Annotated in this window: 212 protein-coding genes, 7 tRNA genes, 1 other RNA gene and 1 riboswitch (2 of these 221 cut by a window edge); of the genes, 68 read left to right on the forward strand and 152 right to left on the reverse strand. The window is 67.4% G+C overall.

From position 1 onward, the window contains the following. The 30 genes from hisG to IRG63_RS09930 form a co-directional block, all read right to left on the reverse strand. Nucleotides 1-370: the 5' end (the start) of an ATP phosphoribosyltransferase gene (hisG, locus tag IRG63_RS09785; protein ID WP_168627300.1), read on the reverse strand. The gene continues 473 nt to the left of window position 1, outside the view; 370 of the gene's 843 nt are visible here — the first part of the coding sequence; its start codon is at nt 368-370; the stop codon falls past the left edge of the window. Nucleotides 371-433: 63 nt separating this feature from the next. Further along, nucleotides 434-697 carry a phosphoribosyl-ATP diphosphatase gene (locus tag IRG63_RS09790; protein ID WP_168627301.1) on the reverse strand — a complete coding sequence of 88 codons (264 nt, stop codon included), beginning with the start codon at nt 695-697 and terminating at the stop codon, nt 434-436. Between the two features lie 37 nt (nt 698-734). Then, entirely contained in the window at nt 735-1109 is a 375-nt protein-coding gene (locus tag IRG63_RS09795) for an FKBP-type peptidyl-prolyl cis-trans isomerase (RefSeq protein ID WP_168627302.1), read from the reverse strand. A 29-nt stretch (nt 1110-1138) separates the two neighbouring features. After that, nucleotides 1139-1801, reverse strand: a complete 663-nt coding sequence (gene rpe / locus IRG63_RS09800; RefSeq protein ID WP_168627303.1) for a ribulose-phosphate 3-epimerase — start codon at nt 1799-1801, stop codon at nt 1139-1141. Between the two features lie 10 nt (nt 1802-1811). Then, nucleotides 1812-3206 (reverse strand): transcription antitermination factor NusB, encoded by a 1395-nt coding sequence (locus IRG63_RS09805; protein ID WP_193510002.1) that lies wholly within the window; start codon nt 3204-3206, stop codon nt 1812-1814. After that, complete coding sequence (gene fmt / locus IRG63_RS09810; RefSeq protein WP_193510003.1) at nt 3203-4120, reverse strand: methionyl-tRNA formyltransferase; 918 nt, start codon at nt 4118-4120, stop codon at nt 3203-3205. The genes IRG63_RS09805 and fmt overlap by 4 nt, the downstream gene beginning before the upstream one ends. Before the next feature lie 38 nt (nt 4121-4158). Then, nucleotides 4159-6123 (reverse strand): primosomal protein N', encoded by a 1965-nt coding sequence (locus IRG63_RS09815; RefSeq protein WP_193510004.1) that lies wholly within the window; start codon nt 6121-6123, stop codon nt 4159-4161. A gap of 2 nt (nt 6124-6125) precedes the next feature. Beyond that, complete coding sequence (metK, locus tag IRG63_RS09820; protein ID WP_227412040.1) at nt 6126-7325, reverse strand: methionine adenosyltransferase; 1200 nt, start codon at nt 7323-7325, stop codon at nt 6126-6128. Nucleotides 7326-7355: 30 nt separating this feature from the next. Further along, entirely contained in the window at nt 7356-8534 is a 1179-nt protein-coding gene (gene coaBC / locus IRG63_RS09825) for a bifunctional phosphopantothenoylcysteine decarboxylase/phosphopantothenate--cysteine ligase CoaBC (protein ID WP_193510263.1), read from the reverse strand. A 37-nt stretch (nt 8535-8571) separates the two neighbouring features. Continuing rightward, nucleotides 8572-8829, reverse strand: a complete 258-nt coding sequence (gene rpoZ / locus IRG63_RS09830) for a DNA-directed RNA polymerase subunit omega (protein ID WP_168627307.1) — start codon at nt 8827-8829, stop codon at nt 8572-8574. Nucleotides 8830-8847: 18 nt separating this feature from the next. After that, nucleotides 8848-9744, reverse strand: coding sequence for a guanylate kinase (gene gmk / locus IRG63_RS09835; RefSeq protein ID WP_168627308.1), 897 nt, complete (start codon nt 9742-9744; stop codon nt 8848-8850). After that, entirely contained in the window at nt 9741-10604 is an 864-nt protein-coding gene (gene pyrF, locus IRG63_RS09840; protein WP_227412041.1) for an orotidine-5'-phosphate decarboxylase, read from the reverse strand. The genes gmk and pyrF overlap by 4 nt, the downstream gene beginning before the upstream one ends. After that, complete coding sequence (carB, locus tag IRG63_RS09845) at nt 10601-13894, reverse strand: carbamoyl-phosphate synthase large subunit (RefSeq protein WP_193510005.1); 3294 nt, start codon at nt 13892-13894, stop codon at nt 10601-10603. The genes pyrF and carB overlap by 4 nt, the downstream gene beginning before the upstream one ends. Next, entirely contained in the window at nt 13894-15045 is a 1152-nt protein-coding gene (gene carA / locus IRG63_RS09850) for a glutamine-hydrolyzing carbamoyl-phosphate synthase small subunit (RefSeq protein ID WP_193510006.1), read from the reverse strand. Before carA ends, carB begins: the two co-directional genes overlap by 1 nt. Beyond that, nucleotides 15046-15531: a hypothetical protein gene (locus IRG63_RS09855; RefSeq protein ID WP_193510007.1), complete on the reverse strand. Its 486-nt coding sequence runs from the start codon at nt 15529-15531 to the stop codon at nt 15046-15048. Continuing rightward, nucleotides 15524-16861: a dihydroorotase gene (locus IRG63_RS09860; RefSeq protein ID WP_193510008.1), complete on the reverse strand. Its 1338-nt coding sequence runs from the start codon at nt 16859-16861 to the stop codon at nt 15524-15526. The genes IRG63_RS09855 and IRG63_RS09860 overlap by 8 nt, the downstream gene beginning before the upstream one ends. Further along, on the reverse strand, nt 16858-17814 hold the full coding sequence (locus IRG63_RS09865; protein WP_168627313.1) for an aspartate carbamoyltransferase catalytic subunit: 957 nt from the start codon (nt 17812-17814) through the stop codon (nt 16858-16860). The genes IRG63_RS09860 and IRG63_RS09865 overlap by 4 nt, the downstream gene beginning before the upstream one ends. After that, nucleotides 17811-18368 (reverse strand): bifunctional pyr operon transcriptional regulator/uracil phosphoribosyltransferase PyrR, encoded by a 558-nt coding sequence (gene pyrR, locus IRG63_RS09870; RefSeq protein ID WP_168627314.1) that lies wholly within the window; start codon nt 18366-18368, stop codon nt 17811-17813. The genes IRG63_RS09865 and pyrR overlap by 4 nt, the downstream gene beginning before the upstream one ends. A 100-nt stretch (nt 18369-18468) precedes the next feature. Then, nucleotides 18469-18879: a transcription antitermination factor NusB gene (gene nusB, locus IRG63_RS09875; protein ID WP_168627315.1), complete on the reverse strand. Its 411-nt coding sequence runs from the start codon at nt 18877-18879 to the stop codon at nt 18469-18471. A 5-nt stretch (nt 18880-18884) separates the two neighbouring features. Then, entirely contained in the window at nt 18885-19448 is a 564-nt protein-coding gene (gene efp / locus IRG63_RS09880) for an elongation factor P (RefSeq protein WP_168627316.1), read from the reverse strand. A gap of 99 nt (nt 19449-19547) precedes the next feature. Beyond that, the gene (gene aroB / locus IRG63_RS09885; protein ID WP_193510009.1) at nt 19548-20618 is read right to left on the reverse strand and encodes a 3-dehydroquinate synthase; all 1071 of its coding nucleotides are present in this window, start codon (nt 20616-20618) and stop codon (nt 19548-19550) included. After that, nucleotides 20615-21136, reverse strand: a complete 522-nt coding sequence (locus tag IRG63_RS09890; protein WP_193510010.1) for a shikimate kinase — start codon at nt 21134-21136, stop codon at nt 20615-20617. The genes aroB and IRG63_RS09890 overlap by 4 nt, the downstream gene beginning before the upstream one ends. Further along, nucleotides 21133-22341 carry a chorismate synthase gene (gene aroC / locus IRG63_RS09895; RefSeq protein WP_168627319.1) on the reverse strand — a complete coding sequence of 403 codons (1209 nt, stop codon included), beginning with the start codon at nt 22339-22341 and terminating at the stop codon, nt 21133-21135. Before aroC ends, IRG63_RS09890 begins: the two co-directional genes overlap by 4 nt. A gap of 22 nt (nt 22342-22363) precedes the next feature. Further along, entirely contained in the window at nt 22364-23191 is an 828-nt protein-coding gene (locus IRG63_RS09900) for a shikimate dehydrogenase (RefSeq protein WP_193510011.1), read from the reverse strand. Further along, nucleotides 23188-24456, reverse strand: coding sequence for an endolytic transglycosylase MltG (gene mltG / locus IRG63_RS09905; RefSeq protein WP_193510012.1), 1269 nt, complete (start codon nt 24454-24456; stop codon nt 23188-23190). Before mltG ends, IRG63_RS09900 begins: the two co-directional genes overlap by 4 nt. Nucleotides 24457-24458: 2 nt before the next feature. Further along, nucleotides 24459-24917, reverse strand: a complete 459-nt coding sequence (gene ruvX, locus IRG63_RS09910; protein ID WP_193510013.1) for a Holliday junction resolvase RuvX — start codon at nt 24915-24917, stop codon at nt 24459-24461. Nucleotides 24918-24919: 2 nt separating this feature from the next. After that, a complete protein-coding gene (gene alaS / locus IRG63_RS09915; RefSeq protein WP_193510014.1) occupies nt 24920-27577 on the reverse strand; it encodes an alanine--tRNA ligase in 2658 nt (885 codons plus the stop codon). 58 nt (nt 27578-27635) lie between these two features. After that, nucleotides 27636-27845 carry a hypothetical protein gene (locus IRG63_RS09920; RefSeq protein ID WP_193510015.1) on the reverse strand — a complete coding sequence of 70 codons (210 nt, stop codon included), beginning with the start codon at nt 27843-27845 and terminating at the stop codon, nt 27636-27638. A 173-nt stretch (nt 27846-28018) separates the two neighbouring features. After that, a complete protein-coding gene (rpsD, locus tag IRG63_RS09925; protein ID WP_193510016.1) occupies nt 28019-28648 on the reverse strand; it encodes a 30S ribosomal protein S4 in 630 nt (209 codons plus the stop codon). A 201-nt stretch (nt 28649-28849) separates the two neighbouring features. Next, nucleotides 28850-30187, reverse strand: a complete 1338-nt coding sequence (locus IRG63_RS09930; RefSeq protein ID WP_193510017.1) for a replication-associated recombination protein A — start codon at nt 30185-30187, stop codon at nt 28850-28852. A gap of 90 nt (nt 30188-30277) precedes the next feature. Between IRG63_RS09930 and IRG63_RS09935 the strand changes: the two genes are divergently transcribed. The 3 genes from IRG63_RS09935 to IRG63_RS09945 all read left to right on the forward strand — a co-directional run bounded on the left by IRG63_RS09935 (nt 30278) and on the right by IRG63_RS09945 (nt 33050). Beyond that, on the forward strand, nt 30278-31078 hold the full coding sequence (locus IRG63_RS09935) for a peptidylprolyl isomerase (RefSeq protein ID WP_193510018.1): 801 nt from the start codon (nt 30278-30280) through the stop codon (nt 31076-31078). 75 nt (nt 31079-31153) lie between these two features. Further along, a complete protein-coding gene (locus IRG63_RS09940) occupies nt 31154-32392 on the forward strand; it encodes a DUF349 domain-containing protein (RefSeq protein ID WP_370566229.1) in 1239 nt (412 codons plus the stop codon). 91 nt (nt 32393-32483) lie between these two features. Beyond that, nucleotides 32484-33050 carry a hypothetical protein gene (locus tag IRG63_RS09945; RefSeq protein WP_193510019.1) on the forward strand — a complete coding sequence of 189 codons (567 nt, stop codon included), beginning with the start codon at nt 32484-32486 and terminating at the stop codon, nt 33048-33050. On the opposite strand, the gene IRG63_RS09950 is transcribed toward IRG63_RS09945, so the two are convergent. The 13 genes from IRG63_RS09950 to IRG63_RS10010 form a co-directional block, all read right to left on the reverse strand. Further along, nucleotides 33051-35318 carry a bifunctional (p)ppGpp synthetase/guanosine-3',5'-bis(diphosphate) 3'-pyrophosphohydrolase gene (locus IRG63_RS09950; protein WP_168627330.1) on the reverse strand — a complete coding sequence of 756 codons (2268 nt, stop codon included), beginning with the start codon at nt 35316-35318 and terminating at the stop codon, nt 33051-33053. Between the two features lie 64 nt (nt 35319-35382). Then, nucleotides 35383-36363, reverse strand: a complete 981-nt coding sequence (gene secF / locus IRG63_RS09955) for a protein translocase subunit SecF (protein ID WP_193510020.1) — start codon at nt 36361-36363, stop codon at nt 35383-35385. Further along, a complete protein-coding gene (secD, locus tag IRG63_RS09960) occupies nt 36363-38135 on the reverse strand; it encodes a protein translocase subunit SecD (protein ID WP_193510021.1) in 1773 nt (590 codons plus the stop codon). Before secD ends, secF begins: the two co-directional genes overlap by 1 nt. A gap of 99 nt (nt 38136-38234) precedes the next feature. Beyond that, entirely contained in the window at nt 38235-38597 is a 363-nt protein-coding gene (yajC, locus tag IRG63_RS09965; protein WP_193510022.1) for a preprotein translocase subunit YajC, read from the reverse strand. A gap of 110 nt (nt 38598-38707) precedes the next feature. Then, complete coding sequence (gene ruvB / locus IRG63_RS09970; RefSeq protein ID WP_193510023.1) at nt 38708-39745, reverse strand: Holliday junction branch migration DNA helicase RuvB; 1038 nt, start codon at nt 39743-39745, stop codon at nt 38708-38710. Next, nucleotides 39742-40368 carry a Holliday junction branch migration protein RuvA gene (gene ruvA / locus IRG63_RS09975; protein ID WP_193510024.1) on the reverse strand — a complete coding sequence of 209 codons (627 nt, stop codon included), beginning with the start codon at nt 40366-40368 and terminating at the stop codon, nt 39742-39744. The genes ruvB and ruvA overlap by 4 nt, the downstream gene beginning before the upstream one ends. After that, nucleotides 40365-40943, reverse strand: coding sequence for a crossover junction endodeoxyribonuclease RuvC (gene ruvC, locus IRG63_RS09980; RefSeq protein WP_370566231.1), 579 nt, complete (start codon nt 40941-40943; stop codon nt 40365-40367). The genes ruvA and ruvC overlap by 4 nt, the downstream gene beginning before the upstream one ends. Nucleotides 40944-40950: 7 nt before the next feature. Continuing rightward, nucleotides 40951-41712 (reverse strand): YebC/PmpR family DNA-binding transcriptional regulator, encoded by a 762-nt coding sequence (locus IRG63_RS09985; protein WP_193510025.1) that lies wholly within the window; start codon nt 41710-41712, stop codon nt 40951-40953. 103 nt (nt 41713-41815) lie between these two features. Then, nucleotides 41816-42418, reverse strand: a complete 603-nt coding sequence (gene pdxT / locus IRG63_RS09990; protein ID WP_370566232.1) for a pyridoxal 5'-phosphate synthase glutaminase subunit PdxT — start codon at nt 42416-42418, stop codon at nt 41816-41818. Next, on the reverse strand, nt 42408-43313 hold the full coding sequence (gene pdxS / locus IRG63_RS09995; protein WP_168627341.1) for a pyridoxal 5'-phosphate synthase lyase subunit PdxS: 906 nt from the start codon (nt 43311-43313) through the stop codon (nt 42408-42410). Before pdxS ends, pdxT begins: the two co-directional genes overlap by 11 nt. Nucleotides 43314-43362: 49 nt before the next feature. Next, nucleotides 43363-43938: an HIT domain-containing protein gene (locus IRG63_RS10000; RefSeq protein ID WP_168627342.1), complete on the reverse strand. Its 576-nt coding sequence runs from the start codon at nt 43936-43938 to the stop codon at nt 43363-43365. Then, a complete protein-coding gene (gene thrS / locus IRG63_RS10005; RefSeq protein WP_193510027.1) occupies nt 43938-45896 on the reverse strand; it encodes a threonine--tRNA ligase in 1959 nt (652 codons plus the stop codon). The genes IRG63_RS10000 and thrS overlap by 1 nt, the downstream gene beginning before the upstream one ends. 195 nt (nt 45897-46091) lie before the next feature. Continuing rightward, complete coding sequence (locus tag IRG63_RS10010) at nt 46092-47582, reverse strand: HNH endonuclease signature motif containing protein (RefSeq protein ID WP_193510028.1); 1491 nt, start codon at nt 47580-47582, stop codon at nt 46092-46094. Between the two features lie 282 nt (nt 47583-47864). On the opposite strand from IRG63_RS10010, the gene IRG63_RS10015 reads away from it, so the two are divergent. Beyond that, nucleotides 47865-48824 (forward strand): nitronate monooxygenase family protein, encoded by a 960-nt coding sequence (locus IRG63_RS10015; protein WP_193510029.1) that lies wholly within the window; start codon nt 47865-47867, stop codon nt 48822-48824. Nucleotides 48825-48846: 22 nt separating this feature from the next. Here IRG63_RS10015 and IRG63_RS10020 read toward each other — a convergent pair whose 3' ends face one another. Continuing rightward, complete coding sequence (locus IRG63_RS10020) at nt 48847-50808, reverse strand: S16 family serine protease (protein ID WP_193510030.1); 1962 nt, start codon at nt 50806-50808, stop codon at nt 48847-48849. Between the two features lie 223 nt (nt 50809-51031). Beyond that, nucleotides 51032-52033, reverse strand: a complete 1002-nt coding sequence (gene corA, locus IRG63_RS10025; RefSeq protein ID WP_168627349.1) for a magnesium/cobalt transporter CorA — start codon at nt 52031-52033, stop codon at nt 51032-51034. 92 nt (nt 52034-52125) lie between these two features. Between corA and IRG63_RS10030 the strand changes: the two genes are divergently transcribed. Genes IRG63_RS10030 through IRG63_RS10040 form a run of 3 tightly spaced genes read left to right on the forward strand, consistent with a single transcriptional unit; the run spans nt 52126 to nt 54103 of the window. Then, complete coding sequence (locus IRG63_RS10030) at nt 52126-52827, forward strand: SOS response-associated peptidase (RefSeq protein ID WP_193510031.1); 702 nt, start codon at nt 52126-52128, stop codon at nt 52825-52827. A gap of 48 nt (nt 52828-52875) precedes the next feature. Continuing rightward, entirely contained in the window at nt 52876-53496 is a 621-nt protein-coding gene (locus IRG63_RS10035; RefSeq protein ID WP_193510032.1) for an SGNH/GDSL hydrolase family protein, read from the forward strand. Nucleotides 53497-53524: 28 nt separating this feature from the next. Further along, a complete protein-coding gene (locus tag IRG63_RS10040) occupies nt 53525-54103 on the forward strand; it encodes a sugar O-acetyltransferase (protein WP_168627352.1) in 579 nt (192 codons plus the stop codon). A gap of 117 nt (nt 54104-54220) precedes the next feature. On the opposite strand, the gene IRG63_RS10045 is transcribed toward IRG63_RS10040, so the two are convergent. From IRG63_RS10045 to IRG63_RS10055, 3 genes are all read right to left on the reverse strand, one after another. After that, a tRNA-Val gene (locus IRG63_RS10045) sits at nt 54221-54295 on the reverse strand. A gap of 13 nt (nt 54296-54308) precedes the next feature. Continuing rightward, nucleotides 54309-54382, reverse strand: a tRNA-Cys gene (locus tag IRG63_RS10050). Nucleotides 54383-54423: 41 nt separating this feature from the next. Continuing rightward, a tRNA-Gly gene (locus IRG63_RS10055) sits at nt 54424-54495 on the reverse strand. 116 nt (nt 54496-54611) lie between these two features. Between IRG63_RS10055 and IRG63_RS10060 the strand changes: the two genes are divergently transcribed. Then, nucleotides 54612-54684: transfer RNA gene (locus IRG63_RS10060), tRNA-Val, on the forward strand. Nucleotides 54685-54769: 85 nt separating this feature from the next. After that, complete coding sequence (locus IRG63_RS10065; RefSeq protein WP_227412042.1) at nt 54770-55072, forward strand: hypothetical protein; 303 nt, start codon at nt 54770-54772, stop codon at nt 55070-55072. A gap of 313 nt (nt 55073-55385) precedes the next feature. Here the strand turns inward: IRG63_RS10065 and IRG63_RS10070 are convergent, their stop codons facing one another. Beyond that, on the reverse strand, nt 55386-55781 hold the full coding sequence (locus IRG63_RS10070; RefSeq protein ID WP_168627376.1) for an SgcJ/EcaC family oxidoreductase: 396 nt from the start codon (nt 55779-55781) through the stop codon (nt 55386-55388). 36 nt (nt 55782-55817) lie between these two features. Further along, on the reverse strand, nt 55818-58421 hold the full coding sequence (locus tag IRG63_RS14110) for a LuxR family transcriptional regulator (protein WP_193510034.1): 2604 nt from the start codon (nt 58419-58421) through the stop codon (nt 55818-55820). A gap of 128 nt (nt 58422-58549) precedes the next feature. Here IRG63_RS14110 and IRG63_RS10080 point away from each other — a divergent pair, with 128 nt between their 5' ends. From IRG63_RS10080 to IRG63_RS10090, 3 genes are read left to right on the forward strand one after another with little or no spacing between them, the layout of a single operon-like run. Beyond that, on the forward strand, nt 58550-59086 hold the full coding sequence (locus tag IRG63_RS10080; RefSeq protein WP_193510035.1) for a hypothetical protein: 537 nt from the start codon (nt 58550-58552) through the stop codon (nt 59084-59086). A 2-nt stretch (nt 59087-59088) separates the two neighbouring features. Then, nucleotides 59089-59583, forward strand: a complete 495-nt coding sequence (locus IRG63_RS10085) for a hypothetical protein (protein ID WP_193510036.1) — start codon at nt 59089-59091, stop codon at nt 59581-59583. Beyond that, a complete protein-coding gene (locus IRG63_RS10090) occupies nt 59580-60212 on the forward strand; it encodes a hypothetical protein (RefSeq protein ID WP_193510037.1) in 633 nt (210 codons plus the stop codon). Before IRG63_RS10085 ends, IRG63_RS10090 begins: the two co-directional genes overlap by 4 nt. Before the next feature lie 42 nt (nt 60213-60254). On the opposite strand, the gene IRG63_RS10095 is transcribed toward IRG63_RS10090, so the two are convergent. The 3 genes from IRG63_RS10095 to zapE are packed head-to-tail and all read right to left on the reverse strand — an operon-like array spanning nt 60255 to nt 63079. Next, nucleotides 60255-61244: an ammonium transporter gene (locus IRG63_RS10095; protein ID WP_193510038.1), complete on the reverse strand. Its 990-nt coding sequence runs from the start codon at nt 61242-61244 to the stop codon at nt 60255-60257. Nucleotides 61245-61247: 3 nt separating this feature from the next. Continuing rightward, nucleotides 61248-61997, reverse strand: a complete 750-nt coding sequence (locus IRG63_RS10100) for a hypothetical protein (protein WP_193510039.1) — start codon at nt 61995-61997, stop codon at nt 61248-61250. A 53-nt stretch (nt 61998-62050) separates the two neighbouring features. Then, the gene (gene zapE, locus IRG63_RS10105; protein ID WP_193510040.1) at nt 62051-63079 is read right to left on the reverse strand and encodes a cell division protein ZapE; all 1029 of its coding nucleotides are present in this window, start codon (nt 63077-63079) and stop codon (nt 62051-62053) included. A gap of 149 nt (nt 63080-63228) precedes the next feature. On the opposite strand from zapE, the gene IRG63_RS10110 reads away from it, so the two are divergent. From IRG63_RS10110 to IRG63_RS10120, 3 genes are read left to right on the forward strand one after another with little or no spacing between them, the layout of a single operon-like run. Then, nucleotides 63229-64122 carry a sulfurtransferase gene (locus IRG63_RS10110; RefSeq protein ID WP_193510041.1) on the forward strand — a complete coding sequence of 298 codons (894 nt, stop codon included), beginning with the start codon at nt 63229-63231 and terminating at the stop codon, nt 64120-64122. 21 nt (nt 64123-64143) lie between these two features. Continuing rightward, nucleotides 64144-64584: a SufE family protein gene (locus tag IRG63_RS10115; protein WP_193510042.1), complete on the forward strand. Its 441-nt coding sequence runs from the start codon at nt 64144-64146 to the stop codon at nt 64582-64584. Beyond that, nucleotides 64581-65282: a dihydrofolate reductase family protein gene (locus tag IRG63_RS10120; RefSeq protein WP_168627386.1), complete on the forward strand. Its 702-nt coding sequence runs from the start codon at nt 64581-64583 to the stop codon at nt 65280-65282. Before IRG63_RS10115 ends, IRG63_RS10120 begins: the two co-directional genes overlap by 4 nt. On the opposite strand, the gene IRG63_RS10125 is transcribed toward IRG63_RS10120, so the two are convergent. Beyond that, nucleotides 65272-66474: an alpha/beta fold hydrolase gene (locus IRG63_RS10125; protein ID WP_168627387.1), complete on the reverse strand. Its 1203-nt coding sequence runs from the start codon at nt 66472-66474 to the stop codon at nt 65272-65274. The two genes, IRG63_RS10120 and IRG63_RS10125, sit on opposite strands and share 11 nt — an antisense overlap. A 23-nt stretch (nt 66475-66497) precedes the next feature. On the opposite strand from IRG63_RS10125, the gene IRG63_RS10130 reads away from it, so the two are divergent. From IRG63_RS10130 to IRG63_RS10145, 4 genes are all read left to right on the forward strand, one after another. After that, complete coding sequence (locus IRG63_RS10130) at nt 66498-67091, forward strand: DUF3000 domain-containing protein (protein ID WP_370566234.1); 594 nt, start codon at nt 66498-66500, stop codon at nt 67089-67091. Then, nucleotides 67088-68332 (forward strand): HRDC domain-containing protein, encoded by a 1245-nt coding sequence (locus tag IRG63_RS10135; protein WP_370566235.1) that lies wholly within the window; start codon nt 67088-67090, stop codon nt 68330-68332. Before IRG63_RS10130 ends, IRG63_RS10135 begins: the two co-directional genes overlap by 4 nt. 70 nt (nt 68333-68402) lie before the next feature. After that, nucleotides 68403-69599 carry a thiolase family protein gene (locus IRG63_RS10140; protein ID WP_168627389.1) on the forward strand — a complete coding sequence of 399 codons (1197 nt, stop codon included), beginning with the start codon at nt 68403-68405 and terminating at the stop codon, nt 69597-69599. 2 nt (nt 69600-69601) lie between these two features. Next, on the forward strand, nt 69602-71725 hold the full coding sequence (locus IRG63_RS10145; protein ID WP_193510044.1) for a 3-hydroxyacyl-CoA dehydrogenase NAD-binding domain-containing protein: 2124 nt from the start codon (nt 69602-69604) through the stop codon (nt 71723-71725). A gap of 51 nt (nt 71726-71776) precedes the next feature. On the opposite strand, the gene dxs is transcribed toward IRG63_RS10145, so the two are convergent. Next, on the reverse strand, nt 71777-73729 hold the full coding sequence (dxs, locus tag IRG63_RS10150; protein ID WP_193510045.1) for a 1-deoxy-D-xylulose-5-phosphate synthase: 1953 nt from the start codon (nt 73727-73729) through the stop codon (nt 71777-71779). Between the two features lie 122 nt (nt 73730-73851). On the opposite strand from dxs, the gene IRG63_RS10155 reads away from it, so the two are divergent. Then, nucleotides 73852-74043, forward strand: coding sequence for a hypothetical protein (locus tag IRG63_RS10155; protein ID WP_168627392.1), 192 nt, complete (start codon nt 73852-73854; stop codon nt 74041-74043). A gap of 50 nt (nt 74044-74093) precedes the next feature. Further along, nucleotides 74094-76976, forward strand: a complete 2883-nt coding sequence (locus tag IRG63_RS10160) for a LuxR family transcriptional regulator (RefSeq protein ID WP_193510046.1) — start codon at nt 74094-74096, stop codon at nt 76974-76976. A 1-nt stretch (nt 76977) separates the two neighbouring features. Here the strand turns inward: IRG63_RS10160 and acnA are convergent, their stop codons facing one another. From acnA to dut, 4 genes are read right to left on the reverse strand one after another with little or no spacing between them, the layout of a single operon-like run. Then, nucleotides 76978-79785 carry an aconitate hydratase AcnA gene (acnA, locus tag IRG63_RS10165; RefSeq protein WP_193510047.1) on the reverse strand — a complete coding sequence of 936 codons (2808 nt, stop codon included), beginning with the start codon at nt 79783-79785 and terminating at the stop codon, nt 76978-76980. A gap of 60 nt (nt 79786-79845) precedes the next feature. Next, the gene (locus tag IRG63_RS10170; RefSeq protein ID WP_193510048.1) at nt 79846-80577 is read right to left on the reverse strand and encodes a DUF3159 domain-containing protein; all 732 of its coding nucleotides are present in this window, start codon (nt 80575-80577) and stop codon (nt 79846-79848) included. After that, the gene (locus tag IRG63_RS10175; protein WP_193510049.1) at nt 80574-81257 is read right to left on the reverse strand and encodes a DUF3710 domain-containing protein; all 684 of its coding nucleotides are present in this window, start codon (nt 81255-81257) and stop codon (nt 80574-80576) included. Before IRG63_RS10175 ends, IRG63_RS10170 begins: the two co-directional genes overlap by 4 nt. After that, nucleotides 81254-81724, reverse strand: coding sequence for a dUTP diphosphatase (dut, locus tag IRG63_RS10180; protein ID WP_168627397.1), 471 nt, complete (start codon nt 81722-81724; stop codon nt 81254-81256). The genes IRG63_RS10175 and dut overlap by 4 nt, the downstream gene beginning before the upstream one ends. Before the next feature lie 65 nt (nt 81725-81789). On the opposite strand from dut, the gene IRG63_RS10185 reads away from it, so the two are divergent. Then, nucleotides 81790-82236 carry a DUF3093 domain-containing protein gene (locus IRG63_RS10185; protein ID WP_168627398.1) on the forward strand — a complete coding sequence of 149 codons (447 nt, stop codon included), beginning with the start codon at nt 81790-81792 and terminating at the stop codon, nt 82234-82236. A gap of 34 nt (nt 82237-82270) precedes the next feature. Here IRG63_RS10185 and IRG63_RS10190 read toward each other — a convergent pair whose 3' ends face one another. Beyond that, complete coding sequence (locus IRG63_RS10190) at nt 82271-82564, reverse strand: DUF4193 domain-containing protein (RefSeq protein ID WP_168627399.1); 294 nt, start codon at nt 82562-82564, stop codon at nt 82271-82273. Between the two features lie 194 nt (nt 82565-82758). Here IRG63_RS10190 and sepH point away from each other — a divergent pair, with 194 nt between their 5' ends. After that, the gene (sepH, locus tag IRG63_RS10195) at nt 82759-83793 is read left to right on the forward strand and encodes a septation protein SepH (protein WP_193510050.1); all 1035 of its coding nucleotides are present in this window, start codon (nt 82759-82761) and stop codon (nt 83791-83793) included. A gap of 5 nt (nt 83794-83798) precedes the next feature. Here the strand turns inward: sepH and IRG63_RS10200 are convergent, their stop codons facing one another. After that, the gene (locus IRG63_RS10200; RefSeq protein WP_193510051.1) at nt 83799-84938 is read right to left on the reverse strand and encodes an alkaline phosphatase family protein; all 1140 of its coding nucleotides are present in this window, start codon (nt 84936-84938) and stop codon (nt 83799-83801) included. Between the two features lie 12 nt (nt 84939-84950). Here IRG63_RS10200 and IRG63_RS10205 point away from each other — a divergent pair, with 12 nt between their 5' ends. Further along, on the forward strand, nt 84951-87419 hold the full coding sequence (locus tag IRG63_RS10205) for a DNA topoisomerase (ATP-hydrolyzing) subunit A (protein WP_193510052.1): 2469 nt from the start codon (nt 84951-84953) through the stop codon (nt 87417-87419). Here the strand turns inward: IRG63_RS10205 and IRG63_RS10210 are convergent. Genes IRG63_RS10210 through IRG63_RS10225 form a run of 4 tightly spaced genes read right to left on the reverse strand, consistent with a single transcriptional unit; the run spans nt 87405 to nt 90153 of the window. Further along, nucleotides 87405-88475, reverse strand: coding sequence for a YihY/virulence factor BrkB family protein (locus IRG63_RS10210; RefSeq protein ID WP_168627746.1), 1071 nt, complete (start codon nt 88473-88475; stop codon nt 87405-87407). The two genes, IRG63_RS10205 and IRG63_RS10210, sit on opposite strands and share 15 nt — an antisense overlap. Before the next feature lie 45 nt (nt 88476-88520). Further along, on the reverse strand, nt 88521-89066 hold the full coding sequence (locus IRG63_RS10215) for a DUF3618 domain-containing protein (RefSeq protein ID WP_168627403.1): 546 nt from the start codon (nt 89064-89066) through the stop codon (nt 88521-88523). Next, a complete protein-coding gene (locus IRG63_RS10220) occupies nt 89063-89482 on the reverse strand; it encodes a phage holin family protein (RefSeq protein WP_168627404.1) in 420 nt (139 codons plus the stop codon). Before IRG63_RS10220 ends, IRG63_RS10215 begins: the two co-directional genes overlap by 4 nt. Then, a complete protein-coding gene (locus IRG63_RS10225) occupies nt 89479-90153 on the reverse strand; it encodes a hypothetical protein (protein WP_193510053.1) in 675 nt (224 codons plus the stop codon). The genes IRG63_RS10220 and IRG63_RS10225 overlap by 4 nt, the downstream gene beginning before the upstream one ends. Nucleotides 90154-90384: 231 nt before the next feature. Between IRG63_RS10225 and IRG63_RS10230 the strand changes: the two genes are divergently transcribed. Further along, the gene (locus IRG63_RS10230) at nt 90385-90750 is read left to right on the forward strand and encodes a PLD nuclease N-terminal domain-containing protein (RefSeq protein ID WP_193510054.1); all 366 of its coding nucleotides are present in this window, start codon (nt 90385-90387) and stop codon (nt 90748-90750) included. On the opposite strand, the gene IRG63_RS10235 is transcribed toward IRG63_RS10230, so the two are convergent. Further along, nucleotides 90747-92828, reverse strand: coding sequence for a type IIA DNA topoisomerase subunit B (locus tag IRG63_RS10235; protein ID WP_168627407.1), 2082 nt, complete (start codon nt 92826-92828; stop codon nt 90747-90749). The two genes, IRG63_RS10230 and IRG63_RS10235, sit on opposite strands and share 4 nt — an antisense overlap. A gap of 237 nt (nt 92829-93065) precedes the next feature. On the opposite strand from IRG63_RS10235, the gene IRG63_RS10240 reads away from it, so the two are divergent. After that, the gene (locus IRG63_RS10240; RefSeq protein ID WP_168627408.1) at nt 93066-93293 is read left to right on the forward strand and encodes a hypothetical protein; all 228 of its coding nucleotides are present in this window, start codon (nt 93066-93068) and stop codon (nt 93291-93293) included. Between the two features lie 47 nt (nt 93294-93340). Here IRG63_RS10240 and IRG63_RS10245 read toward each other — a convergent pair whose 3' ends face one another. Together IRG63_RS10245 and IRG63_RS10250 are read right to left on the reverse strand one after the other, a co-directional pair. Next, complete coding sequence (locus IRG63_RS10245; RefSeq protein ID WP_193510055.1) at nt 93341-94402, reverse strand: alanine racemase; 1062 nt, start codon at nt 94400-94402, stop codon at nt 93341-93343. Further along, entirely contained in the window at nt 94399-94914 is a 516-nt protein-coding gene (locus tag IRG63_RS10250; RefSeq protein WP_193510056.1) for an alanine racemase C-terminal domain-containing protein, read from the reverse strand. The genes IRG63_RS10245 and IRG63_RS10250 overlap by 4 nt, the downstream gene beginning before the upstream one ends. 133 nt (nt 94915-95047) lie before the next feature. Between IRG63_RS10250 and IRG63_RS10255 the strand changes: the two genes are divergently transcribed. Next, complete coding sequence (locus IRG63_RS10255) at nt 95048-96070, forward strand: sugar-transfer associated ATP-grasp domain-containing protein (RefSeq protein ID WP_168627411.1); 1023 nt, start codon at nt 95048-95050, stop codon at nt 96068-96070. Here the strand turns inward: IRG63_RS10255 and IRG63_RS10260 are convergent. The 3 genes from IRG63_RS10260 to IRG63_RS10270 form a co-directional block, all read right to left on the reverse strand. Next, entirely contained in the window at nt 96067-96768 is a 702-nt protein-coding gene (locus tag IRG63_RS10260; protein WP_168627412.1) for a coenzyme F420-0:L-glutamate ligase, read from the reverse strand. The genes IRG63_RS10255 and IRG63_RS10260 overlap by 4 nt on opposite strands. A gap of 33 nt (nt 96769-96801) precedes the next feature. Further along, nucleotides 96802-98325 carry an RNA polymerase sigma factor gene (locus IRG63_RS10265; RefSeq protein WP_227412043.1) on the reverse strand — a complete coding sequence of 508 codons (1524 nt, stop codon included), beginning with the start codon at nt 98323-98325 and terminating at the stop codon, nt 96802-96804. Between the two features lie 201 nt (nt 98326-98526). Beyond that, entirely contained in the window at nt 98527-99453 is a 927-nt protein-coding gene (locus IRG63_RS10270; protein ID WP_168627414.1) for a proteasome assembly chaperone family protein, read from the reverse strand. 116 nt (nt 99454-99569) lie between these two features. Between IRG63_RS10270 and IRG63_RS10275 the strand changes: the two genes are divergently transcribed. From IRG63_RS10275 to sucB, 3 genes are all read left to right on the forward strand, one after another. Continuing rightward, on the forward strand, nt 99570-101057 hold the full coding sequence (locus IRG63_RS10275) for a leucyl aminopeptidase (protein WP_193510059.1): 1488 nt from the start codon (nt 99570-99572) through the stop codon (nt 101055-101057). 94 nt (nt 101058-101151) lie between these two features. Next, a complete protein-coding gene (gene lpdA, locus IRG63_RS10280; protein ID WP_193510060.1) occupies nt 101152-102525 on the forward strand; it encodes a dihydrolipoyl dehydrogenase in 1374 nt (457 codons plus the stop codon). A 46-nt stretch (nt 102526-102571) separates the two neighbouring features. Then, entirely contained in the window at nt 102572-104134 is a 1563-nt protein-coding gene (gene sucB / locus IRG63_RS10285; RefSeq protein ID WP_193510061.1) for a 2-oxoglutarate dehydrogenase, E2 component, dihydrolipoamide succinyltransferase, read from the forward strand. A 93-nt stretch (nt 104135-104227) separates the two neighbouring features. On the opposite strand, the gene IRG63_RS10290 is transcribed toward sucB, so the two are convergent. Next, nucleotides 104228-105652, reverse strand: a complete 1425-nt coding sequence (locus tag IRG63_RS10290; protein WP_168627418.1) for a protein kinase — start codon at nt 105650-105652, stop codon at nt 104228-104230. Nucleotides 105653-105701: 49 nt separating this feature from the next. Here IRG63_RS10290 and IRG63_RS10295 point away from each other — a divergent pair, with 49 nt between their 5' ends. Continuing rightward, nucleotides 105702-106427, forward strand: a complete 726-nt coding sequence (locus IRG63_RS10295) for a DUF4191 domain-containing protein (protein ID WP_193510062.1) — start codon at nt 105702-105704, stop codon at nt 106425-106427. Nucleotides 106428-106430: 3 nt separating this feature from the next. Here IRG63_RS10295 and IRG63_RS10300 read toward each other — a convergent pair whose 3' ends face one another. Beyond that, the gene (locus tag IRG63_RS10300) at nt 106431-106847 is read right to left on the reverse strand and encodes an RDD family protein (protein WP_168627420.1); all 417 of its coding nucleotides are present in this window, start codon (nt 106845-106847) and stop codon (nt 106431-106433) included. A gap of 151 nt (nt 106848-106998) precedes the next feature. Between IRG63_RS10300 and glnA (IRG63_RS10305) the strand changes: the two genes are divergently transcribed. From glnA (IRG63_RS10305) to IRG63_RS10315, 3 genes are all read left to right on the forward strand, one after another. Next, complete coding sequence (gene glnA, locus IRG63_RS10305; protein WP_168627421.1) at nt 106999-108423, forward strand: type I glutamate--ammonia ligase; 1425 nt, start codon at nt 106999-107001, stop codon at nt 108421-108423. Between the two features lie 69 nt (nt 108424-108492). Continuing rightward, nucleotides 108493-108969 carry a transporter substrate-binding domain-containing protein gene (locus IRG63_RS10310; RefSeq protein ID WP_193510063.1) on the forward strand — a complete coding sequence of 159 codons (477 nt, stop codon included), beginning with the start codon at nt 108493-108495 and terminating at the stop codon, nt 108967-108969. Beyond that, nucleotides 108966-109961, forward strand: coding sequence for a cation diffusion facilitator family transporter (locus IRG63_RS10315; protein ID WP_193510064.1), 996 nt, complete (start codon nt 108966-108968; stop codon nt 109959-109961). Before IRG63_RS10310 ends, IRG63_RS10315 begins: the two co-directional genes overlap by 4 nt. Nucleotides 109962-110050: 89 nt before the next feature. Here the strand turns inward: IRG63_RS10315 and IRG63_RS10320 are convergent, their stop codons facing one another. From IRG63_RS10320 to glnA (IRG63_RS10330), 3 genes are all read right to left on the reverse strand, one after another. Continuing rightward, entirely contained in the window at nt 110051-111427 is a 1377-nt protein-coding gene (locus IRG63_RS10320; RefSeq protein WP_193510065.1) for an HNH endonuclease signature motif containing protein, read from the reverse strand. 272 nt (nt 111428-111699) lie between these two features. After that, nucleotides 111700-114621 carry a bifunctional [glutamine synthetase] adenylyltransferase/[glutamine synthetase]-adenylyl-L-tyrosine phosphorylase gene (locus tag IRG63_RS10325; protein WP_193510066.1) on the reverse strand — a complete coding sequence of 974 codons (2922 nt, stop codon included), beginning with the start codon at nt 114619-114621 and terminating at the stop codon, nt 111700-111702. Between the two features lie 6 nt (nt 114622-114627). Next, nucleotides 114628-115968, reverse strand: a complete 1341-nt coding sequence (gene glnA, locus IRG63_RS10330; protein ID WP_168627425.1) for a type I glutamate--ammonia ligase — start codon at nt 115966-115968, stop codon at nt 114628-114630. A 47-nt stretch (nt 115969-116015) separates the two neighbouring features. Between glnA (IRG63_RS10330) and IRG63_RS10335 the strand changes: the two genes are divergently transcribed. The 3 genes from IRG63_RS10335 (at nt 116016) to gdhA (ending at nt 120079) form a co-directional block, all read left to right on the forward strand. Then, nucleotides 116016-117746, forward strand: a complete 1731-nt coding sequence (locus IRG63_RS10335; protein WP_168627426.1) for an NAD+ synthase — start codon at nt 116016-116018, stop codon at nt 117744-117746. Between the two features lie 54 nt (nt 117747-117800). Next, nucleotides 117801-118634 (forward strand): 3-methyl-2-oxobutanoate hydroxymethyltransferase, encoded by an 834-nt coding sequence (gene panB, locus IRG63_RS10340; RefSeq protein ID WP_168627748.1) that lies wholly within the window; start codon nt 117801-117803, stop codon nt 118632-118634. Between the two features lie 95 nt (nt 118635-118729). Further along, the gene (gdhA, locus tag IRG63_RS10345; protein ID WP_193510067.1) at nt 118730-120079 is read left to right on the forward strand and encodes an NADP-specific glutamate dehydrogenase; all 1350 of its coding nucleotides are present in this window, start codon (nt 118730-118732) and stop codon (nt 120077-120079) included. On the opposite strand, the gene IRG63_RS10350 is transcribed toward gdhA, so the two are convergent. Both IRG63_RS10350 and IRG63_RS10355 read right to left on the reverse strand, forming a co-directional pair. Continuing rightward, the gene (locus IRG63_RS10350) at nt 120076-120918 is read right to left on the reverse strand and encodes a DUF3097 domain-containing protein (RefSeq protein WP_193510068.1); all 843 of its coding nucleotides are present in this window, start codon (nt 120916-120918) and stop codon (nt 120076-120078) included. The genes gdhA and IRG63_RS10350 overlap by 4 nt on opposite strands. A gap of 9 nt (nt 120919-120927) precedes the next feature. Continuing rightward, nucleotides 120928-121098, reverse strand: coding sequence for a methionine aminopeptidase (locus IRG63_RS10355; RefSeq protein ID WP_168627429.1), 171 nt, complete (start codon nt 121096-121098; stop codon nt 120928-120930). A 31-nt stretch (nt 121099-121129) separates the two neighbouring features. On the opposite strand from IRG63_RS10355, the gene map reads away from it, so the two are divergent. Together map and ppgK are read left to right on the forward strand one after the other, a co-directional pair. Continuing rightward, on the forward strand, nt 121130-122014 hold the full coding sequence (gene map, locus IRG63_RS10360) for a type I methionyl aminopeptidase (RefSeq protein ID WP_193510069.1): 885 nt from the start codon (nt 121130-121132) through the stop codon (nt 122012-122014). Beyond that, nucleotides 122011-122790, forward strand: coding sequence for a polyphosphate--glucose phosphotransferase (gene ppgK / locus IRG63_RS10365; RefSeq protein WP_168627431.1), 780 nt, complete (start codon nt 122011-122013; stop codon nt 122788-122790). The genes map and ppgK overlap by 4 nt, the downstream gene beginning before the upstream one ends. A gap of 10 nt (nt 122791-122800) precedes the next feature. On the opposite strand, the gene rnpB is transcribed toward ppgK, so the two are convergent. The 10 genes from rnpB to IRG63_RS10415 form a co-directional block, all read right to left on the reverse strand. Further along, nucleotides 122801-123168, reverse strand: an RNA gene (gene rnpB / locus IRG63_RS10370) — RNase P RNA component class A. A 42-nt stretch (nt 123169-123210) separates the two neighbouring features. Beyond that, nucleotides 123211-123633 (reverse strand): reverse transcriptase-like protein, encoded by a 423-nt coding sequence (locus IRG63_RS10375; protein WP_193510070.1) that lies wholly within the window; start codon nt 123631-123633, stop codon nt 123211-123213. Beyond that, nucleotides 123633-124373 (reverse strand): zinc ribbon domain-containing protein, encoded by a 741-nt coding sequence (locus IRG63_RS10380; RefSeq protein ID WP_227412045.1) that lies wholly within the window; start codon nt 124371-124373, stop codon nt 123633-123635. Before IRG63_RS10380 ends, IRG63_RS10375 begins: the two co-directional genes overlap by 1 nt. A 24-nt stretch (nt 124374-124397) precedes the next feature. Continuing rightward, nucleotides 124398-125228 (reverse strand): Nif3-like dinuclear metal center hexameric protein, encoded by an 831-nt coding sequence (locus IRG63_RS10385; RefSeq protein ID WP_193510071.1) that lies wholly within the window; start codon nt 125226-125228, stop codon nt 124398-124400. A gap of 9 nt (nt 125229-125237) precedes the next feature. Continuing rightward, nucleotides 125238-128069 (reverse strand): cytosine permease, encoded by a 2832-nt coding sequence (locus IRG63_RS10390; protein ID WP_193510072.1) that lies wholly within the window; start codon nt 128067-128069, stop codon nt 125238-125240. Between the two features lie 107 nt (nt 128070-128176). Continuing rightward, nucleotides 128177-128455 carry a hypothetical protein gene (locus IRG63_RS10395; protein ID WP_168627435.1) on the reverse strand — a complete coding sequence of 93 codons (279 nt, stop codon included), beginning with the start codon at nt 128453-128455 and terminating at the stop codon, nt 128177-128179. 90 nt (nt 128456-128545) lie between these two features. After that, a complete protein-coding gene (locus tag IRG63_RS10400; RefSeq protein ID WP_193510073.1) occupies nt 128546-130435 on the reverse strand; it encodes a patatin-like phospholipase family protein in 1890 nt (629 codons plus the stop codon). Between the two features lie 85 nt (nt 130436-130520). Continuing rightward, nucleotides 130521-131270 carry a hypothetical protein gene (locus IRG63_RS10405; RefSeq protein ID WP_193510074.1) on the reverse strand — a complete coding sequence of 250 codons (750 nt, stop codon included), beginning with the start codon at nt 131268-131270 and terminating at the stop codon, nt 130521-130523. Between the two features lie 130 nt (nt 131271-131400). Further along, nucleotides 131401-132066 (reverse strand): triacylglycerol lipase, encoded by a 666-nt coding sequence (locus IRG63_RS10410; protein WP_193510075.1) that lies wholly within the window; start codon nt 132064-132066, stop codon nt 131401-131403. Then, complete coding sequence (locus IRG63_RS10415; protein WP_168627439.1) at nt 132063-132803, reverse strand: alpha/beta fold hydrolase; 741 nt, start codon at nt 132801-132803, stop codon at nt 132063-132065. Before IRG63_RS10415 ends, IRG63_RS10410 begins: the two co-directional genes overlap by 4 nt. A 51-nt stretch (nt 132804-132854) precedes the next feature. Between IRG63_RS10415 and IRG63_RS10420 the strand changes: the two genes are divergently transcribed. Then, entirely contained in the window at nt 132855-134237 is a 1383-nt protein-coding gene (locus tag IRG63_RS10420) for an AAA family ATPase (RefSeq protein WP_193510076.1), read from the forward strand. On the opposite strand, the gene IRG63_RS10425 is transcribed toward IRG63_RS10420, so the two are convergent. After that, entirely contained in the window at nt 134178-134678 is a 501-nt protein-coding gene (locus IRG63_RS10425) for a hypothetical protein (protein WP_193510077.1), read from the reverse strand. The two genes, IRG63_RS10420 and IRG63_RS10425, sit on opposite strands and share 60 nt — an antisense overlap. 535 nt (nt 134679-135213) lie before the next feature. On the opposite strand from IRG63_RS10425, the gene IRG63_RS10430 reads away from it, so the two are divergent. Then, nucleotides 135214-135696: a hypothetical protein gene (locus IRG63_RS10430; RefSeq protein WP_168627443.1), complete on the forward strand. Its 483-nt coding sequence runs from the start codon at nt 135214-135216 to the stop codon at nt 135694-135696. Nucleotides 135697-136450: 754 nt separating this feature from the next. Here the strand turns inward: IRG63_RS10430 and IRG63_RS13800 are convergent. Both IRG63_RS13800 and IRG63_RS10440 read right to left on the reverse strand, forming a co-directional pair. After that, nucleotides 136451-136840, reverse strand: a complete 390-nt coding sequence (locus IRG63_RS13800; protein WP_227412046.1) for a hypothetical protein — start codon at nt 136838-136840, stop codon at nt 136451-136453. A 355-nt stretch (nt 136841-137195) separates the two neighbouring features. Then, nucleotides 137196-137268: transfer RNA gene (locus IRG63_RS10440), tRNA-Val, on the reverse strand. A 177-nt stretch (nt 137269-137445) separates the two neighbouring features. Here IRG63_RS10440 and aceE point away from each other — a divergent pair. The 7 genes from aceE to IRG63_RS10475 all read left to right on the forward strand — a co-directional run bounded on the left by aceE (nt 137446) and on the right by IRG63_RS10475 (nt 146281). Continuing rightward, nucleotides 137446-140172: a pyruvate dehydrogenase (acetyl-transferring), homodimeric type gene (aceE, locus tag IRG63_RS10445; RefSeq protein ID WP_193510078.1), complete on the forward strand. Its 2727-nt coding sequence runs from the start codon at nt 137446-137448 to the stop codon at nt 140170-140172. Nucleotides 140173-140184: 12 nt separating this feature from the next. Beyond that, nucleotides 140185-141378 (forward strand): CdaR family transcriptional regulator, encoded by a 1194-nt coding sequence (locus IRG63_RS10450; protein WP_168627446.1) that lies wholly within the window; start codon nt 140185-140187, stop codon nt 141376-141378. Between the two features lie 183 nt (nt 141379-141561). Continuing rightward, the gene (locus IRG63_RS10455) at nt 141562-142473 is read left to right on the forward strand and encodes an ACP S-malonyltransferase (RefSeq protein ID WP_168627447.1); all 912 of its coding nucleotides are present in this window, start codon (nt 141562-141564) and stop codon (nt 142471-142473) included. Further along, entirely contained in the window at nt 142470-143471 is a 1002-nt protein-coding gene (locus IRG63_RS10460) for a beta-ketoacyl-ACP synthase III (protein ID WP_168627448.1), read from the forward strand. Before IRG63_RS10455 ends, IRG63_RS10460 begins: the two co-directional genes overlap by 4 nt. 37 nt (nt 143472-143508) lie before the next feature. After that, nucleotides 143509-143757, forward strand: a complete 249-nt coding sequence (locus IRG63_RS10465; protein ID WP_168627449.1) for an acyl carrier protein — start codon at nt 143509-143511, stop codon at nt 143755-143757. A gap of 86 nt (nt 143758-143843) precedes the next feature. Continuing rightward, complete coding sequence (locus tag IRG63_RS10470) at nt 143844-145082, forward strand: beta-ketoacyl synthase (RefSeq protein WP_193510079.1); 1239 nt, start codon at nt 143844-143846, stop codon at nt 145080-145082. An 8-nt stretch (nt 145083-145090) separates the two neighbouring features. Further along, nucleotides 145091-146281 carry a glycosyltransferase family 4 protein gene (locus IRG63_RS10475; RefSeq protein WP_193510080.1) on the forward strand — a complete coding sequence of 397 codons (1191 nt, stop codon included), beginning with the start codon at nt 145091-145093 and terminating at the stop codon, nt 146279-146281. A gap of 70 nt (nt 146282-146351) precedes the next feature. On the opposite strand, the gene IRG63_RS10480 is transcribed toward IRG63_RS10475, so the two are convergent. The 5 genes from IRG63_RS10480 to IRG63_RS10500 form a co-directional block, all read right to left on the reverse strand. Then, complete coding sequence (locus IRG63_RS10480; protein ID WP_349236194.1) at nt 146352-146855, reverse strand: DUF3145 domain-containing protein; 504 nt, start codon at nt 146853-146855, stop codon at nt 146352-146354. 167 nt (nt 146856-147022) lie between these two features. Next, the gene (locus tag IRG63_RS10485) at nt 147023-148681 is read right to left on the reverse strand and encodes a bifunctional 3'-5' exonuclease/DNA polymerase (RefSeq protein ID WP_193510081.1); all 1659 of its coding nucleotides are present in this window, start codon (nt 148679-148681) and stop codon (nt 147023-147025) included. 134 nt (nt 148682-148815) lie between these two features. Beyond that, a complete protein-coding gene (locus IRG63_RS10490; protein WP_193510082.1) occupies nt 148816-149640 on the reverse strand; it encodes a DUF1684 domain-containing protein in 825 nt (274 codons plus the stop codon). Between the two features lie 118 nt (nt 149641-149758). Continuing rightward, a complete protein-coding gene (locus tag IRG63_RS10495; RefSeq protein ID WP_168627454.1) occupies nt 149759-149962 on the reverse strand; it encodes a cold-shock protein in 204 nt (67 codons plus the stop codon). A gap of 209 nt (nt 149963-150171) precedes the next feature. After that, on the reverse strand, nt 150172-151443 hold the full coding sequence (locus IRG63_RS10500; protein ID WP_168627455.1) for an MFS transporter: 1272 nt from the start codon (nt 151441-151443) through the stop codon (nt 150172-150174). Between the two features lie 15 nt (nt 151444-151458). On the opposite strand from IRG63_RS10500, the gene IRG63_RS10505 reads away from it, so the two are divergent. Beyond that, a complete protein-coding gene (locus tag IRG63_RS10505; protein WP_168627456.1) occupies nt 151459-152049 on the forward strand; it encodes a GNAT family N-acetyltransferase in 591 nt (196 codons plus the stop codon). Between the two features lie 3 nt (nt 152050-152052). On the opposite strand, the gene IRG63_RS10510 is transcribed toward IRG63_RS10505, so the two are convergent. Continuing rightward, a complete protein-coding gene (locus tag IRG63_RS10510; protein WP_370566236.1) occupies nt 152053-153267 on the reverse strand; it encodes an MFS transporter in 1215 nt (404 codons plus the stop codon). 155 nt (nt 153268-153422) lie between these two features. On the opposite strand from IRG63_RS10510, the gene IRG63_RS10515 reads away from it, so the two are divergent. Both IRG63_RS10515 and IRG63_RS10520 read left to right on the forward strand, forming a co-directional pair. Further along, on the forward strand, nt 153423-153986 hold the full coding sequence (locus IRG63_RS10515) for an RNA polymerase sigma factor (protein ID WP_168627457.1): 564 nt from the start codon (nt 153423-153425) through the stop codon (nt 153984-153986). Between the two features lie 310 nt (nt 153987-154296). Then, a complete protein-coding gene (locus IRG63_RS10520; protein ID WP_168627458.1) occupies nt 154297-154809 on the forward strand; it encodes a hypothetical protein in 513 nt (170 codons plus the stop codon). 102 nt (nt 154810-154911) lie between these two features. Here the strand turns inward: IRG63_RS10520 and IRG63_RS10525 are convergent, their stop codons facing one another. The 3 genes from IRG63_RS10525 to IRG63_RS10535 all read right to left on the reverse strand — a co-directional run bounded on the left by IRG63_RS10525 (nt 154912) and on the right by IRG63_RS10535 (nt 157503). Beyond that, nucleotides 154912-155838 (reverse strand): hypothetical protein, encoded by a 927-nt coding sequence (locus IRG63_RS10525; protein ID WP_168627459.1) that lies wholly within the window; start codon nt 155836-155838, stop codon nt 154912-154914. An 18-nt stretch (nt 155839-155856) separates the two neighbouring features. Beyond that, a complete protein-coding gene (locus IRG63_RS10530) occupies nt 155857-156330 on the reverse strand; it encodes a VOC family protein (RefSeq protein ID WP_168627460.1) in 474 nt (157 codons plus the stop codon). A gap of 135 nt (nt 156331-156465) precedes the next feature. Continuing rightward, nucleotides 156466-157503: an alpha/beta fold hydrolase gene (locus IRG63_RS10535; RefSeq protein WP_168627461.1), complete on the reverse strand. Its 1038-nt coding sequence runs from the start codon at nt 157501-157503 to the stop codon at nt 156466-156468. Nucleotides 157504-157655: 152 nt separating this feature from the next. On the opposite strand from IRG63_RS10535, the gene IRG63_RS10540 reads away from it, so the two are divergent. Together IRG63_RS10540 and IRG63_RS10545 are read left to right on the forward strand one after the other, a co-directional pair. Continuing rightward, nucleotides 157656-158408, forward strand: a complete 753-nt coding sequence (locus tag IRG63_RS10540) for a hypothetical protein (RefSeq protein WP_168627462.1) — start codon at nt 157656-157658, stop codon at nt 158406-158408. Between the two features lie 33 nt (nt 158409-158441). After that, nucleotides 158442-159098, forward strand: coding sequence for a class I SAM-dependent methyltransferase (locus IRG63_RS10545; RefSeq protein WP_193510084.1), 657 nt, complete (start codon nt 158442-158444; stop codon nt 159096-159098). 55 nt (nt 159099-159153) lie between these two features. Here the strand turns inward: IRG63_RS10545 and IRG63_RS10550 are convergent, their stop codons facing one another. Beyond that, a complete protein-coding gene (locus IRG63_RS10550; protein WP_168627464.1) occupies nt 159154-159924 on the reverse strand; it encodes an SDR family NAD(P)-dependent oxidoreductase in 771 nt (256 codons plus the stop codon). A gap of 204 nt (nt 159925-160128) precedes the next feature. On the opposite strand from IRG63_RS10550, the gene IRG63_RS10555 reads away from it, so the two are divergent. Continuing rightward, nucleotides 160129-160416, forward strand: a complete 288-nt coding sequence (locus IRG63_RS10555; RefSeq protein WP_168627465.1) for a hypothetical protein — start codon at nt 160129-160131, stop codon at nt 160414-160416. Between the two features lie 145 nt (nt 160417-160561). Here IRG63_RS10555 and IRG63_RS10560 read toward each other — a convergent pair. The 3 genes from IRG63_RS10560 to IRG63_RS10570 form a co-directional block, all read right to left on the reverse strand. Further along, nucleotides 160562-160635: transfer RNA gene (locus tag IRG63_RS10560), tRNA-Ile, on the reverse strand. 12 nt (nt 160636-160647) lie between these two features. Then, complete coding sequence (locus tag IRG63_RS10565) at nt 160648-161868, reverse strand: glycosyltransferase (protein ID WP_210422817.1); 1221 nt, start codon at nt 161866-161868, stop codon at nt 160648-160650. A 37-nt stretch (nt 161869-161905) separates the two neighbouring features. Continuing rightward, nucleotides 161906-162823 carry a DMT family transporter gene (locus IRG63_RS10570; RefSeq protein ID WP_370566237.1) on the reverse strand — a complete coding sequence of 306 codons (918 nt, stop codon included), beginning with the start codon at nt 162821-162823 and terminating at the stop codon, nt 161906-161908. A 40-nt stretch (nt 162824-162863) separates the two neighbouring features. Here IRG63_RS10570 and def point away from each other — a divergent pair, with 40 nt between their 5' ends. After that, nucleotides 162864-163427 (forward strand): peptide deformylase, encoded by a 564-nt coding sequence (gene def / locus IRG63_RS10575; RefSeq protein ID WP_168627466.1) that lies wholly within the window; start codon nt 162864-162866, stop codon nt 163425-163427. Here the strand turns inward: def and IRG63_RS10580 are convergent. The 14 genes from IRG63_RS10580 to IRG63_RS10645 all read right to left on the reverse strand — a co-directional run bounded on the left by IRG63_RS10580 (nt 163424) and on the right by IRG63_RS10645 (nt 177850). Then, entirely contained in the window at nt 163424-163735 is a 312-nt protein-coding gene (locus IRG63_RS10580; protein ID WP_168627467.1) for an AzlD domain-containing protein, read from the reverse strand. The two genes, def and IRG63_RS10580, sit on opposite strands and share 4 nt — an antisense overlap. After that, nucleotides 163732-164433, reverse strand: a complete 702-nt coding sequence (locus IRG63_RS10585) for an AzlC family ABC transporter permease (protein WP_168627468.1) — start codon at nt 164431-164433, stop codon at nt 163732-163734. The genes IRG63_RS10580 and IRG63_RS10585 overlap by 4 nt, the downstream gene beginning before the upstream one ends. A 4-nt stretch (nt 164434-164437) precedes the next feature. Continuing rightward, a complete protein-coding gene (locus IRG63_RS10590; RefSeq protein WP_168627469.1) occupies nt 164438-164857 on the reverse strand; it encodes a response regulator transcription factor in 420 nt (139 codons plus the stop codon). Then, nucleotides 164854-165765 carry a sensor histidine kinase gene (locus IRG63_RS10595; protein ID WP_168627470.1) on the reverse strand — a complete coding sequence of 304 codons (912 nt, stop codon included), beginning with the start codon at nt 165763-165765 and terminating at the stop codon, nt 164854-164856. The genes IRG63_RS10590 and IRG63_RS10595 overlap by 4 nt, the downstream gene beginning before the upstream one ends. Nucleotides 165766-165862: 97 nt before the next feature. Next, the gene (locus tag IRG63_RS10600) at nt 165863-167248 is read right to left on the reverse strand and encodes an L-serine ammonia-lyase (protein ID WP_193510085.1); all 1386 of its coding nucleotides are present in this window, start codon (nt 167246-167248) and stop codon (nt 165863-165865) included. After that, the gene (gene glyA, locus IRG63_RS10605) at nt 167245-168585 is read right to left on the reverse strand and encodes a serine hydroxymethyltransferase (protein WP_193510086.1); all 1341 of its coding nucleotides are present in this window, start codon (nt 168583-168585) and stop codon (nt 167245-167247) included. Before glyA ends, IRG63_RS10600 begins: the two co-directional genes overlap by 4 nt. A 145-nt stretch (nt 168586-168730) precedes the next feature. Next, a riboswitch (glycine riboswitch) is annotated at nt 168731-168818 on the reverse strand. 153 nt (nt 168819-168971) lie between these two features. After that, a complete protein-coding gene (locus IRG63_RS10610; RefSeq protein WP_193510087.1) occupies nt 168972-169907 on the reverse strand; it encodes an SPFH domain-containing protein in 936 nt (311 codons plus the stop codon). A 390-nt stretch (nt 169908-170297) separates the two neighbouring features. Then, nucleotides 170298-170370 (reverse strand) — tRNA-Asn (locus IRG63_RS10615). A gap of 164 nt (nt 170371-170534) precedes the next feature. Continuing rightward, the gene (locus IRG63_RS10620) at nt 170535-171443 is read right to left on the reverse strand and encodes a D-isomer specific 2-hydroxyacid dehydrogenase family protein (RefSeq protein WP_370566251.1); all 909 of its coding nucleotides are present in this window, start codon (nt 171441-171443) and stop codon (nt 170535-170537) included. An 89-nt stretch (nt 171444-171532) separates the two neighbouring features. After that, on the reverse strand, nt 171533-172336 hold the full coding sequence (locus IRG63_RS10625) for an ATP-binding cassette domain-containing protein (protein WP_227412048.1): 804 nt from the start codon (nt 172334-172336) through the stop codon (nt 171533-171535). Continuing rightward, nucleotides 172336-174018, reverse strand: coding sequence for an ABC transporter ATP-binding protein (locus IRG63_RS10630; RefSeq protein WP_168627474.1), 1683 nt, complete (start codon nt 174016-174018; stop codon nt 172336-172338). Before IRG63_RS10630 ends, IRG63_RS10625 begins: the two co-directional genes overlap by 1 nt. Continuing rightward, nucleotides 174015-175019, reverse strand: a complete 1005-nt coding sequence (locus tag IRG63_RS10635) for an ABC transporter permease (RefSeq protein ID WP_168627475.1) — start codon at nt 175017-175019, stop codon at nt 174015-174017. The genes IRG63_RS10630 and IRG63_RS10635 overlap by 4 nt, the downstream gene beginning before the upstream one ends. Nucleotide 175020: 1 nt before the next feature. Further along, the gene (locus IRG63_RS10640; RefSeq protein ID WP_193510089.1) at nt 175021-176109 is read right to left on the reverse strand and encodes an ABC transporter permease; all 1089 of its coding nucleotides are present in this window, start codon (nt 176107-176109) and stop codon (nt 175021-175023) included. A gap of 109 nt (nt 176110-176218) precedes the next feature. After that, nucleotides 176219-177850 carry an ABC transporter substrate-binding protein gene (locus IRG63_RS10645; RefSeq protein ID WP_168627477.1) on the reverse strand — a complete coding sequence of 544 codons (1632 nt, stop codon included), beginning with the start codon at nt 177848-177850 and terminating at the stop codon, nt 176219-176221. 260 nt (nt 177851-178110) lie between these two features. Here IRG63_RS10645 and IRG63_RS10650 point away from each other — a divergent pair, with 260 nt between their 5' ends. Next, nucleotides 178111-179601, forward strand: coding sequence for an HNH endonuclease signature motif containing protein (locus IRG63_RS10650; RefSeq protein WP_193510090.1), 1491 nt, complete (start codon nt 178111-178113; stop codon nt 179599-179601). Nucleotides 179602-179690: 89 nt separating this feature from the next. Here IRG63_RS10650 and dnaG read toward each other — a convergent pair whose 3' ends face one another. The 4 genes from dnaG to IRG63_RS10670 all read right to left on the reverse strand — a co-directional run bounded on the left by dnaG (nt 179691) and on the right by IRG63_RS10670 (nt 185425). Further along, nucleotides 179691-181571 carry a DNA primase gene (gene dnaG / locus IRG63_RS10655; protein ID WP_193510091.1) on the reverse strand — a complete coding sequence of 627 codons (1881 nt, stop codon included), beginning with the start codon at nt 181569-181571 and terminating at the stop codon, nt 179691-179693. Nucleotides 181572-181622: 51 nt separating this feature from the next. Continuing rightward, nucleotides 181623-182876, reverse strand: coding sequence for a deoxyguanosinetriphosphate triphosphohydrolase (locus tag IRG63_RS10660; RefSeq protein WP_168627480.1), 1254 nt, complete (start codon nt 182874-182876; stop codon nt 181623-181625). After that, entirely contained in the window at nt 182869-184086 is a 1218-nt protein-coding gene (dusB, locus tag IRG63_RS10665; protein ID WP_193510092.1) for a tRNA dihydrouridine synthase DusB, read from the reverse strand. Before dusB ends, IRG63_RS10660 begins: the two co-directional genes overlap by 8 nt. A 106-nt stretch (nt 184087-184192) precedes the next feature. Continuing rightward, a complete protein-coding gene (locus IRG63_RS10670) occupies nt 184193-185425 on the reverse strand; it encodes an amidohydrolase (RefSeq protein ID WP_168627482.1) in 1233 nt (410 codons plus the stop codon). A 94-nt stretch (nt 185426-185519) separates the two neighbouring features. On the opposite strand from IRG63_RS10670, the gene IRG63_RS10675 reads away from it, so the two are divergent. After that, entirely contained in the window at nt 185520-185996 is a 477-nt protein-coding gene (locus IRG63_RS10675; RefSeq protein WP_193510093.1) for an aminoacyl-tRNA deacylase, read from the forward strand. On the opposite strand, the gene IRG63_RS13940 is transcribed toward IRG63_RS10675, so the two are convergent. Further along, complete coding sequence (locus IRG63_RS13940) at nt 185980-186108, reverse strand: hypothetical protein (RefSeq protein ID WP_255506679.1); 129 nt, start codon at nt 186106-186108, stop codon at nt 185980-185982. The two genes, IRG63_RS10675 and IRG63_RS13940, sit on opposite strands and share 17 nt — an antisense overlap. Then, a complete protein-coding gene (locus IRG63_RS10680) occupies nt 186105-186755 on the reverse strand; it encodes a DsbA family protein (RefSeq protein ID WP_168627484.1) in 651 nt (216 codons plus the stop codon). Before IRG63_RS10680 ends, IRG63_RS13940 begins: the two co-directional genes overlap by 4 nt. 117 nt (nt 186756-186872) lie before the next feature. Here IRG63_RS10680 and IRG63_RS10685 point away from each other — a divergent pair, with 117 nt between their 5' ends. Then, entirely contained in the window at nt 186873-187610 is a 738-nt protein-coding gene (locus tag IRG63_RS10685; RefSeq protein WP_168627485.1) for an SDR family NAD(P)-dependent oxidoreductase, read from the forward strand. Nucleotides 187611-187819: 209 nt separating this feature from the next. Here the strand turns inward: IRG63_RS10685 and IRG63_RS10690 are convergent, their stop codons facing one another. The 4 genes from IRG63_RS10690 to recO form a co-directional block, all read right to left on the reverse strand. Further along, the gene (locus IRG63_RS10690) at nt 187820-189205 is read right to left on the reverse strand and encodes a glycine--tRNA ligase (RefSeq protein ID WP_193510094.1); all 1386 of its coding nucleotides are present in this window, start codon (nt 189203-189205) and stop codon (nt 187820-187822) included. A 97-nt stretch (nt 189206-189302) separates the two neighbouring features. Continuing rightward, nucleotides 189303-190382: an aminotransferase class V-fold PLP-dependent enzyme gene (locus IRG63_RS10695; RefSeq protein WP_193510095.1), complete on the reverse strand. Its 1080-nt coding sequence runs from the start codon at nt 190380-190382 to the stop codon at nt 189303-189305. Between the two features lie 81 nt (nt 190383-190463). After that, nucleotides 190464-191276 (reverse strand): isoprenyl transferase, encoded by an 813-nt coding sequence (locus tag IRG63_RS10700; protein ID WP_193510096.1) that lies wholly within the window; start codon nt 191274-191276, stop codon nt 190464-190466. After that, complete coding sequence (gene recO / locus IRG63_RS10705; RefSeq protein WP_168627489.1) at nt 191273-192004, reverse strand: DNA repair protein RecO; 732 nt, start codon at nt 192002-192004, stop codon at nt 191273-191275. Before recO ends, IRG63_RS10700 begins: the two co-directional genes overlap by 4 nt. A gap of 68 nt (nt 192005-192072) precedes the next feature. Here recO and IRG63_RS10710 point away from each other — a divergent pair, with 68 nt between their 5' ends. Both IRG63_RS10710 and IRG63_RS10715 read left to right on the forward strand, forming a co-directional pair. Then, a complete protein-coding gene (locus IRG63_RS10710) occupies nt 192073-192831 on the forward strand; it encodes an SDR family oxidoreductase (protein ID WP_193510097.1) in 759 nt (252 codons plus the stop codon). Continuing rightward, nucleotides 192828-193499, forward strand: a complete 672-nt coding sequence (locus IRG63_RS10715) for a trimeric intracellular cation channel family protein (RefSeq protein ID WP_168627491.1) — start codon at nt 192828-192830, stop codon at nt 193497-193499. Before IRG63_RS10710 ends, IRG63_RS10715 begins: the two co-directional genes overlap by 4 nt. Before the next feature lie 6 nt (nt 193500-193505). Here IRG63_RS10715 and leuA read toward each other — a convergent pair whose 3' ends face one another. Beyond that, nucleotides 193506-195266 (reverse strand): 2-isopropylmalate synthase, encoded by a 1761-nt coding sequence (gene leuA / locus IRG63_RS10720; RefSeq protein ID WP_168627492.1) that lies wholly within the window; start codon nt 195264-195266, stop codon nt 193506-193508. 216 nt (nt 195267-195482) lie between these two features. On the opposite strand from leuA, the gene IRG63_RS10725 reads away from it, so the two are divergent. After that, entirely contained in the window at nt 195483-196115 is a 633-nt protein-coding gene (locus IRG63_RS10725) for a hypothetical protein (protein ID WP_168627493.1), read from the forward strand. A gap of 10 nt (nt 196116-196125) precedes the next feature. Here the strand turns inward: IRG63_RS10725 and IRG63_RS10730 are convergent, their stop codons facing one another. The 14 genes from IRG63_RS10730 to hrcA all read right to left on the reverse strand — a co-directional run bounded on the left by IRG63_RS10730 (nt 196126) and on the right by hrcA (nt 211335). Then, the gene (locus IRG63_RS10730) at nt 196126-198867 is read right to left on the reverse strand and encodes a LuxR family transcriptional regulator (protein WP_193510098.1); all 2742 of its coding nucleotides are present in this window, start codon (nt 198865-198867) and stop codon (nt 196126-196128) included. Between the two features lie 208 nt (nt 198868-199075). Beyond that, on the reverse strand, nt 199076-200461 hold the full coding sequence (locus IRG63_RS10735; RefSeq protein ID WP_370566238.1) for an FtsX-like permease family protein: 1386 nt from the start codon (nt 200459-200461) through the stop codon (nt 199076-199078). Beyond that, the gene (locus tag IRG63_RS10740) at nt 200458-201219 is read right to left on the reverse strand and encodes an ABC transporter ATP-binding protein (RefSeq protein ID WP_193510099.1); all 762 of its coding nucleotides are present in this window, start codon (nt 201217-201219) and stop codon (nt 200458-200460) included. The genes IRG63_RS10735 and IRG63_RS10740 overlap by 4 nt, the downstream gene beginning before the upstream one ends. 77 nt (nt 201220-201296) lie before the next feature. Continuing rightward, nucleotides 201297-202307, reverse strand: coding sequence for a serine hydrolase (locus IRG63_RS10745; protein WP_193510100.1), 1011 nt, complete (start codon nt 202305-202307; stop codon nt 201297-201299). 19 nt (nt 202308-202326) lie between these two features. Next, nucleotides 202327-203007: a response regulator gene (locus IRG63_RS10750; RefSeq protein ID WP_370566239.1), complete on the reverse strand. Its 681-nt coding sequence runs from the start codon at nt 203005-203007 to the stop codon at nt 202327-202329. Beyond that, nucleotides 203004-204194, reverse strand: a complete 1191-nt coding sequence (locus IRG63_RS10755; RefSeq protein WP_193510101.1) for a sensor histidine kinase — start codon at nt 204192-204194, stop codon at nt 203004-203006. Before IRG63_RS10755 ends, IRG63_RS10750 begins: the two co-directional genes overlap by 4 nt. Before the next feature lie 118 nt (nt 204195-204312). Next, nucleotides 204313-205200, reverse strand: a complete 888-nt coding sequence (gene era, locus IRG63_RS10760) for a GTPase Era (RefSeq protein WP_193510102.1) — start codon at nt 205198-205200, stop codon at nt 204313-204315. Further along, entirely contained in the window at nt 205197-206531 is a 1335-nt protein-coding gene (locus IRG63_RS10765) for a hemolysin family protein (protein WP_193510103.1), read from the reverse strand. The genes era and IRG63_RS10765 overlap by 4 nt, the downstream gene beginning before the upstream one ends. A 10-nt stretch (nt 206532-206541) precedes the next feature. Then, a complete protein-coding gene (gene ybeY, locus IRG63_RS10770; protein ID WP_168627500.1) occupies nt 206542-207003 on the reverse strand; it encodes an rRNA maturation RNase YbeY in 462 nt (153 codons plus the stop codon). Next, entirely contained in the window at nt 207003-208073 is a 1071-nt protein-coding gene (locus tag IRG63_RS10775) for a PhoH family protein (RefSeq protein ID WP_168627501.1), read from the reverse strand. The genes ybeY and IRG63_RS10775 overlap by 1 nt, the downstream gene beginning before the upstream one ends. Continuing rightward, nucleotides 208063-208419, reverse strand: a complete 357-nt coding sequence (locus IRG63_RS10780) for a histidine triad nucleotide-binding protein (protein ID WP_168627502.1) — start codon at nt 208417-208419, stop codon at nt 208063-208065. Before IRG63_RS10780 ends, IRG63_RS10775 begins: the two co-directional genes overlap by 11 nt. A gap of 24 nt (nt 208420-208443) precedes the next feature. Next, nucleotides 208444-209172 carry a 16S rRNA (uracil(1498)-N(3))-methyltransferase gene (locus IRG63_RS10785; protein WP_168627503.1) on the reverse strand — a complete coding sequence of 243 codons (729 nt, stop codon included), beginning with the start codon at nt 209170-209172 and terminating at the stop codon, nt 208444-208446. A 9-nt stretch (nt 209173-209181) separates the two neighbouring features. After that, nucleotides 209182-210282 (reverse strand): molecular chaperone DnaJ, encoded by a 1101-nt coding sequence (gene dnaJ / locus IRG63_RS10790; RefSeq protein WP_168627504.1) that lies wholly within the window; start codon nt 210280-210282, stop codon nt 209182-209184. Nucleotides 210283-210312: 30 nt separating this feature from the next. Continuing rightward, complete coding sequence (gene hrcA, locus IRG63_RS10795; RefSeq protein WP_168627505.1) at nt 210313-211335, reverse strand: heat-inducible transcriptional repressor HrcA; 1023 nt, start codon at nt 211333-211335, stop codon at nt 210313-210315. Between the two features lie 206 nt (nt 211336-211541). Here hrcA and IRG63_RS10800 point away from each other — a divergent pair, with 206 nt between their 5' ends. Further along, nucleotides 211542-211994 (forward strand): DUF4870 domain-containing protein, encoded by a 453-nt coding sequence (locus IRG63_RS10800; RefSeq protein WP_193510104.1) that lies wholly within the window; start codon nt 211542-211544, stop codon nt 211992-211994. A gap of 75 nt (nt 211995-212069) precedes the next feature. Beyond that, a complete protein-coding gene (locus IRG63_RS10805) occupies nt 212070-212450 on the forward strand; it encodes a DUF4870 domain-containing protein (protein ID WP_168627507.1) in 381 nt (126 codons plus the stop codon). A gap of 1 nt (nt 212451) precedes the next feature. On the opposite strand, the gene hemW is transcribed toward IRG63_RS10805, so the two are convergent. The 5 genes from hemW to IRG63_RS10830 all read right to left on the reverse strand — a co-directional run bounded on the left by hemW (nt 212452) and on the right by IRG63_RS10830 (nt 220217). Continuing rightward, the gene (gene hemW / locus IRG63_RS10810) at nt 212452-213684 is read right to left on the reverse strand and encodes a radical SAM family heme chaperone HemW (RefSeq protein ID WP_193510105.1); all 1233 of its coding nucleotides are present in this window, start codon (nt 213682-213684) and stop codon (nt 212452-212454) included. Then, the gene (locus IRG63_RS10815; protein ID WP_193510106.1) at nt 213684-215459 is read right to left on the reverse strand and encodes an acyl-CoA dehydrogenase; all 1776 of its coding nucleotides are present in this window, start codon (nt 215457-215459) and stop codon (nt 213684-213686) included. Before IRG63_RS10815 ends, hemW begins: the two co-directional genes overlap by 1 nt. Before the next feature lie 113 nt (nt 215460-215572). After that, the gene (locus tag IRG63_RS10820) at nt 215573-216235 is read right to left on the reverse strand and encodes a DUF1990 family protein (RefSeq protein WP_227412049.1); all 663 of its coding nucleotides are present in this window, start codon (nt 216233-216235) and stop codon (nt 215573-215575) included. Nucleotide 216236: 1 nt separating this feature from the next. After that, on the reverse strand, nt 216237-218099 hold the full coding sequence (gene lepA, locus IRG63_RS10825) for a translation elongation factor 4 (protein ID WP_168627510.1): 1863 nt from the start codon (nt 218097-218099) through the stop codon (nt 216237-216239). A gap of 66 nt (nt 218100-218165) precedes the next feature. Continuing rightward, nucleotides 218166-220217, reverse strand: a complete 2052-nt coding sequence (locus tag IRG63_RS10830; RefSeq protein ID WP_193510107.1) for a transketolase — start codon at nt 220215-220217, stop codon at nt 218166-218168. A 142-nt stretch (nt 220218-220359) separates the two neighbouring features. On the opposite strand from IRG63_RS10830, the gene IRG63_RS10835 reads away from it, so the two are divergent. From IRG63_RS10835 to rpsT, 4 genes are all read left to right on the forward strand, one after another. Beyond that, complete coding sequence (locus IRG63_RS10835; RefSeq protein WP_193510108.1) at nt 220360-220824, forward strand: PTS sugar transporter subunit IIA; 465 nt, start codon at nt 220360-220362, stop codon at nt 220822-220824. Nucleotides 220825-220845: 21 nt separating this feature from the next. After that, nucleotides 220846-221130: a PTS sugar transporter subunit IIB gene (locus tag IRG63_RS10840; RefSeq protein WP_210422821.1), complete on the forward strand. Its 285-nt coding sequence runs from the start codon at nt 220846-220848 to the stop codon at nt 221128-221130. Nucleotides 221131-221179: 49 nt separating this feature from the next. Further along, nucleotides 221180-222736, forward strand: a complete 1557-nt coding sequence (locus IRG63_RS10845; protein ID WP_168627513.1) for a PTS ascorbate transporter subunit IIC — start codon at nt 221180-221182, stop codon at nt 222734-222736. Between the two features lie 134 nt (nt 222737-222870). After that, the gene (gene rpsT, locus IRG63_RS10850) at nt 222871-223131 is read left to right on the forward strand and encodes a 30S ribosomal protein S20 (RefSeq protein WP_168627514.1); all 261 of its coding nucleotides are present in this window, start codon (nt 222871-222873) and stop codon (nt 223129-223131) included. 177 nt (nt 223132-223308) lie between these two features. Here rpsT and holA read toward each other — a convergent pair whose 3' ends face one another. Genes holA through IRG63_RS10860 form a run of 3 tightly spaced genes read right to left on the reverse strand, consistent with a single transcriptional unit; the run spans nt 223309 to nt 227240 of the window. After that, a complete protein-coding gene (holA, locus tag IRG63_RS13805) occupies nt 223309-224313 on the reverse strand; it encodes a DNA polymerase III subunit delta (RefSeq protein ID WP_349236198.1) in 1005 nt (334 codons plus the stop codon). A 27-nt stretch (nt 224314-224340) separates the two neighbouring features. Further along, nucleotides 224341-226644 carry a ComEC/Rec2 family competence protein gene (locus IRG63_RS10855; RefSeq protein WP_370566240.1) on the reverse strand — a complete coding sequence of 768 codons (2304 nt, stop codon included), beginning with the start codon at nt 226642-226644 and terminating at the stop codon, nt 224341-224343. Beyond that, on the reverse strand, nt 226641-227240 hold the full coding sequence (locus tag IRG63_RS10860) for a ComEA family DNA-binding protein (protein WP_193510109.1): 600 nt from the start codon (nt 227238-227240) through the stop codon (nt 226641-226643). Before IRG63_RS10860 ends, IRG63_RS10855 begins: the two co-directional genes overlap by 4 nt. Before the next feature lie 159 nt (nt 227241-227399). On the opposite strand from IRG63_RS10860, the gene aroD reads away from it, so the two are divergent. Continuing rightward, nucleotides 227400-228170 (forward strand): type I 3-dehydroquinate dehydratase, encoded by a 771-nt coding sequence (gene aroD / locus IRG63_RS10865; protein WP_193510110.1) that lies wholly within the window; start codon nt 227400-227402, stop codon nt 228168-228170. Between the two features lie 7 nt (nt 228171-228177). Here aroD and leuS read toward each other — a convergent pair whose 3' ends face one another. After that, on the reverse strand, nt 228178-229730 hold the 3' portion of the coding sequence (leuS, locus tag IRG63_RS10870; RefSeq protein WP_193510111.1) for a leucine--tRNA ligase. Its footprint extends 1000 nt past the window's final position; 1553 of the gene's 2553 nt are visible here — the last part of the coding sequence; the start codon falls outside the window, past its right edge; it ends in the stop codon at nt 228178-228180.

Genomic DNA, 229730 nt, shown 5'->3' on the forward strand with positions numbered 1-229730 from the left:
AGCGGCCGACCAGTCCCGTGTAGCTGGTCGCGACGCGCAGGCCGCTGAGGTCCGCGAGCTCAGTGAATCGGCCGACCGGGCCGGCGAACCGGAAGGTCGACTCGGCGAAGTCGAGCCCGCCGATCTCGGTCGCGCTCGACCCGGAGTCGAGCAGCAGGTCACGGCCGGTGATGCCGACATCGAGCGCGCCACTTCCGACATAGGTCGCGATGTCCCGCGGTCGCAGGTAGAAGAATTCGACGTCGTTGGCCGGGTCGAAGACGATCAGTTCCTTCGAGTCCCGTCGGACGACGTAGCCGGCCTCGCCCAGCATCTGGGTGGCGGTGTCGGAGAGCATGCCCTTGTTGGGCACCGCGACTTTCAGTGTCATGTCAGCTCTTTAACTCGCCGCCGAAAGCGGCGCTCACGTGGGTGGGTGGTGGAGGAAAGGCGATCACAGATGTCGGTAGACATCGGCAGTCGTCAGACCCTTCGCGAGCATGAGCACCTGCAGGTGGTAGAGCAGTTGGGAGATCTCCAGCGCGGTCTGCTCTTCGCCCTCGTGCTCTGCGGCCATCCACACCTCTGCGGCCTCCTCGACGATCTTCTTGCCGATCGAGTGCACCCCGGAGTCGAGGAGTTCGACCGTGCGTGAACCGGCCGGTCGGGTCGCTGCCCGCTCTCCCAGTTCTGCGAACAGGTCGTCGAAGGTCTTCACGCGTACAACGTTACCTGCTGGCGGCAGGCTGCTTGGGCTAGGAGACGCCGAGCAGGTCGATCACGAAGATCAGGGTGCGGCCGGAGAGTTCGTGGCCGGTGCCTGCCTCGCCGTAGGCCAGACGCGGCGGCACCACGAGCTGACGGCGTCCTCCGACGCGCATGCCCGGGATGCCCTCCTGCCAACCCGCGATGAGCGCGCCGAGCGGGAAGTTCACCGATTGGCCGCGACTCCAAGAGGAGTCGAACTCTTCGCCGGACTCCAGATCCACCCCGACGTAGTGCACGTCGACGGTCGAGCCGGGGGTCGCCTCTGCTCCGTCACCCTCGTCGATGTCGGTGATCACGAGATCGGTGGGCGCCTCGCCCTCGAAGAAGTCGATCTCCGGCTTGGACTTGTTGAAATCGCTCATCGCACCATCCAAGCAGATGAGGCGGCTGTTCAGGCGTGGGTGTGCTCCGCGACCGCTGCCCGCAGCGACTGGATGTTGTCGGCCGCGGTGCCCGCGCCGTACACCGCGGAGCCGGCGACGAAGGTGTCGGCTCCGGCCTCGGCGGCGATGCCGATGGTGTCGGCGTCGATGCCTCCGTCGACCTGCAGCCAGACGTCGAGTCCGGATGCCTTCACAGCGTCGGCCGCGCGACGCAGCTTCGGCATCATGTCGTGCATGAATTTCTGTCCGCCGAAGCCCGGCTCGACGGTCATCACCAAGAGCTGGTCGAACTCGCCGAGAACCTCGAGGTAGTCGTCGATCGGCGTGCCCGGCTTCACCGCGAGCCCGGCGCGGGCGCCGATCTGCCGCAGTCGCCTGGCGAGCGCGACGGCATCCGTCGCCGCCTCGGCGTGGAAGGTGACCGAGAACGCGCCCAACTCTGCGTACCCGGGCGCCCACCGGTCGGGGTCGTCGATCATCAGGTGCACGTCGAGCGGGATCGGGGACACGTCCTGGATCCGCCCCACCATCTGCGGGCCGAACGTCAGATTGGGTACGAAGTGGTTGTCCATGACGTCCACGTGCACGAGGTCGGCGGTTGCGATCGCGGCGATGTCCCGCTCGAGGTTGACGAAGTCGGCCGACAGGATGCTGGGGTTGATGCGCGCCATGCTGGCCAGCCTATTCGGCGGGCTTCTGCAGCAGCGCGATGAACATCGCGTCGGTGCCGTGCCGGTGCGGCCACAGCTGCGCGTGCAGGGCGTCGGCGAGCTCGAGCGGCTGGTTCGTGACCCTGCCGAGCACGCCGGGGGTGTCCAGTTGCTCCAGCCCGGCCGCGACCGCCCGCTCAACAATCACACGCGTTTCCGCCACGTGCGGCGAGCAGGTGACGTAGGCGAGCAATCCGCCCGGCGCGAGCGCCGCGACCGCCGAGTCGATCAGTTCGCCCTGCAGCGTCGTGAGTTCCGGCACGTCCCGCGGTTGCTTGCGCCACCGGGCCTCCGGGCGCCGGCGCAGTGCGCCGAGCCCGGTGCAGGGCGCGTCGAGCAGGATGCGGTGGTAGCGTCCCGGCTCGTTCTCGCCGATGCTGCGCCCGTCGCCCACCCGTACCACCGGGGGCCGTTCGAACGCCGCGACCGCGTTGCGCACGAGCTCTGCACGTGCCGGCACGAACTCGTTCGCGATGAGCTCGACGTCGCTGCCGAGCGCTTCTGCGGCGAGCAGCGCCGTCTTGCCACCGGGGCCTGCGCACAGGTCCAGCCAGCGCTCCCCCGTGCCGATCGGCCGAGCACGAGTGAGGGCTAAGGCAGCCAGCTGCGATCCTTCGTCCTGCACCCTGACCCTCCCGTCGCGCACAGCAGGCCAGCGCCGCGGGTCGCCGCCGGGACTGACCGCCGCGAACGGTGAGAACCGGCCCGGATCCGCGCCGTCGAGGTCGGAGGCGCTCGCCAGGCCGGGTAGTGCTGCGAGGGTGACGCGTGGGGCGAGGTTGTCGGCCTCGAGCAGCGCCTCGAGCTCGTTCTCCCTGCCCTCTGCCCGCAGCGCCTGCCGGAAGGCCCTGACCACCCACGCCGGGTGCGAGTGCTCCGCAGCCAGCCGGTCGTCGCCGCTCTTCGGTGCGGCGAGCACCCGCTGCCGCCATTCCTCGGCTCCGGTCCGGCTGATCGTGCGCAGCACGCCGTTGACGAAACCGGTGCTCGACCGAGTGCCAACCTCGCGGGCGAGCTCCACCGACTCGTCGACCGCAGCGTGCTGCGCCACGCGCATGCCCAGCAGCTGGTGCGCGCCCAGTCGCAGCACATCGAGGATCGGCGGGTCGATGGCGTCGACGCCGCGCCGCGCGGCGAGTTCGATGACGCTGTCGTAGTAGCCGAGCTGACGCAGCGTCCCATAGGTGAGCTCGGTGGCGAGGCCGGCGTCAGCGCCGCTGATGCCGGCGCGCGCGAGCCGAGTGGGCAGCAGCAGGTTGGCGTAGGCATCCGACTCTGTGACCGCCCGGATGACGTCGAACGCGACTCGCCTGGCCGCGCGCCCGGGGCGTTCGGCGCGCGACTCGCGTCCGCCCTCGCGGCTCACTGCGTCACCAGCTCTTCTGTGCGCTGCCCGCGCCACCAGTCGCCCGCGCGCATCGCGGTCTTCCCTGCCGGCTGCACCTGGAGCAGTTCGATCGGGTGGTCGGCTGTGCCCGCGAGCACGCGGCCTTCGACGAACCGGATGCGTCCAGGCGGCAACGGCGCCGCATCCGGTGCGGGGGTCGCGTCGAGGATCTTGAGACGAGCCCCGTCGATGGTGGTGTGCGCGCCCGGTTCCGGGGTGACTCCGCGGATGCGGCTGTCGACTTCCCGGGCGTTGCGGGCCCAGTCGACGCGGCCGTCGTCCAGGGTCAGCTTGGGGGCGAGGGTGACGTCGCCGCTCTGCGGCTGGGGTGATGCGGTGCCGCCTGCGATCGCGTCGATCACGTCCACCAGCAGTCTGGCGCCGCTGTCGGCGAGTTCGGCCAGCAATGATCCGGATGTCTGGTGTCCGGCGATCTGCTGGGTGAGCTGCCCGTAGACGTCGCCGGCGTCGAGCTCCTCTACCAGCCGGAAGACTGTCGCGCCGGTCAGGTCATCGCCGGCGATGATCGCGTGCTGCACCGGCGCTGCTCCGCGCCACCGCGGCAGCAGTGAGAAGTGCAGGTTGATCCAACCGTGCTCTGGCAGCGACAGCAGCGGTTTGCGGACCAGTCCGCCGTAGGCGACGATGACGCCGAGGTCCGGTGCGAGTGCCGCTATCGCCTCCGTCGCCGGTCCCGCCAGCCGGTTCGCCTTGATCACCGGGACCCCGAGTTCCGCGGCTGCCTCGGCGATCGGGGTGGCACGAAGCTCACGCTTGCGCCCGTGCGGGGAATCTTCCCGCGTGACGACGCCGACCAGCTCGTGCCCGCTCGCCGCCACCGCGGCCAGGCTCGGCAAGGCCGTCTCTGGGCTTCCCGCAAACACCAGGCGCACCGGCGCTCACTCTCCTTGATTCTTCGCTTCCGATGCCGTCAGGACTCGTCGGTGAACGGTTCGAGATCGTCGAACCGGACTCTCAGTGTAGGCGGCGCCGGCCTGCGGTTCGGCGGCACGGCCGAGCGCCTGATGGTCGCGTTCCGAATGAGTTCGGCGCGCAGCGAGCTCGCAACCGCACCGCCGGCCGAGTAGTCGAAACGGACGATCGCCCGCACTGAGCCTCGCTCGGTGGCGACGGGACCCAGCACGTCCACCCCCGGCCCGTCCGGGACGACCGCGAGTGCCGCAGCGACCTCCTCCGCGGTGCCGGTGACGGTCGCCGCGCGCACCGCGGGCGGGAAGCGAAGCCGCTTCCGGTCGGACAGTTCCGCTCTCGCGTAGTCGGCGAGCCGCCAGGTGGCGAGGGCCGTGGCGATGCTCCCGCTGACCCCGACGAGCATCACCGGCGCGCCGGGCGCGGCCAGCGCGGTCGCGTTCGACCACCAGCGCAGGCAGTCCTCGGCGATCCGGAGGCTCTCGCGCGCGAGCATCCGCTCCCCATCGAGGAGCAGCACCGCCCGGTAGCCGCCGGATGCGATGGGCTCTGCGCCGCGGGTGGCGATCACCAGCGCGGGGGTACCGGACACGCCGAGCACGTTCCGTTCGCCGTCGGCGACGATGACAGCGACGCCGGGGAAGGCACGGCCGAGATCCTCGGCCGTGCGGGTTGAGCCGCCCGTGCCCTGTCGCAGCTCCGTGCCGGCGCACCGGTCGCACGCCCAGTCGCTGGCGATGGCGCCGCACCAGCCGCAGGACGGCGCCGCGCCGCGCGAGGCAAGCCCGAGCGGACCGCCGCAGTGTCGACAGCGTGCCGCCACCCTGCAGCTTGCGCACACCAGTTGCGGCGAGTAGCCCGGCCGGGCGACCTGCACCAGCACGGGTCCGTCCGCGAGGGCGTCGCGGGCGGCGCTCCAGGCACCGGAGGGGATGCGGGCCCGCTGCGCGAGTGGGTCCTCGCCACGCTGGTAGGCGGTCGGGATGACGCGTGGCAGGTACGCACGCCGCGGGGCAATCGCCTGCACCCAGCCGACTTCGACCAGGCGCTCCACCTCGGTGCTGCGGGTGTGCCCGAAGAAAGCGAGGGCACAGCCTTGCTGCTCCTGCCGCACGAGCGCGACGTCGCGGCTGTGCACGTACGGTGCGAGCGGTTCGGCGTGCAGCGGGTCACCGTCGTCCCATAACGCGATCAGGGCCAGTCGCGCCGCCGGCGCGTAGATCGCGGACCGATTGCCGACGATCACCACGGGCTCTTCCTCGAGGCAGCGCAGGAAGCCCGCGTAGCGGTCTCGGTCGGCTTGCCTGGCGTCAAGCGTCACGATGCGCTCCGCCGGCAGCACCGCCTCGAGCGCGGCGACCAGCTGTTCCTGGTCGCGGTAGTCCGGCACGCCCAGGATGACGTGCCCGCGCGGCAGCGCCCGGCTGGCGAGCGCGGCCATCGCGATCGCCCATTCGCCAACCCAGCGGCCATCAGGAAGCGGCGCGGTCAGCGGAACCGCGTCGACCGCGGCTCGGCCGCCGCGTTCGAGGATCGCATCGAACATCGCGTCGTCGAAGGCAGGGATGTCGGCGGGGGCGATCGGAGCGGGTGGGTCGGTCGGCTGCCTGCCCAGCCAGGCCGTCTCGACCCTCGCCTGCCGTTTGGGGATCGCCAGCCGGAGCACGTCGCTCGCCGAACCGCCGGCGCGGTCGGCGACACGCCGAGCGAGCGCCCAGACCTCAGGCGCCAGCACCGGGGCAGCCGAAACGACAGAGTCCAGGTCGCTCAGTTTGCCTGTGAAGTCCGCGTCGGTGGCGAGCTCGACGAGGTATCCGCTGGCGATCCGGTTGCGGAACGGGACCTTGACCCGCACGCCCGGCCGGACGGTCTCGGCGAGTGCGTCCGGCACCCGGTAGTCGTAGAGCTGGTCGAGCTGGGGCAACGGTGAGTCGATGAGCACCCGGGCGATGGATGCCTGACTCATGGCTACAACCCGGCTGCGCTGCGCAGCTGCTCCACGCGGTCGAGTCGCTCCCAGGTGAAGTCGGGGAGTTCCCGGCCGAAGTGCCCGTAGGTGGAGGTCTGCCGGTAGATCGGCCGAAGCAGGTCGAGGTCGCGCACGATCGCGGCCGGACGCAGGTCGAAGACCTCCCGGATGGCCTCGATGATGCGATTCTCATCAACGTGCGCGGTGCCGAACGACTCCACGTACAGCCCGACCGGATGCGCCTTGCCGATCGCGTAGGCCACCTGCACCTCGAGCTTGTCGGCGAGTCCGGCGGCGACGACGTTCTTGGCCACCCAGCGCATCGCATACGCGGCCGAGCGGTCGACCTTCGACGGGTCCTTGCCGCTGAATGCGCCACCGCCGTGCCGTGCGGCGCCGCCGTAGGTGTCGACGATGATCTTGCGCCCGGTCAGGCCCGCGTCGCCCATCGGGCCGCCGATCTCGAAGCGGCCGGTGGGGTTGATCAGGATGCGTGTGCTCTCGGCGTCGAGGCCGGAGCTCTCCAGCACCGGGCGGATCACCAGCTCCTCGATCTCGGGGAACAGCCGGCTGTTGTCGACCTCCGGCACGTGCTGCGTGGAGAGGACGACGGTGTCGAGGGTGCGCGGCACGTCGCCGTCGTAGCCGATCGTCACCTGGGTCTTGCCGTCGGGCCGCAGGTAGCCGAGTTCTCCGCTCTTGCGCACCTCGCCGAGCCGTTCCGCGAGCCGGTGTGCGAGCCAGCTCCCGAGCGGCATGTACTGCGGCGTCTCGGTGGTGGCGAAGCCGAACATGATGCCCTGGTCCCCGGCCCCCTGGGCGTCGAGCGGGTCGGAGGCGCCGGCGCGGCTTTCCAGCGCGTGGTCGACGCCCTGCGCGATGTCGGGTGACTGCGCGCCGATCGACACCGAAACGCCGCAGGACTCACCGTCGAAGCCCATGTCGGACGAGTTGTAGCCGATGTCGAGGATGGTCTGGCGCACGATGGTCGGGATGTCGGCGTAGCCGGAGCAGGTCACCTCGCCGACGACATGCACCAGCCCGGTGGTCACGACGGCCTCCACCGCGACACGGCTGCTGCGATCCACGGTCAGCAACGCGTCAAGGATGCTGTCGGAGATCTGGTCGCAGACCTTGTCCGGGTGTCCTTCTGTGACGGATTCGCTCGTGAAGAGGCGCAGTGGCGCGGCAGTGCTCAATAGATCACCCAACGTGAAAGAGGAAGCGGTTCAGGACAGCAGATCGAGAATACGGTCGGCCACTGACGCCTTGGGGCCAGAGGCCTCCATCACTATATCCCCGGCCCTGTTCAGGGTTACGACCGAGTTCTCGCCGGTGCCGAAGCCTGCATCCCAGCCCACCCTGTTGATGACCAGAAAGTCGCTGCCCTTACGGGCGAGCTTGCGGCGGCCCAGCTCGAGCAGCGCACCCGGGTCTTCTTCAGTCTCCGCGGCGAAGCCCACGATGACCTGACCGTCACGCCGGTTCTCCGAGAGGGTCTGCAGGATGTCCGGGTTGCGCACCAGTTCGATGGTGAGCCGGTCGCCCTGGGTCTCCTTCTTGATCTTGCCCTCGGCGACAGCCTCCGGCCGGTAGTCGGCCACTGCCGCCGCCATGATCACCACGTGAGCGGTCGCGGCCGCGGCGAAGGTCGCGTCGGCAAGCTCCCGCGCGGATGACACGCGGGTCAGCACGACGGATGCCGGTGGCGCGACCTCGAGGTTCGCGGCGATCAGGGTTACGTCCGCGCCACGCGTGGCTGCGGCTGCCGCGATGGCGACGCCCTGCCTGCCGCTCGAGCGGTTGCCGATGTAGCGCACCGGGTCGATCGCCTCGCGCGTGCCACCGGCTGTGACGACGATGCGCTTGCCGACCAGGTCACGCGGTCCGCGTGCCGCGAGGGCCGCCTCGACGATCGCCTCCGGCTCCACCATGCGCCCGGGGCCGCTGTCGCTGCCGGTGAGCTGACCGCTCGCCGGCCCGACGATGACGACACCGCGTTCGCGCAGCACGGCGATGTTGTGCGTTGTCGCCGGGTTCTGCCACATTTCGGTGTGCATCGCCGGCGCGAGCACGAGCGGTGCGGTGCTGGCCAGGATGGTGTTGCCGAGCAGGTCGTCGGCGAGTCCGAAGGCGATCTTCGCGATGGTGTTCGCGGTCGCGGGGGCGACGATGATCAGGTCGGCTGCCTGCCCGATCGCGACGTGCCTGACCTGCGCGACGCCCTCGTACAGGTCGGTGTGCACCGGGTTGCGGCTGATTGCCTCGAGAGTCGGCCGTCCGACGAAGCGCAGTGCGGCATCCGTCGCCACGACGTGCACGTCGTGACCGGCGAGGACGAGCGAGCGGATGACGCCGACCGCCTTGTACGCGGCGATCCCGCCGGTGACTCCGACGACGACGTTCAGACGCTCCCCCACGTTGCCGCCTTTGGGTCTGGGCTCGCTAGGAGGCGAGCGGCTTCATGACGAGCTTGCCCTCGTTGATCTCGTGCAGAGCAACCGAGAGCGGCTTGTCGTCGATGGTCGAATCGACGAGCGGTCCGACGTTGTCGAACAGGCTGCCCTCGTGCAGATCGGCGTAGTAGTCGTTGATCTGACGGGCGCGCTTCGACGCGAACACCACGAGCGCGTACTTGGAGTCGACCTTGGTCAACAGCTCGTCGATGGGCGGGTCGATGATGCCCTTGGCGCGTTCAACCATGAAAAAACTCCTCATTACTTAGTTCGAGATCGACATCAAGTCTACGACCTCGCGCGCGGCTTGGCTTACCTCGGCGTTCACGATGCGGTAATCGAACTCGTCCTGGGCTGCCAATTCGACCTTTGCGGTCTCCAGTCTGCGCGCCTGTTCGGCGCTGTCCTCTGTGCCGCGGCCGATGAGCCGGCGGACGAGCTCCTCCCAGGTCGGGGGCAGCAGGAACACTAATGTCGCGTCCGGCATCTGGCTGCGCACCGAGCGCGCACCCTGCAGGTCGATCTCCAGCAGCACGCTGCGGCCCTCGTTCAACGCCCGCTCGATCGGGGCGCGCGGGGTTCCGTAGCGGTAGGCGTTGTGCACCGTCGCGTACTCGAGCATCTCGCCGGTTGCGATCAGCCGGTCGAACTCGTCGTCGCTGACGAAGTGGTAGTTGACGCCGTCGATCTCGCCCGGGCGCGGCTTGCGGGTTGTCGCGGACACCGAGAGCAGCACGTCAGGGTAGTTCTCCCGGATGTAGCCGGACACGGTGCCCTTGCCGACCGCGGTCGGCCCTGCCAGCACGACGAGCCGGCTCGCCGGCCTGGTCCCGCTGCTCTCTCGCTGCGCGAGGAATTCCTGCAGCGCCTTGCGCTGCCGGCTGCCGAGACCGCCGACCCGCTTGGAATCCGCGATGCCGAGTTGCTGCATGACGCGGCCGCTGCGCACCGGGCCCATGCCGGGGATGCTGCCGAGCAGTTCCCGCACGCGCAGGCTTGCTTCCGCGCTGCTGCCGTCGCTCAGCCCGGTCTCCAGCACGTCGGAGGCGCTGCGGGTGCGCTCGGCGACGGCGCGTTTCACTTGTGCGCGCGCGCGACGTGCGGCGACGGCGGCGCGCGACGCGGCCGCGCGATCGACCTCGGGCGGGTTCACCTGGCTCACGCGGCGAGCTCTTCCGACGCGCTCTCGATCGCCGCGACGATCCGGTGCGGCCCGGCGCTCAGCACCGTCCGGGAGACCGAAGCGAGAGTGGCTCCTGCTGCCTGCCCGAAGATCGGCCGGAAGTCGGCGAGCTGGGCGCCCTGGTGCCCGAAGCCTGGTGCGAGCACTGGTGTCGCAGGGGGTCCGGCGACGCCGTCCAGGTTGATGCCGAGGGCGGGGAAGTCGGCGGTCGCGCCGAGGACGAGCCCGATCGAGCCGACCGGACCACGGGCATCCGCGTTGAGGGATCGCACGTCCTCGACGATACCCGCGGCGACGCTGGTTCCTTGCCGGTTGCCGGTGCCGAGCACCGCGGATTGCGACTCGAAGCCTTCCGGGTTGGAGGTCGCCGCGAGTACGAACAGGCCCTTCCCGTTGTGGTGGGCCAGGTCGACGGCGCCGCGCAGGGCACCGATTCCGAGGAACGGGTTGACGGTCAGCGCGTCGGCCTCCAGCGGGCTGCCCGGTGTGAGCCAGGCGTCACCGTACCCGTCGAGGGTGCTGCCGATGTCGCCGCGCTTGGCGTCGGCGATGACCAGCAGGCCGGCGGCGCGCGCCGCGGCCAGCACCCGCTCAAGGGCCGAGAAGCCTGCAGCTCCGAAGCGTTCGAAGAACGCCACCTGCGGTTTGACCGCGGGCACGCGCCCCGCCGACGCCTCGATGACCCGCAAGCCCAGCTCGCGCGCGCCGTCTGCGGTGTCGTCGAGCCCCCATGCCTTCAGCACTGTGCGCTGTGGGTCGATGCCGACGCACAGGTTGCCGCGCGAGGAGATCGCGGCGGCCAGTCGCTCACCGAACGGAGCCATCCGGTCAGCGCTCATTTCGCCAGGCGCGCCGCGCGGTCGCGCTCGTAGTCCTGCAGGGACCGCACGTCGAAGCCATCCGGGATGGTCTCGATCGACGACACGGCGGCAGAGAGCTGCGCGATGGTCGTGAACAGCGCCTTGTCGGCGGCAACCGTCGCGGTGCGGATCTCGTAGCCGTCGACACGCGCCGAGCGCCCGCTCGGCGTGTTGATGACGATGTCCACCTCACCAGCGCTGATCAGTTCGACGATGGTGCGCTCCCCCGGTGCGCGGACGTCGGAGTGCTTGCGCACGACCGTCGCCTCGATGCCGTTCCGCGCCAGGATCCTCGCGGTCCCTGAAGTCGCAAGCACCGTGAAGCCGAGCTGCAGCAGTCGCATCACCGGCAGCACGATCGCGCGCTTGTCCCTGTCGGCGACGGAGACGAAGACCGTGCCGCTGGACGGAAGCCCGCCGTAGGCGGCGGCCTGGCTCTTCGCGAACGCCTTCGGGAAGTTCGAGTCGATGCCCATGACCTCACCGGTCGAGCGCATCTCGGGGCCGAGCACGGAGTCGACGATCCTGCCCTCGCGTGTCCGGAATCGCTTGAACGGCAGCACCGCCTCCTTCACCGCCACCGGCGCGTCCATCGGCACATCGGAGCCGTCCTTCGCCGGGAGCAGCCCGGATGCGATCAGCTCGGCGATGCTCTCGCCTGCCATCAGCCGGGACGCTGCCTTCGCCAGCGGGATGCCGAGCGCCTTGGAGACGAACGGGACGGTGCGTGAAGCGCGCGGGTTGGCCTCTAGCACGTAGAGCAGGTCCTGTCCGATCGCGAACTGCACGTTGAGCAGCCCGCGCACGCCGATTCCCTCGGCGATGGAGCGGGTGGCGGTGCGTACCGCGTCGATGATGTCGTCCCCGAGGGTCACCGGCGGCAGCGTGCAGGACGAGTCGCCGGAGTGAATGCCCGCCTCCTCGAGGTGCTCCATGATGCCGCCGATGTACAGGTCGGTGCCGTCGTACAGCGCGTCGACGTCGATCTCGACCGCGTCATCGAGGAAGCGGTCGACGAGCAGCGGCGAGCCGGGGCCGATGATCGCCTGACCGGCGACCCGTTCGAAGTAGCCGGCCATCGACTCTGAGTCGTAGACGATCTCCATGCCGCGCCCGCCGAGCACGAAGCTGGGGCGCACCAGCACCGGGTAGCCGATCTCCTCCGCGACCGCGATCGCGCTGTCCCTGTCGGTCGCGGTGCCGTTCTTCGGGGCGAGCAGGCCCGCGGCGTCGAGGATGCCGGAGAACAGGCCGCGTTCCTCGGCGAGGTCGATCGCATCCGGGCTGGTACCCAGGATCGGGACACCGGCGTCCTGCAGCCCCTTCGCGAGCCCGAGAGCGGTCTGGCCGCCGAGCTGCACGATCGCGCCGACGAGTTCGCCGCTGGATTTCTCCGCCTCCACCACTTCGAGCACGTCCTCGAGGGTGAGCGGCTCGAAGTAGAGCCGGTCAGAGGTGTCGTAGTCGGTGGAGACGGTCTCCGGGTTGCAGTTCACCATGATCGTCTCGAAGCCGGCTTCCGACAGCGAGAACGCGGCGTGCACGCACGAGTAGTCGAACTCGACGCCCTGGCCGATGCGGTTCGGGCCGCTGCCGATGATGATGATCTTCTTGGCGTCGCTGGGCTCGACCTCGGTCTCCTGGTCGTAGCTGGAGTAGTGGTACGGGGTGAAGGCGGGGAACTCGCCCGCGCAGGTGTCCACCGTCTTGTAGACCGGGCGCACGCCAGCGTTGTGCCGGATGGCGCTCACCTCGTGTTCGTCGAGCCCGCGCAGCTGTCCGAGCTGCGCGTCGCTGAAGCCGTGGTTCTTGGCGTGGCGCAGCAGTTCTGCGTCGAGGCTCGGCGCGGCGGCCACCTCTGCTGCGACCTCGTTGATGAGCACGATCTGGTCGAGGAACCACGGGTCGATGCCCGTCGCCTCGTGCGCCTGCTCGATGGTCGCACCGGCACGCAGCGCCTGCTGAAGGGTGACGATTCGACCATCGGTGGGAACGCTCGCGAGCTCGAGCAGTTCGGCGGGGTCCCCCGGTTCGCCCAGCCAGTGGAACGATGAGCCGCGCTTCTCCAGCGAGCGGAGCGCCTTCTGCAGCGCGGTGGCGTAGTTGCGGCCGATCGCCATCGCCTCACCGACAGACTTCATGGTCGTAGTGAGGGTCGTGTCGGCAGCGGGGAACTTCTCGAACGCGAAGCGGGGCACCTTGACCACGACGTAGTCGAGGGTCGGCTCGAAGCTCGCCGGGGTCACCCTGGTGATGTCGTTCGGGATCTCGTCGAGCCGGTAGCCGATCGCCAGCTTGGCGGCGATCTTGGCGATCGGGAACCCGGTCGCCTTGCTTGCGAGCGCGCTCGAGCGGGAGACGCGCGGGTTCATCTCGATGACGATGACCCTGCCGTCCTTCGGGTCGACGGCGAACTGGATGTTGCAGCCGCCGGTGTCGACGCCGACACGTCTGATGATGTCGATGCCGATGTCGCGCAGGTTCTGGAACTCCCGGTCGGTGAGGGTCAGCGCCGGGGCAACGGTGATGGAGTCCCCGGTGTGGACGCCGACCGGGTCCACGTTCTCGATCGAGCAGACCACCACGGTGTTGTCCGAGTTGTCGCGCATGAGCTCGAGTTCGTACTCCTTCCAGCCGAGGATCGACTCCTCGAGCAGCACCTCCGTTGTCGGGCTTTGGTGCAGGCCGTCGGTGACCATCCGGATGAGCTCTTCGCGGGTGTAGGCGAAGCCGGAGCCGAGCCCGCCCATGGTGTATGACGGGCGGATGACGAGCGGGTAGCCGAGGTCCTCGGCGAATTCGATCGCCTCCTCGACGGTGTGCGCCACGTGGCTGCGGGCGACGTCGGCGCCCGAGGCGAGCACCAGGTCCTTGAACAGCTGTCGGTCCTCGCCCTTGCGGATCGCGTCCAGGTTCGCGCCGATCAGCTCGACGCCGTACTTCTCCAGCACGCCGTGTTCGTGCAGTTCGATGGCCGCGTTCAGTGCGGTCTGCCCGCCCAGGGTCGGCAGGATCGCATCCGGCCGCTCCTTCTCGATGATCGAGGAGATGACCTCCCAGGTGATCGGCTCGACGTAGGTCGCGTCGGCGAAGTCGGGGTCGGTCATGATCGTCGCCGGGTTGGAGTTGATCAGGATGACCCGCACGCCCTCCTCCCGCAGCACCCGGCAGGCTTGCGTGCCCGAGTAGTCGAACTCGACGGCCTGGCCGATGACGATCGGCCCGGAGCCGATCACGAGAACGCTGTTGATGTCGCTGCGCTTGGGCATCAGGCCTTGTCTCCAGTGGTGGTGCGTGAATCGATGACCAATTGCCGGAACCGGTCGAAGAGGTAGTTGGCGTCGTGCGGTCCCGCGGCGGCCTCCGGGTGGTATTGCACCGAGAATGCGGGGATGTCGAGGGCGTTCAGGCCCTCGACGACGTTGTCGTTGAGGTTGACGTGGCTCACCTCGACCCGACCGAACCCGGCGGGCGAGTCGCTCACCGTGTCGACGGGCGCGTCGACAGCGAAGCCGTGGTTGTGGGCGGTGATCTCCGTGCGTCCGGTGGCGCGGTCGACGACCGGCTGGTTGATGCCACGGTGGCCGTATGGGAGCTTGTAGGTCTGGTAGCCGAGGGCGCGGCCGAGCAGCTGGTTGCCGAAGCAGATGCCGAAGAACGGGAGCCGCTCACGCAGCACCGCCTGCAGCAGTTCGACGTGGCTGTCCGACCCGGCGGGGTCACCTGGCCCGTTCGAGAAGAACACCGCATCCGGCTTCAGCGCGAACAGCTCGTCCTTGGTGGTCGCCTGCGGCAGCACATGCACGTCGAAACCGCGTGCGGTCAGGTAGGCGAGGGTCGACGCCTTGACGCCGAGGTCGAGCACCGCGACCGACCCGATGCGTTCGCCCTCGGGCTCGAGCAGGTACGGCTCTGGGGTGGAGACGGTGGCCGAGAGGTTGCGGCCGGTCATCGACTCGGATGCCCGCACTGCAGCGAGCTGCTCGTCCTCCCCGAGCGCGGCATCCGGCCCTGAGAAGATCCCGGCGCGCATGACGCCGGCGTCGCGCAGCCGCCTGGTGACCGCTCGGGTGTCGATGCCGCTGATGCCGACGACGCCTTGCTCGACGAGGGCGTCGTCGAGGCTGCCGGTGGCGCGATGGTTGGACACGGTGCGTGCAGGGTCGCGCACGATGAAACCGGAGACCCAGATCCGGTCCGATTCGCCGTCCTCACCGTTGACACCGGTGATGCCGATGTGCGGAGCGGTCATGAGCACGATCTGGCCGGCATAGGACGGGTCGGTCAGCGTCTCCTGGTAGCCGGTCATGCCGGTGGCGAACACCGCCTCGCCGAGCGTCCGGCCGAGTGCGCCGTACGCGGTGCCGACGTAGCGGGTGCCGTCCTCGAGCACGAGTACCGCGCTGTGGGGTGCTGTCACTTAGTTCTCCCTTTCCAGGACAGAGGCAATCGCCTCGAGCAGTCCGCTGTCCGCGGCCGCCCGCAGGTAGGTGTCGACCTCGGTGTCTGAAAGCCGCCAGCGCAGGCAGATCAGTCCACCGGTCTCGACGCCCTTGTCGATGGTCCAGGTTGCGCGCTCCACCGAGACGATGTCCGAGGCTGGCACGAACACCGGATCCTCGCCGCGCAGTTCGAGCAGCACGCCTTCCTCGTGTACGGAGACCGTCGCGCGCGCCCGGAACGCGAGCGGACCGACGGTGACGCGCTCGAGCGGCGTATCGGCGATGGTCGTCGCGGCGTGCAGCGCGTCGCTTTCGTGCAGTGCGGCGCCGAGCCCGGCCGGCGCGGCCTCGGGCACCGCAATGTCACGCTGGCGCTGTTTGCGGGACCGCCAGCCGAGGTACATGGCTATGAGGATGAGCGCGAGGACCAGGATCACGATCGCGGCGGGGACGAGCCTATCCACGCGCCACCTCGTGCGTGCCACGGTCGGCGAACTCTTCGGCGGCGACGAGTTCACCGTCGATCACCGTCTGCCGTCCTTCGTGGATGGTCGCGACCACCCGACCGGGCAGTTCCCGCCCGAAGTAGGGCGAGTTGATGCTCTTGCCGCTCAGGTGCTCCGGCGCGAAGGCGCGGGTGGCGGATGCGTCGTAGAGGGTGAGGTTGGCCGGCGCGCCGACCGCGATGCCTTGCGCGTAGCCGTCGAGTCGGCCGATCGCCGCGGGCGCAGCGGACAGCACCCTGGCGACATCCGCCCAGCCGAGCTCTCCACTGTCGACGACGGATGCCTGCACGACGGACAGCGCGGATTCGAGGCCGACCATGCCGAATGCGGCGGCGCTCCACTCCGCTTCCTTGGCCTCGAGCGGGTGCGGCGCGTGGTCGGTGGCGACGATGTCGATGGTGCCGTCGGCGAGCCCTGCGCGCAGCGCCCGCACGTCGTCGTCGCTGCGCAGCGGCGGGTTGACCTTGAAGCGTGCGTCGTAGCCGCGGATGAGGTCTTCGGTGAGCAGCAGGTGGTGCGGTGTGACCTCTGCGGTCACCGCGATGCCGCGCGCTTTCGCCCAACGCACAACGTCGACGGCACCCGCGGTCGAGACGTGGCAGATGTGCACGCGCGCGCCGACGTGCTCGGCGATGAGGACATCACGCGCGATGATCGCCTCCTCGGCGACGGCGGGCCAGCCGGCCAGTCCGAGCTCGCTGGACAGCGCTCCCTCGTTCATCTGCGCGTCGAGGGTCAATCGTGGCTCCTGCGCGTGCTGCGCGACGACGCCGTCGAAGGTCTTGACGTATTCGAGCGCGCGGCGCATGAGGAGAGCGTCCCAGACGCACTTGCCGTCGTCGGAGAATACGCGCACCTGGGCGCGGCTGCGCGCCATGGCGCCAATCTCGGCGAGACGCTCCCCCGCGAGCCCAACGGTGACGGCACCGACCGGACGCACGGTGACGTACCCGGCGGCCCGTCCGAGGGCCTGTACCTGCTCGACGACGCCGGCGGTGTCGGCAACCGGTGAGGTGTTCGCCATCGCGTGCACAGCGGTGAACCCGCCGGCCGCGGCCGCGCGCGAGCCGGTGAGCACGGTCTCGCTCTGCTCGAAGCCGGGTTCCCGCAGGTGGGTGTGCAGGTCGACGAGACCGGGCAGCGCGATGAGCCCGTCGGCGTCGATGCTGGTGGCGCCCGAGGAGTCGAGGCTGCGGCCGAGTCCAGTGATGGTGCCGTTCTCGATCAGGATGTCTGCGGTGGAGCCTCCGGGGAGCGTCGCGCCGCGCACATGCAGTCTTTGGTTCACTTGAGCAGCGCCTCCCGATCTGAAGCCAGCAGGAGGTACAGCACAGCCATCCTCACCGACACCCCGTTCGCGACTTGTTCTCGCACCGTCGACCGCGGGGAGTCGGCGGCGTTGGCAGAGATCTCCAGCCCACGATTCATCGGGCCGGGGTGCATGACAATGCTACCCGCGCCCAGACGCGCCAGTCGCTCGTCGTCGAGTCCCCACTGTCTGGAGTACTCGCGCGCGTTCGGGAAGAAGGCGTCCTGCATCCGCTCCGCCTGGATGCGCAGCATCATGACGACATCCGGTGCCGCGTCGATCGCCTCGTCCAGGTCGTGGCCCGTCGTCGCCGGCCAGCCGTCGATCGCGACCGGCATGAGCGTGCCGGGGGCGACCAGGTGCACGCGAGCGCCGAGGGTGGCCAGCAGCCACACGTTGGACCGCGCAACCCGCGAGTGCAGGATGTCCCCGACGATGGTCACCGAGGTCCCGTCGAGGTCCTTCCCGCGGCTGGCGTCCCCGTGCAGCCGGCGGCGGATGGTGAACGCGTCGAGCAGCGCCTGGGTCGGGTGCTCGTGGGTGCCGTCCCCGGCGTTGATCACACCGGCGTCGACCCAATCGCTCGACGCGAGCACGTTGGGCGCCCCGGATGCCGGGTGACGCATGACCACCGCGTCGACCCCCATCGCCGCGAGGGTCTGCGCGGTGTCCTTCAGGCTCTCGCCCTTGGAGACACTCGAGCCCTTCGCGGCGAAGTTGATGACGTCGGCGCTCAGCCGCTTCGCGGCGGCCTCGAACGAGATGCGGGTGCGGGTGGAGTCCTCGAAGAACAGGTTGACGACGGTCCGGCCCCGCAGGGTCGGAAGCTTCGGCACCGAGCGGCTGGCGACATCCGCCATGTCCTCCGCGACGTCGAGGATGCCGATGGCGTCGTCGCGGGTCAGGTCGCGGGTCGACAGTAGGTGCCTCATCGCGCCTGCCCTTCCGATGGGCTCGGTGTCTCGATGGAGACGTGCTCCTCACCGTCGACCTCGCGCACACGCACGTTGACGCGTTCGGCAGCGGACGACGGCAGGTTCTTGCCGACGAAGTCGGCCCGGATCGGCAATTCCCGGTGGCCACGGTCGACGAGCACGGCCAGCCGGACCGCGCGCGGCCTGCCCAAGTCACCGAGCGCGTCCAGCGCCGCGCGAATCGTCCGCCCGGAGTAGAGCACGTCGTCGACCAGCACAACGGTCTTGCCGTCGATCCCGCCGGACGGGATGCGAGTGGGCCGCGGCGTGCGGGTCGGGTTCCGGCCGAGGTCGTCGCGGTACATCGTGACGTCGAGTGTCCCGACCTGGCCGCTGCCCGGCTCAATGCTGTCGAGGATGCTGGCGATGCGCTCGGCCAGCACGGCGCCGCGCGTCGGAATTCCCAGGATGACGAGGTCGCTGCCGCCGTGATTCGACTCGAGGATCTCGTGCGAGATGCGCGTGAGCGCCCTGGTGATGTCAGAGGACTGCAAAACGGTGCGCGCAGTCATACCGACCTCCTTCCCCGCCTCTCCGGACGGCTTTAAAGGATGTCTTCTTGCCTCAAGCATACTGCGTGCTCGAGGCGAGCCTCTCGCGTGTGATGGCGGGTCAGACGACGGCGGCGATGCGCCCAAGCAGCCCGTTCACGAAGCCGGCCGAGTCGTCGGTGCTGTAAGTCGTCGCAGCTTCGACCGCTTCCGCGATCGCCACGGCAGCGGGGATGTCGTCGTTGTAGGCGAGCTCCCAGATGCCGATGCGCGTGATCGCCCGGTCGAGCGCGGGCATCCGCTTGATGGTCCAGCCCTGGGCGTAGGTCTCGATGAGCTCGTCGATCTCGACGCGGTGCTCCTCGACCCCCTCGACGATCTGTCGCGCGTACTCCCAGGAGGCGGTGCGCGCCGGTTCGCGGGCGGCACGACCGGCCTCCTCGGCGAGCAGGTCACCGACCGGCCGCTGCGTTAGGTCTGCGCTGTACAGCAGGTCGAGGGCGCGCTTGCGCGCCTTGGTGCGTGCGCTCATCCGCGCTAGTCGTTCACGCGGCCGAGGTAGTCCCCGGTGCGCGTGTCGACCTTGACCTTGGTGCCCGCCTCGAGGAACAGCGGGACCTGGATCTGGTAGCCGGTCTCAACCGTCGCGGGCTTGGTGCCGCCAGTGGAGCGGTCGCCCTGCAGGCCCGGCTCGGTGTAGGTGATCTCCAGCACCACGGATGCCGGCAGGTCCAGGTAGAGAGGGTTGCCGTTGTTCAGGGCGATGGTGACCGGCTGGTTCTCCAGCAGGAAGTTCGCGGCGTCGCCGACGACGGTCTCCGACACGGTCACCTGGTCGTAGTCGGTCGCGTCCATGAACACGAAGCCGTCGCCGTCACGGTACAGGTAGGTGAAGTCGCGGCGGTCGACGTTCTCGAAATCGAGCTTGGTGCCCGCGTTGTAGGTGCGGTCCACGGTCTTGCCGGTGACGACGTTCTTGAGCTTGGTGCGCACGAACGCGCCACCCTTGCCCGGCTTCACGTGCTGGAACTCGATCACCGTCCACAGCGCGCCGTCGATGTTGAGAACGGCACCGTTCTTGATGTCAGCGGTAGAGGCCATGAGAGTTCCTGTTCGTGAGTCGTCGGTGGGCGTAGCGCCCGAGCCATTGTAGTTGTTGGAAACCGGTTGGTTGGAAACCGGTGAGGCGGGACCGGTGGCTTAGGAGCCGATCTCCTGGTAGGCGGCGAAGAGCAGCGACTCGTCCGGTCCGGCGAGCACGGTCGGCCGGGCCACGTCGTCGAGCACGATGAAGCGCAGCAGGTCGCCGCGCGCCTTCTTGTCCCGCTTCATCACCGACAGCAGAGTGTTCCAGCGGCCGGCCGGGTAGGTCACCGGCAACTGCAGGGACTCGAGGATGCTGCGGTGCCGGTCGACGACGGCGTCGGAGAGTCGGCCGGTGAGCCGAGCGAGTTCCGCCGCGTACATCATGCCGATCGCGACCGCGGCGCCGTGACGCCACTGGTACCGTTCGGCGAATTCGATGGCGTGGCCGAGCGTGTGCCCGTAGTTGAGGATCTCGCGCTCGCCTGCCTCCTTGAAGTCGTTGCCGACCACCCTGGCCTTGATGCCGATCGACAACTCGACGATGCGCCGGAAGGCGTCCGAGTTGGGGTCGGTCGCTGCCGTGACATCGGCCTCGATCAGCTCGAGGATCTCGGGCTCGGCGATGAAGCCGTACTTGACGACCTCGCCGAAGCCCGCGAGCACCTCCATCTGGCTGAGACCGTCGAGCAGGTCGAGGTCGACGATCACCGCGGACGGCTCATAGAACGAGCCAACCAAGTTCTTGCCCTCGTTGGTGTTGATACCGGTCTTGCCGCCGATCGCGGCATCCACCATGCCCAGCACGGTGGTCGGCACCTGGATGAGCCGGACCCCGCGCAGCCAGGTGGCTGCGACGAAACCGGCGAGGTCGGTTGCTGCTCCCCCGCCCATGCCGATGACCGCATCGGAACGCGTGAAGTCGGACTGTCCCATGATCTGCCAGCAGAACGCGGCAACCTCGACCCGTTTGCCGGCCTCGGCATCCGGCACCTCGGCAAGAAGCACCTCGAAGTCGCCGGCCAGGGACTGCCGGAGCGCCTCGGCCCGTGCCCCGAGCGTCGGCGGGTGCACCACGAGCACCTTGCGCACCCCGGAACCGAGCTGCGCTGCGATTTCGGCGCTCGTGCCGCGTCCGACGATGACGTCGTAGGGGTTGGTACCGGCGACGGTGATGGTCGTCGTCATGCTTGCTCCTTGGTGCTTGGTCGTCTGCTCAGCCAGTTGGCGATGTCGTGGGCGAGCTTCGGGGCGCTGCGCCTCGATGTGTCCCAGGTTGCCGTGGCGAGCTGGTCGTAGAGGGCGCGACGGCTCTCCACCAGCCGCATCCACGCGTCGATGCCGCCGGTGATGAGCGGTCGCGTGTGCGAGTCCAGTCGCTCGGCGGCTGCCTCCGGGCTCACGGTGAGTCCGATCACGGTGAGCTGGGCAAGGTCGCGTTGGGTGTCCGGGTTGAGCACGGCTCCCCCGCCCAGCGAGACGATCGCATGCTCACCCAGGGCGCGCGCGACCTCAGCGCGCTCGAGGGCGCGGAAGTGCTTTTCGCCGTGGGCCGCGAAGATGTCGGGGATCGGGCCGTGGGCCTCCCGGATCCGGTGGTCGACGTCGATGAACGGCACCTCGAGCAGACGAGCGACGTGACGGCCGATGCGCGTCTTGCCCGCGGCGGGCGGGCCGATGATCACGGCGACGGGCGATTCGGTCATTCGGGTGAGAACAGGGCTGGGTCGGTGCGCAGGTTGTCGGGGATCGCGGCCAGGTAGCCCTGGAGGTTGCGCCTGGTCTCCTCGAGGGAGTCGCCGCCGAACTTCTCCAGCACGGCGTTGGCGAGCACGAGCGCGACCATGGCCTCGCCGACCACGCCCGCGGCCGGCACGGCGCACACGTCGGAGCGCTGATGGTGCGCATCCGCCGTGCCTCCGGTGGCGACGTCGACGGTGCGCAGGGCGTGCGGGACGGTTGAGATCGGTTTCATCGCGGCGGACACGCGCAGCACGGTTCCGGTGCTCATGCCGCCCTCTGTGCCACCGGCACGATCGGATGCGCGGGCGATGCCGGAGTCGGTCTGGAACAACTCGTCGTGGGCCTGGGACCCGCGGCGTGCTGCGGTGAGGAACCCGTCGCCCACCTCGACGCCCTTGATGGCCTGGATGCCCATGAGGGCGGCGGCGAGCTGCGCATCCAGACGGCGATCCCAGTGGGTGTAGGAGCCGAGTCCGGGCGGCACGCCGTACGCGAGAACTTCGACGACTCCACCGAGCGTGTCGCCCGCCTCGTGCGCGTCATCGACCTCGGCGACCATCCTGGTCGAGGTGTCGGGGTCGAAGCAGCGCAGCGGGTCGGCGTCCAATGCGGCGACGTCATCGGGTGTCGGCAGGGCGCTGCCCGCTGGCACCCGCACGGAGCCGATCGACAGGGTGTGGCTGATGACCCGGATGCCGAGCTGTTCCAAGAATGAGCGCGCGACCGCGCCCAGGGCAACGCGCGCGGCGGTCTCTCGCGCGCTGGCGCGTTCGAGCACGTTGCGGGCCTCGTCGAAGCCGTACTTCTGCATGCCGGTGAGGTCGGCGTGCCCGGGACGTGGCCGGGTCAGCGGGGCGCCGCGGCCCTTGGGGAGAGTCGCAGGGTCGACTGGTTCAGCGCTCATCACCTCGACCCAGCGGGGCCACTCGGTGTTGCCGATCCGCACCGCGATGGGGCTGCCGATGCTCGCACCGAACCGGACGCCCGCGGAAATAGCGAGCTCGTCCTGCTCGAACTTCTGCCTGGCACCACGGCCGTAGCCCAGGCGGCGCCGGGCCAGATCCTCGCGGATGGCATCGAGGCTGACCGGCACTCCGGCCGGGAGCCCCTCGAGGATCGCAATGAGCTCGGGGCCGTGCGATTCCCCAGCGGTCAACCAACGAAGCATGTAATCGATCTTCCCACAGCCGTCAGTGCCCGATTGCCCGGCGCATGGCCGTGAGCACGGCGGCTTCGTCGTCCAGCGGCTGGTCCGGGTCGCCGGTGACGAAGATCCGCACCTGCCGGAGCGCCTGGTGCAGCAGCATCCCGAGACCGGATGCCGCGGTCCCGCCGACCGCCGCCCAGGACCGTGCGATGGCGGTCGGCCACGGCGCATAGGCGACGTCGAACAGCGGAACCGACTGCCGAAGCTCGGTCGGCAGTTCGCGGCCGAGCGCGGCGTCGCCGGGCAGGGTGCTGATGACCACGTCCGCGTTCTGCGCCGCCTCACGCACCGCGGTGTCGAAGTCGTGAGCGGTTGCGGTGACGCCGAGTCGGGTGGCGAGCTTGAGCGCTTCGCCCGCCTTCCCCGGCGTGCGTGCGCCGATGACGACGCATGTCGCGCCGAGGCCGTGCACCGCGGCGATCACCGATGACGCTGTCGCTCCCGCGCCGAGAAGCAGCACGGTCCTCGGGCTGGTTACGCCCAGTTCGCGAAGCGCCTGCTGCACGCCGTAGATGTCGGTGTTGAACCCGGCCCTCGCCCCGTCGCGGAGCAACACGGTGTTCACGGCACCGACCTGTGCGGCGACCGGTTCGACCTCGGCCAGCAGCGCCAGTGCCTCGCGCTTGAGCGGCATGGTGAGCGAGAGGCCACGCCAGTCCGGTCCGCAGCTCGCGAGGAAGTCGGCGAGTCCGCCTGCGCCGACCTCGATCGCGGTGTACTCCCAGTCGAGACCGAGCACGTCGTAGGCGGCCCGGTGCAGCACAGGGGACTTCGAGTGCGCGATCGGCGACCCGAGGACTGCGAGCCTCATCCGCAGGTGGGGCTTCTGGTATCCCGGCACCACTGCTGCAGCTGCTTCACTGCCGCGTTGTGCTGGCTCAGGGTGTCGGAGAACACGGTCTCCCCGGTCTCCAGGTTGACCGTGACGAAGTACAGCCACGCCCCGTCGGCGGGCTCGAGCGCCGCTCTGATGGCGAGGTCCCCTGCCGCGCCGATCGGCCCGATCGGCAGACCGGTATGCACGTAGGTGTTGTACGGGTTGTCGTCGGTGAGTTCTTCGGTGTTGCTGAAGACGCCGCCGTCGAGCCGCTCGCCGTGCGCCCAGGCGTAGCCGTAGTGCGAGGTCGAGTCGAACTGCAGCAGCATGCCGCTCTTCACCCGGTTCTGGACCACACGCGAGACCTTGTAGAAGTCCTCCGCCTTGCTGCCGGCCTCACGCTGGATGAGCGACGCGATGGTGAGCACCCGATGCCGGTCCTCCGGGGCAACACCGGCGGCATCCAGCGACTCGAAGGTGCGGTTCACGAGCCGCTCGAGCACAGAGCGGGCCGTGACCCCTGGATCGAAGGTGTAGGTGGCCGGGAACAGGTAGCCCTCGATGCTCGGGGCCTCTGCGGGGATGCCGAAGCTCGCGAGGTCCTCGGCCTCTGCCTGGAACTCCTCGATCGGGATCTCGGTGGCCGCGCTCAGGATCTCAAACGCCTGGTCCTTGCTCTTGCCCTCCTGGATGAGCGCGGTGTTCTCGACACGATTGGCCGGGTCCTGCAGCGCGTCGAGCGCCGCTTGCGCGCTCATCTGCTCTTTGAGCACGTAGAAGCCAGGGAAGAACTGCACGTTCGGGTCCGCCAGGAGCAGGTCGTAGAACGCGTCGAAACTCGCGATCACGTTCGCCTCGAGCAGCGCGCGCGCCACTGCGGCGCCGTTGTCGCCGCTGTTGATGACGATGGTCGCCTCGCCCGTGCCGCTGCCCTCGAAGTCAGCCGGCGGCAGCTCCCAGCCGAGCACCTTGCGGATCTGGTCCTCGTAGTTGGCCCACACGACCGCCGTCGCACCGGCGCCGAGGCCGAGCACAACGACGATGGAGATCAGCCACGGAATCCAGCGGCGCCGCTTGCGGGGGCCCCGGTCCCTGACCCGGTCCTGCCGCTCGCTGCGGCGAGGCCGACGCGCGGTCGGCTCCCGGCGTGCAGAGCGTCTGGTCGGCAGCCCGTCGCCGTCGGCGGGTTCCGTCGGTTGCTCCGCTGCAGCCTGCGGCTGCGTGGTGAAGATGTCGTCCCAGTTGGGCTCGTCTGCCACGATCACGGTCCTTGGGTTGAGACCACGAGCTCACCCGGTGCCGTACCGGACGAGCGCTCGAGGTCGAGGGCGTGCTGAAGGATTATAGTTGCGGCCACCTGATCGATGACTTTCCGAGAGCCCTTGGTGTCGCGCCCGGCGGCGTGCAGGGACTGCTGGGCGCTCACGGTGGAGAGGCGCTCGTCGACCAACCTCACCGGGCGCCCGCCTACGGCGAGCCGAGCGGCGAACTCGGCGGCGTCATCCGTCGACCTCGTCCGCGCCCCCGACAGGGACAGCGGCAGTCCCACGATCAACTCGATTGCCTCCAGCTCGGAGGCGATCGCCAGGATCGCGGTGACGTCGCCGTCGCCGCGGGTGACGGTTTCGACGGGGGTTGCGAGCATGCCGTGCAGGTCGCTGCGCGCAACGCCCACGCGGACGGTGCCAACGTCGATGCCGAGCCGGACGCCACTGCGCATGGTCACCTCGGCAGGGCGTCTCGGATGGAGTCGAGCGCGGCCGGGATCGCCGAGACGTCAGACCCGCCACCCTGGGCGAGCTCGTCCTTGCCGCCGCCACCGCCGCCGAGCACGCCCGCTGCGGTCTTGGCCAGCGGGCCAGCCTTCACGCCGAGACCGCGAGCGGCGTCGTTGGTGGCCACGATCACGGCCGGCTTGCCGCCGATGTCCGCGGCGAGGGCGACGACGGCCGCCTCCGCGCCAAGCCGGCCACGGACATCCGTCACCAACGACCGGAGGTCATCGGCTGAGGAGGCACTGCCGATGCTGTCGACGACGCGCTTCACCCCGGCGACCTGCTGCGCGCCGGAGGCGAGCGCCGGAGCGCGCTGCGCGAGCTCGGCCGCCTGGAACGCGGCGATGCGCTTCTCCGCGGCCTTCAGGTTGCCCATGAGCTCGGCGATGCGCTCCGGAAGCTGCTCACGCGGAGTCTTCAGGTTGGCGCTCAGCTGCGACACGATCGCGCGCTCTGTTGCCAGTTCGCGGAATGCCTCCATACCAACCAACGACTCGATCCGGCGGTTGGTCGAGCCGACGGATGCCTCACTGACGACGCTGATCAGCCCCACCTCGGAGCTGCGGGTGACGTGGGTGCCTGCACACAGCTCGCGTGACCACGGCCCGCCGATGTCCACGACCCGCACGGTCTCGCCGTACTTCTCTCCGAACAGCGCCATGGCGCCCAGGGCCTTCGCCTCATCGAGCGGCATGACGCGCGTCTCGACCTCGAGGTTGCGGCGGATCGCGACGTTCGCGAGCTCTTCGATCTCGGAGCGGGTCTCCGGGGAGAGCGGTTGGCTCCAGCCGAAGTCAAGGCGCATGTAGCCGGCTTTGTTGTACGAACCGGACTGGTGCGCCTGCGGCCCGAGCACCTCACGCAGCGCGGCGTGGATGAGGTGGGTCGCCGAGTGCGCCTGCGTGGCGCCACGGCGGTACTCGGCGTCGACAACGCTCGTGGCCGGTTCGCCGACCGCGACCTCGCCGCTGGTGACCTGCACCTTGTGGCTGATGAGTCCCTTCACCGGGCGCTGCACGTCGAGCACCTCGAGGTCGAAGCCGGTGCCGACGATGCGACCAGCGTCGGCATCCTGGCCGCCGGACTCCGGGTACAGCGCGGTCTCGGCGAGAATGACCTCCGCCGTCTGGCCCGCGCTCGCAGAGGTAACCGATTCGCCGTCGACGATCAGGCCGAGCACCCGGCTGTCGGTCTCCAGGAACTCGTAGCCGGTGAACACCGTCTCGCCAAGCCCGCGGAACTCGCTGTAGACCGACAGGTCGGCCAGGTGCGACTTGCGCGAGCGGGCATCCGCCTTCGCCTTCGAGCGCTGCTCGGCCATGAGGGTGTCGAACGCGCCGCGGTCGACGCTCAGGCCAGCTTCCTCTGCCATCTCCAGCGTCAGGTCGATCGGGAAGCCGAAGGTGTCGTGCAGCAGGAAGGCAGTGTCCCCCGGCAGCTCCTTGCTTCCGGATGCGCGAGTCTTCTCCACCGCGACGTCGAGGATGCTGGTGCCGCTCTCGAGCGTGCCGAGGAAGGTCTCCTCCTCGGCGTAGGCGAGGCGGGAGATACGGTCGAACTCGTGCTCCACCTCAGGGTAGGAGGACTTCATCGCGTCCCGGGAGGCGGGGAACAGCACGTCGAAGGTGGCCGCGTCGACCCCGAGCAGGCGCATCGCGCGCACGCTGCGGCGCAGCAGACGCCGCAGGATGTAGCCGCGCCCCTCGTTGGACGGTGCGACACCGTCGGCCATGAGCATGAGCGCCGAGCGCACGTGGTCGGCGATGACACGCATCCGCACATCGTCGTCGTGGTCGGCGCCGTACCGGCGTCCGGAGAGTTCGGCCGCCCGGTCGAGCACCGGCCGGACCTGGTCGATCTCGTACATGTTCTCGACACCCTGCTTCAGGAACGCGACGCGCTCCATGCCCATGCCGGTGTCGATGTTCTGCTTCGGCAGGTCCCCGACGATCCTGAACTCGGTCTTCGAGCGCACATCGTCGAGCAGGTACTGCATGAAGACCAGGTTCCAGATCTCCACAAACCGGTTGTCGTCGACGGCCGGCCCACCCTCGGCGCCGTAGGCGGGGCCGCGGTCGAAGTAGATCTCCGAGCACGGACCGCCGGGGCCGGACTGGCCGGTGTGCCAGTAGTTGTCCTCGCGGCCGAGCCGCTGGATGCGCTCATCCGGGAGCCCGGCGACCTTCTTCCACAGCGCAGCGGCCTCATCGTCGTCCTCGTAGACGGTCACCCAGAGGTCACGCTCGTTGAAGCCGTAGCCGCCGTCCGACTCGCTCGTGGTCAGCAGCTCCCACGCGTAGCCGATCGCACCTTCCTTGAAGTAGTCGCCGAAGGAGAAGTTGCCGTTCATCTGGAAGAACGTGCCGTGGCGGGTCGTCTTGCCGACCTCATCGATGTCGAGGGTGCGGATGCACTTCTGCACGCTCGTCGCCCGCGGGTACGGCGCCGGAACCAGACCGGACAGGTACGGGATGAACGGCACCATCCCGGCGATGGTGAACATGAGGGTGGGGTCGTCGCTGACGAGCGAGGCCGACGGCACGACGGTGTGGCCGCGCTCGGCGAAGAAGTCGAGCCAGCGGCGACGGATTTCAGCGGTTTGCATGGGTTGTCCCGGATCAGTGCCGGGAGGCCCGGCAGGCAGTGGTCTGAGGAATCGGTGCTCAGCCGGCCTCGGCGGCGAACTCGTCGTCGAGCTCGCCACGCAACTCAGCCTCACGTGCCCGGTAACCCTCGACGACGGCGTCCGCGAACTCGCGGGCCTTGCTGTCGACGTCTTCGAAGAACTTCCTGCCCTCGGGAGTCTTGTTGACCTGGTGCGCAACGACGAACCCGACGCCGACACCGACGATCAGCCAGAACACCTTGCCCATAAGCACTGCTCCTAAATGAAAAGTCGAGTGAGTTCAGTAAGAACTCATAAAGCCTAATCGTGCCACGGTTGACGCCTGCTGCGCGCGGACGGCCAGCGAGCTATGTTAAACGCGAACGGGGCGGCGCACCGAAGTGCAACCGCCCCGACTCGCTCTTGGAGCTCTTGTGTCGCTTAGCGTGCTGCGTAGTACTCGACCACGAGCTGCACTTCGCAGGTCACCGGGACCTCGGCGCGCTTCGGGCGGCGGACCAGGCGAGCCTGCAGCTTTTCGAGCTCGACCTCGAGGTAGCCCGGGACCTTCGGCAGGACCTCGGCGTGACCGCCGGCGGCCGCGACCTGGAACGGCTCGAGCACCTCGCTGCGCGGGTGCACGTGGATGAGCTGACCCGGCTTCACGCGGAAGGACGGGCGGTCGACGCGCTGGCCATCGACCATGATGTGACGGTGCACGATCAGCTGGCGAGCCTGCGCGGTGGTGCGGGCGAAGCCGGCACGCAGCACGAGGGCGTCGAGGCGCATCTCCAGCAGCTCGACCAGGTTCTCACCGGTCAGGCCCTGGGTGCGGCGGGCCTCCTGGAACACGATGCGCAGCTGCGCCTCGCGGATGCCGTACTGGGCGCGCAGACGCTGCTTCTCCCGCAGACGGACGGCGTAGTCGCTGTCGGTCTTGCGGCGGGTGCGTCCGTGCTCGCCCGGAGCGTAGGGGCGCTTCTCGAGGTACTTGGCTGCCTTCGGGGTGAGGGCGATGCCCAGAGCCCGCGAGAGGCGGGTCTTGCTGTGGGTACGTGACTTGGTAGACACGGTTTCCTTTCGGTACGAATGAGTTCATCGGTCTTCGACTGCCGCGCATGCGCGCACAGCGACAGGTTCATGGAAGAGGGATGCGCCACGGGTACCGTCCGGCTAAAGGGCGTTCCCATCCAGTTGAGTCTCGAAGCAGCCGCGCGCGAGAGCCCACTGTAGGCGGATCAATGTTAGCAGACGGCCGGGGCCGATCGGATGCTAGTCGCGGCCGCCGCGGATGATCTTCCGCAGCTTGGCCAGCCGCACCGACACGTCGCGCTCGTTGCCGTGCTCTGTCGGCGTGTAGTACCGCGTGCCCTGGAGCTCGTCGGGGAGGTACTGCTGCTCGACCACCCCCAGGTCGGAGTCGTGCGCGTAACGGTAGCCCTTGCCGTGGCCGAGCCGTTTGGCTCCCGGGTAGTGCGCGTCCCGCAAATGCTTGGGCACCCGGCCGATCTTGCCTGCGCGGACATCCGCTATCGCCGCGTTGATGGCTGAGTACGCCGCGTTGGACTTCGGTGCGGTGGCCAGGTAGACCACTGCTTCAGCGAGTGGGATCCGCCCCTCCGGCATTCCGATCAGCTGCACCGCCTCGGCTGCGGATACGGCGATATTCAGCGCGTTCGGGTCTGCCATGCCGATGTCTTCCGCTGCCAGGATGATGATGCGCCGAGCGATGAACCGCGGGTCCTCCCCCGCCTCGATCATCCGGGCGAGGTAATGGATCGCGGCGTCGACGTCGGAGCCGCGCACCGACTTGATGAAGGCACTGATCACGTCGTAATGCTCGTCACCCTGCCGGTCGTAGCGCAGCAGCGCCCGGTCGACAGCGGTCGCGACGACCTCGGGCGTGATGACCGGCTTCCCATCCTCCGCGAGCGCGGTCGCGGCGGCGGCGGATGCCTCCAGCGCGGTGAGCGCGCGCCGTGCGTCGCCGGAGGCCAACCGGATGATGGCCGCCCGCGCATCCTGCTGCAGGCTGACGGCATCCGCCAATCCGCGATCGTCGCCCAGTGCCCGGTCGATGACTTCGCCGAGGTCGTCGTCGGACAGCTGCTCGAGCGTCAGCAGCAGGGAGCGGGACAGCAGCGGCGCGATCACCGAGAACGACGGGTTCTCGGTGGTAGCTGCGACGAGGATGACCCAGCCGTTCTCGACGCCGGGAAGCAGGGCATCCTGCTGCGCCTTGGTGAAACGGTGGATCTCGTCGAGGAACAGCACCGTCGAGACGCCGTACAGGTCGCGGGCGGACATCGCGTCCTGCATGACCTGGCGGACGTCCTTGACTCCCGCGGTGACGGCGGACAGTTCGACGAACTTGCGCCCGGAACTGCGCGCGATCGCCTGGGCAATCGTGGTCTTGCCGGTGCCGGGCGGGCCCCACAGGATGACAGAGACCGCGCCCTGCTCCCCCGTCGTGTCGCCGGCGAGGCTGATGAGGGGCGAGCCGGGCGTCAGAAGGTGCTTCTGGCCGGCCAACTCGTCAAGGGTGCGCGGTCGCATCCGCACGGCGAGCGGTGTCGCGCCCGTGCGCAACCCCGGTTGCAGATCGGCCATAGCGGCCATGGTAGTTGGCTGCACCGACCGTCCTTCGCCCAACCGGTAGTGTTCTTCACGGTTCGTTGGTGAACGCAAGATGGAGGGTCCGTGGCACCGAGCAAGAGCGCCGATCGTGAGGCACGGCAGGCGCGCGAGCGTCTGCGTCGTTTCAACGCGCGGCAGGAAGTGCACAAGCAGCGGGTGTCGCGGCGCAAGCGGGACAACGTGCTGGCTGTCATCGGTGTCGTCGTCATCGCGGCTCTCGCCACGCTCACCCAGGTGGTGTTCTTCACCGCCGGACCTGGCGCCCCGGAGCCCACGCCGGAGCCGTCGGCCACAGCGACTCCAGAGCCGCAGCAGAACGTCGGCGACATCCCCGACCCGGCGCTCTCCGAGTTCCGCACCTGGACCGGTGAGCTCGTGCTCAACGACGTGCCGCTCGCGTTCGAACTCGACGGTGCTGCGGCGCCGCAGGCTGTCGCCGCGTTCGTCCAGCAGGTGCAAGACGGCTACTTCGTCGACAAGACCTGCCACCGCTTGACCGACGCTGGGGTCAAGCTCATCCAGTGCGGCTCCCTGGATGGAACCGGCGCGGGCGACCCCGACTTCCGCTTCGGGCCCATCGAGAACGCGCCGGAGGACGGCGTCTACCCGGCGGGCACGATCGCGATGGCGCGTGCCGGCGGCGACGCCTACAGCCAGGGGCACCAGTTCTTCATCATGTACGAGGACGGCAGCCTGCCGGACGATATGGCAGGCGGGTACACCGTCTTCGGCAAGGTCACCGACGGGCTCGACCGGTTCATCGAGGAGATCGCAAGCGGTGGTGTGCAGCCGGGTGGTCCCCGTGGGGCCAACGACGGCGCTCCGGTCATCCCGACGACCATCACGAGCGTGAGCGTTCAGTAGGCAATAGGCTTGTGCTCGGTTATCGCGGGTAAGTGAACCGGCCCGCGCGAGAGCATTCCTGATCCAAGCAGCAAGGTGAGGCAGTTGGCCGAAGACAATCAGTCGCAGTGGGGGCGTGTCGACGAGACGGGCACGGTCTACGTGCGCACCGCCGACGCCGAGCGCGTTGTCGGAGCGTTCCCGGATGGCAGCCCACAGGAGGCGCTCGCCTACTTCGAGCGGAAGTTCACCGAGTTGGAGGGCCAGGTCCGGCTGCTCGAGCAGCGGGTTCGTCGCGGCGCATCCGCGTCCGACGTGGCCAAGACGGTCGAGACCCTGCGCCGTGCGGTTTCTGAGGCGAACGCTGTCGGTGACCTCGCCTCGCTCGAGGCGCGCCTCGACACGCTGAAGGGCGCTGTCGGCGAGCTGACCGCCCAGCAGGCCGAGGAGTCGAAGGCCGCACTGCAGCAGGCGATCGCCGAGCGCACCGCCGTCGTCGAGGAGGCAGAGGCGCTTGCCGCAGCCGACCCGGCGAAGGCCCAGTGGAAGCAGGTGAGCGCCGCACTGGACGCCCTGTTCGCGCGGTGGCAGGAGCAGCAGCAGAACGGCCCGCGGCTGCCGAAGGCGGAGCGCGACGAGCTGTGGAAGCGGTTCCGTGCAGCGCGCCTGACGATCGAGACGCACCGCAGGGCGTTCTTCGCCGAGCTGGACGCGGCGCACAAGGATGCGCGCGGCCGCAAGCAGGAGCTCGCAGAGAAGGCGGAGGCGCTTGTGCCGCAGGGTGCTGACGGCATCCCCGCCTACCGGGCGCTCCTGGACGACTGGAAGCGCGCCGGACGTGCAGGCAAAAAGGTCGATGACGCTCTGTGGGCACGGTTCAAGGCCGCAGGCGACGCGATCTACGCTGCGAAGGCAGAGCTCGACGCCAAGGACGACGAGGAGTTCCGCGGCAACCTGGAGCAGAAGCTCGAGCTCCTGAATGAGGCCGAGCCGCTGCTGAAGGAGACCGACCGCGACGTTGCGCGAGAGAAGCTGCTCGCGATCCAGCGTCGCTGGGACGAGATCGGCAAGGTACCCCGCGACCAGGTTCGCGTGGTCGAGGATCGGCTGCGCAAGGTCGAGGCGGCGGTGCGCAAGCTTGACGAGGAGCACTGGCAGAAGAACAACCCCGAGCGCAAGGCGCGCGCGGAGGGTCTCGCCGGGCAGCTTCAGGATGCGATCGAGAAGCTCGAGAAGGAACTCGCCGACGCGAAGACGGCCGGCGACGCCAAGCGCATTGCCGAGGCCGAGGAAGCACTCGCCGCACGCAAGCTCTGGCTCGGCGCGATCGGCTGACCCGCGTCGCCGCCGGCCCGACTGCCGCGGTTGTGCACAGTTGGCAGACGCGTGATGAACGTCCCACGGCGCGCTCGGCGACCATAGAGGGATGACTGCGGTCCTCTCCCCCAGCCGGCTCGCGTCGCTGCTCGATGACGACGACTTGCCGATGGCGGAACTGTGCGCGGCCCGCCTCGATGGCGAGCTGTTCGGGATCGGCGAGGGCTTCGCTCCGGTCGACCAGGCAGAAACGGCCCTGCTGCGGGCGCTCTCGGTCGCCCGCCTGGCGCGGGGTCGGCTGATCGCAGAACGGGCGACAGCGGCGTGGATTCTGGGCGCGACGGCGACGGTGCCCGAGCGTCACCAGTTCTGCGCTCCCCTCTCAGCGCGCTCACGTCCGGCGTACCCGGCCAGGGTGACCGTGCGTGAGGTAGTCATCGGGCCGGCTGACTGCACCGAACTCGGCGGCGTCCGGGTCACCACCGAGCTCCGCACCATCCTTGACCTGGTGCGCTTCAGCGAGCCGTTCGATGAGCGCGCCGCTGCCACGGTGTCGGCGCTGGCCGACATCGGCGGTCTCGACCGTGGTCACATCCGTCGGGTTGCGCTCGCTCGCCGCAACCTCCCGAACAAGCGCCTCGCGCTGCGTCGGCTGGCATTCGCACTCGGTGCCTAATTAGTTCGCGTTCACCCGGTACACGTCATAGACCTGGTCGATGCGGCGCACCGCGTTCAGCACCTTCTCCAGGTGGGTGGTGTCGCCCATCTCGAACAGGAACCGGCTGAGCGCCAGCCGGTCGCTTGAGGTCGCGACGGTCGCCGACAGGATGTTGACGTGGTGTTCGGAGAGCACGCGCGTCACATCAGACAGAAGGCCGGCACGATCGAGCGCCTCGACCTGGATCTGCACCAGGAAGACGCTCGAGCTCGTCGGCGCCCACTCGACTTCGATCATCCGGTCGGGCTCCGCGAGCAGCGCCTTGACGTTCACGCACTTACGCTGATGCACCGACACCCCAGCGCCGCGCGTCACGAAGCCGACGATTTCGTCGCCTGGGACCGGCGTGCAGCACTTGGCGAGCTTCACCAGGATGTCTGGCGCACCGCGCACGAGCACACCGGAGTTGCTGTTGCGCAACGGCGTGGCACGGCCGGGACGGAAGGGCAGCTCCGGAACATCGTCGGGCTCGGTGGCGACGAGTGCGAGCACCTTCTCGATCACCGACTGGGTGGAGACATGTCCCTCCCCGACGGCCGCGTACAGGCCGGAGACGTCCTCGTAGCGCAGTTGCGCGGCGACCTCGTTGAACGAGTCCTGGCTCATAAGCTTCTGCAGTGGCAGGTTCTGCTTGCGCATCGCCCTGGCGATCGCGTCCTTGCCCTGCTCGATGGCCTCTTCGCGGCGTTCCTTGGTGAACCACTGCTTGATCTTGTTGCGGGCCCTCGTGCTCTTGACGAACGCCAGCCAGTCCTGACTCGGTCCGGCATCCGGATTCTTCGACGTCAGTACCTCGACGACCTCACCACTCGTGAGCGGGGTGTCCAGCGGCACGAGCCGGCCGTTGACCTTCGCACCCATCGTGCGGTGGCCGACCTCGGTGTGCACCGCGTAGGCGAAGTCCACCGGGGTCGCGCCCGCCGGGAGGCCGATGACCTTGCCCTGCGGGGTGAACACGTACACCTCTTTGGCGCCGATCTCGAAGCGCAGCGACTCGAGGAACTCATTCGGGTCGCTGGTCTCCGCCTGCCAGTCGGAGATGTGGGCGAGCCACGCCATCTCGGTGCTGCCAGCGAAGGTCTTCTCCGGCAGCTTGCCGGCCATCCGCTCCTTGTACTTCCAGTGCGCGGCGACACCGTACTCGGCGCGCTGGTGCATCTCCTCGGTGCGGATCTGCAGCTCCACTGACCGGCCGTGCGGGCCGATGACGGTGGTGTGCAGCGACTGGTACAGGTTGAACTTCGGGGTGGCGATGTAGTCCTTGAACCGGCCGGGCAGCGGGTTCCAGCGCGCGTGGATCGCCCCGAGCACCGCGTAGCAGTCACGGACAGAGTTCACCAGCACGCGCACACCGACGAGGTCGTAGATATCGTCGAACTCGCGTCCGCGCTGCACCATCTTCTGGTAGATCGAGTAGTACTGCTTGGGCCGGCCCATGATCCGACCGCGGATCTTCGACGCCTTGAGGTCCTCCGTCACCGCATCGATGACCTCCTGGATGAAGCCCGCGCGCTCGGGGTTGCGCTGCTTGACAAGCGACTCGATCTCAACATAGATCTTCGGGTACAGCACCGCGAACGACAGGTCTTCCAGCTCCAGCTTGATCGTCTGGATACCCAGCCGGTGCGCGAGCGGGGCGTAGATGTCGAGCGTCTCCTGCGCCTTGCGGCGGGCGGAGTCGCCATCCACGAAGCCCCAGGTGCGGGCGTTGTGCAGCCGATCAGCGAGCTTGATGACGAGCACCCGGATGTCCTTCGACATCGCGACGACCATCTTCCGGACGGTCTCGGCCTGGGCGCTGTCGCCGTACTTGAGCTTGTCCAGCTTGGTGACGCCGTCGACGAGCATCGCAACCTCGTCGCCGAAGTCGTCGCGCAGGCTCTCAAGTGTGTAGTCGGTGTCCTCCACCGTGTCATGCAGCAGCGCGGCGGCGATCGTCACCGGGCCGATGCCGAGGTCGGCGAGAATCGTCGCGACCGCGAGCGGATGCGTGATGTACGGCTCGCCGCTCTTGCGCAACTGGCCCTCGTGGGCCCGTTCCGCGGCAACGTAGGCGCGCTCGATGATGCCGGTTTCCGCCTTGGGGTGGTGGGTGCGGACGGTCTTGATGAGCGCCCCGACCGTGCCCGCCGGCTGGCCCTTGGAGAAGATGCGCGGGAAGAGGGCGCGCCGCAATGCGACAGGTGCCGTGGGGCCCTGCGCAGAGCCCGATCGTGTATCGGTCATCGCGCCTCCTCCACTGGCAAAACTAACACCGGGGCCCTGAGATTCCGCGGCTGTTCGCTACCGGCTAGGCGATGCTCGCCTTGCGGTTCTCGGTCAGCCGCTGCTCCTGCTTCCTCAGCTCCGGCTCGTTCTGCCGCAGGTGCGCGTACAGCGGCGCCGCGATGAAGATCGTCGAGTAGGTGCCGACGAGCATTCCGATGAACAAGGCCAGGGCGATGTCTCGCAGCGTGCCGGCACCGAGCAGCACCGATCCGATGAACAGGATCGAGGCGACCGGGAGCAGTGCGACGACTGAGGTGTTGATCGACCGCACCAGCGTCTGGTTCACCGCAAGGTTCACCGACTCCGAGAAGGTTCGCACCCCGGTGTCCTCTGTGGTGTTCTCGCGAATCTTGTCGAACACCACGACAGTGTCGTACAGCGAGTAGCCGAGGATGGTCAGGAAGCCGATCATCGCTGCCGGGGTCACCTCGAACGCGAGGACGCCATAGATGCCGGCGGTGATCACCAGGTCGTGCAGCAGTGCGATCATCGCGGCGAGCGACATCTTCCAGGTGCGGAAGTAGAGCGCCATCACAACAGCGGCGAGGCCGAGGAACACCAACAACGCCCGGATGGACGAGTTGGTGATGTCCTGACCCCAGACCGGGCCGATGAACGATGCTGTGACATCCGAAACACCGACGCCGTAGGCCTCGGCGAGTGCATCGCGCACATCATCGCTCTCGCGGTTGGTCAACTGGTCGGTCTGCACCCGGACAGAGTCGCCGCCGACGATCGTGACCTTCGCGTTCGCCTTGTCGACGACGGATGCAACGACATCCGAAGCAAGGGCGTCATCCGGATTCGCGACATCGGCAACCTCGAACTGCGAACCGCCGCGGAACTCGATACCGAACTGGAAGCCGCCGCGCATCAGCGTGACGCCGACGAACAGGATGATCAGGGAGATGGCGATCGAGTACCAGATCCGGCGCTTGCCGATGAAATCAAACGAGCGCTTGCCTGTGTAGAGGTCGTTGCCGAACTGGGAGAAGCTGGCCATCAGGAATCCTTCCCCGCGTTCTTCTTAGCACTGGAGTTCTTGGCACTGGTGCTGGTGGAACCGGTGCTGACGGAGCTGACCTTCTCGGCGGCTTTGCGCTCGGCGATGGTCTGACGCTTTGCGGCCTCACGGCTGCTCGACGCGCGCTTACTGGCCGGGACTGCAACGGGATCGCGGAACTGCGCCCGCCCGCGGTACACCGCGCCGAGGGCGCGCGGGTCGAGTCCGCTGAAGCGGTGACCCTCTCCGAAGAATTTCGTCTGCGCGAGCAGCTGCATGACCGGGTGGGTGAACATCGACACGACGAGGAGGTCGACGAGCGTCGTGAGCCCGAGCGTGAACGCGAAGCCGCGGACGTTTCCAACGGCCAGCAGGAACAGCACCGCGGCCGCGAGGAAGTTGACCGTGTCCGACGCGAAGATCGTGCGCAGAGCACGCTTCCAACCCGCCTCGACAGCCGAGACGAGGGCGCGCCCGTCGCGCAGTTCATCGCGGATGCGCTCGAAGTAGACGATGAACGAGTCCGCGGTGATACCGACCGCCACGATGAGGCCTGCGACGCCCGCGAGTGAGAGTCGGTAGCCCTCACGCCAGGACAGGATCGTGACCAGCAGGTAGGTGATGATCGCCGCGACCATGAGCGACACGACCGTTACGGAGCCGAGCGTCCGGTACTGGATGAGCGAGTAGATGACCACCAGGATGAGGCCGATGAGGCCCGCGAGCAGACCGCTTTGCAGCTGGCTCTCACCGAGAGTCGCCGAGATGGTGTCCTGGCTCTGCACGACGAAGCCGATCGGCAGCGCACCGAACTTCAGCTGGTCCGCGAGGGTCTTCGCGGTCTCCTGGGTGAAGGATCCGGTGATCTGCGGCTTGCCGTCGGTGATGACCGCGTTGGTGGTCGGCGCGGTGATGACCTTGCCATCGAGCACGACCGCGAACTGGTTCTGCGAACCCTGAAGCTGGAACAGCCGCTTGGTGACGTCGCCGAACTCCTTAGTGCCCTCACCGTCGAACACGATGTTGACACCCCACTGGCCGGTGCTGACACCCTGGCTGTTGGCGACCAGCGCGGCCTGTGCGTCGGCGATGCGCTCACCGCTGACCTCCACCGGGCCGAGGATGTACTTGAACTGCAGCGTGTCGTCACACGTGATGAGCGGCTTGTCGTCCGGCGCGACCGCCATTGCGGCCTCATCGATCGTGTCACAGGTGAAGTTCGTGAACTCCTCCTGCAGCGCCGGGGTGATCCAGTTCAGGTCGCTGGCATCGGTCGGAGTGACGCTCGGCTCGGCCGCGGGCTCTTCCGCCGGTGGTGCCGAAGGCGACGGTGACGGACTCGGCTCGCCATCCTCACCCATCGCCGACGTCGCAGAGACATCCGCGACCAGCACTGGGCGGAACTCGAGCTTGGCCGACGCCTCGAGGCGCTCCATGGTCTCGTCATCCGGAACGCCGGGGATCGAGACGATGACGTTCTGCCCGCTCTGCGTGCTGATCTCTGCCTCAGCGACACCGGATGCGTCGACACGCTGGCGGATGATCGACACGGCCTGGTCGAGCTGTTCCTGAGTGACGGCCTGGCCGCTCTCCAGTTGCGGCGCCAGGATGATCTGGGTTCCGCCCTCAAGGTCGAGCGCGAGCTTCGGGGTCCACGACCCGCCACCCCAGATGACCGCTGCGCCGTTGAGCGCCACCAGTCCGAGCACGATCACCAGGAGCCAGGTGAGAGTGCGCCATGCCCTCTTCACCGGTGTCGATCTTGCGGCCACGTACGCTCAGCTTTCTAGGGTCAGATCAGGAGTTATTGTGCGGGCAACGGCCCGCGGTCCACGCGTCTTCGCGTGGAGCAGGTTTCAGGTTAGCGCCTACTAGAGCGCCTTCTTGTCATCTCCGGTTGTGCCGTCGTCCGTTGCAACGTCGGTTGTGCTGTCCTCGATTGCGTCGGCGGTCTCGTCGTCGGTAGCAGCCACGGCGTCGTCGGCGGGCTTCAGGAGGACCTGACGGTGCACGCGGAGTTCGACACCGGGGGCGACCTCGAGGGTGGCGATGTTGTCGTCTTCGTCGATCGCGGTGATGGTGCCGTACAGGCCGAAGTTTGTCATCACCTCGGTGCCTGGCACCATCTGGGTGCGACGCTCCTCGGCCTCACGCTGGCGCTTCTTGCCGGAGCGGAACTGGAAGAAGAGCAACGCCGCGAGGGCGACGAGGATGATGACGAATGTGAGGTCCATGTGGGACTTGGCCTTCCGAAGGGGACTGTGGTTGCGGCTCCAGTCGGCGGTCAGCCGTGCGACTGTGCCACTGATCGCGTGGGATCAGGCTGTGAAGAGCCAGTTAAACATCATAGGTCATCGCCGAACAGGGCGTCTGAGCGCCGCTGGATCCCGAGGTGCTCGAAGGCGGCGCGCGTGGCGACACGGCCACGCGGAGTGCGGGTCAGCATGCCGACCCGAACCAGGAACGGCTCGACGACCGATTCGATGGTCTCGGCCTCCTCGCCGACCGATACAGCGAGTGTGTTCAAACCGACCGGGCCGCCGTCGAAGCGGGTCAGGATGATGTCGAGCACCGCCCGGTCGAGCCGGTCCAGGCCGAGCCCGTCGACGTCATACAGCTCGAGCGCCGACTGCACCGCGTGCAGACCGTCGACGTCGTGCACCAGGATGTAGTCCCGCACACGTCGCAGCAGACGGTTGGCGATTCGCGGGGTCCCACGGGAACGGCCCGCGATCTCGGCGAGGGCATCGGGTTCGACATTGAGCTCGAGGAGCGCCGCCGCACGGATGAGCACCTGCTCGAGCTCACCCTCGTCGTAGAACTCCAGGTGGGCGGTGAACCCGAAGCGGTCGCGCAACGGGTTCGGAAGCAGACCGGATCGCGTGGTCGCGCCGACCAGGGTGAACGGTGCCAGGTCGAGTGGGATCGACGTGGCGCCTGCGCCCTTGCCGACCATGATGTCGATGCGGAAGTCCTCCATCGCGAGGTACAGCATCTCCTCCGCCGACCGTGCCATGCGGTGGATCTCGTCGATGAACAGGATCTCCCCCGGCACGAGCGACGACAGTAACGCTGCCAGGTCGCCCGCGTGCTGGATCGCTGGGCCGCTGGACATGCGCAGCGGCCGACAGCTCTCCTCCGCGACGATCATGGCGAGCGTCGTCTTGCCGAGGCCGGGCGGGCCGGCGAGCAGGATGTGGTCCGGTGTGCGGTTCTGGATCCGCGCCGCGTCGAGCAGCAGCTGCAGCTGTGCGCGCACCTTGGCCTGCCCGACGAACTCAGCGAGCGTCTTCGGACGAAGCGCGCCCTCGAAGGCGAGCTCGGCATCCGATTCCGGTGTCGACCGGACGATGCCGAGGTCGCCGGCGGCGTCGCCCGTCATGAACGGCCACCCATGGAGCTGAGCTGGCTGGGTCCGAGGTTCGCGAGGGCGATGCGCAGCAGCGCCTGCACGTTCGACTTCTCATCGTCGGATGCCGCGGCGACGGCGTCGTCTACAGCCTGCGCAGCGATCTTCTCCGACCAGCCGAGGCCGGCGAGGGCCGCGATGACACTGTCACCGACGCGCGTAGGCACGCGTGAAGCTGGGGCACTTTGCATGCGCACTGCGGTGAGCTTGCCTGCGAGCGAGACGACGATGAGCTTGGCGGTCTTCGGTCCGATGCCGGAGACCTTGCGGAATGCAGCATCGTCCTCGTTCGCAACCGCGGCGGCGATCTCCGCTGGGCGGAGGCCGCCGAGCACACCCATCGCGGACTTCGGTCCGACCCCGCTTACTCCACGCAGCAGGTCGAACAGCTCGCGCTCCTCGTCATCTGCGAAGCCATAGAGGGCGAGTTCGTCCTCACGAACGATGAGCGCGGTCTGCAGGCTGGCCTCCGACCCGACGCGCAGCGAGAGCGCCGTGTCAGGCGTCACCGCGACACGCAGCCCGACTCCCCCGACCTCGACGACGACACTCGAACCTGATGTTGCGAGCACGGTGCCGCGGACGGAAGCGATCATGGAGCCAGCCTACGGTGGGCCCCCGACCTCGCCGCGGAGCGCTCGGCGGCGTGCCACGCCTGCTGCGCGGGAGTGAGTGTCCCTCGATCCGTTGCGACGCTCGCGCCGCGTTTCCAGGCGTGACAGATGGCCAGGGCGAGCGCATCCGATGCGTCGGCCGGCTTGGGCGCCTCCGCAAGGCGGAGCACCTTCGCCACCATCGTCGCCAGCTGCTTCTTCTCGGCGCCGCCGTAGCCGGTGAGGGCCGCCTTGACCTCGGTCGGCGTGTGGAATCCGACGTCGAGACCGCGGGCGGCGGACGCATGCAGGGCAACACCGCTGGCCTGGGCGACGCCCATCACGGTGCGCAGGTTCTGCTGCGCGAATACGCGTTCGATGGCAACAGCATCCGGATGCCACTCGTCGAGCATCGAGGCGATCCCGTTCCCGATCGTGAGGAGCCGCTTCTCTAGCGCCTCCCCGGCGCCGGTGCGGATGACGTCGACGAACACCAGGGTGGCGCGTCGGTCGGGCGTGACATCGACGACCCCGACACCGCACCGGGTGAGGCCGGGGTCGATGCCGAACACCCGCACGAGGGGCCTACTCCTCTTCGTCGAGCTGCGCTTGCACCTCGGCAGGCACGTCGAAGTTGCCGTAGACGTTCTGCACGTCGTCGAGATCCTCGAGCGCGTCGATGAGCTTGAACACCTTGCGCGCGGTCTCGATGTCGACCTCTACGCTGAGGTTCGGCACGAACTCGGCCTCAGCGGAGTCGTAGTCGATGCCCGCCTCCTGCAGCGCGGTGCGGGCCGCGACCAGGTCGGTCGGCTCCGTGACGACCTCGAAGCCGGCGCCACGGTCGATGACTTCCTCTGCCCCGGCGTCCAGCACCGCGAGCAGGATGTCGTCCTCGGAGACCCCGTCAGTCTTCTCGATCGACACGACTCCCTTGCGGTTGAAGTTATAGGCGACGCTGCCTGGGTCGGCCATGGTGCCGCCGTTGCGGGTCATCGCGGTGCGGACCTCCGCTGCTGCGCGGTTGCGGTTGTCGGTCAGGCACTCGATCAGCAGGGCGACGCCGCCCGCGGCGTAGCCCTCGTACATGATCGTCTGGTAGTCGATCGTCTCGCCGGTGAGGCCGGCGCCGCGCTTGATCGCGCGGTCGATGTTGTCGTTGGGGACCGACGTCTTCTTCGCCTTCTGCACGGCGTCGACGAGGGTCGGGTTGCCGGAAAGGTCAGCACCGCCGATCTTGGCTGCGACCTCGATGTTCTTGATGAGCTTCGCGAAGGACTTCGCGCGGCGCGCGTCGATGACGGCCTTCTTGTGCTTCGTCGTTGCCCATTTGGAGTGACCGGCCACTAACGTCCCTTTCGTCGACGCACCGCTTGGGTCTGCCCCGGGTGCGCGTTTACCGCCCGTAATTCTACGCCAGCGGTGTCTGGCAGCCGGTTAGGGAGCCGCGTCAGCGAGCCGCGCGCACCTTGTCCAGGAAATAGCGGTGGAAGCGGTGGTCATCCGTCATCTCCGGATGGAAGGACGTGCCGAGCAGATTCCCCTGCTCGACCGCGACGACTCGTCCGTCTCTCAATGTCGCGAGGGTCTTGACCCCGTCGCCGACCCGTTCGACCACAGGGGCCCGGATGAACACCGCGTGCAGCGGCGGTTCTCCGATCGCCGGGACCTCGAGGTCGACTTCGAACGATTCTGTCTGGGACCCGAACGCGTTGCGGCGCACATCGATGTCGAGTGCACCGAGGCTCTCCTGGCCCGCGATGCCGTCGACGATGCGTGCGGACAGCATGATCAGCCCCGCGCACGTGCCGTACGCGGGCAGCCCCTCGGCCAGCGCGCGCTTGAGCGGCTCGGCGAGGCCGAAGATGCGCGACAGCTTGTCGATGACGGTGGACTCACCACCGGGGATGACGATCCCGTCGATGCTGTCGAGCTCCTCCGGGCGGCGCACAGGCACCGCGTCGGCGCCGAAGCCCCTGAGCACCGCGAGATGCTCGCGGAAGTCGCCCTGGAGGGCGAGCACTCCGACTGTCAGCGTGTCGTTACCAGCCACGTTCGGCGAGGCGGTGCGGTGCAGCGAGGTCGGCGACATTGATGCCGACCATGGCCTCACCCAGCCCGCGCGAGACATCCGCGATGACCTCGGCGTCGTCGTAGAACGTTGTCGCCTTGACGATCGCTGCTGCCCGACGCTCGGGGTTGCCCGACTTGAAGATGCCCGATCCGACGAAGACACCGTCGGCGCCGAGCTGCATCATGAGCGCCGCGTCGGCTGGCGTTGCGACGCCACCGGCGGTGAACAGCACGACGGGAAGCTTTCCGGTCGCTGCGACCTCGGCGACGAGCTCGTACGGCGCCTGCAGTTCCTTTGCGGCGACGTACAACTCGTCCTTCGTCTTCGACTTGAGCTCGTTGATCTGGCCGGTGATGGTGCGGATGTGCTTGGTCGCCTCGGAGACGTCACCGGTGCCAGCTTCACCCTTGGAGCGGATCATCGCAGCACCCTCGGTGATACGGCGCAGGGCCTCACCCAGGTTGGTCGCGCCACACACGAACGGAACGTTGAACTGCCACTTGTCGATGTGGTTGACGTAGTCGGCGGGGCTCAGCACCTCGGACTCGTCGATGTAGTCGACCTTGAGCGCCTGCAGCACCTGCGCCTCGACGAAGTGGCCGATGCGGGCCTTCGCCATGACCGGGATGGAGACGGAGCTCACGATCGCGTCAATGAGGTCGGGGTCGCTCATGCGGGCGACGCCGCCCTGCGCGCGGATGTCGGCGGGCACGCGCTCGAGCGCCATGACAGCGACTGCGCCGGCGTCTTCGGCGATCTTCGCCTGATCCGCCGTGACGACGTCCATGATCACACCGCCCTTGAGCATCTCTGCCAGGCCGCGCTTGACGCGGCTCGTGCCCAGTTCGGTGTTGGAGTCGTTGGTGATGGTCATTAGGTCATTCTACCGCCGCGGAGGACGGCAGAAGCACGCCGCGTAACGCTCAGTCATCACCGGTCGGCCAGCCCGCGGCGATCTCGTCGCGAACCTCGCCGAGCAGCCGCGGAACGGCCTTCGTGCCGGCGACGATCGGGAAGAAGTTGGAGTCGAGCGCCCAGCGCGGAACGATGTGCTGGTGCAGGTGCTCTGCGATGCCCGCGCCGGCGATGCGACCCTGATTCATGCCGAGGTTGAAGCCGTCGCAGTGGGCGACCTTCTTGAGCACGCGCATCGCGGTCTGGGTGAGGCTGCCGATCTCGGCGACCTCTTCCGGGCTCGCTTCGTCGTACGTTGCGATGTGCCGGTACGGGCACACCAGCAGGTGCCCGGAGTTGTACGGGTACAAGTTCAGCAGGGCGTACGCGTGCTTGCCGCGCGCCACGATGAGAGCTTGCTCGTCTTCGAGACCGGGTGCGCGGCAGAACGGGCACTCGTCCTTGGCCGGCTGCTGGCCGTCCTGGATGTAGACCAGCCGGTGCGGTGTCCACAGCCGTTGGAAGGCATCCGGAACTCCGGCGAAATCGCTCGCGAACTCCGCGCCGTGGAACTCCTCCGGCGAGTAACTGCGCCCGCTGTCCATCAGACCTGGGCTTTCGTCTCGATTGCTCTCAGGATGCGCTGGATCGCCTCGGCGACGGGCACGCCGTTGTCCTGGGTGCCGTCGCGGTAACGGAAGCTGACTGCGCCGTTGGCCCGGTCCTCCTCGCCTGCGATGAGCTGGTATGGCACCTTCTGCTTGGTGTGGGTGCGGATCTTCTTCGGCATCCGGTCGTTGGAGTCGTCGAGTTCTGCACGCACACCGGCGTTCTTCAGCTGCTCGATGACCGAGCCGAGGTACTCCTCGTACTCCTCGGCGACGGGTATGCCGACGACCTGCACGGGCGAGAGCCAGACCGGGAACGCGCCGGCGTAGTGCTCGGTGAGCACGCCGAAGAAGCGCTCGATGGACCCGAACAGAGCGCGGTGGATCATCACCGGGCGCTGGCGCGTGCCATCCGCTGCCGTGTACTCGAGGCCGAAACGCTCTGGGAGGTTGAAGTCGAGCTGGATGGTCGACATCTGCCAGGTGCGGCCGATCGCGTCGCGTGCTTGCACGGAGATCTTCGGGCCGTAGAACGCGGCACCGCCGGGATCGGGTACCAGTTCGAGGCCGGATTCCTCCGCCACCTCGCGCAGGGTGGCGGTTGCCTCGTCCCAGACCGCGTCGTCGCCGACGTACTTCTCGGGGTCCTTGGTGGACAGTTCGAGGTAGAAGTCGTTCAGGCCGTAGTCCTTGAGGAGGTCAAGCACGAAGTCGAGGAGCATGCGCAGCTCTTCGCGCATGTTCTCCCGCGTGGTGAAGATGTGCGCGTCATCCTGAGTCATCCCGCGCACGCGGGTGAGGCCGTGCACGACGCCGCTCTTCTCGTAGCGGTAGACGGAGCCGAACTCGAACGCGCGCATCGGCAGGTCGCGGTAGGAGCGCCCACGCGACCGGTAGATGAGGATGTGGAATGGGCAGTTCATCGGCTTGAGGTAGTAGTCGGCGCCCTGTCTGGTGATCTCGCCGTCCTCTCCGCGCAGCTCGTCGAGGTGCATCGGCGGGAACATACCGTCGGCGTACCAGTCGAGGTGCCCGGATTCTTCGAACAGGTTCGACTTGGTGATGTGCGGCGAGTAGACGAACTCGTAGCCGGCTTGCTCGTGGCGGCGGCGGGAGTAGTCCTCCATCTCCTTGCGGATGATGCCGCCCTTGGGGTGGAACACCGGCAGTCCGGAGCCGATTTCCTCGGGGAAGGAGAACAGGTCGAGCTCTGCACCGAGTTTGCGGTGGTCGCGCTTGGCAGCCTCTTCGAGTCGCTGCTGGTACTCGCGCAGCTCGTCCTTGCTCGGCCAGGCAGTGCCGTAGATGCGCTGGAGCTGCTTGTTCTTCTCGGACCCGCGCCAGTAGGCGGCGGCGACACGCGTGAGGGCGTAGCCGTTGCCGATCATGCGAGTGTTCGGAAGGTGGGGTCCGCGGCAGAGGTCCTTCCAGGCGGTTTCGCCGGACTTCGAGTCGACGTTGTCGTAGATCGTGAGTTCTGCGCCGCCGACTTCGACGCTCTCCCCCGCGTCACCGGCTTCGGCCGAGCCGCCCTTGAGCCCGATGAGTTCAAGCTTGTACGGCTCGCCTGCCAGCTCGGTGCGTGCTTCGTCCTCGGTGACGACCCGACGCTGGAAGCGTTGGCCGGACCGGATGATGCGGTCCACCTCTTTCTGGATGGCCTTCAGGTCTTCTGGCGTGAATGGTTCCTCGACGTCGAAGTCGTAGTAGAACCCGTCGGTGATGGGTGGGCCGATGCCGAGCTTCGCTTCCGGATTGATCGACTGCACCGCTTGGGCGACGACGTGGGCCGCAGAGTGGCGGAGGATGTTGAGGCCATCCTGCGAGTCAATGGTGACGGGTTCGACGGTGTCGCTGTCAGTGACGGTGGCGGCGAGGTCCTTCAGTTCGCCATTGACGCGCATCGCGACGATGGTGCGGTCACTGTAGAGGTCGAATCCCGTCTGGTGGCTCATTGGATCAACTTTAGTGGCGTGGGCGCACGCCTACAGCCGCTTCTCCATCGGTGGCCGAGCCTCCCGGTGATCGAGCCTCCCGGTGATCGAGCCTCCCCGTGGTCGAGCCTCCCGGTGATCGAGCCTGTCGAGATCCTGATTGGTCTCGACAAGCTCGACCACCGATGGCGGTGGGCAGAGTTCTCCCTACGCGCTTCAGGTGGCGTGATGTCGCCCGCCGGGGGTGAGGGCGTCGTTCAGTGCCGGTGATTTGGATGGCATCGGCCTGGGTGTCTGGGTGGGGTCGATGTCGCGGGGTGGGATGAGCCAGAAGCGGGCTAGCGGGTCGTGGTCGCGGGTTTCGATTTCCCAGCCCTCGTCGTGCAGCAGCAGGTGGTGGTGGCGGCAGAGCAGGATGCCGTTGTCGATGTCGGTTGTTCCGCCGTCGCGTTCCCACCAGCGGATGTGGTGGGCTTCGGTCCATTCCGGGGGTCGGTCGCAGTCGGGCCAGGCGCAGCCGCCGTCGCGGGCGGCCAGCAGTCGTCGTTGGGCCCGGTTGAAGAAGCGCTGCTCCCGGCCGAGGTTGACGGGGAGGGGGCGGTCGTCGAAGACGATCAGCTCGATGCCGTTCAGGCAGGCGTTGCGTTCCACGGTGGCGATCGACACCGGGTAGTCCTGTCCTTCGATCCAGCCCCGACCGGTCCGGTCGGTCAGGTCTGTGGCGGCCACCAGCACCCGCACTGCGGGCCGGTTCACCCCGACCACACTCTGCGGGTCGGTGTCGAGGGCCAGTTGGATCAGCTCCAGCATGCCGTCGGAGGCCAGCTGCTCGGTGGTGCGGGTGTCGGCAATAATCTGCTCCGCCCGGGCCTGCTCCGGACCGGTGGTGAAGCGCGGTCCGCCGCGTCGTGGTGAGGTGAGCTTGTCGTAGACGTCATCGATCAGGGCGGCACCCTCGGGGTCGAGGTCCCAGGTGTAGCGGGTCATCCCGTCATCGCGCTTCCACCGCCGGAACGACCGCAAGGCACGGCGCTGCCGCTCCCGCTCCACGATCCCTGCCGCATCCAGGTCGTCCCGGGCGGTCCGGGCGAGGCGCAGCAGCTGCTCGGCGTCCAGTGCGCCACCCGGCGTGGTGCCGGCCGCACGCTCAGTTGCGGTGGCAACAAGCTTGGTTGCCGCGGCGGTCAAGTCTTCGGTCGTGACACCGGGTCCCGGCCGGCCCAGCCCGGTGCGGATCGCCTCGGCACCGGCCACCGACAGCGCCCCGGCCGCGACGGCCCTCCCCACCGCGGCCAGCCAGGGTTCGGTCATCATGCTGGCCAGCCCCGCCGTGTCATCGATGCCGGCGGTCTCGGCGTTGTTCAGCAGGTCGGCGTCGTTGAGCATGCTGCCGACCCGAATCAGGGTGGTCGCCTCCCGGGCAGTCGAGCCGGTCACCCCACGGATCAGCGCCTCCGGGGTGCGGAACCCCTCCTTCCGGGCCAACCCACCGAACCCCGCCTCCACCGATGAGCGGCGCACCACCTCACCGGCCAGCACCGACGCGCAAGCATCAAGACTGCGCTTCGCCTCCGCCACCGACCGCTGCGCCGCCAACAATGCGGAGTCCGAAAGCCCACGACCGCCGGCAGCTTCGGCACCCAGGCGGGCGTTCGCCTTCAGCGCCACCTCAAGCGTGGTGCTGAACGTAGCTGCGGAACTGGTCATGCACCCATTGTCCCAGCCTCGAACACAGCTACACAAGCATATTTGAGAATCTGTTAGAAACAACTTTCGAGCCCACCTGTGGAGGACAAGACGCCACCGACGCCTATCGAGCACCACGCCACTGAAGCTTCCACCCGGGGTCAGAAAGAGGCCCTCATCTGCGCCGGAAGGACCGTTTGCGACCCCTTGAAAAAGGGGTTTCGACGAAGGTCAACCACCAAGGGAAGCTCGACCGCTGAGCGACGAGGGCTCCGGCGAAACGGCGGTGCCTAGACTGCGGACATGTCCCTTCTGCGCGACCTCGCCCAACCCATCCTTAATGCCCCGATGGCCGGCGCGGCAGGCGGGCGCCTGGCAGGCGCTGTCTCCGCCGCGGGCGGTTTCGGCATGATCGGCATCGCCGGTGCCATCACCGAGGAGTGGCTCGCACGCGAGGTCCCGCTCGCGGCAGCATCCGGACGCCCGTGGGGAGCCGGCATGATGGCCTGGGTTCTCGATGGCGGCCTCGACCCCGTGCGCATGGTCCTCGACCACAAGCCGGACCTGCTGTGCATCAGCTTCGGCGACCCAGGACCGGCAGCCCAGCTTGCGAGAGACGCCGGCGTCACCACCGCCATGCAGGTCGGCAACGCAGAAGATGTCGATCGCGCCATCGAGGCCGACATCGACCTGATCGTCTGCCGCGGAAGCGAGGGCGGCGGGCACGGCCGCGGCGAGGTGGCGACACTCCCCCTGCTCCAACTCGTCCTCGATCGCACCGACAAGCCCGTGATAGCGGCCGGCGGCATCGCAACAGCCCGAGGTGTGGCGGCGGTTCTCGCGGCGGGCGCTGCCGCGGCTTGGGTCGGCACCCGGTTTGCCGCCTGCACCGAGTCGCTGTCGGCGGACTCGCTCAAGCAGGCCATCGCATCCGCCGCCGTCGACGACACCGTCTATACGCGCGCATTCGACGTGGCCCAGCGCATCCCGTGGCCCTCCGAGTTCGGCGGGCGAGCCATCCGCAACCCCTTCACCGAAGAGTGGGCCGACCGCATCGACGAGCTGCAGCAGCGGGTCGACTCCGAAGATGAGCTGACAGACCGGATGAACGCCGCGCGAGCATCCGGCGACGTCACAGTCGCTCCGGTCTACGCAGGCCAGTCTGCTGGCCTCACGCCGCGCGTTGAATCCGCGGCGGATGTCATAGCGGACCTGGCCCGGTTCCGTGAGCACTTAAACGCAGCGTGGGTCGCCTGGCAATAGGCGACCCACGCTGGCGTGTTATCTAGCGGCGGTAGCCCTCCGTCGGGAAGCCACCGAGGTAGGCGAGCACGCGGGCCATCGCGAACGAGCCGGTATTCGACTCGATCGCGAAGAACTTGTCCGTGAGGTCGCCCTCACGGTCGATGCCGGCCGATTCGAAGGCTCCGACGATCAGTACCGGCGTGTACTCCTTGCCCTCCAGGACGCTCACCGAGCTCGACACCTGGTCGGCCGAGAACTCGAGCGCGTTGCTGAGGTAGGAGTCCGAGCGAACGCCGACGATGTTGAAGTCGCCGTCCATCTGCCCTTGCGCGTACTTCTCGATCAGTCCTGCGTTGCGGGCGTAGTTGCGCCATCCGTAGCCCATCTCAGCGTAGGCAGCGTTGGGGTTCTCCTTGCCGAGGTAGTTGGTGATCATGCCGATCGTGTCGGATGCCGTGTACGCCAGGGCCACGGCGATGTCACGCTCGCTCAGGATGTCCTTGATCACCTGGTCGGAGTATCCGTAGTTCTCGGCAAGCGGCGCAACCTCTGTGGTCGTGAAGGCCTCCAGGTTCGCGTCCGCGGCCCGGCGGAAGAACGATGCGATATCAGCGACATTCGCGTTCTCAGAGATGGCCGGGCTGTCCAGATCGCGGCCCACTTCGAAGATCGCTTCGGCCGCCTCGACCTGCGTGACGGACAGTTCGAGCAGCAGCAGCGGGTAGAGGGAGTCGTTGATGACCTCCTCGATCGACCCGTACGCGCCGGCGTCGAGCGCCGCGTAGATCTCTTCGATCGAGGAGCTCGCGAAGAGGTACAGCGTGAACGCGTCGAACGCATTACCGTATGCGGTAGTGATGGCCTCGGCGTCCGAGAGCGTCTCCACCTTGAAGGTGTCGAGTCTGTCAAGGAAGCCGGTGAACACGCGTTCCACGGTGCCGATGCTGCTGAACTCGCGGTCCAGCACCCCGCCACCGTTGATAAGGGCGTCCTGAGCGATACCGTAAGCGCCCGCCAGCGCCTGCATGAGGCTCTTGGCGTTCATCGCCTCGATGAAAGCTCCGCCGGGGAGGCCCTGGCTGAGCAGACGGTCTGCCTCGTCGGCCATGATGAGCGCCTCGATGTAGCTCTCCCACGCCGCCTCCTGGATGCCGTCGGTAAGCGCGGTGAATTCGAGATCCGCACGGTTGAAGTCGTTGAGCTGGCGCTCGGTCGCGGTCTTGAAGCGTGTGTAGCCGGGCTCAGTCACCTTGAGTCCACGCGCCGCAGACGGAGCGGGCAACTCCTTACCGGTGAGGTGGAAGTAGGCCTCGAAGATGTCACCGACCTCGACGACCTCAAGGCCGTTCTTGCGGCCGTACTCGACCACGTCGACGACCTGACCTTGCGTGTTCATGGAGTTGCGCGATCCCGCGGGAATGAGCACCTTCGTGTAGTCGCCATCAGCGTCGACGACCCCGGTAACTTTCTCGGGAACGCCGCCCACTGGCCCGATGGTGCCGCTCGGCGTTATGGTGCCGGTCATGACGACGTCGGGAAGGAACTCGTCGCCGAGGATGAGACTCAGCAGGCCTGCGGTGGTGATGCCGCCGGCGCTAGGTCCGTCGCCACGACCCCGAAGGGCGAAACGGTAGTTGTTGGTGATGTCGGCACCAGTCAGGAGGGTCGCCACCATCACAGAACTCCACGCTGCTCCCTGGAACATGTCGCCGAAGCCGCCGACCTCGTCCTCGGAGATGTCGATGGAGAACTTGCCATCCTCGGACGGCTTGACGCTGATCGTCTGCTCGAAGATGGAACCGGTGCTGCCGCTGACCGCGAGCATGGGGATCGTGATCTCGGTCCGCTGGTAATCGACCGTGTTGTCGGTGTTCTCGACCGGCGCGACGGGATCGGCCGGGAACAGCGTGCAGCCGGTCAGCATGACGGCGGCTGCAGCGACCACGGCCGTGGCGCGCATGAGTCGCGACGCGTGGCGGCGTGGCGTGGTGGTTCGTGACAAAGGGATCTCCTTGGTTCAGGACGAACGGATGCAGGGATGGTGCGGGTGATGGGGAGTCGGAACGTCGCTTCACTGTGCTTCGCGAAGCTCCACTGTGTCGCGAAACGGAACCTTGCCTGATCGCAACCCAACCGGGAATGCTGTCAGATGCCGGTGCGCTCGGGCAACGAGTTTGAGGGTGTTTCACCCCTAGTTCGCACCCTAGTTTTTACCCGCGTCGCAGCTACAGCCAGCGCTTGGCCTTGAACACGGCGTACAGCCCTCCACTCAGCAACGCCATGAGCACAAGAGCGAATGGATAGCCGACCGACCACGCGAGTTCTGGCATGTGCTCGAAGTTCATGCCGTAGATGGTTCCTATGAGCGTCGGCGCGAACAGGATGGCCGCCCACGCGGTGATGCGCTTGACCTGCTCGTTCTGCTCCACGCTGGTGCGCGTCATCCCTCGGGTGACGAGCGTTGACTGCACTTGGAGAGCATTGTCGAGCAACGCCCGATAGGAATCCACCCGGTCGACGGTTCGCACAACGTGATCGAGCACATCTCGTAGGGAGCGCTGCAGCTCCACCTCGACCGCATAACGGTCCGCACCACGGAGCAGGCTTTCCAGCATCTCAACGAGGGGATGCACTGCCCGCTGGAAGCGGATCACTTCGCGAGAGAGCGCGTAGATCCGCCGCGCCAGGATCTCATCGTCAGCCTCGCCGAAGAGCTGGTCTTCGATCTCGTCGATGTCGTCCTCGAGTCCGGCAACCACCGGCTCGTACTCATCGACGACCTCGTCGACGATGGCATAGAGGACTGCCTCCGGGCCGAGTGCCAGGAGCTCCGGCGACCGCTCGAGCCGTACGCGGACATCCGCAAGGTTCGGAGTCTCCGAGTGTCGCACGGTCACGACGAAATCTGGTCCGACGAACACGTGCAGCTCTCCAAACTCCACCGCCTCTTCCTCGTCCAGGTAGCGTGCCGGCCGGAGTACTGCGAAGAGGGTCTGGTCGTAGCGCTCAAGCTTCGCCCGCTGGTGTCCCTTTCTCGCGTCCTCCACCGCGAGGTGATGAAGCCCGAACTCCGCCGCCACAGAACTGAGCTCAGCATCCGTCGGCCGGTAGAGGCCGATCCAGGCCATCCCGTTCTCTGCGCGATTGAGCTCGTAGGTCTCCTCAAGCGAGCCGGGCGTCTGCACGCGTACCCCGTTGCGGTAGATGGCGTTGTCGACGAGCGGCATGAGGGCTCCGATCACGCGGGTTGGTGGCGTTTCAGACGGTATCGCATTCCTCAGTCGCGCTCCTGTCAGAGGCACATGGAACAATCGCTGGTATGTGCGGCAGGTTCGCTCTTGATGACAAGGCCAACGACTCGATCACCGAGTTCGTGGAGTTCTACGGCGTGAAGCGGCTCAGCGACTGGCAGCCGAACTGGGACATCCGCCCGACCGACCCCATCATGACGGTGATCGACTCCCCCAAGAACGGTCTCGTCGCTTCAACGGCCAGGTGGTCGCTCGTTCCGGGATGGGCGAAAGAGCTCAAATTGAAGTTCCCGACCTTCAACGCCCGCTCGGAGGAGGCGGCCACCAAGAGCGCCTTCGCGCCGTCGGTGAAGTCCAAGCGGGCGCTGATCCCGGCAACTGGGTACTACGAGTGGCAGACGCGCGGATCAACGAAAACGCCTTACTTCATCAGCGCGGGCCAGGACGAGCCGGTGATGTTCGCGGGCCTGTACTCGTGGTGGCGTGATCACTCCAAGGCTGATGACGACGAGAGTCGCTGGGTCTTGACGGCGACGATCCTGACCATGGATGCTGCGCCGCAGCTCGCAGAGATCCACAATCGGAACCCTGTGGTCCTGCCGCGCGACTGGTGGTCGGACTGGCTGAACCCCCAGCTGGAGGGTGACCAGAAGTTCCTCGACGCGGCAGTGCAGGCGGCCCAACCGGTCGCCGATGCCCTCGACTTCTACGAGGTCGCACCGCTGCGCGGCGAGGGTCCGCAGCTGATCGAGCCGCTGAACTCGCTCTGATTCAATTCCGGGCCGCGGCCGCGGAGGCAGTACTCTTCCGCAAGAACCATGAGATCACCCGTCGCGCTCACCCTTGCCGCAGCAACGCTCGCTGCCCTTGCCTGCTGCGCGTATCCGGCTGCGACCGCTGACGATGGATCGCTGACGTTCGCGGCTGTCGGGGACTCCATCACCGCGTGGGATCCCCCGTACAACTCAGACCCGCTGAACTCGTGGATCACCACGGCGGTGGGCGACGACCTTCAGCTCGGTGGCGGCTGGGCGCTGTCCGGGGCGCGGCTGGAGCTCATGCTCGCATCGGTGAAGCCGACGGATGCCGATGTCCTCGTGGTCATGGCGGGCACCAACGACGTGCGTCACACGACGCCGGTCGAGGATCGTCTGGCTCGGCTCGCCGCGGTGATCGAGATGATTGGGATTGACGAGGTCGTGATCGCGGCGATTCCTCCGCTGGATTCCGACCCGGTCGGCGCTCGAGTGTGGAACGACGCCTTGTCGGCTTATGCGACCGCACACGGAATCACTCACATCGACCCGTGGCGCACCTTGCGGTCACTCGACAACAGCTGGGTCGAAGGCGCGAGTGCCGACGGCACCCATCCGAGCCACAGCGCGGCGGCGGCGGCTGGGATGGCGATCCGGAACGAGCTGGTCACCCGGTTCGGTTGAGCACATTCCGGCGGATTACCGTGGATGCATGACTGATCCGAACCAGTCCGACGGCCGTTCGATGATGGAGCGGATGGCTGCTGGCGACCTGTACATCGCCGGCGACCCCGAGATGGCGGAGGCGGCGGACACAGCGCATGATCTGGCTTCCGCGTACAACGCGACGACAAGCAGGCAGGGACCGCTGAGGCGTGAGTTGCTCGGTCAGCTGCTCGGGGCGATCGGTGAGGACACGGTCCTCCGTCCGCCGCTGTACGTGGACTACGGCACGAACATCCGGATCGGTTCGCGCACGTTCGCCAACTTCGGGCTGGTTGCCCTGGACGTCGCGCCGATCACGATCGGTGACGACGTGCAGATCGGGCCGAATGTGCAGTTGCTCACGCCGACGCATCCGCTGGACTCGGAATCGCGCCGCGACAAGTGGGAGGCGGCGGAGCCGATCGTCATCGGTGACAACGTGTGGCTGGGCGGTGGCGTGATTGTGCTGCCCGGCGTGACGATCGGTGAAAACACGGTGGTCGGGGCGGGAGCGGTCGTCACCAAGGACCTGCCGGCGAACGTCGTCGCGGTGGGCAACCCGGCCAGGGTGATCCGCGAACTCTAGACACCCACCGAGACTGCAGATTCTGGCGCCTTCGCGGGCCATTCGGCCGGTTTCTGCAGTCTCGGCGGGGAAAGCTGGCTCAACGCAAAAACCCCCGGATTTCCCGGGGGTTTGCTCTGGTGGGCGATACTGGGATCGAACCAGTGACCTCTTCCGTGTCAGGGAAGCGCGCTACCGCTGCGCCAATCGCCCAGGTTGTGAAGCCTGGAGGTGGAGACGGGATTTGAACCCGCGTATACGGCTTTGCAGGCCGCTGCCTCGCCTCTCGGCCACTCCACCGCATGGCGGGACCCGCCAGCGAGGCTGACACTTCCCACTCGAGCGGATGACGAGATTCGAACTCGCGACCCTCACCTTGGCAAGGTGATGCGCTACCACTGCGCCACATCCGCATTTGCTCGCATTTCTGCGTGCTTGAAGACTCTAACCGATGCGCGCCACCCACGGCAATTCCGTGACGAGTGTCGCCAAACCTATGGCAAGATTGTGTGGTCGGCCCGGCCGGCGAGGGCGATTGGCGCAGTTGGTAGCGCGCTTCCTTCACACGGAAGAGGTCATCAGTTCGAGTCTGGTATCGCCCACAACAGAAGGGCCCGGAAATCGTTGATTCCCGAGGTTCTTGGGTCAAGGTTCAGTTGGGTGAAGGCCCATGACACAATCGGAGCCGTGGCAAAGGATCACAGGGCCCCATCACCAGTCGATGAGTTCGCCGCCGCGTTCGGTCGGAACAAGAAGCACCTGGGTCGGATATCCCCGGAGCTTGTCGAATTGCTGCTCGCGTACGGCCGACCGCCCAAGATGCCGACCTTCAAAGGCGATGCAGTCGAGTACGCCGCCGCAGTAACTCACTTCATCAGGCTCTCCTCAACGCCCGAGGCGATGGCACGGACGGAAGCTTTGCGGCGGTACTTCGAGGCCCGGTGGGGCGCTCGCAAGGATCCCACCGACGGGAGTTCCTGGGGCAGCTGACCGGCCTCCGACAACCGCAAGCCGCCTTGGAGCTGATGAGGTCGGTCCGGGTACCAGAACGATCGAGGACACGCGGGCCGCGCGGGTAGCCGCGGTGATCCTCGCGGTGACGGGCTCGGTCGTTCCAGTTGTCGGTTGGTGACGCCAGTGTCTTTCGGCTGGTTTGCCCCAAAGGCGGGGTGGGATCATCGACGAGTCGGACTCCGGCAACTGAGGGTCCACTCTTCGATTCCGGGGTTCCGGTTTTCCTTCACACGGAAGAGGTCATCAGTTCGAGTCTGGTATCGCCCACCAGCACTTCCCCCGCCACCCGTCAGACGATGATCGGCGTGGTCTGTGCGGATGCGATCCGCCACTCCCCTTCCCGCACGAGCACATAGGTCAGGCTTCCGGATGCCGGGAGCGCTGCACCGCCGTCGCGACCATCGTGCACGTGTTTCACGCAGCTGACGATCGCGACATCGGGTCGAAGGAAGACGATGTCCTCCACGTCAACCGTCGTCAGGACGTCCGCGAGAGGCGACGCCAGCGCAGCGCTCATCGCGTCAGCCAGGGCGGGCCGGCCTCGCACCCGGCGGCCCGCGATGTTCACGATCCGAACGTCATCCGTGTGCAGCCCGACGAATGCTTCGTCGCTCTGCAGCCGAACGGCCTCGGCAACCAGCCTTCGAATCTCGGCCGCATCGCCGCTGTTGTGGTGTTCACTCATGAGCGGCACAACCTGCTTTGCGCTGCGGCCATTCCGTCACTCGTCGGAATCGAGCAACCCCACCTCGGCGAGAGCCTCCCGCAAGCCGTCACGCGATGACACCCCGAGCTTGCGGTAGGCCGACTGCAACTGGGTGTCGACGGTGCGCACAGAGGTTCCCAGTCGCTCGGCGATCTCCCGCGACCGTTCCCGCGCCGATGCTGCACGCGCGACCTCGAGCTCACGCCGGCTGAGCAGCGGCGGCGGCGCACGATGGAACGGCTGCTCGTCGACGACCGACGCGATCCGCACCATCATCAGCTCCAGCTTGCGCCGCAGCTCAGCTGACGGGCGCATCCGCAGGGCCTGTGTGATCGCGTCGAGCACCGTCGGCTCCTGACCGGATGCCTCGACACGGCTCAGCACGCCGGGCAGCACCTCGAGATCCCGATCGCGCAGTGCCACCGCGAGCTCCTGGATGCAGCGGACGATCTCCAGTTCGGTCGGCGAGCGTTCGCTGATCCAGTCCAGCATGGTGGCTGCCCGGTCGAAGTGCCCTAGCCGAATCGGGATGCACGCGGCCAGCGCAGCCAGGAACGCGGAACCGCGATCCCCCTGCCCGGTGATCGCCTGCTCGACGACCTCGACGGCGCCGTCCAGGTCTCCGGAGTGGGCGCGAATCCACGCCTGCGCCTCCGCAACCTGGATGTACGCGTTGCGCGCGGTGCGCTGCGCGGGCGTCATCGCGTCGAGCAGACGCTGCGCCTCCTCGACGCGACCCTGTTTCGCGATCGCATTCGCCTGGTACCCGAGAGCAACGCCGAGCAGCCCGAGTCCGTCCCGCCACCGCAGCTGGTCCACCGCCAGGGTGGTCAGACGTTCCGCGTCGGCGAGCCGCCCGCCGCACTGGCGCAGGTTGCCCAAGAGCATCGTGTAGATGCCAATGCCGTCGTCCGCGTCGATGCGGCGCGCTTCGACGTACTCGGCCGCCTCCTTCACCTTGCCGTCGCAGATGAGTTCCACGAACCGCGCAAACCCCAGGGCCGCCGAGGCAAGCGGGTCGACCTGACCGATCTGGTCCTGGATATGCGACAACTCATCGATCGCGGAGCGCGCCGCAGCAAGGTCGCCGCGGGTGGACCGAGACACCACCAGAAGGATGGCCGACCGGATGGCAAGTTCCGGGTTCACACGGAACGCCAGGCGCCCCAGCAGTGGCATCCCGGCGATCACGTCTAGGGAGGCATCCCACTGCTTGAGCGATTCATCCAGCGCCTCGGACTCGGCGTTGATCCGAGCCCGGATGCGCTCGGCCTGGGCAACCGCGCCGGCCAGGTCGTAGCGGCGATAGGACAAGTGCTCGCCTCGGCGGACCGCAACGAGGGCAAGCTCCTGGGGCGTGTGAGCGAGCGCCTCGGCTTCAGCGAAAGCGGCCTCAGCCGCGGTGTGCTCGCCAAGCAAGGACTGGGTACTCGCGAGGGTGGTAAGAGCCGCGCAACGACTGGCCCGGTCGGCGTCGCGAGCGAGCAGAGCCGTCGCGAAGTCCGCCGCCATGACGAGATCCCCCATCCCGTACGCGTACCCCGCCCCCCACGCAAGCTCACCGATCGGTGGCGGCGTGAGGCCCTGCAGCTCGAGCCGCACGGCGTGAAGTCGGTCACGGTCATCCCCGGTGGCACGAAGCCTGCACACGGCCTCCGCGATGTCCTGCGTTGCGTGATCGTCCTGCGCGAGGCCTTCGGCGATGAGCGGGTGGGTGAGGCGGATCCGGTCTGTACCGAGTTCGGCCGCTACAAATCCGCGCTCCTCAAGCGCTGACACATGTACCGCCTCGTGCGCTGTGGCGGCCAGGATCCCGCGGTTGACTGGCTGCAGCAACGCCGCCAGGCGCAGCACGCGCCGCTGCTCGTCGGTGAGGCCTGTCAACCGGGTCGCCATCGCGTTGATCAGATCTGTGGGCGCATCACCCTCGTCAATACGGATCGTGTCGCCCTCTGGCCTGACCTTGCCCCTCAACTGTGCGCTCTCCACGAGCACACGCAGGTACAGCGGGTTGCCCGACGTGCGCCTGGCGAGCCGTTGCACATCCGCGTAGCTCACGCGCGCGTCGAATCGGCGGTCTAGCAATTCGCCGACCTGGCTCGGTGTCAGGCCGGCAAGGTCATGTCGAACCGTGAGACCCTCATCGACCATCCGCTGGATGGGCGCAGGGAACCGCTCGCCGAGACGCGCGGTCGCCACCGTCGGCACACCGAACGCGCGCACAAGCTGATACACCGCGGCCGCGGAGACGTCATCAAGCCGCGGGATGTCGTCGACGACAAGCAGGAAGCGCTCCGCCGCGCCCCCGATCGCCGACATCAGCGCGGGCACCGCGCGCTCCGGCTCAGCAGGGATACCGAATTGGGCAAGCAGCGGCCCGAACGCGCCAAGCGGGACCCCGGCGAGCTCGGCCAGCCCGATCACCTGTCCCACGGTTCGGTCATCAACGGCACGCGTGACCTCGGATGCGAGTACGGTCTTGCCGACACCGGCCGCTCCGACGATCAGTTGCACCCGGCTCGGCAGACGACCCAGGCCATCCGAGATCTCCGCAGCCGCGGTCGGACGCGGCACAAACGGCCATTCCGGCCGGGCGGTAGGGCTCCAGAGACCTGACACGGCTCTGATCGTAGTGGTCGGCGCGCGTACGTAATTCCTACTGATTGCGTGCGCGAGTCGCTCTGCCAGCCTGTCAAAGGCCGGCGCGCGGCGTCGGCGACCTAACGTCCTGCCAAGAAAGAGGCCTCATGCACGCTCGCACCTCCATCGGGTTGACCTCGGTCACCGCTCTCGTGACCCTCCTCACCCTTGTCGCCTGTTCGTCCCCGGCGATCGACCCGGTCGAAGACATCGCCGAGAACATCGTGGAGACCGAGCCGGATGTCGAGGTCGAAGCCCCAGAGCCCGGAGGCGATCCCGCGACCAAGGGTTTGAGCCCAGAGGCCATCGACGGCGGGTACACGATCGTGAAGATGCCGAGTGGATGGCCCGGCGAACTCCCGCTGCCGGATGGGCATCCGGTCACCGCGATGCGCAGCGGATCCAGCTTCTACCTCGTCTACGACCTGTCATCGGTCAAGGCCGGCGAGGAGGTCATTGCGTGGTACGAGAGCAAGAGCGACTGGACCCTCGAGGAGGACTGGGAGAACGACGGCGTCCGCGTGATGACCTTCGACAGTGTCGAGACCAATGACTACGGGCCGCTGCGCCGGGTGATACTGGGCCTCGGCATGACCGACTGGCCGACCGGATTCCAGTACAACCTCGAAGTTCGGGAGGACTGACCATGAGCATCCGATCGAAGCTTGCTGCTTCCAGCGCCGCAGTGCTGCTCCTGGCCGGACTCGTCGGCTGCACGGCACAACCACCTTCCGGCGATCCGGAAGACGGCCCCGACACGGTCCAGCCAGCGAACGTGGACAGCCCCGGTACAGACAGCGACACCGGCACCTTCATGATCAGTCCCGGGTGGCCGTGGCCGGCCGCGCTGCCGCGCCCAGCGCACACCATCACCTCGGAGTACACCGGCGAGAACATCCTCGGCGAGGGCGGCATCTACACCATCGAGTTCACCGTCCCGAACCTGGCTGCCGCGCAGGAGTATGCCGACGCGCTGGCAGCGGCCGGGATCAGCTGGATGATGGACAGCACGTTCCCGGATCCAGAGCCGGGTGATCCCGAGGTTTCGCTCGTCGCGATGGCTGGGGCGTACATGGCGACGCTTACGGTGGACACCGACTCGCTCCACACCGAGTTCAGCTTCATCGGAGCTCTGGAATGAGGCTGCGCCGGCATTCGTCGGCCCTGGCTGTCGTTGCTGCCACGGTGCTCTTGCTCGTCGGCTGCGCGACTCCGGGACCGGGCGGAACGGAGCCCGCTGGCCCGGGCGACAACCCGGGTGCGGCTGCACCCGATGACAACGAGGCCGCGGCGGAACGTGCCGCGATGGAGTGTGTGACCGGCGCCTGGGTGGCCGAGACGCCGGCGCTCCAGGAGTTCTTCGACCAAGCGGTGGCCAGAGCCGGAGCCAGTGACTTCCAGATCATCGCCGAGGGAAGCATCGTCTACGAGTTCATTGAGCACGGCTTCGGGCTGATCGTCATCCCAACCGCGTTCGCCATGCGGATGCCGACAGAGGTCGGTGATGTGGTCGGAACGATGACGGGGCAGGCGTCCGGAATGTGGACCGTGAAGGGTCAGTACATCCACGCCGCCGGCGAGGACTGGCAGATGGCCCTCGAGATGCGCTGGACCTTCAACGGCCAGGCGATCGAAGCGGACACCGGTGCCCAGTCGATGACCAATGGCTTCACCGACATCGACCGCTTCGAGTGCGACGGAGACGTGCTCGTGCTCCAGTCCCATGACGGACCGCCGCTCACGCTGGAGCGGATGACGCAACTCCCCTAGTCGCAGGGCCGGGCGCCGCCACCCGAAGGCACCCCGGCCCTGTCAGCGGCCGCGCTGCAGCAGCGACGCGACCGTGGCGATGAGCATCGAGAGGACTAGCGCGAACACCGTCGCAAGCGCCGTCACCGAGAACTGGCTGGCCAACTGGGTGGGCTGGCCCGAATACACGAACCCAGGACCGAGCGCGAAAACTCCGAGAAACAGGAGGCCCCAAAGCCCGCCGATCAGCAGCGGAGCACCCAACCCGGCAGCGGCCGGCCACGGCTTGAAGAGAGCGCCGCAGACCGTCCCGACCACGAGGCCGAGGATCACTGCGCTGACCGGTTCGAGGTACGCGCTGGTTCCGAGCGCGCCCGCCACCCCGGCGAGGACCCCTGCGGCGAAGCCCTCCCCCGAATTCCGCGCCGATTTCAGCCGCTCGACCACCACGACCGCCACGGCCGACGCAGCGGGAGTGAGCACACTGTTCAGTGCGATCACGGGGGTGAGCTCATCCACCCGCAGCTCGAAGCCGATGCCCGCGACAATGCTCGAGGCCCACAGCAGAGCAACTCCGATCACCGCCCGCGGATGCCACACCGCGGGAGCTCCGCGGTCCTTGAACGCGAGCACGAGCAGGAACACGCCGCCGCCGATGGCCACCGGCAGCGCGCCCGCGAAGTCCAGGGCACCTGCGGTGCGGTACAGCCACATGCCGCCGCCACCGAACACAACGAGCGCGAGCGGCAGGAAGACCAGCACCGAGAACGCAACCGCAACCCCGGCGGCCGCCGACGGGCCGAACCTCTCGCACGCGGCCATCGCGACGCCCATCCCGGCCACGAAACCTCCGGCGGGAACCAGCACGGCGAAGCCGAACGGCTGCCATCCGGCCAGCGCCGCCGCGATGCCTGCCAGACACCACAGCGCAAACAGCGTCACGGCAGCCGGCCACAGCATCCGCCAGTGCCCGCCGCCGTACAGCAGCACGCCGGGCGTCGCGATGAGGATGCCGACGACCCCCGCCACGAGCAGCAAGCTGTCAGCGAACATGTGTCATCTGTACCATAGGACCAGTGAGCCGCCCGGTCCGCTCCGAGCGCCCAGCCGATCGAGCGCCGCCCACAGCGCCACCAGCACGCCTGCGACCTCCAATGACTCCTCCACCAGCACCGCGATGTCGCCGATAATCAACAGTCCGTCCCTGTTGAGTCCGACGTCGGCTGTCGTCAGCAATCCGCCGAGTGCCTCGATCCCGATCGCGCCGGCAAGGTACAGCGCACCGCCAAGAATCAGCCGGCGCCGCAGCACCCGATCCAGCGACCGAGCCACCCAGGTCAGCCACACCCCCACGGCCACCGCGACGGGCGCGGCGATGACAAGCCAGAGGTAAGCGAACGAGACGTCGATACCCAGCGTCGCCGGCAGGTTCCTGAGCCGGTCCTGAAGCGCGGCACCCTCTCCCGCCGACAGCACAATCGCTGCTCCGGCCATGACCGCGAACGGCAGCCGTTCGCGCGTGCGCCAGTTGACGAGCATGGCTATGCCGAACACGACGGCGAGCAGGGCAAGCAGGAACGCGGAGTACCACGCGAACAGGTTCGACTCGCCATTCGGATGAAACGCATCCACCAGCGCGCCGAGGATCGGAAGCGACTGCCGGGCGCCCGTCAGACCGAGGTACACGTCGAGAGCGATCCCGATGACGCACATCGCGCCGCCGACCACGGCCAGCACCGTCACCAGCGCGCCGAACCGGAACTCCGGCCCCTGAAGGGACTGGGGCGTGGGTGTCGCCTGCGGCATCCCCACATGCTGGCACGGCGACACGATGTCGGCCTACCGAATCCGGCAATGGATTACTCGGGCGCCCCGGAGGTGAGCGAGATGAGACGCGAGATGGCGCGCAGATACTTCTTCCGGTACCCGCCGCCCAGCATGTCCTCGGCGAACACCGCATCGAGCGGCACGCCGGAGGCGACAACGCGCACCTGCGCGTCGTACAGCCGGTCGACGAACGCGACGAAACGCAGCGCATCCGTCTGGTGGTCGAGCACGGTAACGTTCCGCAGCCCGATCGCCTGCAGGCCGTCGACGAGCTTCGCGTAGCGCGACGGGTGCACACCCCCCAAGTAGGAGATGACCGTCGCGAAGTCGTCCACTGTCGCGTTGCCGTCCAGGTCTGCGATCGCCTGCTCGAGCGCCGCGTCGTCGGCGACGCTGACCGCGTGCCCCTCGACATCGCGTCGGCGGTAATCGAGCCCGTCAATGCGGATGGTCGTGAACTGACCAGCGAGCGCGTCGATCTCCCGCAGGAAGTCCTGGGCGGCGAAGCGTCCCTCCCCCAGCGCGTTCGGTGGCGTGTTCGACGTCGCCGCGATTCGGGTTCCGGATGCGGTGAGCTCGCCGAGCAGGCGAGACATCATTCGGGTGTCGCCCGGGTCGTCCAGTTCGAACTCGTCGATGGCGAGGAACGATGAGCCACGCAGCATCTTCACCGTCTGCGCGTAGCCGAGGGAGCCGACCAGCGCGGTGTACTCGATGAAGGTGCCGAAGTACTTGCGGCCGGGCGCGAGGTGCCACAGCGAGGCAAGCAAGTGGGTCTTGCCGACGCCGAAGCCGCCGTCGAGGTAGATCCCGGGAAGCGTCTTCGGCGCCTTGCGTCTGGAGAACAGGCCGCCGCGGGCGGGCTGCCACGCCGCCACGAACTCGCGAATCGCGTCCACTGCCACCGCTTGCGACGGGTAGTCAGGGTCCGGCTGGTAGTTGTCGATCGATGCGCCCCGGAACTGCCGCGGCGGCACCAGGTGATCGACGATTTCGGTGCCGGTGAGGGATGGGCGACGGTCAGTGAGACTGCCCGCCACCCGCACATGTTCAGCGGGCACGCGACTCTTTCCTTCGTGTAATGCTTGGACTCATCCGCCGCCACGTGGCAAGAAAGTGCGTAGATTCGTTGTGGGCGGCGCGAGATTCAAGCCTAACGCGCCGTGAACGCACCATTCGCCCGCAGGACGGGCGCTGACTGGAGGTAACAATGACCGTCGAGGTCGATTCATCCGAACGGTTCGCCGGCTACGCCAACCCGAACCGGCTTGTCACCACCGAGTGGTTGCAGGCGCACCTCGACAAGCCGGATCTCGTCGTCATCGAATCGAATGAGGATGTGCTGCTCTACGAGACCGGTCACATCCCCGGCGCCGTGAAGATCGACTGGCACACCGACTTGAACGACCCGGTGCTGCGTGACTTCGTCGACGGCGATGCCTTTGCGAAGCTGATGAGCTCGAAGGGGATCGCGCGCGACTTCACCGTCGTCATCTACGGCGACAAGAACAACTGGTGGGCCGCGTACGCGCTGTGGGTATTCACCCTGTTCGGTCACGAGGATGTCCGCCTGCTCGATGGCGGCCGGAACAAGTGGATCGCCGAGGGCCGGGAAATGACCACCGAGGTGCCCCAGCGCACCCCGGTCGAGTACCCGATCATCCCCCGCAACGACCACGCGATCCGCGCGTTCAAGGACGACGTGCTCGACCACCTGGGCAAGCCGCTGATCGACGTCCGCTCCCCAGAGGAGTACAGCGGTGAGCGCACCACCGCACCGGCGTATCCGGAGGAGGGCGCGCTGCGCGCCGGCCACATCCCGACCGCGCGCAACGTCCCGTGGGGCCGCGCCGCAGCCGAGGACGGCACGTTCAAGCCCATCGACGAGCTGAAGGCGATCTACGTCGACGAGGCCGGGATCGGCGCCGCCGACGACGTCATCGCCTACTGCCGGATCGGTGAGCGCTCTGCGCACACCTGGTTTGTGCTGCACCACCTGGTGGGCATCCCGAAGGTGCGCAACTACGACGGCTCGTGGACCGAGTGGGGCAGCACCGTGAAAGTGCCGATCGTGCAGGGAGAAGCGCCCGGCGAGCTTCCCTGACCGCGGTGGGATAATCGTCGGATGACTGAAACGGCGGTACCCCCCGCGCTCGCCGAGATTCGTGAGGAGTTCCTCGAACTCGAGCAGCAGGATCGACTCATGCTGCTGCTCGAGTTCGCGAACGAGCTCCCGGAGCTTCCGGAGCGATTCCAGGACCACCCCGACCTGCTCGAGCGTGTCACCGAGTGCCAGTCCCCCGTCTACCTCTTTGTCGAGGTTGACGACGAGCGTGTCGTGCACGTGCACGCGACGGCCCCCAGGGAAGCGCCCACCACGCGCGGATTCGCGTCGATTCTGGTGCAGGGACTGTCCGGGCTCACCGCCGACGAGGTGCTCGCCACGCCGGACGACTACCCGCAGACCATCGGCCTGAACGAGGCAGTGAGCCCGCTGCGCATCCGGGGCATGAGCGGCATGCTGGGCAGGACGAAGCGGCAGGTGCGCGCGAAAGCTGCCGCGTGAATCTCACGCGGCTCATTCCGCAGCCGCCGCTCACGATAGACACCACCGCCGACGACGCGGCAGCGCGCCTCGAAGAGCTGTACGCAAGCGAGGCCACCTGGTTGCGCATCAACATGATCGCAAGCCTCAACGGGTCAGCGGTCGGCGTCGATGGCACCTCCAACAGCCTGACCAGCCGCGTCGACCGGCGCATCCTCGGGGCGATCCGACGGCAGAGCGACATCGTGCTCGTCGGCGCCACCAGCATCCGGAACGAGGGTTACCTGATGCCGCGCACAGCCGCGCTCGCCATCGTCACGGCCAGCGGTGACCTCGAGGGCAACAAAATCCCGGCGGACCTCGCACCGGGTCGGCTGATCGTCGTGTGCCCGTCGCACGCCGCCGCGCGCGTGCGGAACCACCTGCCCGACACGGTTGACATCGTCGAGACCGGCGACGAGCGCCCGGATGCCGCCGGCATCGTCTCCGCGCTTCGCGACCGCGGTCACCGCCGCATCGTCTGCGAGGGCGGCCCGAATCTGGCGGCCCAGCTGCTGGATTCCGGACTGGTGGACGAACTGTGCCTGTCGACCAGTCCGCTGTCCGTGCCGTCGGTGCTGCCTGTGTTGCCGGGTCAACTGCCGCAGCGGCTCGAGCTGACCCAGCTGCTGGCCGATGACGACGGCGCGCTTTACGCCCGCTGGCGGGTCACGCGTTGAGCTCTGGCCGGCCGAGCCAAATCCGGATGGTGCCCACGAACCGCTCCTCGTCGTAGTTCCACAACTTCGTGTGCCGTGCGACGGTGAAGGCCTCCAGTTGCACGATGTCCGGCCGGGCTTTCGCCAGTGCGCGCGAGCCGGTCGAGGGCACGAAGCCGTCGTCGTCGCTGTGCAGGATGAGTATGGGCAGGTCAAGCTCGTCGGCACGGCGCACGAAGTTCAGGCGTGCAAGGTCGATCGGGTCGCGTTGGCCGGTGAGGATGCGCCCCCAGGGTGCGCCGATGGCGCGGAATACCGACCGACTCACCGGAACGGGCAGCCCCGCCTCCCCCGCGATCGCCTCGAGCGTGATCACCCAGTCGATCACCGGCGACTCGAGCACGACGCCGCGCACGAGCGGCGCGAGTTGGGACCGGGTGACCGCCTGAAGCACCGTCGCCCCGCCCATCGACCAGCCCATGAGCACGATGTGCCTCGCCCCGCGCTCCTGTGCGTACTGCATCGCGGATTCGACATCCCGCCATTCGGTGTCGCCGAGGGAGTATCGACCATCGGCACTCGATGGGGCGTCGCCGTCGTTGCGGTACGAGATGAGGAGGCTGTGGTAGCCGGCGTCGCGGAAGACCGGCACGGCGCGCAGTCCCTCCGGCCGGCGCACCGCCCGGCCGTGCACCTGGATCACCCAGCGGTCGGTGTCCTCGATGCGCCGGTCATCGTGCGCCGCGATGAGCCACGCCGGTGCTGGACCGAGCTCGGTGTCGATGTCGACGTCCTCGTAGCCGACGCCGAGGTCATCCGGGGTCAGGTACCACCATCCGGCGATCCGGCCGCTGCGGGCGAGCCGCAGTTCTCCGTGGCTCACGTCGTCGAGTCGCCTGGTAACCGTCTCGTCGGTCTCGCTGAGAATGTCGCCGATGCGCGCGTGACCTCTGTCGTTCGAGAACCACAGGCTGTACCGGCCGCTGATCACGGTGTCAGCGGAGCGCCGCAGCTCGATCGTGCCTTCCGTCTCGTCGACGCCGACGATCACGACGTCCTGTTGACGCTTGCGTGGCGGAACGATGATGGTGCGCGCGACAGCCGCGGTCAGCCAGGCGGTCGCGAGCAGGCCGAAGGCTGCAAGTCCCCCGACGGCGACAAGCCCGAGACGCAAGTACGGCCTGGGGTCGGCGTGCCTGCGGGAAACTGCCACCCTGAAACTTTAGTCTGCTGAACGTGTCCGACACCGTGACCGGTTCGCCGGTGCCAGCGCCCTTCGGCGCGGCGATCGACTCGATTCACGCAGCAACGCTGCGCAGTGAACTCGTGGTCACAGAGCTGCCCGCGCCGGGTTCGCTCGCACCGCACTCCATCGCGTTCGCGGCTGACGTCACCCCCGCGCGGCACAGCGACGACTCCGACCTCGCAACGGGCCGCTTCGTGCTGCTCTACGACCCCAGCTCTCCGGATGCCTGGGGCGGGCCGTTCCGCGTCGTGTGCTTCGCGCAGGCACCGCTCGAGACCGACATCGGCGTCGATCCGTTCCTCGCCGCAGTGGCCTGGTCGTGGCTGATCGACGCGCTCGACACTCGCGGTGCGCGCTACCACTCCCCATCAGGCACGGCCACCAAGATCCTCTCCACCGGGTTCGGCGAGCTGCAGGTCCAGGGCGACGGTGCGCAGATCGAGCTGCGCGCGTCCTGGAGCCCCGACGACAGCGCGCTCGGCCCGCACGTTGAGGCATGGGGCGACCTGGTCTGCATGCTCGCCGGGCTGCCTCCCGTTCCAGAGGGCGTCAGCGTTCTCCCGACTCGGCGCAAGGGCGCGTGACGGGCGAAGACGCGGGTGGCGGGACCCGTGAGGACAAGGGTGGGCACGAGCCGCTGCGCGTGATCGACAACCGTGACGACTACCTCGACGCTGTGCGCCAGGTCGCCGCGGGCACCGGCCCGGTCGCGATCGACGCCGAGCGGGCATCCGGCTACCGCTACTCCCAGCGCGCCTACCTCATCCAGCTCTACCGCGACGGGGCAGGAACGTTCCTGTTCGATCCTCCGGCCATTGGCGACTTCAGCGAACTGGCCGATGTCATCCGTGACGAGGAATGGGTGCTGCACGCCGCGAGCCAGGACCTCGCCTGCCTGCGCGAAGTCGGCCTCGAACCGAACCGCATTTTCGACACCGAGCTGGGGGCGCGGCTCGCGGGCCTTCCACGCGTCGGCCTTGGCGCAGTGGTCGAGGAACTCCTCGGCATCAAGCTCGCCAAGGAGCACTCGGCGGCGGACTGGTCGACCAGGCCGCTGCCCGAGTCCTGGCTTGTCTATGCGGCGCTCGACGTGCAGCTGCTCGTGCGGCTGCGGGCCGAAGTCGCCGCGCTGCTCGTCGAGGCGGGCAAGAAGGAGCTGGCGGAGCAGGAATTCGATGCGGTCCGCACCAAGGAGCCCAAGCCGGTGGTCTCCGAGCCGTGGCGGAGACTCTCCGGCATGCACGCCCTGCGCACGCCCCGCTCGCTCGCGGTCGCCCGCGCGCTGTGGCAGGCACGCGACGAGTACGCGCAGGAGATCGACACCGCGAGCGGCCGGCTGCTTCCGGATGCGTCGATCGTCGCGGCAGCCAAGGCATTGCCGCGAACGCGTGGCGAGCTTATGAAGATCAAGGAGTTCACCGGGCGTGCAAGCCGCACCCAACTCCCCCGCTGGCTTGCCGCTATCGAGGAGGGCATGGCGGCCGAAGACCTGCCGCCGCTGCGAGTGCCAGGCGATTCCATCCCGCCCGCACGGTCCTGGTCCGATCGCAACCCGGACGCCGACCGCCGCCTGCGCGCCGCGAAGGCGCAGATCACCTCGCTGTCGGATCGAGTCGCCATCCCGGTCGAGAACGTGCTCACCCCTGAGCTCCTGCGCCGCGTGGCGTGGGCGCCGCCGCAGCCGATCACCACCGAGAGCGTCGGCGAGGCCCTCGCGGGCGGCGGTGCGCGCCCCTGGCAGATTGACGCAACCGCACAGCTGATCGCGGATGCCTTTGTGGAAGTCGACCAAAGCGCCGACACCGCCCAATCCGACGATTCGTAGAAAGAATCAAAGGATTCTTAGGGCAAATCGCCCGACTCTAGGATCAGTGGGACTTGTCTGAGGAGGCACAGTGGTCGAGAGAACAGAAGTCGTCTTCGTCGATGGCGTTCGCACCCCGTTCGGGCGCGCCGGCGAGAAGGGCATGTACTGGAACACCCGCGCCGACGACCTTGCGGTCAAGGCGATGATCGGTCTGCTGGAGCGGAACCCAGAGGTTCCCAAGGACCGTATCGACGACGTCGCGATCGCCGCGACGACGCAGCAGGGTGACCAGGGCCTGACGCTCGGCCGCACCACAGCGATGCTCGCCGGACTGCCCAAGTCGGTGCCCGGTTACGCCATCGACCGGATGTGCGCCGGTGCGATGACCTCCGTCACGACGACGGCAGGCGCGATCGCGTTCGGCGCTTACGAGCTGGCGATCGCCGGCGGTGTCGAGCACATGGGTCGTCACCCGATGGGGTTCAACGCCGACCCGAACCCGCGCTTCCTCGCCGAGAAGCTGGTGAGCCCCGACGCGCTGAACATGGGGATGACGGCCGAGCGCATCCATGACCGTTTCCCGCACCTCACCAAGGAGCGCGCGGACCGTTACGCGATGCGCAGCCAGCACAAGCTCGCCGCTGCGTACGAGGCCGACAAGATCCAGCCCGACCTGATCCCGGTCGCCATCCGCAGCGATGAGGGCTGGGGACTCGCCACGCGCGACGAGGCGCCGCGCCCGGAAACCACCATGGAGGGACTGGCCGGCCTGAAGACGCCGTTCCGTCCGCACGGCCGGGTGACCGCGGGAAACTCCTCCGGCCTCAACGACGGCGCCACCGTGAGCCTGATGGCATCCGCCGCCGCGGCGAAGGAATTCGGGTTGAAGCCGAAGATGCGCATGGTGAGCTTCGCGTTCGCCGGGGTCGAGCCAGAGATCATGGGCATCGGACCGGTCCCGTCGACCGAGAAGGCGCTGCGCAAGGCGGGCCTGTCGATCGACGACATCGGACTGTTCGAGCTGAACGAGGCGTTCGCGGTGCAGGTGCTGTCGTTCCTCGACCACTTCGGTATCGACGACGACGACCCACGCGTCAACCCGTGGGGCGGCGCGATCGCGATCGGGCACCCGCTCGCGTCATCCGGTGTCCGCCTGATGATCCAGCTCGCCCGGCAGTTCGAGGAGCACCCGGAGGTGCGCTACGGCGTGACCGCGATGTGCGTTGGCCTCGGCCAGGGCGGCACCGTGATCTGGGAGAACCCGAACTTCAAGGGAGGCAAGTGACCATGGCGGAATTCACGCAGCTCGCTGAGCTTCTCAAGGACGACGAGGTAGTCACGCACTCCTACGTGCGGGACGTGCCGCTGAGCGGCGGCAAGACTCTCGCGCTCGTAACCCTCGACAACGGGCGCGACCACACGCGGCCGAACACGATGGGCCCGACGACGCTGCTCGAGCTGCAGCGCACCTTGCAGTCGCTCAAAGACCGCGCGTCGCACGGCGAGATCCACGCGGTCGCGGTCACCGGCAAGCCGTACATTCTCGCGGCCGGCGCCGACCTCAGCCACGTCGACGCGATCCCGAGCACCGAGGTCGCGAAGCAACTCGGGCAGCAGGGTCACGCGACGCTGGGGCTGCTCGGCGACCTGGGCGTGCCGTCGTTCGTGTTCATCAACGGCCTCGCGCTCGGCGGCGGCGTGGAGATCGCGCTCAACGCCGACTACCGCACCATCGACAGCTCCGTTCCGGCCCTCGCACTGCCGGAGGTCTTCCTCGGAATCATCCCCGGCTGGGGCGGCGCGTGGCTGCTGCCGAACCTGATCGGGATCGAGAACGCGCTCAAGGTCATCGTCGAGAACCCGCTCAAGAACAACCGGATGCTGAAGGCGAAGGATGCCCTCGAGCTCGGCATCGCGGATGTCATGTTCGAGCCGGCGAACTTCCTCGAGGACTCCATCAAGTGGGTCGACCGGGTGGTCTCTGGCACGACGAAGGTCAAGCGCCCGAACCAGCCGGGCAAGATCGAGCGCGCGGTCAAGTGGGATGCTGCCATCGGCATCGCCCGCAAGATGCTGCAGAGCCGCATCGGCACCGTGCCGAAGTCTCCGTACGCCGCCCTCGACCTGCTTGCGGCAGCCAAGAACACCGACAAGGCGACCGGCTTCGCCGCCGAGGACGAGGTGCTGGCCGGACTCATCACCGGTGACCAGTTCCGCGCGAGCATCTACGCGTTCAACCTCGTGCAGAAGCGCGCGAAGCGGCCGGCCGGCGCGCCGGACAAGGCGCTCGCCCGCCCGGTCACCAAGGTCGGAGTCATCGGGGCCGGGCTCATGGCCAGCCAGTTCGCGCTGCTGTTCGTGCGCCGCCTTCAGGTTCCGGTCGTGATCACCGACCTCGACCAGGCACGCGTCGACAAGGGGCTGGACTACATCCGCGGTGAGATCGACACTCTCCGCGACAAGGGCCGCATCTCCCCCGACGAGTCCAACCGGCTGAAGGCACTTGTCAGCGGGACGACGGACAAGTCCGAGTTCGCCGACTGCGACTGGGTCATCGAGGCGGTATTCGAGGAGCTGGGCGTCAAGCAGGACGTGTTCGCCGATGTCGAGCAGTACGTCTCCGAGACGGCAGTGCTCGCCACCAATACGTCGTCGCTGTCGGTCGACGCGATCGGCGCCAAGCTGAAGCATCCGGAGCGCCTCGTCGGCTTCCACTTCTTCAACCCGGTCGCGGTGATGCCGCTCATCGAGGTCGTGAAGGCGCCGAAGACCGACGATGAGACACTCAGCACCGCGATGGTCACCGCCGCGGCGCTGAAGAAGACCGCGGTCATCACCAAGAACACGCCGGGGTTCGTCGTCAACCGCATCCTCGCCAAGCTGCTCGGTGAGGCGATGCACGCTGTCGACACCGGTACGCCGTTCGACACGGTTGTGGAGGCGGTCAAGCCCCTGGGCCTGCCGATGGATCCGTTCGAGCTGCTCGAGCTCGTTGGGCTGACTGTCGGCGCGCACGTGCTCGACACCCACCACGCGGCGTTCCCCGACCGTTTCTTCGAGAGCGAGAACCTGCGCAAGCTGGCCGAGCACGGGAAGATCCAGGATCGGGACGGCAAGGGCAAGGTCAAGGGGTACGACAAGACCGCGCTCTCGATCGTCGCCGGCGGCACGACGCCGATGTCGGCGGACGAGCTGCGCATCCGGATCGAGGACGGCCTCGCCGACGAGATCCACCGCATGCTCAAGGACGGTGTCGTGGCCGCGGCCGAAGACATCGACCTGTGCATGATCATGGGTGCCGGCTGGCCGTTCCAGATGGGTGGGGTCACCCCATACCTCGACCGGGTCGGCGCCTCCGAGCGGGTCTTCGGCGGGACGTTCCACACTCCGCCGATCAGGGGCGTCGCGTAGAGCTTGAAAGCAAGAACGGGAAGCAGTCGTCAGACTGCTTCCCGTTTTGTCTCACGGCCGGTCGAGCTTCTCTTCCGCCTCGATCTGCGCGCCCTGCTCCTCCGGCAGCGGCCGCGCGACCGGGATCTTCGTGCCGAGCACCTGCGCGACGACATTGCGCGCGATGCTCTGCGCGGTGAGGCCGGCCGCGGTCAGGATCTCGTCGCGGGAACCATGGTCGAGGAATTCGTCCGGCAGCCCCAGCTCGTCCAGCCCGGTATCAACTCCCGCAGCGCGCAGATCCTGGCGGATGCGCGTGCCGATGCCGCCGACTCGGACGCCGTCCTCAATGGTGATCACCAGGCGATGCTCGTCGGCGAACCGGATGATGCTCGGCTGGGTCGGGACGACCCAGCGCGGATCGATCACTGTCGCACCGATGCCCTGCGCCGCGAGCCGCTCTGCGACCTCGAGGCCGAGGGTCGCCATCGAACCGACCGTGACGATCAGCACATCCCGGTGCGGGGCCTCGCGGAGCACGTCGACGCCGTCCTCGGTGCGGCGGACCGCCTTCAGCTCATCCCCCACCGAACCCTTCGGGAATCGGATCACCGTCGGCGCGTCATCGATCGCGACGGCCTCGGCGAGTTCCTCGCGGAGCCTGGCCGCGTCCCGCGGGGCAGCGATACGGATGTGGGGCACGATCTGCAGCGCCGCAAGATCCCACATGCCGTGGTGGCTCGGACCATCCGGCCCGGTCACACCCGCTCGGTCGAGCACGAAGGTGACGCCGGCCTTGTGCAACCCGACATCCATGAGGAGCTGGTCGAACGCGCGGTTAATGAACGTGGCGTACAGCGCCACGACGGGGTGCAGGCCGCCGAAGGCGAGACCGGCAGCTGAGGTGACCGCGTGCTGTTCGGCGATTCCGACGTCGAAGACGCGGTCCGGATGCCGCGCCGCGAGCACGTGCAACCCTGTCGGCCGCAGCATGGCTGCGGTGATCCCGACCACCCGGTCGTTCTTGTCCGCCAGGCGGACGAGCTCGTCGGCGAACACCGAGGTCCACGACGGCCGGTCGGGAACGTCGAGCGCCTCCCCGGTCTCGGGATCGATCTGGCCAACCGCATGGAACTGGTCGGCCGCGTCGTGCCGTGCGGGCTCATACCCGCGGCCCTTCTCGGTGATCGTGTGCACGATCACCGGGGCTGCGTAGCTCTTCGCCTGACGCAGCGCACGCTCGACGGCCTCGAGATCGTGACCGTCGATGGGGCCGATGTACTTGATCTCCAGGTTGGAGTACGGTCCCTCATTCTTGATGAACCGGGTCCCGAAGCCATGCACGGCACCGCGGACGCCTCGATAGAAGGCGCGCCCAGGCGACCCGAACTTGTCGAAGAGCCTGCGGCTCGAGTGGTGCAGGCCGCGGTAGGCGCGCTTGGTGCGGACACCGTCGAGGAAGCGCGCGATGCCGCCGATGGTGGGAGCGTAGGAGCGCCCGTTGTCGTTGACGATCATCACCAGGTTGCGCGTGTTGTCGTCGCTGATGTTGTTCAGCGCTTCCCAGGTCATGCCGCCGGTCAGCGCGCCGTCTCCGACGACGGCGACAACGTGGCGGTTGGTCTGGCCGGTCATCTCGAACGCGCGGGAGATCCCGTCGGCCCAGCTCAGCGAACTGGACGCGTGCGAGCTCTCGACGACGTCGTGCACGGACTCGCTGCGCTGCGGATACCCGGCGATGCCGCCGCGCTGACGAAGCCCGGAGAAGTCCTTCCGTCCGGTGAGGAGCTTGTGCACGTACGACTGGTGCCCGGTGTCGAACACGATCGGGTCACGCGGTGAGTCGAAGACCCGGTGGATGGCAATGGTCAACTCGACGACGCCGAGGTTCGGCCCGAGGTGTCCGCCGGTGCGAGCCACGTTAGCGATAAGGAATTCGCGGATCTCCCCGGCTAGCTTCTCGAGTTGCGGCTTGGTCAGCGAATCCAAGTCCCGAGGTTCATGGATGGACTCGAGAATGCTCATGCTCCAACCCTATTTCACTTGCCGCCACCGACTCCTGAGTACAGGCCACTAAGACGTCCGATTCGCGCAAATAGGGATAACTCCCGATGTGCGGGTGCTGCCTCAGAGCGGACTCTTGAGACATGGAAACGATCACCACCCCGCATCCTGTACTCAGCATCCCGGATGAACGTGAAATGGCTCTCGCTGCCGAGTTGGCTCGACTGCGTGCCGCCGGCGACACTCGTGTCATGCCGGCACCCCGCCGGCTTACCACCCGGTTGCGGGCGGCTTTCGCGGTTGCCCCGCACCCGACCCCCGTCCTGGACAGGTGAGCGCTGGCCGGCCCCTCCCGTTTCGCCCGCCACGGTGGGACGATGGAGTGGTGCGCAGCCAGTCTGCCCCGGACATGGTCGGACGCCAATCCGAGCTGGAAGCCCTGCGAGCCGTCTTCGACGAAGCGGCCGCAGGGTCCACCCGCCTCGTGCTTATCAGCGGAGAAGCGGGCATCGGCAAGACCCGACTACTCGAAGAACTCGCCGCCGAGGTCGCCGACGAGTCGGACGTCATCGTCACCCACTGCCTGGACTACGGCGCCGTCGTGGTGCCGTACGCGCCGATCTCCGGATTGCTGCGCGAGCTGGTGGAATCACACGGCCGAGAGGCCGTCGACAAGGCCGCGGGGACCGGGCGTCGGATGCTCTCCGAGTTCATCGACGGAAGCAAGCTCTCCCCCACCCGCGACGACCGGATGGGCGTCGACCGGTTGAACGACGCGATCACGACCGTGCTCGAGAACCTCGCCGCAAGCAAACCGCTCGTCATCGTGATAGAGGACCTGCACTGGGCAGACCCAGCCACCCTGGACTTCCTGCGTTTCGTCGCGCGGGCCGGGGTGCGCAGCGGCCTGTTGTTCGCGCTCAGCTTCCGCAGCGACGAGGTCAAGCGCGGGCACCCGCTTCGCACGTTCCTGGCTGAACTGGAACGCAACCGGCGGGTCGATCGCATCACGCTCCCCCGGCTGACCCGCACGCAGGTGCGCGACCAGGCGCGCTCGATTCTCGGCACCGCCCCGGATGCCGACCGCACCCTCGCACTGTTCGAACGCAGCGAGGGGGTGCCGTTCTTCGTCGAGGAGCTGGTGTGCTTCGACCGGGCCGGGGGTGTGCCGGACACGCTGCGCGAACTGCTTTTGAACCGCTATGACGCCCTGGGTGACAGTGCCCGTGCGCTGATGCGGATCCTGGCAGCCGGTGGCGAACGTGTCGAACACGACCTGCTGGCGGCGGTGGTCGACGATCCGGGGACCCTGGACGACGACGCTCGGGAGGCCATCGACGCCGGGCTCATCTCGATCCACGATCGTGATTACGCGTTCCGGCACGCGCTGGTGCGCGACGCGGTCCGCGAGGAGCTGTTGCCGGGCGAGGCGACCCGATTCAACACCCGCTACGCGCAAGCGCTCACCGCCGAAGAGGGGGCGCCGGGTGAACGCGCCGGGCGAGCGACGAGGATCGCGTCGCATTGGATGGAAGCGCACGACGTGCAGCGTGCGTTCGCGGCGTCGATCACGGCAATGGACCTGAGCTTGGACGCGTTCGCGTACGCGAGCGCCGCGCAGCTGGGCGAGCGGGCGCTCGAACTGTGGGACCTCGTCGCGGAACCGGACGCGACAGCCGCGATGTCACGAGTCGACCTGCTCAGGGAGGTGTCCGGAGCGTGGTACCAGGACGGAGACATGGGCAGGGCCCTCGCCATGGTCGACCTCGCCCTCCGTGAGACCTCGCCCGAGGATCCGACCCGGCACGCCGATGTGCTGAGGCAGAAGGCAGCCATCAGGGACCATTCCGGCGCTACGGACGCACCGCAGCTCTACGAACAGGCTCTGGACGTGCTCGGCGACCGCGACCCGGTGATGAGGACGTGGATCCTCGCCGAGCTCGCGGCGCAGTACATGCTCATCGGCAACCTCGACGACGGCATCCGCCGCGCGACCGAGGCGCTCGAGAACGCGCCGCGCGAGGCCAGGCGGTTCGCGTCGGTTGCCGCGAATGTGCGGGGCTGCTCGCGCCTGAGTCTCATGGACATCTCCGGTGGGCTCGAGGACCTCGAACTCGCCAAGGAACTGGCCGGCCGGGATCCGGACGCGCTCTTGCGCTACTACGTGAACGCGTCCGATTCGCTCGCCCTGCTCGGCGACTTCCCCCGATCGCTCGAGGTCGCAAGCGAGGGCCTGCGGCTTGCCCGAGCGAACGGGGTGGAGCGCAGCGTCGGCTCGATCCTGGCCGTCAACACGGTCGATCCGCTGTTCGCCCTCGGCCAGTGGGAGCACGCGGACGAACTCATCGACCGCTCTCTAGAACTCGACCCGCCGCTGTCGTTCAAGATCTTCATGCGCGCCGCGAAGCTGCGGTCGCTGCTGTGGCGCGGCCAGGTCGACAAGGCGTGGGAACTGTATGGCAAGTGGCGCCCCGGCATGACTTCGCTGGGCAGCCATCAGGCTCAGGTGCGATTGTGCGTGGCAGCGGTTGCGGGTCACCTTGCCTTCGCGCGTGGCGACCTCGACTCCGCGTGGGAGGCTGTGTCTTCGCTGTTCAGCGAACAGACACCCGCGTCGGGGTGGACACTGCCCCTCGCCGGGATCGCCGCGCGCGTGCTCGCCGCCAAGCGCAGGGCGTTGCTCGCGCGTGGCGCCGAAGCACCCGTGCTGACGGTCGAGGAGGAGCAGCTCCGCGCCTGTCTTGCACGCGACGAGGGCTGGCCGACTCACTCGCTCTGGAGCACCGTCGTCGATGCCGAACTGTCGGGATCACTCGCCACCGGTGACGACCCGGATGCCTGGCAGCGGCTGGTCGATCATCCCGACCTTCCGGGCGCAGCCGTGGTCCTCCGGCTCCTCGCACGGCTGGGGTTGGCCAGGGCCTTCCTGGAATCTGGCGATCGCGCTCGCGCTGCCGAGACCCTCGATGCCGTCCTCGCCGACGCGGATGACGTCGGCGCGCAGCTCGTGGTGGCAACAGCGGAGCAGCTGCTGCAGCGTGCGGGCATCCGTGGCGAACGCGTGCCAGGCAACGAACTCACGGCCCGCGAGAGGCAGGTCCTCGAGCTGATCGGTCAGGGCCTCAGCAACGCGCAGATCGCCGGACGGCTCTTCATCAGCCCGAAGACCGTGAGCGTGCACGTCTCGGCGATCCTGCGGAAGCTGGGCGCGGCGAGCCGCACGGAAGCGGCTCACCGCGCCAGCCAAGCGCTCGCGCAGGTGGACTGACTCAGACCAGGCTGCGCAGCACGTACTGCAGGATGCCCCCGTTGCGGTAGTAGTCCGCCTCACCCGGGGTGTCGATGCGCACGACCGCGTCGAACTCGACCGGCTGCTTGCCGGCCGGCGAATGCTCGCTGGGCTCCGCAGTGACTCGCACGGTCTTCGGGGTGGCGCCAGCGTTGAGCTGCTCGATGCCTGAGATGCTCACGAACTCGGTGCCATCGAGGCCGAGGCTCTCTGCGGTCTCACCCGCGGGGAACTGCAGCGGGATGACGCCCATGCCGATCAGGTTCGAACGGTGGATGCGCTCGAAGCTCTCAGCGATCACCGCGCGGACGCCGAGGAGAGACGTGCCCTTGGCCGCCCAGTCGCGGCTCGATCCGGATCCGTACTCCTTGCCGGCGAACACGACGAGGGGGATGCCCGCTGCCTGGTAGTTCTCGCTCGCGTCGTAGATGAACGACTGCGGGGCGTCCGGCTGGGTGAAGTCGCGGGTGTACCCGCCCTCAACGCCGTCGAGCAGCTGGTTCTTCAGGCGGATGTTCGCGAACGTGCCGCGGATCATCACCTCGTGGTTGCCGCGACGCGAGCCGTAGGAGTTGAAGTCCTTGCGGTCGACGCCGTGCTCGGTGAGGTAGTGACCGGCCGGGCTGTCCGCCTTGATCGAGCCTGCGGGGCTGATGTGGTCGGTCGTGACAGAGTCGCCGAGCTTGGCCAGCACGCGCGCACCGGCGATGTCGGTCACCGGGCTGGGCTCGAGGGTCATGCCGTCGAAGTACGGGGGCTTCCGCACGTAGGTGGACTTCTCGTCCCACTCGAAAACCGAGCCGGCCGGCGTCGGCAGCGAACGCCAGCGCTCGTCGCCGTCGAAGACGCCCGCGTACTCGCGCGTGAACATCTCGCTGTCGATCGATGAGTCGATGGTCTTCTGCACCTCGGCTGCATCCGGCCAGATGTCCCGCAGGAACACGTCGTTGCCGTCGCTGTCCTGGCCGAGCGCGTCGTTCTCGAAGTCGAAGTTCATCGACCCGGCGAGAGCGTATGCGATGACGAGCGGTGGGCTCGCCAGATAATTCATCTTGACGTCGGGGTTGATGCGGCCCTCGAAGTTGCGGTTGCCGGAGAGCACGGCCGTGACGGCCAGGTCGCTCTCGTTGACGGCGGCCGAGACCTCTTCGATGAGCGGTCCGGAGTTGCCGATGCAGGTGGTGCAGCCGTAGCCGACGAGCGCGAAGCCGAGCTCGTCGAGGTAGCCGTTCAGTCCAGCCTTCTCGTAGTACTCGGTGACCACCTTCGAGCCGGGTGCGAGCGTGGTCTTCACCCACGGCTTGACCTTGAGGCCCTTCATGCTCGCGTTGCGGGCGAGCAGCCCCGCGGCGAGCATCACCGACGGGTTCGACGTGTTGGTGCAGGACGTGATGGCCGCGATCGCGACGGCGCCGTGGTCCAGCACGACCGACTCGCCGTCGAGCGAGACCTCGGTCGGCTTGGAAACCGACTTCGGGGCGTGCGCGCGGTGCGTGTGCTGGTGCTGGCTGTACTCGCTCTCCGGGGTGTTGCCGGGCGGGTCGGATGCCGGGAACGACTCCGACACCTCGAGGTCGACCAGGTCGTGCACGACGGTGGTGTAGTTGACGAGGTCGTTCTCGAACTGCTCCTTGGCCTGGCCGAGGATGATGCGGTCCTGCGGGCGCTTCGGGCCGGCGATCGACGGGACCACCGTCGCGAGGTCGAGCTCGAGGTACTCGCTGAACGCGGGCTCGGTGCTCGGGTCGTGCCAGAGCTTCTGCAGCCGGGAGTACTGCTCGATAAGCTCGATCTGCTCGGAGCTGCGGCCGGTGAGACGCAGGTAGTCGAGGGTGACATCGTCGATCGGGAAGATCGCGGCGGTCGAACCGAACTCGGGGCTCATGTTGCCGATGGTCGCCCGGTTGGCGAGCGGGACCTGCGCGACGCCCTCGCCGTAGAACTCGACGAACTTGCCGACCACGCCGTGCTGGCGCAGCATCTCGGTGATGGTGAGCACGACATCCGTCGCGGTCACGCCGGTCGGGATCGACCCGGTGAGCTTGAAGCCGACGACCTTGGGGATGAGCATCGAGACCGGCTGGCCGAGCATCGCGGCCTCCGCCTCGATGCCGCCGACGCCCCAGCCGAGCACGCCCAGTCCGTTGACCATGGTGGTGTGCGAGTCGGTGCCGACGCACGTGTCGGGGTAGGCCTGCAGGACGCCATCCACGGTGCGAGTCATCGTGACGCGGGCCAGGTACTCGATGTTCACCTGGTGCACGATGCCGGTGCCGGGCGGGACGACCTTGAAGTCGTCGAATGCGGTCTGGCCCCAGCGGAGGAACTGGTACCGCTCGCCGTTGCGCTCGTACTCGATCTCGACGTTGCGCTCGAAGGCATTCGGCGTGCCGAACAGGTCGGCGATGACCGAGTGGTCGATCACCAGTTCAGCGGGCGCGAGCGGGTTGATCCGCTCCGGGTCGCCGCCGAGGGCCGCCACCGCCTCGCGCATCGTGGCGAGGTCGACGATGCAGGGCACGCCGGTGAAGTCCTGCATGATCACGCGCGCTGGCGTGAACTGGATCTCGGTGTCCGGCTCGGCCGCGGGATCCCAGCCGCCGAGCGCGTCGATCTGGCTGCGGGTTACGTTCTTGCCGTCCTCGGTGCGCAGCAAGTTCTCCAGCAGCACCTTGAGGCTGAACGGGAGGCGCTCATGACCGGCGACCTTGTCGATCCGGAACACCTGGTAATCGGTGCCACCGACCGTGAGTGTGTCTTTGGCTCCGAAACTATCCACTGCCGACATTTGTGGTCTCCCTTGCTGAAGCTGCCAAATTTATCTTGACGTCGAGATAAATGCTATCACTTATGCCGTGTCATCCGCTGTGGAACTCGCCGGAGGGCTGTACGCCCACCTCACGAGCATCCAGGTCACCCAGAGCATGCCGGCGTAGAGCGGCACGCCCATGAGCAGCTTGGTCGCGGCAAGCCATTCGGTGTTCGAGGAGAAGTAGAGGGGCGCCTGCACGAGCAGTCGCGCCGAGAACAGCCCGACCCACAGCCAGGTGGCGATGTACAGCACGCGGCGCTTGTTCGCATCCTGGCGCCAGTGCGAGTCGTTCGCGAGCAGTCCGACAATGACGCCGATGAGCGGCCAGCGCACGGCGATGCTGACCAGCAGGACCAGCACCGACACCACATTGATGATGAGGCCGGGCACGAAGTTGTCCTCGGCACGCCCGGTCATCAGGGCGAGAACCGCGGAGATGCCGACACCGGCGAGTCCCGCGAGGGCCTGCGTCGCGGGCGTCTTCTGCACGAGGCGAACGATCACGAACACCGCAGAGACGGCCACCGGGGCGAGCACCGAGGCGACGACGTCGCCGGTGAAGGTGTAGGTGACCAGGAACCCCAGGCCGGGCAGGATGGCCTCAATCAGGCCGCGGACGCCGCCGACCGCCTTGAGCAGAGATCCAGCGGTGGGCACTTCGCCGGGCGCGACCTGCCCGATGCCGGCCTTGCGGGCCGCAGCGGCGAACGCCTGCCTGACCGACTCTGTGTCCGATTCGGCTGGCTTCTGCTCGCGCGGTTCCGTCATGTCGCGGTGTGCCCTGCGCTGGTCGGTGGCGTGGTGGTGGTGCCAGGTGCAAGGGTCGTCGCACCCTGCGGGACGTGCAGCGGGATCAGGTCGCGCGGCGGCATCGGGGTGTTGCCGCGCACGACCACGACACTGCGGAAGAGCTCTTCTACCTTCGCGGCGGCCTCCGGGTTGTTGACGCCCTCCCCCGCGATGACACCGCGCAGGAACCAGCGCGGCCCGTCGACGCCGACGAACCGGGCCAGACGTGTGTGCCCGGCCGCGCCCGCGCCGGTGGCGGGGATCTCGGCCAGCAGCTCGGGACCGAACGGGCCCATCGTCAGCTTGGTGGTGCCGCCCTGCTTGGCGATCTGCTCGCCGATCTGCTCCCGGATCTCGTGCCAGAGACCGGTCGAGCGCGGCGCGGCGAACGGCTGCACCTGAAGGGTCGATCCCGCGTAGTCGAGCCCGACCGCGACTACCCGCTTGGAGCCCTCCTCGATCTCGAGCCGCAGCTGCAGGCCCTCCCGCGGCAGGAGCTTGATGCCGCCGAGATCGATGTACGGGCGCACCGCGTTGGCTTCGCTCTCGTCGAGCGGCCCCGCGGTTGCGCGGTCGACTGGCGCCGACTTGGACTGGTCCAGCTCGTCTGTGAGTTCGTTTTCTGTGCCGGTCTCATCCGGATTGGCGCTGGCGTTCACGACTGTGCTCCCGTTTGTGTCTGCGTCGACTCGGACCGATACCCGGTCGAACCGAACCCCGCGGCCCCGCGGAGGCTTTCGGGGAGCGACTCTACCGGGGTGAATCGCGCCGTGGTCACCGGAGTGATGATCAATTGAGCGATCCGATCGCCGACCGCGACAGAATACGGCACCGACCTGTCGGTATTCAGAAGGGTCACCCGGATCTCGCCCCGGTACCCCGCATCGACCGTTCCGGGGCTGTTGACGATGGTGATGCCGTGCTTGGCTGCGAGCCCGCTGCGCGGCACGACGAAGGCCGCGTAGCCATCCGGCAAAGCGACGGCGAGCCCGGTCCCGACGGTGGCGCGTTCGCCCGGGCCCAACTCGACTGACTCGGCCGCGCACAGGTCGGCCCCGGCGTCGCCATGATGCGCGTAGAGGGGAGCAGCGGCCCCCACATACAGAACCTCGATCGCCTCAGTCACGGCATTCAGGCTAGTGCAGGCCGGCGGTGCACCGTCGCCGCGCGAAAGTCTGGTCGAATGGTGCCATGACGATCTACCGCGAGAAGCTCAACCCCTCCGTCTGGCTGTACGTCATCGCGTTGCTGGTGATTCCCGCGAGCCTGCTCGTCTTCCTGCCCATCAACGTCTGGGTGGGCGTGGCGGTCGCGGTCGTGCTGTACGCCGGATGCGTCGTGCTCCTGCTCCTCGCCAGCCCGGTGCTCGAGGTGACGGACGGCGAGTTCATCGCAGGGCGGGCGCGCCTGCCTATCGCCTTCGTCGGCGTCATCGAGGGCTTCAGAGCATCGGAGGCGACCCTGGAACGTGGCCAGCGGCTGGATGCGCGCGCCTGGCTCGTCATCCGGGGCTGGATCGACCCGGTTCTCAAGGTCGAGGTGACCGACCCGAAGGATCCGGTGCCCTACTGGCTGGTCTCCACCCGGCGACCGGATGAGCTGAAGTCGGCACTGGAGAAAGCGAAAGCCGGCGCATGAAGCGCCGGCTCACCGCCTGGAGTACAGCGAATTCCTAGGCTGCACACTCGATGCAGATCGGTCCGAGCTTGCTCTCGTGGTCGATCTGCGAACGGTGCTTCACCAGGAAGCAGTTCACACACGTGAACTCGTCCGCCTGCGGCGGAAGTACGACGACGTCGAGGTCGACATCGGTCAGGTCGGCTCCGGGAAGCTCGAATCCCCCGGGGTTGTCGGCGTCATCGACGTCTACGACTCCCGACATCTTGTCGGGGACCCGTTCCTTGAGCGCCTCGATCGACTCCGAATCGTCGTCCGTCTTTCGCGGGGCGTCGTAGTCCGTTGCCATGCCCATCCACTTCTGTTGTTGCTGTGATTTAGCCAATCGGCGCGCATAGTTTGCACCATCCGGAAGTCAATAGCAAACCATTGGCAGCACTAACATCCGTCCCCTACCCAACTCGCGGCGCGCCCAGCGTATTCCGGCCGAAATCGCATGGGCCATGGCACGCTTGGGGCATTGGCGAAAGGAACGCATCAGCCATGCAGGACCTGAGAGTGATCGGAGTGGAGAGCGGCGCGCTCCTCGTCGCATCAGACACGGGTGACCGGTTCCGTCTGGCCATCGACGACGTGCTGAAGTCCAAGCTGCGGCAGGCCCAGCCGGCCGCAGGCGAGAGTCGCAAGCTCTCCCCCAAGGAAATCCAGGCGCACATCCGCTCCGGCATGTCGGCCGAGGATGTTGCGGCCACCACCGGCGCGTCGCTCGAGTACATCGAACGGTTCGAGGGACCGGTGCTCGCTGAACGCGAGTACGTCGTGGAGAGCGCCCTCGCGGTGCCCGTGCACACCGCAGCGGACACCGACCCGCTGTCGGATGCCCAGACCTTCGGCTCGGTCATCATGAGCCGCCTGCACGAGTTGGGCGCGTCTGACGAGCGCTGGGCGAGCTGGAAGGAGGCTGCGGGCGGCTGGGTCATCAAGCTGTCGTTCACGGCCGACCTGATCGACCACGACGCCCGCTGGAGTTTCGACCCGCGCAAGTCCGCGCTCGCGCCGCTCAACAACGAGGCGATCACTCTCTCGCAGCAGGGGCGCCTGACCGGCAGCCTGATTCCGCGACTGCGTGCCGTCGACGTGCAGGAGCGCGTCCCGGATGCGACACGCTTCGACAGCGGCGCGTTCGACGACAGCGACCTGTTCCATGCCGACACCCTGCCGCAGCCCTCGCTTCGCCCGGTCACCGGCCCTGGCGCGGTCAACCCTGCGGCGATCAACCGGGACGAGAGCGAGACCTCCAGGCCGTCGAGCCAGACCGCTGATCTGCTCGAAGCCCTGCGCCGTCGTCGCGGCGAACGTGAGGCGGCGAGCTACGACGATCTCGAGGACGCCATGGCGGACCACCCGTCGACCGGGAGCATCCGTCTCATCGACGTTCCGCTACCCGACCCTGACCCAGAGGAGGAGCCGGTTGCATCCGCGCCCACTCCTCATAAGTCGGGCAAGAAGGGCCGCGCCACCATGCCGAGCTGGGACGAGATCGTCTTCGGTGCGCGCTCGGACGACGACCCGGCCTGACCGGTTCAGCGAGCGAACGCACCGAAACGCAGCAGCGGCACGGTCGTCTCTTCCGGAGAACGTGACCCGTGCTGCCCCACCATGGCAAGCGCCGTCTCGGATGCGGTCCGGCTGTCGTAGTAGACGATCGCCTTGCGCGCGGCCACCACGATGTCGCCGACGCGCGGAAGCACCTCGTCGGCAACGTCAGCACCGAACCAGCCCTGCGCGACGATCTCGTCACGCGTGAGCACCCAGGACCGGTCACCCTCCGCTGATCTCCACCGCTCGAGCACCCGCTGCCGCTGATCGGGCGACGCGTCCGGTTCGAAGTAGAGCTGCAAGCCACGGGGCTCCCCCGCGACATGGCGGATGCCGTCCACCAGTCCCGGGACGCTGTCGAACAGCACGTGCGCGTGCTGAGGCAGGTCGATGACGCCGTGATCGGCTGTGACGAGCATCCCCTCGCGTTGCCCAAGGCTTGACAGGAACTCGTTCGCGGCGGCATCCGTCGCCTCCAACGCGCGAAGCCACCGCTCGGACTGCCAGCCGTCGCGGTGCGCCGCCTGGTCGAGTTCGGAGATATAGAGGTAGACGACCGCGGTGTCATTCTGGTCAAGCACTCGCCGCGCCTCGGTGAAGCGGTCCGCGATGCTCACACCGCTCAGGTACTCTGCCCCGCGCAGCACGGCCTGGCTGAAACCGGACCCGCGGAACCGCTCGCTGCCGATGGTGAACGACGGGACACCGTTCGCCGCGGCCTCCTCGAACAGCGTCCCGGAGCGCTGCCAGGTGAGCGGGTCGAGCCGGTCGTCCCACCCGGTCAGCAGCTTCACGACCCGGTCGTGCTCCGCGTCGAGCACCTCGTAGCCGACCATGCCGTGCACACCCGGCTGCTCACCTGTGGTGAGCGATGCCAGCGCCGCCACTGTTGTGGTGGGGAACACCGTCTGGATCGTCGAGGATCTGGTCAGCGCGCTCGCGAGCGTCCGCGCGTGCCCGGCGCGAGCCCGCAGGTTCACAGCACCGAGGCCATCGACGATGACGACGACGGCGCGATCCACCGTCGGCAGCCCGAGCGCGTTGGAGCGTCCGGCAACCGAATCAAACGAACTTCGCAGAACGTCGGCAAGGCTCGGCCGCACGGTTTGAGTGGCCGCTAGCATGGTCGCAATCCTATGACTACCCCCGCCACTCCCCATTCAGACGGCCAGCTCGAACGCATCGACGAGATCGACCTCTCCACCGAGATGGAAGGCTCGTTCCTCGAGTACGCCTACTCGGTGATCTACTCCAGAGCGCTCCCGGATGCGCGCGACGGGCTCAAGCCGGTTCAGCGACGCATTCTGTTCCAGATGAGCGAAATGGGCCTCCGCCCCGATCGCGGTCACGTCAAGTCCGCGCGCGTGGTCGGCGAGGTGATGGGCAAGCTGCACCCGCACGGTGACGCGTCCATCTACGACGCCATGGTGCGCCTGAACCAGCCGTTCATCCTGCGTGTTCCGCTCGTCGACGGGCATGGCAACTTCGGCTCGCTCGACGACGGTCCGGCCGCCCCGCGCTACACCGAAGCCAGGCTCGCGGCCCCGGCGATGGCGATGACCGCCGACCTGGACGAAGAGGTCGTCGACTTCGTCCCCAACTACGACAACCAGCTGCTCCAGCCGGAGGTGCTCCCGGCGGCGTTCCCGAACCTGCTCGTCAACGGCGCCAGCGGCATCGCGGTCGGCATGGCGACGAACATGGCGCCTCACAACCTGATCGAGGTCGTCGGCGCGGCTCGCCACCTGCTGCAGCATCCGGATGCGTCCCTCGACGACCTGATGTCGTTCGTACCGGGCCCTGACCTGCCGACCGGCGGCACGATCGTCGGTCTCGCCGGCATCCGGGACGCCTACGAAAACGGACGAGGGAGCTTCAAGACCCGTGCGCGCGTGTCGATCGAGCCGCTGACCGCGCGCAAGACCGGACTCGTGGTGACCGAACTGCCCTACATGGTGGGGCCCGAGAAGGTCATCGAGAAGATCAAGGACGGCGTCAACTCCAAGAAGCTCTCGGGCATCTCCGATGTCACCGACCTCACCGACCGCAAGCACGGCCTGCGGCTGGTGATCGGCATCAAGACCGGGTTCAACCCGACCGCGGTGCTCGAGCAGCTGTACAAGGTCACACCGCTGGAAGAGCAGTTCAGCATCAACAACGTCGCGCTGGTCGACGGTGGGCCCAGGACCCTCGGCCTTCGCGAGCTGCTGCAGGTCTACCTCGACCACCGGATCTCGGTCACCACCAGGCGGAGCCGGTTCCGTCTGGCCAGGAAGCAGGAGCGGCTGCACCTCGTCGAGGGCCTGCTCATCGCGATCCTCGACATCGACGAAGTCATCCAGGTCATCCGCACCAGCGACGACAGCGACCAGGCCAGGACGCGACTGAAGGATGTCTTCGACCTCAGTGACGTTCAAGCCGAGTACATCCTCGAGCTGCGCCTGCGCAGGCTCACCAAGTTCTCCCGCATCGAGCTTGAGGCCGAACGCGACAAGCTGCAGCAGGAGATCGCGGAGCTCGAGCTTCTCCTGTCCGAGCCCGCCCGCATCCGCGCACTTGTCGGTGACGAGCTCGAGGCCGTCGCGGAGCTCTACGGCACGCCCCGGCGGACCCTCCTGACCGAAGCGCGGCCCTCCGTGGCCACGACGAAGTCAGCGCGTGGTGCCGCGCCGGTGCTGGAGATCGCGGATGCGCCCTGCCGCGTTCTGCTCTCCACGACCGGTCGGGTCATCCGGGTCGATCTCGGTGACACCGGCGACCTGCCGGGCAAGCCCGCCCGCCGCAGCAAGCACGACGCCATCCGCTCGATCGTGACCACGACCACTCGCACCGAGATCGGCGCCGTCACCAACCTCGGCAGGCTCGTGCGGCTCTCCCCTATGGACCTCCCGGTCGTGCCGGAGAACTCGGTGCAGCTCGCGGCGGGAGCGAAGATCGCCGAGTATCTTGCGCTCGACTCGAAGAAGGAGCGGGTGCTCGCGCTCGTCTCGCTCACCTCGGACGCACCCATTGCGCTCGGCACGGCGCAAGGTATCGTGAAACGGGTATCGCCCGGGGAGTGGCCGAGCAAGCCTGACTTCGAGCTGATCTCGTTGAAGGCCGGCGACGAAGTCGTCGGCGCCGCTCAGGGCAGCGACGCGGAGGAGTTCGTCTTCGCAACCTCCGACGCGCAACTGCTGCGCTTCTCCGCCTCAGCCGTTCGACCGCAGGGCCGCAGCGCGGGCGGGATGGCCGGCATCAAGCTGGGCTCTGGCGCGCGGGTGATCCTGTTCACCTCGATCGACCCGGCCGTGACGAACGTGGTCGCTACCGTGTCGACCAGCCTGTCGACGATCGCCGGAACCGATCCCGGACGCGCGAAGGTCTCCCTGCTGTCTGAGTTCCCCGCGAAGGGACGCGCAACCGGTGGTGTCCGGGCGCATGCGTTCCTGAAGGGCGAGGACATGCTCGCACTCGCGTGGGCAGGACCGGAGCCGGTGCTCGCGGTCGGAACGGATGGCGCGGTGCGCACGCTGCCGGATACCGGGGCCAAGCGCGACGCATCCGGAGCCGCCCTGGATGCGGTGATCGGCTCGATCGGGACGAGCGCCTCAGCGCTCGCCTGAGTTCCGCTCCCGCTCGGCGGCGTCCAGCCGGAGCGCACGGCCGCGCTCTAGGTCCTCTTCTTCCTTCTTCGCAGCCTTGTCGCTCTTCTTCGTATCACGCGGTGGCAGCTGAATCGTTTCCTCCGCCTCGATACCGGCCTGCAACTGACGGCCACGCTCGAGTTCCGCGTCGAACTCGGCGCCGAACAGCAGTGCGAGGTTCACGATCCACAGCAGCAGCAGGAAGATGATGACGCCCGCGAGTGAGCCGTAGGTGCGGTCGTAGTTGGAGAAGTTCGCAACGTAGATGCCAAAAACGATGCCAGCAATGACGATGAGCAGCAGCGCGATGAACGCTCCGATGCTCATCCAGCGGAACTTGGGCTGCTTCGCATTCGGCGTCGCGTAGTAGAGAATCGCGATCATCGCGATGAGGATGATCGCGATCACCGGCCATTTCGCGATCTCCCAGACGATGCGAACTGTAGTGCCGAGGCCGAGCGCCTCGCCTACTGCGTCAGTGACCGGACCGGAGATGACGAGGAGCAACGTCATGATGAGGATCATGACGATGCCGATCAGCGTCACCAGGAGCTGGGCCGGCTTGAGCTTGAAGAACGTGCGCCCTTCCTCGATTTCATAGATCCGGTTCATTGCGCGTGTGAACGCGCCCACGTAGCCGGACGCCGACCAGATGGCCAGCACGATTCCGAGGACCAGCGCGAGCCCGGCGCCGGGGGCGGAGCTCAGTTCTTGAAGCGGCCCCTCTAGGCCGGCCGCAGCATCCGGTGCGACCTGCTCGACGGTCCCCAGTATTGCGCGCGTAGCCGCTTCGCCCTGGCCGAAGATCCCGAGCAGTGAGAAGAGCGCGAGCAGGGCTGGAAAGAGGGCAAGCACCGAGTAGTAGACAAGCGCCGCTGCGATGTCGATGCACTGGTCGCTGCTGAACTCGCGAACCGTCTTGCGAAACACGTACTTCCACGACGGTTTCTCGATGTCGGTCGGCGAGTCCGGCTTTGCTTCGTGCTCCGGATGCGGCGCGTCGGTCTTGGCTCGTGCGTCTTGCTCCCTGACCACCTGATCCCTCCCCTGCTCGCGATCTCCTTGCTCGCCATTCAGGAACTACTGGTTGCGCATGTCCTGCGCAGCCGTGCCGGCCTCGTCCTTCACGTGGGCTCCTTCGGCCTTGGCCTCGGACTTGACGGTGTCAACGCCCTCCTGGGCACGACCCTTCACAGCGTCGACGGACTGCTTGGCGGGTTCCTTGAGGTGCTCGCCCATCTCCTTTGCGACATCTGTCGCCTGATCGACCAGTGGCTGAGCCTCCTCCTTCACCTTGGTTGCCATCCTCTTCTCCTGCTCGCTCGCAGGAATAAGCGAGGCGACGAGCCAACCCAGGCTGAACACCGCAAGACCGACAGCGAGGGGGTTGCCCTTGGCTTTGTCGACCGCTGTGTGGCCAGCCTCGGAGATGTTCGTGGCGACGTCGTCGCCAGCGCCCATCACCCGGTCGCGTGCGGAGCGCATCGCGCCGCGCATGCGGCTGGTCTGGCGTTGCACCATCTTCGAGGGTGTCACCTTGTCGGCGAGAGCGTCGACGTTTTCGCCGAGTTCTTCACGAGTGCGTTCGATATCCGACCGGATGCGGTCGGGATCGGTGTTGCTCATTGGTTCTCCTCATTTCGCTTCAATGCGTCTGGAATCTTCTTGACTGAATCGACGGTGCGGGGCATCCCGCGGACCGACTGCAACTGCTTGCGGCCCACCATGTACAGGATCAGCGCGATGATCGCCCACAAGACTGCGACGACCACTGCCGACCATCCCCTGCCCATGAGGTAGCCGAGCGCCCACCAGAGTGCTAAGGACAGGAAGAACACGGCCATCAGGGCGCCGTACACAGCGCCGCCCATCATCCCGGCTCCTCGACCGCCCCGTTTGGCGGTTTCTGTCAGTTCAGCCTTCGCGAGTTCCAGCTCCTGACGCATCAGGGTCGAGAAGTCGCGAGTGACTTCGCTGATCAACTCTCCGAGTGACGCGCTGGAGGCTTTTTCCTCCGACGGGGTGGGAACTTCGTCGCTCATGGTCGAACTCCTCCGGGGGCGCCGGGGTTGGTGTCGGACGTGTAGCCGGTGCCGGTTCCCGTCGTCGTGCCGGGCATCGTGGTCCCGGGCGTTCCGGTGTAGGCCGTGCCGAGCGCGTCATCCGGAACCGGGGTGGTGCTCTGGGTTCGGCGAACGCCGGGCTGGCGCTGGTCGTCCGAGTCGCCGCCGCTGATGATCCCGCGAGTCAGCCTGCCGACCGCGAGGCCTGCCAGTGCTGCGATTCCGATGAAGACACCGGGGCGCCGCCTGGCGAACGAGCGGACCTCGTCGATGATGTCACCGGGTTCGCGTTGCTCGAGCCATCCGGCGATGTCGCCAGCCTTGGATGCGGTGGTCGAGACCAGCTGCGATGCCATGCCCTGGTCCTCCGACCGGTCGGCCATGCTCCGCAGTTCGTCGCTCATAGTGCGCAGACTCGAGGCTGCGCGGCTCTGTTGACTGCTAGCCTGATCGCGAAGCTCCATCTTGGCTTCGTCATACATTTCGCGCGCCTGGTTCTTGGCTTCGCGGGCGACGCCCTTCGCTTCGTCGGTGGCGGTGCCGGCAACGCGCTTGGTGGACTCGGATGCTTCGTGTCCCACCTTGCTCGCCTGCTCCTTTGCGCCGCCGCCCTCCGTGGTTGATGGAGTCGTCGGGTAATCAGTGGACATGATGATCCTCTCGGGGAAGGACCGCTCCCGGGGTTCGGGGCGACCGGGTTCCTGATCTTGGGTCCACTATTGAACGGCGTTTGGATGTTCCGCTCCCAGAGTCGACAAACGTCCAGCACCATTTCAGTGCGGATGCAGACCGGAGTCAGCCAAGGCTCAGGCTGGGGGCGGATGCGCCGAAATGCTGATCATGCTCCACCTTTCAGCGCACAACTGAATACACTTCGACTCATGCACATCATCATCTCTGTCGTCATCTTCTGTCTGGTGCTCGCGGCACTCATCGACATCGTGATCAGGGATGAAACGCAGATCCGCCACCTGCCCAAGCTGGTGTGGATCGTCCTCGTGATCCTCTTGCCGCTGATCGGCTCCATCATCTGGTTCTCGGTTGGTCGCGAGTACCGAACCGTGGAGGATCGCGGCAGCTTCGGTGATCCCCGACGCTGGGAGAGCGCGGAGCCCGCGGCCGCACCGGTTCGAGCCAAGTCGACCGAGGAGCAACTGGCCGAGCTCGAACGGGAGATCGCGGAGTACAAGGAGCAGGAGCGCATCCGCCGCCTGAAGGCGGAACTGGACGAGCGGCGCAATAACTAGACGTCGATGCGGTCGCGGCTCAGCGCCGCTGAGCCGGCCACGATGAATTCCTTGCGCGGCGCAACCTCGTTGCCCATGAGCAGCTCGAAGACCTTCTCGGCTCGCTCGGCATCCTCGATGCGAACGCGGCGCAGCGTGCGGTGACGCCGGTCCATGGTCGTCGTCGCGAGCTGCTCGGCATCCATCTCACCGAGACCCTTGTACCGCTGGATCGGGTCCTGGTACTTCCTGCCGCTCTTCTTCAGCGCCGCGAGCACCCCGGCGAGCTCCTGCTCGGAGTAGGTGTAGATGGTCTCGTTCGGCTTGCTCCCGTGGTTCACCGCGATCACCCGGTGCAGCGGCGGCACCGCCGCGTAAACCCGCCCATCCTTGATCATGTCCGGCATGTAGCGGAAGAACAGGGTGAGCAGCAGCGTCCGGATGTGCGCGCCATCGACATCCGCGTCGCTCATGATGATTACCTTGCCGTAGCGCGCGGACGACAGGTCGAAGCTGCGACCAGAGCCGGCGCCGATGACCTGGATGATCGATGCGCACTCGGCGTTGCCAAGCATGTCGGACACTGATGCCTTCTGCACGTTCAGGATCTTGCCCCGGATGGGCAGCAGCGCCTGGTACTCGCTATCGCGGGCCAGCTTGGCCGTTCCGAGCGCGGAGTCACCCTCGACGATGAACAGTTCACTGTTCGCCACGTCGTTGCTGCGGCAATCGACGAGCTTGGCCGGCAGCGACGAGTTCTCGAGCGCGTTCTTGCGACGCTGGGTCTCCTTGTGGGCGCGAGCCGAGACGCGCGCCTTCATCTCTGCGACGATCTTTTCGAGCACGAGCGTCGTCTGAGTCTTGTCGTCGCGCTTCGTCGACGAGAACTTGGCCGCCAGTTCCTTGACCATCACGCTGGAGACGATGTTGCGCACCGCCGGTGTGCCGAGGACTTCCTTCGTCTGGCCTTCGAACTGCGGCTCCGGGAGCCGCACCGTGAGCACCGCGGTGAGCCCGGCGAGGATGTCGTCCTTCTCAAGCTTGTCGTTGCCCACCTTCAGCCGGCGGGCGTTCTGGTCCACCTGAGCGCGCAGGAACTTCATCAGCCCCTGCTCGAACCCGGCGAGGTGCGTTCCGCCCTTCGGCGTCGCGATGATGTTGACGTAGCTGCGCACCTCGGTCTCGTAGCCGGTGCCCCAGCGCAGCGCGACGTCGACGTCGCACTCACGCTCGAGTTCGGTCGGCACCATGTGCCCCTTGTCGTCGAGCACCGGAACCGTCTCGGTGAACGTGCCCTTGCCCGTGAGCTGCCAGGTCGCGGTGAGCGGAGCGTCCTTGGCGAGGAAGTCGACGTACTCCGAGATCCCACCGTCGAACCGGAACGTCTCGCGCACCGGCTCGTCGCCGCGCTCATCCACGATGTCGAGGGACAGCCCGCCGACGAGGAAGGCCGTCTGCCGCGCGCGCTCCAGCAGGCTGTCGAGCTGAAAGGTCGCGCCCTTTGTGAAGATCTGCGGATCCGCCCAGTAGCGCACGCGTGTGCCGGTGACGCCCTTCGCCACCTTGCCGATCACCCGCAGTTCGCTGCCAGAGACGAACGGCGTGAACGGCGCATCCGGTGATGGCTGGCCGTTGTCGGAGAAGGTGCCTGGCTCGCCGCGGTGGAAGGACATCGCCCAGGTCTTGCCATCCCGGTCGACCTCGACGTCCAGGCGCGCCGAGAGCGCGTTGACGACGGAGGCGCCGACACCGTGGAGTCCGCCAGAGGAGCGGTAGGACTGGCTGCCGAACTTGCCACCGGCGTGCAGTTTGGTGAAGACGACCTCGACACCGGAGAGCCCGGTCTTGGGCTCGACGTCGACGGGCACGCCTCGGGCGCGGTCGCGGACCTCGACGCTGCCGTCCTTGTGGAGCACGATCCGGATGTCGTCACCGTGACCGCCGAGCGCCTCATCGACCGAGTTGTCGATGATCTCCCACAGGCAGTGCATGAGCCCGCGCGAGTCGGTGGATCCGATGTACATGCCGGGACGCTTGCGAACGGCTTCGAGACCCTCCAACACCGACAGGTGCCGTGCGGAGTAGTCCGATGATGCCATTTCGTGCCTCCAAAGCTGCGGCCTCAAGCTGTTTCTGGCCGTTTCAAGACTAACCAGCGCCGGCGACGTCCCCACGCTCCGACACCCGTTCGCGCCCGCCTTGTCTGCCTCAAGTTGAGCACCTGGTCACAGTTCTTCGCGGTAAGCGAAATCCCTCCGCGGAAGGTAAGGATTGTCGGCGGGGCGTGTTTGTATAGATATACGTCCCCGACGATCGGTAAGCGTGAGGAGAAGCAGATGTCACAGATCACCGCAGAGGCCACCGCAGTGGATGACAAGCGCCCGCTCACCGCTCTCGATCGGTGCGACAGTTGCGGAGCGCAGGCCTACATCCGAGTCATGATCGGCGAGAGCGAGTTGTTGTTCTGCGCCCACCACGGTCGCCGTCACCAGGAGAAACTGGCCCAGGTGGCAACCGGCTGGCACGACGAGTCCGCCCGGCTGGCCGAGAGCCACAACGTCTGATCTTGTGAAGAGAAGGCCCGCTGATTGCGGGCCTTTTCTTTTGCCTCTCAGTCGACGTAGTGCCGGGGCACGCGCGAGCTGACACGTAAGACGAGCTCCTCGCCGATGGTGCCCATCGCATCCGCCCACTCCTGCGTGGTCGCCTCACCCGCCGAGCCGTCGCCGAACAGCGTCACCTGGTCGCCGACGGAAACCTCGGACCCGGTGACATCGATGATCGTCCGCAACGGTTCGACCGCAGTGATCGGATGCCGCACTCCGCCGATCGCGACCGAGACCGCCCCGGCCGCGTCGGAGAGCAGGCCGAGCACTCCGCCGTAGCCGATCTCCGCGAGCGTGCGGCCGGCATCCACGCGCACGGCGCTCACTCGATCGCGTACGGTCATCGCCGGCCGGAGGCCAAGCTGGCCGGGCCCGACCCCACCGCCGGGTGCGATGCCGTACAGGAACGCGCCGATCCGCACCAGGTCGAAGCGGGCATCCGCGCGAGCGTAGGCAGCGGCACTCGCGGCGACGTGACGGGTCGCGCTGTCCAGTCCGTGCTCGCGCGCGAGCTGCACTGCGGACTCGTACTCGGCGATCGACCTGCTGTCGTCCTCATCCGACGCCTCGGCGAGATGCGTCCAGAGCCCGTACACCGACACACGACCCGCGCGCTGCAGCTCGGCGGCGCGTTCGGTGAACTCCGACCACCGGTCGGGCAGCACTCCGGCTCGGTGCAGGCCGCTGTCCACCTTCAGGTGGATGCGCGCTGTCAGGTCCCCCGCCGCTTGCGCAACCCGCTCGAGGGTCGCGGCATCCGTCACCCCCAGGTCGATGCCGGCACGCACCGCGGCGCCTAGCTCCGAGTGCGAGTCGAACACCCAGGCGAACACCATCGCATCCGGAACGAGCGAGCGGACGCGGAAGGCGCCGTCGAGGTCGAGCGTGCCGAACCGGCGCACTCCTTCGCCGACGAGCACCTCGAGCACCTGCTCCAGGCCGTGGCCGTAGGCGTTGTCCTTGACGATCGCGAGCAGCTCAGCCGGCGCAACGCGATCGCGCATCACCTGCACGTTGTGCCGGATCGCCCCGGTCGACACCTGCGCGATGGCCTCGACCGGGGTCATGCTGGGGTCTCCGTTGTCACCCGGTTCAACCCGGCGAGCAGCGACACCGGATGCTCGTCGACGCTCTGCGCCCAGTCGGTCAAACCCAACTCACCCGCGCTCGTGCTGCCGAAGAGCACCACCCGTTCGCCGAGCGTCGGTGTGCTGTCACCGGCGTCGATCACCATGACGTCCATCGCGACTCGCCCGACGATCGGCATGATCCGTGGGCCACTCGAGTCGTCCCAGGTGACGGATGCCCGGTTGCCGGCCTTGCGCGGCACGCCGTGACCGTAGCCGATGGCCGCGAGCAGAAGGGTCGTGTCGTGTTTCGTCCTGTAGGTGTGTCCGTAAGAAACGCCCGCGTCGACCGCGACCCGCTTCACTGACACGACCTCCGCGGTCAGCCGCACCGGGTCCGTGGCGAGGCCACCGATGAACGCAGACACCGCCTCTTCGTCGCCGCCCTGAGCGGCGGCGAGCCGAGCAGCCTGAGCCGCGGACAGCTCGAGGATTCGCGCGTTGGACGTCACAGCGATCCAGCATAGTTTGAGCCGCCCGCGCGGTCCGGTCGGGCGCACCCTTCGCGGATCGCGCAGGCGACCGCCGTTAGAGTTGAGTTTGCTGATCGGCGCATCCCGTGCGCCGCCGACAGGAGACAACACAGTGAACGCCAAGAAGCTCAGTCTCGGCACACGAGCGCGCTACCTCTTCCTCCGCGTGAAGGGTTTCAACTTCTCTTCGGTGTGGTCGCGCGCCCGCGACGTGGCGAAGCAGCACAATCGGTCGACGTTCGGGGTGTTCGTCGACATGCTGTGGTCGGCCGCGTTCCACAACACCGCGTTCCAGGACTACGTCGACTTCGAGTTCGCGACCCTGAACCGCCAGGAGCGCGCCACCTACATGACGCACTCGCTCTCCAATCACCTCGCGATGACCTACGACGACCCCAAGTATCGGGAGCTGTTCCACGACAAGATCGAGTTCAACCGGGTCTTCGACGAGTTCCTCGGCCGCGAGTGGCTGGACATCCGTGAGTCGAGCGCCGACGGGGTCCGCGACTTCTTCGAACGACACCGGACTGTCGTGGCAAAGGAGCCGTTCAGCAACTCCGGGCACGGGGTGCACCGCCATCGCTACGAGGACGTCAGCGACTGGGGTGCCTTCTACGCCGAACTCAAGCAAAGCGGCCAATCGCTCATCGAGGAGAACATCAAACAGCACCCGACGCTCGCCGAGGTCTGCCCTGGCACCGCTAACACGACCCGCATCACGACCTTCTTCGACGGTGACCGCACCCACGTCCTGTCGATGGCTCAGAAGTTCGGCCGCGGCACGGTCAGTGATCAGCAGACCTACGGCGGCTTCTATACGATGCTGAACCTGGACGGCAGCGCACGCGGGGCAGGCTACGACTCTCACGGCAACGTGCACGCGACGCATCCCGAGTCCGGGGTTTCGATCCCCGACTTCCAGCTGCCGATGGTCCAGGAGATGTTCGACTTCATCGACCGCGTCGCCCGCACGGTCCCGCAGATGCAGTACGTGGGCTGGGACGTCGTGATCACCGCGGACGGGCCGGTGCTCGTCGAGGGCAACTGGGCGGCGGGCGTCTACGAGAACAAGCCAAGCGTCACCGGCATCCGCACCGGCAGTCTCCCCCGCTTCCGCGAGGCGATCGGCTTCTAGCTCGCCGGACGGATGATTCCGATCGGCGTGCTCTGGTGGCCCTGGCCGAGCGGGTTGTCGGCGAGGATCCGCTCGACGCGCTTCTCCGCCTCACGATCAAGCGTGGAGCCGAGGACATTGCCGCCGAGGTCGTTGATGTCGACGATGAGCACATCGACCTTGTTGCCGAGCGCTTCGCGCAACTGCCGAGCGACATCATCCGGGCGCTCCGGGGCGAGAACGACGTACGTGTTGTAGGGCGGAATCGTCCCGCTCGTCGGCCCGTCGATGCCGCGGGCCTTCGCCCCAGCGACCCGGTAGAAGTCACCCTTGCGCCCGAACAGCTTGGTCACCGCGGCCACGCCGGCCGCGAGGAGGATGCGGGGTGTGCCGCAGTCCCGCAGTGCGCACTCCATGGTCTCCGGCATGCCGAGCCCGATGCCGCTCGGAGTCTTGGTGACGTACTTCGCGAGCGTGTAGGCGAGCTTGCGCGGCCTGATCGAGTCGATCGGGAACGCGCGACCTTGCGTGATCGCGACGATCTTCTCCGTCACGAACAGCAGGTCGCCGTCCTGCAGGTGTTCCGGCACAAACTCGGTGACGACGTCGACGATGTCGTCGTCGGCCATTACCAGCTTGGTCTTGATCGGGATGCGCAGGAACCGCCCGCCGTCGAACTCAACGTCGAGCTTCTTGCCCTGATTGGCTTCAGCGGCCATTTGCTGCGCTCCTGTCTGGACCGGTCGGACGGCTTACTCGAGGTAGTCGCGCAGTGACTGCGACCGCGACGGGTGACGCAGCTTGGCCATAGTCTTCGACTCGATCTGGCGGATGCGCTCGCGCGTCACCCCGAAGGTGTCGCCGATCTGGTCGAGAGTCTTCGGCATCCCGTCGCCGAGACCGAAACGCATCCGGATGACTCCGGCCTCACGCTCGGAGAGCGAGTCGAGCAGGCTCTCCAGCTGCTTCTGCAGCATGGTGAAGCCGACCGCGTCTGCGGGCACGACCGCTTCGGTGTCCTCAATGAGGTCACCGAACTCGCTGTCGCCGTCCTCGCCCAGGGGCGTGTGCAGCGAGATCGGCTCGCGGCCGTACTTCTGCACCTCGACGACCTTCTCCGGGGTCATGTCGAGTTCGCGGCTGAGCTCTTCCGGCGTCGGCTCCCGTCCGAGGTCCTGCAGCATCTGGCGCTGAACGCGCGCGAGCTTGTTGATGACCTCGACCATGTGGACCGGGATGCGGATGGTCCGCGCCTGGTCGGCCATCGCACGCGTGATGGCCTGACGGATCCACCAGGTCGCGTAGGTGGAGAACTTGAAGCCCTTGGTGTAGTCGAACTTCTCGACCGCACGGATCAGGCCCAGGTTTCCCTCCTGGATCAGGTCGAGGAACTGCATGCCGCGACCTGTGTAGCGCTTGGCGAGGCTCACGACGAGGCGCAGGTTCGCACCGAGCAGGTGCGACTTGGCGCGCTGGCCGTCCTTGGCAACCCACAGGAGCTCACGGCCGAGCTGAGAACGCTTCTCGGTGTCCGACATGCCCGACAGCTTGTCCTCGGCGAACAGGCCGGCCTCGATGCGCATCGCGAGCTCGACCTCCTCCGCGGCGTTGAGCAGCGGGACCTTGCCGATCTGCTTCAAATAGTCCTTGACCGGGTCAGCGGTCGCGCCGGTGATGGCGCTGGAGTAAACCGGGACCTCGTCCTCGTCGTCGACGAGCGACAGCCGGATGGCGCCGGTGGGCAGTTCCTCGACCCTGCCGCCTTCGGAATCGCTGTCAGAGTCGGAGTCGTCATCGGACTCGTCCTTCGCTGCTGCCTCGGGAGCGGCCACCTCTGTTGCCTCGGCATCGACGTCGACAACTGCGACGTCCTCGTCGTCAATGTCGACCTCATCGAGCTCTTCGACCTCGGTCTCAGGCGCTGCCTTCGCCTTCGACGCCGTGCTCTTCGCCGCACGAGTCGTCTTAGTCGCGGCCGTCTTGGTGGCAGCGGCCTTCCGGGCGGCGGGCTTGGTCGCGGTCGACTTCGTCGTCTTCGCAGTCGTTGCCTTGGCGGCCGTGCTCTTGGCTGCAGTCGTCTTCGCAGCCGCGCTCTTCGCGGGCGCAGCCTTCGCAGCAGTGGTCTTCGCGGGCGCAGCCTTCGCAGCTGTCGTCTTCGCCGCGGATGCGGCCTTAGCGGTGGCTGTCTTGGTGGCGCCGGGCTTGGTTGCCGTGGCCTTCGGGTCGTCAGCAGCCTTCTTGGAGGCCGACGACGGTGAGCTGGATCGGGTAGCCATGCGGTTACCTTTCTTGTTTGCGGAGTCGGCCGCCATCGTTGGTCACGTTAAGGCGCGTTCGGGAAACCGATTCCGGGCATTACTAAGACCCTTGTCAAGTCCGCGCCCTTTCGAATCGCTACCGCAAATCGAGAGAACAACGGAAATGACCGGGGTCCTAAGTCAATTATTACATGCGTTTATGGACGAACCTGACCATCGTCAGTGAGAGGGCGAATCCTCGTCCCCGTGGCGCCTCAGCGCAAGGAAGAACTCGAGCTCCGCCGCGATCTCGTCTGCCGACGGGAGCTCGCCGTCCTCATCCGTCAACGGAGAGCGAAGCGGGTTGCCCTCCATGTAGGAGTCGTGGCGCTGCTCGAGGGTTCCGACCAGTCGCGCGAGCTCACTGTTGTTCTCGACTTGGCTGTCGATCTTGGCCGCGAACTCGCGTCCCTCTTCTCGCAGTGAATCGGTCGCGAAGACCAAGCCGGTCGCCGCGCTGACCGCCTCGAGTGACTTGACCGCGGCATCCGGGTACTCGGTGTCGGCCAGGTAATGAGGCACGAGCAGTACGAAACCCGCGACCGGGTGGCCCTGCTCCTGAAGCCGGTACTCGACCATGTGCAGCGCGTTCGCGAGCACCTGGGTGTGCGGCTTCCACACCGAGTAGGTGTCGATGAGTTCGACGCGGTTGCCGCTCACCGTCATCTGGATGGGCCGCGTGTGCGGGACCGGCATCGGGATGGCGTGCACCCACGTGGTCGTCTTGACCTTGAACATGGCGACCAATTCGAGCACCGCCGCGGTGAACCGCTCCCACTGGAAGTCCGGTTCGTAGCCAGCGAGAAGCAGGAACTGCTGGCCGAGCTCATCCTGCATGAGGTGCAGCGCAAGGCGCGGCGGTTGGTAGTCGGTCAGGTGGTCCTGATCAAAGTAGATCGTCGGGCGGCGCGCGCGGTAGTCAAGGAGCGCGTCGTTGTCGAAGGATGCGATGACTCGCGACTGCAGGGTGGCGAGCACCGCCTCATTGAGTCCGGCGACCGCTCCACCGGCATCTGCGAAACCGGTCAGGCCGGCGACAAGCGGAAGTCCCTCAGGGACGTCGGAGACGTCGATGCTGAGTTCGTAGAGTTCGCCGGATTGGTACATACGTCGAGTTTAAGCGTCGGGCGGCGCACAACATTCCCGTAGGGCACCCTTGCATCAAGCCGATAGCGAACAGGCGGGAACGGGGCGCCATGATGAACCGCATTACGATTGCGGTCATGACTGTTCCCGCCCTTGCCGTGTCGACCGAATCCGCCCTCGACCAGAGTGTTGATGTCCTCGTGCTTGGGGTGAGCAGCACCGAATCCGGACCGCAACTTCGCACAGAGCTCGCCGACTTCGACGCCATCAAGAGCTCACTTTCGGCTCTCGGCGTGACCGGGGCCGAGGATGAGCTTCGTCGCCTCCCCTCCCCGAACACTTCCGTGGGCAGCATCGCCCTGATCGGGCTCGGCAGCGGTGAGCCGACCACAAACAGCCTCCGCCGGGCGGCCGGATCCGCCGCCCGCCAGCTCATCGGCGCCGGTTCGCTCGCGTTCGCGCTGCCAACCGCCGATGACGCGGGCGTGCAGGCCGTGCTCGAGGGCGCGGCGATCGGTGCTTACTCATTCTCGGCGTACCGCTCCGCCGCGCCGGAGAACGGCAAGCAGCCCGCAGCCAGCGTGACCGCCGTCGCCACCAGCGCCCCGGCGGATGACATCGCAGCTCGAGCGGCAATCGTCGCCGAGGCAGTGCACACCGTTCGCGACCTGGTCAACACGCCGCCGTCGGACCTCTACCCGGAGACCTTCGCGCAGGAAGCCCAGGACATCGCATCCGACGCGCCCGTCACCGTCACGGTCCTCGCCGAAGACGAGCTCGAGCGGGAGGGCTTCGGCGGCATCCTTGGTGTGGGCAAGGGGTCGACTCGCGGACCGCGTCTTGTCAAGGTGGAGTACTCGCCGGCGGATGCGTCCCAGCAACTCGCGCTGGTCGGGAAGGGCATCACGTTCGACTCGGGTGGACTCTCGCTCAAGCCGCCGGCGTCGATGGTCGGCATGAAGTACGACATGACCGGCGCAGCGACCTCGCTCGCGGTGACCGTTGCGGCGGCACGCCTCGGCCTGCCCCTGCGGGTGACCGCGTGGCTGTGCCTCGCCGAGAACCTGCCGTCCGGCTCGGCCATGCGACCCAACGATGTGCTGCGCATCCGCGGCGGCAAGACCGTTGAGGTGCTCAACACCGACGCTGAGGGCCGCCTCGTGCTCGCCGACGGGCTGGCCGCAGCGAGTGAGGAGCAGCCGGACGTCATCGTCGACATCGCCACGCTCACCGGTGCCGCCCGCGTGGCGCTCGGCGACCGGTACGTCGGCACCATGGGCAACGGCTCCGCGGTTGACGACCTCATCGCGGCCGCCACCGAGGTTGGCGAGACCTTCTGGCACATGCCGCTCCCAACCGAACTGCGCCCGCTGCTCACATCCGACGTCGCCGATATCACCAACGTGAAGATCGGCAGCACCGCCGCCGGAATGCTGGTCGCCGGCGTCTTCCTGCAAGAGTTCATCGGCAATTCTGCGGACGGTTCGCCCATCCCGTGGGTGCACCTGGACATCGCGGGGCCGGCGAACAACGACGGCGGCAGCTACGGCTTCACCGGCAAGGGACCGACCGGCGTGACCGTACGCGCGCTCCTCGCGTTCGCCGATCGGCTTTCACGCGCGTAGTAAGGTCATTACGGCGGGAATCACCGCCGCCCAGGGCCCCGCCGAGTTCGACACACGCGGGGCCGATGCAAGCAGAACCACAAGGGAGTTGCGGGTGTCCGAACAGAACTTTGACCTGGTTGTCCTCGGAGGCGGAAGCGGCGGATACGCGGCTGCACTCCGTGCGACCCAGCTCGGCATGAGCGTCGCTCTGATCGAGAAGAACAAGGTTGGCGGTACATGCCTTCACGTCGGGTGCATCCCGACGAAGGCGCTGCTCCACTCGGCCGAGGTTGCTGATGTCGCCCGCGACTCAGCAAAGTACGGTGTCAACACCCAGCTCGACGGCATCGACATCTCTGCGGTCACCGCGTACCGCGAGGGCATCGTCGCCAGCAAGTACAAGGGACTGCAGGGGCTGATCAAGGCGCGCGGCATCACCACGATCGAGGGTGAGGGGCGCCTGGTCTCACCGACCACGGTCGAGGTGAACGGCGACCGCATCACCGGCAAGAACGTCGTGCTCGCCACCGGCTCCTACTCGCGGTCGCTTCCGGGCCTTGAGCTCGGCGGTCGCGTGATCACCTCGGAGCAGGCGCTCACGCTCGACTTCGTGCCGAAGAAGGTCGCGGTGCTCGGTGGCGGTGTCATCGGCGTCGAGTTCTCGAGCGTCTGGCGCTCCTGGGGTGCAGAGGTGACCATCATCGAGGCGCTCCCCCGCCTTGTGCCCAACGAGGACGAGTCGGTCAGCAAGCAGTTCGAGCGCGCGTTCCGCAAGCGTGGGATCGACTTCAAGGTCGGCACGCGCTTCGAGAGCGTCACCCAGAACGAGAACGGCGTCGTCGTCACGGTCGAGGGCGGCGGAACCGTCGAGGCGGAGCTGCTGCTCGTCGCGGTCGGTCGCGGCCCGGTCACGCAGGGACTCGGCTTCGAAGAGGCCGGCATCACCATGGACCGCGGCTTCGTGCTCACCAACGAGCGCCTCGCCACCAACGTGCCCGGCGTCTACGCGGTCGGTGACATCGTCCCCGGACTGCAGCTCGCGCACCGCAGCTTCCAGCAGGGCATCTTCGTTGCCGAGGAGATTGCAGGCCTGAACCCGATCGTCGTCTCAGACACCAACATTCCGAAGGTCACCTACTCCGACCCCGAGGTCGCATCCGTGGGACTCACCGAGGCGAAGGCCAAGGAGCAGTACGGCGACAGCTCGGTGACCAGCTACGACTACAACCTCGCCGGCAACGGCAAGAGCTCGATCATCGGCACGACCGGCTCGATCAAGGTCGTCCGCGTCAACGACGGCCCGGTCGTCGGCGTGCACATGATCGGCGCCCGCGTGGGTGAACTCATCGGCGAAGCGCAGCTCGCGGTTAACTGGGAGGCGTACCCGGAGGATGTCGCGCCGCTCGTCCACGCACACCCGACGCAGAACGAGGCGCTCGGAGAGGCGTTCCTCGCCCTCGCCGGCAAGCCGCTTCACGCAATGTGACACGAACTAACCTAGAACCACGGTCTTCCAGAAGGAGCAAATACTGATGAGCGAATCCGTCAACCTCCCGGCACTCGGGGAGAGTGTCACAGAGGGTACGGTTACCCGCTGGCTGAAGCAGGTCGGCGACCGGATCGAGGTCGACGAACCTCTCGTCGAGGTCTCGACCGACAAGGTCGACACCGAGATCCCGTCCCCGATCGCCGGCGTGCTCGAGCAGATCCTCGTTCAGGAAGACGAGACGGTCGACGTCGGTACGCCCCTCGCGATGGTCGGAGACGGAACCGGCGGCGGCGAGGCTCCGGCCGCGCCAGCTGCAGAGCCGGTAGCAGCTGAGGCCGCACCGGCTCCCGCTCAGGAAGCTCCCGCGGAACCCGTGCAGCAGGAAGCGCCTGCCGCGCAGCCCGCTCCGGTCGAAGAGGCGCCTGCCGCTCCGGCTCCGGCCGAGGCGGCGCCCGCTCAGCAGCAGGTCTCGCAGCCAGAGGCTCAGCAGCAGGAGCAGCAGGCTCCTGCTGTAGTCCCGTCAACCGAGGCTCCCGCGCCCGCAGAGGCGGCTCCGGCCGCTCCCCCGGCTCCCGCGGCCCAGGTCGACCAGCCGCCGGCGGCGCCAGCGGCCGAGCCCGCTCCTGCACAGGAGGCACCTGCTGCGCCGGCCGCTCCCGAACAGGTTGAGCCGGCCACCGGCGGTGGCCACGCTGGCACCGGCTACGTCACCCCGATCGTCCGCAAGCTTGCGAACGAGAGGGGCGTCAACCTGAACCAGCTCTCCGGCTCGGGTGTCGGCGGTCGCATCCGCAAGCAGGATGTCCTCGCCGCAGCGGGCGGACCCGCCGAGGCGGGCGAAGCAGCGCCGGCAGCGGTTGTCAGCGCGCACGCTCCGCTGGAGACGTCGCCGCTGCGCGGCACGAGCGTTCCGATGTCGCGCCTTCGCAAGGTCGTCGCAGAGCGCGCGGTCGTCTCGATGCAGACATCCGCGCAGCTCACCACCGTTGTCGAGGTGGATGTGACGGCCGTCGCCAAGCTGCGTGACCGGGTCAAGGGCGAGTTCCAGCAGAAGACGGGCACCAAGCTCTCGTTCCTGCCGTTCTTCACCCTCGCGGCGGCGGAGGCGCTCAAGGCGTACCCGATCATCAACGCGACGATCGACGGCGACAACATCGTCTACCCGCCGCACGAGAACATCAGCATCGCGGTCGACACCGAACGCGGACTGCTCACCCCGGTGGTGCGTGACGCGAGCGACCTCAACGTCGCTCAGCTCGCGCAGCAGATCGCGGACCTCGCGGAGCGCACGCGTGACAACAAGCTGAAGCCGGACGAGCTCGCTGGCGGCACCTTCACGGTGACCAACACCGGCTCGCGCGGTGCGCTGTTCGACACGCCCGTGGTGTTCCTGCCGCAGTCGGCGATCCTCGGCACCGGCATCGTCACCAAGCGCCCGGTCGTCGTCTCCGACAACGGCATGGATGCGATCTCGATCCGCTCGGTCGTCTACCTGGCGCTGTCGTACGATCACCGCATCGTCGATGGTGCTGACGCAGCTCGCTTCCTGGTCACGGTGAAGAACCGCCTCGAGGAGGGCAACTTCGAGGGCAACCTCGGCCTGTAGTCGACGCAAACGCTCCATCCGGCCCCGCTCCTTCACTGGAGCGGGGCGGATTCGTTAAGGGGTCTCGACAAGCTCGACCACCGGAGTGGCGGATCATTCGAACAGGAGCTCGCGGATGCGCCAGCCTGCATCGCTGCGCACGATGAGGAGAGACGCTGTCGCGGCATCCGGCTCGACCGACACGGAGATCAGCACCGCGTCGCCCAGTTCCTCGACCAACTCGAGAGTTGCGTCAGCAACCCGGATCGGCGCGGACTCCTCTCCCATCTGGGCGAGGCGGATGGCGTCGGCGTCGCGCTCGAGCATCGCCGAGCCGGGCTGATCCACGGCATCGAGGCAGAGCACCGACCTGGCCTCGAAACATTGGTCCCGCGCAGCGAGCAGCGCTTCGGCGGCCGCCAATGGGTCATCGCCGAGAATGGCCGGATTGGCCGTCTCAGTTGAGGTAGGTTGCGCAACAACGGGCTGCGGTTCGAGATCAGAACCAGCTCCCGGCTGCAGAAGCACCGCTGTCGCAACGATGGCCGCCACCATGGCGGCCGCGGCGACCCAAAACGGCTTCCGCACTGTTCGAAGTGACTGCGCCGCTCGAAGCGTACGATCACGGGTTTTCTGCGCCCATTCCCCGGCCAGCGACTCCAGCCACGCAGGCAGGTGTGCGCCAGCCAGCACGAGGGACGGTGCAGCTGACGCTTCCGCCTCAGGTGCATCCCCGCCGCGCGCGATGACTATCCGAGCGGGCGGCCCCGCGATCGGCGGGACATCAAAGCGCATCGGCACGGGGTTAGCCGCGCGGAACAGCGACGGCGTCAGCGCGTCCCGCAGTTCCGTCGCGTTGTCGGGAACGTCGTCGAGGTCCACGGAGTGCACCCCGGCGGTTCCGAGCACAAGTCGCAGCAGGTCGACCAGCTGCCGGCAATCGGCAAGCGCACGATCGTGCTCTTCGAGCCGCGCTGTCGTGAGGCTGTACTCCTCTGGCGGTACCGGGAATGGGCCGATCAGCTCGGCGCGCCCGAATTCGGCCAGCACCGGTGCGCCCACCGCGTCGAAGTGGATCACGCCGGGTCGCAGGTCGCCATGTGCTACGCCGACCCGGTGAAGTTCCGCCACCGCTTCCAGTGTCGGCACCAGCAGAGTCACCGCCTCACCAGGAGCAAGACTGCCGCGGTCAGCGAGCAGCCTGGCCAGGCTCACCCGCCCCAATCTGGCCATGATCAGGCAGGGGCGGTCATCCGGGTCCATCGCGATGTCGACCAGCTCGACGATGTGACGATGTGAGACTCGCCCGAGCGCCTCGAGCTCGGTGTCGATCTCGCGCCGCGGTGTCCCCGACAGAAACCGTTTGATCGCGACCGTCTCCCCTGCACCATCCGGTGCGCTGCGGTGCCCGAGCCACACTTCTGCGCGGCTACCGGCACCGAGCAGCCGCACGAGCCGGTAGCCGCCGATCGAATCCACGAGCCGATCATCCGCCACCACCAAGCCGTGCCCCGACCCGGCTGCGGCCGCTGTGTTCACAGCGATGCTGGCGGGATTGGGGCGGAGCGGAAAGCCCTATCCTTGAAGCATGGCGCGAAGCGAGAAAGCCCCCAAGGCTCCGAAACCCCCAAAGGAGCCAGGCCGGCTCAAGCAGATGTACCAGGTGTACAAGATGACGCGCCGGGAGGATCCCGGCTCGGTCTGGTACATGCTCGCTGGCTTCGTGCTGCCGCTGCTCCTCGCCATACTGCTCGGCGTGCTGCTGGCGCGCGACAGCATCTTCGGGCTCATCATGTGGGTTCTGGCCGGCATCCTCGGTGGCCTTCTCGGCTTCATGATCGTGCTGGGCCGCCGCGCCGAGCAGGCCGCGTACAAGCAGATCGAGGGGCAACCCGGCGCGGTCGGTGCGGTGCTGAAGAGCTCACTCCCCCGCGGCTGGACCGGCAGCGAGATGCCGGTCGCCATCAGCCCGCGCACTCAGGACGCCGTCTACCGCGCGGTCGGCAAGGGAGGCGTCGTGCTGATCGGCGAAGGCCCAGCGTCGCGCACCCAGCGGATGCTGGATGACGAGCGCCGCAAGGTGGCCCGCATCCTCCCCAATGTGCCCATCCACGTGCTGCACGTCGGACCGGACATCGACTCCGTGCCGCTTGCGAAGATGTCGAAGAAATTCAAGCGCTACAAGAAGGCGCTGAACCGGGCAGAGATCTACGCGGTCAGCAACCGCGTGAAGTCGCTGTCGAGCAAGGGCACCAACCTGCCGATCCCGAAGGGCATCGACCCGACCAAGGTGCGCGCACCGCGCCCGCGCTGACGCTCAGACTCGCACCAGGACGGTGCCGGCAGCCAGGTCGTGAAGGCCGCGCTGGTCGTGGTCCCAGATCACTGCCGGGATCACCAGGCACAGCAGCATTGTGCGCACGACCGGCCGCCACACGCCGATCCAGCCCGTCTTCACCGGCACGACCCGCATCCCGAACACGAGATGCCCGATGCTGCCGGCCGCGAGGATGATGAACAGCACCTGCAGGCCGGCGAAGATCCACAGCGTCACCCACGGATCGCCACCGAAAAAGGCGAGCGAGATGATGTAGCCGGGGATCCAGTCGACCACGAGCGCCCCGATGCGGCGCCCGAGTCGGCCCACCGAGCGGGGTCCGGATGCGGGGAGACCGAGCCGCTTCCCCGGCCAATCATCGGAGGTGTCAGGGGAAGTCGGGGGTACGCTGGCCATCAGACCATCCTAGGAGCGCGCCGCGAAGGGCCCGTTCGCGGATGCGAAACACCGCCGAAACATTTGCGACACGGTTGCGAAATCGCCCGCGCATACCCTCGTTTTCATCAGCACTGCGACCGCCCACGCACAAGAAAAAGGAGTGCACTGCATGTTCCGCGATCCCTCGGAAGTCCTGTCGTTCATCAAGGAGACGGACGTCAAGTTCCTCGACATCCGCTTCACCGATCTGCCGGGCGTGCAGCAGCACTTCAACATCCCCGCGTCGACCGTGGACGAGGACTTCTTCACCGTTGGGCAGCTTTTCGATGGCTCGTCCATTCGCGGTTTCGCGAGCATCCACGAATCGGACATGCAGCTGATCCCGGATGTGTCCACCGCCTACATCGACCCCTTCCGCGTAGAGCGCACGCTCATCATGCTCTTCGACATCCACAACCCCCGCAATGGCGAGGTGTACGGGCGCGACCCACGCCAAGTGGCTAAGAAGGCCGAGAAGTACCTCGCCTCCACCGGCATCGCCGATACCGCGTACTTCGCCCCTGAGGCGGAGTTCTACATCTTCGACGACGTGCGGTACGAGACCAAGCAGAACCAGAGCTACTTCTATGTCGACTCCAGTGAGGGCGCGTGGAACTCTGGCCGGGTCGAAGAGGGCGGGAACCTAGCCAATAAGACGCCGTTCAAGGGCGGATACTTCCCGGTCAGCCCCGTCGACCAGCACGCGGACCTGCGTGACGACATCGTGCTCAAGCTCGAGGATGCGGGCCTTCAGGTGGAGCGCTCGCACCACGAGGTCGGCACGGCAGGCCAGGGTGAGATCAACTACCGCTTCGAGACGATGGTGCACGCGGCCGACGACATCCTGAAGTTCAAGTACATCGTCAAGAACACCGCCACCGAGTGGGGCAAGACCGCGACCTTCATGCCGAAGCCGCTGTTCGGTGACAACGGATCGGGCATGCACGTACACCAGTCGCTGTGGAGTGGCGGTGAGCCCCTGTTCTACGACGAGACCGGCTACGGCGGGCTCTCCGATATCGCTCGCTGGTACATCGGCGGCCTGCTGAAGCACGCGCCCGCGCTGCTCGCGTTCACCAACCCCAGCATCAACAGCTTCCGGCGGCTGGTCCCGGGCTTCGAGGCTCCCGTCAACCTGGTCTACTCGGCTGGCAACCGCTCGGCCGCTATCCGGATTCCCATCACCGGCACCAACCCGAAGGCCAAGCGCATCGAGTTCCGCGCACCGGATGCCTCCGGCAACCCGTACCTGGCGTTCGCCGCCCAGCTCATGGCCGGAATCGACGGCATCCGGAACAAAATCGAGCCGCTCGAACCCATCGACAAGGACCTCTACGAGCTGCCGCCAGAGGAGGCCCGCAACATCCCGCAGCTGCCGGGGTCGCTTGCTGAGGCGCTCGAGGCGCTCGAGGCTGACAACGACTTCCTGACAGCCGGTGGCGTGTTCACGCAGGACCTCATCGAGACCTGGATTGCGTACAAGCGCGAGAAGGAGCTTCTGCCCCTCGCGCAGCGCCCCCACCCCTACGAGTACGAACTGTACTTCGGGGTGTAGCCCGCGGCGGCTGGGAACTCGGCGCGATCTCACGGCGGTTGTTAGACCGGCGTGACTACTGTGGCCGGCATGCGTCGATCATTTCTCGCACTAGTGCTGGGAGTGGCCATCGCGTCGATGACCGGATGCACGTCGATCCCGGCGGACCCTGATGGGACCTTGGACCGCGTAACGGGCGGTGAGCTGCGCGTCGGCGTCTCCCACCATCCACCGTGGGTCGTCGTACCGGAATCCGGTGAGCCCGCTGGGCACGAGGCCGACCTCGTACGGGAGTTCGCGGAAACGCTTGATGCCAGCGTTGAGTGGGTCGCTTTGGGCGAGGAAGCGCTGATGCTCCACCTCGAGAACGGACGCCTCGACCTCGTGATCGGCGGACTGACATCGGATACGCCGTGGACAGATTCTGCCGGCGTGACCCGCCCCTACCGCGAGTCCACCAACGATCTCGGGCAAACGGTGCAGCACGTCATGGCCGTTCCGCTCGGTGAGAACGCGTTTCTCGTCGAGCTGGAGACCTTCCTTCACGAGAACGGAGAAGGACCGTGACACGTCGGTTCGGCAGGACCGAGCTGCCGCCGGAACTCCAGGACGTGCTGAAGCGAGCCATCCGGATCGAGTGGATCACCATCTGCTTCCTTGTCGTGACGACGATCCTGTTGGGGCTCGTGCTCGGAAACTCGCAGGCGATGAAAGCCGCGTGGCTCGAGGACCTGCTCTCGCTCGCGCCGCCGATCGCGTTCCTGGTCGCGGTGCGTGTCGTCAACCGGCCACCATCTGCCCGCTATCCGTACGGGCACCACCGTTCGATTGGCGTCGCGCACCTCGTTGCCGCTGTCGCGCTGACCGCGGTCGGAACTTTCCTGATCGTCGATTCCCTGAGCGGTTTGTTCCGGGCGGAGCATCCGACGATCGGGTCGGTCGTGATCTTCGGCCAACAGGTGTGGCTGGGCTGGCTCATGATCGGCGCACTCTCGCTCACGGTGGTTCCGCCGATCATCTTCGGCCGGATCAAGATGGAGCTCGCCGAACAGCTCCACGACAAGGTGCTCTATGCCGACGCGGACATGAACAAGGCCGACTGGATGACCGCGGCCGGGTCGATGCTCGGCGTGTTCGGCATCGGCCTCGGCATCTGGTGGGCGGATGCCGTCGTCGCGACGCTGATCGGCTGCAGCATCCTGTGGGACGGGTACAAGAACCTCAAGGCAGCGATCACCGATCTCGTCGACTCGCGCGCGACGACCGTGGACGACAGCGCGCCGCATCCGCTGATCCGTGAGGTCAACACCTATCTGCGGTCACTGCCGTGGGTAGAAGCGGCCGGTGCGCGCGTTCGGGACGAGGGTCACGTTCTGCACGTCGAGGCGTTCGTTGTGCCCGAAAGCGGGAAGGTGCGGCTCGAGCAGCTTCTGGAAGCGCGCGACGGATGCATCGACCTCGACTGGAAGATCGAGGACATCGTGATCGTGCCGGTGGAGGAACTTCCCGAGGAAGTCGGCGGTCCGAGCCGAGAGCGGCAGAGCGAGCGGAGCGGCTGAGGACGGGTTTCGAGACGATCGCTGCGCGATCCCTCAATCAGCGATTCCCGCGATCCCGTGGGCCGGCGGGTCCGTCACCAGCGTCAAGCTCAGTTCCAGCGGGCGGGGTGGTCGGTGGCGGTGACCCCGTTGGGGCTGGTCCACTCCAGCACCCCGGGGGTGACCTGCTTGACCTTCCAGGCGCCGATCGACTTCAGGGTGTGGTGGCCGCGGCACAGGTTGGCCAGGTTGTCGATCTCGGTCTTCCCGTCGTGCTGCCACTCTTCCGTGTGGTCCAGGTCGGTGCGCCACGGCGATGCGTTGCAACTGGGGAATCGGCAGCGGCCGTCTCGCCAGCGCAGGTAGCGGCGCATCTTCGCCGACGGCCGGTAGGAGTCCACCGCCACCGTCATCCCGGACACCGGGTGGGTGATCAACCGCACCAGCTGGTCGGCATCCGCCGCCAGCCGTCTGGCGGTGTCCATGTCGATCGGGCCGCGCCCGGCCATGCTGGCCGGGCCGGCGCTCTCGTCGCCGGCCAGGGCGAGGGCGGGGATCACGATCGCCACCTCGCCGCGGATGCCGACCCCGGCCCGGTGCGGGGCGTCCGGGTCGCCGTCGGGTTGTCCGGTCAGCAGCAGCTCGGTCAGCAGGTCGGCGCGCAACTGGTCGCGGGTTCGCGGGTCGCCGGTGTCGGTGACCGCCTTGGCCTGCTTGGTCAGCCGGTCCCAGATCCCCTCCGCCAGCACCGTCGGCAGCATCGCGGCGACCTGGGACATGCCGTCCTCGCACTCGGTCACCCACACCCGACGCTCCTCGCGGGCCTTCTTGTGCCGTTCCTCGAACGGGGTGGCACCGAGCCGGGCGGCGGTCAGCTGCGCGAACCGGTCCAACCGGCCCGGAGTGACCTCCACCGCCCGCTCCAACACCACCTGCTCGTACTCGGCGCGGGCCTCCGGGGTGCCGAGGTTCAGGCCGCGGTCCAGGATCACCCGGGCATGCCCGAAGCCGATCGCGCCGCACTGCAACGCGTCCAATGTTTGCGGGAACTGGTGCACCAGCGAGTAGGCGGTGCCCACCCGGGCGTCCACCGTCCGGTCGGCCAGCCGAAGCATGACCGCCAACTCGCTCACCATCCCCCGCAGCGCCAGATCCCGATTCCTGAACGTCGGACCACCATCGGCCTCGGCAAGTTCCGCCAGCTCCGCCAGCACCCGCTGCTGCTTGGCCAGCGCCCGATCCTGCACGTGCTGCAGCTCCAGCACCTCATCCAGCAGCGACCGGCGGTGCCGCTCCTCGCCCTCCGTGCCCGGGAAGAACCGGTCCGCCTCCCACGCCGCGACCTGCGGGTCCTCGAACGGGCCATACACCGCGACGTACAACTCGTCGATGTCGGCCTCACGGTCCCGCCGCAACCACTCCTCGCACTCCTCCCGAGCCCGAGCATCAAGCTCCGGAAGCTCCGGGTAGGGGGTCGTGGTGTTCATGTTTTCACTGAACAACCAACCACCGACATTGCGAACGACGCGGCGGACGGGGTGTGGATAACTTGCTCGAAGGCCATGCTGATGCTGGTTTCGAGACGATCGCTTCGCGATCCCTCAACCAGCGAAACGACGATCGCTTCGCGTTCCCGTGGCCAGCGAAAAGGCCGCCCGCGGGTCCACCTTCCACACGCGGGTCAAATTCGACCCGCGGTTGAAAGTTCGACCCGCGCATGCGGTCAACGGGGGACTCGACAGGCTCGACCAGCGGTTGCTCAACCAGCAGGTGAGGCGGCGTAGAAGGTGCGCTCGAAGACCTGCCGCGCCCTCCGCGTCACGCGCAGGTAGTCGTCCTCCAGCCGGCTCGCCGAGCCCGCTGGGTACCTCAACAACCGGGCTACGCCCTCCAACTGCACCCTGTCCACTGGAAGCACGTCCGACGTCTTCGACGTCCACAGCATCAGCGCCGACCGCGTCCGCGAGGCGAACAGCCACGCCTCGCGCAGCACCCCAGCGTCTTCGGCCGTCAGCAGACCAGCTTCGACAGCAGCCTCCAGCGCCCCCAGCGTCGACGTGATGCGCAAGGACGGCACCTCTGCAGCCTGCGTGAGCTGCAGTAGCTGGACAAGCCACTCGACGTCACTCAGCGACCCTCGCCCGAGCTTCAGGTGCCGGGTCGGGTCTGCGCCCTGCGGCAGCCGCTCCGCCTCCACGCGCGCCTTGATGCGCTTCACCTCGCGGATGTCCTGTTCGCTCAGCCTCTCCGGGTACCGCACCTCGTCGGCCACGGTCTCGAACCCGCGCAGCAGCTCAGCGTCCCCCGCCACGCCACGAGCACGGAGCAGCGCTTGCGCCTCCCAGGTGAGCGACCAGCGCTCGTAATAGGCGCGATATGCGTCAAGCGAGCGCACCACCGGGCCGTTGCGACCCTCTGGGCGCAACCCGGCGTCGAGTTCCAACGGCACCGAGAAGTCTTCGGTCAGAGCGCCCAGCGCGCGTACGAGCTCGCCAGCGCGCACCCTGGCCGCCTCTGGCTCCGCGCCGGCCGGCCGATACACGTAGAGCACGTCGGCGTCAGAGCCGAAGCCCAGTTCGCGCCCGCCGTACCGTCCCATGGCGATCACCCCGAACTCGATGCCGTCGGGTTCCGGCCGGGCAATGCGCAGTGCGCTCCGGATCGTCGCGGTCATCACGTCGGTGAGCGCGCGCCCCAGCTCCTGGACGCTGAGCAGCCCTAAGATGCTTGCAATCGCCGCCCGCAGGATCTCCCGGCGACGCACCGTGCGCACCCCGGCCGCCGCCGCATCAGGATCCTCGCCGTGGCGGCTGATGATCGCCTCGCCCTCCTCGATCAGCTGGTCGAGGGTCCTCGGTGCGAGATCCGCATCCACTTCGAGCCAGGCAACCGCCTCGGGGATGGTGAGGAACAGGTCGCTGACGAAGCGCGAACTCGCCAGCACCTGCGTCAGGCGATGCGCCGCGCCGGACGAATCACGGAGCATCCGCAGGTACCAGTGCGATTCCCCCAGGCGCTCGCTCAGTCGCCGGAAGACGAGCAGCCCATGGTCGGGATCGGCGCCGTCGGCGAACCATTGCAGCATGACAGGAAGGAGGTTGCGTTGGATGATCGCCCGGCGGGAGATCCCGGCGGTCAGTGCTCCGATGTGCCGCAGCGCGCCGGCGGGGTCGACGAAGCCGATGGCCGCGAGCCGCGCGACCGCCTGATCACTTGTCAGCGCGAAGTCCTCGTCAGGCAGCGCGGCAACGGCCGACAGCAGCGGCCGATAGAACAGCCTCTCGTGCAGGCTTCGAACCTGGGTCTTGGTGCGCTGCCAGCGCGCGGTGAGCTCCGGCTCGTTCGCCGCGACCCCGGATGCGCGAGCGAGCACGCGCAACGCTTCGGGGTCGCGCGGCATCAGATGGGTGCGACTGAGTCCGGCCAGCTGAAGGCGATGCTCGAGCAGCCGGAGGAAGCGGTAGTGGTCAGCGAACTCGGCCGCCTCCGCACGTCCGATGTAGCCGTGCTCCGCCAGCGCCTTCAGCGCCGGCAGGGTGGCGCGCTGACGCACCTCGGGGTCGGTCTGCCCGTGCACCAGCTGCAGGAGCTGAATCGTGAACTCGATGTCGCGCAGTCCGCCCGGTCCGAGCTTCAGCTGAACATCCCGCTGCGCGGCGGGGATATTGGCCGTGACCCGCTCACGCATCCCCTGCACCGATTCGACGAAGTTCTCGCGCGACGCGCTCGACCAGACGAACGGGGCGACGCTCTCGCAGTAGCGCGCCCCCAGCTCTCGGTCGCCAGCAAGCGGCCGGGCCTTCAGCAGCGCCTGGAACTCCCAACCTTTCGCCCAGCGTTCGTAATAGGCGATATGCGACTCGAGGGTGCGCACCAGCGCTCCGTCGCGCCCCTCCGGCCGCAGGTTCGCGTCGAGATCCCACAGCGCGGGCTCGCTCGACGGGCCGCTCAGGATGCGCGTGAGCGCCTTGGCCAGGCGGGTACCGAGCTCCACCGCCCGGTCGCCGGTCAGGTCGCCGGATGCCCGGGCCACGTAGATCACGTCGACATCGCTCAGATAGTTCAACTCGCGCGCGCCGGCCTTGCCCATGCCGATCACAGCGAGGCGAGTGGCGGCGAGCTCCTGCTTGTCGCCCGCAACGCTCGCGCGGGCAACATCCAGCGCGACGTCCAGAGCGGCGCCGGCCAGGTCGGCGAGCGTCGCGGCGACGGAGTCGACCGCCGCGATCGGATCCTCCTGCTCGACATCCCACGCCGCGATCCGCGCGAGTTCGCGCCGATACCGCACGCGCAGCGCGTCCACGGCGGCCTCTGGTGCGCTGCCCTGCACCCCAGCGAGCAGGCTCGCGTGCAGGCTCTCGGCATCCGGTAGTCGCTGCACCCGACTCGACAGCACGTCCAGCTCGTCCGGGTGCCGCTCGAAGAACCCCGCGAGTCCCGCCGACGCGCCGAGGACTCGGATCAGCCGAGCCGCGGCATCCGAATCCGCCAGCAGGGCATCCGCTCCGCCACCGTGCTCGCGCAGCCGCAACAGCTCACGCAGCGCCTGGTCAGGGTCGGCCGCGCGTCCGAACAGCGCATGCAGCGTCGGCTCGACCTGCTCCAGCAGCCGCTGCGCCCCACGCAGGTCGCTGAACCCGAGCCGAGCCAGGTCGGTAAGCGACGTGCGACCGCGCGACATGGCCTGTTAGAGGGCGTGCAGGTTCGTGCGCAGTTCGTACGGCGTCACCTGGCTGCGGTACTCCGCCCATTCGCGACGCTTGTTCTTGAGCACGTAATTGAACACCTGCTCGCCCAGCGTCTCGGCGACCAACTCCGACTCCTCCATGAGTGAGATGGCGCTGTCGAGACTGGTCGGCAGTGGCCGGTAGCCGAGTGCACGCCGCTCGGAGTCGGTGAGCTCCCACACGTTGTCCTCCGCCTCTGGCGGCAGCTCGTAGCCGTTCTCGATGCCCTTGAGACCGGCGGCCAGGATGACCGAGAACGCCAGGTACGGGTTGGCTGCGGAGTCCAGCGCGCGGTACTCGACGCGCGAGCTCTGCCCCTTGGACGGCTTGTACAGCGGCACCCGGACGAGCGCCGAGCGGTTGTTGTGCCCCCAGCACACGAAGCTGGGGGCTTCGTCGCCGCTCCAAAGGCGCTTGTACGAGTTCACGAACTGGTTGGTGATTGCGGTGATCTCCGGCGCGTGCTTCAGCAGCCCGGCGATGAACTGACGACCGATCTTCGAGAGCTGGTATTCGGCGCCGGCCTCGAAGAACGCATTGGTGTCGCCCTCGAACAGAGACGCGTGGGTGTGCATCCCGGATCCGGGCTGCCCGATGAGCGGCTTGGGCATGAAGGTGGCGTACACGCCCTGCTCGATCGCAACCTCTTTGATGACGGTGCGGAAAGTCATGATGTTGTCGGCCATGGTGAGCGCGTCCGCGTAGCGCAGGTCGATCTCGTTCTGGCCGGGGCCGCCTTCGTGGTGGCTGAACTCGACCGAGATGCCCAGGTCCTCGAGCATGCGCACGGATGCCCGGCGGAAGTCGTGAGCGGTGCCGCCGGGAACATTGTCGAAGTAGCCGGCAGAGTCGACCGGCGTCGGCTGGCCATCCTTTCCCAGCTTGGAGCTCTTCAGCAGGTAGAACTCGATCTCCGGATGCGTGTAGAACGTGAAGCCGCGCTCTGCTGCCCTCTCGAGGTTGCGCTTGAGCACATTACGCGGATCTGCGACAGCTGGCTGGCCATCCGGCGTGCTGATGTCGCAGAACATGCGCGCGGTGGCGTCTTCCTCGCCCCGCCACGGCAGGATCTGAAAGGTCGCCGGATCCGGATGCAGCAGCACATCCGCCTCGTACGCGCGCGTGAGGCCCTCGATGGCGGACCCGTCGATTCCGACGCCCTCTGCGAACGCTCCCTCGACCTCAGCCGGGGCGATAGCAACAGACTTCAGTGTGCCTATGACATCCGTGAACCACAGTCGTACGAACTTGACGCCGCGTTCCTCGATAGTGCGCAGAACGAAGTCTTGCTGCTTGTCCATGAGCTCCTCATTATCGGCCCCGCGTAACCGCTATTAGGCTACTGGCTATGCCACGACTCCGCTTGGCGCTGGCCCAGACCAACCCCGTTGTCGGGGACATCACCGGGAACTCGGCCCAGTTGCGTGCAGCGGTGGCGAAAGCGGCCGAAACCGGTGCCGACCTGGTGGCGGCCGGTGAGATGGCGATCACCGGGTACCCGATCGAGGACCTGGCGTCGCGCCCTGCCTTCCTGCGCGCCTCACGCGAGGCGGTGGGCGACCTGGCCCGGCAGCTCGACGAGGACGGCTACGGCGACCTCGCGGTCGTTGTCGGGCATCCGGATGGTCCGTTCGAGCCGCGACTTCTCGGCACGTCCAACGCACCGACCGCGATCGCCAAGAACTCGGCGAGCGTGCTGCAGCACGGCAAGGTGGTTGCCGTCTATTCGAAGCACCACCTGCCGAACTATGCGGTGTTCGACGAGTACCGCACCTATATCCCTGGCGACGAGCTGCTCGTGCTGCGCATCAAAGGCGTCGACGTCGCGCTCATCATCTGCGAGGACCTCTGGCGCGACGGCGGACCGGTCGGTCGGGTGCTGGAAGCGGATGCCGGACTGCTGCTGGTCATCAATGCGTCGCCGTTCGAGCGCGACAAGGACGAGGTGCGGCTGCCGCTGGTCACCCGGCGTGCCACCGAGACAGACACGATTGTCGCCTACGTCAACATCGTCGGCGGTCAGGACGACCTGGTGTTCGACGGCGACAGCGTTGTGGTGGACGAGGCCGGGACAGTCATCGCGCACGCGCCGAAGTTCGCCGAGCACCTGCTGGTTGTCGACGTCGATCCGGCCGCGGCGACGGATGCTCCGCTTCCGGCCGGTGTGCGTCGTGTCGAGCTTGCCGCCTCCCAGCGTGCACAGCCCGCCCGCGAAGCGGACCACGCCGAACCGTCGGATGACACCGAGGACATCTGGAACGCCCTCGTGCTCGGGGTGCGCGACTACGTCAACAAGAACGGCTTCCGCAGCGTCATCATGGGCCTGTCCGGAGGGATCGACTCTGCAGTATGCGCTGCGGTGTGTGTCGACGCCATCGGCGCCGATCGCGTGTACGGGGTCGGCATGCCGAGCGCCTACAGCTCCGATCACTCGCGCACCGACGCGGACGTGCTCGCCGACAACCTCGGACTGCACTACAGCGTCGAGGCCATCGCCGACCTGGTTGCACCGGTGGAGAGCCAGCTCGCCCTCACCGGCGTCGCCGCGGAGAACCTGCAGGCCCGCATCCGGGCCCTCATCCTGATGGGCAAGTCCAATATGGATGGGCATCTGGTGATCACCACCGGCAACAAGACCGAGGTGGCGGTCGGCTATTCGACCATCTACGGCGACTCCGCCGGCGGGTACGCGCCTCTGAAGGATGTGCCCAAGACGCTCGTGTGGGCGCTGGCCCGGTGGCGCAACGACTTCGCCGCCGCGCGCGGCGAGACCCCGCCGATCCCGGAGAACTCGATCACTAAGCCCCCGAGCGCCGAGCTGCGCCCCGGCCAGGTCGACCAGGACTCGCTGCCGCCGTACGAGCTGCTCGACGGCATCCTGTACTCCTACATCGATCAGCGGATGGGACTGGACGACATCGTCGCGGCCGGGTATGACCGCGAGACGGTGGAGGCGGTCATCCGGCTCGTCGACCGGTCCGAGTGGAAGCGCAGGCAGGGCGCGATCGGGCCCAAGGTCAGCGCGATGGCGTTCGGGCGCGACCGGCGCATGCCAATCACCATGCGACAGACTTGGTAGCTCGTTTTCCCGCTCTCGCGAAACGCCCGCTATAGGCTGACGTTCGTGACTTCAATGACGGATCCGACACCGGCCGAGACTCAAGCGAAGCTCAAGCGGGTGCGCACGCGGCACTTCCAATCCGCGAAAGAGAACGGCATCAAGATCCTGGGCCTCACCAGCTACGACTTCCTGAGCGCGCAGATCTTCGACGAGGCCGGCGTCGACTTCCTGCTCGTCGGCGACTCCGCCGGCAACAACGTGCTCGGTTACGACACCACACTCCCGGTCACGATCGACGAGCTCATTCCGCTCACACGGGCCGTCGCCAACGCCGCCAAGCGCGCGTTCGTGATCGCCGACATGCCATTCGGGTCCTACGAGACCGGTGCCGACGAGGCGCTGCACTCGGCGTTCCGCTTCATGAAGGAGACCGGCGCACACGCCGTCAAGCTCGAGGGCGGCGAACGCAGCGCCGAGCAGATCCGGCGCATCGTCTCTGCCGGCATCCCGGTGATGGGGCACGTCGGCTTCACCCCGCAGAGCGAGCACGGTCTCGGCGGCCACATGATCCAGGGCCGCGGCGAGGGACTCGAGCAGCTGCTTCGCGACGCGCACGCGGTGCAGGATGCCGGAGCGTTCGCCGTCGTGCTCGAGATGGTGCCCGCAGAATCCGCGGCTCAAGTCACCAAGGAGCTGAGGATTCCGACCATCGGTGTCGGCGCCGGGCCGGATGTCGACGGACAACTGTTAGTGTGGACCGACTGGGCTGGCTTCACGACTGGCCGCATACCCAAGTTCGTACGCAAGTACGCTGACCTCCGCGGCATCCTCACGGATGCGGTCAACAACTACCGGGCGGATGTCGAGAACGGCGCCTACCCCGGCCCCGAGCACAGCTACGAATAGTCACAAATAGCGCTGGAGCTATTGGCGAAGGCCAACTCCGGCCTTCCCGCGCGCAGGACCTGATGGCGAACGCGCAGACACTCGGAAGGCCCCACATGACGATTTCCGTTTCCCCCTACATTTCCAAGGTGTACGACGCCGCCATCGCACGGAACCCCGGCGAACCGGAGTTCCATCAGGCTCTCGGCGAGGTGCTGGAGTCGATCGCACCCGTCGTCGCCCAGCATCCGGAGTATGCGGAAGCGGGAATCCTGGAACGCCTCGTCGAACCGGAGCGGCAGGTCATGTTCCGCGTGCCGTGGGTCGACGACGCCGGCAGGGTGCGGGTGAACCGCGGCTACCGGGTGCAGTTCAACTCGGCGCTCGGGCCGTACAAGGGCGGGCTGCGCTTCCACCCGAGCGTGAACCTCAGCATCATCAAGTTCCTTGGGTTCGAGCAGACCTTCAAGAACGCGCTGACCGGTCAGGGCATCGGCGGGGCCAAGGGCGGCAGCGACTTCAACCCGCACGGCACGTCCGACGGCGAACTCATGCGCTTCTGCCAGAGCTTCATGATCGAACTGACCCGCCACATCGGGCAGTACACCGACGTGCCGGCCGGCGATATCGGAGTGGGCACCCGCGAGATCGGCTACCTGTTCGGCCAGTACCGGCGCCTGATGAACCGGCACGAGTCAGGTGTGCTCACGGGTAAAGGTCTCGGCTGGGGCGGCGCCAACGTCCGCACCGAGGCGACCGGCTACGGCGTCGTGTTCTTTCTGCAGGAGATGCTCGCCAAGCGCGGCGAGACCCTGGAGGGCAGGACCGCCATCGTGTCCGGATCGGGCAACGTCGCGACCTACGCGATCGCCAAGCTGCAGCAGCTGGGCGCGAAGGCGATCACCGTGTCGGACTCGTCCGGCTACATCGTCGACCAGGCCGGGATCGACCTGGAGCTGCTCAAGCAGGTCAAGGAGGTCGAGCGACTGCGGATCTCTGCATACGCCGACCGGCGCCCTGGAGCTCACTTCGTTGCGAGTGGCCGCGTCTGGGAGGTGCCCGGTCAGCTGGCGATCCCCGCTGCTACGCAGAACGAGCTCGGGTCGGATGACGCTGCCGCGCTCATCCGCAACGGCGTCGTGGCCGTGGCGGAGGGCGCCAACATGCCGAGCACACCGGATGCCGTTGAGCTGCTGCAGCAGGCGGGGGTGCTGTTCGCCCCCGGCAAGGCGGCGAACGCCGGCGGCGTGGCGATGTCAGCGCTCGAGATGAGCCAGAACGCCGCTCGCGAGCGCTGGGGTTTCGAGGAGAGCGAAGCGCGCCTGAGCGGCATCATGAGCGACCTGCACGCGGCCGCCTACGACGCGTCGGAGAAGTACGGGCATCCGGGCGACTACGTCATCGGGGCGAACGCCGCTGGTTTCGTGCGCGTGGCCGAAGCGATGCTCGCGCAAGGGCTGATCTAGGCCGTCACGAAGTCGATCAGCTGCTCAACACGACCGAGCAGCGCCGGCTCCAGGTCGTTGAACGTCGACACCCGGCCGAGGATCCGCTGCCACGCGTGCGCGATGTCCGCCTGATCGTCGTGCGGCCAGCCAAGCGCGTCGCACACGCCGTGCTTCCAGTCGATGCCGCGCGGCACAACCGGCCAGGACTCGATCCCGATTCGGGCGGGCTTCACCGCCTGCCAGATGTCGATGTACGGATGCCCCACCACGAGCACGTGCTCCCGGAATGGGCTGCGCATGACCGCGTCGGCGATGCGGCTCTCCTTCGACCCTGCAACCAGGTGATCGGCGAGCACGCCCACCCGGCGTCCGGCATCCGGGGCAAAATCGCGCAGCACCTCATCAAGGTGGTCGATGCCCTCCAGATATTCGACGACAACGCCCTCGACCCGCAGGTCGTGGCCCCATACCTTCTCGACCAGTTCGGCATCGTGCCTGCCCTCGACGAAGATCCGGCTGCCCCTGGCGACGCGCGCCGTGTGATCGGTGACGGCAACCGACCCGGATGCCGAGCGCAGCATCCCCTGCTGTTTCACCGTTGGCGGAATCAACTCCACCGGTTCGCCCTCGAGGAGGAAGCCGGGGCCGAGCGGGAAGACTCGACGCTTCCCGAAGTAGTCCTCAAGCGTCACCAGACGACCCTCGCGCGCGACCACGGCGCCGCTGAATCCGGTCTCGGTCTCCTCGACCACCAGGTCGTCGGTCGCCTCCACCTTCCGCGGCGGAGCCGGGGTGCGGCGACGCGAGAAGTCAGCGAGAACGTCGGAGCTGTAGCGATCGGGACCGAAATCTGTCACCCGACGAGGCTAGTCCTCCGCGGCATCCTCTTCGGCCCATTTCCGGGCGCGTTCGCGAAGGATCTCCGGCGCGCGCGCCGCTTCCTCGCGTGAGGCGAACGGGCCGACTCGATCGGTGCCCAGCGACTGCGGCCCCTCCTCCACCTCGCCGGTGCGATCGTTGTACCACCACTCGGTCATCGTTGCCTCCTGCTTGCGTAAAATCGATCCTATGCCTAGGGATTCCAACGGTCACCTCACGCCCGGACGGATCTCCGGGCTCCGCGCGGTGCCGAAGCACATCGTCCGACCGGAATACGTCGGCAAGCAGGCGCCAACCCCGTTCACCGGCTCTGACGTCTACGACCAGGAGGCGATCGAGCGCATCCGGCACGCGGGTGAGCTCGCCGCTGCTGCCATCCAGACGGTCGGCGAGGCGATCGCGCCCGGCGTCACCACCGACGAGCTGGACGGCATCGGACACGACTTCCTGATCGCGAACGACGCCTATCCGTCGACGCTCGGCTACCGCGGCTTCCCGAAGTCGCTGTGCAGTTCGGTCAACGAGGTGATCTGCCACGGCATCCCGGATGACACGGTGCTCGAGGCCGGCGACATCATCAACATCGACATCACCGCGTTCAAGAACGGGGTGCACGGCGACAGCAATGTGACATTCATCGTCGGCGAGGCCAGCGACGAGGCGACCGCGCTCGTCGAGCGCACACGGGAGTCGCTTCGACGCGCCATGAAGGCGGTCGCACCCGGCCGCCAGGTGAACGTCATCGGACGCGCGATCGAGTCGTACGCCAAGCGTTTCGGCTACGGAGTCGTGCGCGACTTCACCGGGCACGGTGTCGGCGAGGCGTTCCACTCCGGGCTGGTCATCCCGCATTACGACGCCGCGCCGGCGTTCGCACAGCCGTTGGAGGTGGGCATGGTGTTCACGATCGAGCCGATGCTCACGCTCGGCACGCACGAGTGGGATCAGTGGGCGGATGGCTGGACCATCACCACCAAGGACAAGAGCCTCACCGCGCAATTCGAGCACACCCTCGCTGTCACTGAACACGGGGTGGACGTTCTCACTTGGGCGCCTGAAAGAATGAGCGCATGACCATCGCAGTTGGCATCGATATCGGCGGCACGGGAATAAAGGGAGCGGTCGTCGACATCGCCACCGGCGAGTTGCTGACCGAGCGGATGAAGATCGCAACACCGGCAGGCGGGTCACCAAGCGACATCCTCGACACCGTCGAGGAGCTCTTCGGCCGACTCGGCGACGTGGCGACCGAGGTGCCGGTCGGCGTGTGCTTCCCCGCGATCGTGAAGAACGGCGTCACCATGTCGGCGGCGAACGTCTCGAAGGACTGGATCGGCCTGGAGGCAGAGCGGCTGTTCGAGGAGCGCCTCGGCCGCGACATCCACTTCCTCAATGACGCGGATGCCGCGGGCATCGCCGAGGTCGTCTACGGCGCTGCGCGGGATGTTCCCGGGCTGGTGCTGCTCACGACGCTCGGCACCGGCATCGGCACCGCGCTGCTGTACAACGGGGTGCTGATCCCGAACACCGAACTCGGGCATCTGGAGATCGGCGGCGTCGACATCGAGACCGTTGCGGCCGTTTCGGCACGCGAGCGCGAGGACCTCAGCTGGACCGAGTGGGTGGCGCGGCTGCAGCCGTACTACACGCACCTCGAGTTCCTATTCTCCCCCGACCTGTTCATCGTCGGCGGTGGGGTGTCGAAGAGCCACGAGCAGTTCCTCCCGCTCATCACCACCCGCGCACCGATGGTGCCCGCGAGCCTGCGCAACAACGCCGGCATCATGGGTGTCGCGTGGCTGTCTGTGAACGACCACCGCGCGCGCTACCGCGACTCCCCCATCGCCTGAGCGAGAGGGGTGAATGGGCCGGCTGTTACGCCGGGTTCTGTCCGGGTGCCGTTAGGCACCGTGGACGGTCATCTATCTCGGGACTACGTTGCCGCAGCCCTCTAGCGGTCTACCCGGGGACTCGGCGAGCAGCCTCATCGTCCCCTTATTCGACCTTGCTCCTGGCGAGGTTTACCCAGCCGACCCGATCGCTCGGGCCGCTGGTGGTCTCTTACACCACCGTTTCACCCTTACCCCGGGCACAAGGCCCGTGGCGGTCTGCTTTCTGTTGCACTTTCTCGCGGATTGCTCCGGGTGGGTGTTACCCACCACCATGCTCTGCGGAGCCCGGACGTTCCTCGGCACCCTTTCGGATGACGCGACCGTCTTGCCGACCCATTCACCGTTGATTCTACGGTGAGCGGGCAGCCTCCGGTATGACTAATCGTCGAAATCGGTGCGAAGGTCCATGGCCTTGTTGGCCGCGGCATCCGCGCGCGAGTTCTGCAGCCGCGGTACCCACTCGAAGCGCACCGGTGTGCCCATGAGCAGGTCGCGGGCCTGCGCGGCGAGCTCCGCCATCGCCGGATGCTTGATCTTCCAGCGCCCGCTCATCTGCTCGACGACGAGCTTGGAGTCCATCCGCACGAGCAGCTCGGCGTCCGGGTCGATCACCAGCGCCCTGCGCACGCCTTCGACGAGTCCGGTGTACTCTGCCACGTTGTTGGAAGCGACGCCGATGTAGCGGCCGACAACGGCGAGGATCTCGCCGGAGCCACCGTCGATGATGACCGAGCCGCTGCCGGCCGGCCCGGGGTTGCCCCGCGAGCCGCCGTCCGCCTCGATGATGAGCCGGCGGCCCATCAGAGGCCGGACTCGCTGGTACGGACCAGGATGGCGTTGCTGGTCGGGCACAGCAGCACGTCATCCGGCGCCGCCGCGCGGATCTCCGCGAGATCGCTCTCGTTGAGCTTCACGCCGCTCGCGCTCGAAACCCCGTACTGCAGCAGGGATGCGCCCGCGCCGTAACGCTCGCGCTGGCGCTCGTACAAGGCGAGCAGGTCATCCGGCACACGGCCGACGATGGTCTGCCTGTTCGCGTTCGCATGCTGCTGTTCACCCCGGATTCCCTCGAGCGCGGCATCCCGATCGGCCTCTAGCGCTTTGACCTTCTCGGCCACATCGTCGAGCCGGGTGCGCGCTTCGCGCTCGGCGGCCTCGGCCTCCTCGACGCGCTCCATGACCGCGAGCTCGATGTCCTCGAGGTCGCTCTGGCGCTTGCGCAGCGAGGTCAGTTCCGCCTCCAGACCCTGGACGTCCTTCACCGAACTGCTGGCATCCAGCCGCTCGGTGTCGCGCCGGATCCGCGCCTCCACGAGCTCGACGTCGGACTCGATGCGCTTCAGCTCGATCCGGGCATCCTCGAGTGACCCGAGCTTCTCCAGCAGGTCTTTGCGGAGCTCATCGGCTTGCCCGCCGAGTTCGGCCAACGCCGCGTGCTCTGGCAGGGTCTTCGCGCGGTGCTCTAGCTGCGCGAGTCGTGTGTCGATCGCCTGCAGGTCGAGCAGGAGCGCCTGGATTTCCGGGCTCGCTTTCAACGCCATCTGTCTCGGGCTCGCTTTCTCTTCTTACTGGACAATCGCAAAATCCCACGGATCGGTGCGCAGCTCGCTCACCGTGATCTGGGTTCCCGGCAGCTCCCGCCGCAGCTCCTGGGCCGCGGTGTCGAGCCACAGCCATTCGCTGGCCCAGTGGGAGACATCGATCAGGGCCGGTCCCCCGCCCAGTTTCGCCTGCTCACGGGCCTCGCTAGCCGGGTGGTGGCGCAGGTCGGAGGTGATGTAGACATCCGCGGACCTGACCGCGCTCTCCGCCAGCAGGCTGTCCCCGGCGCCTCCGCACACGGCGACGGTGCGAACCGGCCGGTCGTACTCGCCGGAGACGCGAATGCCGGATGCCGTGGCGGGCAGCAACTCGGCCAGCGCGCCGGCGAGTCGCCCCAAGGTGGTCTCGGCGGGCAGGTCGCCGACGCGACCGAGCCCGCGACCGGGCTGTTCGCCCGCGACGATGGGCTGCGGCAACACGAGGCCGAGCCCCGCCGCGAGCACCGCAGAAGTGCCGGTCTCGACGACGTCGGCGTTGGTGTGCGCGGCGATCAGCGCGCATCCGGAGCGGATCAAGCGGGCGAGCACCGCGCCCTTGTAGCGGTCCTCGGCGACGCTCGTGACGCCGCGCAGCAGGAGGGGGTGGTGAACGAGCAGCAGCTGGGCGCCAGCGTCGATGGCTTCGTCGACGGTGTCCGGGACCGCGTCAACGGCAAGGTGGATGCGCCAGGTGGGTGCTGCCGGATCACCGGAGAGCAGCCCGGGGGCGTCCCAGTCCTCGGATCCGCTGAGAGGCCACAGCCGTTCGACCGCGCGGACGACGTCGGCGAGCGTCGTGGGCGTTGGCTCCGGCATCCCGTCAGTCTAGTTCGGGGCGGGACTGCGCTCTTGCCGCCGGACCGTCGGGATGCCGGCGACGATGGGGGTGAGCAGTCCGAGGCCAAGCGCGACCAGCACGCCCAGGTCGGTGTCAGCGAGCACACTGCCGTCCGCTACCCCGAACACGCCCCACAGGTAGCCCTCCCAGGCAAGCGCTGGAACGCTCGCGCTGACCAGACCGAGGCCAATGGCCGAGGCGACGACGAGCATGGCCAGGTTGACCCAGTTCACATCCGGGTACACGCCGCCACGATGCAGCAGCGACGTGCTCTCGAATCGCCTGCTCCTGATCATCATCTCGCCGGCGAAGATGCCCGCCCAGGCCGCGACCGGCACCGCGAGGGTTGTCGCAGCGTCCCGCAGGATGAGCGCGACGTCGCCGACGAGGAGGGCGAGCGCGAGCGCGGCGCCGAGCACGAGCACGCCGACGATGGCGGCGGCCGCGGCCCGCGGCATCCGGATGCCGGCCGACTGCAGCGCGAAACCGCCCGAGTAGATGGTCACGATGACGCCGGAGAGCACGCTGAGGCCGACCGCGGCCAACAGCGGAATCGGATACCAGCCGGGCAGCACCGAGCCGAGAGTCTCGAAAGGCTCCTCGACGAGGCCCGAGGCGAGCGATGGATTGGATGCCGCCAGCAACGCCCCGTAGGAGATGAGCACGAATGCGGGGATCATCGCCCCGAAGCTCGACCACAGCATCGATGCTGCGCCGGAACTTCCCGGACGCTGGTAGCGGGCCAGGTCGGCGCTGCTGACAGCCCAGACCAGGCCGACGAAGCTGAAGACGAGCACGGCGCCGGTCACGAGCAGCAGCCAGGAACCATCACCGACGGTGAGCGCCGCCTGGAGGTCGATCTCGGACCAGGTGAGTGAAATGAAGCCGGCGACGAGCACGCCCGCGATGACACTGATCGCGAGTTGCACGGGAGCGATGAGCCCGTAACCGAGGATCGCGATCGCGAGGGCGATGACCACACTCCCGCCAATGCCGATCAGGATGCTGGTCTGCTCGCCGAGGCCGAGAGTGTCGCCGAAGATGCGCTCCACCCCGATGCCCAGGATGACCAGCAGCACCGCACCCCAGAAGACGCGTGTGATGAGCGTGAGGATCGCCGGCAGGATGTTTCCGAGCAGGCCGAAGGTCGCTCGCGAGACGACCATCGCGGGCTGACCGCTCCACTTGCCTGCGAGGGTGCCGAGACCGAGCGGGAGGGCGGAGATGGCCACACCGGCGAGGGTCGCGACAACGGCTTGCCTCAGGCTCATGCCCAGGCTCAGGATGACCGCCCCCATGACGATGCTGAGCACCGACGAGTTGGCCGCGAACCAGAGCCAGAACAGCCGTACCGAACGGCCGACCCGGTTCTGGATCGGGGTCGGCTCGAGCCCGGCCTGCTCGAGCGAGAAGACCGAAAGCCGGCGTGGCTCGGCGTCGACCGGCAGGATCGGGGCCTCGTAGGTCGGCTGCGGCTGCACCGTGACGACCGGAACCGAGTCAACGGATTCCACGGCCTCGTCGGGTTGACCGGATTCGTTGAAGAGGGTGAAGACGTCGCCGGTACTCTCGTCCTGCGCGACCTCATCGTCGGTCACATCCGGAGCGGCCAACAGTGAATCGAAGTCGAACGGACCGGTGGGCGGGTCCGGGATCGGTGGGATCACCGGTTCGACGAGTTCGTGCAGCACCGGGATGTCGAGAGGCTCCTCGGCGGTGGTGGGCTCGGTCTCGGCAGGCTCGACCGTCTCAAACTCCGGCTCGATGGCCCCAAGCTCAGGCTCGGCCGGCGCGAATTCCGCCTCGACCTCTTCGATCGGCTCGGGCTCGGCCACGGGCTCGGGCTCCGGCTCGCGCGGCTTGGGAGGCATCAGGACCGTGCCAGGCGGCGGCGGGATGTGCACGAACGGCTGCGACAACGGCGCGGGCGCGCTGAGCAGCAGCTGGAGCTGCTCGGGGGTGTACTGCTGGGTGGTCTGGTGAAGCATGGACGGATCCGGATGCGACTCCACCGCCGGCGGAAGCGGCGTTGGTCCCTCGTGGAACGCCCGATGCACGCGGTCCACCTCGGCGAGAGCCTCCGGCGTGCCGACGCGGCGCATGGACTCCTCCCAGTGGGCGAGTTCCTCGGCCTCCTGCGCACGCAGCCGCATCTGAGCTTCCAACTGATGCATCGCCTCGAGGCGCTCGTCGGGTGAGCTCGACTCCGACGTCAGCCGGCCCATCAGCACCTCATCGGGCAGGGACCGACGCACCGGGGGCGGGAGCAACTCGGCGTTGTCGGGCGCGGCAGGAGCGGCGGGCGCTTCCGGCGCTACGCCAAGGTCGTAGACGACCGTGGGGGCGACGTCCTCATCATCCGGCACCGGCTCGAAGTCGCCGAACACCTGGTGGACGGGTGGCTGGTAGTGGGGCGCAGGCTCGGCGCTGACCTCTGGCTGCGGAACAGGCGCAGCCTCGGCGGCGGGCTCAGCCTCCTCTGCGGGCGGCGCCTCCTCGACGGGTGCGGGCTCTTCGGCAGGCACGAACTCGAATACCGGTTCCCGCACCGGCCCCGGTGTTGACGCTTGCCAGGAGGGTGCCGCAACGGGCTGCTCGGCGACCGGCTGCTCGACCGGTCTCGCTGCCGGCGTCTGCGTGATCCGCGCGATCTCCTCGGCGATCGCCGCCGCGAGGTCGTCATCATCCACACCGAGCGCTTCTGCAGCGAGCCGCGGTGAAATCTCCGCGGGTGGGGTGTAGGTCGATCGCCGCTGCGTCGGCAACACCGACTGGGGCTCCGACTGCTCGTCGTCGCCCGTCATGTCCTGATCAACCATGGCCAAAATACTAGAGGCGCAGCGAAGATTCGTCGCCGCGGCGTGCCGAATGAGACCCGCTAGTGACATTCTCGGTCAGCAAGGCTGACAGTGCTCACAACGACCGATCAGAGCAGCAACGCGAGGTCCCCAGCCAGCCGCGGTGCGACGTAGCCGCCGACCCAGACCAACGAGGCGATGAGGAACACTCCGGCGATGGCGGCCGAAACGGCCGCGACTCGCCACACTCTGGGAGCCGGCGGGCGGTGCACGCTTCGCCGCCAGAGCCCGTAGCCGACGGCTGCCTCCGAAACATGTCCCGCGAGCAGCAACGGGACGAACAACAGGATCCCCCACCAGCCTTCTCCCCCGAAGGCGCTTGCGAACGGCGCCAGCAGATCGGCCATTGGTCACCACTTCCTCAACGCACGATGGAAGCTGAGGTTGTCACGCAAATCTGGAGCGGCGCTGTGAACCCCATTCGGGGGTCATGCGGCTCAGAGCTTCGGAGTCCGGCCCAGCGCGCTGAGCGGGCGCGGCTCGTTCACGAGTTCATCCAATGCGCCGTGGTGCCCATTGTTCACCGCGGCCGCCCGGCGGAGGTTCGCGTCGAGCTTCGCAGCCAACTCACGGGACGAGGGGTTCAGGTCGTAGCTTGGCGGATCCTCCGGGTCAATCCCTAGCACTGCCCTCCCTCGCTTGTACGAGGTCAGGAACGCCGGAAGCGTGCTGAGCAGCGCCCGGTAGCGCACCCACCTGTGGTTGTCCCAGCCGGTCTGCGGAGTGTCGCTTCCGAGTCGATAACGCGGCTCGTTGAACTGCCCGACGATGGCGTCGGCCGCCACGGCGCCGCGCGTGGCGAGCCGCTCGATCGTCGCCGAGTCCATGTGCAGGCTCAACCCGCCCTGCGCTCGGGTCTGCAGCACCCGAACGATCCGGTCGCGGTAGCCGGGTTGGTCCAGCCGGGCGTTGTCGGTCCACTCGCGGGCGGTATTGATGGTCGCGGCCCCGAAGCCGATGATGGCCGAGATCCCGGATGCCGGAATCGCCGTGTACGGGGCGGGCAGAACGTTGTTGTTCCGGGCGAGATCGACGTTCTCGCGTTCGTCGGCACTCTCCGGCCAGTCGGTGCGGAACCGGCCGAGATTGATCGCAAAGGTGGGCCGTGTCGGCAGAGCAGCGTCGAACAGGTGGATCGGAAAGTTGCTGGCGAGCCCTCCGTCGCTGAACCACAGCGACTGGAAGTGCGGCCCGTGGTTCGGACGGTCCGGGTCGGCGCGATGCAAGTGGTCGATGCGCCACAACGGGACCGCGGAGATGAGCACCGGAAAGCTCAACGACATGCGCGTTGCGACGATGACCGGCAGGTGCGCGGCATCCGGAAGCCTCCGCAGCCTCGGGCGGTGGGTCTCGGCGTACTTGTCCTCCTCTCGCCAGCGGGCGGTCTTGCTCGGGGTCGAGGCCGTTGCGGGCGGGGCCGCCTCGAGCGCGTCCATCACAGCGGCCGGGAACAGCCGCCGCCAGACGGCCGGCTCGTAGAAGAAGTTGCACGCCTGCCACGGCAGCTCGTATGGGCGCGACTGGCTGAGGCACGTGCTCATCATCCGCAGGTCGATAGTGCGGTCAGCCACCTCGGTGCTTTCGACATCCGATCCCCACAGGTCGCCGAAGGTGAGCGGCCCATGCTCGGGGCTGAGCCCGGCGAGTTCGTCGATGCGCGAGGCGAGCCAGTCGGTGAGCGCCGGCGCCGTGGATTCGCTGAGGCCGGTGCAAATGCCGAACCCGTTGCCTGGTACGGCGTGAGCAAGCTTGCGATAGAGCCGGATGCCCACGGCAACGGCCCAGCCGACGATGAGGAGAATGATGCCGCAGACCAGCAGGGCGACGCCCGTGGGCCAACCGGAGTAGGCGCCGAGCAGGATCGCCGCAACCCCGGGGAGCAGGCCGAGGATCGTCGCAAGCGGGAATGACCGGACCAAGGCGAGGACGGTGTCGAGCACCCGGTGGCTTCGCCCGTTGCGCGAGGCCGGACCATTGCCCGTCGCAGCCAGGAGCACCGGGAGAAGCGCGCGGGTCGCGCGTTGCGGCTGGAACAGAGCGGCGAGACGGCCACCACCGAGCTCGTCGGGGATCTGCTCGAGCCGCTCGAAACCTCCCGTCGCCGAACGCCGGCCGAACTCGGCGGCCGCGGCCAGCGCGGCGCCGATCGCCCCGGCGGACGACCCGCCGACGCTTCGGAGCCGGTAGGTCTTCGCCAGCTCTGTCACCGCGCGCGGGTAAACCACGCCTGAAGTGATGCCGCCCTTCATGACGACATCGCACTCGAGCGACGGGTTGGACGCTCGCCAGTTGAACGGGATCGTGTCATCAGCGTCAACGTCGGTCATGGTTCATGGAACCACGGGGTGCTCACCTTTATGGTGAGAGTTGGCACAGAGACTCATTTTTGTGGTGAGAGTCGGCTCTGCTGCGTCAGCCCGCTGGCGACAGTGTTCCGGACTCGATCGCGCGGCGCGCGTCCCTGATCAGCGAATTCAGCACCCCGCACAGCTTGCCTGCGGAGAGCAATCCGGCATCCGGACGCCTGGTGACGTCCTCCATCGCCACGCGGAGCACCTCGATCGTTTCGGCGGTGGAGAGCATAAGTCGCAGGATCGCAGTGTTGCGCTCGAACTCGAGCCGGAACAGGTACTCGTCTCCGATCGCGCCGACGGCAACCATCGGGTGTGTGCCGGTCACCGAGGCGACCCTGGCCGCCGGGTACACGGCGGACAGGAGCGTGTTCACCTCGTTGGCCAGATCGCCATCCGCGACCGCCACGGGCGCGTCGGGGACACCGGGGTAGTCGAGGACTGGCGCCACGAAGTCGGGCAGCGTGGACTCTGGCTCAGACGGAGCGGGAGCCGGCGCCGCGGGAACGGCAGGCGCGGAAGGCTCGATGGCCAGCGAGGCAGTCGTACCCGGTGCGAGCAGCTCGGCGTACCGCCTGTCGAGCGCGGTCAGGAGCTCGGCGTCCTCGACCCCATACGAGTCGGGGAACCCGTGCTGCCGGGCCGCGTAGTGCACGAGCTCACCCAGCCGCAGGTCTGGTCGCTGCTTCCAATGGTCGGCGATGACCGCGAGAACGGCGTCGATGCGCTCCGGCGCTCGGCCCGCGCCGTCGCGGCGAGCCAACTCCGAGGAGCGCACGAGCGCGAGAGCGCTGCGTATTGTCTCGTTCATTCTGTGATCCTCAGCCTTCGGGTAGCTGTTTGAACGACCACGGACGCCGACGATATATCGGCGCCGTGGGTCCCCATGCTACCAGCGGACTCTCAGGCGCGGAATGACCCCTCAGGGGGGTACGCGTTCGTCATGCGAGAGCCGCCGAAACCACGCTCAGCATCTCGGGCGAACCGATCGGCCGGAAGTGTCCCGCCATCGGCAGCCGCACGTTGGTCGCCCCTGGCAGTTCGCTGCCGCCGGGGATGTGCGGGTCGAATTCGGCATAGATAGAGGTGATGCGAGAGTTGATCTCCAAGTTCTCCGCGAGCATCGTGAGGGTCTTGTCGCGGGGTGAGAACTGTCGCAAGGTGCGGCTGGGCGTCCGGAGTGCGTACCGCGAGCCGCTGAACGGCGTGCTAATGGCCACCAGCCGGTCGATCCGCCCGTCGCGGTCATCGATCATCATCATGTGCTTGCCGATCAGGCCGCCCTTGCTGTGGGCGACGATCGACACGCCTCGTAGGTCGTGCAGGTCGACGTAGGCCTGGGCAACCGCTGCCATTTTGGCGACCGGGCCGCGGTTGTAGCCGAGGTCGTCGATGACGTGGATCGGATGCCCCAGCCTGTGAAGTTCGTCGGCGAGGGGGCGCAGGAACTTCCAGGTCTCGTACACGCCGGGGAGCAGCAGCACGGGCGAGCGGTCGCCGCCGCCGTAGCCGGCCGCTTCGCCGCGGACCACAGCATGCCGAAGCTGCCACCAGCCGACGTACACGTAGTCGAGGAACCAGGAAACGCCGCGGCGCAGCCAGTTCATCGCGAATGGTCCGCGATCAGCGCGGCAACCCTGACCGGATCGGTGAACATCACGACGTGCGGTCCCTTGACTTCGACGAATGAGCCATCCGGGATCGTGTTCGCCACCCGCAGCGACCAGCCGTCGCCCGCGATCGGATCCCGGTCGCCGGCGATAACGAGGGTCTTCGCGCGGATGTCGCCGAGGCGGTCCTCGATGCGGTCGTCGAGCAGCTTGGGCAATTGGCGGAGGTAGTACGGGATGCCGCAACGGAAGAGGTAATCGACCATGACGACAAGATTGCTGTGGGCAGGCTCGCGCAGCATGTCCTTGAACAGGGCGAAGGATGCTCTCGGCACGGTGCGCAGGTGCGGCGCCATCGTTGTGCCCATGAGTACGAGCCGGTCGGTCAGTGTGGGATCGTCGACGGCGAGCTGCGTGACGATCTGGGTGCCCATCGAATGGCCGACGAGCACCGGATTGACCAGGCCGAGCTCGCGTACGAGCTCGGAAATTACCGCGCCGTGGTCGGCGAGTTCGACGTCACGGCGCGGATCCGGTGCCGTGCCATACCCGGGCAGGTCAACCGAGTAGACGGTGCCGTGCTTCGAGAGTTCCTTGGCCATCGGGCCGAAGTACCGCGACGAAACGCCGATTCCGTGAACCAGCACGAACGGCCGGACGTTCGGCGGTCCCTTGATGACGTGCAGATCCACGTCGAGTCCAGCGAGCTGTCGGTGCCGTCTGGTGCGAGCCATCCGGTCAGTGTAGGTACCGCAACTGAATCATGTCCCCGCTAGTCTGCGGTCATGGCTGATCGCGCGCAGGATTTCGTCGACACCTTTCGGCTGTTCCTGGAGGAGGTGGTCCAGCAGCAGCGGATGCGACCGGCCGTCCTGACACCGATCGGAGTCACGGTCGAGGAACACGTGGGCGCCCCAGTGCGGGACCTGCCGCTTGTCAGCGAAGCGATCCCGCCGCACCGTCTGGTCGACGCTGACATCGCACTCGATCACCTGACGGACTCCCCCGGCTCTGGACTGTTCGGCTGCAGCGGCGGCCAGCAGCGCTACGTCGAGGACTTCCCGCAACTGCTGCAGCACCCGCATGTGGCGTTCGCGCCGGCGCCGGTCGACTACGTGACGGTCGATACCGGCCCGGACAGCCAGCGCCGCGTGGTGGCGTTCGGCATCCGCCTCGTAGTGTTTGAGGGCAAGCCGGTCGCGGTGCTGCAGCGGGCAGCCGCACCACAGTTCGGGCGTGCGACCGCGAGCCTTGACGTGCTTTCCCCGGACGCCGACCTCAGTGGTCGCCTGCTTGCTGAGGTGCGTCGCCTGATGCTCACCCACAGTGTGCTGCGCGGCAAGGTGCTGACGTTCACGGGCGACGAGTACGCGCACCAGGCCGCCGGCGCAACCTTCGTGCCGCGTCCGGCCGTGTCGGCAGAGGATGTCGTGCTCGGCCCCGGCGTGCTCGAGCAGATCACGGGGCACGTCGTCGACATCGGCAACCAGCGCGTGCAATTGGCGGATGCCGGTCAACATCTCAAGCGTGGCGTGCTGCTGTATGGCCCGCCCGGAACCGGCAAGACGCTGACCGTTCGACACCTGCTCGCCTCCACTCCCGATGTGACCGCAGTGCTGCTCACGGGCACGAGCATCCGCTTCATCACCGAGGCTGCCGAACTCGCTCGTGCGATGCAGCCGGCGATCGTCGTGCTGGAGGATGTCGATCTCGTCGCGCACGAGCGCGGCATGCACGGCGGTCCGCAACCGCTGCTCTTTGCGGTGCTCGATGCGCTCGACGGGCTGGACGGTGACGCTGATGTCGCGTTCATCCTCACCACGAACCGGGCGGACCTGCTCGAGCCGGCGCTCACTGCGCGACCCGGCAGGGTTGACCTAGCGGTCGAGATTCCGCTGCCAGATGCGGATGCTCGGCGCCGCATGTTTGCGCTCTACGCTTCGGGGCTCGGGTTGTCGGAAGCGGCGGTGCAGGAGGCCGCGGACCGCTCGGAGGGTGTGACAGGTTCGTTCGCGAAGGAGCTCATGCGGCGGGCGGTACTGCGGGCGGCCCGGAACGATCGTGCGGTGTCGGATGCAGACCTTGCCGCTGCGCTGGACGACCTGCTCTCATCCGGAGCGACGCTCACGCGCACCCTGCTCGGTGTCGGTGGTGGCGGCCAGGCGTGACACGAGGAGGATCACGCCGCCAGTCGCCACGGCCACCAGCCCACCGAGGGCAAAGTAGGGCGTGATCTGGTCTCCATAGGGGATCAACTGCGGCGTCGCGTGACCAACGGCGCTCGACACCAACCCGGCCGGGATGTAGCTGGTTGCCCCGATCCCGCCGAGGACTACCAGAGCGAGGCCAACTTGATCCCGCATAGCCGCCTGGGGTCGTCCTGCTAGAGCCGCGACCCCGATCGAACTGATCGCCCAGATCCCGCCCGCCAAGATGGCGGCAGTCAGCGGCGCGGATTGCTGGGACATAGCAGCGTACGCGGTCCCGAGGTCGGGCGAAACTGTCTGGGGAGCCAGGACGAAGCTCGCGAACGCCAGGACCGCGACGAGCACAACTGCAAGCAGCAGCAGCCGAGGCGGTTGCTCCTTCTTGATTGCAGCCGGGTCCATGCCTCAGTCTTGCATGGGACCGAGCATTCGTCGTGGTGGGCCCTGCCGGGATCGAACCGACGACATCCACGGTGTAAACGTGTTGGCAATGGGAATCCCTTGCATGGAATGTTGCGATTTCTCAATGAATTCAAGGGTAGGCGGGTCAGCCCGTTCCAGTAATTCGCCGCAATTTGCGGACGTTTGTGAAGGTCTACCGGCACCTCACCGGCACGCATCGCGTCCGACAATCAGGACCCCTTGTAGTCCAGCCATCCGAGAAACTGTGCCAGAGGTCAGACCAGGGCCGTGGGCCGCTTGGATTGCAGACCGTGCCGAAGATGCGGCATCGTTGAATGGATGTCAGGATGGGCACATCATGAGGGCCCCACGGACCACAGTCGCTTCGCTCATCGCCTTGGTACTTGTCGCGTCAATGACGGCCTGCACTCGCAGTGCCAGTTCCGGCGCTGCATACTCGGCGCCCAGTTGCTCACAGCTACTCACGTCCGCTGTAGCACACGAGCGATCTGGCAGTGGCGACATCGACTCAACATTGCAGGCGCTGAGTGACAACTGCTCGGATGAGTATGAGATCGCCGTCGACTACCTCGCGCACTCCACTGATGGCCCGTTTAGCATCGACTCCTGCGACGAACTGATCGGCTATGGAGTCAGGGCAGAGTCCGTCGAGTTGCTCGAACAAGACCGACGGTGCAGTTTCGGGCAAGGCGAGGCAGCCGTCGGCTCAGGGTGGCCAGAAGGTGGCCTTGGATGGGACAAGGCACGGGAGCATTCAGGAACGATGCAACGGGTGTGCGGCCCTCTCATGAGCGCCAGAGAAACATCCGACGGCACCTTCGTAAACGTGGGCCAGGACTATCCCTCCGCTGACCGATTTACGTTCATTTTCTGGGACGTCTATCTCGAGCCAATCGGACCCGACGCTGTTGTTTGCGGGAGCGGCGAGATTTATCTCTACAACGGCGTCGCGCAAATGGAAATGTGGGACCCGCGCGCGCTCGAGATCTGGCGTTAGCCGAGGCGATCCGTGAAATTGGCCCTTGGAAGGAAGTGCCGCAATGGTAATGCGGCAACTATCGCAATTGACGACGATAGATGGGCGAAGCGCCCCCAATGGCGTGGAGTTCGATGAGGCAGAATGTGATCGCCTGTTTGGTAGGACCGGGTTCCATAGTCCCAGCCGTGCTATGACCTTATTTGAGCAGGCCAAGGCGGCTGGCTATGACATCGCGGATGTCGATGAGCGATTCTCCTGAGAGCGCCTTCGTTATTGAGACCGGGAAAAGCGACGACTCTGCGACGAAGGGCGTGGAAGCCACGGCGTTAGTCACCGCACAACGGGCGCACTGTCATGTTAGGCCGAACGCGACGCCATTCAAGTGCAGTGCGACGGCAAGGACGATCAGCATGACGAGAGTGCCAACGAGTGGGGCCCAAAAACGATGGAGTTCTCGTGCGTCCAAGTACCAGACGCTCCACAGTACGCAAGCAAGCACTACCAATGCCGCAACCCAAACCGAGATGAGCGTCCAGTATGCAAGTGCGTAATCGCAGCGGACTGGCCCGCCGCAATGGGCAACACTGAGATGATCGAAATAGACGAAAAATGCTATTCCGCCCGAAACGATCACGTGCACTACTAGTAGGAGCACGCTGGCTATTTGGTCGATCGGGCGATCGTCGGTACTCGGATTGTCCAGGCTGGAATGCATCACTCTCCCCCTCCGATTGGGCACCCGGGCTTCGCGGTCGCTCGGACTGACCGCGGGCTAGCCCCAGATGATCGGGTTGATCGGTGTCCCGTCCGCTTCGCATGCGCGGCTCACCGATGCAACATCTTCGAAGTACCGGTCGTGCTGGAGGAACAGCATGTGAACCTTGCCCGGTAGGTTCTCAACCAGCGTGCCGATGCGCTCTTTCACGTCTCCGGTGCCGCGGAGAGCTGCTTCATCGAAGCGTCCGCGCATGCCGTTCATGGTTTCCATGAACTCCTCTGAGTTCGTCGAGTCGGAGCCTTCGACCATCCGTTTCGCGAGATCGCGGGTAGTTGTCTCGAACGCATCACATGATTCCGCGTTGGGCAGCGGTTCCTCGGCGGGCCCAGGCTCCTCCGTGGCGCTAGCGCTGCACCCAGTGAGCAACACGGCGGTGATGAGCAAGAATCCGCTTAGTCGCTTCATGCCTGCATCCTAGAGCGGAACTCCACATAACCGAGGAACCAACATGATCCGACTCGCGTCCCGGCACGGACAGGGGCACGGGCCATCCGGCGGGGCGCAACGACCGTCTGCGTCACCCCGGACAGCGCGTCGAGCGCATGAGCCGCATGATGTGGCGATTCATAGGGGGTGTTTTGCACGCACACCTCTAGGCGCGGTGGTCGACGGAAAACGGCGGCTCCGACGCGACGGATCTTGGATTCTCACCGGCACCTGACCGGCACGAGCGAGCTGCGGCTGCGCGAAACGAGGGCTATGCATTGTGGAAGCCCCGGATTATCAGGGGTTTTGACGGTGGGCCCTGCCGGGATCGAACCGACGACATCCACGGTGTAAACGTGGCGCTCTACCAGCTGAGCTAAAGGCCCTCACCCACGAGTGGGCTCCCCCATGTTACGACAGCGGCAGCGCGGACACGTCGATGCCACGAATCGCGGCTGACGGTGCGTCAGAACTAGACTCGAACGGCATCCCGAAGCGGCAACCGCCACCAGTTGGTTGACGCGCGCAACGATGCGATCTGTCTCAACAAGGAAGAGGTCACAGTGACGGTCAACGATCAGGACCCGTACTCGATGCACCACGTGGATGCTGATCCCGAAGAAACCGCCGAATGGCAGGAATCGCTGGATGCCGTCGCCGCGACCCACGGTCGTGAGCGTGCCCGCGAAATCATGCTGAGCCTGCTCAAGCGGTCCAAGGAGCTTCAGCTCGGTGTGCCGATGGTCCCGACCACCGACTACATCAACACCATCGCCCCCGAGAACGAGGCGAACTTCCCCGGCGACGAGGAGATCGAGCGCCGCTACCGCGCCTGGATCCGCTGGAACGCCGCGATCACCGTGCACCGGGCACAGCGGCCCGGCATCTCGGTCGGCGGGCACATCTCGACCTACGCCTCATCCGCCACCCTCTACGAGGTTGGCTACAACCACTTCTTCAAGGGCAAGGACAACCCCGGCGGCGGCGATCAGATCTACTTCCAGGGACACGCCTCCCCCGGCATGTACGCGCGTGCGTTCCTTGAGGGCCGGCTCAGCGCCGACCAGCTCGACGGCTTCCGCCAGGAGAAGTCGCACCACTCCGGAGGCATCCCCTCCTACCCCCACCCGCACCTCATGCCCGAGTTCTGGGAGTTCCCGACCGTGTCGATGGGTCTCGGCCCACTCAACGCGATCTGGCAGGCGGAGACCAACCGGTACCTGCACAACCGCGGCATCAAGGACACCTCCGCGAGCCACGTCTGGGCATTCCTCGGCGACGGCGAGATGGACGAGGTTGAGAGCCGCGGTGCCCTGCAGTGGGCTGCCAACCACAACCTCGACAACCTGACCTTTGTCGTTAACTGCAACCTGCAGCGCCTCGACGGTCCGGTCCGAGGCAACGGCAAGGTCGTGCAGGAACTGGAGAGCTTCTTCCGCGGCGCCGGCTGGAACGTCATCAAGGTGCTGTGGGGCCGCGAGTGGGACTCGCTGCTCGAACGCGACGACGACGGCGCGCTCGTCAACCTGATGAACGTGACGCCGGATGGCGACTACCAGACCTACAAGGCCGAGAGCGGCGCGTACGTGCGCGAGAACTTCTTCGGCCGCGACCCGCGCACCGCTGAGCTCGTCAAGGACTACACCGACGACGAGATCTGGGGCCTCAAGCGCGGTGGCCACGACTACCGCAAGGTGTACGCCGCCTACAAGGCCGCCATTGAGCACAAGGGCAAGCCGACGGTCATCCTCGCCAAGACGGTGAAGGGCTACGGTCTGGGCGCATCCTTCGAGGGCCGCAACGCAACCCACCAGATGAAGAAGCTCACCCTCGACAACCTGAAGCAGTTCCGCGACGCGATGCGCATCCCGATCACGGATGCCCAGCTTGAGGAGAACCCGTACGTCCCGCCGTTCTACCACCCCGGCCAGAACGACGAGGCGATCGAGTACCTGCAGCAGCGTCGCCGCGAGCTCGGCGGCTATGTGCCCGAGCGGCGCACCAAGTACACGCAGATTCAGGTCCCTGATGCCAGCGCGTACGACGTCGTGAAGCGCGGCTCCGGCAAACAGGAGATCGCCACGACCATGGCGTTCGCCCGCCTGCTGAAGGACCTGCTGCGCGCAGAGGGCTTCGGCCACCGCATCGTGCCCATCATCCCGGATGAGGCGCGCACGTTCGGAATGGACGCCTACTTCCCGACGGCGAAGATCTACAACCCGAACGGCATGAACTACACGTCGGTCGACCGGGAGCTGCTGCTCGCCTACAAGGAGAGCGAGCAGGGGCAGATCCTGCACGTCGGCATCAACGAGGCGGGCGCGATCTCCGCGTTCACCGCGACCGGCAGCTCGTACTCGACGCACGGTGAAGCGCTCATCCCGGTGTATGTCTTCTACTCGATGTTCGGGTTCCAGCGCACCGGCGACGGAATCTGGGCGGCCGCCGACCAGATGGCGCGCGGGTTCATGATCGGCGCGACCGCGGGTCGCACCACCCTCACCGGTGAAGGCCTGCAGCACGCCGACGGCCACTCGCCACTGCTCGCCGCGACGAACCCGTCGGTTGTCGCCTACGACCCCGCTTACGGGTACGAGCTCGGCCACATCGTGAAGTCCGGCATCGAGCGCATGTACGGCGGCACGCATCCGCACCCCGACGTCGTGTACTACATCACCGTCTACAACGAGCCGATGGTTCAGCCGGCCGAGCCGGAGGGCCTCGACACCGAGGGGCTGCTCAAGGGCATCTACCTGCTGAAGGCGGCGACCGCCGGCCTGGCGCGGGTGCAGCTCATGGCATCCGGTGTCGCGGTGCCCTGGGCGCTCGAGGCGCAGGAGCTGCTCGCCAAGGACTGGAACATCGCGGCCGACGTCTGGTCGGTCACCTCCTGGTCGGAGCTTCGGCGCGACGGCCTGGACGCGAACGAGTACAACTTCCTGCACCCGAACGAGCAGAAGCGCACCCCGTACCTGACCGAGAAGCTCAGCAGCGCGCAGGGGCCGTTCGTCGCGGTGACCGACTACGCGCACGCGGTGCCGGATCAGGTGCGCCAGTTCGTGCCCGGCCACTATTCGACGCTCGGTGCTGATGACTTCGGATTCTCGGACACGCGTCCGGCCGCACGTCGGCACTTCAAGATCGACGGTCCGTCGGTGGTCGTGAAGGCCCTGCAGTCGCTCGTCGCGCAGGGTCAGCTCGACCCGGCCGTGCCGCAGTGGGCGATCGACAAGTACGAGCTGCACAACGTCAACGCTGGAACGTCCGGCTCCGCCGGCGGGGAAAGCTAGACCGCGCCGCTCATGCCTGAGGCAGCGACGAAGAAGCAGACCCTCGCCTGGTTGAAAACCGTGTCGGGCGAGCTGGCCACTGCGACCCTGAAGCGCCTCGACGACACGCTGCCCTGGTATCGCGAGATGCCGCCGGGGCGACGGTCCGCTGTCGGACTCGTCGCCCAGGCGGGCATCACCTCGTTCATGCAGTGGTACGACGATCCGAGCTCGACGCCGTGGATCGCCGCCGACGTGTTCGGCGCTGCGCCGCGTGAACTGCTGCGCTCGGTGAGCCTCACCCAGACGCTGCAGCTCATCAAGGTCACCGTCGAGGTGGTCGAGGAGCGGGTCAAGGGGCGTGACGAGTCGCTGCGCGAGGCGATCCTGCTGTACTCGCGGGAGATCGCCTTCGGGGCGGCGGATGTCTACGCGCGGGCCGCTGAGGCGCGCGGGCTCTGGGATGCCCGACTCGAGGCGCTGGTCGTCGACAGCATCCTGAGCGGCGAGTACGACGACGAGCTGCCATCCCGCATCGCGGCGCTCGGCTGGCACGGACATGGAGAGGTGTCGGTGCTGGTCGGCACCGCACCGAAGATGCTCGACGTCGACATGCTGCGGCGCACCGCGCGGCACCAGGACGCTGATGTGCTGATCGGCGTGCAGGGTTCGCGGCTCGTGCTGGTGATCGGGCGGGCGCAGCCGGCATCCGTTAACGAGGACGAGGGCACCGCTCCCCCGAAACCGTTCCTCGACATCGCGATGGAGCTCGAACCCGGGTTCGGCGACGGCTTCCTGGTGCTCGGCCACGAGGTGCCCAGCCTGGTCGATGCGTCGAAGAGCGCGAAGGCCGCGCTGGCCGGATTCGCGGTCGCCCGCTCGTGGCGGAATGCGCCGCGGCCGACACTCGCCGATGATCTGCTGCCCGAGCGAGCGCTCGCGGGCGACCCGCTGGCGCGCGCGACGCTCATCACGCGGATCTACCGGCCGCTGCAGGCTCACTCGACCGAGCTGCTGTCGACGCTGTGGAGCTACCTCGACAACGGCCGTTCGCTCGAGGCGACGGCGCGCGAGCTGTTCGTGCACCCCAACACCGTGCGGTACCGGCTGAAGCGTGTGTCCGAGGTGATCGGCTACGACGCGACCGGTGCGCGGGAGTCGCTCATCCTGCAGGCGGCACTCATTGTCGGCTCGATCGCCGAGCACGACACCCCCCGCCGCCGCTGACCGCACTCCCCGCAGGCTGGCCGCCCGTAGTGCCCTCTCCTGCACAACAAGTGGGTGGCGCCGTTTCAGGCATGGTGCCGTGTCGGCGGACCGTAGCCGATTAGCGGGCACGCACAAGGGTTCCGGATATTGTTGGTCGGGTCTCGACAGAGGAAATCGAAAGCGGATTGGAATACTAAGACAGTGATCGTCATCGTCTGCCCCGGCCAGGGCTCCCAGACTCCCGGATTCCTCCAGCCTTGGCTCGAGCAGCCGGGCTACGCCGAGCATCTGGCGACCCTGTCCGAAGCATCCGGCATCGACCTGGCCAAGCACGGCACCGAGTCCGACGCCGAAACCATCCGCGACACCGCCATCGCGCAGCCGCTGATCGTCGCGGCGGGCCTCCTCACCCTCCGCACGCTGCTCGACGGACGCGGCGACGGCATCGGCGTCGCCGGCCACTCGGTCGGCGAGTTCACCGCAGCCGCCGCCGCAGGCATCCTGAGCGAGACGGATGCGATCGCACTGGTCGCCGAGCGCGGGGCCGCCATGGCGGAAGCCGCCTCGCTCACTCCCACCGGCATGAGCGCGGTCATCGGCGCCGATGAGACCGCACTCCAGGAGCGCCTCGACGACCTCGGGCTGCAGGCCGCCAACTTCAACGGCGGCGGGCAGGTCGTGGTCGCCGGCGAACTCGACGCTCTCGAGCGGCTGAAGGCAGAACCGCCGCAGGGCGCGCGGGTCATCCCACTCCAGGTCGCCGGTGCATTCCACACGCGGCATATGTCGCCGGCAGTGCAGCGCCTGGAGCAGGCAGCGGCCGGCATAGAGGCCAGCAACCCGACCCGACCGATCTGGACCAACCGCGACGGAGGCCTCATCACAGACGGTGCCGAGTTCCTGAACCTGCTGGTCGGGCAGGTGCAGTCGCCCGTACGCTGGGACAGGACGATGGAGACATTCGCCGCAGATGGCGTGACCGGCATTATCGAGGTCGCACCGGCTGGCGCCCTGGTCGGGCTCGCGAAGCGCGGGCTCAAGGGTGTCCCCACCGTCGCGGTGAAGACCCCAGATGACCTGCCCGCCGCACTGAACATGATTGAGATGGCATGAGCCCCACCCTGAAGCAGTCCACCGGCCCCCAGTACACGCGCATCTACGGCTTCGGAGCCGCGCGCGGCGACCGGATCGTCCCGAATGAGGAGCTCATCGGGCCGATCGACTCGAGCGACGAGTGGATTCGCCAGCGCACCGGCATCATCACCCGCACGCGCGCATCCGAAGGCCTGCTCGCCATCGACCTGGCGACCGATGCTGCCAAGGAGGCCATCGAGGTCTCTGGCGTGCCCGCCGACCAGATCGACCTGGTGATCATCGCCACCATCAGCAACGTGCAGCAGACGCCGTCGATGGCCGCCGTCGTCGCCGACCGCGTCGGCGCCAACCCTGCCGCCGCCTACGACTCCAACGCGGCGTGCGCCGGCTACTCCTACGCTGTCGCACAGGCGGATGCCCTCATCCGGGCCGGAGCAGCGCACTACGCGCTGGTGATCGGCGCCGAGAAGCTGTCGGATGTCGTCGACCCCACCGACCGCTCGATCTCCTTCCTCCTCGGCGACGGCGCGGGCGCGGCCGTGATCGGCCCCTCAGACTTCCCGGCTATCTCCCCCGCGGTCTGGGGCTCTGACGGCTCGAAGGCTCACGCGGTCACCATGAACTCCACCCTGATCGACTACCGCGACGGCGACGCCAACTGGCCGACACTGCGCCAGGAGGGCCAGACCGTCTTCCGCTGGGCGGTGTGGGACATGGCGAAGGTCGCCAAGCAGGCGCTTGACGAGGCCGGGATCGAAGCATCCGACCTCGCCGCCTTCATCCCGCATCAGGCCAACATGCGAATCATCGACGAGTTCGCGAAGCAGCTGAAACTGCCGGAGAGCGTCATCATCGCGCGCGACATCGAGACGACCGGCAACACGTCCGCCGCCTCGATCCCGCTTGCGACCCACCGACTGCTGAAGGAGCACCCGGAGTTGAGCGGCGGCCTTGCCCTGCAGATCGGTTTCGGCGCGGGCCTCGTTTACGGCGCTCAGGTTGTCGTCCTGCCCTAAACTTGTCCCCGGTCATCAACACCCAAGGAGAATCACAATGGCATTGTCCACCGAAGAAGTACTTGCCGGCCTCGCCGAGCTGATCAACGACGAAACCGGCATCGCGACCGACACGGTCGAGATGGACAAGTCGTTCACCGACGACCTCGACATCGACTCGATCTCGATGATGACGATCGTCGTCAACGCCGAGGAGAAGTTCGACGTGAAGATCCCGGATGACGAGGTCAAGAACCTGAAGACCGTCGCCGACGCGGTCAACTTCATCGTCGCAGCGCAGAACTAGGGCACGCACGCACATTCGGACGGCCAGCCGTCGATAAGACGGCTGGCCGTATCCGTGCATCCCGACCTACCCAGCAGAGAGATGCCATGACTCCCAAAAAGATCGTCGTCACCGGTCTCGGCGCCGCCTCACCCCTCGGCGGCACCGTCACAGACTCGTGGAAGGCACTGCTCGCCGGCGAATCCGGTGCCAGCACCCTCGAACAGGAGTGGGTCGCCGACCTTCAACTCCCCGTGACGTTCGCCGCGCAGGCCAAGGTTGCTGCCGGTGACGTGCTCGAACGCGTCGAGCTGAAGCGCCTCGACCCTGGCAGCCAATTCGCCCTCATCGCCGGACGTGAGGCCTGGGCGGATGCCGGTGCGCCCGAGGTCGCGCCCGAGCGGCTCGCCATCGACTGGTCGACTGGTATCGGCGGGGTCTGGACGCTTCTCGACGCGTGGGACACCCTGCGCGAGAAGGGCCCGCGACGGGTTCTCCCTATGACCGTGCCGATGCTCATGCCGAACGGGCCCGGAGCGGCGATCGGAATGGACCTGCACGCTCGCGCCGGCATCCGTACCGTCGTCTCTGCTTGTGCATCCAGCACCGAGGCGATCGCCAACGCGTACGAGCACCTTCAGCTCGGCCTTGCCGATGTCGTCATCGCCGGCGGCTCCGAGGCCGCCATCCACCCACTGCCGATCGCCGCATTCGCGAACATGCAGGCGCTGTCGAAGCGCAACGACTCCCCCGCGACCGCATCCCGCCCGTACGACGTCACGCGTGACGGTTTCGTGCTCGGTGAGGGCGCGGCCGCGATCGTCTTGGAGACCGAGGAGCACGCCAAGGCGCGCGGCGCGAAGATCTACGCCGAGCTCGCTGGCGGCGCTGTCACCAGCGACGCGTACCACATCACCGCGCCGGACCCGGAGGGGTCGGCTGCGGCTCGCGCGATGATTCGTGCGATCGAGCTGTCCGGGGCCACGCGGGAGCAGGTCGGGCACATCAACGCCCACGCGACGAGCACGCCCACCGGCGACATCGCCGAGTACAAGGCGCTCCTGCGCGTGTTCGGCGACAACCTGCCGAACATCGCAGTGTCGGCGACGAAGGCCTCAACCGGGCACCTGCTCGGTGGCGCCGGAGCCATCGAGGCGGTCTTCACGATCCTCGCACTGCACAACCGCATCCTGCCGCCGACGATCAACCTCACCGAGCAGGACCCCGAGATTCCGCTCGATGTGGTGACCGAACCGCGTCAGCTTCCGGATGGTGACCTGCTAGCCCTGAGCAACTCGTTCGGTTTCGGCGGTCACAACGCTGTCATCGCGTTCCGCAGCGTCTAGGCGACTCTTTGCGTATAGCGATCGTCAGCGACTACTTCCCGGATTTCGTCGGAGGGGCGCAGACCTCGATGCGCGAGCAGCGGCTCGCGCTGCAGGCCGCCGGCCACCACGTCGTGATGGTCAGTGCGGTGCGCGGCGGCCCTGGTGGCCGATACCGCCGGACGGATGACGGATTGCAGGTGAAGCCGAGCTTCACCTTGCCCGGCGTTCAGTTGCCGGTGATCCCCAACAACCCGCGCACGACCAAGGTCCTCGAGGAGTTCCTGCGGGAGCACAAGATCGATGTCGTGCACGTGCAGACCGAGTTCGGCCTCGCTCACGCGGCCGCGACCGTGGCTGCTCGGATGGGCATCCCCGTGGTGCACACCGTGCACACGTTCTACTGGGCGAGCGATGGGGGCTGGCACGCCCCGCTCGAGCCGCTCATCCGCGGCCTGCTGCGCCGGGTCATCCGGTGGGAGATTCCGCGGCAGCCGTTCACGCCGCGACCGGTCGACAACCTGCTGCGCAACCTGACCCTCTCAATGGCGAAGCGCGCGGATGTCGTGGTGTCGCCGTCCGCGCATCAGGCGAAGGACCTGCAGTCGGCGGGAGTCGCCGGGCCGGTGCGGGTCGTGCCTAACCCGATCACGACCTCGCCTGCGCCGTCGCGACCGCTCGGTGAGGTTGCTGAGCCCCGATTCCTGTGGGTGGCGCGCTGCGACACGGTCAAGCGGCCGCTGGAGTTCGCGCAGGGCGCCCTCGACGCGCTGGAGCGCACGGGCGGTGGATTCAGCGTCGACTTCGTCGGTGACGGCACCGAACTGCCGGCGCTGAAGCGCCTGGTCGGCGATCGGCCGGAGGTCCGGGTGCACGGCGCGCTGCCCCACGACCGGGTGCTCGAGCTGATGGACGAGTCCAGCGCGGTCGTGCTATCCTCCCTGGGGTTTGACAACCAGCCGATGACGATCGCCGAGGCGGTCAGCCGAGATCGTGGCGTACTGTACGCCGACCCGAAGCTCAAGGAAGGGCTGCAGGGCGCGGGCTACCTGGCGCACAGCGCGGACCCGGCCGGGTTCGCGGATGCGCTCGTGAAGCTCACCAAGGACCCGTCCATCTTGGTTCGGATGTCGAAGAATGCGGCAACCGATGCGGCGGAGTTCAGCGCGCAGACCTACGTGTCGCGCATCCTGATCGCCTACGTGGCCGCCAAGCGCTAGCGCTACCGGAGGCCCAGCTCGTCGAGACCCTGGGATCTCGACAGGCTCGATCACCGGAGCAGCGCGCTGGTCAGCCCACCTTGTGCAGCCAGACCACCTGGTTGTCGTCCGAGGCGTGGCGGAACGGCTCCAGCTCGTCATCCCACGCCTGGCCGAGCGCGAGGCGCAGTTCGCGGTGCAATTCGAAAGCATCCGAACCGGCGACCTCCATCGCGTACCTCACGCGATCCTCCGGAATCACGACGTTGCCGGCGCTGTCCGTCTGCGCGTAGAAGATGCCCAGGTCAGGCGTGTGCAGCCAGCGACCGCCATCCGCGCCCAGGCCTGGGTCCTCGGTCACCTCATAGCGCAGGTGCTCCCAGCCGCGAAGCGCGGAGGCGAGGCGAGCGCCGGTTCCCTGCGGACCCTCCCAGTAGTACTCGGCACGCATGGCGCCCTTGAGCACGGGCTGCCCAGCCCAGTTGAAGTTCACGGCGCGCTCGAGGGCACGACCAGCAGCCCACTCGATGTGCGGGCAAAGCGCTTTCGGCGAGGAGTGTACGTAGAGCACTCCCCGTGCTTGTGCAACAGCCACGATTACTCCATTCCGTTAGGTGCGACTTCCCCATCGACCTGGTGGAACAGAAACGTGCTGAATATGAAGTTCTCCCTGCATTATTGCCTATACACGCTCGTAATCACAACCGTGTGATTTTCTTCCTCTCGGCGCGTCGCGCGTCGGTTGGGCAGGGCGCACGCGGCTCACTTCGCGTCGGCGTAGGTGGTGACCGGCGCGATAGCCAGCGGGAAGTCGACCGGAGTCGAGCCGAACAGCAGGCGACTGGCATCGGCTGCCGAATCGCGGATTGCGTTCACCACTGCCTCGGTGTGCTCTTCGGGCGTGTGCACGACGATCTCGTCATGCAGGAAGAACACGAGGTGCGGCGCATCCGTCAGCCAGGCCGAGCCGCCGATCGCCCACAACTTGAGCCGCAGCGACGCCATCCACGCCATCGCCCATTCGGCGGCCGTCCCCTGCACGACGAAGTTGCGGGTGAAGCGCCCCCACGACCGTGCGTCGCCGCGCGCCCTGCGCACGTCGGACTCTGTCGCATCCTCCGACGAAGCGCGCGACTGCGCTTCGCGCCACTCGGCTCCCGGCTTCGGCGAGCTGCGACCGAGCCAGGTAGTCACGGACTCGCCCCGTTCTCCCGCCCGGGCCGCCGACTCGACCAGCCCGATCGCCTGCGGATAGGCCCGAGTCAGGCCGGGCATCAGCCGGCCGCTCTCCCCCGTGGTCGCCCCGTACATCGCGCCGAGCATCGCGACCTTCGCCTGGTCCCGGGTCGCGACCGCGCCAGAATCGACGATCGCCTGGTACATGTCGATCGCCTGGCCGGCCTTGGCCATCTTTGCATCGCCGGACATCGCCGCGAGGATGCGCGGCTCGAGCTGGGAGGCGTCGGCAACGACGAGCCGCCATCCGGCATCCGCCACCACCGCCTGCCGCACCTGTTTCGGCAGCTGGAGCGCCCCGCCGCCACCCTTGGACGCCCACCGGCCGGTGACCACCCCGCCGACGACGTAGTCGGGATGGAACCGGCCATCGCACACGTTCTGGTCAAGCCAGTGCCAGCCGTTCGCGCTGAACAGCCGCGACAGCTTCTTGTATTCGAGCAGCGGTGCAGCGACCGGATGCTTCAGCTCCATGATGTCCCACTGGCGGGTCGACTCGACTTGCAGTCCGGCGTGCTGCAACGCCTTGAGCAGCTCGTGCTGTGAGTCGAGGTTCACCCTCGGCGCGTCGATCGCATCGCGGACCCGTTGTCCAACGGCGGCAAGCTTCGCTGGCTGCTCCCCGGCGACCGGTCTCGGTCCGAGCGCCTCTTCCAGCAATCGCTCGTGCACTTCAGCGACCCAGGGCAAACCGGCGTGCTGCATTTCGACGGCGACCAATGCGCCAGCCGACTCGGCGGCCAGCAACAACCGCAGCCGAGCCGGCTCAGTGGCCGACTCGAGAGCCTGATGCTGAAGGGCGAACTCGGCGATCGGATCCAGCAGCTCGGCCTCCTCGAGCGAGAACAGCCCGTCGTCGGCTTGGATTTCGGATACCGGCTGATCCCAGCCGGTGAGATCCCCGCGAGCGAGTTCGGACGCCGCGGTCAACTCCGAGTTCCGCAGGATGGCGTGCGACAGCCGCAGGTCGACGCAACGCTCCACTCGGACACCGGCCGCGATGAGCGCCGGGTACCAGGTCGTTGTGTCGTCCCAGACCCAGCGGGGCCGCTGCGACTCGAGCCGCGCGACCTCAGCTGGAAACGCCTCCCGCGGGACCTCGATGACCTCGCCGTCGGCGGAGCCGTCGCGCCCGACGGGCGTGATGACGACGTCATCACCTTCGGCGCGGAGGACCAGATGCACGCCTACAGTCTGCCGTGAGCATCCGACTCTGCGTCGACGTGACCCATTTCAAGGAAGTACCGGCTCATCCGCGTTGAATCGAGGAGGTTTTCGGCTGCCCGGAGCCGAAACTCCTTGAAACGGGTTAAGCCGGGTCAGTGCAGGAGGGAGCCGTCCTTGGCGAGTACGTTCTTCTCGCCGGCCTCGATCGCGACGCTGAACCGGTTCTGCTTCGGCGGCAGCGGGCAGTTGAACGCGTACGAGAACGCGCAGGGCGGCAGCACCGCGCGGTTGAAGTCCAGCACGACGTTGCCCTCGGCATCCGGAGCGACGAAGAGGAACCGGCCGACGCTGTAGGTGCTGTCACCGCTGGTCGAGTCGGCGAACACGATCTGCAGCGCACGACCGGACTTGATCGCGGCGAGGCGGTACTCGACGCCGTCCTTCTCGAAGCTGATCTCGCCGGGCATCTCCAGCTCGCGGGTCTTGCCCTCGTCCTTGACATGCTCGAAGGGCAGCGTCGCGCCCGGCAGCGGCGTGAATTTCGCCTGAACCACCCAGTCGGGGTTGTAGTCGAAGGTGTCGATACCGCCGAAGTTCTGGATGGCCTCAGAGTTCGAATCCCACACGCGCAGCGCATACGTCCCCTCCGCGCCCGCGATGACAAAGCCCTGCACGCCGCCGCCGAAGTCGATCTCGCCCGGCTTCTCGGCATCCTTGCCCGCAACGATCGCCTCACCATCGACGAGTTCGCCGTCGACCCGGATGTTGTCGGCTGCGGTCGCCGTGACCCTCAGGCCCGACTCCCCAGCAGGCAGCGGCGCCCAAGTTCCGGGGACGCCCCAGATGGGCTGCTCAGTATCCACCCACTGCGTGTTCACGAGCGCGAGGTTGCCGAGCGGCTGCACAACGACCTGCTCACGGCGCGCGCGATAGGCGGCGTGGAGTTCTTCTGGAGCGGCGGTCTGGGTGTCGGTCATGTGTTCCATCCTTGTCGTGGCCATTGACTCTAACCGTCAGGGACACGCTTCTCTTCCTGCGAGCGGGCAAACGAAAACCGGCCCCCGCCGCGAGGCGAGGGCCGGTCCGATTGCTCGATTACATCGGGCGGATGTTCTCCGCCTGCGGGCCCTTGGGGCCCTGCGCGAGGTCGAACTCGACGCGCTGGTTCTCGTCGAGCGAACGGTAGCCGTTGCCCGAGATTGCCGAATAGTGGGCGAACACGTCAGGACTTCCGTCCTCAGGGGCGATGAATCCGAAGCCCTTTTCCGCGTTGAACCACTTGACGGTGCCTACTGCCATTTTGTTTTCTCCTTCAGGAGTCTGCTTGGGCGACCCCGGACTTCGGAGCCGCTCGTCGCGGTGTTCATCTACTCTCCCGAAGGTTCAGCGCCGGCCCCGTAGGTAAGGCGCTGTCATTCAAGATCTGCGAATACTGCAACTGCGCTCTTGACAGTAGTCCACATTGTTGAGCAACAACAGTGTTTGACGAAGGTCGGGTTAGTGAATCGTTACTTTTGGGCTAGGGTGTTCGGCTCGAAATCGAGTCGCCAGACAACGAAGGCGAACCAGATCGCCACGATCACGGCCACCACGGATGCCGCGGCGAACACCGCCGTCAGTCCCCACAGCCCGACCACCGCGCTCGCGAGCGCCGAGCCCACCGGCAACGCTCCCCAGCTCACAACGCGGGACGCCGAATAGACCCTGCCGAGCAGCGGCTCCGGCGTGTGGTTCTGCCGGATGGTCGCCACCAGGATGCGCCAGATGCTGGAGCCTGCCCCGGCCAGCACCACGCCGGCTGCCGTCACCCAGACGTTGGCGCCGAGAGCTGCCGGAGCGACCAGCAGGATCGTGGTGACCGTGTCAAGGAACAGGAGCGGAGGCATCCGGAACCTGCGAGCGAGGGCCGGTACGAGCACGGATGCGGCGAGCCCGCCCGCCGCCATGCCAGCGAGGATCAGCCCGTAGCCGGCCGCGTCGAGGTCGAGGTGCTCGTCGCCGAGCGCGTAGAGGACGAACACGGCACCCCACGCCGACCAGACGAGGTTCATCAGGCCGGTGAAGATCGTGATCGGCCGGAGCAACGGGTGCCGCCACAGGTAGACGAGCCCGGTGCGCAGCCGGCGGTCCACCGACCCGCGTGGCGGCCGTGGCCGCCGTCGGAGCGCGGCTGCCACGAACGGCAGCCCGGCAAGAGCGAGGAGGTAGAGCGCAGCCGAACTGGTCGAGGCGAGGCCCAGGCTGATGCCGGCAATGAGTCCGGCGAGGGGCGGGCCGAGCAGTTGGTTCGAGAAGTTGATCGTCGCTTCGATCCGCGCGTTGGCACCATCGCGCTGACGGATGTCGACGAGCGCGGGCACCAGCGAGGTCAGGGTGGTGTCGGCCAGCACCTCACAGACGCCGTAGATGACCGCCGCGGCGAGGATGAGCGGCACCGTCAACTCGCCCCGGACCTGGAGGAACGCGACGACCGCGAACATCGCCCCGCGCGTGCCGTTGACTGACAGCAGCAGCACCGACCGGTTCACCCGGTCGACGATCCAGCCGCCGTGCAGCCCGAACAGCGGCCAGGCGAGGGTCGCCGCGGTCGTCACCAGGGCGACCTCGGCGTCGCTGGCGGCGACCGCGATCGCGAGCAGTGGCAGCAGGAAAAGCGCGATGCCGTCACCGAGATTGGCGGCGCCGGTGCTGAACCATAACCCGCGGAAGCCTGCGCTCATCTCCCCAGTACACACCGAACCGCCGACGGTCGATCCTCCACCGTCAGTCCCGCGTGGCACGATGGCAGTTGATTGATGGAGGTCACGGTGGCGACGATCGAGGTGCGGCCAGCACACAACTTCGATGACATGGCGACCATGTTCGCGTCGAAGAACCCGGAGTCGTCGGTGTGCTGGTGCCTGTCCTGGCGCCTCAGTTCCAAGGAGAACCGGTCGCTGACCGGAACGGCTCGGGCCGACAAGGTGCGCGAGCTGTGCGCGCTCGAGCGGGCGCCGGGGGTGCTCGCGTTCGTGGACGGCGAGGTGGCCGGATGGGCGGGGGTCGCGCCGCGGTCCGACCTGCACCCGTTCGCGAACTCGAAGAAGATCCCGCACGTCGACGACCTCCCCGTGTGGACGCTGTGGTGCATCCGGGTGCGGCCGGGGTTCCGCAAGCAGGGTGTGACGCGCGCGCTCATCGACGGCGCGATCGAGTATGCGCGAGCATCCGGGGCGCCGGCGATCGAGGGCTATCCGGTCGACAACGGCGACCAGCGCGTCGACCAGACCATGGCCTTCGTCGGCACGCGCGCGATGTTCGAACGCGCCGGCTTCACCAAGGCCGCGGACACCGATTCGGTCTCCGGCGGCATCCCCCGGATCCTGATGCGACTCCCGCTGGCCTGACCCTCAGGCGCGCTCGCGCGCTGACTCGAACCGCGGCATCCGGAGGGCGACAACGGATGCGAGCAGCAGAAGCACGAACGCCGACCCGAACGCCGCCGGGTACGAGTATGCGTCGAGCAGCAGCCCTGCGACGATCGGCCCGATAACCGCACCGAGGTCGGACACCGCCGAGAACACCGCGACCGGCTGGCCGCTGCGCGCGCCGGCCGCGTCGCCGACTGCCGCAGCGGGAGCGGTCCCCATGAATGCGGATGCCACCCCGTAGACGCACAACAGCGCGATCAGGAGCCAGATGTCGGTGACGAACGCCATCGCGAGCATGGAGACGGCGGCAACCGCGAATGAGCCGATGATGGCGGGGCGGCGGCCGACCTTGTCGACGTAGTAGCCGGCGGGTGCGAGTGCCAGCGTCTGGGCGACCGCGGCGATCGCGAAGGCGACGCCGGTCCAGAGCTCGGTGCGTCCGAGCGCTTCGACCACGAGGATGGGCACGAGCGCGGACCGCACCCCGAAGGTCGCCCAGCCGACCGCAAGGGCGGCGACGCACGCGGCCTGGAACCTCCGATCGGCGAGCACCACGCGGAACGGGATGATCGAGGCATCCGGATGCTGCTGGTCGCGACTGTGCCGCGACGGCGACCGGAGCAGGATCAGGCCGATGACGCCGGCGACTAGGAGCATCGCTGCGTAGAAGAAGAAGGGCGCGCGCAATGAGATCGTTGCGAGGAGGCCGCCGATCGCCGGGCCGGCCATCCCGCCGAGCAGGAACCCGCCCTGATAGAAACCGACGGCGCGGCCGCGCATGGACGGTGCGGTTGTCGCGAGCAGCAGCGACATCGCCGCGATGGTGAACATCGCAGAGCCGATACCGCCCGCACCTCGCAGGATGAGGACCTCGCCGAAGCTCTGCGCCAGCCCCACGAGGGCGCTCGACACCGCGACGATGACGATGCCCGAGGTGAGGATGACCCGCTCCCCCAGCCAGTCGACCAGCCGGCCGGTGAAGGTGCTGCCGACCAACCGCATGAGCGCGAACGCCGAGATGACCGCGCCCACCTCGGCGTAACCGGCACCGAAGCTGCGGACGTACACCGGCAGCACCGGGATGACGACCCCGAACCCGACCATGACGAAGAACGCGATGATCGCGAGGACGACGACATCACGGGACAGGCGCGGAGCATCCGGGTCCCTGGGTCGCTTCCGAATGCCGAACACCGATTCAGACTACGACCACTGGCGGATCCTGAGCCTCCAGGCTGCTCGTGGGCACCGCAATTCGGCGACGTGAGCGTTCACCTCGTTGTCAGGGGAAGGCGTCTGCGTCTTTGTTATGGTGCTTCCGCCCTGGTTCGCCCGAGTGGGAAGGCTCCATGTTTTCAGAGGTGCTGACGGCTGCGCAGGCCGGCGGGCAGTGGGCGAACCGCATCATCTGGACGGAGTACTCCCCGAAAGTCGCCGCATATCTGCGCGCACGCGGCTCGCTCGAGCCCGACGATCTGACGAGTGAGGTCTTCCTTACCGTCTTCGCCCAGCTGGCGGATTTCGAGGGAGATGAGGAACAGTTCCGCGCCTTCGTGTTCACGATCGCGCACCGCCGACTCGTCGACGAACTTCGGAAGAGATCGAGTCGGGGCCTCCACGTTGAGTGGTCGGAGGAGTCAGACGCGCGCGCGACCAGCAGCGCTGAAAGCCAGGCGATGGAGCGAATCGGAAATGACGATGCTCGAGCCCTGCTGGATGGGCTGCCACCCGACCAGCGCGACGTGCTCGTGCTGCGCATCATCGCTGATCTGACGGTGGAGCAGATTGCCGAACTTCTAGGCAAGCGACCGGGAGCGGTCAAAGCACTGCAACGGCGGGGCCTTGAACGGCTTCGGAAAAAGGTTGGAGCTACCCGTACCCTTTTCGCGGACTCGAACGATAGCAAGGTGTGAGATGAGGAAGCAGTCGATATCCACCGAGGACGCCGCGGCGATTCTCAGTGGGCGCGCGCCAGAGAAGCGGCCGGACCTTGAGGTCCTGGTCGCTGCCCTTGACGACTTTCGGTCTGCCTCCTTTGAGGCGCCTCCCTTGCCATCGGCAGAGCTGGCGGCTCTCCTGGATGCTCCCCCAGCACCACGGATCTCGACTTCGCCAGAGAAAGCTCTGGCGAAGAAGACACGTAACGCGAGGGCAACCGCATGGCGGAGACCCACGCTCCTAGTAAGGAGATCGAGATTGTTTGGATGGATTGCCGGCCTGAGCTTGGCCGCGAAGATCAGTGTTGGAGCGACGGCAGCCGCCGTTGGCGTCGTCGGCGCCGGCGCAGCCGAGGTACTGCCGGCCCCGGCGCAGGAGGTCTTCGACCAGGTGGTCACGGCGGTGACCCCGTTCGACCGCTCCGGCGAAGTGCGTGAGGAAGACGGCCGCGGCGAGGAAGTGCGCGAAGTCGCAGAACTTGAGCTGGAAGAGGCGCTGAAGCGCGCGGAGGAGGCCCGCCAGGCCGCAGCGGAGAAGCAGGAAGAAGCCCTCAAGCTGGCTGAAGAGGCTCGCCAGGCAGCAGCAGACACGCGCGATGAAGCCCTCAAGCTCGCTGACGAGGCCCGCCAGTCTGCAGAGTCGAAGATGGAAGAAGCGCTCAAACTCGCCGAAGACGCCCGCAAGATCGGGGCCGAGATCCGCGGGGGCGTCGGCGTCGGGGGCGCCGGAACCGAAGCCGGAGTGGAAGTCGGTGTCGAGGTTCGGGGAGAAGTCGGATCGGAGCAGGGCCGCCCGTAACCCCAGTAGGTGAATGGGCCTCCGGCATCCGCCGGGGGCCCATCTGCCTGCGCGCGACGGCCGTGAACCGCGACCCCACCTGGCCTCTTGGTTTGGGCCGACCTAGATCACGACTGGCACGTCAGGCTTCCTAGTGGAACTTTGTACTCCTTGTGCGGGAAGGAACGCGACCAGCATCGCGGCGCAGATAGCCAGCCGGCCGAGTATCGTGATCGCCTGACCGGTCGCTATCGCGTCGGCGCCGCTCGTCGCGAAGGTATCAGCGAGCGACATGCCCATTCCGAAGCTCGCCGTGACGGAGAAGATGGCAGCGAACCCCACGATGAAGAGGCCGATCACCGCGATCCGCCGCCGGTCGAGAGCATGCGCAAACCGTGGCAGCCCGCACGCGACGAGAAGCGCGAGCGCAGCGAACAGGCACAGGGCTGCCCAGCCGTTGACCATCACGCCACTGGTGCTCCCTTCGCCGGCGGCACGCATCTCCGCGTAGATCTGGTCCAGCGTCAGGCTCGGCACCTTCGCCAGCGGATTCCAGACGGTGATGTGCTGGTGGCCGATGACCACCACCGCGAACGTTGCGAGCGCAAACGGCGTCGCCATCAGCATCCGACCGGCTAGCGAGGATGGTTTGGCTGCAACGGCCGGCGGCCGCGCCCAGATGACGACAAACACCGTTCCCGCCAGTGGAAGGAACATCAGCGGGAGGATCGGCAGGAACATCGTCACGGCTGTACCGACGAACACCCCGACGAGGAGGAATACGACGGCAACGGCGCTGGCATCACCCCGCTCGTGGGCCGTTGCGGCTATAGCTCTCCTGCCGCAGATCACGCCGAGAACGGTGAAGACCACCGCCAACACGTCGGAAGCCAGACCGAAAGCGACCAGGAGGTCGCTGCCCACCATGTCGTTGATGTAGCGGTAGCCGCCCCAGACGTACGAACCTGCGATCAGAACCGCTGCCGACGCGATGAGCGCGAGCGCCCGGAGCTTCCAGACGGTCGCGGACGCCGTTGGAGGCTCGCTCATGCAGCGCAGTCTAATGACTCACGCCGTGTCGAAAGCGCGCTGGAGCTCGGCGATGTCCAGTTTGCGCATCTGCAGCATCGACTGCATGGCGGCACTCGCCTTGGCGGAATTCGAATCGGTGAGCAGCTTCTCTAGCACCGATGGGACGATCTGCCAGGAGACGCCGTACTTGTCTTTCAGCCAGCCGCACATGCTCTCCTCGCCGCCGTCAGCGGTGAGAGCGTTCCAGTAGCGGTCGACCTCGTCTTGGTCCTCGCAGTCCACGAAGAAGCTGAACGCCTCGTCGAGCTTGAACTGCGGGCCGGCGTTCAGGAAGATGGCCTCCTGCCCGGCGATGTTGACGCGCACCGAGAGCACGGTCCCCGGCGACGGCGACCCTTCCGGGTACACGCTCGTGTCTAGAATCTTCGAACCGTCGAACACCGAACAGTAGAGTTCGGCGGCTTCCTGCGCCTGGTTGTCGAACCACAGGTGGGGCGTGATCTTATTCATCGCTGACTCCCTTTGTGTCGGTCCGCACCATGCTAGACAGCGTTGACCCCGCAGTCACGCCCCGACTCCGGATGCGTTGGTGCCAGCCATACGCGGCATCCACGCGCAACGGACACGAGACGGCCGCTGGCGAATTCAACGCGGGTGGGTCAGCACCCAGGCCGCTGCGGCGGCGCGAGATGGGACGCCGAGTTTGGTGCGCGCGTTGGCGACGTGCCGGTGGACCGTGTGTGCGCTGAGGACCAACCGGTCGGCGATCTGAGCGTCGGTCAGACCTTGGGCGACCAGCGTCAGCACTTCGCGCTCGCGCGCCGTGAGAGCTACTGGAGTGCGCTGTTCGGCCGGTGAGCGCTGCGGCAGCCCGCCGAGGAAGCGTTCGATCGCATCGACGACGGCGCGACTATCGCCTAACCAGGGGAAATGGTCCTCGCCGTCCAGTTCGACGAACGTCGCACCGGGCACCGTGTCGGCCACCTCGCGGCCGAGCGCAAACGGGATGGCCCGGTCGCCTCGTCGGTGCAGCACCAGTGTCGGTACACGCACGCGCGACAGGTACGCGGTCGAGTCCATCTCATACACCTCGCGCAGCGCCTTCGACGCTGCTTCAGGTGAGGCGGACCGTCGCTGGAACCGAGCGAACTGTTCCCGGTCATTGGCTGTCGCGTTCGGGAGGAACACGTCCGCCAGGACTCGCGCGCCGAGCCCCCATTGGTCTTCGACCATCGACACCATCAGCTCCCGCGCAGACTCAGAGGCGATGTCCTCACCGCGTGGATAGCTGCCGTAGAGCACCAATCGGTCCACACGCTCAGGATGCTGGGCGGCGTAGGCCGAGGCGACCGCGGATCCTGCAGAAGCACCTAGCAGGGAGAGTCGAGGATGGTCGATGCTCTCGAGTAGACCGGCCAGGGCCGCCAGCTCATCGTCGAGACTGGCCGGAGGCGGCCCGTCGCGATCGGACAGGCCGGTGCCGGGCCGGTCGTAGCGGATGACGGTGTGCCGGCGAGCGAGGGCATGCACGAACTTCTGGAACGCGGGATCGTCCCAATTCAGCGCCAAGTGACTGGCCCACCAGCCACCGATCACCAGTGGCGTTCCGGAACCGACGGAACACCAGGCCACCGTACGGTCACCGACCTGAGTGTGCCGTACAACCTGCTCGTGCGCCGTCATAACCGGATTGTAGAAAGCGGATGCCCGATGTCAAGCGTCGTCGTCTCAGGCGACTCCGCGTCCGCAGCCCGTCCGGGTGGCCGGATCGGGCCATACAAGGTTGGCCGGTTCCGGGGATGAGGCCAGTGGGCCCGCCGCAGTTAGGTAGCGGTATGAAAACAACGACCAACACGCTGCGTATCGACGCTCGCCTCAACGGCCCACCCGACAGCGCCAACGGCGGATTCGCCAGCGGCACGATCGCCGAGACGCTGGGCGGCACAGCGAGCGTCCGGCTCATCCGGCCGATTCCCCTCGACAACCCGCTGGAGGTGGAGATCGATGTCGACGGGATCACAGCCTCGGTCACCGACTCGCACGACCAGGTCGTCGCGGAGGTCAGACGAGTCGATCCGTTCACGATGATGCCTCCCGTGGTGCCCAGTTTCGCTGACGCTGAGGCGGCACGTGCCGCTAGTCCCCTCCAGGGTGCACGCCACTTGTTGTCGGATTGCGTGGTGTGCGGGGCTGCGCGTCGGGACGGACTGGGGGTGACGCCAGGGCCGCTGGTGAACCGAAGCGACGTGCTCGCGGCCCCCTTCGCGCCACATGAACGGGACGCCACCGACGGCGTCGTCCATCCGGCAGCCGTCTGGGGTGCTCTCGACTGCCCCAGCTACCCGGCGACGTTTTTGCGCGACCGTCGGCTCGGTCTACTCGGCACTTTGACAGCTCACCGGAACCGTGACGTGTTCCTCGGTGAACGGCTCGTTGCGGTCGGGTGGACCATCGAACAGCACGGTCGATCCGCCCAGACGGCCAGTGCACTCCTCGACGAGCGCGGCGACGTTGTCGCGTCTGCTCGCGCCGTATGGATCGAGCTCAGGCACCAGTGGTTGGTGCGGCTCGTTGGCCGATTCCGCTGATCATCACCGATCACCACTGGACCGGAGGACAACATGATCGAGGTCGTCGGCAGCCGTTTGACTGCGAGAATCTACGACCCATTCCTGTGGCTCGGGGAGCGGCTTAGGATGCAATCCAGGCGCCGCCGTCTTCTCAGCACCGCCAACGGGCGGGTGCTCGAAATCGGGGCGGGCACCGGTCTCAACCTGAGCCACTATCCCGCGATCGACGAGTTGATCCTAGCGGAACCATCCGAGCCGATGGCACAACGTCTCGAGACGCGCCGGTCGAAGCTCGGCCGCTCGGCGCAGATAGTGGCCGCACCAGCTGAAGAGCTCCCATTCGAGGACGGATCCTTCGACACAGTCGTCTCGACCCTGGTGTTGTGCACGGTGCTCGACTCCGAGCGTGCGCTCGCGGAAGTGCGGAGAGTGCTTCGCCCAGGCGGCCGTCTCCTGTTCTGCGAGCACGTTCGCTCCGACAGTCCACGCCTGGCGCGCTGGCAGGACCGATTCGCAGACACGTGGGCCGGGATCGCTGACGGGTGCCGGTGCAACCGCGAGACACTCGCGACGATCTCGTCGCAATTGGAGATCGTGACGATCGAGCGAGCCAACTGGCGAGGCATGCCCCACCTCGTTCACCCGTTGGTTATCGGCGAAGCATTGCACCCCGCGCCGACAACGTCCGGTGGGAGAAGTGCTTCGTAGGGCGGACGGTTGAACCGGTGACAGGGCCTGCCTCGCGCGAGACAGGCCCAAACCCTCACCGAGCTAGGTAGCCGCCATCGACGTTGTAGTAGCCGCCAGTGATGAACGAGGCGCGATCGGAGGCGAGGAAGAGCACAAGCTCGGCGACCTCGTTGGCCTCGCCCAGACGATTCATCGGATGCATAGCGGCAAGGGCCTGTGTTTCCGCGGACGTGTCTGAGCTGCTGGTGTCCAGCACGGAGCGCTTGCCCAGCAGTGGGGTGTTGATGAAGCCTGGTCCGACGGCGTTCACACGGATTCCTTGCTCGGCGTGGTCGATCGCGGCGGTTTTCGTGAGGCCGATGACGCCATGCTTGGCGGCAGAGTAGCCCGCTCCATTGGGGAGGCCAGCCATACCAGCCACCGAGGACATGTTTACGATGGCACCGCCACCGGTGGCGAGCATAGCGGGGATCTGATGGCGCATCCCGTAAAAGACACCGGAGAGGTTGATGCCCATTATCGTGTCCCACCCATCGATGGGGTACTCCCCGGCCGGTGCGGTGGCACCGCCGATGCCGGCGTTGTTCACGGCGATATCGAGCCGGCCGAACTCGTTGACTGTGCGATCGACCAGGTTTTTCGCGTCGTCGACCTTCGACACGTCGGTCTTCACGACGAGGCCGCGTCCCCCCTCATTCTCAATGTCGCTCAACACACGCTCGGCTGCCTCGACATCCATGTCCGCGAGAACGACAGTTGCACCGTTTTTCGCGAAGAGGCGGGCAGTGGCTTCACCCAGTCCTGAGCCTGCTCCGGTAACGATGGCGATCTTCTGGTCGAGCATGGTGTCTCCTTCACTTTGTTGACGAGGGCTATTGAGCGTGCCCGCGCACGATACGCCACGTTGTACGTTGCGTTGTCATAGGTGGCAACAAATTTCGGCGCGTCCGCATTCCATGCAGATGCATATTTCGTAGCGACATGCCCGCCGGTCACACGCGTATCGAGTAGTTCCACGCGGCTCGCGAGGCTCTGGCAATCTGGGGTCATGACCGACCAGCTACAGCGCACCACCCCCACGAGCACGGCGGCCAACGGGTTCGCCGCCGCCGGACTCGCCCTCGGCATTCTCGGACTCACCCTCGGCATTTTCGGGATCGTCACGGCGAGACTTGCCCTCGTGACGCTGATTCTCGCAATCCTGGCGATCGTGTTCGGTGCGCTCGGCGGCGCGACATCGAAGCGGATCGGCGGAGTCGGGCGCGGCATGTCCGTGTGGGCTATGAGCCTCGGGATATTCCCCTTCGCGTTCGCTCTGTTGCTCCGTATCCTCTAGCCCGCAACAAAAAAACGCCCCCACCCGTTGTTAGGCAAGGTGGGGGGTTCTTCTTTCACTGACAGCTAAGGGTCAGGTAGGGGTCAGAAACCCGAGACAGCAGCAAACCCCCGGCCAGGCATTCACCATCTGGGGGTTTCGTCTGTAGGGCGGACGGGACTTGAACCCGTGACCGACGGATTATGAGTCCGCTGCTCTAACCAGCTGAGCTACCGCCCCGTGGGCGCCGACTCAGTTCGCCGACTCGTCGAGCGCCACTTCGGTGACCGGGTCGGTCACCGATTCCCCACGATACAACCTCTCGAATACGTTCAGCGTGCGCTCGATGTCGTGCGGCTTGATGAGCTTGAGACTCGACTCCTGCATCCGACGGTACTCGTCCGGCGATGACGTGAGCACCCGGGTGAGCTTCTCGGCCAGGTCGTCCGGGTTCCCCGGCTCGAACAGGTAGCCGTTCTCGCCGTCGTGCACGAGGTGCGGCAGCGCCATCGCGTTCGCGGCGACGACCGGAAGTCCGGATGCCATCGCCTCCATTGTCGCGATCGACTGCAGCTCGGCGATCGACGGGATCGCGAAGACCGTCGCGCGCGTCAGGGCGGCGCGCAGCTCCTCATCCGAGACATACCCGGTGAATGTGGTCCGCTCCGCGATCCCGAGACGCTGCGACAACACCTTGAGCTGGTTGAGCAGGTCGCCGCCGCCGACGATGTCGAGCTTGACGTCCAGGGCAGGGTCGAGCTTCGCGACGGCGCGCAGCAGCACATCGATGTGCTTCTCGCCGGTCACCCGACCGACGAACACGATGCGCTTCTCCTGACGCTGGCGAATCTCAGCCGTGTAGTCCTCGGCCCGGATTCCGCAGGACACCGCGTGCACACCGTCGACGTCGATCGCACCCTCGAGGAATTCCGCAGCCTTGCGTGTCGGCGTGGTGATCGACTCAACGAGCTCGTACGTCTTCGCAGCATCGGACCACGCGATCTGCGCGGCCTTACGGTTCAAGAATTTCGGGAGCAGCGTGTGCTCCATCAGGTTCTCCGGCATGAAGTGGTTCGTCGCAACGACCCGGATGCCGCGTTTGTGCGCCTGCCTGGCCAGCCCGCGGCCGACGACAATGTGCGACTGGATGTGCACGACATCCGGTTTCACCTCATCGAGAATGCGCGCGGCGTGCGCCTGGCTGCGCCACGGCAGCACGAAGCGGAGCCAGTCGTGCGGGTACCAGCGCCACGAGTACACGCGGTGCACCGTGATCTTGGCACCGTCATGCTCCTCGATGAAGCGGCCGTGCTTGCGGCTGAAGGCAGGAGCCTCGACGTGCACGTCGTGTCCACGCGCGGTGAGCCCGGCCGCGAGCTTCGACGTGAAGGTCGCGGCACCGTTCACATTCGGGGGGAAAGTGTCGGCGCCGATGAGCACACGCAGCGGTCGGCGGTCTGAAGTATCAGTCAAAGTGTGTTGAATTCCTTCTCAGGATGCTCAGTCAAGACTACCGCTGAGCCTGCGGATGGTGCTTCGCCAACTGGAAGACACCATAAACCGCGAGGCCGCCGGCCGCGAGGAACGCCACGACAGCCCACAGCGGAGCGGAGGCTGCCTCTTGCAGCACGACCACACCGATTGCCACCGCGACGATCGGGTCGATCACGGTCAGACCTGCGATCACGAGGTCGGGCGGACCGGATGCGTAGGCGTTCTGCACGAAGTACGCACCAAGCGCCGCAGCGGCGATCAAGGCGACGATGCAGGTGATGGTCAGCCATTCGAAATCGCCGGTCTTCCCACGGTCGATGACCACCTTGGCGAGCGTGGCCACGAAACCGTAGAGCACACCCGACGCGATGATGTAGCCGATCGCCTTGAACCGGTTGCGCAGGAACGCGAACGCGAGCGAGAACCCCATGGTCACGACGCCCAGCAGCGCGAGGATCACGGCGAGCTGCCCGTCGCTCACCGGCTTCGACTCCGCGAACAGCGCGGCGATGCCGACGAACAGGGCGACGCCTGCGACGCACAACAGAATCGCCCGGATCGAGATCCGGTCCAGCTTCACCCCGGACAGGCTGGAGTTCAGCACGGCGGTGATCACCAGCGCGATCGCGCCGAGGGGCTGCACGACGATGATCGGCGAGAGGTACAGGCTCGTGAGCTGCAGGACTATCGCGAGACCGAGCAGCACAGTGCCGATGACCCACGAGGGTCGCGAGAGCAGCGCGAACAGCGAGGAGAACCCCATCCCGCCGGTCTGGCCGCCATGCTTGGCCTCGACCTTCCCCACCCCGCGGTGCTGAAACTGGGCGCCCAGCGCAAGGAAGACCGCCCCGACAAGCGCCACCGGGATGCCGAGCCATTGGTTGGGGGTGAGGGACTGGAACTGGTCCGTAATGTCCATCAGGTCTGGCGGCACGCAACGACTTTAGCGGCAATACGACCGATATTCTTGACCAATGCCAGCACTTCCCATACGTATCACCGGCGACCCCGTGCTGCACCGGGTCGCCGATCCGGTCGAGACTTTCGACGATGAACTTCGCACGCTCGTCGCGGACATGGTCGAAACCATGCACAAGGCGCCAGGGGTCGGCCTCGCCGCACCCCAGGTAGGCATCCCGCTGCGACTGTTCGTGTTCGAGTGGGATGACGGCACCCGGCATGTCAGCGGAACCGCCGCGAACCCCGAGCTGTGGATCTCGCCCGTCGCCGTCGGGGAAGCGGATGAGGAAAACGAGTCTGAGGGCTGCCTCTCCATCCCGGGTGAACGGTTCGCGCTGCATAGGGCCGACCGCGCGATCCTGCGCGCTCAGGATGTCGACGGCAAGCCGTTCGAGCTCGAGGCCGAGGGCTGGCTCGCCCGCATCCTGCAGCACGAGTTCGACCACCTGAACGGCATCCTCTACGTCGACCGGCTCGACTCTGAGGACCAGCGTGACGTCGCCAAGATTGTGCGGCGCAACGGCTGGGGCGTCCCCGGTAGGAGCTGGCTGCCGGGCGTCGATCACCTCGAGGACTAACCCCAACCAGACAGCCGGATGAGCGCCGCCACCGCGGCGGCCGCGATCACAACGAGCACGAACGGCACCCGCAGCGAGAACAGCACCGCAGCGACGACCAGGGCCGGCAATCGGGCGTCGACCTGCAGCCCCTCGCCGTGGCCGAAGGTCTGCACCGAGACGAGGGCCGCCAGCAGTGCGATGGTCAGCAGGTTGGCGATGCGCGAAGTCGCGGGCTTTTCGAGAGCGGACTTCGGAACCAGGTAGCCGGAGAGCTTCAGCGCGAGGCACAGCAGCGACGCGATGATCACGATCTGCCAGAGCGTCATGCTGCTCCCTTCTTCGGCGCGCTGTCGAACCAGTTGAAGGCGCCGACGACCACCGCGACGAGTCCGGCGATCAACACCGGGAGGCCGGGCAGGACCACCGGGGTGAGCACGAGCGCGACGACCGCGGCGGCGGATGCGACGGCGATCGTCTGGCGCTGCCGCAGCCGTGGCCAGAGCAGACCGAGGAACGCTGCCGCTGCGGCGGCATCCAGTCCCCACTGGCGCGGATCGCCCAGCAGGTCGCCGATCAGCGCGCCGATAAGGCTGGTGAGGTTCCAGCCGAGGTAGACGGTCACCGCGGTGGTCCAGAATCCGATGCGCTGGCTGCGCAGCGTCGGCTGACCGGTCGACACCGCGGTCGTCTCGTCGATCGTGACGTGGGCGGCGAGGGCGCGCAGCCACCACCTGCCTCCGATGATCGGCGCCATCCGGATGCCGTAGATGCCGTTGCGCACGCCCAGGATGGCGGCGCTCGCGATCGCGGTCGGCCCGGCCGCCGCTCCCCCGGTCGCAAGCACGCCGATGAGGGCGAACTGCGACCCGCCGGTGAACATCAGCAGGCTCATCACGCAGGTCTGCCAGACGTCGAGACCGGCCGCCACCGCGAGGGCGCCGTATGAGACCCCGTAGGCGGCCGCGGACAGCCCGACCGCGATCCCGTCTTGGATCGCGACCGTCTCTTCCTTGGGCCTCGCCACTGACTCAGTCTTCGACACGCTGTGCGATTCCAAAGTCCGCCGCCTCGGCCGCCGAACGAACAGCCTCGAGCAGCGCCTCCGGCGCAATGTCCTTGTACAGCACCGCGAAGACGCCGGCCTCGGCCGCCGCGGCGAGGTGGTCGTCGAGTTCCACGGCGGTCATCAGCAGGATGCGCGGGGCAACACCGTTTCGCTCGATCACGCGTGCGTCGCCCACCACTCGCTGCGCTGCCGTCAACCCGTCGACGCGCGGCATCTGGATGTCCATGAGCACGACATCCGTCTGCTTCCGGCGCACCAGCGCCAGCAGCGTCGCACCGTCGCCCGCTTCCCCGACGACCTCGATGTCCGCCTGCGACCCCAGCACCAGCCGGTACCCCTCGCGCTGCAGCTTCTGGTCGTCGGCGATCGCGACGCGGATCACGAACGCCCCAGATCGACGCTGTGGACACCGTTGTGGTGCTTCAGGGATGGGAAGACGACGGCAATCGAGAATCCGACGCCCGGCACACGGTAGGCGCTGAACACGCCACCGAAGAGGGTCGCGCGTTCCTTCATCTCGGTGATGCCCGGTCCCATCACGTCCGCAGTCAAGGCGGCAAGGTCGTCGCGCTCCGTGTAGCCCTTGGACGGCGACTCGGCGCTGTCCTGGCCCGCCAAGCGTGCCTGGTTGCGGGCGCCGTCGTCGTCGACCAGCACCTGCAGGCCCTCGCCCCGCCAGCTGAACGAGACCTTGACCTCGGTGCCGGGTCCTCCATACTTCAGCGCGTTGGACAGGGCCTCCTGCAGGATGCGGTAGATCGCGAGCTCGGCCGCCTGCTGAACTTGGAACGGCGTTCCGTCCTCGTCGAAGGTGATGCCGAGGCCTGCGTCCCGCATGACCCCGAACAGGTCACGGGCGGTCTTCAGTCGCGGCTGCGGCGCGACGCTCGCCTCGCCCTCGCGCACGACATTCATGACGCGGCGGAGGTCGGCGAGCGTGGACCGGGCGGCATCCGCGATGTTGCCGGCCGTCCGCGCGGCGACAGCGGGGTCGTTCTGCGCGGCGAAGCGCGCGCCATCCGCCTGGCTGACGATCACCGAGGTCGAGTGCACCGCAACATCCCCAAGCTCGCGCACGATGCGCAGGCGCCCCAGCTGCTCGCGCAGCGAGAGCTCCAGGTCGAGTGCTTCGCGCTCGACCTGCACGCGACGGCGGTGCTCAGCACGGCCACGGCGGGCAGCGCGCAGCCAGAGGACCAGCAGCACGACGACGACCACTGCCGCGACCACCGCGGCGGCGATCATCACCACTACCGGGGCGCTGAACTCACCCCCGAGCCACTCGCCCATGATTGCCTTTCGTCACGCATCCTGATTCGACCGCGCGAATGCGGCGCGCGAGTCGAGATTATCGTGAACCCACGACGAGATCTCATCGGCTACGCGTTCAGCACTCGATGTTGTTCACCGAGACGTGCACGGCCAGCCCGCCGCGGGAGGTCTCCTTGTAGATCGACATCATGTCCCGACCGGTGACGCGCATCGTCTCGATGACCTCGTCGAGAGTCACCCGATGGGTGCCATCACCGCGCAGTGCCATGCGCGCGGCGTTGATCGCCTTGCCCGCCGAGATGGCGTTGCGCTCGATGCACGGGATCTGCACAAGCCCACCGATCGGGTCGCAGGTGAGACCGAGGCTGTGCTCCATTGCGATCTCCGCGGCGTTCTCCACCTGAGCGGGCGTGCCGCCGAGAACCTCGGCGAGGGCACCGGCGGCCATCGATGCTGCCGACCCGACCTCCCCCTGGCAGCCGACCTCTGCACCGGAGATGGAGGCTCGCTCCTTGTACAGCGAGCCGATCGCCCCCGCGGTGAGCAAGAATCGGACGGCAGCGTCGTCGCGGTCGCGAGCACCGGCATCCGTGTAGTGCATCGCGTAATGCAGCACTGCGGGGATGATCCCGGCGGCACCGTTGGTGGGGGCTGTCACCACGCGCCCGCCCGAAGCGTTCTCCTCATTGACCGCAAGGGCGACCAGGTTCACCCAGTCCTGCGCGAACTCCGGCTTGCGGTGGGGATCGTCGCGCTCCAGCTGACGGTGCCAGTCGTGGGCGCGCCTGGGCACGCCGAGGCCGCCTGGCAGGGTGCCGTCACGCCGCATCCCCCGCTCCTGGCACTCCACCATGACGTTCCGGATGTGCAGCAACCCCGCACGGACGTCTTCGTCGGTGCGCAGGGCGCTCTCGTTCTTCAGCATCACCGCGCTGAACGAGCCATGCTCCCGTGCAAGCTCCAGCAGCTCTGCCCCGGAGGAGAACGGCAGCGGCCAGTGTGTGGACGACGCTGGTACCGCCCGCTGCGCCTCGTCCTCGTTGACGATGAAACCGCCGCCGACCGAGTAGAAGGTTTCGCTATGCTGCCGGCCGAGGTCGCCGGCGATCGCTGTGAGTCGCATCCCGTTCGGGTGGAAGTCGAGCGACTCCTGCAGGTGCAGCACGATGTCGCGCTCACCGAACGGCAGGTCCTTCACGCCGCCGAGGCGGACGGACGGATTCTCACGCATCTCGGCGAGCCGTTGTTCCATCTCGGCCACCTCGATGGTGTCGGGACGCCTGCCCTCGAGCCCCAGCAGCACCGCGTTGAGGGTGCCGTGACCGGCCCCGGTCGCGGCGAGCGAACCGTACAGGTCGACGCCGATCTCTGTGATGCGCTCCAGCGGCATCCGTTCGGCGACTTCGCGCACGAACCGCTCGGCCGCGCGCATGGGCCCCACGGTGTGCGAGCTGGAGGGCCCGATGCCGACCTTGAAGAGGTCAAAGACGCTGATTGTCATGGCGTGCCCGCCTGGGCGCCGGAGGGCAGTGCCGGGTAGAGCGGGTACTTGGCTGCGATCGCCTGCGCGCGCTCCCGCAGCGGGGTGAGGTCGGCGTCCTCGCCCGCAGTGAGGGTCAGCGCGATGATGTCGGCAACCTCGCGGAAGTCCTCCGGCGTGACCCCTCGCGCGGCCAGCGCCGGCGTTCCGATGCGCAGACCCGAGGTCACCATCGGGGGTCGCGGATCGAACGGGATCGCATTGCGGTTGACCGTGATGTCGACCGCCGCGAGGCGATCTTCGGCTTGGCGACCGTCGATCGCCGCGTCGCGCAGGTCCACCAGCACGAGGTGAACATCCGTCCCGCCAGTGAGCACGGTGATGCCCGCGGACCGGACGTCATCGGCGTTCAGCCGCTCGGCGAGCAGCTTCGCGCCGATCAGGGTCAGCTCCTGGCGGGCGCGGAAGTCTGGGGCGAGGGCCATCTTGAACGCTGTCGCCTTGGCCGCGATCACGTGCTCGAGCGGCCCGCCCTGCTGGCCGGGGAACACGGCCGAGTTGATTTTCTTGGCGATGTCGGCGTCGTTCGTGAGGATGATGCCGCCACGTGGTCCGCCCAGAGTCTTGTGGGTCGTGCTGGTCACGACATGGGCGTGCTCGATCGGGGACGGATGCAGGCCAGCCGCGACCAGACCGGCGAAGTGGGCCATGTCGACCATGAGCAACGCGCCGACCTCGTCGGCGATGCGGCGGAAGCCGGCGAAGTCCAGCTGCCGGGGGTACGCCGACCAGCCGGCAATGATGAGCTTCGGCTTGTGCTCTCGCGCTGCCCGTGCGACGTCGTCGAGATTCACGCGGTAGTCGTCCTCTGAGACCCCGTACGAGCCGACGTTGTAGAGCTTGCCGGAGAAGTTCAGCTTCATGCCGTGTGTCAGGTGCCCGCCGTCGGCCAGCGACAGTCCCAGGATGGTGTCGCCGGGCGACAGCAGCGCGTGCATCACGGCGGCGTTCGCGGTGGCTCCAGAGTGTGGCTGCACGTTGGCGAAAGAAGCGCCGAACAGTTCCTTGACCCGGTCGATGGCGAGCTGCTCGATCTGGTCGACGTACTCGCATCCGCCGTAGTAACGACGTCCGGGATAACCCTCCGCGTACTTGTTGGTGAGAACCGAGCCCTGCGCCTGCATGACGGCCAGCGGTGCGTGGTTCTCGGAGGCGATCATCTCGAGGCCGGTGCGCTGGCGTTCGAGCTCCTTGCCGATGAGAGCGGCCACCTCGGGATCGAAGTCGTCAAGCGTTCGACTGAGAAGCTCCGGACTGTACTCGGTGGAAGCGGTAGCGGATTCTGGTGCGATGGTCATGGGAGGACACCCGTTTCGTCACTGTCGACCGCCATGGTCGACATGGTCCCCGCTCTGTCCTCGTACCTGAGAGTTTCAACGCATGGGCACTTCGTCGTGCGTCATTCACCTTCGGTAAGCGGCTGGCCGCTTTCTCCAGAGTTGCCTGTGCGTGACGGTACGTGGGCCTGAGAGATTCCCGGGGAGGTTGCTCCTACGGCGCCTCACCAGGGAGGCTCTCCCGCCGCGCGTAAAGCATTTTCAGTTACTGACAGCCATCCTAGGCGCAACCGAGCAACTGTTGAGGCCTCGCAGTTCGCAGTGGAACTGCCGGGGCCCTCGTATAGGGCCTATTTATTGTGGGCGCCTGGGACTCGAACCCCGGAGTATGCCGTCCGCCCGGCCGCCTATCGGACGCTGACCAGCCCGTTGAACCCTTCGGGCACAACCACGAGGTTGCCTGCCGCCGCGAGTTCCTTGAGCGTGTCAAGGTAGCGCTGCTGGAGGATGGCGTCAGTCAGCGAGGCGTTGAGGATCGCGTTTGCCTCAGCCTCGGCCTGTGCCTGCACGACCTTCTGCTGGGCGCTGACCTCCGTCGCCTCGAGGTCGGCCTTCGCCTGCTCGACCCTGATGCGGGAAGCCTGCGCGTCGTCGAAGCGCTGCTTGACGTCATCCGAGTAGCGAATTTCCTGCAACGAGACGGTCTCGACGGTGACGCCGTGCTTGTCCCAGCGCTCGAGCAGGTAGTCGTGAATGTCACGCTCAGCGTCGGCGCGCCTGTTCAGCAGCTCGAGCGTGCCGTACTTTGCCGGCACGGTGCGAACGGCCGCGCGGATGTCGTTCTCGATGAACCGAGACACGAAGTTCTCCTGTGTCTGGTAACGCTTGTAGATTTCCGTCACCGAGTCCGGCTTGATGGAGTAGCGCACCGTGATGTCGATGTTCGCGGTCACACCCTCGCGGTCTTGCACGGTGATCTGCGGTCCGTTCGGCCTGTTGTGGCCGTCCAGGTTCTCGGTCGTCAGCGCGAAGATCACCTGCTGGTTGCGGATGTCGTAGTCAATGGTGTCGACCCACGGCGCCTTGAACTTGAACCCTTCGGTCGTCGACTGGCCAACGATGTCGCCCGTCCATGCGCGAAGCACCTTCGCCTGGCCGGGATCTTGGGTGTAGGTCGACGCCACGAAGATGAAGATGATGGCGAGCACTCCGGCACCTGCTCCGACCCACTTGGCTTTAGCGCCGAACGCGCTAACCTCGCGGTCGGCGCTCTTTCGGCTGCCGACGCTAACGATGAATGCAACCATCATCAGCACGAACAGCGCGATTGAAACTATGAACACACGTCCTCCCTTTATTTGGCTTTCTACGTCTGGTTGTAGTTAATCGGGTTGCGTGCCTGAATCATGCGGTTCGCGGTCCACGATTCGCGTCGTGTCGAGCGTTCGCGTCGGCGGCGAGCCGGAAATACGGCCATCGGCCCTTCGTCGAGTGCACCGGGCGAGGCTCGGCGACTACCTGACCGCACCCGGACGCAGTGACCGGCCTCGTGTGTTCCCCACTTGTGCTCGCACGCCCACGAGGTCAGAGAGGCGGACCGGTAGGCGAGGCTGTTCAAGGCGACTCATTCAGCAATGAGCCGACGCATTAGGGGCATCACTGATTGGGCACCCGATGAACTGGTCGCCGTGGCCGACTAATTGAACGTAGACGTGTCGCGACTTCTTGTGGAGCTCCCCGAGATGGACTCGAACCATCAACCTGCCGGTTAACAGCCGGCTGCTCTGCCAATTGAGCTATCGAGGACTATGGCGTTTCGACTAGCCACTCTAGCAAATACTTCGGGGCACCTTTGCCACGCCCGCCACCGGGTCGGCGCAAACCTCATCACCAATCGCGCGAGACTGCACAGACCTGCGTTTTGGCGCGTGAGACTGCCGGTTTGCGCAGTCTTGCGATGTGGCGCGGGTTCAGTAGCCGGATGCCGGGTCGACCGCTCCGACGAACGGGCCGTGTCCGAGGAACGCGCGCACGTTCACGGCGACCCGCTCGGCGAGCAGCGGATCCACCATCTCAGGCGTGTCGGCGCTGTGCGGTGTGATGATCACATTCGGCGCCGACCAGAGCGGATGCCCGGTAGGCAGCGGCTCCGGGTCCGTCACGTCCACGCCTGCACCGGCCAAGCGGCCGTCCCGCAGCGCCGAGATGAGGGCATCCGTGTCGACCATCCGGCCGCGGGCGATGTTAACCAGCACCGCCTCGGGCTTCATCTTCGCGAGTTCGCGCGCACCGATCAGGCGCTCCGTCTCGGCGGACAGCGCGGCAGCGAGGACCAGCACGTCGGCGTCGTGGAGCGCCTCCGTGAGACCTTTGCTGGTCACCGTGGCCGCCACCCCGGCCACCGGCTCCGCGCGGCGCCGCACGATCGTCACGCGCACGTCGAACGGCTCCAGCAGCCGTACGAGCTCCAGCGCGGTGCCACCGGCTCCGACGATGACCACGTTCAGCCCGTACAGCGACCGCCCGTACTTGCCGCCCCACTCGGTCGCGCGGGCACGCTCAGGCAGGCCACGCAGGGCCGCCAGGGTGAGCGCAAGCGCGTGCTCGGCTACCGGCTGCGCGTACGCGCCCTTCGCGCTCGTCCAGACGATATCTCGCTCTGCGTGGCGGACCGCCAGCGCCTCATGGAACGCGTCCACTCCGGCGAACGGCAGTTGCACCCAGTTGATCCCAGGGTGCGACGCCAGGATCGGCGCGAACTCGGCCGCACGCTCGTTGGAGAGCCAGACGACACCGCGCGTCGCATCCGACAGCGGGGCAACGGTGCCGCCGGCCGATTCAACCGCCCGAACGAAGAACTCCTCGGCCTCGGGCAGCACCGCGATCGGCCCGGGCTCTGGCCGCGCTTCGTCGCCCAGGTGCAGCTCAACCGCGCCCACCGACCGGTGCTGCGCTTCTCGCTCCCCCATCATTGGGCCGAGCGCGCGATGCGCGCCAGGTCCATCAGGTACGGATGCCGCGGGTCACGCAGCACCTCCTCGACCGTGCCGTCACCGATGACCATGCCCCGCTGCAGCACCAGCACGCGATCGGTCAGGCCTGCCGCGACCTTGAGGTCGCTGCTGACGATCAGCGCGGAGAATTCGCGCTGCGTCCGCAGGTCGCGGATGACATCGAGCACCTCTTCGCGGACCGTGACGTCCACGCCGCGGGTCGGTTCGTCTGCAACCAGCAGCGCCGGCTCGAGCACGAGTGCACGGGCGAGCGCGATGCGCTGACGCTGACCACTGGACAGCTCGTGCGGGTACTTGTGCATGACAGACAGCGGCAGCCGCATCGAGTCGATGAGCGTCGCGACGGCCGTGCCCGCCTCGCGGGAGCTGAACTTTCGGTCGCGGGAGTAGATCGGCTCCGCGACATTCTCTGCGCAGGTCAGCCGGGCATCCAGCCGCTCGGCGCCGTCCTGCGCCAGGTAGCCGATGTGGAACTGCGTGCGTGCCCGCCGGAAGCGGTTGATGTTGCGCGCCTTCGCCCCGAGCACGCTGAGCGAGCCGCCGAAGATCTCCGGGTAGCCGATCTCCGGGTCTCCCCTGCCTGCGCGCAGCGCGACCGTTGCCGCCAGCGTCGACTTGCCGGAGCCCGCCTCACCGACCACTCCGAGGAAGTCGCCGACCTGCACCTGGAAGGTCACGCCGTTAAGAGCCAGGGTGCGCGAGCGCACGTCACGCGACCGGTAGTGAACTGACAGATCGTTGGCGTCGATGACCGGCATCAGGGCGCCTCCCGCAGGAGACGCAGTTCTTCGCGGCGTTTCCCCTGCTCGATCGGGTCGGGGACGGGGAGGGAAGCGAGCAACCGCTTGGTGTACGGATGCTGGGGCGCGCCGAGCACCTGCTCGCCGGTTCCCTCTTCGACCAATTCCCCCTTGTAGAGCACGGCGATGCGGTCGGCGAGCATATCCACCACGGCGAGATCGTGGCTGATGAACAGGGCCGCGAACCCGAACTCGTGCTGCAGTTCGGCGAACAGTTCGAGCACACGCGCCTGCACCGACACGTCGAGCGCACTCGTAGGCTCATCGGCGATCAGGAGCTTCGGCCGCAGCGCGAGCGCTCGGGCGAGGCTGGCGCGCTGGCGCTGGCCGCCGCTCAGCTCGTGCGGGAAGCGGTCTCCGAAGCCGATCGGCAGCTGCACTGCCTCGAGCAGCTGGTTGACCCTCGCCCGTGCGTCATCCGGATTCGCCGCCTCTGAGTGCACGACAAGCGGTTCCGCGATGGCCTCCGCGATCGTGAGCAGCGGGTTGAAGCTGGTTGCCGGGTCCTGGAAGACGAAACCGATGTCCTTGCGAAGCGGTCGGATGTCGCTCTCCTTGGCCCCGTTGAACTCGGTGCCAAGGACCATCAGCGAACCGCCGGTGACCCTGGTCAAGCCACCGATCGCCCTTCCGATCGTCGTCTTTCCGGAGCCGCTCTCGCCGACCAGGCCGAGCACTTCGCGCGGGCCGATCTCGAAGTCGACCCCCGCGACGGCGCGGAACCCGCCGCGGCCGAAGCGCCCCGGGTAGACGATTTCGAGGCCTCGCGCCACGACGACCGGCTCGGCGTTGACCTTGTCCCGCTCCACCGCCCGTGCGCGGGCCGCCTCCCTGCCTGCACCGATGTATGGCACCGCGGCGAGCAGGCGCTTGGTGTAGTCGTTCTGCGGATTGGCGAACAGCTCCGTGGCCGTGGCTTGTTCGACGACTTCACCCTGGTACATCACGGCAACGCGGTCGGCCAGGTCGGCGACGACGCCCATGTTGTGGGTGATGAGCAGGATGCCCGCGTTGAACTCGTCGCGGAGGCGTCGCAACAGGTCGAGAATCTCCGCCTGCACTGTGACATCGAGCGCCGTCGTCGGTTCGTCGGCGACGATGAGCTCTGGGTCGAGCACGAGCGCCATAGCGATGACGATGCGCTGTTTCTGGCCTCCGGAGAACTGGTGCGGATAGTGGTCGACTCGGTGCTCAGGATCCGGGATGCCGACCTTCCGCAGGATGTCGATCGACTTCTCACGCAGCTCGCCGTTGCTGTAGTTGCCGTGTGCGCGAAGACCCTCCGCGATCTGCCAGCCGACCGTGAACACCGGATTGAGTGCGGTTGACGGCTCCTGGAAGACCATCGCAACGCTGGTGCCGCGCAGCTGGCGCAGCCGCTCGCCGGACACCTGCACGATGTTCTCTTGCCCGATGAACACGGCTCCGGATGTCGTTGCGGTCTCCGGCAGCAGGCCGAGGATGGTCTTCGCGGTGACGGTCTTGCCGGATCCGCTCTCCCCGACCACCGCGAGCACCTCACCCGCCGCGACGTGGAGACTCACCCCGTCGACCGCTCGGACGTCGCCGCTGTCGGTGGCGAAGGTGACCTCGAGGTCCTCGATGCGAGCGGCCTGCTCGCCCTTGGCAAGCCTGCTCATTCGGGTTTCTCCAGTTCGTCGACCTCATTCGCCGTCGCCGCGGCAGCGGGCGAGGCGATGGCCCGGTGACGAGTGCGCAGCCGCGGGTCGGCGAGGTCGTTCAGACTCTCCCCGACGAGGGTGATGCCGAGCACCACCAGCACTATCGCGAGACCCGGGTAGAGCGCGGTCCACCAGATCCCGGATGAGACGTCCGCGATCGACCTGTTGAGGTCGTACCCCCACTCTGCGGCGCTCGTCGGCTCGATGCCGAAGCCCACGAAGCCGAGGCCGGCGAGTGTCAGGATCGCCTCAGAGGCGTTGAGCGTCAGGATCAGCGGAAGAGTCCTGGTCGCGTTGCGCAGCACGTGCCGGAACATGATGCGCATGTTGCTCGCGCCGATGACCTTCGCCGACTCGACGAACGCCTCCGCCTTGATGCGTACGGTCTCAGCGCGCACAACACGGAAGTACTGCGGGATGAACACGACGGTGATCGAGATCGCCGCCGACATGATCCCGCCGAGCAGGCTCGACTGACCACCCGAGATCACGATCGACATGACGATCGCGAGCAACAGGGACGGGAACGCGTAGATCGCATCGCAGACGACGACGAGGATGCGGTCGAGCGTGCCGCCGAAGTAGCCGGAGAAAACACCGAGCAGCACCCCGATGATGAGTGACATGGTGACGGCCACGACGATCACCAGCACCGCTGTCTGGGCACCCCAAATCGTGCGCGAGAGGACGTCATAGCCGCTGACGGTGGTCCCGAACAGGTGCTCAGCGCTCGGCGGCTGCTGTGAACCGAAGCGGCCGGACTCGTCCCGCAGCTGCGCGAAACCGTAAGGCGCGAGCAGCGGTGCAAGGGCGGCAGTCAGCAGGAAGAGCGCCACCAGCACGAGGCCGGCGACAAGCATCCCGCGCTGCAGTCCGACGCTTTGCGCCAGCTGCTTGACGAGCGGCAGCCGCGACCACAGGCTGCCCTTGGGGTTCACGACGACGGGTGTCGCAGCCATGTCAGTACCTCACCCTCGGGTCGATGAGCGCGGCGATGATGTCGACGATGAAGTTGCTGACGGCGACGATCACCGCGAGCAGGGCGACGATCCCCTGCACTGCGACGAAGTCACGCGACGACAGGTACTCGACCAGGATGAAGCCGAGGCCCTTCCACTCGAACGTGGTCTCGGTGAGGACAGCTCCTCCGAGCAGCAGGGCGATCTGCAGGCCGATCACAGTGATGATCGGGATGAGCGCTGGCTTGTAGGCGTGCTTCCTGACGAGACGCAGCTCGCCGACGCCGCGTGACCGGGCTGAGTCGATGTACTCACGCCCGAGCGTTCCGATGACGTTGGTGCGCACGAGCCGGAGGAAGACCCCGGCGGTGAGCAGGCCGAGGGCGATGGCGGGTAGGACAGCGTGGGCGAGCACGTCCCAGACGTTATCCATGTCCCCGGTGCGGAACGCGTCGATCAGATAGATGCCGGTCGGGTTATCGAGCAGCAGGAGGTCGAGTTCCGTTCTGGTCGATGCGCGCCCAGACACCGGAAGCCAGCCGAGCCAGACGGAGAAGACCAATTTGAGAAGCAGCCCGGAGAAGAACACCGGCGTTGCGTAACAGAGGATCGCGAACACGCGAAGCGAGGCATCCTGCCACCGGTCGCGCAGATAGGCGGCCAGCAGCCCAAGGGGGATTCCGACAACAAAAGCGACGATGAGCGAATAGAAGACCAGTTCGGCCGTCGCGCCGCCGTAGGTGAGGAGCACTTCGCTCACCGGACGGTTGTCGCTGATGGTGGTGCCGAAATTGCCGGTGAAGACCTGGCCGATGTACTCGACGTACTGAACCCAGATCGGCCGGTTGTATCCGGCGGCTTCCTTGCGCTCCTCCAGCTGGTCCGGGCTGAGCCGGCCGCCGAGGGAGGCGGTGATCGGGTCGCCGATGAGCCTCATCAGGATGAACACCATCGTCACGAGGATGAACACCGTTGGGATGATGAGCAGCAGCCTGACCAGGATGTAGCGGCCGAGGTTGCCTCCGCCCTTCACCCTTTCGGTCGTCGTGCCATCCGGTGGCGCCGACGGGGAAATCTCAGTGGTTGTCATGACCGCCTAACTGATGAGCCGAACGTGCATGGAAGGGGGTGACCCGCGCGTGGTGCGAGTCACCCCCTAGACGGCTGGGGACGATTTTAGCCCCAGACCGTCGGTCCGACTACCTGCTCAGTGTGGTGAAGCGGAACTTGAACGAACCGTCGAGCGTGTCGCTGACACCGTCGATGTCGGTACCGGCGACAGCCACCTGAGCGCCCTGCAGGAGCGGAAGGGTGGACAGTTGGGCCGCAACCATCTCCTGGGCCTCACCCAGCATCTGCAGGCGGGTGTCCTCGTCAAGCTCGACCGCTTGCTGGGCGATCAACTGATCCACCGCAGGGTCGCTGAAGTGGTTCACGAGGAAGTTCTCCGTGCGGAAGAACGGCGACAGGTAGTTGTCGGCGTCCGGGTAGTCCGGGAACCAACCCAGTTGGAAGATCGGGTACACGTCAGCGACTCGGTCTTCGTTGTACTGCACCCACTCGGTCGACTGCAGGTTGACCGTGAAGAGGCCGGATTCCTCGAGCTGCGACTTCACGAGCGCGTACTCGTCACCCGAGCTCGCACCGTAGTGGTCCGGGTTGTACTGCAGGTTGATCGCGAGCGGCGTGGTGACGCCGGCTTCCTCGAGAAGGGCTGTTGCCTTGTCGACGTCCGGGCCGCCGTTGCCGTCACCGTAGAGGTCCTTCAACGGCTGGGTGGCGCCGGGCAGGCCATCCGGAACGTAGGAGTACAGCGGCACGTAGGTGCCCTTGTAGACCTGGTCGGAGATCTCGGCGCGGTCGATCACGTTTGCCATCGCCTGACGCACTGCGAGAGCCTTCGCGGGGTCAGCTTCGGGAGTCGAGGCGCCGAACGGCATCGTGTTGAAATTGAACACTATGTACCGGGTCTCTCCACCCGGTCCGGTGTGGACTGTCACGTTGTCGTTGTTCGACAGGTCCTCGACGTCGGTGGCCGAGAGGCTGCGGGTCGCAACGTCGATGTCACCCTCCTGAACGGCCAACTTCATGTTGGACTGGTCGGCGAAGTAGCGCAGGTTGATCGTCTGCGTCTTCGGGGTTCCGAGCAGGCCCTGGTAGCCGTCGTAGGCCTGGAACTGCACCAGGTCGTTGAAGCCGTACCGGGTGATCGTGTACGGGCCCGCGAATGCGTTGGCGTCGACGATCTCATCATCAGGGGTGACCTCGGTTGGCGAGAAGCTGTCCTCGTCGACGATCACGCCAGCGGGGCTGGAGAGGATCTGGAGCCAGATCTGGTCGTTCTCCGCCAGCAGGTTGAACACGACCGTCGTGTCATCCGGCGCCTCTGTGCTCTCGAGGTTGGCGAGCAGCGCGCTCGGCCCATTGGGGTCGGCGATCGCGACCTGGCGGTCGAAGCTGAACTTCACATCGGATGAGGTGAGCGGGTTGCCGTTGGCGAACTCGAGGCCCTCCTTCAGTTTGACCGTGAACTCCGTCGGCGCCGTGAACTCAGCCGATTCGGCGATGTCCGGCTCGAGTTCTGCGCTTCCCGGAACCGAGTTCATGAGGAACGGGAAGACGTTGTTCATCAGGAAGAACGAACCGTTGTCGTACGAGCCGGCCGGGTCGAGTGTCGTCACCTTGTCGGTCGTTCCTACGATGATCGCGTCGGAGCCGTTGTCGTCACCGCCGGTATTGCCACCGGCGCAACCGCTGAGGACCAAGACCGCGGCGGCGGTACCGCCAAGCACGGCCAGTGCGCGTTTGCGCGACGATGATGCGGATGTCATGTCCGTCTACCCCTTTTCTGTTGTGAGAACGGGCCGCCACTGAACGCAGTTGAGGCCCCTCGCTGCACCGTCAGTCTTAACACAGCAGCCTGAGCCGATCGCTCACGTAACTCTCAGGGAGCGGGAGACGTTACTTATCTGCAACGGGAGGGCGCGGAACCTGGGTCTGACTGCTCCTCCACAGGTGGCCCGGAAAGTAGTTTCTAACAGATTCTCAAATATGCTTGTGTAGCTGTGTTCGAGGCTGGGACAATTGATGCATGAGATCTTCCGCAGCTACGTTCAGCACCTCGCTCGAGGTGCTGCTGGCCGCGGCGGCCCGGATCGGCGCCGACGCGCCCGGTGCCCGGTGGCTGGGTGACAAGCAGCTTCTGGCGGCGCAGCGGTCGTTGGCGGAGGCGAAGCGCAGTCTTGATGCTTGCGCGTCGGTGCTGGCCGGTGAGGTGGTGCGCCGCTCATCGGTGGAGGCGGGGTTCGGCGGGTTGGCGCGGAAGGAGGGGTTCCGCACCCCGGAGGCGCTGATCCGTGGGGTGACCGGCTCGACTGCCCGGGAGGCGACCACGCTGGTGCGGGTCGGTACCATGATGAATGACGCCGACCTGCTGCAGAACGCCGAAGCCAACGGGATCGACGACCCGGTCGGCCTTGCCAGCATGATGACCGAACCCTGGCTGGCCGCGGTGGGGAGGGCCGTCGCGACCGGGGCGCTGTCGGTGGCCGGTGCCGAGGCGATCCGCACCGGGCTGGGCCGGCCCGGACCCGGTGTCACGACCGAAGACTTGACCGCCGCGGCAACCAAGCTTGTTGCCGCCGCAACTGAGCGTGCGGCCGGCACCACGCCGGGTGGCGCACTGGACGCGGAGGGCATGCTGCGGCTGGCCCGGACCGCCCGGGACGACCTGGATGCGGCCGGGATCGTGGAGCGGGAGCGGCAGCGCCGGGCGCTGCGCTCCTTCCGCCGGTGGAAGCGGGACGACGGGATGACCCGGTACACCTGGGACCTCGACCCGGAGGGCGCCGCCCTGATCGATGACGTCTACGACAAGCTCACCTCACCCCGCCGGGGCGGACCCCGCTTCACCACCGGTCCGGAGCGGGAGCGGGCGGAGCAGATTATGGCCGACACCCGCACCACCGAGCAGCTGGCCTCGGACGGGATGCTGGAGCTGATCCAGCTGGCCCTTGACACCGACCCGCAGGGTGTGGTCGGGGTGAACCGGCCCGCGGTGCGTGTGCTGGTGGCCGCCACAGATCTGCAGGAGCGCAGCGGTCGGGGCTGGATCGAAGGCCAGCCCTACCCGGTGTCGATCGCCACGGTGGAACGCAACGCCTGCCTGAACGGCATCGAGCTGATCGTCTTCGACGACCGCCCCCTCCCGGTTAACCTCGGCCGGGAGCAGCGCTTCTTCAACCGGGCCCAACGAAGGCTGCTGGCCGCCCGCGACGGCGGCTGCGCCTGGCCCGACTGCGACCGACCCCCCGAGTGGACCGAGGCCCACCACATCCGCTGGTGGGAACGCGACGGCGGAACAACCGACATCGACAACGGCATCCTCCTCTGCCGCCACCACCACCTGCTGCTGCACGACGAGGGCTGGGAGATCGAAACCCGCGACCACGACCCGCTAGCCCGGTTCTGGCTCATCCCACCCCGCGACATCGACCCCACCCAGACACCCAGGCCGATGCCATCCAAATCCCCGGCACTCAACGACGCCCTCCGAACCGCGGAGCGACATCGGGCCACCTGAAGCACTCGGGGAGAACTCTGCCCGGCGACGGGTTTCGACAAGCTAGACCACCGGAATGCGCGGATCTCGACAAGCTCGACCCCCGGGGGCTAGTCCGGGCCGAACGTCCGCCGCTCCTGCTCTACCCGCACGAGCTCGGTCTGGAGCTCACGGAAACGCTCTGGCTCGGCCGTCGCATCCGTTCGCTGCAGCCTGCCGAGCAGGTCTGCCTTCCGCGATAGCAGGTCGCGGGCGATGAGAGAGCTTGTGATCCCTTTGCAGTAGACAGTGAGTTCGCGCCCATCCTGCTCCGGGATCGGGGCGACACTGAGCTGCTTCACCAGATCCGCGAACGGCTCCGGCACCTCCGAGATGACCCGTTGCAGCCACTGGGGCGACTCGAAGTCGTCGAGGGTGGCCGCGATCGCGTCACGCACGACAGCGAGGGATGCGTTGGCCATCCTCACCTGACTGGCCCGGGTCGCATACTCACGGCCCACCTCGGCCGGTTGCTGCAGGATCGCCATCAGGGCATCCCTCTCCAACCGGGTCGCAGGGTCGGACGGGAGGTCGGTGATCGACGCACGCGGTCTCTCGGCGCTCTGGCTGGGCTGCTCCTGAGGATCGCCCTGCGGACGCCTCGGTTGCCCCGCTGGCGCTCCCTTGTCCACGGCGTCAACTGCCTTGGCGACGTCACTCGGGTCAATGCCGAGCCAGCCCGCAAGGTTGCGGATGTAGCCGGCGTGCAGCGCACGATCCCGGATGCCTGCGACCACCGGCGCTGAGGCCCGCAGCGCCGCCACGCGACCCTCGACAGTGTCGAGGTTGTGGTCGGCGAGCCGGCGGCGGATCATGAACTCGAACATGGGCTTGCGGCTCTCGACGAGGGCACGCACAGCGCCATCGCCGCGCTGCAAGCGGAGGTCGCACGGGTCGAGTCCCTCCGGCGCGACGGCGACGAAGGTCTGCGCGGCGAACCGCTGCTCCTCGGCGAAGGCTCGGCTCGCGGCCTTCTGACCCGCCTCGTCGGGGTCGAAGGTGAAGATGACCTCTCCGGTCGCCGTGGTGTCGGAGTTCGCGACATCGCCGAGCACACGGCGCAGCACCGTGATGTGGTCGCCGCCGAACGCGGTCCCACAGGTGGCGACCGCGGTCGTGACTCCGGCCAGATGGCAGGCCATCACGTCGGTGTAACCCTCGACCACGACCACCTTCTTGCCGCGCGCGATGTCGCGCTTGGCGAGATCAAGTCCGTAGAGCACCTGCGACTTGTGGTAGACAGCGGTCTCCGGTGTGTTCAGGTATTTCGGACCCTGATCGTCGTCGAACAGCCTGCGGGCGCCGAAGCCCAAAGTCTGCCCTGTCGTGTCCCGGATGGGCCACACCAGGCGGCCGCGGAACCGGTCGTACAGGCCACGGTCGCCCTTACCGACGAGTCCGGCACCGAGCAGTTCCTCCTCGGTGTAGCCAAGCGACTTCAGGTGCTTACTCAGCGCGTCGTAGCTCTTCGGCGCGAACCCGACCCCGAAATGGGCGGCCGCAGCCGGGTCGAAGCCGCGTTCGCCGAGGAAACGGCGGCCGGCATCCGCTCCCGGGGTGGCCAGCTGGGTGACGAAGAACTCGGCAGCAGCCTGGTTCGCCCCGAGCAGTCGGGAGCGGGCACCTTGGTCGCCGCGGCCCTTGCCGCCGTCCTCGTAGTGCAGCTCGTAGCCGATCCGCGCAGCCATGCGCTCGACCGCATCCGTGAACGTGACGTGATCCATCTTCTGCAGGAAGGTGAAGACGTCACCGCCCTCACCACAACCGAAGCAGTGGTAGAAGCCTGCGGCCGGGCGCACATGGAAGCTTGGGCTGCGCTCGTCGTGGAACGGGCAGAGCCCCTTGAACGACCCGACCCCGGCGCCCTTCAGCGTCACGTAGTCGCCGACGATGTCGACAATGTTGATCCGAGCGCGCACCTCGTCGATGTCGGAGCGTCGGATGAGGGCCATGGCGATGATTCTAGGCCGCGGGTGGGACCTGGCCAGCCGCACGCTCACGGGTCAGCGGGTGCGCGAGGTCACCAGTCGCTCGTGCCATGCCAGTGCGGACTGGTCGGTGAGGCTGGCGACCTGGTCGACGACGGAGCGCTTGCGTTGTGCATCTGTCGCGGCGTCCGCCCAGTCCGCCGCGAATCCGGAGTCCATCGCATCCGGGCCGATGGCGAGGATCGCGTCGGCGAGCTCGTGCAGCATCTCCCGCTGGCGTGCGTAGATCGGCTGCCGAGTGTTCTTGGACATCACGAACGCGGCGACGATGCCCTTCAGCACCGCGATCTCGGCGCGGATCTCGCGCGGCACGACGATGGTGGCACCGAACCGGATGAGCTTCCCGTCGCCATGCTCGGCCATCGTCGCCTTGGTCGCGGCGGCCGCGAAGCGGCCGATGAGCTGGCTGGTGAGGTTCTTCAGGCCCGCCTGGGCGCGGCGGCTGCCGTCCCATTCGGCGAGCCAGACGTTGAGGGAGTCGAGCCTGTCGAAGGCGGCGATCAGCTCGCTCTTCTCGAACTCGCCGCCGATCCATTCGAACATCGAGTCGACGAGCTCGTCGTGGTCAACGCGGGAGTCGAGCGCACGCACGTCGATGTAGCCGCCGACGACCGCGTCCTCGAAGTCGTGCACCGAGTAGGCGATGTCGTCGGAGAGGTCCATGACCTCAGCTTCGATGCACAGGCGGCGATCGGGTGCCCCGGCTCGCAGCCACCTGAAGGCGGGTTCGTCGTCCTCATAGAAGCCGAACTTGGCGCGACCGCTGGGGTCGCCGACCGCGGAGCTCGCAGGCCACGGATACTTGCAGCTCGCATCGAGGCTCGCGCGCGTCAGGTTCAGCCCGAAGGGCTGGCCGTCGGGCCCGAACACCTTCGGCTCGATCCGGGTGAGCAGCCGCAGCGTCTGGGCATTGCCCTCGAAGCCACCGATGTCCAGGCTCCACGCGTTCAGCGCCCGCTCGCCATTGTGCCCGAACGGCGGATGCCCGAGATCGTGCGACAAGCAGGCCGTGTCAACGACATCCGGGTCCAGGCCGAGGCTCGTTGCGAGCTCGCGCCCCACCTGGGCGACCTCGAGCGAATGGGTGAGCCGGTTGCGCGCGAAATCGACGCCCGCAGTCGGGCTGAGCACCTGCGTCTTGGCCGCCAGGCGGCGCAGGGCACTCGAGTGCAGCACGCGGGCACGGTCGCGTGCGAAATCGCTACGTGGGTTGGAGTGCTCCTCGGGGACGGCGCGCTCCCGGTCGAACGCGGTGTACGCCTCAGCCACCGGTCGTGTCCGCTTCGCCTTCCGTGAGCTGGCCGCGGTGAGCGGCGTCCAGCTCCTGGCTCACGAGCCAGCCATCCGGCAGGGCAGGGCGCTTGGGCGAACCGGCTCGGCCGCGGGGACCCTCAACCGCCTCGCCCGGGTAGGGCAGCGACCAGTCGAGGGTTCCGAGCAGGTCATCGAGCTGCTGCAGGCTCTCCACCGTCGCCAGTGCGGAGCGGAGCTCGCCGCCTACCGGGTAGCCCTTGAAGTACCAGGCGACGTGCTTGCGGATGTCACGGCACGCGCGATCCTCATCATCGAAGAACTCGACGAGCAGCTCGGTGTGACGCCGGATGGCGGCGGCAACCTGCCCGAGGGTCGGCTGGGCGTACGGTTCGGCATCCGCGTGACCGTCACGGGCCCTGAACGCCGAGACCAGGTCACCGAACAGCCACGGCCGGCCCAGGCATCCGCGGCCGACGACCACTCCGTCGCATCCGGTCTGCTCGACCATCCGGACCGCGTCGGCGCCGGACCAGATGTCACCGTTGCCGAGGATAGGCACGTCGGTCACCGTCTCCTTGAGGGTCGCGATGGCCGACCAGTCGGCGTTGCCGCTGTAGAAATCGGATGCGGTGCGGGCGTGCAGGGCGATGCTCGCGACACCGGCGTCGCGCGCAGCCTTGGCCGCCTCCAGGTAGGTCAGGTGGTCGGCGTCGATGCCCTTGCGCATCTTCACCGTGACGGGAACGGAGCCACCCGCCTTGACTGCACCCTCGACGATCTCGCGGAACAGGCTGAGCTTCCACGGCAGCGCCGCTCCCCCGCCCTTGCGGGTCACCTTAGGCACCGGGCATCCGAAGTTCAGGTCGATGTGGTCGGCGCGGTCCTCGGCGACGAGCATGGTCACCGCCTCTGACACCGTCTTCGGGTCGACGCCGTAAAGCTGGATGCTGCGGGGCGTCTCGGACTCGTGGTGCGAGATCAACCGCATGGTGGCCGGGGTGCGTTCGACAAGGGCGCGGCTGGTGATCATCTCGCTCACGTACAGTCCGGCTCCGTACTCCCTGCACAGGCGGCGGAACGCGGTGTTGGTGATGCCGGCCATCGGCGCCAGTACGACCGGTGCGTCCAGCTCGATCGGGCCGATCTTCAGCCCATGGACGGCAGCGTTCGGCACCGTCGAACCCGCACCCGTGGTGCTCGTTGCGGTGGTGTCGAGGACAGTCATCCGACAATTCTCCCAGAAAGTGCGGCGCGCGCCTTCTTCCCGGCTTCACCCGGCCACTACTTCCATCCGGTTTGAACTCTGGCTGACGGGGCCGAACTGGACATCGCTACTCCTTCGCGGCGAGGTAGGCGAGCGCCGCAACAACCTGCGCTTGCACTCCGATCGTCAGTGTCGGATCGATCACGGGGGCGAAGCGCGGTGAGTGATTGGCCGGGACGTCCTGCGACACCGTGCCCGTGTCGACCGCGCGCTGGTACGCGGCGGGATCGACCCCGCCGACGAACCAGAACGTGTACGGCACGCCGAACGCATCCGGGATCCGGCTGAAGTCTTCAGACGCGGTCTGCGGAGCGGCACGCTGCACCGTGTCGGCGCCGAAGTGGGCGGTGAAGACCGCGGTGACGCGCTCGGTCACTGCGGCATCGTTGCTCGTGAGCGGGAACTTGTCGTAGGGCTCGATGTCCGCCGGCCGGGGCGCACCGGATGCCGCGCATTCGCCCGCGACGATCCGCTCGATCGAAGCGAGAATGCGGTCGCGCAACGTGGTGTCGTAGGTGCGCACGTTCAGCAGCAGGGTGGCCTGCTCCGGGATGATGTTCGACTTGGTTCCGGCGTTCAGCGCGCCGACCGTGACCACCGCGAACTCGCCCGGTCGGGTCTCTCGCGAGACGATCGTCTGCAGCTTCAGCACGATGGATGCCGCGAGCACCACAGGGTCGACCGACAGGTGCGGCATCGAGCCGTGGGCACCCGCGCCGTGGACGGTGATCTTGATCGAGTCGCCTGCGGACAGCACAGGACCGGCGGCGGTGGCGACGATTCCGGCCGGCAGCGGCATGACGTGCTGGGCGAGTGCGACATCCGGTTTCGGCAGCTTGGCGACGAGCCCGTCTTCGACCATCGCCTTCGCGCCGGCGCCGATCTCCTCGCCCGGCTGGAACAACGCGATGTAGGTGCCCGCCCACGATCCGCGGGCGGAGGAGAGCAGTTTGGCCGCCCCCAGCAGCGCGGCAACGTGCAGGTCATGACCGCACGCGTGCATGACCCCGTTGACCTCCGAGCTGTACGGCAGCCCGGTTGCCTCGCTGACCGGCAGCGCGTCCATGTCGGCCCGCGCGAGCACCACCGGTCCCTCACCATTGGCAAGCACGCCCACGACGCCGGTGCCGCCGATGCGGATGACATCGAAGCCGAACGACGCGAGGTGCTCGTGCACAAGCTTCGAGGTCGTGTGCTCCTCGAGGCTCAGCTCTGGCCGGCGGTGGAGATCGGTGTAGAGGCGCCGCACCCACTCGAGCTCGTTCTCGAGCCCGGCCAGCACATCCTCGAGAACACGCACGTGGATTCCCCTCTCGGCGCCGCCCTGCCGACAGCATAATTCGGGCGCGGCAAATGCACGTGATCGCTCTTGCCGGGCGAACTACAGTGGCTGGATGACCGAACCATCCGGACGCGAGCGCGTCGAAGCGGACGCCGCGGCACGCGGCCTCGACATCGAGATCGTCGACAGGGTCGGGGCGACGAGCCTCGAACACGCAGCGGAGCTGCTCGGGATCGACCCGTCGGCGATCGTCAAGACGCTCGTGGTGAAGCACAAGGACGGCTCATACCTTTTCGCACTCATCCCGGGCGACCGCCAGATATCGTGGCCAAAGCTGCGCGCGGTGGTCGGCGTGAACAAGCTGTCACTTCCGGACGAGACACGGGCGCTCGAGGCGACTGGCTACTCCCGCGGAACGATCACCCCGCTTGGAAGCACAACACCCTGGCCGGTCTACGCGGATGCGAGCATGGTCGGCAAACGGGTATCCCTAGGCGCGGGCGAACGTGACATCAGCCTGTTCGTCGACGCCGATCAGCTCCTCGCCGCATTCGATGCGACGGTGACGGACATTACGGAGCCGCTGTAGCGGCCTCCTCGCTCTCCAACGCCGCGACCGCGGGGACAGCACACACGCCATCGACGCACGCCGCGGCATCTGCATCCCCGATCATCGTGAACACGGGCTTGTCGCCGCTCACGACGAAGCCTTCTCGTCGCGCACCTGCTGCAGCACCTGCGCGAAGGTCGCCGCTTCCTGCGCTCCGGAGACCCCGTACTTGCCGTCGATGACGAAGAACGGAACACCGCGGATGCCGTATTGCATCGCCTGGGCCTGATCGGCCTTCACCGCAGGCAGGTACTCTTCCTCGGTGAGCGAGCGGATGACATCCGCCCGGTCGAAGCCGACCTCGACCGCGAGGTCCGCGAGGTCCTCGATCCGACCGACGTGGTGGCCCTCCTCGAAGTACGCCTTGAGCAGACGCTCCTTCATCTCGAGCTGCTTGCCCTTGGCCTTCGCGTAATGCAGCAACTCGTGCGCCTTGATGGTGTTGGTCTGCTTGACCGAGTCGAAGTCGTAGTCAAGGCCGACGGTGCTGGCGATGTTGGTGACGTTGGCGAGCATCCCGTGCACTTGGTCGAGCGGCATTCCCTTGCGCTCGCTCAGGTAGTCGGCGGTGCTGCCCTCGTAGTCAACCGGCGTGTCAGGGGCAAGTTCGAAGGAGTGGTACTCGACTTCGACATCTCCACCGAACTGCTCGGCACCTGCCTCGAACTTCCGCTTGCCGATATAGCACCACGGACACTGCACGTCCGACCAGACGTCAACCTTGATCTTTTCGCTCATGCTCAAGACAACCGGTGCGTATGTATCTTTCATTCCCTGCATCGGGAATGAAAGGCGTATTTCATGCGTTTGCATCTATAACGGGGCGGCAAGCCCAACGAGAGAAGGGACATCGACATGACTCGATTCACAGGCAAGACAGCATTGGTGACCGGCGGCGCGAGCGGCATCGGCAAGGCAGCGGCGAAGCAGTTCGCGGCTGGCGGCGCGAACGTCGTGATCGGCGACATCCAGGAAGAGGCCGGTGCGGCTGTAGTCAAGGAGATCACGGATGCCGGTGGCAACGCCCTCTTCGTGAAGCTCGACGTCACCAGCGAAGACGACTGGAACGCCGCAGTCGCGAAGACCGTGGAGACCTACGGTGGGCTCACGACCCTCGTGAACAACGCGGGCATCGGGGACACGCTGCCGATCGAGGAGACCCCGGTCGAAAGCTGGAACAAGGTCATCGCGGTCACCCAGACCAGCGCGTTCCTCGGCATGAAGGCCGCGAGCGAGGCGCTGCAGGCATCCGGCAATGGCGCGGTCGTCAACATCAGCTCGATGTACGGCATCGTCGGCGGACTCGGCGGGCCGAGCTATGCGGCCGCGAAGGGCGCAGTGCGCATCCTCACCAAGAACACCGCACTCGGCTGGGCCAAGAAGGGCGTGCGCGCCAACTCAGTGCACCCGGGCTACATCAACACGCCGATCCTCGGTGAGACCGACCGCAAGTACCTCGAAGACACCACCCCGATGGGTCGCCTCGGCGAGCCAGAAGAGGTTGCGAATGTCATCGCCTTCCTCGCGAGTGACGAGTCGTCGTTCATGACCGGCTCCGAGGTCGTCGTCGACGGTGGGTACACCGCCGGCTGACGCCGCCCGCCCTGCCAGCGGCCCCCACCATCTGATGTGCGGGCCCCCGCTGCGCAGGCCCTGTTAAGCAGGAGATTCGGCCCCGAATTGCCTAGTTCATTGGCATCCGGGGCCGTTTCGTCTCAGAAGTCCTGCAGAACAAGGGATGTCCTGCATAACAGGAGTCGCCTGCTGACCGGAAGGCCAGCCGCTCGAGGCGATGGAGCCGGTCAGACGCCGAGCAGGCGCTCCGCGAGGTAACCCTTCAGCCGGTCGAGCGACACGCGCTCCTGCTCCATGCTGTCGCGCTCGCGCACCGTCACCGCCTTGTCTTCGAGGGTGTCGAAGTCGACGGTGATCGCGAACGGCGTTCCGATCTCGTCCTGACGCCGGTAGCGGCGGCCGATCGCGCCCGCGTCGTCGTAGTCGACGTTCCAGAGCGTGCGCAGGTCGGCGGCCGCCTCCTTGGCGATCGGCGACAGCTGCTCGTTGCGCGACAACGGCAGCACCGCCGCCTTCACCGGCGCGAGCCGCCGATCGAGCCGCAGCACCGTGCGCTTGTCGACGCCGCCCTTGGTGTTGGGCGCCTCGTCCTCGGCGTACGCCTCGACGAGGAACGCCATCATCGACCGGGTCAACCCGAACGACGGCTCGATCACGTGCGGGGTGTACCGCTCGCCGCTGGCCTGGTCGAAGAAGCTCAACTCTGTGCCGGATGCCGTGCTGTGCGATCCGAGGTCGAAATCGGTGCGGTTGGCGATGCCCATGAGCTCGCCCCACTCCGAGCCCTGGAACCGGAACCGGTACTCGAGGTCGATTGTGGCCGCCGAGTAGTGCGCCCGCTCGCCGTCGGGAACATCGAACTTGCGCAGGTTGTCGGGGCTGAGCCCCAAGTCGACGAACCAGTTCCAGCACGCCTCGACCCACTCGTCGAACCATTGGTTCGCATCCGTCGGCGGGGTGAAGAACTCGATCTCCATCTGCTCGAACTCGCGGGTGCGGAAGATGAAGTTGCCCGGCGTGATCTCGTTGCGGAACGCCTTGCCGATCTGCCCGATGCCGAACGGCGGCTTGCGCCGAGCTGCGGTCACGACGTTGTTGAAGTTCACGAAGATGCCCTGTGCGGTCTCCGGGCGCAGGTAGTGCAGCCCCGCCTCGTCATCCACAGGGCCTAGGAACGTCTTCAGCAGTCCGGAGAACTCGCGCGGCTCCGTCCACTTGCCGCGGGTACCGCAGTTCGCGCAGACGATGTCAGCCCAGCCGTTCTCCGGCGCGCGACCCTTCTTGTCCTCGTACTCCTCGAGCAGGTGGTCAGCGCGGTACCGACGATGGCAGTTCAGGCACTCGACGAGAGGGTCGGTGAACGTCGCAACGTGACCGGATGCCTCCCAGACGGACTTCGGCAGGATGATCGACGAGTCGAGGCCGACCATGTCCTCGCGGCCGCGCACGAACGTCTGCCACCACTGGCGCTTGATGTTCTCCTTGAGCTCGACACCCAGCGGGCCGTAATCCCACGCCGAACGAGACCCTCCGTAGATCTCTCCCGCCTGGAACACGAAACCACGGCGCTTGGCCAGTGAGATGACGGATTCAAGCGGGGAGGCGTCGGCCACGTTTATTCAACTCCAGGTGGGTGGGATGCGCGGATCAGCGCAGGGATGGCCCTGCGAGCGCGGTGCACACCAGTCTAGGGCGAGGAGGGCGGCGGTCTCAGCGCAGCACGCGCACCACGGCGTCGACGTCGGACTCGTCGTTCCAGAGGTGGAACGCGGCGCGAGCGCGGCCGGCGCGGCCGGACACCGTGATGCCCGCGGCGATGAGCTTGCCGACGTCAGCCTTCTCCGGGTCCTCCCAGGTGACGATCGCCTGGTGCTGCTGCTCGATGCCGAGCGCGTCGCACAGTTGGTCGCCGAGCCCGGATGTTCTGGCCCAGACCTCCGCGATGTCCAGACCGGCGAACATCCGCACCGCCGGTTCCGCGCCCGTCCAGGCCGGCCAGGCCGGGGAGACGTCGAAGCGGCGCGCGGTGGGCGCGAGTTCCATACCGGGGCCGTAACAGGACGCCCACACATCGTCGCCCGCGTACCAGCCTGCCTGCACCGGCACCAGTTCCTCAAGGAACCGGTCCGATACGGCCATGAAGGCCACGCCGCGTGGGCTGCACAGCCACTTGTAGGCGTGGCAGATGGTCGCGTCGAACACGGATGCGTCGACCGGATGCACGCCCGCCGCCTGCGTGACGTCGCACACCGTGCGGGTGCCGAAGCGTGCGGCCGCGGCGATGATCGCCGGCACGTCTGCGATGCGGCCGGTGGCCGACTGCGCGAGGGAGAAGACGACCGCCCAGGTGTTCGCTCCGACCGAGAAGGCGACCTCCTCCAGCGGAACGCTCGTGACGGTGATGTCGCGCCGCTGCAGGAACGGGAACACGATCGAGCTGAAGTCTCCGTCGACGACGACCACCTCGGCACCGGTAGGCACCGCGGCGGCGATGACGCTCGCCATCACCGAGGTCTGCGAGCCGGTGGCGACACTGTCGGCCGGCACGCCGACCAGCCGGGCGAAGCTGGCCCGCGTCGCGTCGACGATGCCGTCGTAGTCCGTCGGGTTGCGCGTCGCCGACGCCCACAGCTCGAGGTCGTTCTTCTGGGCCTCGATCGTCTCCCTGGTCGGCAGGCCGATGGAGGCGGCGCCGAGATACCCGCGTGCCGCTTCCGGCCGGAAGCTGTCGATGGCCGCCCGCAACTCTGGGGACGGCGCGCGGCGCGGGGCCGCTGAGGTCGTGGTCATGCCTCTATCCTGCAACGCATCGGGTGCGCTGTGGCAAGGCCTACGGCCTGTTTGTTGCGTGTATGCCCGGTGCCCGGGGGATTATTGCGCCACCGCGTTGGGGAGGTCCTGGGCTCCACCGAACCGGCGGTCCCGGTCGGCGTACAGTTCGACCGCGTGCCACAAATCTTCGCGCGTGAAGTCCGGCCACAGGGTGTTCAGGAACACCATCTCGGCGTACGCGCTCTGCCACAACATGAAGTTGCTGGTGCGCTGCTCCCCCGAGCTGCGCACGAACAGGTCGACGTCGGGCAGGTCCGGCACGTAGAGGTGTTTGCCCACGGTCTTCTCGCTGATGCGCGCCGGGCTCAACCGCCCGGCCGCGACCTCCTCGGCGATGGAGCGCACCGCATCCGCCAGCTCGACCCTGCCGCCGTAGTTCACGCACATCGTCAGGGTGAGCACACTGTTGCGCTCGGTGAGCCGCTCGGCGAACTGCAGCTCCTTGATCACCGAGCCCCACAGCCGCGGCTTCCTGCCAGCCCAGCGGATGCGCACGCCCCAGTCGTTGAGCTGGTCGCGGCGGCGGTGCAGCACGTCGCGGTTGAAGCCCATGAGGAAACGCACCTCGTCCGGCGAGCGGCGCCAGTTCTCGGTCGAGAACGCGTAGACGCTCAGGTGCTTGATGCCGAGCTGGAGAGCTCCGGCCACGACGTCGAGCAGCGAGGCCTCGCCGGCGCGGTGCCCCTCGATCCGCGTCAACCCGCGGGCGTTCGCCCAACGGCCGTTGCCGTCCATGACGAGTGCGACGTGATTCGGGACGGCGGATGCCGGGAGCTTCGGCGGGTAGAGACCGGTCCAGTCGACGGGGCGGAACGGCTCGGAGTCCTTGTGGGTCTTGGGTGCCGGGGTCACTCAGATCTCCGATCGACGTGCTGCAGTGAGCGCAGCCCGCGCTCGAGGTGGAACTGGGTGTATGCGGCAATGATGCCACTCGCCTGGCTGCGAGCGCGTTCCGGTGTGGCGTCGGCGAGAGCCCAGTCACCGCTGAGCAGCGCACCGAGCAGCGCGATCGTCTCGCTGTCCAGTCGCGGCGCACCGGGCGGGGCGACCGAGTCTGCGACGACACCGCCGAGCTGGACCACGAACGCCGTGTGCGGTCCGGGCGCACCGGTGACGGCGCAATCGTGGAAGCTCGGCGCCCAGCCGGCGATCGACAACGCCCGCAGCAGGTAGGAGTCGAGGGTGAGCGAGGGTCCGTGCTCGTGCCGCGCGAGCGACCGCAGCGCGCCGACGAGCAGCAGGTACTGCTGCAGCGAACCGCCGTCATCCGTCACCTTGTCGGCGGTCTCCACCATCGCACTCGCCGCGGTGTAGCTCGCGTAGTCCGAGGTGATGACCGCCCCGTACGACGCGAGCGTCTCGGCCTGCGTGATGATGTCGAGGCTGCGTCCCTCGTACAGCTGCACATCGGCGACCATGAACGGCTCGAGACGCGCACCGAACTTCGACGCGGTGCGCCGCACGCCCTTCGCGACGGCACGGATTTTGCCGTGCTGTCTGCTCAGCATGGTCACGATGCGGTCGGCTTCGCCCAGCTTGTGGGTGCGCAGCACGACTGCTTCGTCTCGGTAGAGGGGCATCAGTCAATTATCTTCCCCGATGTGCCGCAAGCGCGCAGGCAGGCGACGCACGGCAGCAGAATAGGGGCATGAACGACACGATCCTCGTCACCGGCGGCACCGGCGGTCTGGGCCGCCCCACCGTCTCGCACCTGCGCGCCGCGGGGGGCGACATCCGGGTGCTCAGTCGCAAGCCGGGCGATGGCCGAGTCGTTGCCAACCTGCAGACGGGCGAGGGGGTGACGGATGCGCTCGAGGGCGTGCACACCGTGCTGCACCTGGCAACCAACCGGTGGAACGACGCCAAGCAGACCGGTCAGCTGATCGCGGCCGCGCAGCGAGCGGGCGCCCAGCACGTGGTGTACATCTCCATCGTCGGGATCGAGGAGATCCCCTACCGCTACTACGCTTCCAAGCTGGAGTGCGAACGGCTGATCGAGGACTCCGGTCTTCCGTTCACGATCCTGCGGGCGACCCAGTTCCACGACTTCGTCGCTTCGTTCTTCACCGCGCAGCGGCGCCTGCCCGTGCTGTTCGTGCCCAACCTGCCGGTGCAGCCGATCGCAACGCACGAGGTTGCGGCCAAGCTGAGCGAGCTGACACGGTCGGCTCCGTCCGGGCGCGTGCCGGACATCGGCGGCCCGGAACACGCGTCGGTGCGCTCATTGGCCGAACAGTGGCAGGCCGCGCACGGCACCCGCAAGCGCACGCCTCGCCTTGCCATCGGGGGCAAGACCGTCGCTGCGTTCCGTGCTGGGCACCACATGACCCAACTGCCCGGCTACGGCACAGAGACGTTCGCCGAGTATGCGGCTCGCGAGGCAACATCCGGGAGCCACCGGGCATGACCGCCGCGTTTGTCATCCCGCTTTGGGCCGAACTCGTCGCGATCGCCATCGGCGCGGTGCAGGGATCCATGTTCGCGGCCCAGTTTCGCGACCGCAGGCTGGATCTGCTGGGTATTACGATCATCGGCATCGCAAGCGGGTATGGCGGCGGCCTTCTTCGCGACATCCTGCTGAACGTTTCCCCCGCAGCCCTGCAGAGTAATTGGTACCTGCCGGTCGCCGCGGCCGCGGCGATGCTGGGGATGCTGCTGGAGCGGGTGTTCTCGCGACTCAGCAAGGCGATCACAGCTCTCGACGCGCTGACAATCGGGGTGTTCGGCGCGATCGGAACAACCAAGGCGCTGTCGCTCGGCTTCGACGTGATCCCCGCGGTTTTCGTCGGTGTGCTCGCCGCCGTCGGCGGGTCGATCCTACGCGACATGCTGCTCAATCTGCCGATCGCGCTTATGCACGTGGGTTCCCTCTACGCCGCCGCGGCGGTCATTGGCACGGTGACCCTCGTCGCCTTGCAGTCGCTGGGGGTCGACGTCTTCATCGCGGCGATCGTGTGCGTCGTCGTGACCTTCGGGGTTCGGATTCTCGCGGTGTTGTTCCACTGGAAACTGCCGGAGCAGCGCGCCATCTCCCGCTTGCCGAGGGTGACACGGCGGCCGAAGGGCCGCCCCTGACTCGTGTCAGACGGATGCCAGCTGCGTGGTCCCTGACTGGCTGCGCACCGCGCGGTTGACCGCGGACACCACGGCCTTGAGCGACGCCGTCGAGATGTCGGTGTCGATTCCGACACCCCACAGCCGTTTGTCCCCGACCTGGCATTCGACGTAGGCGGCGGCCTGAGCGTCGCCGCCGGCGCCGAGCGCGTGTTCGACGTAGTCGTACACCTTCACCTCAACGCCCTGCTCGGCGAGCACATGCAAGAACGCGTCCAGCGGACCGTTCCCGGTGCCGCCGACCTGCACAACGTCGTCGCCGACACGCAGCGCGGCGGTAAGGGACACCTCGCCGCTCATGTCGCTGGAGATCCCGGTGCGGCGCAGTTCGAAGCGGCCCCACTTCTCCCCCGGCACTTCTGACGGCAGGTACTCGTCGGAGAAGATGTCCCAGATCTCCTCGCTCGAGACCTCTCCGCCCTCGGCATCCGTCTTCGCCTGCACCACCGAGCTGAACTCGATCTGCAGCTTGCGCGGCAGGTCGAGCGCGTGGTCGGTCTTCAGCAGGTACGCGACGCCACCCTTGCCGGACTGGGAGTTGACCCGGATGACCGCCTCATAGCTGCGGCCAAGGTCGCGCGGGTCGACCGGCAGGTAGGGCACCGCCCACTCGAGTTCGGAGACGGGCTTGCCCTCGGCCTGGGCGCGGGCATCCATGGCCTCGAAGCCCTTCTTGATGGCGTCCTGGTGCGAGCCGCTGAAAGCGGTGTAGACCAGGTCGCCGGCCCACGGGCTGCGCTCTGGCACCGGCAGCTGGTTGCAGTGCTCGACGACGCGCTTGATCTCATCCAGGTCGCTGAAGTCGATCTGCGGGTCGACGCCCTGGGTGAACATGTTGATGCCCAGCGCGACCAGGTCAACGTTGCCGGTGCGCTCACCGTTGCCGAACAGGCACCCCTCGATGCGGTCCCCGCCGGCCAGGTAGCCCAGCTCGGCCGCGGCGACGGCCGTGCCGCGGTCGTTGTGCGGGTGCAGGCTCAGGATGACGTTCTCGCGGTGGTTCAGGTTGCGCGACATCCACTCGATCGAGTCGGCGTACACGTTCGGTGTCGCCATCTCGACCGTCGCAGGCAGGTTGATGATGACCTTGCGCTCCGGGGTGGGCTCGAACACCTCGAGCACCTGGTTGCACACGTCGAGGGCGAATTCCAACTCGGTGCCGGTGTAGCTCTCCGGGGAGTACTCGTAGTAGATCTCGGTGCCCGGCGCGAGCGCCTCGGCCGCCTTGCACATGCGGGCGCCCTCGAGCGCGAGGTCGATAACGCCCTGCTTGTCGGTGCGGAACACGACGTCGCGCTGCACGATGCTGGTCGAGTTGTACAGGTGCACGATGGCCTGTTTCGCCCCGCGGATCGACTCGTAGGTGCGGTCGATCAGGTGCTTGCGTGCTTGCGTCAGCACCTGGATGGTCACGTCATCCGGGATCAGGTCCTCGTCGATGAGCGAGCGCACGAAGTCGAAGTCGGTCTGGCTCGCGGACGGGAACCCGACCTCGATCTCCTTGTAGCCCATCCGCACGAGCAGGTCGAACATGACGCGCTTGCGTTCCGGGCTCATCGGGTCGATCAGCGCCTGGTTGCCGTCACGCAGGTCCACCGCGCACCAGCGTGGCGCCTGTGTGATCTTCGCGTCGGGCCAGGTGCGGTCCGGCAGGTCGACCGCGAAGGTCTCGTGATAGGGGCGGTAACGGTGTACCGGCATCCCGGATGGCTGTTGTGTGTTCTTCATGGTTCTCGTACCTTCTGGTCGTCTGCTTCAGCCAATGACGGACTCCGCGACGAGTGAGGCCTGGAAGTTAGGACTCGTCGCGGCAGCTAAGGAGAAGCAGACCGAACACGCCTTCAAGACTAACACCGCGCACACCGGGCGATCGCCGCGAGGTGACGAGCGAAAAGCGGAAAACGTTGGGTACCGGCGACCGGCAGGCCAACTCATACTTTCTTCATGACCACAGCACACCTCTCTCGATTCGTCACGACCGCGGCCGTCCTCAGCGTCGGGCTGCTCCTCGGCGGTTGCGCCGCCTCTCCCGGTTCCAGCCCGATGCCGGCCCCGGCCGACGAACCGATTCCCGCATCCGGGGAGGTGGTCGGGCAGGGAACCGTGCTGCAGGTCGGCGATGCGGCCCCCCAGTTCTGCCTGGGCGGCGTCATGGAGTCGTACCCGCCCCAGTGCTCCGGTCCGGAACTGATCGGCTGGGACTGGGAGGCCGTGGACGGAGCCGAGACCTCTGGCGACGTGACCTGGGGCAGCTACGCCGTGCAGGGAACCTGGGACGGTACCAGCCTCACCGTGACCGCTCCCCCGATCATGCTCGCACTGTACGACCCGATCCGGGTCGACAACCCGTACCAGGATCCCGCCAACAAGGGGGCGACCTCAGAGGACGAGCTGCTGCGCATCCAGACGGAGCTCCACGAATCGGCACCGTTCGACGTGCTCACCTCATGGACAGAGAACGGGTATCTGTTCGCAACCGTCACCTACGACGACGGCGACATCCAGGCGTACCTCGATGAGGAATACGGTAAAGACGTCGTGATCGCCCAGTCTGCCCTGCGGGGTCTCGCCGACTGATCCGCCTAAGTCACCCGACGAACTCGTCGACGCGCCCCAGCACGTCGGCGAGTTCGCCGCGTGTGGCGACCGCAAGCTTGCGGAAGCACCGCGACAGGTGGAACTCGACCGTCTTCATGGTCACGAACAAGCGTGCGGCGATGTCCCGGTTGGTGAGACCCTGCGCCGCCAGCGACGCGACACGGAACTCCGCGGGCGTGAGCGAGGACACCCGCAGCTCGACCTCGGTCGGGATGGCGGGCCGCCCGATCGCGGCAAGGGACGCGCGCACGCGCTTCTCGGTCGGCGCCATGCCCTGCGCTTGCGCGTAGACCAGCACTTCGCCGAGCAGGCCGGACGCCTCGTCCCTGGCGTCCCTGGCGACCAGCAGCTCGGCCAGGAAGTCGATCAGCTGCGCCCGCTCGAGCGGTCGCGTCGGGTTCAGCCACTCGAGCGCGTCGCGCACGATCCGCTCCGCTTCAGCCGCGTCGTCGACGGTCCGCGCGAGCCGTAACGCCGCGGCCGCACGGACTCCGCCGGAGGCGGCGACAGTCAGGTCGAACTCCTCACGGGCAACCGCCTCGGCTGCGGCCCGATCGCCCATCGCGAGAAGCGCTTCGGCGGCCGCGCCGCGCCATCCGGCCGAGAGCGGCTCCCCTCCGACCGGCACCAACGATCCGGCACGCCTGGCCAGTTCGAGCCCGCGCTGCGGTTGCCCGAAGGCGGTCCAGTAGTGCGCCTTGCCGACCAGCTTCACCGCTTCGAACAGGCTGCTCGGGCTCTCATACTCCCCGCCCAGCGCAAGCTCGCCGGCAGCCTCGAGGTCGCCGACCAGCAGCTGGCAGCGAATGAGGAAGAATTCCGCCGCCTCGCGGTAGAGGGTCCAGCCGAGTTCGACCGCCTTGACGGCCGTCATCAGGTCGGCGACAGCGTTGCGCACGTCGCCCGCGGACAGGTACATCGCGCCGCGGCTGTACAACGCGGTTGCCTCGCCGAGCACCTGGCCGTCTCGGCGAGCATCCTGGATCACGCCGGTGAGCACGTCGACCCCTTCGCCGAAGCGCTCGGTGAAGTTGAGTGCACCGCTCAGCATGTAAGTGGTCGGGTCGTTGGCGCTGCCCTGACTGTCGCGGCTCCAGCCGTCGTACGCGCGTTTCGAGAGCAGCTCCGCGTGAGCGTCAGGGTCGCCCGCCATGGTGACCGCGACGGCCACCGCGGCCAGCAGCGAGCTGTCCTCGTCGGTGTCGAGCGCGGGGTCCTGCCCGACGACATCCGCGATCACCGGCAGGTCGAGAGCCGATGGGTTCATCGTCTGATTGAGCTGTGCCGCGAGGAGGCGCGCGATGATCGAACGGTACAGCGGCTGGTCTGTTGTGAGTTCGGTGGCCGCGTCGGTGTAGGACGCCTCAGCATCCGCGTGCCTGCCGGATGCGACGAGCGAGTCGCCGATGCCGGTGAGCAGCCGGGCACGGTGGTCGGGGTCGACAACGCTTCGCAGCGCCTCGCGCCAGCGACGCTCCGCCCGTTCCCTGTCGCCGATCGCGAGCTGCGCCCTCCCGGCGAGCTCCAGCAATGCGGTACGGCCCGGATCGTCGACGCGGGATTCCTGGAGCGCGCGTTCCAGCCAGGCCGCCGCCTCGCGGGTGGACCCGGCGGCGAGTGCGGCTTTGGCGGCCTGCTCGAGCACTCGAACCTTCCACGGGTCGCGGCCGAGGAGCCCGTGCATCAGGTTCGCTGCGACAACGGTGTCGGGCAGGCCGAGCTCGGCCAGCACCCGCGCGGCACGGTCGTGCAGCTCGGCCCTGCTGATGGAGGACATCGAGCCGAGGATCGCCTCCTCCACGAGCGGGTGGCTGATCATCAGCGGCTCGATCTGGTCCGCCTTGACGATGCCCTCTGCTACGAGGTCGCCGACGACGCCATCCAGTGTCTCGCGATCGACCTCGGACACCGACACCACCGCGAGGATGGTGGCGATCGGCCCGAGTACCGCGATGGAGCCGGCGACCGCCTTGTGCAGCACACCCAGACGGTCGAGGCGCGACGTCACCGACTCGGTGATCCGGATGCTCGCGCGCAGGTCTCCGCCGGACGCTGCCGCCTCGACCGCGTAGAACGGGACGCCGCCGCTCAATTCGTGGATGCGAGCGGCGTCGAGCGATGGATCGGCGATGAGCCCGGCGACCCCGTCGATGCTGAGCGGTCCAAGCGTGACCGCTTCCGCTGATGCGAGCAGGCCGCTCACGACCTGAGAGCGTGTGGAGTCGGCGATCTCGCGCACTCCGAACATCACCGCCACGGCGTCGCCGTTCAGTTGCGGGACGGCCACCCCGAGTACCGCAGCGGAGGCGTCGTCGATCCACTGCAGGTCGTCGAGCACGAGCAGCAGCGGGCGCTCCTCGGCCAGCCTGGCCGCGACCCATTGGACCGAGTAGGCCAGCGCGGCGCTGTCGGCATTGTGGGGGTCACCGATCAGGAGCTCCCGCAGCGCATTCCCCGGGCCGTCGAAAGGCGCGTAGCCGGCCGCGGTGTCCTGCGCGAGCGCCCTGAACCACTGGTGCAGCACCCCGTAGGGGACCTCGACCCCGAACGGGGTGCACACAGCCTTCAGCACGGTCCAGTCGGTGAGCTCGGATGCGACGGCGCCGATGAGGGTGGTCTTGCCGATGCCGGGTTGTCCAACGACCGCGATCATCCGGGACCCGGACTGCCGGGCAGCCGCGAGGCTGCGCCGCAGCATGTCGAGCTCCCGCTCGCGTTCGACGATCCGCATGCCCCCTGCTTCACCTGTCGTGGTTCCCCCCGCATCATAGGACAGGCGAGCGCTCCCGGTGAATGACAATTCAGCCACGGGGACTTGCCCGAAGGGTCCGCTCGAGCAACCGCCGCCTCCGGCGAGTTGCCCACTTCCGCCCCAAAACAAAGCACATGTAGGGGCGGAAGTGGGCAACTCGGCGGTGCGGGTCGAGCCAGGGCCCTCCTCAGTCGGTCGCGAGGGCGGCGACCGGCGTCACGCGCAGCGCACTACGCGCCGGCCCGACGGAAGCGGCAAGCGTGATCACCGCTGCCGCCAGCGCGACGCTGACCGGAACGAGCCACGGGATAGCCGGCGGCACGATCGCCTGCCCTGCGGTGCTGCCCAGCAGAGATTGCGCGCCGACCCAGCCGTAGAAGACCCCGAGAGCGGTGCCAACGAGCACCGCTGCGGCCGTGTACTGCGCTGCTTCCGCCGCGACCATCAGCCGCACCTGGCCGCGAGTGAACCCAAGTGCGCGGAGCAGGCCCAACTCACGCCGACGCTGGTGCACCGAAAGCGACAGGGTGCCCGCGATGCCGACCGCGGCGATGAGAGCCGAGAAGCCGATCAGTGCTGAGAACACCACGACGGTCACCGTCAGGATGTCGTCCCATCCGTCGGCTCCGCCGTGCAGTTCCACCGAGCGGGTCACCAGGTCGACGTAGGACCGCATCGCGACCGCGAACATCACGACGAGCGTGACGCCGATTACCAGTCCGATGGTCGTGCGCGCGCTGCGCTCCGGGTACCGAACCGCATTGGCTGCGGCGAGCCGCGCAACGGGCGCCCGCCCGAGCATCCGACCCAGCAGACGGAGCACGGGCGGCATGACGCGGTCGGCGCCGAGGATGATTCCGGTGAACGACACCATTCCGCCGACCAACCCGACGAGGACGCCGAGCGGCGTGACCAAGCCGCTGAGGACCGCGAGCACGAGCAGTGCGAAACCGACGATCACGAGGGTGAGAGCGGTCGCGTTGCGGCCGCGGCGGCCGGCGCGCTCATCGCTCTCGACGGCTGCGCCGAGCGCCTCGAGGGGCGTCACTCGCAGCACGCGCCGGGAACCGATCCACGATGAGAGCCAGGTCGTCAGCGTGACGATCAGGATCGGCAGCATGAGCACCGGCTCGAACCAGGCATAGTCGAGCTCGGGTATGAGCGAACTCGCGATGGCAATGCGCACGCCGCCCATCGCGATGAGCGTGCCTGCCGCAGCGCCGATGAGTGACCCGATGACGCCGACCACCAGCCCCTCACGTGCGACCACTTGCCGCTGTGCTGATGCGCTCGAGCCGAGCAGCCTCAGCAGGGCGATGGTCCGCGTGCGCCCGGCGATGATCGTCGAGAACGAGTTGGTGGTGACGATCGCCCCGACGAACACGGCGATCGCCAGGAACACGAAGGCGACTATCGACAGCACCGCTTGGAGCGTCTCAGATTCGGCGATGTCGTGTCCTCGCACCATGGCGGTGAGCGCGCCGATGACCTGCAGCAGCAGAACCCCGAATGCCGAGCTCAGGGCAGCGACGAGGACGCTCGAACCGTGGTCGCGCAGGTTCCCGTGCTTCACGCTGCACGCTCCATGGTGAGCATCTTGCGCGAGATCTCGTCGGCGGATGCTGCCTCGATGTCGTCGATGATGCGCCCGTCCGCGACGAACAGGATGCGGTCGGCGTGACTCGCGGCGATCGGGTCATGGGTGACCATGACGATGCTCTGCTGGTGGTCCCGTGCTGCTGCGGCAAGCAGTTCGAGCACCTCGCGGCCGGTGCGCGTGTCGAGGTTGCCGGTCGGTTCGTCGGCGAAGACGACATCCGGCCGTGTGGCAAGAGCACGTGCGATGGCGACGCGCTGCTGCTGACCGCCGGACAGTTCGTGGGGACGGTGGGTGAGCCGGTCGGCCAGCCCGAGGGATGCGATCAGCTCGTCGACCCACTCCCGTTCGCTGCCGCTGGGGTTGCGCCCGTCGAGTTCGAACGGCAGGTTCACGTTTCCGCCGACCGTCAGCGTCGGCACCAGATTGAAGGACTGGAAGACGAAACCGACGCGGCGACGGCGCAGTGTCGTCAGCTCCCGGTCGTTCAGCGCGCTGATCTGGGTGTCGCCCAGCCACACCGATCCGGTGGTGGGGGCGTCCAGCCCGGCCATGATGTGCATGAGCGTCGACTTGCCGGAGCCGCTCGGCCCCATAACCGCGGTGAACTCGCTCTCTCGGATGCCGACCGAGACGTCGTCGAGTGCCCTGACTGTGCTGCTGCCGCTGCCATAGGACTTGCTCAGCTGCGATACGCGGGCGACCAGGCCCGCCTCTGTGTGATTGAATGCCATGCCCTCAACGCTAGGAAGCTGGTGCGTGCACGAGCATCCGTCTGCGGAGGGCATCCGCTACATCGTTCGGATGATCCTCAGTCGAACTGCTTGTCGATGGCCCTGACGACCGGCCAGGCGCCGTCCTCTGAGTTGGACAGCACTGCGACGTCGACACCGGCTGCCGGGTAGTGGCGCACGATGCCGCTCGCCCCAGCGTTGATGCCGTCCTTGTAGTACGAGCGCACCGTGCCGTCCTCGGCCAGGTCGAACTCCAGGCCGAAGCCGTACTTGGTGCCCTCGTCATGCACGACCTGGGGGCTCAGGAACTCCCCCGTCAACTCGCCGCCGAGCAGCCGCCCGGAACGCACCGCGGTCAGGAAAGTCAGCAGGTCGGCGGCGGTGACGAACGCCCCACCGTCGGGTGATCCGATCGGCGGGTAGGAGTAGATGTTCTGCACCCACCTGCCGTCATCCTTCTTGTCCCAGCCTTCCGCGACCCTGGGTGCGGCGTCGCGGCGGTCGAAGAAGCCCGAGTCATGCATGCCTGCTGCCGCGAAGACATCCCGGGTGACGACGTCGCGGTAGGTCTCGCCGGTCACCGCCTCGATCGCGAGGCCAAGCAGCACGTACCCGACGTTGCAGTAGCGGCACTGCACGCCGGGTGCAGCGAGAGGCTCCTTGTAGGCGAACTGGGGCAGGAAGTCGCGCGTCTCGATGATCGAGTAGTTCGGCTTGTCCTTGAACAGGGCCTCATAGCTCTCGCCGGCTTCCTCGTCGGCGTCATCGGCGATGCCTGAGGTGTGGGTCAGCAGGTGCAGCAATCGCACGTCGCGGCTGATGGTGGTGGACTCCAGGTCGACATAGTCATGGATCGAGGCCTCGAGGTCGAGCCGTCCTGCCTCGACCTGTTGGAGCACCGCGATCGAGGTGAAGAGCTTGGTGATCGACGCGCTGTCGAAGCGGATGTCCGGGGCGTTGGGCACGTCCCAGTGCCGGGAGGCCAGCCCCGCGGCGCGCTCGTAGAGCACCTCGGAATCGCGGGCGATCAGCACGACCCCGGAGAACTCGGTTTCGGCGATGGCGTCGTTTACGGCGTCGAACTGCATCGGACGAGCCTATCGGCCGCTACTGGTCGGCTCTGTGCTCGTTCAGCCGGTGCTCGAAGGCGTACACGACGAGTTGGACCCGATCACGCAACGAGAGCTTGCCGAGGATGCGACTCACGTGCGTCTTCACGGTTGCCTCGCTCAGGTACTCGCTCTGGGCGATCTCCGCGTTGCTGAGGCCGCGGGCGGCGAGGCCGAAGATCTCTCGCTCACGGCTGGTGAGGCTGCGGAACTCCGCCGGCGCCGGCTTCGGCGCTGTCCTGCCAACGTGCTCGAAGAGCGCGCGCGTCGCGGAGGCGGCAACCACCGCGGTTCCCGCGTGCACCGTGCGGATGGCGGCGAGCAGGAACTCTGGCTCCGCGTCCTTCAGCAGGAAGCCGCTCGCGCCGGCCCGGATGGCGCGGGCAGCGGCCTCGTCCAGGTCGAAGGTGGTGAGCACGATGATCCTGGGAGCCGTGGCACCGCTCTCCTCGCCGGCCAGCACGATCCGGCGGGTCGCCTCGATGCCATCGAGAACAGGCATCCGCACGTCCATCAGGATCACGTCCGGCCGCAGCTCGTCGGAGAGCTGGATCGCGCCCTGGCCGTCCCCGGCTTCGCCGACGAACTCCAGGTCCGGTTGCGATGCCACCAGCATCCGGATGCCGGCGCGAAACAGTGCCTGGTCGTCGACGAGCGCGACCCGGATGGGCGCGCTCACGCGGTCACCGGCTCGAACACCGATGGCAAACCGGCGCGCACGACCCAGCGTCCTGCCTCAGGACCCGCGTCGAACCATCCGCCTGCCAGCTCGGCGCGCTCCCGCATGCCCGCGATGCCGTGCCCGACGCCCTGCGGGTGCTCCGGCGCCAGGATGGCGCTCGAGACCCGGATGCCGAGTTCGTCAGCCCAGTCGAATCGCACGTCGACCTGCTTCGCCACGTCGCCGTGTCGCAGCGCGTTGGTGAGCGCCTCCTGCACGATCCGGTAGGCGGCCAGCTCCTGGCTGGTGCCCACCGCGACCGGTTCACCCACCTGCTCGAACCGGATCGGCAGTCCGGATGCGCGCAGCTGGTCGAGCAGGCGGTCCAGGTCAGCGAGCACCGGCTGCGGCGATTCGCCCTGATTGTGCCGCAGCTGGGCGAGCAGCACGCGCACGTCAGCAAGGGCCTCCCGCGCGGTCGTGGAGATGGCCTCGAGCGCGGTGCCCACCGCATCCGGGTCGGCGTCCTTCGCGTACCTGGCGCCGTCGGCCTGCGCGATCACGACCGCGAGCGAGTGCGCGACGACGTCGTGCATGTCGCGCGCGATGCGGGTGCGCTCGTGTTCGCGCGCGGCCTCCCGCTCTGCGTCGAGTCGCTGGCGCTCTGCGATGATGCGCGCCTGCCCGGCTTCCCGCGAGGCGCGCCAGGTGCGCGCGAGGAGGCCGAACGTCCAGCTCAGCACGAAGACCGCGAGGAAGGACAGGAACGTGATGAGCATCGTCAGCGTTATCGACGGCAGCTGCGCGAGGATCGAGACCGATCCGAGGTCCGGCGCATAACCGGCGTCGAGTGGAAGGTAGATCGCGATGATCAGCGCGCCGACTCCGCTGGAGACGAGACCCGCCCACTTGGTGATCCGATCGCCGTAGGACGCCGTCGCGTACAGGACGGGCAAGATGGCGAGGTTCGAGGGGTCGAATCCGATGTCGGCGAAAACCTGCACGAGCGAGGTGAGCCACGCGATGCCGAGAGCGATCGGCGGGCTGATGCGCCGGACCCCGAGTGCGGCGCTCATGCCGATGCCGGCGACAGGTGAGGTCCCAAGACTGGGGCTCGAAACGGACACGTAGATGACCAGCAGCAGGCACAGCGTCGCGACAACGGTGTCGAACACCAACTGGGCTGGCTTCAGCGTGCGGATCATGGCTTCAACGGTAGATGCTCGCCGCGCGCCGACGGCTCCAGTTGAGCCTCCCGGCGGCCGGAATCATCCTTCCGATGTACGTCCGGCCGGGGTCTCGACAGGCTCAGCCACCGGGAGCTCAGAAGCCGAGGCGCCCCAGCTGCTTCGCGTCGCGCTGCCAGTCCTTCGCGACCTTGACCCGGATGCTCAGGTACACCGGTGAGCCGACGAGCGGTTCGATCTGGCCGCGCGCACGCGCGCCCACCTCACTCAGGCGGGAGCCCCTATGCCCGATGATGATGCCCTTCTGGCTGTCCCGCTCGACCCACAGGTTCGCGTACACCTCGACGAGGGCCTTGTCCTCGCGTTCCACGATGTCGTCGACCGTAACCGCGATCGAGTGCGGCAGTTCGTCCTCGACACCCTCGAGCGCTGCCTCCCGCACCAGCTCGGCGATGCGTGCCTCGAGCGTCTCCTCGGTGATGGTCTCAGCCGGATACAGCGGCTCCGACTCCGGCATGAGCGCGACGAGCTCGGCAGCGAGCGTGTCGAGCTGGATGCCGGTGGTCGCCGACACCGGAATGATCGTCGCCCAGTCCCGCAGCTCACTCACGGCGAGCAGCTGCTGAGCAACCTGGGCCTTGGACGCCGAGTCGACCTTGGTCACGAGCGCAACCTTCTTCGCCTTCGGGAACTGGTCGAGCTGCTCGTTGATGAACCGGTCCCCCGGTCCGAGCTTCTCGTTCGCCGGGACGCAGAAGCAGATCACGTCGACGTCGCCGAGGGTCTCCTGCACGATGTCGTTGAGTCGCTCGCCGAGCAGCGTGCGCGGCCGGTGCATGCCGGGCGTGTCGACCAGAATGAGCTGCCCGTCCTCCCGGTGCACGATGCCGCGGATCGCCCGGCGGGTGGTCTGCGGCTTGCTGCTGGTGATCGCGACCTTCTCACCGACGAGCGCGTTGGTGAGCGTCGACTTGCCCACGTTGGGCCTGCCGACGAAGGTCACGAATCCGGCGCGATAGGTCAACGGTGCTCCCTGGGGTTCGATTGGCCGTTCTGATGGTTCGAGCTGTCATCTGATCCGAACGCGTCGTCGGCGTCGATGAGCGCCTGGTCGCGCTCCACGAGCACCGTGGTGACCCGCTTGCGGCGGCCCTCGGTGCGCTCCGCGGTGAGGATGATCCCGGAGTGGGTCGCTGACGACCCGGCGAGCGGCAACCGGCCGAGCGCCTTGGTCAGCAGTCCGCCGACCGAGTCGACGTCGTCGTCGTCCAGGTGGATCCCGAACAGCTCTCCCAGCTCGTCCACCGGCAGCCGGGCGCTCACCCGGTACCGGCCATCACCCAGGTCGACCACCTCGACGACCTCACGGTCGTATTCGTCGGAGATGTCGCCGACGAGTTCCTCGATCAGGTCCTCCATCGTGACCAGGCCGGCGATGCCGCCGTACTCGTCGACGACCATCGCGAGGTGGTTCGACTCGAGCTGCATCTGTCGCAGCGAATCGTCGGCCTTCTGCGACTCGGGCACGAACAGCGTCGGACGCGCCAGCTCGGCCACCGTCATGCCCTCCGCGTCGAGCGGCTTCTCATAGCTCAACCGGGCGACATCTCGCAGGTAGAGCACGCCGATGACGTCGTCGATGTGCTCGCCGATCACCGGCATCCGGGACACTCCGCGGCTGAGGAACAGTCCCATCGCGGTGCCGATGTCGGCGCCGCCATCAATGGTGACCATGTCGGTGCGCGGGATCATCACCTCGCGCACCACGGTGTCGCTGAATTCGAAGATCGAGTGGATCAGCTCGCGGTCGTCCTCCTCGAGCACGTCGAGTTCTGTGGCCTCGTCGACCATGCTCAGCAGCTGTTCCTCGGATGCGAAGCTCGAGGTGCGCGGGCGGCCGGGGGTAACCCGGTCGCCGATCCGCACGAGCGCGGCCGCGATCGGGCCGAGGACCACCCGGAAGGCGTGCACCAGCCACGCGCTCTGCCGCATCACGGTGCGCGCGTGCACCCGGCCGACGGCGCGCGGGCTGGACCCGACGAGCACGAACGACACGATGGTCATGCCAAGCGCAGCCAGCAGCAGCGCAAGCCACAGGTCTTCGACCGTGTAGGCGAGCGCCAGGGTCACGAGCACCGCCGCGGTGGACTCGGTCACGACGCGCATGAAGTTGACCGCGTTGACGTGAGCGCCGACATCGGAGGCGATCGCGAGCAGCGACTTGCGCGCGCGCGAGCGCACCGCGAGATCCTGCAAGTCGGTGCGCGACAGCACGCTCATCGCGGAGTCGGCTGCGGCGAGGAGTCCGCCGAGCGCCACCAGGAGGACCGCAATGGTGACGAAGACGGGGATCATCGGCGGGTCCCTATGATCGTCGTTCCTGCATCGTGAAACCGATGAGGATGTCCCGCTGGATGCCGAACATCTCCCGTTCCTCGTCCGGTTCCGCGTGGTCGAAACCCAGCAGGTGCAGGAGGCCGTGGCAGGTGAGCATGACGAGCTCGTCGAGGGTGCTGTGGCCGGCCGTCTTCGCCTGGACCTCAGCGACCTGCGGGCACAGCACGATGTCGCCGAGCAGCCCGGGTGGCGTCAGCTCTTCATCACTGCCAGGGCGCAGCTCGTCCATCGGGAAGCTGAGCACGTCGGTGGGGCCGGGCTCGTCCATCCATTGCACGTGCAGCTGTTCCATGGCCGCCTCATCGACGAGCACGATGCCGAGGTCGGCATCCGGATGCACGTGCAGCTGCTCCAGGGTGTACCCGGCGAGCCGCTGCAGCGCAGCCTCGTCGACCGGGATCGCCGACTCGTTGTTGACCTCTATCGACATCAGCGCTTCCTCTTGTGGTCCTGGGGCATCCGGGCCCGTCGTTCGGCTCGGTTGGCGCCCTCGACGGCGCCGTGCTGCTCGAAGCGCTGCAGTTGCCGCTCCGCGTCGTACTTGGTGTACGCATCCACGATGCGACCGACGAGGCTGTGCCGCACCACGTCGTCGCTCGTCAACCGCGCGAAGTGGATGTCGTCGATCTCGGAGAGCACGCGCGTCACCAGCTGCAGCCCGCTAGCCCCGGTGGGCAGGTCGATCTGGGTGATGTCGCCGGTGACCACCATCTTCGAGCCGAAGCCCAGCCGGGTGAGGAACATCTTCATCTGCTCCGGCGTGGTGTTCTGCGCTTCGTCGAGCACGATGAAGGAGTCGTTCAGGGTGCGCCCGCGCATGTAGGCCAGCGGCGCAACCTCGACGGTGCCTGTGGCGAGGAGCCGGGGCACGACCTCCGGGTCCATCATCTCGTTGAGCGCGTCGTACAGCGGCCGCAGGTACGGGTCGATCTTGTCGTTGAGGGTGCCGGGGAGGAATCCCAACCGCTCCCCCGCCTCGACGGCGGGACGGGTCAGGATGATCCGGTTGACCTCCTTGCGCTGCAGCGCCTGCACCGCTTTCGCCATCGCGAGGTAGGTCTTGCCCGTGCCGGCCGGTCCAATTCCGAACACGATGGTGTTCTCGTCGATGGCGTCGACGTAGTTCTTCTGGCCGAGCGTCTTCGGCCGGATGCTTCGGCCGCGGCTGGTGAGGATCGCCTGGCTGAGCACTTCGGCCGGGCTGACCCTGGGGTCCTCCTTGAGCATGCGCGCGGACGTGTTCACTTCCGGCTCGCCGAAGTCCTGGTCGTTGCGCACCATCTGGATGAGCTCCTCCACGAGCCGCTTCGCCCCTGCGACCTGCCCCGCATCACCGTCGAGGGAGATCTCGTTGCCTCTCACCGCAACCCGCACGAGCGGGAACTGACCCTCAACGGTCTTGAGGAGCCGGTCCTGGGGACCCAGCAGCCGGACCATCGCAATGCCATCGACGCGGAGCTCTTCGTGAGCCACCGCATCCGGTTGGTCGCTATTGGCCAAGGGTTCCTTCCTCCAGTTCGCCGCACAGCACATGGGCGTGGACATGGAAAATCGTCTGACCGGTCGACTCGCCCTCATTGAACACGAGACGGAAGTCCCCGTTCGATTTGTCGCTGGCCAGCGATTTTGCCGTCGCCACGATGCGCGCGAGCAACGCGGGGTCGCCCGCCGCGAGCTCGCTCACGTTCGCGAACTCCTCCGTCTTGGGCACCACCAGCATGTGGACCGGCGCCTTCGGGGCGATGTCGTTGAATGCGATGAGCGTTTCATCCTCGTAGACGATGTCCGCGGGGATCTCACGCGCGATGATCTTCGTGAACACGCTTCGCTCATCGGTTTCCGGCATGCGCACCATCGTAACGGGTGCCGCTCACCAGCGGCCGAGTCGCGAGTTGACCACTGCGAGCGCCGCCGGGCCCGCGGTGCTCGTCCGCAGCACGGTCGTGCCGAGCTTGTACTCGGTCGCGCCCGCGGCGACGAAGCGCTCGCGTTCGGCCGGGGCGATGCCACCCTCCGGCCCGACGATGAGCAGGATGTCGCGCCCGTCGGTGGGGAGCCCGGTCAAAGGAAGCTCGGCGAGCGGCTCGAGCACCACCGTCTGCAGGTCGGCGGCCAGAGCGACCAGCTTGGCGGTGTTCACCAGCGGCAGCAGTCGCGGCAGCCGGGCCCGCATCGACTGCTTGCCTGCCTCGCGGAGAATCGCCGCCCACCGGTCGTGGTGCTTCTGCAGCTTCGGTCCCTCCCAGCGCACGATGGAGCGCGCGGCGGCCCACGGAATGACCGCATCCACCCCGAGCTCTGTGGCCGCCTGGATCGCCAGCTCGTCCCTGTCGCCCTTCGCGAGCGCTTGCGCGAGCCACACGGCTGGCCGCGATTCCGGCTCGGTCCGAACCGCTTCGACCCGGATGCTGAACTCGGCAGGTTCCGCGTTCGTCACCGTGCCGCTGACGACCAGGCCCGCACCGTTCCCGACGGTTGTCGTCTCGCCGACCCGAAGCCGACCGACGGTGACCGCGTGCCGTGCCTCGGATCCGCTGACCGTGACCTCACTGCCGACTGCCGTCCCGGTGAGATCGTCGCTCAGGTAGAAGTGCGCCACGGCTCTTAGTCACAGGTTCAGGAAGCGGTCCCGCAGCTTCTGGAACAGTCCCTGCTGGAACACGCTGAGGGTAGGGGGCACACTCTTGCGGCTCTTCGCGAACTCGTTCATGAGTCGCAGCTGAGTCGTGTCGAGCTTGGTCGGGGTGATCACCTGAACGCCGATCTTGAGGTCGCCGCGTCCGGTTCCGCGCAGGTGGGTGATTCCGCGTTCCTTGACCGTGATGACCTCTGCGCTCTGCGTGCCCGGCTTTACCTCGACGGTGATGGGCCCATCGAGGCCCTTCAGCGTCGCGGTGGTGCCGAGGATCGCATCCGTCATCTGCACCTCGAGCGTGGCCAGCAGGTCGTCGCCGTTCCTGCTGAAGATGTCGTGGTGCTTGACCTTGATCTCGAGGTAGAGGTCGCCGTTGGGCCCGCCGGCCGGCCCGGCTTCACCCTGACCCGGCAGTTGAAGCCGCAGGCCGGTGTCCACACCAGCTGGCACGTCGACCTTGATCTTGCGGCGCGCGCGCACACGCCCCTGGCCCTGACAGGTCGGGCAGGGGTTCGGGATGACCGTGCCGTAGCCGCGGCAGGTGCCGCACGGGCTCGACGTCATCACGTTGCCGAGGAGGCTGCGCACCGAACGCTGGATGGATCCGGTGCCGCCGCAGATGTCGCAGGTCACCGGCTTGGTGCCGGGCGCGCAGCAGGAGCCGTTGCAGGTCTCGCACATCACCGCGGTGTCGACCTCGAGTTCGCGCGCGATGCCGAAGACGACATCCTTCAGGTCGACCTCAACGCGCAGCAACGCATCCTGCCCGCGCTCACGGCGTGAGCGTGGCCCTGACGCGCGCGGACCAGCGCCGAAGAACGCGTCGAAGACATCGCCGAAGCCGCCGAAGCCCGCAGCGCCGAAGCCGCCGGTGCCGCCGAGGTCGTACTGCTCGCGCTGCTTCGGGTCGGAGAGGACGTCGTAGGCGTGCGTCACCTGCTTGAACTTCTCCGCCGCGTCAGCCCCCGGGTTCACATCCGGATGCAACTCGCGAGCGAGGCGTCGGTACGCCTTCTTGATCTCTTCCGGGGTCGCGGTGCGCTCGACGCCCAGCACTTCGTAATGGTCAGCCAAATGAAATTCCTTGAGATTGTGCCCGGGTGCTCAGTTCTCACCGAGCAGGCGGGACAGGTAACGCGCGACCGCGCGAACGGCCGCCATATTGTTCGGATAGTCCATGCGGGTGGGACCCAGCACACCGAGTCGCGCCAGTTCGCCGCCGGATGTCGAGTAGTTGCTCGTGAGCACACTCGTCTCACTCAAGCCGAACTGCGCGTTCTCGCTTCCGATGCTCGATGATAACCCGCTGCTGTCTGGCTCCATCTCAGCGAACAGCCTGAGCAGGGTGACCTGCTCCTCGATCGCCTCGAGCACCGGGTAGATGCTGCCGGTGAAGTCGTCGGCGGTGAGCGCGAGGTTCGCGGCCCCGGCCATCACCAGCTTCTCGCCACGGCCCGCAGCGACCTGCTCGAGAAGGCTCTCGACGACCTGTCCGACGAGCAGCCTGCGATCCTGCGGGAACTGGTCGGCGAACTCGGCCAGCGCCGCCGCTGCTTCGGGGAGGCTCAAAGCGGCAAGGCTCGCGTTCAGCGCGTTGCGCAGCTCGGTCAGGAAATCGTCGTCAAGCACCGCGTGCAGGTCGATCAGCCGCTGCTCGACACGCCCGGTGTCGGTGATCAGCACCGTCATGACCCTGGTCTCGCTCAACCGGACCAGTTCGATGTGGCGGATGTGCGACCGGCCGAGGGAGGGGTACTGGACGAGCGCCACCTGGTGGGTCAGTTGCGACAGCAGCCGGACCGTCCTGCTCAGCACCTCATCGAGGTCGGTCGCTTCGCCCAGGAAGGTCTCGATCGCCTGGCGTTGCGCCGGGGTGAGCGGACGCAGGTCGGCAAGCTGGTTGACGAAGACGCGGTAGCCCTTGTCCGTCGGGATGCGCCCGGACGAGGTGTGCGGGGCGACGATCAGCTCCTCTTCCTCGAGGAGCGCCATATCGTTCCGGATGGTGGCAGCGGACACTCCGAACGAGTACCGGTCGACGATCGACTTCGACCCGACCGGCTCCCGGCTCGCAACATAGTCCTGCACGATGGCCCGCAGGACGGCGAGGCTGCGATCGGAAACCATGACCCGTCGACCTCCTCATTGGCACTCTGCTAACCCGACTGCCAATTGTACCGCGACACGCCGGATAATGAGCGTTGCACGCGCACCGACGGGGGCACTACCTTATGGGAGGACCCGCGGCCCTTCCCATGCGGGGCGCAAAACCGCCGGTCACGGTGGCGTTTCTGGCCAACCCGGTCAGGCATGTTCGAAGAAAGGCAGTGTCAATGACTGAATCAACCCCTCAGCCCGAGACTCCCCAGCCGGCGGCCCAGCCCGCAGCACCCGCGGCGCCGTTGACGGCGGCCGAGGACAAGCAGTGGGCGTCGTTCGCTCACTTCGGTGGAATCCTGAGCTTCATCCCCGCCCTCATCATCTTCCTGGTCTTCAAGGACCGCGGAACCCTGACCCGTCAGGAGAGCAAGGAAGCCCTCAACTGGCAGATCACCTGGATCGCGGTCTCGATCATCCTGAGCATCCTGATCAGCATCATCAGCGGTGTCATCTGGGCGAGCGTGGGCTTCAGCGGCATCGGCGGCGCGCTTGCGATCACCGGACTGCTGAGCTTCATCGGCTGGCTGCCCTACCTGATCAACGTCGTCTTCTCAATCATGGGCGGCATCAAGGTCAACGGCGGCGGCAGCTACCGCTACCCCTTCGCGATCCGTCTGATCAAGTAGTCGAGAGCCACGCGGGAAGGCCGGGGAGTTGCTCCCCGGCCTTTCATTGTTGAGGGCGACTGCTTTAATGGGGTCATGTCTGACACCACGCCTCCTCCCCCGCCGCAGAACCCCTACCAGGCGCAGCAGCCGCTCAACCCGAGCGATGAGAAGCTCTGGTCAACGCTGATTCACATCGGCGGCATCTTCTTCAGCTTCATCCCGGCTCTCATCGGCTACATCGTGCTGAAGGACCGCGGTCCGTTCGTGCGCCAGCACACAGCGACGGCCCTCAACTTCCAGATCACGATGGCGATCGCCTACGTCGTCGGCACCATCACGATCATCATCGTTGTCGGCATCCTGATCCTCATCGCGGTCTGGATCGTCACCATCATCTTCTCGATCATGGCCGCCGTGGCTGCGAACAAGGGCGAGTACTACAGCTACCCGCTCGCCATCAAGTTCGTGAAGTGAGCTAGTCGAGCAAAGCCCGGACCACCGCGTCCGCCAGAAGCCGCCCCCGCAGCGTCAGCACGACGCGCCCGCGGAGGGCGGCTTCCGCGTTGACCAGGCCATCCGCGATCAGGCCGGCGACCGCGCGACGGCCGGCTGCCGTCAGCTCGCTGGTGTCCAGCCCGTCTCGGACGCGCGTGCCGAGCATCACCCGCTCGATGCGCCGCGTCTCGTCGTCGAGCGTCTCCCGGCCGGCAGCCGGGGACAGCCCGGCGAGCACCCGGTCGGCGTAGGCAGCCGGATGCTTGACATTCCACCAGCGCACCCCGCCGACATGGCTGTGAGCGCCCGGCCCGACGCCCCACCAGTCGTGCCCCTGCCAATAGGCGAGATTGTGCCGCGAGCGGTGGTCGCCACGCGCATCCGGGCGTCCCCAGTTGCTGACCTCGTACCACTGATAGCCGGCTTCCGACAGCAGCGCGTCGGCCAGCTCATACTGGTCGGCCGCGAGCTCGTCGTCCGGCTGCGCGACCTGCCCCTTGCGGATCTGCCGAGCCAGTTTGGTGCCGTCCTCGACGATGAGCGAGTAGGCGCTCAGGTGGTCGGGCTCCTGTGCGAGCGCGTGCTCGAGGGAGCGCCGCCAGTCGTCGAGGCTCTCCCCAGGCGTGTTGTAGATCAGGTCGAGGCTGACCTCGAGGCCCGCTTGCTTCGCCCACCCCACGACGAGCGGGATGCGTGCAGGGTCGTGGGTGCGCTCGAGCGTTGCGAGCACGTGGGGCATCGCTGACTGCATTCCGAATGACACGCGAGTGAAGCCGGATGCGCTCAGCCCCTCGAGGTAGCGCTGGTCGACCGAGTCCGGGTTCGCCTCGGTCGTGATCTCGGCATCCGGCGCCACTCCGATCGCGTCGCGGACACCGGCGAGCATTGCCGCCAGGTCGGCGACAGGGAGGATGGTCGGCGTCCCGCCGCCGAAGAACACCGTGGATGCTTGCCGCTCCTGCACTCCGGATGCGTCGAGCACCCCGCGCGCGAACCGCAGTTCCGAGACGGCCTGGCCCGCGTAGTCCTCGCGCTTGTGGCCGCCCAGCTCACTCGCCGTGTAGGTGTTGAAGTCGCAGTACCCGCAGCGCACTCGGCAGTACGGCACGTGCAGGTACACGCCCAGGTTGCGCTGCCCGGCGCCTAGCCCGGCGCGTTCGGGGAGGATTCCGTCGAGCGGCGCCGGGTCGGCGATGGGCAGAGCTGAGGGCATTAGCGGCGGATCAGGCGATCCTCATCGAGTGCGTACAGGTCACGTGCCCCCGCTGTCGCGGCTGGCAGCAGGCCCCTCGCCGCGGGCAGGAGCTGTTCTGCGAAGAAGCGCGCGAGCACCAGCTGGGTCTCGGCATTGGCGGAGTCGTCTGTCCCGGCCGCGACCAGCGCGCCCTTGGCGAGCAGCCACGCGCTCAGCACGAGACCCCACATGCGCAGGTACGGCGATGAGCCGGCCAGCGCCGAGTTCGGGTCTGACTGGCCGTTCTGCAGCATCCAGCGCGTCGCTTCCTCGAGGGCGCCGAGATTGTCGCTGAGCGCTGCGCGAATGGACTCGAACTCCGCCCCCGCCGCCGCCAGGTCGCCGTCGAGTGCGCGCAACTGCTGCAAGTACTCGGAGACGGCCGCACCGCCGCGCAACCCGAGCTTGCGTCCGACGAGGTCGGCGGCCTGGATGCCGTTGGTTCCTTCGTAGATCTGCGTGATGCGCACGTCGCGGAAGTACTGCGCAACGCCGGTCTCCTCGATGTAGCCCATGCCGCCGAACACCTGGAGCGCGAGCGAGGTCATCTCCGAGCCGATGTCGGTGCCGAACGACTTGCAGATCGGGGTGAGCAGGGCGACGATCTCGTCGGCGCGCTGCCGCACCGCGGCATCCGGGTGATTGCGGCTGATGTCCATCTGCGCCGAGTTGGTGTACATGAGCCTGCGCAGCGCTGCGATGTACGCCTTCTGGGTCATGAGCATTCGGCGCACATCCGGGTGGTCGATGATCGGCGAGTCGGACTCGGCGCCGATCGCCTTGCCCTGCTTGCGCTCCTTCGCGTAGGCAAGCGCATCCTGGTAGGCGCGCTCAGCCAGGGAGAGTCCCTGCAGGCCAACCGAGAGACGGGCGTTGTTCATCATGACGAACATGATCTTCATGCCGATGTTCTCTTCGCCGATGAGGTACCCGGTCGCCTCGTCGTACTCGAGCACGCAGGTCGGCGAGCCGTGGATGCCGAGCTTGTGCTCGATCGAGAGCGCCCGAACGCCGTTGCGCTCTCCGAGGGTGCCGTCGTCGTTCACCAGGTGCTTGGGGACGATGAAGCAGGAGATGCCCTTCGTGCCAGCCGGGGCGTCGGGTGTGCGCGCGAGCACGAGGTGCACGATCTGGTCGGCCATGTCGTGTTCGCCGTAGGTGATGAAGATCTTCTGCCCGCTGATCCGGTAGGTGCCGTCGTCCCGCCGCACGGCACGCGTGGTGAGCGCTCCGACGTCGGAGCCCGCGTGCGGCTCGGTGAGGTTCATGCTGCCGGTCCACTCGCCGCTGATCATCCGCGGGAGGAAGGTCCGCTTCTGCTCGTCGCTGCCGTAGTGCAGCAGCGCATCGATAGCGCCCTGAGTCAGCAGCGGGTTGAGCGCGAACGCGGTGTTCGCCGAGTTCAGCATCTCCTGGAGGGCGATCCCGATGGTCCATGGGAAGCCGCCGCCGCCGAACTCCTCTGGGAACTGCAGCGAGCCCCAGCCCGCGTCGATGAGCTTGCGGTAGGCGGCCTTGAAGGAATCCGGCGTCACGACGCTGCCGTCGGGCTGCCACTTCGCGCCGATGGTGTCACCCTGCCTGTTGGTGGGCGCGATGACTTCGGCCATGAAGTCACCGGCCTCGTCGAGCAGTCCGTTCACCGTCTCCAGGTCGGCGTGCTCGAACCCGGGAAGGGATGCGATGGTCTCGTAGTCGGCAATGTGCTCGAGTACGAACATGAGATCCGTGAGGGGAGGTCGATAGTCAGTCACGGCGTCAGAGTACTCGCCGCCCCGCGAACGGTCGGCGGGTGATGGACGAAATCGACAATTTCCGGGCGTGAGATGTGCCACGCCGTTGTGCCGTACCGCAGGTGGCGTGCCATTCACGCCATCGGTCCGGAGAGGGAGCGCAGGTAGCGCCCAACCATGCGCTTCTGCTGCATCCGCAGCAGCGGGGTGAGCAGCCGCCAGCGCGCGTTGGCGGGGCGGGAGAAGGTGCGCACGGTCAGCCACACCGAGCCGTCGGGTGTCCGCTCGACGATGAACGCCTCCTCGCCGGCGAGCGGATGCCCCGGCAGGGTCCCGTAGGCGAAGCCCTTGCGGTTCGGCTCGTCGACGACGTAGATGACCCGGCTGGGTGAGCGGAACTCCTTCGGCCCGATGCGGGACACCAGCACGACGGTGTCGCCGGGTGCGATGAAGCGCTGCCCGTCGGGGCCGAACACCGTCTCGCCCTCTGATGACTTCATCGCGCCGGTGACGGGGATGCCCGCGGTGTCGAAGGTGACAGGCGTGTAGGTGCCTTCGCCGATGTGCGGCGGAGCGTCGGCGAGCTCGACCTCGAAGCCGCTGCCGCGCTGCACCTGCCAGGACAGGGTCGCCTGCCACGCGTAGTCCCAGCGCGCGTCTCCGTGACCGACGCGCGAGCGCTGCTCGAACGGTCGGAAGCCCTGCGGCGGGTATTCCAGCAGGTCGTCAGCCTTGGTCGCGCCGATGGCGCCGTAGTTGACCGGCTGCCTCCACAGTGGTGCGTCTGAATGCTGCAAGCTACTTCTTCGCCTTCTCGACGTCTCCGCTGAGCGCGGCGATGAAGGCCTCCTGCGGCACCTCGACCCGTCCGATGGTCTTCATGCGCTTCTTGCCCTCCTTCTGCTTCTCGAGCAGCTTGCGCTTTCGGGAGATGTCACCGCCATAGCACTTGGCCAGCACATCCTTGCGCATGGCCCGGATGCTCTCACGCGCGATGATGCGGGCACCGATCGCGGCCTGAATCGGCACCTCGAACTGCTGCCGCGGGATGAGCTCGCGCAGCCGACCGGTCATCAGCACGCCGTACGCGTATGCCTTCTCTCTGTGCACGATCGCGCTGAACGCGTCGACACGCTCTCCCTGGAGCAGGATGTCCACCTTCACCAGATCGGCCTCCTGCTCCCCCGCCGGTTCGTAGTCGAGGCTCGCGTAGCCCTGCGTGCGGCTCTTCAGCTGGTCGAAGAAGTCGAACACGATCTCACCGAGCGGCAGCGTGTAGTGCAGCTCGACCCGGTCCTCGCCCAGGTACTCCATCTTCCGCATGGTGCCGCGGCGGCTCTGGCAGAGCTCCATGATCGAGCCGACGTAGTCCTTGGGGGCGAGGATCGACGCCTTGACCATCGGCTCGCTGACGCTCGCGATCTTGCCCTCGGGGAACTCGCTCGGGTTGGTCACGGTCACCGTCTTGCCGTCGTCGGCGGCGACCTCATAGATCACGGATGGCGCAGTGGTGATGAGGTCGAGTCCGAACTCGCGCTCAAGCCGCTCGGTGACGATCTCCAGGTGCAGCAGCCCAAGGAACCCGCAGCGGAACCCGAACCCGAGCGCAACCGAGGTCTCCGGCTCGTAGGCGAGCGCGGCATCCGAGAGCTTGAGCTTGTCAAGCGCATCGCGCAGGTCCGGGTAGTCGCTGCCGTCGATCGGGTACAGGCCGGAGAAGACCATGGGCTTCGGCTCGGTGTAACCGGGCAGCGCGTTCACCGCAGGCTTCGTCGCGGTGGTGACGGTGTCACCCACCTTCGACTGCCGAACGTCCTTCACACCAGTGATCAGGTAGCCGACCTCGCCGACGCCGAGACCATTGGCTGGCACCGGCTCTGGCGAGCTGACCCCGATCTCGAGCAGCTCGTGCGTCACCCGAGTCGACATCATCTGGATGCGCTCCCGCGGGGACAGCGCACCGTCGATCATCCGCACGTAGGTGACCACGCCGCGGTAGCTGTCGTACACAGAGTCGAAGATCATGGCCCTGGCAGGGGCGCTCGGGTCGCCGACGGGCGCGGGGATGCGCTCGACGACGCGGTCGAGGAGGTCCTCGACGCCGATGCCGGTCTTCCCGCTCACTCGCAGCACATCGTCCGGGTCGCCACCGATCAGCCCGGCGAGTTCCTTCGCGTACTTCTGCGGGTCGGCCGCAGGCAGGTCGATCTTGTTGAGCACCGGGATGATCGTCAGATCGTTCTCGAGCGCGAGGTAGAGGTTCGCCAGCGTCTGCGCCTCGATGCCCTGCGCCGCGTCGACAAGCAGGATGGCTCCCTCGCACGCGGCGAGGCTGCGGGACACCTCATAGGTGAAGTCGACGTGACCCGGGGTGTCGATCATGTTGAGCGCGTAGACCTGATCGCGCCCGTCCTCGCCGGGAAGCGCCCACGGCATCCGCACCGCCTGGCTCTTGATGGTGATGCCGCGCTCTCGCTCGATGTCCATCCGGTCGAGGTACTGGGCGCGCATGTCCCGGTCGGCGACGATGCCGGTCATCTGCAGCATCCGGTCCGCGAGCGTCGACTTTCCATGGTCGATGTGGGCGATGATGCAGAAGTTGCGGATGAATGCGGGATCGGTCGCCGACGGCTCCAGCGCTCTCACGGCCTTGGGTGTCACACGGTCCTCATGCTCGAATGCTTAAACGGGGATCGGACAATTCTCCCACGTCCCACGATCGGGCGGTCACCGTCTTGCCAGGGTGCGTCGCGCCGCAGCCAGCACGTGCTCCGCCGTGATGCCGCGCAGCTCGAGCACCTCTGGGCCGCTGCCCGACTCGCCGAATCTCTCAACGGAGACGACCTCGCCGGCCAGGCCGACCCAGCGGTACCAGGCGTCGCCGCGGCCGGCCTCGACGGCCACCCGCGCGACGATCGAGGACGGCAGCACGCTCTCACGCCATTCCCTCGCTGACTCCTCGAACCACTCGACGCACGGCATGGAAACGACGCGCGCCTCGATGCCCTCCTCGGCGAGCGCCTCCGCGGCGGCGATGGCGAGCTGCAGTTCGCTGCCGGTGCCGATGAGCGCCACATCGAGCCCTTCCCCGTGCTGCCACCGGACGTAACCGCCGGCGGCGACACCGTCGGCGAGGCCTTCTGCGTCGGTCAGCACCGGGACGTCCTGCCTCGACAGGATCAGCGCGGTCGGCCGTTCCGGCTTCTGGAGCAGACGCCGCCAGAGCGCGACCGTCTCGCGCGCATCGGCCGGGCGGACGACGTCGAGGCCGGGGACCGTGCGCAGCCCTGCGATCTGCTCCACCGGCTGATGGGTCGGGCCGTCCTCGCCGACGGCGACCGAGTCGTGAGTGAAGACGTACAGCACGGGCAGCGCCATCAGCGAGGCGAGCCGGATGCTGGGCCGCATGTAGTCGCTGAACGCCAGGTAGGTCGAACCGAACGGCCGCCACGGGCCATGCAGCGCGATGCCGCTCAGGATCGCGGCCATCGCGTGCTCCCTGATGCCGAAGCGCACGAACGCGCCGCCGGGATGCTCCGGGGAGACTCGATCGCCGGGGACCTCGACGTTGGTGGAACCGGCCAGGTCCGCCGAGCCGCCGAACAGGCTGGTCAGCGGTGTCAGGGCCGAGATCACCGCGCCGTTGGTCTTCCGTGTCGCCACCGGTGTGCCCTCGGGCGCGATGGCAGCCTCGACATCATCCAGCGCCGCGAACGCGGCGCCGGGGTAGACGGGAGATTCGAAGGCCTCCCAGCGTTCGGCATCCGCGGGGTTCTCCGCCGACCAGTTCGCGAACCGCGACGACCACTCGGCCTCCAGCTGACGGCCGCGGTCGACGGCGCGCCGCGCGAAGGCGAGCCCATCCGGTTCGACGAGCTCCTCGAGGGTGGCGTCCGGAGGGAACCCGAGCTGCTGCTTGATGCGCGCGACCTCGTCGTCGCCGAACCCGCCGGCGTGGGCGGCCGGCTTGCCGCTGAACTTCTCGGACGGCGCCCCGATGGTGGACCTCAGCGCGACGAAGGTCGGTCGGCCGTCTGCTGCCTGCCGGTCGGCTGCGTCCGTCAGGACCCGCTCGAGCTCGTCCAAATCGGTGCTGTCGTGCACCTCGAGCACGCGCCAGCCGTACGCGCGGTAGCGGGCGCGGACATCCTCGGCAAAGGTCTCGTCGGTGAGCGAGTCGATGGTGACGGAGTTGTCGTCCCAGACCATGACCAGGTTGTCGAGGCCGAGGGTCGCCGCGAGGCTGGACGCCTCCGACGACACGCCCTCTTGCAGGCATCCGTCGCCCGCCACCACCCAGATCGTGTGGTCGAACAGGTCGGTGCCCGGGGTGAACTCCGCCGCCTCCTTGCGCGCGGCGATCGCCATCCCGACCGCGTTGCCGACGCCCTGGCCGAGAGGCCCGGTGCTGGCCTCGATGCCGGGCGTGTGCCGGAGCTCCGGATGCCCGGGCGTGAGCGAGCCGAGCTTGCGACTTGCAGCGAGGTCATCGAGAGTCAGACCGTAACCGGTGAGGAAGAGCTGCACGTACAGCAGCAGGCTCGCGTGCCCGGCGCTGAGCACCAGCCGGTCCCGAGCCGCCCACCGCGGGTTCGCGGGGTTGTGGCGCAGGACGCGTGAGAACAGCACGTGTGCGAACGGTGCGAGCGCCATCGCGGTGCCCGCATGGCCGTTGCCTTTCGCGTTGACGACGTGCGCCGGAATGGCGATGGCCGCGGCAACAGCACGGGCCTCGGCGGCGACATCCGGATGCGCGGGCGAGGTGTCCAGGTCACTCATGGGCACACCCTAATCGCATAGCTTTCGTGGATTCCGAAGAGTTCGCAGGCGCCCGCGAAGATTCCGGCACGGCCTGCTGTATGACCCTCGAACGCGGGTATATGGTTGCAAACAGGACTCACCGCCCGGAAGGGACCTGATAATGGGGGACAATCTCGCGGACATGCTGCCGGAAGAGGCGATCACCCTCGGGGCTCGCCCTTCCGACTGGCGTGAAGCGATCACCGTCGCCGGCGATGCCCTCACGGCGAGCGGCGCGACGACCGACGAGTACACCCGGGAGATGATCGCCGCGGTCGAGGAGCTCGGGCCGTACATCGTGATCGCGCCCGGCCTCGCGCTTGCGCACTCCCGGCCCAGCCCGTCGGTGCTGCGCGCCGGGCTCAGCTGGGTGACCCTCTCCGAGCCGATCGAGTTCGGCAGCCCCAACGACCCGGTGACGCTCGTGATCGGGCTCGCCGCGACCGAGCAGGACGGTCACCTCGAGGTCATGTCGTCGCTCGCCGGCATCCTCGCCGACGAGGATCAGATGACGCAGCTCGAGGACGCTGACTCCCCCGCCAGGTTGCGGGAACTCCTGACCCGGTTCTCGGCATCCGGCGACTGAGACTACAGAAAGGCACAACGAATGAAGAAGATCCTCACCGTCTGCGGAATGGGTATCGGAACCTCGCTGATCCTCAAGAACAACACCGAGAAGGTGCTGCGCGGCCTCGGGCAGGACCGTGAGATCGATGTCGAGGCAGCCGACATCGGCACTGCGCGCGGCGCGGCCCGCACCGCCGACGTCGTGCTGATCTCGCAGGAACTCGTCGAGCAGCTCGGCGACGTTCACTCGAAAGTGATCGTCATCAACAACTTCCTCTCGCTCGACGAGATCAAGTCGAAGCTCGAACCCGAACTGGAGCTCTGAAACCAAGCAGCACCGCCCCCACGCGGTAACCGCTACGAAGGAGTAGACAATGGACAACTGGTTTGTTGCAATCCTTGAATTCATTGGATTGCAGATCCTCAATGTGCCGGCCTACCTGATCGGCATCATCGCTGCAATCGGTCTCATCGCGCTCAAGCGATCGGCCGGCCAGGTCATCGGCGGCGGCCTCAAGGCAGCGCTCGGCTTCCTGATCCTGGGAGCAGGCGCGAACGTCGTCGTAGCCTCGCTGGAACCGCTCGGCATCCTCGTGCAGGAGGTGACCGGGATGCAGGGCGTCGTGCCGACCAACGAGGCGATCGTCGCGATCGCATCGGCTCAATACGGTGCGACGAGTGCGTACGTGCTCGTGCTCGGCTTCGTCGTGATGCTGCTGCTGGCGCGGTTCACGCCGCTCAAGTACATCTTCCTCACCGGGCACCACATGGTGTTCATGTCGATCCTGCTGGCCGTCGTACTGTCGGTCGGGTTCGGCGCGGAGCTGCAGTGGCTCGTCGTCGTCATCGGCGCGTTCCTTCTCGGCGTGATCATGGTCGTCATGCCGGCGTTCGCGCATCCGTGGATGAAGCGCGTCACCGGTGACGACTCGATCGCCATCGGGCACTTCAGCACCGCCGGCTACATCGCCGCCGGTGCCGTGGGCCAGGGTGTCGGCCGCCGCAGCCACTCGACCGAGAAGATCGAGTTCCCCAAGGGCCTGAGCTTCCTGCGTGACTCGATGGTCGCAACCGCGATCTCCATGATGCTGATCTACCTCGTCTTCGCGATCTGGGCGCTCATCGTGCTCCCGGCCGAGCAGGCGTTCGAGATCTTCGCGGCTGCCGACGGCGGCGCATTCATCATGGCCGCGATCATGCAGGCTCTTCAGTTCGGCGTCGGCGTCGCGATCATCCTCTACGGTGTCCGCACGTTCCTCGGCGAGCTGGTCCCCGCGTTCCAGGGCATCTCCGAGAAGGTGGTCCCAGGTGCGAAGCCCGCACTCGACATCCCCGTGGTGTTCCCGTTCGGGCCGAACGCGGTGCTGTTCGGCTTCATCGCATCCTTCATCGGTGGCGTGGTCGCGCTCGTGCTCATCGGGATCTGGCTCGGCCCGATGTGGGGGCTGGCGCTGATTCTGCCCGGCATGGTCCCGCACTTCTTCACCGGCGGTGGCGCCGGCGTGTTCGGCAACGCCACCGGTGGACGCGCCGGGGCGCTCGTCGGCGGCTTCGTGAACGGCATCATCATCACGATCCTGCCGGCGCTGCTCATGCTCGTCATGGGCGAGGTGCTCGGAGCGGAGAACACCACATTCGGTGACGCCGACTTCGGCTGGTTCGGCACGCTCATCGGCACGTCGCTGCTCTCCGGCAACGCGGTCGTCGGTGTTGTGCTCACCGTGGTCATCGGCCTGGTGCTGATTGCGGCCGCGTGGGCCTTCCAGGTGCGGGTCGTGAACCGCGGCTGGATCCCCGGCGCCCAGCGCGCTGAGGAGATGGCGCGACTGGAGGCCGAGGAGGCCGCAGCGGCGAAGGCGGCTCGTGCAGAGGCGCGGAGCGATGCTGCAGAACGCTCCACCGACCCCACGGACCGTGACATGCGGTCCTGATGCGTTGCTGTGGGCAGTCGATAGCTGGTAAAGTTGCCTGTTGGCTTCCCGTGCGATTGGCGCGCGGATGCAGCGAGCGGCTCGAGCAGTGAGTCGGCTGCCCACAATCGAGACGAACCGAGAGAGTTACACACGTGGCAAACATCAAGTCGCAGATCAAGCGAATCGGCACCAACCGCAAGGCGCAGGAGCGCAACAAGGCGGTCAAGAGTGAAGTGAAGTCCGCCATTCGCGCGACCCGCGAGGCCGTCGCAGCAGGCGACGCCGAGAAGGCCACCGCAGCGCTGAAGACCGCAGCGAAGAAGCTCGACAAGGCTGCGAGCAAGGGCGTCATCCACAAGAACCAGGCGGCGAACCGCAAGTCGGCGATCGCCAAGAAGGTTGCGGCTCTCTAGGTCACACCAGCTGACGAGAAGGCGCTCTCCTACGGGAGGGCGCCTTTTCTGTTGGCTCCGCCCCCTGTTGTGCAGGAGATCCCCTGTTGTGCAGGACATTTGGCCAATCGCCGGGATGTTGTCAGGGATCCGGGCCGGCGAGCGTGCGGATGTCCTGCATATAACAGGGAAGCTCGGTCAGCGGGAGGTTGCGATGTGCGCGACCATGCGCTCGAGCGCGAACACCGGGTCGCGGCCCGCGCCCTTGACCTGCGCATCCGTCTCGGCGACGAGCTGGATGCTGCGGCCGAGGCCATCCTGCGTCCACCCCTGCAGGTCGCGCTTGGCGCGGTCGATCTGCCAGGGTGCCAGACCGAGCTGACCGGCGAGCTGCTGCGAGCTCCCCCGCACGCCGGCGACCTTCGCCATGGTGCGCAGCTTGCTCGCGAACGCCGCGACGATCGGCACCGGGTCGGCCCCGGATGCCAGCGCGTGGCGCAGCAGTACCAGGGCCTCACCGTGACGCCCGGCGATCGCGGTGTCGGCGACGCGGAACGCGTTGGTCTCCACTCGCCCGGAGTAGTAGCGCTCCACCGTCGCCTCGGTGATCTCCGCTGAGGAATCGGCGAGCAACTGCCGGCACGCCGCAGCCAACTCGGCGAGGTCATCGCTGAACGCCGAGACCAGCGCGCGCTGGGCTCCGCCGGTGATGCGCCTGCCGGCCGCGGAGAACTCGGCGCTCACAAAGTCGAGCTTGTCGGATTCGCGCTTGAGCTCGGCGCAGACGATCTCGATCCCGCTGCCGGCTCCCCCGCGAATCGCGTCAAGCAGCTTCTTGCCGCGAACCCCGCCGCCGTGCCGCAGCACCAGATAGCTGTCCGAGGCCGGCGACTGCAGGTAGCTGAGCGCCTCTGCCAGGAACGCGTCCGACGCCTTCTCGACCTTGCTGACCCGGATCATCCGCGGCTCACCGAACAGGGACGGGCTCGCGAGCGTCGCGAGCTCGCCGGGAGAGTACGCGTCTGCCTCGAGGTCGCTAACCTCGAGCGACGGGTCCTCGGCCTTCAGGATGTCGCGCAGCAGCCCGATCGACCGCGAGGCAAGGAACTCCTCGGTGCCCGACACCAGCACTACCTGCGCCGGACGCACCTTGTCCCAGCTGAGCTGCGGGATGCCAGCCGACTTCGCGGTTCTGCTCGCCACCGGACCCCTCTCCCTCTCCCTCTCAGCCTACTGGCGCGGCGCGACACGCTCGCTCCACAGCACCACTCTGCCCTGGGCATCCGACGTCACGAGCATCAGCCCGGCGGTGTCGGTTCTGGCGGGCGTCGTGCCCACCCCGGCGAGCAGCGCGATCGTGCGCGGATCCGGATGCCCGTACCGGTTCTCGCCCACCCCGATCAGCCCGACGGTCGCGCCCAGCCTCGCGTACAGGGCATCGCTTTGGTCGCGCGAGCCGTGGTGCGCCACCTTGACGACGTCCACCCGCGGCGGCCGGGCGGACGCGAGCAGGCGCACCTGCTCCTGCTCGCCGAGATCGCCGAGGAACAGCGCGTCCAGGCACGTCGAGTCGGCGCACGCTGCACCGTCGAAGTGGATCACGAGGCTCGACGGGTTGCCCGGCTCGAGCCCCGCGGGGCGCGCCGGAGGCCACAGAATGCGCCAGCGCAGCTCGCCCAGCCTGCCGCTCGCCCCGGCCTCCACCTGCGTGACCGTGGCACCGGATGCCGCGAGCTCGGCCCTCAGCCGGTCGTCGGCCGGTTCGGCGCTCGGCCCGACGAGAACGTGATCGACCCTGCCGAGCACCGCGGTGGCACCACCGACGTGATCGAGGTCGAAGTGGGTGAGCACGAGCAGCTGGAGTCGTGCGATGCCGAGGTCGTCGAGGCAGTCATCGAGCAGCTCCGGGGACTCCCCCGCGTCGATGAGCGCCACCACACCGCTGTTGCGCACGACCATCGCGTCACCCTGCCCGACGTCGCAGGCCGCGTACTGCCAATCGGCGGGTCGCGTGAGACTGCGCCCGATGCCGGCGCCGATCACGATGGCCCCGTAGGCGACGCAGACCACGGCGACGGCGATCGAAAGCCACCGGTCGTGGCGCCGTGCGGCGATGAGTGCGGTGGCGAGCAGCGCAGCCAGCGCCACCGCCCCAAGCAGGCCGGGAAGCCACGGCCACAATGACCCGGGCAGGCCAGCGAAGTAGGTCGCGACGGCGGCGATCCAGGCCGACGGCAGCCAGGCGACGGTGGTCAACAGCGCGCCGACGGGAGGCAGGACCGGCAGCATGACGCACGCGAGCAGCCCCAGCACGGTGGCGATTGGAGCGGCCAGACCCGCGAGAAGGTTCGCCGCGACACCGTAGACCGGGATGGCCGGGTTCAGCAGGATGAGCACGGGCTGGCAGGCCAGCTGAGCGGCGATGGGCACGGCCAGAGCCGCGGCGAGCGGCACCGGCATCCAGCGCGCCAGAGTGCGGGTCAGCCCTCCGGTGAGCAGCAGCAGCCCGGCGGTTGCGAGCACCGACAGCACGAAGCCGTATTCGCGGGCCAGCCAGGGATCGAACGCGAGCAGCACGGTGATCGCGAGGGCCAGCACAGGCACACCGCGCACCGGTCTGCCGCTGGCCAGGGCGACCAGCACGACCGACGCCATCACCGCCGCGCGCAGCACGCTCGCCTCTGGCGTCACCAGCACCACGAACCCGGCGAGGGCGACCAGCGCCACCGCGATGCGCCAGCGCCGGGACAGCCCGAGAGCCGCCCCGGCGAGCACGACCAGCCCGACCACGACAGCGCAGTTCGCCCCGGAGACAGCGGTGAGGTGACTCAGCGCGGTCTCCTTCATGGCCAGGTCAAGGGCATCCCCGACGGCCGAGGTGTCGCCGATGGCGAGCCCCGGCAGGAGCCTGCCGCCATAGCCGGGCAGTTCGAGCGCCGCGGCCCGGAAGCGTTCGCGCAGGCTGTTTGCCCAGTCCAGCACCCACGCCGGCTCGCCGGTCACGGTCGCCTCCCCGTGCGCGAAGAGCAGGAAGGCAACGGCATCCCCGGCGGTCGCCGGGACCAGGCGGCCGGTCACCTGCACCTGCGTGCCGAGTCCCGCGTCGAGGTCGAGGCCGAAGGCGAGCACCGGCACGCTGAGCCCGGTGACCTCGTCATCGGTCGTCAGCCCGGTCATCGTCGCGCGCACTGGGTGCTGCTCGCCCGCGTGCAGCACGCCGTCGGTGACAAGGGTCGCGCCGATGGCCAGTCCGCCCTGGCCCAGGTCCCGCAGCGGTTCCGGCCGTCGTGTGCCGTCGCCGATCGCTGCGACGCCGAGCAGCAGGCCGGCCAGGGCCAGCCCGACGGCCGCCATTCCGGCACCGCGACGCACGGCAGCCGCCGGTCGCCGGGCGACCAGCCCCGCGCATCCGATCGCCGCTGCCCACGCCACGACCGAAGCGCCGGGCAGCGCATCCGGAAAGCAGAGCAGCACCACCAGACTCGCCCACGCGAACGCGGCCGGCAGGGCGAGGCGCAGGTCGGGCGGATTCACACGGTGACCGAATCGCGCAGACCGTCAAGGATCCGCTCGCCGATGCCCGACACCGCCAGCAGGTCCTCGACCGAGCTGAACCGCCCGTTCGCCTCTCGCCAGGCGACGATGCGTTCCGCCAGGGCCGGACCGATGCGCGGCAGCGTCTCGAGGGTGGCGACGTCAGCGGTGTTCAGGTTCACCAGGCCGCCCGCGTTCCCAGCAGTCGGCGGCGGTAGCGCGCCCACCGCGACGACCACCAGTTGCTCCCCGTCGCCCACCAGTCGCGCCAGGTTCTGCTGGGACCGGTCGGCCGCGTCGGTGAACCCGCCAGCCGCGGCGATGACATCGATGACGCGCGCACCGTCGCGCAGCTCGTACAGCCCCGGGCGACTCACCTCACCGAGCACGTGCACGAAGATCATCGCGTCACCGGATGCGGCGACCCCGCCCGAGTGGGTCGGCGCGGGAACGACTGTCGGCCGGTTCCCGGATGCTGTGAACGCGGTGACCAGAACCGCGACACCGAGTCCGGCGATGAGCAGCACGACGGCCGCCCCGACTCCAATCCGCAGCCTTGGCGATCGGGACGCCGCAAGCGGATCGGGCGGTGACATGCACGCGACGGTAGCCGTGCCTGCGCCGCCAGCCCTGCGATCTGCAGGCAACTGTGCGGAGCATCCGGCTGGCGTGCCGGATGGTGGATCGGACAGCGGCAGGACCGCTGACGCCCCCGGCCGTGGCACACTAGCGTCATCGTGGAAAGGCGGGCGGACATGGCTGAGATCGCTGACCGGACGGTCGTCGAGGTGCGCGGCGTCGCGATCGGACAGGGCATCCCGAAGATCATCGTCTCGCTTACCGGCGCATCACCCGACGAACTGGAGACCCAGCTCGCCACGCTCGCCGACCATCCGGTCGACCTCGTGGAGTGGAGGGTGGACCGCTTCGCCCGGCATGAGTCGGTCGCCGCGGTGCTCGGCATGCTGCGGCGCATCGATGAGCTGCTCGGCCGCCACCCGCTGCTGTTCACCGTCCGCACAGCCAGCGAGGGCGGCGATGCCGCGCTTGACGACGACGCTTACGCCGCGCTCATCGGTGCCGCGCTCGACAGCGGCGACGTCGACATCATCGATGTCGAGTACCGCCGCTCCGGCGCGGCCCAGCTGATCGCATCCGCTCACGAGCGTGGGGCGCCGGTGATCGCCTCCAGCCACGACTTCGCCACGACACCGCCCACCGAGGAGTTGGTGGCCCGCGGGCTGGCGATGCAGGACCTGGGTGCCGACATCCTGAAGCTTGCGGTCATGCCCCACTCCACCGCCGATGTCCTCACCCTGCTCGACGCCACACGGCAGCTGCGGGAGCGCAGCATCCGCCCGCTGATCACCATGGCGATGGGACCGCTGGGCGCGGTGACCAGAATCGCCGGTGGCGTGTTCGGGTCGGCTGCGACGTTCGGCCGGCTCGGGGCGGAATCCGCTCCCGGCCAGCTGCCGGTCGACGGACTCCGCGCCGCGCTCGAGCTGCTCGGCACCGGCGACTAGGGCGCTATCAGCCCTTCGTCGCGATGCTGACGATCTTCGGCGCGCGCACGATCACGTTCACGATCTGGCGTTCACCGATCGCGCGCTTGGCGCCCGCGGTGTCAAGCGCGAGGCGCTCCAGTTCGGCGGCCGCGATATCCGGGCTCACGGTGAGGCGATCACGCACCTTGCCGTCCACCTGCACGACGCAGGTGACCGATTCCTCGACCAGCAGCGCCGGGTCGGCCGTCCGCCAGAGCGCGCTGGCAACGGTGGGCTGGTGGCCGAGCTGCTCCCACATCTCCTCCGCGGTGTACGGGGCGAACAGGCTCAGCGCGAGCGACACGGTCTCCGTGGCCTCGCGCACCGCGGCATCCGCCGGGCCAACACCGCTGTCGATCGCCTTGCGGGTCGCGTTGACCAGCTCCATGATGCGCGCGACGGCGACGTTGAACTTGAATCCCTCGATGAGTCCTGGCGCGTCGGCGAGGAACCTGTGGGTGACCCGGCGGAGGGCGGCGTCACCCGTGCTGAAGTCGATCCCGGGCTTGCTCGTGACGTCGTTCGCGAGCCGCCACGCGCGGGCCAGGAACTTCGCCGACGCGTGCGGCGCGACATCCGCCCAATCGATGTCGTCCTCTGGCGGGCCGGCGAACGCCATCGTCAGGCGCACCGCATCGACACCGTGCTCGTCGAGCTGGTCGCTGAGTCGCACCAGGTTGCCGCGGCTCTTGCTCATCGCCGAGCCGTCCATGAGCACCATGCCCTGGTTGAGCAGCGCGGTGAATGGCTCGGTGAAGGTGATGTAGCCCATGTCGAACAGCACCTTGGTGATGAAGCGCGCATAGAGCAGGTGCAGGATGGCGTGCGTCACGCCGCCGATGTACTGGTCGACCGGACCCCACTTCTCGGCCTCTGCGGGGTCGAAGGCCTGCTTGTCGTCGTTCGGGTTCAGGAACCGCAGGTAATACCAGGAACTGTCCACGAAGGTGTCCATGGTGTCCGGGTCCCGCCTGGCCGGCGTGCCGTCGAGCGGGTTTTCGACGCTCACCCAGTCGGTGGCGCCGCCAAGCGGCGAGGTGCCCTTCGGTGACAGGTCGAGCCCCTCGCTCGGCGGGAGCGTCAGCGGCAGCTGGTCCTCCGTCATCGGGATGAGTTCGCCGTTCGCGCCGTGGATGATCGGGATCGGAGTGCCCCAGAAGCGCTGGCGGGAGATCAGCCAGTCCCGCAGCCGGTAGGTCTTCGCGGCGCGACCGGTGCCTGCCTCCTCGAGCAGTTCGATCATGCGCGCGATCGCGTCCCGTTTGGACAGTCCGTCCAGCGGACCGGAGTTGATCATCCGCCCGTCGCCGACGAGCGCCTCACCGGTCGCGACCGGGTCGAGGACGGCGGCGTCGGATGCGACCGGGTCGTCACCCGCGTCCGTCTCGATGCTCGGGTCGGCGACCCCGGTGGGGTCGACGACGACCCGCACCGGCAGGCCGAACTTGCGGGCGAAGTCGAGGTCACGCTGATCGTGCGCAGGGACGGCCATGATGGCGCCGTGACCGTAGTCGGCGAGCACGTAATCGGCAGCCCAGA

The sequence above is a fragment of the Cryobacterium sp. BB736 genome (genome assembly GCF_014980265.1).
Lineage (GTDB): Bacteria > Actinomycetota > Actinomycetes > Actinomycetales > Microbacteriaceae > Terrimesophilobacter.

Bases quoted from the DNA above. Each gene is read 5' to 3' on its own strand.
- IRG63_RS10110 (WP_193510041.1), top strand. From the start codon at position 63,229: ATGACCGTCGAGGTCGATTCATCCGAACGGTTCGCCGGCTACGCCAAC.
- IRG63_RS10595 (WP_168627470.1), bottom strand. From the start codon at position 165,765: ATGGGCGAGTGGCTCGGGGGTGAGTTCAGCGCCCCGGTAGTGGTGATG.
- ruvA (WP_193510024.1), bottom strand. From the start codon at position 40,368: ATGATCGCTTCCGTCCGCGGCACCGTGCTCGCAACATCAGGTTCGAGT.
- IRG63_RS10265 (WP_227412043.1), bottom strand. From the start codon at position 98,325: ATGGCTACCCGATCCAGCTCACCGTCGTCGGCCTCCAAGAAGGCTGCT.
- IRG63_RS10555 (WP_168627465.1), top strand. From the start codon at position 160,129: ATGACCGACCAGCTACAGCGCACCACCCCCACGAGCACGGCGGCCAAC.
- IRG63_RS10680 (WP_168627484.1), bottom strand. From the start codon at position 186,755: ATGAGCGAAAAGATCAAGGTTGACGTCTGGTCGGACGTGCAGTGTCCG.
- alaS (WP_193510014.1), bottom strand. From the start codon at position 27,577: ATGCAAACCGCTGAAATCCGTCGCCGCTGGCTCGACTTCTTCGCCGAG.
- thrS (WP_193510027.1), bottom strand. From the start codon at position 45,896: ATGAGCCACCAGACGGGATTCGACCTCTACAGTGACCGCACCATCGTC.
- IRG63_RS10405 (WP_193510074.1), bottom strand. From the start codon at position 131,270: ATGAACGAGACAATACGCAGCGCTCTCGCGCTCGTGCGCTCCTCGGAG.
- pyrR (WP_168627314.1), bottom strand. From the start codon at position 18,368: ATGACTGCGCGCACCGTTTTGCAGTCCTCTGACATCACCAGGGCGCTC.
- ppgK (WP_168627431.1), top strand. From the start codon at position 122,011: ATGACCATCGCAGTTGGCATCGATATCGGCGGCACGGGAATAAAGGGA.
- IRG63_RS10185 (WP_168627398.1), top strand. From the start codon at position 81,790: ATGACGATCTACCGCGAGAAGCTCAACCCCTCCGTCTGGCTGTACGTC.
- glyA (WP_193510086.1), bottom strand. From the start codon at position 168,585: ATGACCATCGCACCAGAATCCGCTACCGCTTCCACCGAGTACAGTCCG.
- IRG63_RS10390 (WP_193510072.1), bottom strand. From the start codon at position 128,069: ATGGTTGATCAGGACATGACGGGCGACGACGAGCAGTCGGAGCCCCAG.
- IRG63_RS10450 (WP_168627446.1), top strand. From the start codon at position 140,185: ATGCCTGAGGCAGCGACGAAGAAGCAGACCCTCGCCTGGTTGAAAACC.
- IRG63_RS10215 (WP_168627403.1), bottom strand. From the start codon at position 89,066: ATGAGCAACACCGATCCCGACCGCATCCGGTCGGATATCGAACGCACT.
- ybeY (WP_168627500.1), bottom strand. From the start codon at position 207,003: ATGTCGATAGAGGTCAACAACGAGTCGGCGATCCCGGTCGACGAGGCT.
- nusB (WP_168627315.1), bottom strand. From the start codon at position 18,879: ATGAGCGCACGCACCAAGGCGCGCAAGCGCGCCCTCGACCTGCTGTAC.
- IRG63_RS10070 (WP_168627376.1), bottom strand. From the start codon at position 55,781: ATGAGTGAACACCACAACAGCGGCGATGCGGCCGAGATTCGAAGGCTG.
- ruvB (WP_193510023.1), bottom strand. From the start codon at position 39,745: ATGACGGGCGACGCCGCCGGCGACCTCGGCATCGTCCGGTCGACACCG.
- IRG63_RS10355 (WP_168627429.1), bottom strand. From the start codon at position 121,098: ATGACCGAGTGGTGGTACAACGATCGCACCGGCGAGGTGGAGGAGGGG.
- IRG63_RS10725 (WP_168627493.1), top strand. From the start codon at position 195,483: ATGACCACAGCACACCTCTCTCGATTCGTCACGACCGCGGCCGTCCTC.
- recO (WP_168627489.1), bottom strand. From the start codon at position 192,004: ATGCCCCTCTACCGAGACGAAGCAGTCGTGCTGCGCACCCACAAGCTG.
- IRG63_RS10860 (WP_193510109.1), bottom strand. From the start codon at position 227,240: ATGTCACCGCCCGATCCGCTTGCGGCGTCCCGATCGCCAAGGCTGCGG.
- IRG63_RS10100 (WP_193510039.1), bottom strand. From the start codon at position 61,997: ATGCCGCAGGCGACACCCACGCCCCAGTCCCTTCAGGGGCCGGAGTTC.
- IRG63_RS10835 (WP_193510108.1), top strand. From the start codon at position 220,360: ATGGGGGACAATCTCGCGGACATGCTGCCGGAAGAGGCGATCACCCTC.
- IRG63_RS10375 (WP_193510070.1), bottom strand. From the start codon at position 123,633: ATGGGCCGCCGGCTCATCATCGAGGCGGACGGCGGCTCGCGGGGCAAC.
- IRG63_RS10380 (WP_227412045.1), bottom strand. From the start codon at position 124,373: ATGGCGTTGAAAGCGAGCCCGGAAATCCAGGCGCTCCTGCTCGACCTG.
- IRG63_RS10640 (WP_193510089.1), bottom strand. From the start codon at position 176,109: ATGACAACCACTGAGATTTCCCCGTCGGCGCCACCGGATGGCACGACG.
- efp (WP_168627316.1), bottom strand. From the start codon at position 19,448: ATGGCCTCTACCGCTGACATCAAGAACGGTGCCGTTCTCAACATCGAC.
- IRG63_RS10115 (WP_193510042.1), top strand. From the start codon at position 64,144: ATGACTGAAACGGCGGTACCCCCCGCGCTCGCCGAGATTCGTGAGGAG.
- carB (WP_193510005.1), bottom strand. From the start codon at position 13,894: ATGCCCAAGCGCAGCGACATCAACAGCGTTCTCGTGATCGGCTCCGGG.
- IRG63_RS10310 (WP_193510063.1), top strand. From the start codon at position 108,493: ATGCGTCGATCATTTCTCGCACTAGTGCTGGGAGTGGCCATCGCGTCG.
- IRG63_RS10460 (WP_168627448.1), top strand. From the start codon at position 142,470: ATGAGCCCCACCCTGAAGCAGTCCACCGGCCCCCAGTACACGCGCATC.
- IRG63_RS10550 (WP_168627464.1), bottom strand. From the start codon at position 159,924: ATGCTCGACCAGAAGATCGCCATCGTTACCGGAGCAGGCTCAGGACTG.
- IRG63_RS10275 (WP_193510059.1), top strand. From the start codon at position 99,570: ATGACTGTTCCCGCCCTTGCCGTGTCGACCGAATCCGCCCTCGACCAG.
- pyrF (WP_227412041.1), bottom strand. From the start codon at position 10,604: ATGAGCGCTGACCGGATGGCTCCGTTCGGTGAGCGACTGGCCGCCGCG.
- acnA (WP_193510047.1), bottom strand. From the start codon at position 79,785: ATGTCGGCAGTGGATAGTTTCGGAGCCAAAGACACACTCACGGTCGGT.
- IRG63_RS10240 (WP_168627408.1), top strand. From the start codon at position 93,066: ATGTCACAGATCACCGCAGAGGCCACCGCAGTGGATGACAAGCGCCCG.
- IRG63_RS10845 (WP_168627513.1), top strand. From the start codon at position 221,180: ATGGACAACTGGTTTGTTGCAATCCTTGAATTCATTGGATTGCAGATC.
- IRG63_RS09920 (WP_193510015.1), bottom strand. From the start codon at position 27,845: ATGGGCAAGGTGTTCTGGCTGATCGTCGGTGTCGGCGTCGGGTTCGTC.
- IRG63_RS10715 (WP_168627491.1), top strand. From the start codon at position 192,828: ATGACCGCCGCGTTTGTCATCCCGCTTTGGGCCGAACTCGTCGCGATC.
- dxs (WP_193510045.1), bottom strand. From the start codon at position 73,729: ATGAGCATTCTCGAGTCCATCCATGAACCTCGGGACTTGGATTCGCTG.
- panB (WP_168627748.1), top strand. From the start codon at position 117,801: ATGACGGATCCGACACCGGCCGAGACTCAAGCGAAGCTCAAGCGGGTG.
- sucB (WP_193510061.1), top strand. From the start codon at position 102,572: ATGAGCGAATCCGTCAACCTCCCGGCACTCGGGGAGAGTGTCACAGAG.
- gdhA (WP_193510067.1), top strand. From the start codon at position 118,730: ATGACGATTTCCGTTTCCCCCTACATTTCCAAGGTGTACGACGCCGCC.
- IRG63_RS10840 (WP_210422821.1), top strand. From the start codon at position 220,846: ATGAAGAAGATCCTCACCGTCTGCGGAATGGGTATCGGAACCTCGCTG.
- IRG63_RS10030 (WP_193510031.1), top strand. From the start codon at position 52,126: ATGTGCGGCAGGTTCGCTCTTGATGACAAGGCCAACGACTCGATCACC.
- glnA (WP_168627425.1), bottom strand. From the start codon at position 115,968: ATGGACAAGCAGCAAGACTTCGTTCTGCGCACTATCGAGGAACGCGGC.
- IRG63_RS09815 (WP_193510004.1), bottom strand. From the start codon at position 6,123: ATGAGTCAGGCATCCATCGCCCGGGTGCTCATCGACTCACCGTTGCCC.
- IRG63_RS10085 (WP_193510036.1), top strand. From the start codon at position 59,089: ATGAGCATCCGATCGAAGCTTGCTGCTTCCAGCGCCGCAGTGCTGCTC.
- IRG63_RS10805 (WP_168627507.1), top strand. From the start codon at position 212,070: ATGTCTGACACCACGCCTCCTCCCCCGCCGCAGAACCCCTACCAGGCG.
- IRG63_RS09900 (WP_193510011.1), bottom strand. From the start codon at position 23,191: ATGAGGCTCGCAGTCCTCGGGTCGCCGATCGCGCACTCGAAGTCCCCT.
- IRG63_RS10675 (WP_193510093.1), top strand. From the start codon at position 185,520: ATGACCGAACCATCCGGACGCGAGCGCGTCGAAGCGGACGCCGCGGCA.
- IRG63_RS10325 (WP_193510066.1), bottom strand. From the start codon at position 114,621: ATGTCGCGCGGTCGCACGTCGCTTACCGACCTGGCTCGGCTCGGGTTC.
- IRG63_RS10745 (WP_193510100.1), bottom strand. From the start codon at position 202,307: ATGCAGTTCGACGCCGTAAACGACGCCATCGCCGAAACCGAGTTCTCC.
- IRG63_RS10415 (WP_168627439.1), bottom strand. From the start codon at position 132,803: ATGGCTCGCACCAGACGGCACCGACAGCTCGCTGGACTCGACGTGGAT.
- IRG63_RS10010 (WP_193510028.1), bottom strand. From the start codon at position 47,582: ATGACCAGTTCCGCAGCTACGTTCAGCACCACGCTTGAGGTGGCGCTG.
- IRG63_RS10800 (WP_193510104.1), top strand. From the start codon at position 211,542: ATGACTGAATCAACCCCTCAGCCCGAGACTCCCCAGCCGGCGGCCCAG.
- IRG63_RS10425 (WP_193510077.1), bottom strand. From the start codon at position 134,678: ATGGACCCGGCTGCAATCAAGAAGGAGCAACCGCCTCGGCTGCTGCTG.
- IRG63_RS10685 (WP_168627485.1), top strand. From the start codon at position 186,873: ATGACTCGATTCACAGGCAAGACAGCATTGGTGACCGGCGGCGCGAGC.
- IRG63_RS09865 (WP_168627313.1), bottom strand. From the start codon at position 17,814: ATGAGGCACCTACTGTCGACCCGCGACCTGACCCGCGACGACGCCATC.
- IRG63_RS09795 (WP_168627302.1), bottom strand. From the start codon at position 1,109: ATGAGCGATTTCAACAAGTCCAAGCCGGAGATCGACTTCTTCGAGGGC.
- IRG63_RS10780 (WP_168627502.1), bottom strand. From the start codon at position 208,419: ATGCCGGAAACCGATGAGCGAAGCGTGTTCACGAAGATCATCGCGCGT.
- IRG63_RS10170 (WP_193510048.1), bottom strand. From the start codon at position 80,577: ATGACGGAACCGCGCGAGCAGAAGCCAGCCGAATCGGACACAGAGTCG.
- def (WP_168627466.1), top strand. From the start codon at position 162,864: ATGCCAGCACTTCCCATACGTATCACCGGCGACCCCGTGCTGCACCGG.
- IRG63_RS10295 (WP_193510062.1), top strand. From the start codon at position 105,702: ATGGCGCGAAGCGAGAAAGCCCCCAAGGCTCCGAAACCCCCAAAGGAG.
- IRG63_RS10755 (WP_193510101.1), bottom strand. From the start codon at position 204,194: ATGATCCGCACGCTGAAGCCAGCCCAGTTGGTGTTCGACACCGTTGTC.
- IRG63_RS10740 (WP_193510099.1), bottom strand. From the start codon at position 201,219: ATGGCATTCAATCACACAGAGGCGGGCCTGGTCGCCCGCGTATCGCAG.
- IRG63_RS10260 (WP_168627412.1), bottom strand. From the start codon at position 96,768: ATGGCCGCTGAAGCCAATCAGGGCAAGAAGCTCGACGTTGAGTTCGAC.
- IRG63_RS10470 (WP_193510079.1), top strand. From the start codon at position 143,844: ATGACTCCCAAAAAGATCGTCGTCACCGGTCTCGGCGCCGCCTCACCC.
- IRG63_RS10095 (WP_193510038.1), bottom strand. From the start codon at position 61,244: ATGTTCGCTGACAGCTTGCTGCTCGTGGCGGGGGTCGTCGGCATCCTC.
- IRG63_RS10490 (WP_193510082.1), bottom strand. From the start codon at position 149,640: ATGACCGACACCCAGACCGCCGCTCCAGAAGAACTCCACGCCGCCTAT.
- IRG63_RS10015 (WP_193510029.1), top strand. From the start codon at position 47,865: ATGTCCCTTCTGCGCGACCTCGCCCAACCCATCCTTAATGCCCCGATG.
- IRG63_RS10695 (WP_193510095.1), bottom strand. From the start codon at position 190,382: ATGACCACGACCTCAGCGGCCCCGCGCCGCGCGCCGTCCCCAGAGTTG.
- IRG63_RS09930 (WP_193510017.1), bottom strand. From the start codon at position 30,187: ATGGCCGATCTGCAACCGGGGTTGCGCACGGGCGCGACACCGCTCGCC.
- IRG63_RS10080 (WP_193510035.1), top strand. From the start codon at position 58,550: ATGCACGCTCGCACCTCCATCGGGTTGACCTCGGTCACCGCTCTCGTG.
- IRG63_RS10465 (WP_168627449.1), top strand. From the start codon at position 143,509: ATGGCATTGTCCACCGAAGAAGTACTTGCCGGCCTCGCCGAGCTGATC.
- IRG63_RS10540 (WP_168627462.1), top strand. From the start codon at position 157,656: ATGAAAACAACGACCAACACGCTGCGTATCGACGCTCGCCTCAACGGC.
- IRG63_RS10525 (WP_168627459.1), bottom strand. From the start codon at position 155,838: ATGAGCGAGCCTCCAACGGCGTCCGCGACCGTCTGGAAGCTCCGGGCG.
- IRG63_RS10600 (WP_193510085.1), bottom strand. From the start codon at position 167,248: ATGACAATCAGCGTCTTTGACCTCTTCAAGGTCGGCATCGGGCCCTCC.
- rpe (WP_168627303.1), bottom strand. From the start codon at position 1,801: ATGGCGCGCATCAACCCCAGCATCCTGTCGGCCGACTTCGTCAACCTC.
- pdxS (WP_168627341.1), bottom strand. From the start codon at position 43,313: ATGACCATCACCAACGACTCCAACACCGAACTGGGCACGAGCCGCGTC.
- IRG63_RS10635 (WP_168627475.1), bottom strand. From the start codon at position 175,019: ATGGCTGCGACACCCGTCGTCGTGAACCCCAAGGGCAGCCTGTGGTCG.
- IRG63_RS10385 (WP_193510071.1), bottom strand. From the start codon at position 125,228: ATGCCGGAGCCAACGCCCACGACGCTCGCCGACGTCGTCCGCGCGGTC.
- glnA (WP_168627421.1), top strand. From the start codon at position 106,999: ATGTTCCGCGATCCCTCGGAAGTCCTGTCGTTCATCAAGGAGACGGAC.
- IRG63_RS10300 (WP_168627420.1), bottom strand. From the start codon at position 106,847: ATGGCCAGCGTACCCCCGACTTCCCCTGACACCTCCGATGATTGGCCG.
- IRG63_RS10220 (WP_168627404.1), bottom strand. From the start codon at position 89,482: ATGAGCGACGAAGTTCCCACCCCGTCGGAGGAAAAAGCCTCCAGCGCG.
- IRG63_RS10545 (WP_193510084.1), top strand. From the start codon at position 158,442: ATGATCGAGGTCGTCGGCAGCCGTTTGACTGCGAGAATCTACGACCCA.
- dnaG (WP_193510091.1), bottom strand. From the start codon at position 181,571: ATGGCCCTCATCCGACGCTCCGACATCGACGAGGTGCGCGCTCGGATC.
- IRG63_RS10145 (WP_193510044.1), top strand. From the start codon at position 69,602: ATGGCGGAATTCACGCAGCTCGCTGAGCTTCTCAAGGACGACGAGGTA.
- IRG63_RS09950 (WP_168627330.1), bottom strand. From the start codon at position 35,318: ATGACCGATACACGATCGGGCTCTGCGCAGGGCCCCACGGCACCTGTC.
- IRG63_RS10040 (WP_168627352.1), top strand. From the start codon at position 53,525: ATGACTGATCCGAACCAGTCCGACGGCCGTTCGATGATGGAGCGGATG.
- IRG63_RS10420 (WP_193510076.1), top strand. From the start codon at position 132,855: ATGGCTGATCGCGCGCAGGATTTCGTCGACACCTTTCGGCTGTTCCTG.
- IRG63_RS10515 (WP_168627457.1), top strand. From the start codon at position 153,423: ATGTTTTCAGAGGTGCTGACGGCTGCGCAGGCCGGCGGGCAGTGGGCG.
- yajC (WP_193510022.1), bottom strand. From the start codon at position 38,597: ATGGACCTCACATTCGTCATCATCCTCGTCGCCCTCGCGGCGTTGCTC.
- IRG63_RS10395 (WP_168627435.1), bottom strand. From the start codon at position 128,455: ATGGCCGATCTGCTGGCGCCGTTCGCAAGCGCCTTCGGGGGAGAAGGC.
- IRG63_RS09945 (WP_193510019.1), top strand. From the start codon at position 32,484: ATGACTGCGGTCCTCTCCCCCAGCCGGCTCGCGTCGCTGCTCGATGAC.
- IRG63_RS10580 (WP_168627467.1), bottom strand. From the start codon at position 163,735: ATGACGCTCTGGCAGATCGTGATCATCGCGTCGCTGCTGTGCCTCGCG.
- secF (WP_193510020.1), bottom strand. From the start codon at position 36,363: ATGGCCAGCTTCTCCCAGTTCGGCAACGACCTCTACACAGGCAAGCGC.
- IRG63_RS09890 (WP_193510010.1), bottom strand. From the start codon at position 21,136: ATGACCGAATCGCCCGTCGCCGTGATCATCGGCCCGCCCGCCGCGGGC.
- corA (WP_168627349.1), bottom strand. From the start codon at position 52,033: ATGCCGCTCGTCGACAACGCCATCTACCGCAACGGGGTACGCGTGCAG.
- IRG63_RS10190 (WP_168627399.1), bottom strand. From the start codon at position 82,564: ATGGCAACGGACTACGACGCCCCGCGAAAGACGGACGACGATTCGGAG.
- IRG63_RS10410 (WP_193510075.1), bottom strand. From the start codon at position 132,066: ATGAACTGGCTGCGCCGCGGCGTTTCCTGGTTCCTCGACTACGTGTAC.
- IRG63_RS10400 (WP_193510073.1), bottom strand. From the start codon at position 130,435: ATGACCGACGTTGACGCTGATGACACGATCCCGTTCAACTGGCGAGCG.
- IRG63_RS10035 (WP_193510032.1), top strand. From the start codon at position 52,876: ATGAGATCACCCGTCGCGCTCACCCTTGCCGCAGCAACGCTCGCTGCC.
- IRG63_RS10505 (WP_168627456.1), top strand. From the start codon at position 151,459: ATGGAGGTCACGGTGGCGACGATCGAGGTGCGGCCAGCACACAACTTC.
- IRG63_RS10225 (WP_193510053.1), bottom strand. From the start codon at position 90,153: ATGTCCACTGATTACCCGACGACTCCATCAACCACGGAGGGCGGCGGC.
- IRG63_RS10650 (WP_193510090.1), top strand. From the start codon at position 178,111: ATGAGATCTTCCGCAGCTACGTTCAGCACCTCGCTCGAGGTGCTGCTG.
- IRG63_RS10155 (WP_168627392.1), top strand. From the start codon at position 73,852: ATGGAAACGATCACCACCCCGCATCCTGTACTCAGCATCCCGGATGAA.
- hemW (WP_193510105.1), bottom strand. From the start codon at position 213,684: ATGCCCTCAGCTCTGCCCATCGCCGACCCGGCGCCGCTCGACGGAATC.
- IRG63_RS10625 (WP_227412048.1), bottom strand. From the start codon at position 172,336: ATGCCGGTCATCGACGCCAACGATCTGTCAGTTCACTACCGGTCGCGT.
- hrcA (WP_168627505.1), bottom strand. From the start codon at position 211,335: ATGGTTTCCGATCGCAGCCTCGCCGTCCTGCGGGCCATCGTGCAGGAC.
- IRG63_RS10730 (WP_193510098.1), bottom strand. From the start codon at position 198,867: ATGCGGATCGTCGAACGCGAGCGGGAGCTCGACATGCTGCGGCGCAGC.
- IRG63_RS10270 (WP_168627414.1), bottom strand. From the start codon at position 99,453: ATGTACCAATCCGGCGAACTCTACGAACTCAGCATCGACGTCTCCGAC.
- IRG63_RS10235 (WP_168627407.1), bottom strand. From the start codon at position 92,828: ATGGCATCATCGGACTACTCCGCACGGCACCTGTCGGTGTTGGAGGGT.
- IRG63_RS10245 (WP_193510055.1), bottom strand. From the start codon at position 94,402: ATGACCCCGGTCGAGGCCATCGCGCAGGTGTCGACCGGGGCGATCCGG.
- aroC (WP_168627319.1), bottom strand. From the start codon at position 22,341: ATGCTTCGTTGGTTGACCGCTGGGGAATCGCACGGCCCCGAGCTCATT.
- IRG63_RS10000 (WP_168627342.1), bottom strand. From the start codon at position 43,938: ATGGACAGCGGGCGCAGTTACTCGCCGGAGGAGTTCCACGGCGCGGAG.
- IRG63_RS10535 (WP_168627461.1), bottom strand. From the start codon at position 157,503: ATGACGGCGCACGAGCAGGTTGTACGGCACACTCAGGTCGGTGACCGT.
- IRG63_RS10495 (WP_168627454.1), bottom strand. From the start codon at position 149,962: ATGGCAGTAGGCACCGTCAAGTGGTTCAACGCGGAAAAGGGCTTCGGA.
- sepH (WP_193510050.1), top strand. From the start codon at position 82,759: ATGCAGGACCTGAGAGTGATCGGAGTGGAGAGCGGCGCGCTCCTCGTC.
- ruvX (WP_193510013.1), bottom strand. From the start codon at position 24,917: ATGCGCAGTGGCGTCCGGCTCGGCATCGACGTTGGCACCGTCCGCGTG.
- IRG63_RS10710 (WP_193510097.1), top strand. From the start codon at position 192,073: ATGAACGACACGATCCTCGTCACCGGCGGCACCGGCGGTCTGGGCCGC.
- IRG63_RS10205 (WP_193510052.1), top strand. From the start codon at position 84,951: ATGACTACCCCCGCCACTCCCCATTCAGACGGCCAGCTCGAACGCATC.
- map (WP_193510069.1), top strand. From the start codon at position 121,130: ATGCCTAGGGATTCCAACGGTCACCTCACGCCCGGACGGATCTCCGGG.
- aroD (WP_193510110.1), top strand. From the start codon at position 227,400: ATGGCTGAGATCGCTGACCGGACGGTCGTCGAGGTGCGCGGCGTCGCG.
- leuA (WP_168627492.1), bottom strand. From the start codon at position 195,266: ATGAAGAACACACAACAGCCATCCGGGATGCCGGTACACCGTTACCGC.
- IRG63_RS10200 (WP_193510051.1), bottom strand. From the start codon at position 84,938: ATGCTAGCGGCCACTCAAACCGTGCGGCCGAGCCTTGCCGACGTTCTG.
- IRG63_RS10335 (WP_168627426.1), top strand. From the start codon at position 116,016: ATGCCACGACTCCGCTTGGCGCTGGCCCAGACCAACCCCGTTGTCGGG.
- IRG63_RS10630 (WP_168627474.1), bottom strand. From the start codon at position 174,018: ATGAGCAGGCTTGCCAAGGGCGAGCAGGCCGCTCGCATCGAGGACCTC.
- IRG63_RS10830 (WP_193510107.1), bottom strand. From the start codon at position 220,217: ATGAGTGACCTGGACACCTCGCCCGCGCATCCGGATGTCGCCGCCGAG.
- IRG63_RS10320 (WP_193510065.1), bottom strand. From the start codon at position 111,427: ATGAACACCACGACCCCCTACCCGGAGCTTCCGGAGCTTGATGCTCGG.
- IRG63_RS10530 (WP_168627460.1), bottom strand. From the start codon at position 156,330: ATGAATAAGATCACGCCCCACCTGTGGTTCGACAACCAGGCGCAGGAA.
- IRG63_RS10230 (WP_193510054.1), top strand. From the start codon at position 90,385: ATGCACATCATCATCTCTGTCGTCATCTTCTGTCTGGTGCTCGCGGCA.
- IRG63_RS10645 (WP_168627477.1), bottom strand. From the start codon at position 177,850: ATGACATCCGCATCATCGTCGCGCAAACGCGCACTGGCCGTGCTTGGC.
- IRG63_RS10765 (WP_193510103.1), bottom strand. From the start codon at position 206,531: ATGATCCCCGTCTTCGTCACCATTGCGGTCCTCCTGGTGGCGCTCGGC.
- rpoZ (WP_168627307.1), bottom strand. From the start codon at position 8,829: ATGGTTGAACGCGCCAAGGGCATCATCGACCCGCCCATCGACGAGCTG.
- dusB (WP_193510092.1), bottom strand. From the start codon at position 184,086: ATGACTGTCCTCGACACCACCGCAACGAGCACCACGGGTGCGGGTTCG.
- aroB (WP_193510009.1), bottom strand. From the start codon at position 20,618: ATGACGACGACCATCACCGTCGCCGGTACCAACCCCTACGACGTCATC.
- IRG63_RS10090 (WP_193510037.1), top strand. From the start codon at position 59,580: ATGAGGCTGCGCCGGCATTCGTCGGCCCTGGCTGTCGTTGCTGCCACG.